We start from the raw sequence: 173,191 nt of genomic DNA, 5'->3' as shown, positions 1-173,191 counted from the left end.
CGTGGCTTTTTATCGCCAACCTAACCATGTCCCTGCGACGATCTACCAGCCTCTAATTCCCAAACACGCTCTTAGAGCGGGGGGTACTAACTCATAGCCGATATGTACCCGAACGGGTACGCTCGCCATCGGGGTCTAGTAATCATCAAAAGTATCCGTTAAACTTGGCTAGTGTTCACCAATTGGTTTTGTTACCTATAACTAAACAAACTATTCACCCTTGTCAACAAATAAGTAATCCAGCCGCAATACTGGCTTTTTATGCGGCGAGCACCTTTGTAGCTCATTAGCCCTAGTGCAGCGAGCACTTGCTGGTCGGTCAGCACCGGCTGTAGTCAGTGGTTAAGTACTACTGGCGGGGAAATGGCTCCTTACTGCTTCCAACATGCCTGCTACCCAGCCTCGAACCCTCTTGCAACGCTGGCAGCTGCGCACGGCGGCCAGCTTATTCGTGGGCTACAGCGCGTATTACCTGTGCCGCTCCAACCTGGCCGTGGCTGCTCCGCTACTCATCCGCGAGTTTGGGAGCCGGGGCCTGAATAAAGAAGTGCTAGGGCAGATTGCGTCCGTGGGCGTGCTATTTTACGCGGCGGGCAAGGTAGTCAACGGCGTGCTAGGTGACTTTCTGGGCGGAAAGACGGTCTTCCTAGTAGGTATGGTGGGGGCGGTAGCCGCTACCGTAGTCTTTGGGCTAGGCCAGGGGGCCGGGGTGTTCTTTGCTGCGTGGGCCGCCAACCGACTGGTCCAATCTATGGGCTGGGCCGGGCTAGTGAAGACAACGGCCAACTGGTTTTCGTACCGCGCCTATGGCCGCATCATGGGGCTGCTGAGTTTGAGCTACCTAGTGGGCGACATTGTGGCCAAGCTGGTACTAGGGCACTTACTGGCGCTGGGCGTGGGCTGGCGGGGCTTGTTTATGACGGCGGCGGCCCTGCTGGCCGGGGTAGCGTTGGTCAACTGGCTGAGCCTGCGCGGCAGCCCGGCCGAGGTGGGGCTGCCAGTGCCGGCGGCTAGCCCGGTCAGCCTGTTTACCAGCCCCGAGGCGGGGGCCGGGCCGCCCGCCTCGCTGGGCAGCCTGCTGCGGCCCTACTTCCGCAGCCCGGCCTTTTTATTGATGCTGGTGCTCTCGTTTGGACTCACGGCGCTGCGCGAGGCGTTCAGCTTTTGGGTACCCACCTACCTGGTTGAAGCCGCCCACCTGTCGGAGAGTGCCGCCTCGCAGTACAGCGCCCTCTACTCGGCATTCGGGATGGTATCCATTCTGGGCGCGGGCTACCTTTCCGATGCCTGGCTGCGGGGGCAGCGCGGGCCACTCATTCTGGCTGCCTGCCTGGGGCTGGTGCCCGTGCTGCTGGCCATGACCCGGCCCGCCACGGGTAGCCTAGTGCCGCTATTACTTATCTCGCTAGTCGGGTTGCTGCTGCTAGGACCGTACGCTTTCCTGGCCGGGGCCATGTCGCTGGATTTTGGCGGGCAGCAGGGCGCCGCTACGGCCTCGGGCTTCGTCGATGCCGTGGGCTACGTGGGAGGCACGGGGGCGCTGTGGCTCACCGGTGTGCTGGCTCAGCGCCAGGGCTGGGGCCACGCCTTTTGGGCACTGGCCGGGCTAGCCGGGGCCACGGCCGGGGCAGCGCTGGTTTTTTACCGCACCCAGGAGCGTGGGCTGGCAGCTACTGCCATGGCGCCAGCCGGGAGGTAGAGGTGGCGGCCAAGTGTTTCCTCATAGGAAAATTCCGGTAGCGATTAGGTAACAATTTAATGAATCAGTAGGGCTTGCCGCGGAGCTACCGAGCCTGAACTTTGTCAATAGAAAGTAGGACTATTTTTTAGCGTATTTGCTGCTTATCAGCCGCCAGTCTCCTCCCCCAATACTAGTCTGGTCCTTACTCCCCATGCGCCGGGGGTACTCTAATGCTGCCTAACGCTGCCCAAAACAAGCCTTGGGGTAATAGTCAGCTCTTACTGCCGGTCCCGTCACGGCCAGTAGATGGCCACGCCTTGTCTTTTAAAATCCTTTAAAAATGGCATTATCAGACGACGACAAGCAAGAAGCCGTCACGGAAATTTTTGCTCTCTACCAAAGCAGAGGCCACGCCGACTACATCGGCGAACCAGTATCACAACTTGAGCACATGTGGCAGGCCGCTGCGCTGGCCGAAGCGGCGGGCGCCGACGACGAGGTGGTGCTGGCGGCCTTTTTCCACGACCTCGGCCACCTATGTGCGGTGGATGCCGAACTGCCGTCAATGGACGGCTTTGGGGCCATCGACCACGAAAAGCTGGGAGCCGACTACCTACGAGCCCGCGGCTTTTCGGCCCGCGTGGTCCGGCTGGTCGAAAGCCACGTGCAGGCCAAGCGCTACCTCACCTACAAGTACCCTAGCTACCGGCAGCAGCTCTCGGCAGCCAGCCAGGCCACCCTGGCTTTTCAGGGCGGCGTGATGAGTGCGGCCGAAGCGGCAGCCTTCGAGCAGGACCCTGATAAAGAGCAAATACTGCAGCTGCGGCAGTGGGACGAGCAGGCCAAAGAGACGCACCAGCTCGTGGGCAGCCTGGCCCACCTGCAAGCCCTGGCCCTGCGGCACTTGCGGGGGCAGGCACCATCGGCGGCCTAGCCCCGGCTTTTTCATTTCTCTCTCCTTCACCTTCTTCCTGATTATGAAAAACAGTTACAAACAGCTGGCCGTGCTGGCCGTGCTGGGGCTAGCCCCCCGGCTGAGCCTGGCCCAAGGCGCGCAGCTGGGTGGGGTGGTAACGGACGACGCCAAACAGCCCCTACCCGGCGTAACGGTACTGGTAAAAGGTACTAATCGCGGCACTACCACTGGCAGCGACGGCCGCTTTACCATTGAAGCCCAGCCCGGCGAGGTGCTCGAATTTCGGATGATTGGCTCGACCACACAGGATGTGCCAGTAGGCGAGCAGCGTGCCCTGACGGTGGCCCTGCACACCGACCTCAAATCGCTCGACGAGGTAGTCGTGACGGCCCTGGGGGTGAGTAAGGAGACGCGCAAAATCGGCTACGCGGTGCAGCAGGTGAATGGGGAGGACCTGGTGCGGGCCCGCGACCCCAACCCCATCACCGGCCTCGTGGGCAAGGTGGCGGGCCTCTCAGTCGGCCCCTCGGCCGAGCTGCTGCGGGCGCCCAACGTGGCCATCCGCGGCAATACCTTGTCGCTGTACGTGGTCGATGGCTTTCCCATCGACACCGATACCTGGAACATCAGTCCCGACGACATCGAGACTTACACCGTGCTGAAAGGCCCGGCCGCCGCCGCCCTCTACGGCAACCGCGCCTCGAACGGGGCCATTCTGATTACCACCAAAAAAGGTAATAAGAACAAGAAGGGCTTCACGGTGGAGCTCAACAGCAGCAACGTCATTCAGAAAGGCTTCCTGGCGTTTCCGCGCGTGCAGGATTCGTATGGACCGGGCGAAAATACTTTCTACACCTTTGTGGATGGCAAGGGCGGCGCGCCCGGCGGCGTAGACGGCGACTACGACGTGTGGGGGCCCTATTTCAACGGCCAGCTCATTCCGCAATACGACTCGCCTATCGTGAACGGCGTGCGCCAGGGTACGCCCTGGGTGGCGCGCGGAGCCAACAACCTGCAGCACTTTCTGCGCACGGGCTTCCAGACGAACAACAACGTCTCGCTCAGTGCCAACGGCGACAACTACACCACCCGCTTCTCGGTGTCGCAGCAGAAGCAGAACAGCTACATCCCGAACAACGGCGTCAACATCGTCAATTTCAACATGTACGGCTCGTTCAACCCGAGCCCGCGCTTTAAGATTGAAGCGAACCTGAACTTCAACCGCCAGTTTACGGACAACTTTCCGGATGTGGATTATGGCCCCAACAGCCTCATCTACAGCTCAGTGGTATGGACCGGGGCCGACTGGGACGTGAACGCGCCCGACATCCGGGGCATCTGGCAGCCGGGCAAGGTGGGCACGCAGTCGGTGTTTGCTGAGTACCAGCGCTACCACAACCCCTGGCTGATGGTGGAGAAATGGACCCGCGGCCACTACAAGAACGACACTTACGGCTATCTCACCGGCAACTTCAAGATTGACGAGCACCTGAGCGCCACGCTGCGCACCCAAATCAGCACCTACAACCTGCTGCGCACCGAGAAAATGCCGTTCTCGGCTCACCCCTACGGCCGCGAAGGCAACCAGGGCGACTACCGCGAAGACCGCCGCAACCTGTTCGACAACAACGCGGAAGGCTTCCTGAACTTCAACTATGACCTTGGAGTGCAGAAATTTTTGAACCTGAGCGGCCTGGTGGGCGGCAACGCGCGCAACTTCACTTATAACTCGAACTGGACTTCGACTGACTACCTGAACGTACCGGAAGTGTACGCCTTCAGCAACTCGCAGAACCCGGTGCAGAGCACCAGTTTTAATTCGCAGATGCGGGTGCTAAGCGCCTACTATTCGCTTGATGCCTCGCTAGGCCGCTTCGCGACTATTTCTACTACGGGCCGCATCGACCGGTCATCAGCTTTCCAGACTCCGACTACTTATTACTACCCTAGCCTGTCGCTGGCCACGGTGGTGTCGGACTACGTAACGCTGCCGCGCGCTATTTCCTTTTTGAAGCTGCGCGGCTCCTACGCCAATATTCGCACCGACGCCACGTCGCCCACCATCGGGCCGGCGCCATTCAACTCCATTACCGCCTTCGGTGGCAGCACGGGCAACTCGCTCTTTACCAACCCGCTCGGCTACGGCAATACCTACCTATCGCCCTACAACGGCCCCGACTACTCGCTGCAGTCGTTTTACTCGACCAGCAAGCCCTACAACAACCAGACGGCCGGCTACGGCACCAACAATCTGTTTGCGCCCGGGCTCAAAACCAGCACCCGCGTCAACTACGAGGAAGGAGTAGATATCAAGTTTCTGCAAAACCGGCTGGGCTTGAGCGCCACCGCTTTCCAGTACATCGACGGACCCCAGATTCTGCCCAACCCGCTTTCGTCGGCCACGGGCTACAGCATCGAGTACATCAACGCGCTGAAAACTAAGAAAACCGGCTACGAGCTGAGCCTCACGGGCACACCGGTGCAAAACGCCAACGGCTTCGGCTGGGACGTGCTCGTGAACTGGTCAACCTTCAAGCAGGTGTACAGCGAGTTGCCCGCCGGCCAGAGCTTGTATCAAACGTTTTACGGCGTGGGCGACCGCACCGATAAGTTCTACGGCACAGCCTTCGTGCGCAACGCCGCCGGGCAGATTGTGAACGACGCGGCCGGCAAGCCCCTTACCAACCCCGTGGCCCAGTACCTGGGCAACCTGAACAACGACTACCAGTGGAGCATTTACAACAAATTCCACTACAAGACCTTGAGCCTGGGCTTTCAGTTTGACGGCGCAGTGGGCGGCGTGACCACCGACTACATGTTCAACAAAACCATGCGCGGCGGCCGCAATGCCCTCACGGCCGAAGGCGCCCTGGGCGATGCCCGCTATAAGGACTGGCAGAACTACGGCGTGGCCGGCTACAAGGGCTCTTACGTGGGCGAGGGAGTTGTCATCTCAAATGGGGCTAGCATCAACTACGACTCGCAGACCGGCAAGATTCTGAATCCCGAGGCCTTGCAGTACGCGCCTAATACCCAGGTGGCTTTCGTGCAGGACTACGTGAGCAAGTACTACAATGTGCAGGAATCCAACCTGATGAGTAAGACTTATGCCAAGCTGCGCGAAGTCACCATCACCTACGACCTGCCCCGCACGCTGCTGGGTAACTCCTTCATTCAGCGGGTATCGGTATCGTTGATTGGGCGCAACCTGCTCTATTTCTACGGCGACAAGCGCTTCAAAGACGTGGACTTGGACCAGTACAACACCGCCGTCAGCGTGACGGGCCTGCAATCGCCTACCGTGCGCAGCTACGGCCTGAACCTGAACGCTACCTTCTAACCGACCAGCCGCTTTTCAGCATGAAAAATATCGTCAAAACCGGCGGGCTACTTATCGGGCTAGCCCTGTCTACCACCAGCTGCAACAAGACCCTCGACGAGCTGACACTCAACGAGAACAAGCCCAATAATGTGCCGGCTTCCCTGCTCTTCACCGGCATTCTTAACGACGCCTACGAAGCTCCCAACGGCCAGTACGAAGCCTGGGACCAGTACTACCTCAACAATTACGATTACTACGGCAACAACCGGTACGACTTCGGCAGCGGCACCACCTACTATACCACTCTCAAAAACGTGGGCCTGATGGAGCAGCAGGCCCTAGCCGCCGGCTCGCCCGCCGTGAACCCCTACGAGGCGATGGGCAATTTCTTCCGGGCCTACCTCTACACCCGCATGAGTCTGGAAATGGGCGACATTCCGCAGAGCCAGGCCCTGCAGGGACTCGATGCGCTCACGCCGGTCTACGACCAGCAAAAGGCCGTGTTTGTGCAGGCCTTTAAGTGGCTGGAAAGCGCCAACGCGGACCTGACGACCCTCATTGCCGGCGGCACCACCACGCTCAGTGGCGATATCTATTTTGGCGGCGACCTGCGCAAATGGCAGAAGGTGGTAAACACCCTGCGCGTGCGCCTGCTGCTAAACCTGAGCAAGAAAAATGGCGATGCGGACCTGAACATTGCCGGGCAGTTTGCCAGCATTGTGAGCAACCCCACCAAGTACCCGCTCATGACCAGCAGCGCCGACAACATGCAGTACACCTACGTGGCGGCCACTAACAACTTCTACCCCAACAACAACCGCAATTTCGGGCAGGACGGCTCGCGCAAGAATATGTCGGCCACCTACGTGGGCCTGCTCACCAGCCTGCAGGACCCGCGCGTGTTTGCGACCAGCGAGCCAGCCCGCGACCTGGTCGATAATAAGAAGCAGAGCCCAACCGACTTTGCCTCCTTCGTAGGCGCCGACCCCGGCCTCGACCTGGGCGTGATGTACGTGAACGCCGGCTTGCAGCAGTATTCCTTTCTGAACCGCAAGCGCTATTTCTCGACCCTCACCGGCGAGCCTACCATCCAGATTGGCTACCCCGAGCTGGAGTTCAATATCGCCGAGGGCATCAACCGCGGCTGGCTGCCGGGCGCCAACGCCGAGCCGTATTATACAGCTGGCATCCAGGCCTCGATGGCCTTCTACGGCCTGCCCACCAGCGGCACGTACACGGCGTATTTCTACCGCCCCGGCTCGACGGACGTGACGGCCAGCTCGAACTACGACACCTACAACATCCCCGTAAATTACGCCACTTACTATGCGCAGCCCGGCGTAAAGTATGCCGATGGCACTACGGGCCTGACCCAGATTTTGCAGCAGAAATACCTGGCCTTGTTCCGCCACTCGGGCCTGGAGGCGTACTACAATTACCGCCGCACCGGCGTGCCGAACTTCACCACCGGCCCCGGCACCGGCAACGGCGGCCGCATTGCGCTGCGCTTCAAGTACCCTACCTCGGAGCGTACGGCTAACACGACGAACTACCAGGCCGCGCTGGCTAGCCAGTATGGCGGCAACGATGACATCAACGGCGTGATGTACATACTGAAATAAGCCCTGGCTAGCCGGCTTACGGGGGGTGGCCAGGAGCCGGAGGACAGGCACTACTTTACATCAACTACTACTCTTTCACCCGGCCGCTGCGTACTCCGCGGTGGCTGGTTTTTTATATACCATTATGCGCTGCCACTCACCTGTACTGCTCTTGGCTCTGCTAGGGTTCAGCCTGCGCGCCAACGCCCAAACCAAGGCCCAAGCCCATGCAGGCACCCTGGCCAAGGCGGCCCTGCTGCAAGTGCCGGGCACGCGGGAGTTTTGTAAAATCGAGGAGAAAGGCCGCTCGGTGCTGCCCAGCGGGCGCTACGTGACGCCGGCCGGACAGCTGGCGCGCATCACCCACGACCCAATGGGGCTAGCCCTGAGCCCCGATGGCAAAACGGCTGTAACGCTGCACAACGGTGTATTCACGCGCCTCGACCTGGCTAGCCTGGCGGCGGTGCGCGTGCCGAGCTATGACAAGCAGCTTAAGTCGCCGCTCTCGAAAGGCTCTTTTCTGGGGGTAGCTTTTGCGGCTGATTCTAAGCGGGTATACCTGAGCGGCGGCGACAACGGGTCGGTTATCGTCTACGACCTGGGGCGGATGCAGCGCCTCGATTCCATTTCGCTGAACGGGCCGGTAGGCGGGCAGACCTTCGTGGACAGCTTTACCTCGGACCTGGTGCTGAACGAGGCTGGCCACGAGCTGCTGGTGCTCGACCGGGGCAATTTCCGCCTGGTGCGCCTCGACCTGACTACCCGCCAAGTGACGGCCAGTATTCCGGTGGGCCGGCAGCCCTTCAGCCTGGCGCTGAGTCCCGACCACCGCACAGCTTTGGTCGCCAACGTGGGCATGTACGCCTACCCCCTCATCGTGGGGGCGACGCCTAAAAATGCCGATTCGCTGATGATTACGCGGCATCCCTACGGCAACAACACACCCGAGTCCATCAACGGCACCACGGTGGAAGGCCGGACAATTCCAGGTCTGGGCAGCCCCAACGCGCCCGATGCCATGAGCGTCTTCGCCGTGGATTTGGCTACCAATAAGGTGGTTGACAAATTCAAGACCGGCCACCTGCTGGGCGAGATGATGGAGGATGCCGAGGTGGTAGGCGGGGCTAGCCCCAACTCGCTGGCTGTGGGCCGGCAGTACGCCTACGTCACCAATGCCACCAACGACAACATCACGGTTATTGACTACCAACACCATAAGCTGCTGGGCGACATTCCGATTAGGGTAGACCCGCGCCTGGACCACTACCGGGGCCTGCTGCCCTTCGGCCTGACGCTGAGCGCCGACGAGAAAACGCTCTACGTAGCCCTGCTGGGCTTCAACGCCGTGGCTGTGGTGGACGTGGCTAGCCGCACCACGCGCGGGTTGATTCCGACCGGCTGGGGACCGGCGCGAGTGCGCCTCGCCGCCGATGAGCAGACGCTCTACATCACTTCGTGCCGGGGCCTGGGCGCGGGGCCCAACGGCGGCGCGGGCTTCGTGGCGCCGCCCCAGGGCACGTACATCGGCGATATTCAGCTCGGCAGCCTCCAAAAAGTGCCGGTGCCCGACGCCGCTCAATTGGCCGTTTATACCAAGCAGGTACTGGCCAACACGTTTGTGGCCACCCCGCTAGCCCCTGCGACCAAGGCTAGCGCCACTGCTAACCCGCTGCCCGCCCTGCCTGGCCGCACGCCCACCCCGATTAAGTACATCGTCTACATTACCAAGGAAAACCGCACCTACGACGAGGTGCTGGGCCAACTGCGCGAAGCCCGCGGCGACAGTACCCTAGCCCGGCTAGGGGTCAACTGCGAGTACACCCTGCCCGCCGGGCAGCGCGGCCAACTGCCGCACCTGCGGGTGGCGCCCAATCACCGCCGGGTGGCCCGGCAATTCGCGTTTTCGGATAATTACTACTGCGATTCCGATGCCTCCATCCACGGCCACCACTGGATGCTGGGCGTGATTCCCAACGAGTGGGTCGAGGCTAACTCCAACGTGAGCAAAACGGCCAAAATTTTCTCGCCCGCACCCGGCCGGCGCTTCCCCGGCTCGACGGGCAGCATGGACCCCGAGGACTACGCCGAGATTGGTGGCCTGTGGGAGGCGCTGGCGCGCCGGCACGTGAGCTTCTACAACTTCGGGCAGGGCAACGAAACGGCCCACAACCGCGAAGCCTGGCGCGACACGGCTACCGGCTCGGGCCACCTGGTGATGGTGCCCATGCAAAATGCCCTGTACACGCGCACCAGCCACGACTACGCGGGCTTCAACACCAACATTCCCGACCAGTTCCGGGCCATGCAGTTCGAGCGCGAATTCACCAAAAAATGGCTGACGGGCAAGGCCAAGATGCCCGCGCTCGTGACCGTGCAGCTGCCCAACGACCACGGCGCCGGCGTGCGCCCCGCCGACGGCTACCCCTACCCGCAGTCGTACATGGCCGATAACGACCTGGCCCTAGGCCGCATGCTGCACTTTTTGTCGCGCACGCCCTACTGGAAAAACATGCTCGTCATCGTGACCGAGGACGACCCCCAAGGAGGCGTCGACCACGTCGACGCCCACCGCTCGTTGCTCCTGCTAGCCGGGCCCTATGTCAAAAAGGGCTACGTGAGCCACACCCACGCCAACTTCGGCGCCATCCTAAAGACGATTTATAATATTCTCGACGTGCCCTACGTGAACCAGTACGACGCCACGGGCACGCTCCTGCAAGACTTCTTTACCAGCCAGCCTGACTTCCGGCCCTACTCCCTGGAAAAGAGCGACGTGCGCATTTTCGACCCGCAGGTGGCCATGCGCCGCTACGGCAAAGCCATCGACTGGCGCAAGGTGGAAAAAGGCCCCGAAATGGACGACGAGGACGAGGCCCGCGAAGCCCACTACCGCCAGCAGAAGAAAACCAAGTAATCTGCCCTACTTCCCATGAAAAACCAAGTACTCCTGCTGCTCAGCCTGCTAGGGTGGCACCTGGCCCTGGCCCAGCCGCCGGGCCGGGCCCGCAAGGTAGTGTTCATCATTGCCGATGGAATTCCGGCCGACGTGCTGGAAAAGGCCAATACTCCGAATATTAAAAAGCTGCTAGCAAGCGGCACGTACCTGCGCGCCCACGTGGGCGGCGAGAAGGGCACCTATACCCAGACGCCGACCATCTCGGCCCCCGGCTACAACGACCTGCTCACCGGTACCTGGGGCTACAAGCACAACGTGTGGGACAACGCCATTAAGGCGCCTAACTATCACTACGCGAGCATCTTTCGTCTGCTCAAGGAAGCCCGGCCCGCTAGCAAAATTGCCATCTTCTCGACCTGGCGCGACAACCGCACCAAGCTCGTAGGCGAAGGACTGCCGGCCGCCGGCAACTTGCATTTCGACTACCAGGCCGATGGCTACGAGCTGGATACCGTCGCGTTTCCGCACGACAAGCAAAGCCTCTACACCCACGCCATCGACGACAAGGTCGTGGCCGAAGCCGCCACCTGCCTGCGCCAAAACGGCCCCGACCTGTCGTGGGTCTACTTGGAGCACACCGACGACATGGGCCACCGCCACGGCGACAGTGAGGAGCAACGGCGCGCCGTGGGCTACGTCGATGCCGAGGTGGGCCGCATCTGGGCCTTGCTGCGCGAGCGCATGAAAACCCAGCCCGAAGACTGGCTGCTGGTGCTCACCACCGACCACGGCCGCGATGCGCAGACAGGCCGCAACCACGGCGGCCAGTCGGACCGCGAGCGTACTACCTGGTTGGTGCTCAGCGATAAAAACGTGAATGCCTACGCGCGTCGCGCGCCGGTGACCATCGTGGACGTGCTGCCCACCATTGCCCGGTTTATGCAACTGCCCCTGCCGGCCACTACCCAGCGCGAGCTGGACGGTGTACCGCTGCTCGGGCCGGTATCGCTGGCGGAGCCCCGGGTAACGGCAGCGAGCGATAGCCTGCGCATCACGTGGACCGCCCTGGCTAGCCAGCCGGAACGCGTGAAAGTATGGGCCACCAAAACGAATAACTTCAAAACCGGCGGCTCGGACGACTACGAGCTGCTGGGTACGGTGCCGCTAGCCCGGCAGCGCCTGGCCCTGAGCCGGGCGGCCTACCCCGCGGCGTTCTACAAAATCGTACTCGAAGGCGCTCATAATACCGTCAACACCTGGCTGATGCCCGCCGGCCCTCCCCCGCCCGGCGGCACCGACTAGGCGGTTACCAGCTCGGCCCGCAGTAGCTGGTGCAACTCGGTGAGTGAGGCTAGCAGGCCGTCGTTGGGGTAGTTCGCCAGCTGTTGCACCGAGTGCGTGCCGTTGGTAACGCCCAGGCTGCGGGCACAGACCGCCCTCCGGCCCGATACCAGGTCGGAGGGCGTATCGCCCACGTTCCAGACCTGCCGGGGGTCGGTAATACCGAAGGTTTGCATCGCCCGCTGAATCATGAGCGGCGCGGGGCGGCCCTCGGCTACTTCGTCGCTGGCAATGGAAAGGTCGATAAGCGACTGGCTAGTACCCCGGTGCTGGGCATCTAAGCCCACGTGCCAGCCCAGACGGCGCAGAATCAGGTCGGTCACCTCGCGGTAGAAGCCCGTGGTAAGGGCAATGCGGATGCCCTGGCTTTTGAGAAAGGCAAATAGGTCGAGGCAGCCCTCGGTGGGCAACACTTCAGCCGTACGGTAGTGATTTTCTAGAATGTTCCGAAATACTTGATATGAATGGTCAACCCGGGCGGTTAGCTCGGTTTCGGAGGCCCCGGGCCCTAGCTGCTCCCGCCACAGCAGGTCAAACACGAAGCGCTTGGCCTGGCCCTGCACGGCCAAAATGCGCGCCGCGGACGCCTGCAGGCCCGTGGCTGCCGCTGCCTGGGCAAAGCAGGCTTCTACCTCGTGCTGGTCGCGCACGGTAGTACCGGCCATATCGAATACCAGTAGTTGCAAAGGCAGCATAAACAGGGAGCTTAAAATGTTGATAAATATGCAACAAAACTAAGCGCCGCACGCCCTAGCTCATTTAGCAGATACCTCAATTTTACGTTACGTTTTTCAGTCCCAACTTGCCCGCATGAAGCACGACAAGCTGAGTTTAATCGGCCTGCGCATCCTGGAAATGCGCAAAGCCAAAAAGATGAGCCTGCGTGAGCTGGCCAAGCGTAGCGGCCTCTCGGCGGGCCTGCTCTCTAAAATTGAGAACTTTCGCACGGTTCCGTCACTTGCCGTACTAATCGAAATCGCCAATTCACTAGAGGTTGACGTTTCGACGCTCGTCAAGAATATCAACGGGGAGGCGGCCGCGCCCTACCTGCTGGTGCGCGCTGAAGCGGGCCGCCCCGAAAAGCGGGACGATTCGAAAGGCCTGCTCTATAACTACCTGCTCTCGCAGGACCTGGCCAACTATACCTTGCGCGTCAACGAAGTCATTATCAACCCTGATACGTATCGCAAGCCGCTTTCTACCAATGCCTTGGAGCTGGTGCACGTACTGGAAGGCACCGTGCGTTACGGCTTTAAGGAGGAGGAGGTGACCTTGGAAGCTGGTGACACGCTGTACTTCGACGGCCTGCTGGCGCACTCGGTGCGCAACGATACGGCCGGGCGCGTGCGGTTATTCAAAGTGTACCTGCTGCGCCATACCGACTAGCTCCCGGCCGCGGCCAGCCCGCTAGCCCCATGCTGCGTAGGGAGAAATAACGAACTAGTAATCGACGGATTAGTTTCCTATTAGGCAACAGTTCGTAGGTTTGCCCCGCCGGGGTAAGCAGGTGGCTTTGTTATGGAAAACTCGTTTGACTTGATTGTAGTGGGCGCTGGGGTGCTTGGGACTTTTCACGCCTACTTTGCCTTGCAGCGCGGCCTCAACGTGCTGTTGCTGGAGAAGGATGCCCGCCCCAGGGAGGCGACCGTGCGCAATTTTGGCCAGATTATTACCTCCGGCATGGCCGAGGGCGAGTGGTTTGACTTTGCCCGCGTAAGCCTCGAAATGTATCAGAAGATTCAGGCCGAGTGTGACATATCCATCCGGCAAAACGGCTCCCTCTACCTGGCCTCGACGGAGCTGGAGCTTCAGGTATTAGCCGAGAAGCACGCCCGCTACGCTGCCATTGGGTACCCGTCGCGGCTGCTCACGACGGCCGAGTGCCGGCAGCGGCTGCCCGCCGTGCAGGCCAGCTATTGCGTGGGCGGGCTGCTGTTTGAGCAGGAAGTAACGGCCGAGCCCGACCTGCTGATTCACCGCCTGCTAGCCTACCTTACCGAGCGCTGGCGCCTCGACTACCGCCCCGCCACACCGGTGCAGGCCGTAACGGCCAACGCGGCCGGCTGCGAGGTAGTGGATGCGCGCGGCCAGCGCTACCGCGCGGCCCAGGTGCTGGTATGCACTGGCCGCGACTGCCAGTTTTTATTTCCCGAAGTCTTCGCGCAGAGCGACTTGCAGCTTTGCAAGCTCCAGATGCTGGCCACCTATCCCCAGCCCCGGGTGCAGCTGCCGGGCTCGGTGCTCACGGGCCTGAGCATCCGGCGCTACCCCGCGTTTCGCAACTGCCCCTCGTTTGCCCAGCTCCTGGCCGAGCCCGCCCCAGAGGCATTGCAACGGTGGGGCATTCACCTGCTCTTCAAGCAGGCCCTGGACGGCTCCATCATTATTGGTGATACGCACGAGTATGCTGGCCTAGCCGACGCGGCCAAGCTGGATTTTAATAATGCAGATGAGCTCAATCAACTGATGCTCGGCGAAGCCCGGCGCATCCTCGACCTGCCCGACTGGCGCATTCAGCGCACCTGGAACGGGTATTACACGCAGCCTAAAGCAGGAGAAATATTTCAGCACTCGCCCGACCCACGCATCCACCTTGTCACCGGCATCGGCGGCAAAGGCATGACGTCGGCCTGCGGCTTTGCCGCGCAGCATATAGCTCGGCTGGTCTAATCTTTCCTTGGCTGCCCTAGCCGCGCCGCTCTGATGCTATCTTTCTGATACATAGCAGAAAGCTAATGAGTACTCCTCTTCTGCCGCGTGGCAGCAGCAGTAAGTTTGAGCCGCTTAATCGCGTGAGAGGTCGAAAAAATGAGGACTAGCTTTCTGCTTGTTTTTTAGTGAGCGGCCGGCCAGGGTTGCCGCTTATCAATCCTTGAGAAGCGCGGCAATTAAACCGCTCTACCGCAATCGTCGCAGTCTCTTTTCTGCGGCAGTGGCTGAGCCAGGCCGCAATTCTGCTGGCGGGTCGCGTCGTCAATGAGGCTGGGACTGCGCTACCCGGTGTAACGATTACGGTACCGAGTAGCGCGGCTTTACTCAGCACTAATGCTGAGGGGCAATTTCTGGTCGCCTTACCCACCTCTGCCGGCATACTCGTCTTTCGTACTCCTAGCTACTGTATCCAGACGGTTAAGACGCCCGCTAAAAGCCCGCTCACTATCACCCTCTACGCCCTTACCGGCAACGGTACCGACGGGCGAAGGTGGGGAAGTAGTAGCAGCCGACGGCAGCCTGCACGCCGCGGCCTTAGTCTACGCCGAGCAACTGCCCGAATTTGTGGGTGGCGACGTGGCTCTGCACCAGTACTTGGTGCAAAAAACGAATTACCCCGCCGAGGCCAAGCGGCGAAATCGCTCGGGCACGGGTAGTGGTGCGCTTCGTGATGGACGAGCAATGACGTATCACTGACGCTGAAATTGCCAAGGGCTGCGGCGATGGGTTTGAGGAGGAAGCCCTGCGACTTGTGCGCCTCATGCCCTGGTGGAAACTAGGGCGCCAAGGGGGACAGCCCGTGCGCGTGGTGCGCACGATGTTCATCAGCTTTCGCTCAAGCCATTGAACGTATCCTGCTGGTTGTATTACCAGCGAGTAGCGCAGCCTATGGTAATCTTTACTTGTGGATAATCACTGCCCTTCTGGGGCTACCTACCTTTGTGCTTAATAAGTCCAGCGCAGGCAGCTTCATACCCTGCAGTTGGCACTAGTAAAGCGCCCCGACCACTGGCCGGGGCGCTTCTGCTTGCGGCTAGCTGGCGCAGCATAAGGAGTAGCCGGCCACACTGGCTTGCGCATCGGCCAAGTACCTAAAAATGGGCCACTCGTGGAGTTCAAGCAGTTTGGTTTTCAGACGTGACCAGAGAGTTTCGCCCTGGGCATTGTCGAAACACTCGCCGTGACGGCGAGGCAAGCGCTGGGCCCTAGCCTCGCGCAGCAGCGTGTTGTCGATATTGCCCACGTACTGGCCGCCCCGCTTGGAGTGGACTAATCAAGCTGGGGACGAGCCGTTGCGCGAGCAGGGCCTGCTGCACGGCTTTGATAAGCAGAGATTAGGACATATCGGCTCGCACTTGCCAGTTCACGAGCTGTTTGGTACACACGTCTTAAAAGGCGCAGCGGTAGCCCCCTAGCAGCCGGTGGCCAGCGGCAGATAAGTAACGGCGCTAGGCCACAGTTGCAGCTAGTCGTTAATATTGAGCGCCAAACGCGTCCTAAACTGTCCTGTCTAAGTGGCCCACCTCATTGCTACTCGTTACGAAAAAACCGCTGTCTTCTTTTTAGCCACGGCCCATCTACTGGCTGCCTTCGACTGAAGGCGTTGATTGTCCACACTCTTTAGGACAGAGACTAGCTCGAAACGCAAACACTAAGAGCCATGAGCAAGGGGGCAAGCGTACCTGGTACAAGTAGAGACGAAAGTGAATGACCTGCTCAAGATGGCTGGTCATCTGGCTGATGACCTTCAAAAAGTCCGCTCTGCGAGTCATTGACTCCTTAGCTACACCGACAGCACCTCCGTCACCCTACCGCGTGCTCAGACCGGAACAGGTAAAACACTCCCTGCATTGGGGTGCTGTAACATGCAGCGAAGCGCACTTCACGTGGCCATAAAATCGCTCTCCGAATTGAAATTTGGCACATCAGGCCGCAGTTTAATGCAACTACAGGTGTTCTTATACGATAATAAAAACCCCGCTCTACATAATGTAGAGCGGGGTTTTTCATTCCTGAGGTATAGAGCTGGTATTTTGATTTTGGCCATCCCTTCGTGGCCGGGTTGTAACTTTAAAAACCGCCCAGCACGAGTTGGCCCATTTCCCTTCTATCTAACTAGATACTTGCTTGGCCGCCGTAAGTTTACTGGCGATGACGGCACACGAGCTATTCAAGGGCGGGGGTGAAATGGGGGCACGTATCCGCGAGCTCGACTGGTCGCAGACGCTACTAGGCCCCGTGGCTACCTGGCCGCAAAGCCTGCGCACGGCTGTGACCATTATACTAGGCTCGCGCTTCCCCATGATGGTGCACTGGGGCCCCGAGCTGGTCCACTTCTACAATGATGGCTACGCCACCATCTTGGAGAGCAAACATCCTGGTGCGCTAGGCCAGCCAGCTGAGCCCTGGTGGCGGGAAATGTGGCCGTTCCTGGTGGATATCTTTCGGCCGGTGCTCGCAGGCGAGACAACATATTTCGAGAACAGCCTCGTGCTGCCTAATCGGAAGGGGTTCGTAGAAGAAGCCTATTTCACGTTTTCGCATAGCCCTATCTATGATGAGCAGGGGCAGGTAGGGGGCATCTTCGTCACGGCCCTCGAAACGACTAGTACGGTCTTACAGCAGCGCCGGCTGGCGCTGCTGAGTCATCTTACGGCGCAAACAGCCCTCTCGGCCCTGCCAGCCGAAGCTGCCCAGCACCTACTCGGCGCCTTGGCCACAAATCCAGCAGACATTCCCTTCTCCCTGCTCTATACCCACGAAGCCACTGCCCGGCACGCCCAGCTGCGTGCTTGGTTTGGCTTGCCCGCCGGAGAACCTATGGCGCCTACTACCTTACCGGCCGACTTCGCTGCGCCTAACGGCTGGCCGCTGGCAGAGGTATTACACGGTGGCCAACCGCTCCTACTGGAAAATCTGCCGGAGCGGTTTGGAAAGTGGCCTGCTGACCTAAATGCGGAGTTACCGACGCGGGCAATTCTGCTGCCCCTCCTTACAGTACCCACCAGCCGCACGGTTTCGGTACTGATACTGGGCCTGAGTGCCCGTCGGCCCTGGGATGAGGCCTACCAGGCCTTCTTCACCCTGGTAGCAGACTATGCAGGCCGGGCCCTGGCACGGGCTGCCACCATGCACGAGGCCCAACGCCTCAACCAAGCCTTGCGCGAGGCCAACACTTCCTTGGATTCGTTTGTACACATTGTGGCACATGACCTAAAAGGGCCAGCTACCAATCTGGAGCGGCTACTCGACGTGTATCATGAGAGCTCGCCTGGCCCCGAGCAGGACTATATTGTCTCTTTAGTCGAGAAAGAAGTGCATCGTCTGACGAGTACCATTCAGGGCTTGCTCCAAGTACTTCACACGCAGCATGGCGCAGCTGGCAGCACCCCGGAGCGGGTTGCCTTAGCTGAAGTCTACGCCACGGTGCAGGCAGAAGTAGCGGAACTGCTGCACCAGCAGCAGGGCCAGCTCGTGGCCGATTTTGCGGAAGCCCCTACGGTTTATTTTCCCCGCATCTATCTGGAGAGCATCCTGAAGAACTTGGTCAGCAATGCCCTTAAGTACAGTGACCCTGCCCGCCCGCTGCTGATTCAGGTACGCACGCACCAGCAGCCAGGCATGGTGATGCTCACGGTGATGGATAATGGGCGGGGCATTGACCTAAGCCGGGACCGAGAGCGGCTGTTTCAACCCTTCACGCGTCTCACGACCGAGGGCCAAGGCTCAGGACTAGGCCTGTACATGATTCAAACTATTGTGCAGCAGCGAGGTGGCTCGCTAGAAGTAATGAGCACACCTGGGAAGGGAACAACCTTCACCGTAGTATTCCCAGAAGCCCTGCCGGCCTAGCTGCACCGGTGCTATCAAGCAACTTAACGGCCGTAGAGAAGCGCCAGCCAGCCTGCTTTTACTAGAAACTGGAAACAGGGCGTTAGAGCTAGTGAGAATTTACACACAATTCTTACAATTACCTTTTAGCATACTAGATGTTCAAAGTCAAGCCTCGGGAAAATAGTAATTTAAGATTACCTTCCCACTAGGCCTAGTGTGGTACTTTTTGGGTAGCAAAGGGTAGAAATACATCTTCCTCTCACTCCGTCCGCAAACTCAGCACGGGGTTGCGGCGGGCGGCCCGCCAGGCCTGCACACTCACCGTGAGCCAGGCAATGAGCAGGGCCCCCATGCCGGTGGCCGCGAAGTACCACCACTGCCACGCCACGTGGTAGGCAAAGCCTTCCAACCACCGCTGTAGGAGCAGGTAGCTCAGTGGCAGCGCCAGTACGATGGCCACGACGACCAGCCAGGTCAGGCTGCTGGTCAATAGCCAGACGATACCCAGCTCGCTTGCACCCAATGCCTTGCGAATGCCGATTTCCTTGCGCCGCCGCTCGGCCGTGAAGGCGGCTAGGCCCAGCAGGCCCAGGGCGGAAATGAGGATGGCCAGCCCGGCGAAGTAGCGGGCGAGCACCGCCACCCGCCGCTCGGCCACGTACTGGGCCTGGTAGTCGGCATCCAGAAACGTGTAGTCGAGCGTAAAGCCGGGGTTGTAGGCGGCGTACAGCTGCTGAAGCCGCGCAATCGTGGCCTGCTCTGCGTTGGGCTGGAGCTTCACGAGCACTGTGTTAATCGTGGGGTCGAGTTGGAGGCGAAGGGGTTTGATTTTTTCGTGCAGGGACTCATAGTGAAAGTCGCGGACCACACCCACGATGCGGGCCCCATCGAGCTGTTGGCCTATGGGGTTCGGCATTCCTAGGCCAGTTACCAGGGCCTGGTTGACGATAATGGCGGCGCTGTCGGCGCGGAACTGCGGCGCAAAGCTGCGGCCGGCTACCAGGTGCATCCCCATTGTTTCCAATAGGTCGTAGTTGACCAGCATCGTCCCAACGGGCAGGCGCTTACCCCGCCAGCTCATCTCCTCCACGTGGCGCCCCCCTAGGAAGCCGCCCAAGACGGTAGACGCCTGCACGACGCCGGGCAATTTCTTTACCTCGGCCAGAAACGCCGTCTGCTGGCGCGCCGCCTTGCCGGTCGTCTCAAAGCGGAGCACGTCGGCCTTGTCGTAGCCCAGCGGCTGGCGCTGCACAAACGCCAGCTGCGCGTTGACCACTACCAAGGCCACGATGAACAGCACGGAGAGCGTGAACTGGAGCACGACCAAGCCCTGCCGCGTCCACACGTCGCCGGCTTTGGTCGGCAGCTTGCCTTTCAGCACGGCCGCCGGCTGAAAACCCGATAGGTAGAACGCGGGGTAGCTGCCCGCCAGCAGTCCCGTACCCAGGGCCAGGGCCAGGCCGGCTGCCACCAGTTGCGGCTCCCACCCTAAGGCCAGCGGCTTGCCCGTCAGCTCGCTGAACTGCGGGAGTACGAGCTGCACCAGCCCCACGGCCACGACCAGGGCCAGCAAGGCCATCACCACAGATTCCGTCAGGTACTGCCCCGCCAGCGCGGCGCGGCTAGCCCCCAGGGCCTTGCGAATGCCTACTTCCTTTACCCGCCGCGAGGCCTTGGCGGTGAACAGGTTCATGAAGTTGATGCTGGCAATCACCAGAATGAGTCCGGCAATCAAGGCGAACAGCCGCACGTAGGTAATGCGCCCCCCGGTGGCGACGCCGTTTTCGTAGGAGCCATGCAGGTACCCCGCGGAGAACGGCCGCACGAACAGCGTGCGCCCCTGGGCCTGCGCGCTTTTGGTTTTCAACAAACCCGCCAGCTTGGCTTGAAACTGCGCAGGGTCGGCCCCCTCCTTCAAGGCTAAATAGGTGTTGAAGGGGCCGTCGTCATCCCACTTGATGGTTTCGCTCATGTGCATCATGTTCTTGAACGAGGCAAACGGCAGCACGCAGTCAAACTGCTCGGACGAGTTGCGGGGCACCCCGGCAAACACCCCGGCCACCAAGCAGGTCTGTTTTATGTCGGCCATTTGCCATTCCACAGCTTTGCCTAGGCTATTCTGCGGCGACCCAAAGAGCGTAGTGGCCAAGGCCTCGGAGAGCACAATGGCGTTTTTATCCCGTAGCACCGTGGTGGGGGTGCCCACCAGCAGGGGGTAGGAAAACAGCTGGAAGAAGGCCGGGTCCGCGCACTTGACAACGGCATTCAGGTGCTGGTTGCCCGCCGCCAGCGTGAACCCGGGGAAGAACGGGATAGGCGTGGTGGTGGCCACGAACTCAATCTCCGGCATTTCCCGCCGCAGGGCCTCGGCCAGCAGCGGCATGGTACCGCCTTGGGTCTCGATGCCGGCGGCCGTGCGGCGGTTTTCCATCACCTGATACAGCCGGCCATCCAGGGCGTGGTAGCGGTCAAAGCTGCGCTCGTCGCTTACCCAAAGGTAGATGAGCAGCGCGCAAGCCAGGCCGGTCGAGAGGCCAATTAGGTTGATGAAGAACGTGCTTTTGAACCGCTTAAAGTTGCGGTAGAGGAGCAGCAAGGGGTAGGGAAGCATGGGGAGGAAAGCGGTTAAAATTGGCTGCGGCTGTTTTCCAGCACCACCTGCCCGTCGAGCAGGCGGATGACGCGCCGGGCGTACCGCGCGTCGTGCTCGGAGTGCGTGACCATGAGCACGGTGGTACCCGCTTCGTTTAATTCGGTGAGTAGCCCTAGCACGTCGTGGCCGCTGGCCGAGTCGAGGTTGCCGGTAGGCTCGTCGGCTAGTAGCAGCGGCGGGGCGTTCACCACGGCGCGGGCCACAGCCACGCGCTGCTGCTGGCCACCCGAGAGTTGCAGTGGAAAATGGTTGCGCCGGTGTAACAGCTGCATTTTCTCCAACACCTGTTCCACCCGCTGCCGCCGCTCAGTTGCCCCCACGCCTAGGTAGCGCAGGGGCAGCTCCACGTTCTCAAACACCGTCAGCTCGTCAATCAGGTTGAAGCTCTGAAACACGAAGCCCAGGCTGCGCTTGCGCAGCTCGGCCCGCTGCCGCTCCGAGTAGCGGCTGGTTTCAGTGCCCAGCAGTTGCAGGCTGCCGCCGTCGGGCTCGTCGAGCAGGCCCAGCAGGTTGAGCAGCGTCGATTTGCCGCAGCCCGAGGGGCCCATGATGGCCACAAATTCCCCCTGCTCCACGCTCAGCGAGATGTGGTTCAGCGCCTTGGTTTGCACCTCCTCGGTGCGGTACACCTTTTCCAGGTTTTCGGTCTTAATCATGAGGTTGAGCCTTTTATGGTCATATAGTTAGATAAATGCCTACGGCTGGTGGTTGTCCAGCACCAGTTCCTGTCGGTCAGCGAAGCCTTCGTAGCTGGACGTTACCACTTGGTCGCCGGGTTGCAGGCCCGCCAGCACCTCGTAGTAGTCGGGGTTCTGCCGCCCTAGGCGGATGGCCACCCGCTGGGCCCGGTTGCCGTCGGCCGCCAGCTTAAACGCCCAGTTGCCCACGGTTTGCTGGTAAAAGCCGCCTTTGGGCAGCAGCACCGCCGGGGCCGTCGCACTCAGTGCCAGCCGGATGGATAAGGTCTGGCCCCGCCGCAGGCCTGGTGGGGGCGCGCCGGTAAAGGCCAGGTCGATTTGCAGGCCTTTAGATACTTGGGCGAAGATTTTGGTTACGCGCAAGGCATACGCCTGGCCGTCCACCACCACTTCGCCCACCTGACCAGCCGCGATGCGCGCAATGTAAAACTCGTCCACCGCGGCGTGCAGTTTCACGCCCGCCAGCGCGTCAATCTGCCCTAGGCGCTGGCCCCGGGTTTTGGCCTCGCCCACTTCCGCGGCCAGCGAACTGAGACGCCCGCCCACTGGGGCCCGTAGCAACAGGTCGTCCATCTTGCGCCGCATCAGGGCCAGGTTGCTGGTCATGCGCTGCACCGATTCCTGCATGGTGCTCAATTGCTGCTGCATGGCCACCGAATCCTGGCGCAGGGTCTGCTGCGTGAGCTGCCGCCGGCGCAGCTGGTAGCGGTAGGCATTCTGGCTTTGCAGGTAGTCCTGCCGCGCAATCACCTTCTGGTCGTACAGCACCTGGTTGGTGTCAAACACCCGCCGGGCCTCGGCTAGCTGAAAGTCGATGTCGGCTAGCTGGTTTTGGCGCAGAATGCGGTTTTGCAGCAGCTGGTTGCGGGTGTTGCGCAAGTTGTTCATCAGGTCGTACACGGCCGTTTCGCAGTTTACCATTTCCAGTTGCAAGTCGGGGTTCGCTAGCCGCAGCAACGGCTGGCCCGCCGTTAGGGTCGTGCCTTCTTCCACCAGCACCTGCTGCACCGTGCCGGCCTCTGCCGCGTCCAAGTACACGGTGTGCAGCGGCTGCACCACCCCGTCGATGGCCGTGAATTCCTGAAAATTACCCCGCGTGACGGGGCTGATGGTCAGCCGGCTGGCCGCGACGTGCAGCCGCTGGCCCGGTCGGGGCCAATAGATGCCGGCCGCGCCCGAGCCCGCCAGCAACAGGGCCCCCAGCCACCACCAGCGGGTGACAAACGACCACTTTTTCTTCGGTATCAGGACATCCATTCAGGTTGGCGTAGAGAATAGCAGCAAAAAGCGATGGACCGGAGGTGCCAAGAACGGTGCCTTACGCACAAATCATTGCTAATCAGTGGCCTGTTTTTAAGTCCTGATTGCCAGCTGCTGCCGAGCGTCCGGTTTTGATACAGTTGACCGTTCGGTTCTGATACAGTTCGAAGCTGTTGACGGGCAGAAAATGGCCCGGCTAGCTGAAAGTCAGTATTTTTCGAAGCGTGCACGATTTATGTGGCCTGGGTTGGGACGGGGGCCAGTTAGCCCCGACTTTTACGTTTTACCCAGCCTTTTTCATGATTCTTAAGCACGCCCGCATCCTGGTGGTAGACGACGAGCCCGATGTGCTGTTCGCGCTCAAGCTGCTACTTAAAAGTGAGGTGCGGGAAGTGGTGACGGAGAAAAACCCGGAGTTGCTGCTCTCGCTGCTCCGCCAGCAGCACTTCGATGTCGTGCTGCTCGACATGAATTATCGCAGCGGCCAGGCGACTGGCAACGAGGGTTTCTACTGGCTAGGCCGCATCCGGGAGCACGACCCCACCACGGCCGTTATCCTCATTACGGCCTATGGTGATGTGCGCACGGCGGTGCGCGCCCTCAAAGCCGGCGCCACCGATTTCCTGCTCAAGCCCTGGCATAACGACCAACTGCTGCAAACGCTGGCCGCCGCCCTCCAACCTAAAGCCGGCAGCAAAAGCGGAAGCACCCTGAAAAAAGTAGTTGGACCGGCCGCTGCTACCGCTCTACTCGGCGAGTCAGCCGCCATGCAGGAAGTGCGCGCCATTATTGAAAAGGTCGCCCCAACCGAAGCCAATGTGCTGCTGCTTGGTGAGAACGGCACGGGTAAGGAGCTGGTCGCCAAATCCCTGCACGAGCAGTCGCGCCGCGCCGCCCGGCCCTATGTGGCCGCCGACGTAGGCGCACTCAGCGAGGGGTTGTTTGAAAGCGAGCTGTTTGGGCACACCAAGGGCGCCTTCACGGATGCCCAGGCCAGCCGCGTGGGCCGGTTCGAGGCGGCCACCAGCGGAACCTTGTTTCTGGATGAGATTGGCAACATTGCCCTGCCGCAGCAAGCCAAGCTGCTCACGGCCCTGCAAAACCGCCAGGTGGTGCCCCTAGGGAGTAATACCCCCGTCCCAGTGGATATCCGGCTGTTGTCGGCTACCAACGCCCCCTTGCACGCCCTGGTAGCCCGCGGTGCTTTCCGCCAGGACTTGATGTACCGCCTCAACACCGTTGAAATCATGCTGCCGCCCTTGCGCGAACGGGACGACGATGTGCAACTGTTGGCCCAGCACTTCGCGCAGGTGTACGCTGCACGCAATCGGCAACCCGTGCCGGAATTCAGCACTGCTGCGTTGCGCAAGCTCCGGGAGCACGCCTGGCCCGGCAACGTGCGGGAGTTACAACACGCCGTGGAGCGGGCCGTTATCTTGGGGACCGGACCCGTGCTACTTCCGGCCGATTTCTCGTTTCGGAACCCCGAATCGGCCGCTGTTGCCGCGCCAGCGGCAACAGCGGCTGAGAATCCGTTACCGTTGTTGGAAGTAGAAAAAAACACTATCCAACAGGCTATTGAGCGCCACCAAGGCAACCTCACCAAAGCGGCTAAGGAACTGGGCCTCACCCGCACTGCCCTCTACCGTCGGCTCGACAAGCATGATATTTAATAGCCTAGACGTGCGCCTGCTGGGGCAGTTAGTGCTGCTGGTGGCCACGCTGGCCGGGGGCGGGTACGCCACGTTGCATCACGCCTATGGGCTAGCCCTAGGGGCATTGTTGTTGCTGCTCCTGCTGGTTGTGGACCTGGCCCGCTACCTGACGCGCGGTCAGCAGGCCCTGGCCGACTTTACTCTGGCCCTGCAGTACCGCGACTTTTCGCGGCAGTACCCGGCGCAGTCCGGTCCGGCGTCACTGCGGCCCTTGCACGCGGCCTTTAACCAAGTCAACGCCACGTTTCGGGAACTGCGTGCCGAGCAGGAAGGGCAGTTTCAATACCTACAAACCATCCTGGCGCTGCTCGATACCGGCATCGTGTCCTACGACGCGGCGGGCACCGTGGCTTGGGTGAACGAGGCGTTCAAGCAGACGCTGCAACTACCTTACTTAAAAAATATTCGGGCGCTGCAAGCCCGGCAGCCGGTCCTGTACGAGGCTATCTGCCGAGCAGTCCCCGGCCAGCCCGCGGTGGTGAAGTTGACGGTGGGTCTCCAAACGGTGCAGCTGCTCGTGTCGGCCACGCAGTTTAAGCTACGAGGCAAAGCATTTACCCTCCTGGCCTTCAAGAACGTGAGCCAGGCCCTGGCCGACACCGAAACCGCTGCCTGGCAGCAACTGCTACGGGTCATGACGCACGAAATCATGAACTCGGTCGCCCCCATTGCGTCGCTGGCGGATTCGTTGGGCCACCACGTGCAGCGCGCCCAGCAGCAGGAGGCTTCGGGTGAGTTGCTCGACGATGTGGGCACCGGCATTCGCATCATCCAACAGCGCAGCGAAGGGCTGCTACGCTTTGCCCAAGTGTACCGAGACTTTAGCACCCTAACCTCGCCGCAGCGCACCACCCTTTACGTGCAGGAATTGCTACAAACCACCCGGCAGCTCTTGGCGGAACAATTAGCCGCGCAGGGCATTGAGGTCACCCTCAGCGTCCGGCCCGCACACCTCACTCTGCACGCCGATGGCCACCTGTTGGAGCAAGTACTCATCAATCTGGTCCTCAATGCGGCGAGCGCAGTCACCCAGGTAGCTACCCCTCGCATTAGTTTACTGGCCTGGCTTGATGAACAAGAACGGGTCGTTATTGAGGTGAAAGACAACGGAAGTGGCATCCCCACCGACGTATTGGACAACATATTCATTCCTTTTTTCACTACTCGCCCCCACGGCTCCGGGATTGGGCTGAGCCTGGCCAAGCAAATCATGCAGTTGCACCAGGGCAGCATTCAGGTCCATTCCGTGGAGGGGGCGGGTAGTGCGTTTCAGCTGTGGTTTTCCCCTTCTGCTACCTTTTAGGGTATGCCTGGTTGTCATTCCATCAACTCGACCACTCGTCGTCGTCAGTACGCAGCAGGCCTGCTTGTTGTAGCCCGACGACCGGCCTGGACTCTTTAAACAGTCGAACCAGTGATAGCTTCGACTGCAAAAGGGCATTTAACGCCCATTGAGGGCCTTTTGCAGGATAGGATGATTGAGTACGAGCGCTTCCTGCTTACAAATAGCTAAGTGCTTTGAGAAAGAAAAATGGACCATTTAACCAGATAGTGGTAGCGCTGGACAAGAAAGGGCTTCTGTAATACTTATTCTGAGACAATTTGCTGGTGCATCTGCCCACTCGCCGGTGCTGCTATCCTTATTCCAGCCTATTATGTCCTCTAACGCCACAAACAGACGCGCTGCTCAGCAAGCCCGCGCGAGGCGACGGGCGCTTACGCCTAGCGACCAGGACATGCAGCTGCTCAGCAGCTATGTATTTGGGCACATCACCCTAGAGGAGGCCAATGAATTGCTTCACGAACGCGGCCCCTTCATCATTGCTATCTGCGACTATGAGCTAGCGACGGCATAGGCTGGCGACGGGTAGGTAGCATAGGGGCTATAGCTTTCAGCTCCTCGCCGCCCGAGTACTAGGGCACGCCAAACCCGAAAGCTCTAGCCAAGTGCCGCAGCCAACGTCAGCGAGGCCAGGAGGTGTTCTTCTACCCTGACAAATACTTGGGTGGCCGCTACCTAGGTGACTTCAGTACGAAATAGGCTTATCCACCTCCTTACTGATATATGCATCCAACTGCCTTAGCTTAGCAACCTTTTCCACGCACAAGCCAAGCAAGTGGCTGTCTTTCAATGAATTTTAGATGATTTTCAACATTATTTTTCACCTAAAATAGCTTCTGCTGCAATGCCAGGGGCTATTTGCATTTATCCGATATTTTATTACTGTTCGAGCGCAGAGAATTTTGTGGTTTACTTAGCCCGGTCTGGATGAATCTGCAACTTTTATGCACTGCTCCCCAAGTCACTATCTATTTCGACTCCTGGAATAACTGGCTCTATATTGAGTGGGAAGGGACCCTTACCCTGCCGGCCGTGCAGTACGCCTGCCTGGAAGTGGCGCAGTGCTTTGTGCAGCATAGCTATCCGCGCGTGCTCAACAGCAACGCCCAGGTAACGAGCATGGAAGTGGAAGTGATTCCGTGGCTGACTAAGCACTTGCTTCCTTATCTGGAGATGGCTGGTATTCAGCAGCTGGCCTGGGTGCACGCGCCCATCGTACGGGCTTATGCGCTGGCCCCACAGGTACACAAGCAGCTGCCCCACCTCAACATAGGTGTCTTTTCCGACCTCGAAGACGCTACCAGCTGGCTTCAGCAGACCAATCCTGCCTACTTGGGCGGCCACGTTCTGCTGCCGCGCCCAGCGGCCGAGGAAACCGTGCTGGCCCAGACGGTGAGCCAATTTAGGCAGGCCTTGGAGCACCACGGCATCGTGGCTGAGACTGCCATCTATCAATCCCGGTGGTAGCCCCCTAGCCCGTCATATCGCGCGCTACCCCTCGCTTGCTAAGCTGACTGACCCAACGGCACCTACTGCTACCAGAGCCTAGGCAAGCCTTAAAGAGCAGTAGCCAACTGCCCGGCCAGGCCTACTTAACTCTATATAAATGGCAAAAGGGCACTCAGGTTGCACTGAGTGCCCTTTCGCCATTTATATGCCAGGCTAGCTATTTTGTGCGTGTGGTTGCCATCTCTCCAACTGGCATCGCCGTTGGCCTTATGCTCGCTAGCCCTGGCCAATGGGCGATGCAGCGGGAGACTGCTTAGCAATACGCCAACTGCTGGAACGGCGAAGACTTAACCCGTGTTCAAGCCTGTTTAGTCTTTATTAAAAAGTTCCCAAAAAATTAATTATTTATTTTTCATTATTTTCAATCCGGGGCAACCAGGTGGGTCGTACGTCGGACTCGTTCTACCTAGTTGTCGCTAATGAAACTACTTGAGCCAGACGCAGAAAGCCAACTCGTCCAACGCCTGTATGCGCGTGATGAGTCGGCGATGGCCTTCTTTTATAAGAACTATAAACAGGCCCTGCACCATACCATCTGGCGCATTGTGCGCCAGGATGAGCTAGCCCAGGACATTCTGCAGGAAACCATGCTGAAGTTCTGGCTGACGTTTCCGAACTACGATACCAGCAAGGGTCGCCTCTTTACCTGGGCCCTGACCATAGCCCGCAACCTGGCCATCGACCGGCTGCGGGCTATGCGGCGCATCGTGCAGCGCACGCACTCGCTTAGCGAGGAGGAAGTGGCGCAGCTGGCGGCGCCCACCGCCTTCCGGCCCGAGCACGTGGGCGTGCGCGACTGGCTAGCCCTACTCGCGCCCGACGACCGCCAGCTACTGGAGCTGCTCTACATGCAAGGCTACACCCAGGCCGAAGCCGCCGACGAGCTCAAGCTGCCACTCGGCACTGTAAAGTCGCGGGGCCGCCGCATTATCCGGGCGCTGGCCCGGCACATCAATTAACACACTCTTTCCTTCTTCCACGATAACAAGCTGCTACCCAACAACAAAGAGCCTGCGCAGTGCTGCGCAGGCTCTTTGTTGTTGGGTAGAGGGCTAGTCCGCGCTTAGTTAGCAGGGCCGGCGTCCGTTTTCGCCTCGATGGTGCGCTGGATGGTGCTCGACACGGCCGAGAGCAGATTGTAGCCGGTAGCATTTTCGATAGCATCGACGCTGGTGCGGTAGCTGCCCCAGCTGGTGCTGATGGAGTTGGTATTGGGCATGTTGACGGCGATGACGCGGGTACTGGTAGTCACGCGGCTCACGTCGCCGGTGCCCACGGGCAGCACCACAATTACCTTCCAGCAGTTGCTGGGCACCGTGATATGGCCGCCATCGATGGTAGTGGTGTAGCCGTTGGAGCCGGTGCCGCCTTTGCCGTAGCTGCCCGCCATGATGTAGAGCTCGTTGCCGGCGCCTACGAGGGTGCGGCAATAGTTTTCGAGGCCTGCCCAGGTTTGCTGATTGTTGGTGGGCGCCTGCGGCATCATGTTGGTCATGAGGAAAGTAGCCGAGTTGTCGGCCACCGAGCCGGTGCGGTCGGCGCTAGGGCAGTTGTGGCCGCGGTCGAAGCCCGAGCCCGAGTAGCTGGTGGCGCCCACGTGGTACCACGAGCTGGGCAGGCTAGCGTCGGCGGCGAAGTTGTCTTGCCGGGCGGTGCTGCCCAGCCACGCACTGCTCAGGTGCCAGCTCACCCAGTTCGGCTTGCCCTGGTCGCGGCTGTAGCTCAGCGTGTACTGAGTTTTGGTCAGCAGGTAGTTATTGGGGGAGTTGGTGGCGTCGGCCACGGCGCCGCTGGGGTTGCCTAGCGCCAGGTTATTGTCGCGGGTAGCCGTGGCATCGGCGTAGGTGCTGCTGGTGGGTGCGGGGGTGGGCTGCTGGCCGAGTGGCGCACAAGCCGCTACCAAAGCAAGGAGCAGCGCACTGCTACCCAACCGGAAATAGTTGACCATCATGAGTAAAACGCGGAAAAGGATAAAAGCAAGAAAAAACGCCCGAAAACCAGGCAGTAAAGGTCTTTGCGCTCAGAATCTTATCCGTTACTCAATTGTTAATTCTTTAGCAACGACATAAGCTGGCCCAGCCGGGCGCCCTGTGGGGTGGGCACGCCGGGCAGGCTAGCCGTATCTTTGTAATCATTCTAAAGACCTCCGTTTTTTCCTGACTGAATGGCCGCTGTAATTTCCACTGATATCTGCATCATCGGGGCGGGCCCGGTGGGCCTGTTTGCTGTTTTTGAAGCCGGACTGCTCAAGCTGCGCTGCCACGTGGTAGACGCCCTGCCCCAGCCGGGCGGGCAGCTTTCCGAGATTTACCCCAAGAAGCCGATTTACGACATCCCCGGCTACCCCGAGATTCTGGCCGGCGACCTCATCGATAACCTGATGAAGCAAATCGAGCCCTTCCACCCCACGTTCACGCTGGGCGAGCGCGTCGAGCGCTTTGCCAAGCTGGAGGATGGCTCGTTTCAGCTCTACACCACCGATGGCACCGAAATTCAGTGCAAGGCCGTAGCTATTGCGGGCGGGCTAGGGTCGTTTGAGCCGCGCAAGCCGGCCGTGGAAAACCTGGAGCGCTTTGAGGGCGGCAAGGGTGTGCACTACATGGTGCGCGACCCCGAGCACTTCCGCGACAAGAAAATTGTGATTGCGGGCGGTGGCGACTCGGCCCTCGACTGGACCAACTTCCTGGCCAACGTGGCCAGCGACGTGACGCTGGTGCACCGCGGCACCACCTTCCGCGGCGCCGCCGACTCGGCCGAGAAGGTGAAAGCCCTGCACGATGCCGGCCGTATCAAGCTGGTGCTTAGCTCGAATGTGACGCACCTGCACGGCAACGGCCACCTGGAGCAGGTGACCATTACCAACAACGACGGCACTACCCAGACCGTGCCGCTCGATGCCTTCGTGCCGCTGTTCGGCCTCACGCCTAAGCTAGGCCCCATCGGCGACTGGAACCTCGACCTCACCGACGATGCTATTGTGGTGAACACCGAGGACTACAGCACCTCGCTGCCCGGCGTGTACGCCATCGGCGATATCAACACGTATCCGGGCAAGCTGAAGCTCATTTTGTGCGGCTTCCACGAGGCGGCGCTCATGTGCCAGGGTGCGTTCAAGTACATTTATCCCGACAAAAAATACACTCTCAAGTACACCACCGTCAACGGGGTACCCACGCTATAATCAATGGGTGAATGAGCGAATGGGTGAATAACCCGGCCCGCCTAGTAGCATCATTCACCCATTCACCCATTCGCTCATTCACCCATTGAATACTGACATCCGCGTTTACGTAGAAGAAGCGCCCGGCCAGCGGCGCGAACTGGAAGCACCTACCGACATGGGCCTGAGCCTGATGGAGCTGCTCAAGGCTAATGAGTATCCTATTCAGGCTACCTGCGGCGGCATGGCGCTGTGCGCCACCTGCCACGTGGAGGTGCTGGCCGGCCCGCCCCTGCCCGAGCCCAGCGACGACGAGTGGGCGATGCTCGACACGCTGCCCGTGCTGCACGAAACCAGCCGCCTCAGCTGCCAGATTCGCCTCGCCCCCAACCTTGATGGTCTGGTAGTGCGCGTGCTGGGCAGCGGCGAGTAAATGTAAGCTGGCTAGCCCTTGCGCCAGCCCAAACCCACCTAAACAGAAGAAGCCCGGCCAGTTGGCCGGGCTTCTTCTGTTATAATCTAAGTTATAGTGGCCTAGCGGCGGTGCTTGTGCTTGCTGGCACTGGCCGCTTTGTGCTTGGTTTTGGTCTTTTTCTCGGCCGTGTGGTGCTTGGCCTTCTTGGTCGTTTCCTTATGGCTTTTGTGCGAGGCAGTCTTTTTGCTGCTATGGTGGCTGCTCGACTTTTCGCTGCTGTGGTGCTTGCTGCGGCTGCTTTTGCTGCTATGCTTGGCTTCGCGGGCAGCTTTGGCGCGGCTGGCTTTGGTCGATTTGCTGCTGTGGCTGCTCTTGCTGCTGTGGCGGGCGGCGCGGCGGGCTTCGGCGCGGCGCTCGGCCCGGGCTTCGGCGGCGCGCTCTTCGGCCCGTTCGATGGCCCGCAGGCGAGCCCGACGGGCGGCGCGGCGGCTGGCCGCGCTTACCTCGTGGGTAGCTGCGGCGGCTTCCTCGGGGCGCGGGTCGGTGGCAGCTTCGCTGTAATGCGCTATGGCGTCGTTTTCGGGGGCAGCGGTGGTTAGCTGCTCGGCCGAGGCCGTGGGTTTGGACAGCTCGGCGGCCTTTTTGCGGCGCACCGGCATCAGAAAATCGCGCTCGGCCCGCTCGCGGGTGCTCAGGCTTTCTTCGCCGGGCAGCTTGGTAACGACTTGGCTTTTCTCCGTCTGGGCCCAGGCCGCCGAGGTGCTCAGCGATAGGGCCAATAATACAACTAGCTTCCTCATCAATAACTTACTGGATAATTAGAAAAACAAAAATAGTCCGTACCACCCACCCACGCAAGCTACTGTGCAGGCAAACGGCGCGCTGCTAGGCCCGGGCCGGTGGGCTGGCGCACCGGCAAACCGGACCGCAATCGTTACCGAAATTTCTGAGCAAATTCTGGGCATTGCCCCCGCTAGCCCCCTTTATTGCGGCGAAATCAGTAACCGCTGGCCCGCCGAATTGGCCCCAAACTCGGGCGCGTAGAGGCACTGAACCTGGCTTAGGCCGCCCGAAAAATTTCCAGCCTGGCTGGCCCGCAGGCGATACTCAAAAACGTGGGTACCGCGCGGCACTTCGCTCAAAAAGAAGTTGGTGGCCGCGTCGCGCGGGCTCTCATAATAGCCTAGCCCATTTTGGTACTGGTAGCCGCTGAGCTGGTTAATGAGCTCTAAGCCGGCGGCGCGCTGGTCCTTGAGGTGCACGTATTCGAGGGCGCGGTCGGTGCGCAGCACGAGGCGCACCACTAGGGCGTCGCCCACGCGCAGGGGCGTGGCGGCGGTTATCCTTTCGAGCTGCGGGCCGGCGGCGGTGCGGGTTTCGCGGTAGAGCTGGCGCTCGAGGCTGAGCGGCGTGGCGGCGGGCGTCACCTTGTCGAGGTCTTCGAAGTACTGCCAGTGGAGGGCGCCCCAGGCCGGGCCGGCATCGGTTTTAATCACCGTCACTTTGCCCTGGGCGGGCTCAATGTCGGCAGCGGGCCAAGTGGTTTTGTAGTAGCCGGTGCCGGCCTGGCTAGCCTCGGGCTTTATGGGCTGGCCGCCCACCGTCACGGCTAGCGGCTGGGCAGGGGCTAGCCAGCTGGGGCCGCGCAGCAGCAGGGCGTAACAGGCATCGGTGGTGGCGCGGGTGCTTTCCCAGCTGTGGGTGCGCTTGTGGGCCAGCAGCCAGAGCTTTAGCTCATCGACTGCTTTTTGGTCATTCTTGATTTCGTCGAAGGCCTCGATGAGGGTGGCCTGCGTTTCGGTGGGGGCCTCGCGCCAATAGTAGCCGCTGGTCACGTCTTTCCAGTACATGCCTAGCTCAGGGCTGTGCAGGGCGTTTTCGGCCAGGGCGCGCAGGATGTTTTGGGCGGCGGGCGCGGCCTTATCTGCCCGGAACAGGGCTAACGCGGCCTGCGCTTGCAGGTAGCGGGTTTGGCCGGCCCAGTAACTGGCGGCCTGGGTGCGGTAGTAGGTATAGGCCGCCTTGGCGTCGGCAGCCACGGGCTGTTTCAGCCAGAAGCTGCGGGCGTACAGCGCCTGAATCTGGATATCTGCGAGGTGGTTGTCAGCCAGCTTAACGGCCTTTTGGCGGCGCAGCTCGGCGTAGTCGCGGGTCAGGGCGCCGTCGAGGTAGTGTAGGGCGTGTTGCAGGATGCCGCGGGCCACGTCGTCCTGGCTGGCATCAAAGGCGCCGAGCTTCTGCAACTTGCCGAAGCCGGCCACGATGAGCTGGGTGATGTAGCGGTCGGCGGGCATCTTCTCAAACCACGGAAACGAGCCGTCGGGCAGCTGCATGGCTTGCAGTTTGGCCAAGGTGCGGGCGGTTTCGGTTTTTAGCCTTGTCTCGTCAAACAACGTGCTTAGGCGGGCTAGCCGCTCGGTTTCGCCCTGGGCATCGCGCATCCAAGGAGTTTCTTGCAGTAGGATATTCTTCAGCTCCTGGTTTTGGGCGAGCTTGCTGGCGAGGGCGTTTTGCTGGGCGGCGGTGCCGCTCTGGGCCTGGCGGGTCCATTCGGCCAGCACAGCTTTGAAGCGCGGGTTGCTTTTCAAAATCTGGGCGGCCAGCAGGTTGGCGTAGAGCCGGCTGAAGGTTTGCTCCGAGCACTCGTAGGGGTATTCAAGCAGGTAGGGCAGGCTCTGCACGGCGTACCAGGCGGGGTTGGCCGTCATCTCTAGCGTGAGCAAGTAGTTGCGCCGGGTGGGGCTAGCGGTGCTCGTGAGCTTTTTCAGCTCGTACTCGCGGGTGCCGGGGCCAGCTAGGGCCAGTGGCAGGCTTTCGGTGATGAGGATGCGGTTGGGCAGCACAGGCAGGGTGTTTTCCTCACCGTCCGTAAACCTCACCCCCGGCCCCTCTCCTTGGGAGAGGGGAGCCTGACGGTTTTTCTTTTTGCCCTTTTTCTCTGCTGACTGCTCACTGCTAACTGCTAACTGACTCTCAGCCACCACGCGGTAGGTCACGGCCACGGGCGCAAAGTCGGCCGGGATGGTCAGCTCCCACCCTAGCGCGGCGCTTTGGTGGGCGGCGGCGCTTACCGGCAGCTGGGTGGGGCCTTTGAGGAGCTGGCTGGTGATATCCTGGCCGGTGGCGGCGTCGAGCAAAAAGAGCTGGGCCGTGCCGCTGGTGGCGTGGTCGGTGAGGTTGGAAAACTTGGCGGGGAAGGTGAACGCGTCGCCGGGCCGCAGGAAGCGCGGGGCGTTGGGCGTAAGCTGGATTTCCTTCTGGGTGATGAGCTGGCGGGCCAGTTGGCCGGTGTGCAGGCTGCGGTCGTGAGCCAGGGCCAGCAGCTGCCAGCGCGTCACGGCCTCGGGCATCTGAAATTCGAGCACCACGTCGCCGTTCTTATCGGTGCGCAAGGCGGGCTGCCAGAAGGCCGTTTCGCGGAAGTCGCTCCGGGCGGCGATGGTGGAGAGGTCGGGGGCGGGCTTGTTGGGGGTGCCGTAGCCGACGGTTACTACTTCATTCAGCTTGCCGCTGGCAGCATCTTTTGCAAGCCTAGCGGCCATCGAAGCAGGTGCCGCCTGTATATCCTGGGCCATTATAGTGCTGGCACCTCGAAGTCTAATTACAGGCCCGTTGCCGGGAGCACTTCGCTGAATTTGTACCCCTGCTACCCGACTTTGCAAGGCACGCGAACCATACACGTTTGCTGGCGCGGGAAGATTAAGCGATTGCACAAATTCCATCAACATCCATCCACCCGCGTACCCGGTATTTAACATAGGGTAGAGAATCGCCGGTGTAGCTTCTCCAACTCCAGAATTAGTGAAGGCATTAGAACGCAGCTCCCCAATATTCCCCTGCCAGCCAAACCGCGCCGGGAAATAATCCCCCCCAAACTCCAGCCGCTCGAAGCTGTGCGGGCGGAACACGTCTAGGCTCTGGTCGTAGAGGGTGGCGAGCAGCTCGGCATCGGCGGGGCGGCCGTCGGACTGGCGGATGGTGAGGCGCCAGGTTTCGCGCTGGCCGGGGGCTAGCCGGTCGCGGAAGGTGGCCAGGGCCAGGCGCAGCGGCTGGGGCGCGGCGGCCACCTGCACGGCGGCCTCGTGGCGGTAGAGGCGGCCATCGCGCACCTGCGTGGTGTGCACGTAGAGCGGGCCACGGACCTCGGCCGGGCCGCTGGTGAGGGCTAGCTGGCGCTGCTCGCCGGCTTTCAGGGTCAGCCACTCGCGGCGCAGCAGCTGGCCGCCGCGCTCTACTTCGAGCAGGATGCGGGCGTCGGACTCGCTGCTGCCGAGCAACACGGCGGTGGGCTGGCCGGGCGCCACGGTATCGGCGAGGGCCACAAACCAGTCGGGCGTGGCGAAGGGCACGGTGGTGGCGTTGGAATCGAAGAGCGTGAAATCGAGGCGGGCGCGGGCCGAGTCGGCGCCGGCGGCCTGGGCTTCGAGGCGGTAGCGGCCGGTGGGCAGGTTAGCCAGGGCGGCCTTCAGGTCGAGCACAGGGCTGGCGTGGGTGTCGAAGGGCAACGTTTTGACCAGCTCGGCGGGCAGCTCGTTATCCGTCGTTTCGGGGGCGGGACCGGGTACGCCGGGCAGATTGGGGCGGTAGCGACGCGCTAGCAAACGCAACGTGCCAGTAGCGGGCAGCGGCTCGCCGGTAGCATTGGTGCCGAGCAGCGTGAAGGTGGGCAGTGCGGCCTTATCGGCCTGGCCGGGGCCGGCGAGGCGCAGGCTGAGCGGGTTGCGGCCCATTACCACGTGGCGGGTGCCGGTGCGGGTTTCACCGGCCGCGTCGGTCACGTCGGCGGTTATCTCAAACAGAAAACCCGGCTCCCAACTGCCCCGGGCCGGCTGCCTGGGCACCAGCGGCGGCGTGAAAGTGATAGCAAAGCGGCCCTCGGCATCGGTAGTGGTGGTGCCGTGGGCGATTTCCTGGCTTCTGCCCCCGCCCGGGTACATTGCCCGGCTGCCGTAAAGCGCAACGTTAAAGAGCGGCAACAGCTCGCGGCGCGTGATGTGATATTTCACGCTAGCCCCGTCGGTGGCCTGGCCGGCATAGGCGCGGGCGCGGCCATTGATAGTCAGGGGCTGGCCGAGTTGCGGGCGGCCGGGCACTGAGTCGAGCATAACTAGGAAGGTCGGCCGCTTGTAGTCTTCCACCGCAAAGGCGAGGCTGCCGGCATCGGTTTGCAGCTGCATTTCGCCGTTGAGCAGGCCGGTGGGCAAGCTCAGGGAGCCGTTGAAGGAGCCGAAATCAGAGGTGGTAAGATTCAGCGTTTGCACGGTCTGGCCGTTCACGTCCACGAGGCGCAGGCTCACGGGCTGGCCGGTGAGCAGGCTGGCCTTGCCGCCCTTGCTTTGAGTCAGAATACCTTTAAAATACAGCGTCTGCCCCGGCCGGTACATAGCGCGGTCGGTGAAGAGGAAGGTGCGGCGCTGGGGCGCCTCCACCTCGTTCTGGCGGCCGGGGAAGTAGTAGGAATTGAGGGCGGTGAATAGCGTATCGCGGCCCAGCCACGAGCGCACGCTGCTGAGCTGCTCGCGGCCCAGCGCGTCATTGGCCTGGTTGGGGCCGGGCAGCTCTACCTCACCGGTGGCGCTGGTGGCCAGCACGTCACCGAGGCGGCGGTCGTCGTGCTGGGTGGTGCGGTTATAGACGTTGAAGGTGGCCTGGTTTTTCACCCCCGCCAGCGGCACGCCGCTAGCCCGGTCGAGCAGCAGAGCCGTGGCGCCGGTGCTGGCATTGGTGCGGTGCACGAGGCTGAGCTGGCTAGCCCCCAGCATAGCACAGGCCGTGACAGCGCCAGCCGGCGCGGCCTGTGCGGTCGGGTCAGTCGAAAGCTGCGCCTTATTGCTGAGCAAGATGAGGTAGTAGCCGGCCGGCAGGGCGGCGCCGGCCGCCGCCAGCTTCTGCTCTTTATAATCGGTAGGGCTAGCGGGCAGCGGCACGGCCCAGGTGGCGGCCGGCGCTGCTTTGAGGGCGCGGGCAAAGCGCTTAGCCAGCGGGCGGTTTTGGGAGTCGTAGCCAGTGCCTTGCTGCCATTCTTTGGCCGTGATGCGGTAGGCCCAGGCGTGCAGCTCGGTTACGTTGCGGGCCGTGAGGTCGAGGCGCCAGGGCTGGCCGGGCACCACCACATCGGCGGCCGTAAAGGCTAGCTCGGGCTGCTCGATGCTGCCGCGCAGCTGCCGCGCCTGGGCTGCACCGCGCGACTTCGGGAAGCGCGCCTCGGCCACCCGCGTAAGGGCCACGGCGGCCACTTCATCTGTGGCTTCGTGCCGGGCTTCGGCCTGCCGGGCCACAAACTCGGCACTGATGGGCAAGGCCTTATACTGCTCGGCTAGCCTACCTAGCGCGGGCTCGTACTGGCTAGCCAAGTCGATGCCCTGCACCAAGCCATGCACGTAGTCCAGCCGCTGCAAGTCCACGTCAGCCAGAGCGGCGGGGTTACCGGCCGCCAGCCTGGCGGCTGTGAGGCGCTGCAACAGCCGCAGCGCCAGCAACGGGCCGTTGAGCGAGTCGGCGGCCGGGGCCACCAGCTTTAGCGCGGCAAATTCTTGGGCGCTGCCGAACAGCTTAGGCTCAGTGGGCTGCCACTGCTGTTCGGGCTTGGTGATGTATAGCTCCTGGTTTTGCAACCCCGCGATGGCGCGCTGGGCCAGCAGGTCGTAGAGCGTGGGGCGCAGGGCACGGCCCTCAGCATCGCCGCCGATGGCCAGGTCGCCGAGGTCGGCTAGGGTCGTTTTGAGCTGGCGGGCCGGCTCATCGGCTACCGACTGCTGGTAGTGCCGCACGATGGCGGCCCCTAGCCGGCCAGCATCCCAGGTGGCGAGGCTGGTGCCGCCATCGGCCCGGCCGGGCGTGGTCTGGTCGGCGGTGGGCGCCGCGCCGCCAGTGCGCTCGTAGAGCTGGTAGCGGTGCTCGTTGTAATAGTTGGCATACAGGCCCGCCAGCAGCGAGTGCAGAATGGGACGCGCCGGAAACTGCGCCGTTTTCAGGTCGCCTTCGAGCAGCGCGATGGCTTTTTCGTCGGCGTCGTTTTCCTTGGTTGAGAGCAGCCTGATTTTATAGAGCAATGCCCGCACGTAGGCCGGGGCGTTGTGCTCACGCCTGGCCTGCTGGCAGATTTTTTCGACCAGCGGGGCGGCACTAGCGGTTTGCTCCTTGCCCAGCAGGGTGTCTATTTTCTTCCACTGCGCCGCGAAGGGCGAGGGCGGCCCCGGCGCGGCCGAGTCGGCAAGGAGAGCAGTCATCAGCAAGCAGCAGAACAGGAGGAGGTAGCGCATAAGGTCGGGCCATACGGCCGGGGTTATCGCCTCAAAGATGCCAGAACTAGGCCAAGTGCACACGGTAGCCAGTTATGGGCGGGGCAGCTGACTTTTTAAACAGATTTTCCCTATGACGTTAAAATACGACATAGTATGACGTATATTTGCGGCATAGCTTTCAACGTCTCGCATGTCCTTCGCCAAAACCGCCGCCTTCACCGCCGAGCAGCAGCAGCTGGCGCGCGTGGCCAAAGCCCTGGCCCATCCGGCGCGGGTGGCCATCGTGCAGCTGCTGGCCAGCAAAACCACCTGCATCTCGGGCGACATCGCCGCCGAGCTGCCCCTGGCGCGCACCACCGTGTTTCAGCATTTGCAAGAGCTGAAGGCGCTGGATTTGATACGCGGCGAAATCGACGGACTCACCGTGTGCTACTGCCTCAATACCGCGCTGCTGCGGCAGGTGCAGCAGCAGTTCCTGAGCTTTTTTGAGGCCGCCACTGCTAGCCCCGCCTGCGGGCCGGAAGCGGCCTGCGGGTGCTAATTTTTACTCTTTTCCCTTACTTATTATGCGTATCTCCGAAATGAAGCAGGCCCTGGCTAGCCTGACCGCCGTGAACTTTCGGCTGCCCGATGGCACCTATCTGCCCAGCCACTTTCACGTGACCGAAGTGGGCTTGGTAACCAAGCACTTTATTGACTGCGGCGGCGTGGAGCGGCGCGAAACCGTGGCCAATTTTCAGCTTTGGGAAGCGGGCGACTACGACCATCGGCTAGCCCCGCAAAAATTTCTGCACATCTTGCAGCTCTCCGAGCGCATTTTGGGCAGCGAGGACCTGGACATCGAAGTAGAGTACCAGCAGGCCACGATTGGCAAGTTTGGCCTGGCCTTCGATGGCACCGATTTTCAGCTCACGCCCAAGCAAACGGCTTGCCTGGCGCAAGATGCGTGCGGTGTACCGGCGTTCAGCTTGGAACTGCCCCAGCTACAAACGGCCTGCTGCACGCCCGGCGGCGGGTGCTGCTAGGGCATCTTATAGAACCGAGCCTACCCAACACTTACTTCTTCGGCATGACTACCGCATTCACCATCCAGGCGCTGGCCGCCGCGCACTGGCCGGCCGTGCGGGCCATCTACGAAGCCGGCATAGCCACCGGCCAGGCCACCTTCACCACCGAGGCCCCCGGCTGGGAAGCCTGGAATGCCAGCCACCTGGCCCACTGCCGCCTCGTGGCCGCCACGGCCGAGGGCCAGGTGCTGGGCTGGGCGGCGCTCTCGCCGGTATCGAGCCGCTGCGTGTATGCGGGCGTGGCCGAAGTGAGCATCTACATCGCGGCCGAGGCGCGGGGCCAGGGCGTGGGCCGGCAGCTGCTGGCCGCCCTGGTAGCCGAGTCGGAGCAGCACGGCCTGTGGACGCTGCAAGCCGGTATCTTTCCCGAAAACGCGGCTAGCCTGGCGCTGCACGCCAGCCAGGGTTTTCGCACGGTGGGCCGGCGCGAGCGCATCAGCCAGCTACACGGGCAGTGGCGCGATACCCTGCTGCTGGAGCGCCGCAGCAGCGTGGTGGGGGCAGCGACCCAGCCTCTTTCGGCATAGTACGCCGGCCTTAACTGCCTGGCTCTTTGTATTCACCTTACTATTACTTAGCTCACTATGGCTAGCCCCCCAAACATCCTGGTGCTGTGCACCGGCAACTCGTGCCGCAGCCAGTTGCTGCACGGCTATTTGCAACAGCTCCTCAGTGAGCGCGCCGCCGTGTACTCGGCCGGGGTCGAAACCCACGGCCTCAACCCCCGCGCGGTGCAGGTGATGGCCGAAGATGGCGTTGACATTGCGCACCACACCAGCAACCATGTGGAGGAGTATGCCGCCGTACCGTTTGCCTACGTGCTCACCGTGTGCGACCACGCCCAGGAAGTATGCCCGGTATTTCCTTCCTCGGCCCAAAAGCTGCACCACAATTTTCCGGACCCCGCCAAGGCCACGGGCAGCGCAGAAGAAGTGCTAGGGCAGTTTCGGGCGGTGCGCGACCAAGTGAAGGCTTACGCCCAGGATTTTGCGCGGCAGTATTTCCCGGCCTAGCTGCGCGTGCGCCGCACCGGGAAGAACAGCAGCTGCACAATCAGCAAAGCGGTGCTTGTGAACAGGATGCTCACCCCTACCCTAGCCAGCGTGAGCAGCGGGTGCTGAAACGAGCCCAACTCCAGAAAGAAATAGGCCACGTGGTGCAAGCTCACGAGCAGCAGCAGGTACACCATAAACCACTGCCAGCCCATCTGGTGCACGTTCACGGTGTCCTGGGCATCGTAGCCGTCGCGCGGGGTGAGCAGGCGCAGCACCCAGGGGCGCAGGTAGGCCAGCAGCACGGCCGCGGCGGCGTGCAGCCCACCGGTATCATAGCTGATATCCATGGCTAGCCCCATGCCAAAGCCCAGCAGCAGCTGCAAGACGATGGGTGTGCCTAGTGGTAAAAACAGTACGAAGCCCAGGTACAAAAAGCACCAGCCCAGCCCAAATAGCGAGAGCTGCCCCACAATGAACACCTGCATGCCGGCATACAGCCCGAAGCGCAGCAACTGCCGCACGAGTACCCCTAGCACACTCATCGGGTAGGGCGGGTAGGTTGTTTGGCGGGCTTGACCGGGGCGGGCTCGGGCGCCGTGAGGGCCGTTTCGAGCGAGTCGCGCTCGGTGCGCGGGCGGTTGTGCACCACGTACACGTAGGTGAGGCGGCTGAAATCGACCCCTAGCCGCAGGTGCACCGTCCAGAAATTCTTATCGGGCTCCTTCACAAACGACTCGACGGTGCCGATAAATACGCCTTCCGGAAACACCGCGTTGTAGCCCGACGTCACCACCGAGTCGCCGCGCACCAGGCGGTTCTGGCGCGGAATGTAGTCGAGCAGCGCGTGGCTGTAATCTTCCCCGGGCCATTTCACGCTGCCAAAGGTACCGTCGCGCTTGATTTTAGCCGCAATGGCCATCTTCGAGTGCAGCAGCGAAAACACCGTGGCGTAGTGGGCGCTGGCCGATTTTACCTGCCCCACCACCCCCGCGGCGCTCAGCACCCCTAGCCCGGGCTGCACGCCATCGGCGGTGCCCACGTTCAGGGTCAGGTAGTTATCTACGGCCCGCAGCGAGTTATTGAGCACCCGCGCCGCTACCAAGGGGTAGTCGGCGTCGTGGGTGGCTAGCTTGGCGCCGCCCAGCAGCAGGGTATCGGGGCGCGCCAGCGCATTCGGTTTTTTGGGCTTCGCATTTTGCCCCAGGCCGGGCGCGGTCGCCGCTGCCAGCGCCTGGCTAGGGTCGGGCCGCAAGTGGCGGTAGATGAGGTGGCCCAGCGTGTCGCGTCCTACCGGCAGCGAATCGGCCTCGCGGCGCGAGAAATCGGGCGGATAAAGCTGCTGGCGCAGCTTAGCGTTATCGGCCAGCAATTGGCGGTTCAGCTCATCGAGCCGGAAGTAGTCGGCTATCTGCGTGCGGCGGGCCAGCACGGCGCCCGCGTAGGCATTAGCCGAATTGAAAAACGCCGCCCGCTGGTACGAGCTATTGGTTATAAACAAAAACAGGCTCACCACTTCCAGCAGCACAAAGAGCATCACCCCCTGGAAGCGCAGCAGAAACGCGATGAGATTACGCATAAACAGGTGTCATGCTGACGAAGGAAGCATCTTGCCAGGGTAGAAGTAGCTTACTGCTAACTCCGACCTGACAAGATGCTTCCTTCGTCAGCATGACAGAATATTAGGTTAAAAGAACGCCCCGGAAGCCCTGAATGTCCTTGATAGCCTTGCCGGTGCCGCGCACCACGGCGCGCAGCGGGTCTTCGGCAATGTGGATGGGCAGCTTGGTTTTGGCGGCCAGGCGCTTGTCGAGGCCGCGCAGCAGCGCGCCGCCGCCGGTGAGGTGAATACCGTTTTCGTAGATATCGGCCGACAGTTCGGGTGGGCTGATTTCCAGCGCCTTGAGCACAGCTTCCTCAATTTTGGCCACCGACTTATCGAGGGCAATGGCGATTTCCGACGACGTTACCTTGATAACCTTCGGGATGCCCGTCATCAGGTCGCGGCCGCGCACCTCGTAGTCGGCGGGTGGGTTGTCGAGCTCGGTGAGGGCCGCGCCTACCTCGATTTTGATGCGCTCGGCCGAGCGCTCGCCGATGAGCAGGTTGTGCTGCCGGCGCATGTAGTCGAGAATGTCCTGGTTGAATACGTCGCCGGCCGTCTTGATAGACTGGTCGCACACAATGCCCGACAGCGCAATCACGGCAATCTCGGTGGTACCACCCCCGATGTCAATAATCATCGAGCCCACGGGCTGCTCCACGTCGATGCCGATACCGATGGCCGCCGCCATGGGCTCCTGAATCATCCACACTTCCTTAGCCCCGGCATGCTCGGCCGAGTCGCGCACGGCGCGCTTCTCTACCTCCGTGATGCCCGAGGGAATGCAGATGACCATGCGGTGCGAGGGCTGAAACAGCCGGTTGCGCGTGTCGATGAGCCGGATGAGGCCCTTTATCATCTCTTCGGCGGCGTGGAAGTCGGCAATTACGCCATCCTTCAGCGGCCGGATAGTTTTAATATTATCGTGCGTCTTCTCGTGCATCTGCTGGGCTTTAGAGCCCACCGCGATGACTTTATTGGTAGTGCGGTCTTTGGCAATGATGCTCGGCTCGTCCACCACAATCTTGTCATTGTGAATGATTAGCGTATTGGCAGTGCCTAGGTCAATGGCAATGTCGCTGGTCAGAAAATTGAAGAACCCCATTTAAGATAGCTTAGCCAGGAATAGGAAGCAGTAGCAAGAAACAAAGGTACGATAGAACACCCGGGCTTGGCACGCCCAGCTGGCTAGCCCGTCCCTAACGCTGCCAGGTAGCCGTTTAGTGAACTACCCCGGAACTTAAATTGGCCAGGGGCCGCTTAACACATGAAATTTCTTTCATACATTTACTGCATCAATGGCACCCGCATCCGCTCCTACACTTCCCATCGACCTGGGCCTCGACATCGAGAAGATGGAGAAGGTGGCGTTTATCCTCAAAACCACGGCTCACCCTACGCGCATCGCCATTGTGCAGCTGCTGGCGGCCCACGAGCAGCTGTCGGTGAATGACATTTGCGAGCGCCTGCACGCCGAGCAGTCGCTCATTTCGCACCACCTGGCCGGCATGAAGAGCAAGGGCATCCTGGCCAGCTCGCGCAGCGGCAAGAACATCTACTATTCTTTGAAAATGCGCGAGGTAGTCAATGTTATTCAATGCCTGGCGCAGTGCACGTTTTTATAAGCGCTGGCGCCTTTTTTTGCCTTTACATATGAACATCTGTTCATTTTTTCATACTAAATCCTAACCGCGTCATGCTGCACTACCTGGGTTATCTGGCGGCCATTTTTATCGGGCTCGCGCTGGGCATTATGGGCGGCGGGGGCTCCATCCTGACGATGCCGGTGCTGGTGTACCTGCTAGGGGTGAGCCCGGTGCTGAGCACGGCTTACTCGCTGTTTGTGGTGGGCAGCACGGCGCTGGTGGGGGCGGCGGGCTACTGGCGGCGCGGGCTGGTGGCGCTGCCCACGGCGCTGCTGTTTCTGGGGCCGTCGCTGGCCACGGTGTTTCTGACGCGGCGGGTGCTGCTGCCGGCCGTGCCGCAGCAGCTCTTTATGCTAGGCCGCCTGCCAGTTACCAAAGACCTGCTGGTGCTGCTGGCCTTTGCGGTGCTGATGGTGGCGGCGGCCGTGGCCATGATTCGGAGCGGACGCGGCGCGGCTCCCGATGCCGACGCGGCCCCGGCGGCCCCTAGCCCCGGGCTGGTACTGGGCATTGGAGCCGTGGTGGGGCTGCTGACGGGGCTAGTGGGCGCGGGCGGCGGCTTTCTCATTATTCCGGCGCTGGTGCTGGGGGCGCGGCTGCCCATGAAGATGGCCGTGGGCACCTCGCTGGCCATTATCGCCCTCAACTCGCTCCTCGGCTTTGTGGGCGACCTGGGGGCGGGGCAGCTTATCGACTGGCCCTTTTTGCTGGGGTTTCTGGGGTTTGCGCTCGGGGGCATAGTACTGGGCAGCTACCTGGCGCGCTTTATTCCGGGGGCGCGGCTCAAGCCGGCATTTGGCTGGTTTACGCTGGCAATGGGGACATTTATTCTCACGAAGGAGCTATTCTTTCACCACAGCTAAGTAGCGACTAACCAACTATTTATTATGAAAATCGAGCAGTTTGAAGACAAGGGCCTGGCCCATTTTTCCTACGCCGTGCTGAGCGAGTGCGCCCGCGCGGTGGTGCTCATCGACCCGGCCCGCGACCCGCAGCCGTACTACGGCTTTGCGCAGGCGCACGGGGCTAGCATCGTGGCCGTTATCGAAACGCACCCGCACGCCGACTTCGTGAGCAGCCACCTGGAGATAGCCCAGGCCACCGGGGCCGTGGTGCACGTGAGCCAGCTGCTAGGGGCCAACTACCCACACCAGCCTTTCGACAGCGGCGATACCCTAGCGGTAGGCAAACTGGCTTTTCGGGCCCTGAATACGCCGGGGCACTCGCCCGACTCTATCAGCATCGTGCTCAGCCGCGAGGGCCGCGACGTGGCCGTGTTTACGGGCGATACGCTGTTTGTGGGCGACGTGGGCCGGCCAGACCTGCGCGAGGCCGCCGGCCACCTCACGGCCCGGCGCGAGGAGCTGGCCCGGCAGCTCTACCACTCGCTGCGCACCCAGCTGCTACCGCTGGCCGACGACGTGCTGGTGTACCCGGCCCACGGCGCGGGCAGCCTCTGCGGCAAGGCCCTGAGCGGGGCTATGAGTAGCACCATCGGCGCCGAGCGCGCCGGCAACCCCATGCTGCGCCCACTCAGCGAGGCTGACTTTGTGCACGAGCTGCTGGCCGACCAGCCGTTCATTCCCAAATACTTCGGCTACGATGTGGCCCTGAACAAGGCTGGTGCGCCTGCCTTGGCGGCTAGCCTGGCCCAGGTGCCGCGCCTGGCCGAGGCGGCCGCACTGCCCGCCGGCACGTTGGTAGTCGATGCCCGGCCTGCAGCGGCGTTTCGGGCGGGCCACCTGCCGGGGGCGCTCAATATTCAGCCGGGCGGCAAATTTGAAACCTGGCTAGGCTCGATAGTTGGGCCCGACGAACCGTTTTACCTGCTGGCGGCCGACGAGGCGGCACTGGCCGGGCTGCTGCATCAGGTGGCTAAAATCGGCTACGAGCCGCTCGTGCGGGGCGCGGGCGTGGCGGCGGCCGGGGCAGTGCAAGCGCCCGCGCTCGACGTGGCCGCCCTGCGGGCGCAACCCGAGCGCTTCACCATCGTGGATGTGCGTAACCCCGCCGAGGCCAAGCAAGCACCGCTGCTGCCGGGCGCCCTACTGCTGCCGCTGCCCGAACTGCGCGAGCGGGCCGGCGAGATTCCGGCCGGGCGGCCGGTGGTGGTGCACTGTGCGGGCGGCTACCGCTCGGCGGCGGGCAGCAGCATTGTGGCCGGGGCCCGGCCCGAGCTAGCCGTCTTCGACCTGGGCGAGGCCGTGCAGACGTTTCGCCCGGCAGCGACCAGCCACTAGCGCCAGGCCATCTCTAACAGTCGGCTTTTTATTCCCTTTATAATCACAAGGTTAACCCCTACCCCGTTCGGCCATCCCGACGCCTACGCAAGGCGCCGCGGGGCCAGCCTATGGGTGGGGCCTGGCTTTCGTTTATGCTTGATTTTCTGCGACAACCCTGGCCCTGGTACGTGGCCGGGCCGCTCATTGGCCTCACGGTGCCGGCGCTGCTGCTGCTCGGCAATAGGGCGCTGGGCATCAGCAGTGCGCTGCGCCACGTGTGTGCGGCCTGCGTGCCGGCGGGCATTCCTTTTTTGCACTACAACTGGCGCGCCGAGGCCTGGAACCTGTGGTTTGTGCTGGGCATCGTGCTAGGGGGCTTCGTGGGCTACCGTCTGCTGGGGCACCCGGCAGCGGTGGCCATCTCGCCGGCCACGGTGCACGACCTGCGCACCCAGCTGCACCTCACTGACTTCACGGGCCTGCTGCCGCGCGAGCTATTTGCGCTCGATAACCTGGCCAACTGGCGCGGGTGGGTGTTTCTGGTGCTCGGGGGCTTTCTGGTGGGCTTCGGCACGCGCTACGCGGGCGGCTGCACCTCGGGCCACGCCATTTCGGGGCTGTCCAACCTGCAATGGGTGTCGCTGGTGGCAGTGGTCGGCTTCTTTGCGGGTGGGCTGCTGATGACCTGGGTTATTTATCCACTGCTGTTCGGCTAGGCTAGTATGAAGAACCTTAACTACCTGGGGCTCGGCACCTTGTTTGGCATCGTTCTCACCAAGAGCGAGGTTATCAGCTGGTTTCGGATTCAGGAGATGTTCCGCTTCCAGGCCTTCCATATGTACGGCATCATCGGCTCGGCCATTGTGGTCGGGATGCTGTCCATTCAGCTCATCAAGCGGTATAGTATCAAGACTATCAGCGGCGAAGAAATCCGGCTGGCCGATAAGCGCTACAGCCCCGGCGTGTGGATAGGCGGGCTGCTGTTTGGGCTGGGCTGGGCGCTCACCGGGGCGTGCCCCGGCCCTATGTTTGCGCAGCTGGGCAGTGGCGTGGGCGCGGCGGCAGTGCTCATCCTGGCCGCCCTGGCTGGCACCTGGACCTATAGTGCCCTGCGCGAACGGCTACCCTAGCGGCACCCGCCGCATTTTACCACTTAACTTTCCCGCTGAAAATCAGCGCCCTCCTCGGCAATGTCTGCTGCCCTTCCTCCCGACCATGGCCCCCGGCTAGCCCGGCTGGCGCGCTGGCTCCTGCTGGCCGCGGCGGGGGGCGGGCTGCTCGTGGCCTGGGCCCTGAGCCAGGTGTGCTGGCCGGCGCAGCCTACTGCGCGTCCGGCCCTGGCCACCGAAGCTGCTGACGGCCCGCCTCCGCCCGGCAGCTACCACCGGCCGGCTTATGCGGCCCCCGATACGGCTACTATTCCGCGCACGGCGCTGGGTGCTGACATTCGCTACGGGCGGGCGCTGGTGGCCCACACAGCGCAGTATTTGGGGCCTAGCGGCACGGCGGGGCACTATACCAACGGCATGAACTGCCAGAATTGCCACCTCGACGCCGGCACCCGGGGCTTTGCCAACAACTACCTGGCCGTGGCCGCCACCTACCCCAAGCTGCGCGCCCGCTCGGGCACCGTGGAGGGCATCGACCGGCGCGTGACTGACTGCATCGAGCGCAGCCTCAACGGCCGCGCCCTGCCGGCCGGCAGCCGCGAGCAGCGCGCGCTGGTGGCCTACCTCGCCTGGCTGGGCCAGGGCATTGCTAAGGGTAAGAAGGTGTACGGCACCGGCCTCACCAAGCTGGCCTACCTACCCAGGGCCGCCGACCCGGTGGTGGGCCGGGCGGTGTACGCAGCCAAGTGCCAGAGCTGCCATGGCCCTAGCGGCCAGGGCCAGCCTGCACCCGATGGGCGCGGCTACCAATATCCGCCGCTGTGGGGGCCTGGCAGCTACACCGATGCGGCGGGCCTCTACCGCCTCAGCAGCCTGGCCCGCTATGCGAAGGCGGCCATGCCCTACGGCGCCACCTTCGACCGCCCGCAGCTCACCGATGCCCAGGCCTGGGACGTGGCTGCGTTTATCAATTCGCAGCCCCGCCCGCACCGGCCCACGCCCCACGACTGGCCCGACCTGCGCCAGAAGCCCATCGACCACCCCTTCGGCCCGTATACCGACGGCTTTTCGGCGCGCCAGCACAAGTACGGGCCGTTTCAGCCCATTGCGGCCGCTCACCCCGACCTAGCCCACTAACCTTCGTTGTAATGACTGTTTTTTCCCGCTTTCTGCTGGCTAGCCTCCTGCTGGGCGCCGCCACGGCCCAGGCTCAAACCGCGCCCGCTCCGCCTACCGCTAGCCCCGCCCCGGCCCTGCCCGCACCCGATGCGGCCATGGCCGCCAAGGCCGCGCAGTTTACCGGCACGCCGGCTACCAAGGCACACTACCGAGCCGTGTATCAGCTCGATAGCGACGACCCCAAGCTCATCAGCAAAACGCTGCACAATATGCAGAACGCCCTCAACGACCCGCGCCTCAAGGGCAAGCTGGAACTGGAGCTGGTGGTGTTTAGCGGCGGCACAGTGGTATTCAAGAAAGACCAGCCCTACGAGGCCGATGTGCTGGTTTTGCAGCGGGCGGGCGTCATTCTGGCGCAGTGCCAGAACTCGATGAACGCCTATAAGCTCACCAAGGCCGATATGCTGCCCTATATCTCGGTAGTGCCCACCGGCAACGGCGAGCTTATTATTCGCCAAGCCGAGGGCTGGGCCATTGTACACCCCTAGCGGGCAAGCGCAGCATACGCGTACGATACATAATTAGCTAAAAAAGAACGTCCTGCTGCACCAAGCGCAGCAGGACGTTCTTTTTTAGCTATTAAGCAGTATTGACTAGTGCTTGAAGTGGCGCACGCCGGTCAGCATCATGGCCATGCCGAGGCGGTCGCAGGCGTCAATCGAGTCCTGGTCTTTGATGGAGCCGCCGGGCTGCACCACGGCCCGGATGCCGGCCGCACCGGCAATCTCCACGCAGTCGGGGAAGGGGAAGAACGCGTCGGAAGCCATCACGGCGCCGTGCAGGTCGAAGCCGAAGCTGCCAGCCTTTTCGATGGCCTGGCGTAGCGCATCGACGCGCGAGGTCTGGCCCACGCCCGAGGCGAGCAGCTGGCCGGGGCGGGCCAGCACGATGGTATTGCTCTTGGTGTGCTTGCAGATTTTGAGGGCAAACTCCAGAGCAGCCGTTTCGTCGGGGCTAGGGGCCGATTTGGTGACAGTGCGGAAGTCCTTGGCCGTTTCGGTTTGCAGGTCGGCGTCTTGCTCAATCACGCCGTTGAGCAGGGTTTTGAACAGCTTATTGGGTAGGCTCACCGGCTTCTGGCGCAGCAGAATGCGGTTTTTCTTGCTTTGCAGCACCGGCAGGGCATCTTCGGCAAAGCTGGGTGCGATAAGCACCTCAAAGAACAGCTTGTTCAGCTCCTGGGCCGTGGCCAGGTCTACTTCCTTGTTCACAATAATGACACCGCCGAAGGCCGACACCGGGTCGCAGGCCAGGGCATTGGTATAGGCCTCGTGCAGACTGGCGGCCTGGGCCACACCGCAGGCATTGGTGTGCTTGAGGATAGCCACGGCGGGTGCGCCATCGGCCGGAAACTCGCGCATGAGCTGCACAGCAGCGTCCACGTCCACGAGGTTGTTGTAGCTCAGCTGCTTGCCGTGCAGCTGGTCGAACAGCGCGCCCAGGTCGCCGATGAACGAGCCGGCCTGGTGCGGGTTTTCGCCGTAGCGCAGCGGGGTGGCGGTGCCTTGGGGACTGGTGACGGGGCTAGCCGCTGCCAGCCCGGTGCCCTGGCTCACGTACTTGAAAATCTCGGTATCGTAGTGGCTGGTGGCCGCAAAGGCCGCGGCGGCGTAGCGGCGGCGGTCGTCGTAGCTGGGGCTACCGTTCGTTTCTTCGAGCAGCTGGGTCACGGCCTCGTATTGGTCGCGCGAGCTTACTACCAGCACGTCGCGGTAGTTTTTGGCGGCGGCGCGCAGCAGGGCGATGCCCCCGATGTCGATTTTCTCAATCACGTCCTGCTCGGGGGCACCGCTAGCTACGGTTTCCTCAAACGGGTACAAATCGACCACTACCAGGTCGATGGGCGGAATGCCGTGCTGCTCAGCCTGGGCCAGGTCGCTGGCCTCGTGGCGGCGGTGCAGGATGCCACCAAATACCTTGGGGTGCAAGGTCTTCACACGGCCGCCAAATACTTCGGGAAAGCCTGTGAGGTCTTCAACGGCAGTTACTTCAGCGCCTTGCTCTTCGAGAAATTGCTGGGTGCCGCCCGTAGAATAGAGCGTGACGCCAAGGCGGCGCAAAGTGGCTACCAGCGGGGCCAGCCGGTCTTTGTGGTACACGGAGAGCAGGGCGGCGCGAATGGGGCGAGCGGCAGACATAGGTAGGGGTAAAGTTTAGGGGGTTCGATGCTGTGCGGAGTGCAAAAGCTGCCTCGCCCCTACCCGGCCAACCGCGGTAAGGGTGTGGCGCCACAAAGGTAGCCCCGCTGCCGGGGGCCTCGGCGGCTTTTTTTCAAAAACATAACGCCGCCGCTACTGCGCGCTTGGCAACTTACCTGCGCGGTTTGGAGTTAAGCTAGCTTAACCGTTTGCTCACGTTTGCGCCTGACTTAATGACCGATTTCACGCCCGCCGACCAACCCACTTACGCGTCCACCGAAGTGGCTACGCCCGCCGCACCTACCCCAGCGGGCATGGTGGCGACAGCCGCCCAGCTAGCCCCTCGCCTGCTGGCCCAGGCCCCCGCCACCGATACCGTGGGCGGCTTTCCGAGCCAGGAAATGGGCTGGCTGCGCGAGGCTGGCTTGCTCACGGCTGCCTTGCCTGCCAGCCTGGGTGGGGCGGGCCTGGGCGAACCGGGGGCCTCGCTAGCCCTGCTGCAAGCGCTCTACCACGTGGGGCGAGGCAACCTGGCAGTGGGCCGGCTCTGGGAAGGCCACGTGAATGCGCTGCTGCTTATTCGCTGCTTTGGCAGTCCGGCGCAATTAGCCCGCGCCGCCGCCGATGCCCGCTCCGGCCACCTGTTTGGCGTGTGGAACACCGAAAACCCGGCCGATGGCGTACGCCTGGAGCCCCTGGCTGACGCGCCCGGCCGCTACCGCCTGCGCGGAGCCAAAACGTTTGCCTCGGGCGCGGGGCATATTACCCGGCCGGTGCTTACGGGGGCCCTGCTAGCCCCACTGGCGCCCGCCGTGCGCCTTGACCAAGGCCCATTGCGACCGGCCGTGCCGGCGCCACCAACGCCGGCCACTGGCTGGCAGCTGGTGCTGCTGCGCGCCGATGAGCAGCCCCCGGTACTGGACCACAGCTTTTGGCGGCCACTGGGCATGCGGGCCACGGCGAGCTTCCGGGCCGAGGTGACGGGGCTAGCCATCGGGACCGAGGACCTTATTGGTAAGCCCAACGATTATTACCGGGCGCCGTGGTTTGGGGGTGGGGCCGCGCGCTTCGCGGCCGTGCAGCTTGGCGGGGCCGCCGCCGTGCTCGACGAGGCCCGCCGCTTTTTGCGCCGCCTCGGCCGCACCGACGACCCCTACCAGCGCCAGCGCCTGGGCGAGCTGCTGGCCCTGCACGAAACCGGCCAGCGCTGGCTGCGCGGCGCCGCCGAGGTGGCTGCCCTGCCCGCCACGCCTACCGAGCCGCTCACTCCGGCCCGCGCCGAGGCCCTGGCGGCCTACGTAAACGCCCTGCGCGCCACAACCGAAGAGATTTGCCTGAAAACCCTGCGCCTGGCCGAGCGCAGCGTGGGCGCCCGCGGGCTGCTCCAGCCCGAGCCCTTCGAGCGCCTGCACCGCGACCTCACCCACTACCTGCGCCAGCCCGCCCCCGATGCCGCGCTGGCCGACCTGGGTCGCTTTGCGCTAGCGTCTGACAAACCCGCGTATCAGCTGTTTTAGCCGCGTGAGCGGGCCGGCATAAGCTCGGCTATTCTCCTAGCTAAGTCGGCTGGCTACTTGCTGAAACTGCCAACAGCTACCTGCCGTCGGGCTTTTTTGCAGCCATTCTGGCCCTAAACCGCGTAAGGAATGGTGCTAACGCCGGTTTTGGCGCCGTCTGCTTGTCCTTATGTCTGCTCTTCCTTTTGAAGCTTACCCGCTGCGCCCGGCCAGCTACGCTGCCACGCTGGGCCGCACGGTTATCGTTATTCCGCACCCCGATGATGAGGCCCTGGGCTGCGGCGGGCTGCTGGCCCTACTGCGCCAGGCCGGCCAGCCGGTGGCCGCCGTGCAGGTCAGCGATGGCACAATGTCGCACCCGCACTCCGTTGATTTTTCGCCCGTTGCCCGGCGCGAGCTGCGCTACGCCGAGCTGCGCCACGCCCTGGCCGTGCTGAACGTAGACGAACATAACGTGCTGTACCTGGGCCTGCCCGACAGCGAGGTGCCCAGCGAGGGCTCGGCCTTTGACAAGGCCGCTGCCCGCCTGGCCGATTTTATCACGGAGCAGCAGGCCGATACGGTGCTCGTGCCCTGGCGGCGCGACCCGCACCCCGACCACCGCGCCACCAGCCGCCTCACGGCTGCCGCGCTGGCTAGCCTGCCCCAGCCTCCGCGCCGCCTCGAATACGTGGTGTGGGCCTGGGAGCGCGCCGCCCCCGCCGACCTGCCCCAGCCCCACGAGGGCCAGGGCTTTCGGCTCGACATTGGGCCGGTGCTGGCCCAGAAGCAGCGGGCCATCGCGGCGCACCGCTCGCAGCTGGCGCCGGGTGTCATCACTGACGACTCGAGCGGCTTTTTATTATCCGAGCACATGCTGGCGCATTTTGCCCAGCCCACCGAGGTTTTTATCGAAGCACCTTCTCCCATCTCTGCATGAATACAAACCAACCCAATACCTTGAATCCTGGTTATTTCGACGATGTGTACCGGGCTAGCCACGACCCCTGGGCCTTCGCCAGCAGCCCCTACGAGCGCGCCAAGTATCAGGATACCCTAGCGGCGCTTACACTACCGCGCTACGAGCGGGCGTTTGAAATAGGCAGCTCTATCGGGGTGCTCACGGCCCAGCTGGCGCTGCGCTGCGGGCACCTGCTGAGCGTAGATGTGAGCGAAGCGGCGCTGGCCCAGGCCCGCCAGCGCTGCGCCGGCTTACCGCAGGTAGCGCTGCGGAAAATGCAAGTACCCGCCGAGTTTCCCGAGGGGCAGTTCGACTTGATTTTGCTTTCTGAGGTGGGCTACTACTGGGCGCCCGCCGACCTGGCCCGCGCTGCCGACCTGATGCTGGCCGCGCTGCCCGCCGGCGCCCAACTGCTGCTGGTGCACTGGACGCCCGTAGTGCCCGACTACCCTCAGACCGGCGACGAGGTGCACGCGTTTTTCCTCGCAAAAGCCGCCCCCGGTGGCCCGCTAGCCCACCTGCACGGCCACCGCGCCGACAACTACCGCCTCGATTTGTTTGAGCGGACGGCGGGCTAGCCGTATTCACGCCGGGGCTGGCCCCGCCATTCACCGAGGGCCCAGGCCCTGGCGCGGCACCTGCAAGGCGGTTCCGATTAAAGTCATCGCGCCAGCCGGCCGGGCAGCATAGGCCATAAAGAAGAGGCGGTTAAAAATACCCCCTAGCCCCTACAAACTGCACCTAGCATTGGCCTAAGCCGAACGCAAGCTTTCTTAAGCCCAACGGCCCGCGCTCCCACTACAGTAGGTGCGCGGGCCGTGCAGAAGGCACATAGCTACGCCGAAATGCCGTCGCGCAGGTAGGCGCGCAGGTCGCGCAGCGCCCCCGACAGGGGTACAGGCATTACCGCCCCGCGGGTGGTTTCTACCCACTGCCAAAACCGGCCGAAAGTAGCGGCCTCCCGCGCCTGCTTTAATAAATCGCTCATGGGCACCTCCACGGCGCGGGCCAGCCGCGTCAGCTCGGGGCCGGCGGTGCGGGCACCGGCCAGCCACCAGGCACGAAGGCGGCGGCGCGCCCGCCACACCCGCACCAGCTCGTGCGGGCAGGGCACCAGCGGCTCCTGCTGCTGAGCGGTCAGGTTTTCCCACTCGCGCAGCTGCCACGACAGGCCTACCTCGACGCGCCCACAACGACGGGCCGAGGTATATACCTGCACATGCGGGCTGTGGCGCACCGGCAGGTCGTGCTGCAACAGCAGCTGCCACAGCTGCTCATCTTCCAGGTAGGGCACAGCGGGCAGGCCGCCCACCTGGCGGTAGGCCCGCACCGTGAGGGCCAGGCTAGCCCCGTAGTGCTGGTGGTGGCAGGGCCAGCGGTCGGCGGTGCAGGGGTCAATTTTATCTTCGAGCTGGCGCAGCAGCACGCGGTAGGCCGCGTCGCGCAACTGCACGCGCCGCACGGGGCAGGGCGCTACGTCGGCGGGCGTTTGGGTTAGAATGCGGCCACCCACTGCTTCGGCGCCGTTCTCGATTTCGCGCAGCGTGGCGGCTAGCCAGGTAGAAGCCACTAAGGTATCGGCATCGGTGCTGAGCAGCACGCCGGTAGGCCCAATGGTACGCTCTAAGCGCTGGGCAGCCTCGTCGAGCAGCAGGCGCCGGGCACGGCCCACGTGGGCCTGCGGGCGGGGCAGCTGCACCTCGGCCACATGAATGGCCAGGCTAGGGTGGCGGCGGGCGGCCTGGCGCACAGCAGCAGCCGTGCGGTCGAGGCAATTATTGGCCAGCACAATTACTTCTATCATGCCCGCAGGCAGGGCCTGGCCGCTCAGGGTGGTTTGGGCGGCCAGCGCGGCCAGGGTGGCAGGCAGGGTGGTCGCCTCATCCTTGGCCGGGATAATGACGCAGGCTTGCAGCGCCGCCGAAGGTGGGGGAAGCTGGCGGTGCAGGGCACGTTCGGCTTGCTGCAGCAGCTGCTCTTCGGTGGGCGGTTGAAAAAGGAGGGCCGGTGGGGCGGTAGCCGTGGCCTCACGCGTGGCGTGAAAGCGTACCGGCTGGGCTAGTTGGTCCATAGGAAGACCTTTGTACGCCTCGGCTTAGCGAAGGATAGGAATTCGGCCTCGAATTTTTTAATTCCAGCAACACCTTCACCGAAAACACACGCAATAAAAAAAGTAAGCAATTGTTTCTCAGCTCAATTATCGCCCAAAGGTTTAGCTAATTCTTTTAGTTAAAAAAGGCGGCCAAGCTGCCCACTGGGGGAGCCTGGCCGCCTTTTTAGATAGTGTATTAACGCCTAAAAGGCCTCGCCAATGGCGAAGTAAAAGCCGGGGTCGGTGCCCCAGGCGTAGTCGAAGCGCAGGTTCACACGGTCGCGGCGAATGAAATTGAAGCGGGCTCCAATGCCACCGGCCGCGTGCAGGCCGTTCAAGGTGTAGTCGCTAAGGTTATAGCCTACTTGGCCGGCCCCTAAAAAGGCGGCCCCGTCGATGCGCCAAAACAGGTGCTGGCGCAGCTCGGCCTGGGCCGATACAAGCTGCCGGTCGCGGAAGCGCTGCTCATAAATGCCGCGCATGATGTTGGCGTTGTTGTAGAGCGTGCCGCCCAGGTTGGCCCCGATGCCGGCTAGCCCATACCACGGCACGTTGCCCGAGTGGAATTGCCCCAAAAATTGCAGCGCCAGAATGGTTTTGTCGCTGAAGATGCGCTGGAAGTGCCGGGCATCAATCTGGTAGCGCACAAAGTTGTAGTCAGAGCCCACGAAGCCGCCATTAAACATGACCTGCAAATCGAGCAAGCTGCCCTTGGAGGCACCCAGGGCCACGTCGCGGCTGTCGTAGGTATATACCGGGCCTACGCCCGAGAGGCTGAAGTTGAGGCGCTGGCGCTGGTCGAGACGCGGGTCGAGGTTGAAATAGTTTTGCGTGGCCGGGTCGCCCGATGGGTTTATCGGGTCGCCGTTATCGTTCACCCGTCCCTGCTCCTGCGAGATGTTATAAACCCGCGAGAGGCGGTACTGCAACCCTAAAAACTGGTTTTTAGCAATACTCTTCTGAAAGCGCTGGTTGATGATAAACAGCTGAAAATCCAAAAACGAGCGGTTGCTGTTTTGCACCTGCGGCGCGTCGTTGCCGGTGCCGAAGTAGTAAAGCCGGTTTTTATACGAGCTGATTTCGCCGTTCAGGTAATATTTCTCGCCCGGCGAGTAGATGGTGTGCACAAACTGCACCAGCGACTGGCTTTTCTGGGTGGTCCAGAACTGCACGCGGGCGTTGGAAGCGCGCGTGAGCGTATCGGTGCCCAGCCGGCCGCTCAGCAGCCCGCCCAAGCCATAGCCAGTACCGGTTTCCTGCTGATAAAACAGCACGGGCACCGGCAGAATCGTAATTCGTTTGGGTGGCTTACGGGTATCAGTTTGGGCAGCGGGCAGGCCCTGGCCGAAGCCGACAGTTGCACAACCCAGTAACCCCACTAGCAGCGGAAAAAAGCGCATATAATCAAAATAAGAAGCGTGTTGGTGACCTCAACGGATTTTACCCCCTAGCGGTTGGCTTAGCGCCTGCTTCTTACTTCACCTTTTCTCCAGAATATGGCCGCTGGTATTGGCTACCTGCCACGTTTAGACCGCTTAGCGGCCAACCCCGAGCATATCGCAAGCAAATAAGTAGCTGCAAGCTGCTTAGACCAGCAGCATGCTTAGGATACCGGCCAGCATAATGCCCTTGCACCAGGCGCTAAGCTGCCGAAAGTGGCGGCGACGGTCGGCGCGGGCCAGCCGCCGGGCCAGCTCCAGCAAGGGCAGCACCACCAGCCCCAGCAGCCAGGCAGCCAGCCCCCAGGCGCCCCAGGCCAGCAATTGCCCGGTGGCACCCAGCACCAGCGCCAGCAGGCTAGCCAGAAATAACCCAGCCACCCACTTGCTGCGCGCCACACCCCACACCAGCGGCAGCGTGCGGCAGCCGTGCTGGGCATCGCCGCGCATGTCTTCGATGTCTTTGATAATCTCGCGCACCACCGTGAGCAGAAAAGCGGCCAGCGCATAGAGCCACACCGCTTGGCGGCCCGTCAGCAGTTGCAGCTCGGGCAGCAGCACCAGGGCAGCCGTGAGCGCCCCAATGCTGACGTTGCCCACCAGCGCCAAGCGCTTGAAGCGGGCCGAGTAGCCCCAAAGGAGTGCCGCAGCCCCCATCGTGACGAAGCCCAGGCGGCACGAAAGCGCCATGGCCAGCACCACCCCTAGCCCGCTCAGCAGCACGTGTGCCAGCATGGCGTGGCGCCGCCGCAGCAGCCGCCCCACCACCAGACGGTCGGGCCGGTTGATGGCGTCAATCTTGACATCGTAGTAGTCGTTGATGATGTAGCCGGCCGCCGCCACCAGCAGCGCGGCCAGCACCAGCAGCCCAAACTGCGGGGCCAGCACTACCCCTAGCGGCTGGCCGGGCAGCAGCATGGCCCGCACCAGCACCATGCTCAGCAGCATAATAGCCAGGTTGGGCCAGCGCACCAGGCCGGGCAGCGCCCGGGCCAGCCGGCTGCCTTGGCCGGGGCCGGGCAGCAGCTCGTCGGCCCCGCCCGGCAGGGGCGGCCCAGGAGCAGGCGAAGACAGCGGGGCAACGGACATGGCAACGGCAGTAGAGCCCCGCAAGGTACGGCCCGGCCGGGCTGCCCCACGCAAAAGGCCTCTGCCAGCAAGCTGGCAGAGGCCTTTCCCTATTATTGCCTCCGGTATAGGGCTAGCAGCCTCACACGCGGCGTACGTTCACGGCATTCACGCCTTTGCGGCCTTCCTGCGTTTCGAACTCCACGCGGTCGTTTTGCTGAATCTGCCCGCCATTGAGGCCAGTGATATGCACGAAGAAGTCTTCCTTCGTAGCGTCGTCGGTGATGAAGCCAAAGCCTTTGGCCTCATTAAAAAATTTTACGGTCCCGGTTTTCATGTAATCGGCAAAAAGAAGAAATAAGCCTGTCTGCGTCCCCTAAGTGGGGCTAGCCGGGCCGGCGTTGTCATACGCAACCCGGGCTAGGGGGTTCAGCGCCGGGCTATTGGTGGTCGCGCCACTCGTATACCCACTTAGCCTGAATCTGCTCGAGGTGGCCTTCGTTGGCTTGCTCGCGGGTACCTTCAAAGTTGGGCAGGCTCAGCACCCACTCCAGCAGCTCGGTAAAGCGAATACGGTAGATTTTGGCTTCCGTAAAATCATCGCCAAACTTTTCGTAGAGGGCAATGGCTACGTCTTCGTGGTCGGCCCACTGAATGGGCGGCTCGTAGTGGTTCATTTTTACTGATTAATTGAGTAATGGCTAGTGGTTAATAAGTCAGAAATGACGGTCGGGCAGTGCGTTTAACACCTTCCCGACCAGTAATCATTAGGACATTAACCATTAAACCCTAGTGACCCAGGAAGTTTTGGGGCGGCACCGTGACCACAACCTCCAGGCGCTCATTGGGCAGCACGCACTGGCAGGCCAGGCGCGAGGTGAGGCGCGGGTTGATGGCGCGGTCGATGAAGTCTTCTTCCTTGTCGGAAATCTCGGGCAGCTCGTCGCCGCCCTTGTCGATGTACACGTGGCAGGTGCTGCAGCCGCACACCCCGCCGCAGTTGTGCTGCAGCTGAATGCCATTATTGAGGGCCACGTCGAGCACCGACTCGCCGCTCACGGCCACGTGGGTTTGGGCGGGCTGGCCGTCCTGAAACTGAAAAGTTATCGTCGAGGGAGTCAAAATACGGTTGCCGCTAGGGCCTAATGCAAAGCACAAAGGTAAGACACCCATATGGGGAATGACGAATGATAAGTGACAAGTGCTTACTGCTAGGTGGCTGCTGCGCGGCAACCCTTAGTCCGTTGTCATTCATCACTTGCCCTCAGCCATGCGCTTCGCCGCCTGGATGCTGGCCGTGAGCTGCGCATAGAGCGCCTGCCAGGCCGGATGAGCGGCCAGGGCGGCTTCGTGGGCGGCCAGGGTGGGCGCATCGTGGCGCACGGCGGGGCCGGTTTGCACGGCGTAGGGCGAAGGCTGAGCGTCCAGGGCTTTGTCTACCGTTTCGCGCACCAGCGGGTGCAATAGCTCGAAAGGCAGGTCGGCCTCGGCCAGCAGCGCGTGCGCCACGCCCAGCAGGTGGTTGGTAAAGTTGCTGGCCCACACCGCGCCCAAGTGCAGGTGCAGCCGCTGCGGCGAGGCTAGCAAGGCTACCCGCCGGCTAAGGCTGCCGGCCAGGGCCAGCAGCGTGGCCTCGGCGTCGGGGTCAGCAGCTTCTACAAACAGCGGCACGCCAGGCCAGTCGATGCGCCGGCCGGGGCTAAACGTTTGGAGCGGGTAGAGCACCCCGCCGCGCACCAGCGGCTGGCTGGCAAACACTGCCAGGGGCAACGCCCCGGCCACGTGCACCACCAGCGCCCCGGCGGGCCACTGCCCGGCCCCGACCAGCAGCGGCACCGCCGCGTCGGGCACGGCCAGCAGGTACACATCGGCGGGCGGCGGGGCAGCCAGGGCAGCAGCCTGGGGCAGTACCTGGCTAGCGGGCAGAGTGGCGGCCAGCGCCTGCGCCGGGCCCAGGGTGCGGCTGGCTACAAAAACCACCTGGTGGCCGGCAGCAGCCAGCGCCGGGGCCAGCGCCGAGGCTACACGCCCGGCTCCGAATAACCCTATTTTCAATGAAGTGACTGGAGAGAAGGACATACGCCCGCCAAAGGTCGGGCGGAAGCCGAACCAGCCCAAATACGCACCCGATACCCTAACTGCTCCAAAACCCGGCAACTACTGCGGCCGTTTCGCTAAAAAAGTGGCATCTTGTAAGCGCAAGCGCTTTTACCTCAGATTTTACTCACAATCTTCCCTGACTGAGCTTAAAAGGCCGTTTTTTCGAGCTTCCTTTTTCACGCATACTTCACTTCGTTATGACAAATCCTTACGCTCGGGTCAGTGCCTGGGGCCAGCGGCTGCGCCGCTATGGCCTGGCAGCGCTGCTGGCTGGTGGCGCTACGTGCGCCACGCAGGCCCAAAACCTTTACTACACGGCTCCCACGGCTACGAATGTGGCGGGCACCTACACCGACCTGGGCACCTCGGGCACGGCCATTGCGACGGCTAATACGGACGACGCCAACTCCGCGGCGCAGAATATAGGGTTTACGTTCTCCTACAGCGGCAACAGCTTTACGCAGTTCGTGCTCAACACCAACGGCTTTATCAAGCTAGGGGCCGCGGCACCGTCGGCGGCAGCTATGTACCTGGATGAAAACACGTCTTCCACCGTCATCGACCCGTTTGAAAGCCCTAACGACGCCAGCATCATTGCGCCGCTCAACGTGGACCTGACGGCGGGCGCGGCGGGCGGCACCGAGTACCGGGTGGCCACCACTGGCACGGCGCCCAACCGGGTGTGCACTATTCAATGGAAAAACGTGAGCGACAAGGCGAGCGTCCGGCCCACGCAGTACACCAACCTGAGCTTTCAGGTGCGGCTCTACGAAGGCACGAACGTGATTGAGCTGGTGTACGGCGCGGCTACGAAGAGCACGACGGCCGCCTCGTATCGCTTTACGCAGGTGGGCCTCAAGGGCACTTCGTTTGCCACTGCCCAACTGGTGCAGGTGGTGAAAAACCCGGCCACGCGGTGGGCCGACGCCACTTTTGCCGATTTTTCGGCCGTTGCCGCCTCGGGCTATCTCAACGCGTTTATCATCAGCAGCCTTGCTCCGCCCGATGCGGGCCGCACCTACCGCTTCACGCCCGCACCGCCCGTCGATGTGGCCGTGCAGGCTATTTTCACGCTTGGGGAGCTAGCCACGCCTACCGCCCTGCCGCAGTCAGTGCAGGCAGTGGTTACCAACGTTGGCTACCAGACGCTTACCAACGTGCCCGTGGCGCTGAGCGTGACGGGAGCTAATACGTTCAACAACACCCAGACCGTGGCTTCGCTCGACCCCGGGTCCTCGACTACCGTCACGTTTGCCGCCTACCCGGCCACGCTGAATACCGGCACTAATACGCTATCCGTCACGGCTACCGTGGCCAACGACGCCAACGCGGCCAATAACACGGCGACCTTCAGCCAGCAGGTGACGTCTAACTTGCTGTCGTACCTCGACCTTACCAACAAGCAATTCACGTATTCTAACGTAGATACTACCAAGGCCGGGGGCGTGCAAGCTATCAAGTTTACCGTGACGCAGCCCACCACCCTCACCAATGCCACGGTGCTGCTGGCCGGCCTCACCACTACCCCCACGACGCCGGTAACCTACAAAGTAGTGGTGTATGCCGCCGATGGGAAAAACGGTGCCCCCGGCACCGTCCTGTATACCTCGCCCAACCAAAACCGGCCGACCAAAACCTCGGCCGTGACGGTGAGCCTGGGCAACGTGCCCGTGCCTGCCGGCTCGTTTTTCGTCGGGGTGCAGGAAACCAGCCCGGGGGGCTCGGGCTTGCTGCTGCAAGAAGAGACCCCGTCCCGCCCCGGCACCTACTACCTCACCCTCGACGGCAGTACCTGGTACGATTTGAATGACTTCGACCTGGGCTTTCGCTACGCCATTGAAGTGCAGCTAGGCACCACGCCCACCTGCGACCCCACGGCACCCATCACGTCGTATCCCTACACGCAGAATTTTGACCTTATTCTGGCGGGCCAGACGCTGCCCTGCGGCTTCACTGTGCTCGATGCCAATAACGACAAGGCCACCTGGGCCATTTCCAAAATCAATCCCAATTCGGGCACCAATGACATTCGCTACACCAGCGCCCTCACGGGCAGCGTAGCGGCCGACGACTGGTTCTTCACCCCGCCCCTGACCACGGCCGCCAACACGCGCTACCAGGTGGCCTTCCGCTACCGCGGCGAGGGCATCGCCCCCGCCACGTCGAGCTACACCGAGAAGCTGGAAGTGAAAGTGGGCAATGCCCCCACCCCGGCCGCCCAAACCACCACGCTGTATACCAACACGGCTATTACCAACACCGCGTATGCCCTGGCCGACGGCAATTCGACGCCGGCCGTGGCAGTATTCACGCCCGGTGCGGGCACGCAGTACGTAGGTTTTCACGTGTTTAGCGCGGCTAACCAAGGCAACCTCTACATCGACGACCTCAGCATCACGGCCGGCGTGGTCACGGCTACGTCGTCGGCGCTGCTGCGCGCCGTCACGGTATTCCCCAACCCCTCGGCTACGGGCTTGTTTGACCTCGAAATCCACGGCGCGCAGGCCAAAGGCGCAATGGGCGTGCTCGTGACCAACGCGCTTGGGCAGCAGGTGTACGTGGGCGCGGCCCGCGACAACTACACCAACCGCCTCGACCTCAGCGGCCTGCCCCCCGGCCTCTACTACCTGCAAGTGCGCAACGGCGACGAAACTATGACCCGCCAGCTAGCCATCGCGAAGTAGGGCTAGCCCCACTAAAACGAAAAAGGCCGCCCGGTTTGGGCGGCCTTTTTTGGTGGCTTTCGGCTTCAGAAAATCAGGCGACGGCCTGGGGGCGGGGTGCCCCGGCGCGGCCGGCTGCGGCGGGGCTAGCCACGGCGGCTGCCCGGCTGGCTTTGCGCTGGCGCATACTCAGCACCAGGCCCAGGCCCATGAGCAGCGTGCCGCCCCACAGCAGGTTGATAAACGGTTTTTCGGTGGCTTTGAGGATGATATAATCCTTGCCGGTGGTGCTGATGGCAAAAGTAAACTTGCCTTTCACCGGGTCAATCTGGTCGAGACTGATTTTGAGGCCCAGGTCCTCGATGATTTCGGGCACGCGGCCTACCTGGCGGTCGCGCAGCAAGAACACCGGGTGTGCGTGGTACTCGCGGCCCTTCTCGCCGGTGATAATCATATCGGCCTGCAAGGCAATGTCGCCCTTTTCGAGCTTGATGCCCGGCACGTCGTGCGCCTGCTCGATGGCGCGGAACACGGCGAAGTAGTCATTCAAAAACAGCGTATCGCCCACACTCAACTCGTGCGGCACGGCGGCGCTCCACGGAATTTCCTTGCGCGGGTCGGGCACCGACGAGATGTGCGAGTAAATGTCGTGGTCCCAGAAGCGCTGCAACGCGGGCGAGGCCAGCAGGCCGCCCATCTCCTCATTCACCTGGGCGCGGGGAAAGAGGGTGAATTTCTGCCCGGTCTTCTTGTCGTTGTATTCGACGCGGTAGTAGGTGTTTTCGGGCCGGATGGTGAGCGAGTCGCCGGTGTGGTAGTAGGTCTTGTCGCCCTGCTTGATTTCGCCCCTAGCCACGGCCTTGTACTCATCATCGGTGCGGTAGAGCAGCTGGGTGTTTACGTAGTCGGGCAGGCCGGGCACGTCGAGGTACTGGCCGGTGTAGGTCACGTCGTAGCCGTTCATGGCGCCGGTTTCGTTGCGCCACAGCAGCACGTTGTTCTCGTTGTCCTCGTTGCTCAAATCCTGCGAGATGAGCTTGCCGCTGTTGTTGCGCGAGATGGTATTGGAGTAGCCCGCCGAGGCCAGAATGCCCAGCAGCATCAGCGCAATGCCCAGGTGCGACACCGCCCCACCCGAGAGTTGCACGCGCCGGCGCCACAGGCCAAAAATGGCACTAGCATTAGTCATAATGCCAAAGAGGCCCGCTAGGGTCAGCGTCACGTAAGGAGCCGACATGGTGTGGCCGAAGTAGCGCGTGAGCAGCACCACCAGCGCCGTAGTCAGCAGCGCCAGCATGGTCGGCGTGGCCAGGGCATTGAGCGGCGACTCCTTAGCGGGGCGCCACCACAGAATTTGGGCGATGCCCGAAAACAGCCCGATGAGCACGCCCGCCCACAGCTGAATGCGGGTGTAGTGCTGAATCTGGTCGGCCGGCAGAGCCAGGTTCGACTTGATGCCGATGAAGCCCAGAAACGAATTATACACCGGAATGCTGGTCGTAGCCACTACCTGGAAAGCCGCCAGGCAAAGCACCGTAGCACCTACAAATACCCATAGCTCAGGGCTGTAGGCATCAAGCTCCTTCTCCGAAACCGGAATGCTTTTCCAGCGGGCGGCGAGCAGCGCGATGGCCCCAACCGTGAAAAATGCCAGGTAAATAATGAGCTGGCCCGACAAGCCCAGGTCGGTAAATGAGTGCACCGAGGCATTGCCCAGCACGCCGCTACGAGTGAGGAAGGTAGCGTAGAGCACCAGCACAAACGTGGCCACCACCAGGGCATAGGCCGTGCGCAAGCCCGTGCGGCGACGCTGCCACAGCACCATGCCGTGCAGGGCCGCGATGAGCACCAGCCACGGAATGTACACGGCATTTTCTACGGGGTCCCAGTTCCAGTAGCCACCGAAGTTGAGGGTCTCGTAGGCCCAGTAGGCACCCATCATGATGCCGATGCCGAGCACGGCACCCCCTAGCGCAGTCCAGGGGAGGGCGGGCTTTACCCAGGTCGTAATCTCTTTTTTCCAGAGGCCCGCGATGGCGAAGGCAAACGGTACCAGCGTGAGGGCAAAGCCCAGGAAGAGCGTGGGCGGGTGAATCACCATCCAGTAGTTCTGGAGCAGGGCGTTGAGGCCCGAGCCATCCTTGGGCACGAAGTTGGGGTTCAGCTTCCACACCGGCAGGTCGACCATGAAGTCGCGCAACAGGATGAAGGGCGACGAGCCGATTTTAACGCCGGCCACTACCACGCCCAGAATCATACTAACCAGGAAGGCCTGCACCGACGCAAACACGGCCAGCACCGGCGCTTCCCACTGCTTATTAAAGCGCATGATGGCTAGCCCCAGCACCACGTGCCAGAATATCCAAAGCAGGAAACTGCCCTCCTGCCCTTCCCAGAAGCAGGAAATCATGTACTGCACCGGCAGGTGGTTCGAGGAGTGCGACCAGGCGTAGTAGTACTCGTAGCGGTGCGCGTAGATGATATTGAACAAGCAGACCACCACCGCCAGCACCGCCGCGCCGTGCACAAAGAAGGCTCCCCGCGCCAGCTGCAGCCAGCTGGCATCGGCCTGGCCCAGCGCCCGGCCGCGCGCCGCCTGAAAGTAGCCGTAGGCGGCCACTGCCGCCGCCACGAAGGCCAGAATGACGCTGGCCTGACCGAGGTTTCCGATAAGTAAATTCACGAGCTAGCTGGTTTTTTGGCAAAGGTACCGCCTAGCGGGCGGGGGTGCACCGGCGCAGGCCGCCGGGCGGCTAGGCACTAGGGCGTTTTTTGTCTACCTTGAGCGCTGGTTTAGTTCTACACCTTATGTCTGCGCCTAGTTCCGCTCCTCTCGCTAGCCCACCCAAGACCAAGCAAACACTGCAACAAGCCCGCGCCGAGGCGGCGCAGGCTAACGAGCACCTCGCGGCCCTGGCCAGCGGCCTGCGCGAGGGCATCTTGCTGCTCGATGCCGACCAGCGGGTGCTGCTGGCCAATGAGCAATTTTGCAGCATGCTGGGACTGCCCATCCTGGCCAGCCAGTGCCTGGGGCTGCACACCAGCCAGCTCACGGCCATGATGCAGCCTTACCTGGCCGACCCCGAGGCTTACGCTGCCGAGTTGGCTAGCCGGCCCGAAGGTCATATTCCGAGCACTTTGCTGCCCCTGCGCGACGGCCGCACCCTAGAGCGTGACGCCCGACCCGTGGCCCTTGGCGACACCACGGGTTGGCTGCTGAGCTACCGCGATGCCACGCAGCAGCGGCAGGCCGATATGCAGCGCGACGCCCAGCGCAAGTTTTACGAAACCATCCTCGACGAGGTGCCCGTGGAAATTGCCGTGCTCGATGAGCAGCGCCGCTACGTGTACGTGAACCCCCAGGCCGTGCCCGACCCCGAGCACCGCGCTTGGCTGCCGGGCCGCACCCTGGCCGAGTACTGCGCCCGCTACGGCTTTCCGCTGGAGCTGGCCCACGCCCGCGACCGCATGTTTGAGCTGGCCGAGGCCAGCGCCGAGCCCGTGAGCTGGGACGACCGCACGCCCGTGCCCGGCGGCGAGGTGCACCACCAGCGACAGTTCAAACTGCTGTCGGGCGCGGGCAAGGGCCTCCCCTACATGCTCGGCAGCGGCCTCGACGTGACGGCCCGCGTGCAGGCCGAAGAGCGCAGCCAGCGTAGCGAGCTGGAGCGCCGCGAGCAGCAGGAGTTTATGCAGCAGGTGCTCGACACTATTCCGAGCCCGGTGTACGTGCGCGATGCCGCCGGCGAGGTGGTGTTTGGCAATGGCGCCTTATTCAAGCTGGATGAGCAGGCGGCCCTCTTTGCGCCTACCGAGCAGGTGCTGCGGGCTAAGGAGCGTGAGGCGGCCGAATACGCGGCCATCGACGCCCAAGTGCTGGCCACCGGCCGTGAGGTAGTGGCCGAAGAGCGCTCGACCTCGCCCACCGGCGAAGAGCGCTGGTTCTATACAATTAAGCGCCCGCTGGTGCGCCCCAATGGCACTACGCAGGTGCTAGGAGTAAGTACCGACATTACGGCCCTGAAAGCCGCCCAGCTCGCCGCCGAAGAAGCCGCCAAGGCCCGCGAAAACTTCCTGGCCAACATGAGCCACGAAATCCGTACGCCCATGAATGGTGTGCTCGGCATGGCCGCCCTGCTGGCCAAAACCCGCCTGAGCCCGCAGCAGCAAGAGTTTGTGCGCACTATTCGTAGCTCGGGCACGCACCTGCTTGGGGTGCTCAACGACGTGCTCGACGTGTCGAAAATCCACTCGGGCAAGCTGGAGATGGAGTCGGTGGCCTTCCATCTGCACGACTCCATGCAGCAGGCCGTGGCCACGCTCACCCTGCAGGCTCAGGAAAAGGGGCTGGTGTTCGGCTTCAAGCCCTTTGCCACCGATGAGGCGCCCTGGGTGCTCAGTGACCCGTTTCGCCTCAACCAGATTTTGCTCAACCTGCTTTCCAACGCCATCAAGTTCACCACCAGCGGCAGCGTGTGGCTACGCAGCTTTTTAGTCGATGAAACCGACGAGGAATACCTGGTGCGCTTCACGGTGCAAGACTCGGGCATCGGCATCGGGCCCGAGGCACTGGAGCGCATTTTTGAGAGCTTCACGCAGGCCTACGCCGACACCACCCGGCGCTACGGCGGCACCGGCCTGGGCCTCACCATCAGCCGGGCCCTGGTGACGCAGCTAGGGGGCGAGCTGAGCGTAAATAGCAAGCTGGGCCAGGGCAGCACGTTCTCGTTTACCATTCCGCTGCTCAAAACCGAGCAGCCCGCGCCCATTACCGTCGATGCCTTCGACACCGGGCAGCTGCGCGGCATCCGGGTGCTGCTGGCCGAAGACAACCCCATCAACCGCACCGTGGCGCGCCTGCACCTGCTGCAATGGGGTGTGGAGGTCGACGAAGCCGAAGACGGCCGCGTAGCCCTTGAAAAGCTGCTCGAAAACACCTACGACGTGGTGCTGATGGACATTCAGATGCCGTACCTCAGCGGCATTGAGGTGACGCAGCAGCTGCGCCAGCTGCCCGATGCCGCCAGGGCCGCCGTGCCGGTGCTGGCCCTCACGGCCAACGTTTTCCGCAGCGACAACGAGAAATACCTGGCCGCCGGTATGGACGACTACCTCGCCAAGCCCTTTGCCGAGGAGCACCTGTATGCCAAGCTGCTAAACTTGCTGCGCCAGCCCGCCGGCACCGGGGCCAGCCTGCCCCTGCCTCCTCCCCCGGCCTATGACCTGGGTCGCCTGCACCAGGAGGCGCGCGGCAACAAGGCCTTCGTAGCCGGCATGGTCAATTCGTTTCTGACGCACATGCCCCCTAGCCTGCAAAAAATCCGGGCCGCTGCCGAGGCTTGCGACTGGCTGCTGGTAGCCGAGCTGGTGCACCATATCAAGCCCAACCTACTCACGCTCAGCATCGAAGGCGCTATTGCGGCCATGCACATTCTGGAGCCAACGCCCACCCTGCTGCCCACCCCCGACGAGCCCGCCCGCCAGCTAGCTACCGCGCAGCTGCTAGCCGCCGTAGAGGCAGTACTGCTCGAACTACCCAGCGAGCTATAAATCTTTACTTTACAAGTATTTATAACAGAAACAGAAGAAGCCTACCCCGGCCAGACGGCTTATAGCCGTCTGGCCGGGGTAGGCTTCTCAGTATGATTCGGTACCAGGCCCTCCTTAAATGCCTCGCAGGCGCTTGAAGAAGCTGTCCTGGTAGGCTTTGGCTACGGGCACTTCGTGGCCGCCGGGCAGCTGCAGCTGGTTGTCTTCGACGGCCTCGATGAGCTGGGTATTCACCATGTAGGAGCGGTGCACGCGCACGAAGTGGGCGAAAGGCAGGCGCTCCTCAAAGGTTTTGAGCGTGGCGTACACGATGTGCTTGTGCTTGAGCGTCACGAGTACCGAATACATTGACATGGCCTCGATGTAGAGCACCTCGTCGAAGTTGACGCGCATCAGGCGGTTGTTTATTTTCAAAAACAACGAGCTGCCGTCGGCATCAAACATTGCCTCGGCGCCCCCGGTGGGGCTAGCCGCGGCCAGGGCCGCCCGCTGGCTCCGGATGCGGTCAACGGTGCGGCTGAAGCGGGCGTAGTCGAGCGGCTTTACCAGGTAGTCGGTCACGCGCAGCTCGAAGGCATCGACGGCGTAGTCGCGGTGCGAGGTCACGAGTACCACATCGGGCAGCGGCTCGGGTAAGATGCGCACCAGGTCGAGGCCAGTGAGCTCGGGCATGTTGATGTCGAGCAGCAGAATATCGGCTTTGCCACCCTTGCGGAAGTAGTTCAGGCAGGCCACGCCATCGGCAAAGGTGCCGGCCAGGGTCAGCCCGGCCGTCATTCCGACGTAGTGCTCCAGCGTCAGCCGGTTCATTTCGTTGTCATCTACCACCACGCAGGCCAGCTGGGCAAGAGGAGCTGCGGCGTTAGCGGATGAGCTCATAATAGCGGCAAATAGAAGAAGGCATAACAGAAACAGGCTGAAAGATAGGATTAAAAGCGCTACCGACAAGCCTACCGTGCTACAACAGCTTCACGCCCTCTTGTTTCTACACAGCAGCTTTTCTTCTTGATAACTTCATCTTAGCAAGCCAGTTATGGCCCGCTTAAGCTCGCTTACTAACTTTCTTATCTCAGCCTCCGGTGCGACCAGTAGCGTCCATAATTCCTGGCTAGGGGGCAGCAGCCAGCGGCAATAGCAGCTGTTCGGTATAGGCCGGAGCGCCGGGCGGGTAACACGTAATGGCCACGGCCACCTGCCGAATGCCCACATCAAACCAGGGCTGCGCGTAAATACGCCCCTGACCCGGCCCCGCTGCCTGCAGAGCCAGCGGCAAGCGGCGCAGCACCCGGCCATTTTCGGGGTTGCTGACGACGATGGCCAGCTGGGCGCGACGCGGGTAGCGGGCAAGTGGCAGGGTCACAAAAACAACTCCGGAAGCCACTGCTCCCGGCATAATGGGGCGCAGCTGGCTATAGGCGGCCCAACGCTGCTGCAACAGCGTGGGCGGGCCATCGGAGGGCTCGCCGCCGGCCACTATCTGGTAGAGGTACTGCCCTGGCGTGGCTAGGGTATCGGTAGTGGTGTAAGCCAGCTGGCGCTGCCCATACGTATTGATGGCCAGGGGCTGACGCCAGATTTCACGGGCCCGAAACTCGTGCAGCTCGCGGCGCAGTACCCGGCAGTAGCGCGCCGAGGCGAGCGAGTCGGGTACCTGCCAGGCCAGGGTCACTATACGGCTCATGGCCGGCGGGCCGTGCGGCACGGCCGGCGCGGGCACCACTGGCAGACCCCGCGCCTGGCCGCTCACTTGCAGCGTGAAGCCGCAATAGTCTTTCAGATAGCCATCCACGTCGAGCAGGTAGGGTTGACCGGCTTGCAGGTTGGGCAGCGGCACAAACAGGTCGTCCTGGGTGCCTAGCGAGGTGCACGACAAAATGCGGTACGTAGCGGGCTGGCAGGGCGTACCCGTGAGCACTACCAGCTGCACGCCGCGCACATCGCGGCAGCGCTGCCCACCAATGTTCACGTAGTACGTGCCCGAGGCCGGCGGCCGAAACTCAAACCACTGGTCGTTGTGGTATTCGATGCACTTGCCCGTGAGGCGCTCATCGACGCAGCCGGGCTGCACGGTACAGCCCACGGTACTGGAGGTAATAGTTTCTTCGGCCCGTAGCAGGCGGCGATTTTCGATGTTGTCGTTGGGCACCTGGGCGCGAGCCGTGCCGACAGCCATCAACAAAAAGAACGTCATGCTGAGCTTGCCAAAGCATGACGTTCTAAATAATCTAGTGAGCGAAGGGCCTAGCGGTTATTCATCGCCGTGGCGGGCGGGCCGGTGTTGCCCAAGTCCTTCTCCACGTACTTGCTGGGGCACTTGGTCAGAATCTGGTCGGCTTCAAACACGCCATCTTTCATGGCGCCCACTATCACTACCTGCTCCGACTTGTCGAGGTCCTGGGGCTTGGGGTTGCGATACACCACGCGCTGGGCCACGTGCAGCGTGTCTACCATCGTGAAGGCGAAGTAGTTGGGGTTCACTACCGGGTCATACTCCAGGCCTACGGGGCGCTTCTCGGCATCGCGCGGCAGGGTGCCTACCACGTGCACCTTGGCCAGGTTGCCGGCCGCCGCCTGCTGGCGGGCAATTGTGAACGTCGAATACGTGCTGGCATCCGACATGGTGCTGATAATGATGCCCACCGCCGCTGCGATAACCACCAAAACGAAAATGTGCGACTTCTTCATAAGAAAACGGCTAACAAAACTGCCTGAAAAGACGTGCCGGCCTAGCGGCCTTCTACTTCGCGCTCAAGGCGGCTCACCTTGCGGTCGAGGCGCACTAAATATATCAGCAAGCCACTGAGGATGATGACAATGACGAGCACCACCACATAGATTTTGCCGCTGGCACGCAGGGCATCGGCCATTTCGGGCTGGTCGGCGGCCACCGGGGCCTGGGCCAGGGCGCTGCCGGCCAGCAAGAGCAGCGGCAAAAGCAGGGCGAAGGCGCGGTTAAGCAAGTTGTTTTTCCTGTTTTTCATATACTTTCTCTTTCACAAAGGCGAAGCGGCAGGCCACTTCCGTAATCCAGACCCCTAGCAGCGTCCAGCCAATGACAGCCGGATAAAACACCATACGCATGGCGCTGTCGAGGTCATATTTCGAGAAGCCGGGGTTGCCGCCCATGCCGGGGTGCAGCGACGCCGAGGCCAGCCGGGGCATAATGAACAAGAGCGGAATAGCCGCCGCGAATGCAAAAATATTGTAGATGGCCGATAGGCGCGCCCGCTGCTGCTCGTCTTGCACGGCGCCACGCAGCACCAGGTAGGCCAGGTAAATAAGCATGGTCACGGCCGCACCGTTGAGCTTTACGTCGGTAGTCCACCAGGTGCCCCAGGTGTAGCGGGCCCACAAGCTGCCGGTCATCAGGCCCAACACGCCTAGCAGAATGCCCGTCTTGGCCGACTCGTGAGCCAGAATGTCGAGGCGCGGGCTGGGGTTGCGCAGGTAGCGAATCGAGTTTACTACCGAGGCCAGCAGAATGATGGTCATGCCAAACCACATTGGCACGTGGAAATAGAGGTTGCGCTCCGTTTCGTTGAGAATGGCCAGGCGCGGCACGTGGCCCAGCAGGCCCATCACGGCCGTGTAGAGCAGCAGCACAATGGCCAGGTATTTCCACCACTTCATAGGCTTGAAATTTAGCTCCGCCACAAAAACGGAAACAACAGATAAGACACCGCGCCCACGATAAAGTTCAAGGCCACCAGTGTTATTACCGAGCCCTGGCTAGCCTCCCACGGCAGGCCGTCGAGGGCGTTTTTACTGACTTTTACCAGCAGCAGCAGCACGGGTACCAGCACCGGCAGGCCGAGCACGGCCAGCAGCGTGCCGCCCCCACCCTGCCCGGCCCGCGCCGCAATGCCCGCCACCAACGTCAGCGACGAGGCCAGGCTCACGGCCCCTAGCGCTATGCTGAGCGCGTAGGTAGGCCAGTCTTGCACGGGGTTGCCGAGCAGCACCGTGTAGAGCAACAGCCCCGGAATGGCTAACGCCACGAGCAGCAGTGCGTTATAGAGAATCTTGGCCAGCACCACGGCCTCGGGCCGGGCCACGGTGTAGTAATACAACCGCAGGCCGGCCGACTCCTGGGCTAGCCCCCGCCCGGCGGCCCCAAGCGCCGCAAAGAGCAGAATAACCCAGAACAGCGCATTCCAGGCCGGCGCCGGCGGCATACCCCCGCGGAAGCTGAAGCTGAGGTAGCTGATATACACCGTGCCGCCCACGTAGAGCAGCAGGCTGCCGAGCGCGCTGCGCTGCCGCCACTCCAGGCGCAGGTCTTTCAGCAGCAACAACCATATTTCAGCGGGCAGCGACACGGCCGCAAAGGTACAACGGGTGAATGGCTGAAGGGGCGAATGCGTGAATGACGTTTTGCCCCTTCACGCATTCGCCCCTTCGGCCATTCACCCGTTGCCTTAAAAATCGTGGCCTAGCGTGAAGTAGGGCTTGGGCTTGGTGGTCACGTAGTTTTCGCGGGCCCAGGCCAGGTCAAACTTGGTGTAGAAGCCCAGCACCGTGGAGCGGATGCCCACGCCGTAGCCCGCCAGCAGGGGGCTAGTGTAGCTCGTGACGGTGCCCGAGAAGGGGTTGCCGTTGCCGCCAAACTTCACCGTCGAGTTCGAATTGTCCTCGCCAAAGGGATTGGTGCCCCGGTAGGCCGTGCCCGCATCGAAGAAGCCGATAAGCTGCAGGTTGCGGAAGAAACCCGAGTAGATGGGCTTATTCGAGAAATACTGCACAATGGGGAAGCGCAGCTCGCTGTTCAGCAGCACGTAGCGCGTGCCGGTTTGCCGGCTCAGGTCGTAGCCGCGCAAGTTGGTCACAAACTGCTGGTAGAAAATACTGGTGGGGTCGGGCGTGGTCTGGCCAGCCGGCGTGAGCAGGCGGTTGCCCGCGTACTGTTGGTTGACCCAGTTATCCATGCCACCCAGGCGGAACACCTGCTGCGGGTCGTCGCCAGCCTCAGCCGCCCCGAAAAACTGCCCGTAGCTGATGCGGTTGGCCCACACGAGCGAGCGGTGAATTTTCTGGTAGTGGCGCAGGTCGATATAAAACTTGCCGAAGCTGTTGCCCTTGCTGGCCACATCATTCATTTGCAGCACACCGGCTTTCAGACGGGTGCCCAGCAGCATGTTGACCCCGGTAGCCCGCGAGTTATCAAACACCAACTCGGCGTTGAAACCCAGGTAGTTGCGATTCAGGTCGTAGTCGGTAGAGGCTACGCCGGTCAGCGAGCGCGCAATGTTGTCGTAGCGCGGCCCCCCGCGCAGGCTCAGGTTGTGGGTGAGCGGGTAGGCAATGGTTGGCGCTATCGAGTGGCGGCCGTAACGGAACTGCTCGCCCACACCGCCCGCATCAAAGAAATAGGCCTGCTTTTGGTACGCTACTGACCAGTCGAAGCGGCGCGTTACGTTGGTGTACGACAGGTTGATGTTGCTCGTGCGCAGGTCGAGCTGCGCAAACACGCTAGCCTGGAACCGCTGATTCTCAAATGCATCCGACAGGTTGGCCTGCAGCGAGAAGCCAAAACCCAACAGCGGGTCGATGGCCACGCCCGTTATCAGGTTGTCGGCCATAAAGCGCGTGTCGTAGCGGTAGGGGCCCGTCAAGGAGGGCGTTACGACGCGGGTGGCGGCCGAGGTGGCTGGCGTGGCGCGGGGGCTGCGCCGGGGCCGCACCGGCGTCACATCCTCGTCTTCCTCAAACTGGTAGTTGCTAGGGTTGAGCGGGGCCGTGCTACTGCGGCGCGGGGCCGTGGAGCCGGGGCTAGCAGTAGATGCAGGGGCAGCTCCGGCGGCCGGCGCAGTGCCTGCTGCCGAAGTAGCAGCGGCTGCCGAGCCAGCGGGCGCAGCGGCTGCGGTAGTAGTGGGTGCCGGCGCAGCGGGTGTAGCGGCGGCCGGCCGCACCGGAGCGGGCGCGGGCTGCGAACGGTTTTCCAGAATACGCTGGCGCGAGGTCTTGCCCACTGCCAGGTCGGCAGGCAGCGGAAACTGCGGATAGACATACAGCAGGTCGCGGGCCTGCACCTGCGGAATGAAGGCTAGCGCGCCCGAAGCCTGGCTCAGGTCAAAATCCTGGATATTATTGGCGAAGTTGCTCACCGGCTGGTGCTGCCTGGTCTTGCGCGAGTAGCGGAACAGGCCCCGAATACCGTTTTCCTCGCCCAGGTAGATTATTTCGTCATCGGAGAGCGGCCGGGGCCGGGTTTCGTTTGAGATGGTGCTGACCAGGGGCTCGATGGGAATAGCACGCCCATCGAGGTGGCAGAGGAAGAGGTCGTAGTTATTCACCACGTTGGGAAACGTGGCGGGCCTGGCCCGACCCGTTGAGTCGAGGTAGCGGTTCGAGCTGAAGGCGATTTCCTGGCCATTGGGCAAAAACACCGCCTGCTGGTCGTCAAACAGGTCGTTGGTAAGCCGCTCGGGCTGGCGGCTGCCGGCGCGCAGCAGGTAAATATCGTTCTGCCCCTTCTGCACCGCCGTGAAAACCAGCGCCTTGCCATCGGCCGAGTAGTTCATATCCAGCACCTGGTCGTAGGGGGCGAAAATGGTGGTGGGCGGGTGCAGGCGCAGGGTGCGGCTGAGGCGGCCGGCCAGGTCGAGCGTCAGGGCCTCGTGCAGGCGCAGTACCATGCGGCCGCGCAACATTTCGGCCACGGCCAGCTGCGAGTTGCCACGCCAGGCCAGCACCGGCAGGCGGGTTTCCACCTGCTGGTCGGGGGTGCGGTAGCCCCCGTGCAAGATGGTGCGGCGGTGCGAGCCGTCGCGATTGGCTACCACTACCCGGTAGCGCCCCTGGTCATTCACGGCGTAGGCCAGGTGCTGGCCATCGGGGCTGAACACGGGCTGCGAAAACAAGTCGAGGCCGCGCTTATTGCGGGTGCTGATGCGATTGGCTTCGGTGGGCACTACCAGCGAGGCCAGCGAACCACCGGTGTTGATGTCGCGGTAGTAGCTGACCCAGTTGCGCAGAAATACCTTGAACGGCACGTTTAGCGACGACGAGATGCCGACTTCCACATCGCGGGTAATACGGGTGAGATTCAGCACATTCTGGACCGTGCCGTAGCCGTAGCGCTCGGCAATGTAGTTCCAGATGCTGTGGCCCGCCAGGCGCGAATTGCGCAGGAAGAAGGGCGCCGTACGGTTGCCAGTCGGGTACTCGCGCACCATGTCGCGCATGTAGGCGTCCATGTCCACGCTCCAGCCCTCGGCGGCATAGGCCGAGGCACCGTCTACAAACCAGCTGGGCAATTGCAGCAGGTAGTTGCTTTGCAGCACCTCGCGCAAGGAGCCACCGTACATCATGTCATTGAGCAGCACCTGAGTTATCTCGTAGCTCAGGTCGCGCTTAAAGTCGGTTTGGCGGCCCGTAAAGGCGACCTCCACCTTGGTCTGGCGGGCTAGCTGGGCTTCGCCCCCGCTCACGGCATTGGCCACGGGCAGGTTGATGTTGCTCTGTCGCAGGTCGCCCACCGAGTTGTAGAGCATGAGCGTGGTCTTGCTGTAGGGGAAGTACCCTACCAGCGCCGTAATGCGCTGCAATTCCTGCTCGGCATACTCGGCCACGCGGCGGGCGCTGGCCTCACCGCCGGCGTAGAAGTAGACGTTAAAATTCTGCGTCGAAAATTGCTCCCAGCGAAAATTCTTGTACTGAATGCGCACCCGCCCGAAAGGCTCCTGCGCGGTTTGGGCGCGGCCCGGCGTGGCTACCACTAATCCGAGCAGTCCCGCTGCCAGCGCCACGTATTTGCCCCGAATAGAGCCAGCCGATTGCCGGCCGAAAAGTTGGAAAAGATTCACAGCAAATAGCGTCAGAGTATGGCAGAAGGAGCGGGGCTAGCAGTGAGTAGTTAACAAGTAGCAGTTTAGTAATACCAAAAGCTACTCATTGTTAACTACGCACTGCTAACTAAAGAAAAGGTTTCTATTCTAAACGCCGCGAGGCGCCGGTCTGGTGTCCGGGCTGGCCTAGGGCGCCGAAAAAAGTGGGTAGTAGCGGGCTAAGGTAACATCGGGCCATAGCTCGCCGCTACCGCCCAGGTAGTCAGCCAGCAGGCTAGCCAGGCGCGGGGCCAGGCTCACGCCCTTCGAGCCAAAGCCACCGAAGAGGCTGAGCCAGGGCAGCGCCGGGTGGCGGCCCAGCAGCGGGCGGCGGTCGCGCACGGCGGGCCGCACCCCGCGCCGCTCGCCTAGCACCTCGAAGGGCAACGGCGTGAGAGCGGCCAACCGCTCGGCCAGCTCGCGCTGGTCGTCGTGGGTAGGCACTGCGGCGAAGGGCGGCCAGCGGTAGGTAGCCCCTACCCTGAACTGCTCTTCGGCCGGCGCGGGCACCACGTAGGCTCCCCGATTGAGAACCTGCGCCCGGCTGAGGCCCGGCACCGCTACGTCGAGCACCGCACCCTGGTTGGGGGTAAGCGGCAGCCAGCCAAAATGGGGGCTAGCCAACGCCGCCGCGCCGGTGCAGCACACCACCTGGCGTGCCCGCAGCCGGCCCGGCGCATAGCTGGCGCCCGTGCCGTCGGCAACGAGCAGCTCCCAGTTAAAAGTTTCTTCGCGCAGCCAGCCTTCGGCGCGGCCTTGGCTGGCCAGGGTGGCTAGCAGCGCCTCCACGCGCAGGTGGCCGCCGCCTCGCAGCCACGCGCCGCCGTGCGGGGCTAGCAGGCCGGGCCGCTCGATGGGCGCAGTTTCAATTTTTTCTACAAAGCCCTGCCAGGGGCCTTCGGCGGCGCGGGCCACCATTTGGACCTGCTCCTGCGCCGAGCCAAAAACCTTGAGGATGGGATTAGCCTGAAAAAAATCTTCGCCAAATTCTTCGTTAAGCGCCTGGTAATAAGCCACCGCCGTGGGCATCGTTTCCTGAGCGCGCCAGGTGAGGGCAAAGCGCTTGCCGGCCACGGGGTTTAGGAGGCCGGCGGCCACGCGCGAGGCCGCATCGGGCCGCGGCTCGTCGTAGACGAGCACGCGCTGGCCCCGGCCGCGCAGCTCGCGGGCCAGTACCGCCCCAGCAATGCCGTGGCCGATGAGTAGGTAATCGCAGTCAGTAAAATCAGTCATTCGCAGTAGCAAAGTACGCCGCTAGCCCTGGCTGGCAGGTGAAGGCCGGCGCCGATGGGCTAGGGCTAATACCTTTGCCGCTATGCTTCGGATTGTCGCCTTCACCTTCAACGCGTTCAGCGAAAACACTTACCTGCTCATCGACGAGGCCACCCGCGCCACGGCCATCGTGGACCCGGGCGCCTACTCGCCGGCCGAGCAGCAAACCCTGCGCGCCTACATCGAGCAGGAAAAGCTGGATGTGCAGTATTTGCTTAACACCCACGCCCACATCGACCACGTACTCGGCAATGCCTTCGTGCTGAAGCAGTACCCTAGCATTCCGTTCCTGCTACACGCCCTCGACCTGCCCACGCTGCGCGCCGTGCCCACCTACGCCGGTCCGTATGGCTTCCCGGCGTATACCCATGCGGAGCCCACCGGCGAGCTGGCCGCCGGCCAGGTTATCAAGCTGGGCGAGAGCGAGCTGCATGTGCGTTTTGCGCCGGGCCACGCGCCCGGCCACGTGGTGCTCTACGACGCGGCGGGCAGCCAGCTCGTGGGCGGCGACGTGCTGTTCAAAGGCAGCATCGGGCGCACCGACCTGCCTGGGGGCAATTATAACACGCTCATTCAAAGCATTAAAAATGAACTCTTGACGCTGCCCGATGAAACGGTGGTGTATCCTGGCCACGGCCCGGCTACCACCGTCGGCGCCGAGCGGCGCAGCAACCCATTTTTGACGTAAATCTTTATCTACCCTCTTGTCATGCTGACGAAGGAAGCATCTTATCACGGCGGCTTTTGTCAGCAGGTAGTAACCCCAGCAGCGCGGGCGTGAGAAGGTCCTTCGCTGTGCTCAGGATGCCCGTATTTTGAAAAGACATATTCCCAACGCCGTTACCTGCCTCAACCTGCTATGCGGGTGCCTGGCGCTCACGTTCATCTTCCGGGGCGAGCTGGTAATCGGCGCCTACCTGGTGGGCATTGCCGCCGTGGCCGACTTCTTCGACGGGCTGCTGGCGCGGGCGCTGCGCGTGTCGTCGCCCATCGGTAAGGACTTGGATTCGCTGGCCGATATGGTATCGTTTGGGGTGGTGCCAGGAGCAATTATGTTTGAATTAATGGGCCAGAGCTTTGTCGGCCAACTTCTTGGTCAATTATTCAATACAGCTTCCCCTTTGCTATCGCCGGACCACATCGCGGGCACTTCTGTACTGCCATTCTGTGGATTTATTATTACCATCTTTTCGGCCCTGCGTTTAGCTAAGTTCAACAACGATACTCGTCAAACCACCTCGTTCATCGGCCTTCCTACACCAGCCTGTACTCTAGTAGTGGCCTCGCTGCCCCTGATTCTAGCAAACGACCAATTTGAGGTGCAGAATATCATTCTCAACCCCTGGCTGCTGCTAGGCCTCTCCGTCCTCCTCTCCGGCCTGCTGGTGGCCGAGCTACCACTTTTTGCCCTGAAATTCAAGAACCTGAAGTGGCTGGGCAATCGGCGGCGGTTTGTTTTTGTGGCCCTGGCGCTGGTGCTGGTAAGTACACTGCGAGCAGCGGGCATTCCGCTGGCGGTGCTGATTTACGTGCTCATGTCGGTGCCGGGCCGGGTGCGCAGCCGCGACGGTCTGGAGGCTAGCCCCACAGCGCCGCAATAAGCTGGGCCACCGTGCAGGTTGCCAGTGCAGGAATGCGCGCCCGGCGGCGTATTTTTGAAGAGCGCCCGCGGGCCTAAGCAGGTTGTACTTATGCGAAACCTTTTCTCGATGCTGTTGCTGGGGGTGCTGGCTAGCCTCGTGCTGCCCGCCCGCGCCCAGAGCAGCAGCGCGCAAACGGTGTCCGTGACTTTGAGCTGGACCACCTACGCCAGCCTGCGCAACCCCGCCGCCGGCCTCGACGCGGAGCCACGCCGCGTGCCCAGCTTCCTGGGGGCCTACCACGGCATAAATCAGCCTATCGGCACTTATACCCTGCGGCTAGTCGGCACCGTGGCCAGCGGCGAGCTACGCGATGCCGCGTATGAGCCGTTTCCGGCGGCCGACGCGAAGCTGCTCGGTACTACGCCCTTACCGGCCACGCCAGTTGTGCAGCTGCGCACCGGCACCGAGGCACGCCGGGCCTACTCCTATGTGCTCATTCAGCCGGTGCGCCGCAACCCGCAGACCGGCCAGGCCGAGCGGCTGCTGTCGTTCAGCTATGCTTATCAAACGGCAGCTAGCCCGGCTGCTACGGCCCGCACCACCGCCCGCAATCACCTCGATACGTCGGTGCTGAGCAGCGGCGACTGGTTTAAAATCGGGGTGCCGCGAAGCGGTGTCTACAAGCTCGACCAGACGGCGCTTAAAAACCTCGGCCTGCCCGTGGCTAGCCTCGACCCGCACCGTGTGCAGCTCTACGGCAACGCGACTGGCTTGCTGCCCCAAGCCAACGCGGCGCCACGCCCCGACGACCTGGTGGAGAACAACATCCTCTTCGTCGGCAACAACGACGCTACCTTCGATGCCAACGAGTACTTCCTGTTTTATGCGAAGGGGCCGCACACCTGGCGCCCCAGCCAGCCGGCGCGGGCGGCCACGCTAGGGCAGCCGGGCCTGTATGGACTGCTGGGCGAGGGTGGCCGCTGGAAGCACATCAACAACATTTATTCCGACACGGCCTACTACTTTGTGCGGGTGGGCAGCACCACCGGGCGGCGCATTGCCACGGCGGCGGGCCCTAGCGGAACGCCCACCGGCGCGGCCATTACTACGTTTCTGGACCGGCGCTTCTACGAGCACGACCTCGTGAATGTGCTGCGCTCGGGCCGGCGCTGGCTGGGCGAGTCCTTTACCAACAGTACCAATCCCACGCGCGACTTTACGTTCAGCGCCGATGGCTACCCGCCCCTGGCCGACCTCGTGGCCGGCGACACCCTGCGCCTGACCGTAGCGGTGGCCAGCACGGCTTTGCAAGGCAGCACCTTTACTACCTCGCTGGGCGGCACGCAGCTAGGCAGCCAGTCGCTGCCGGGGCTACCCGCGGGCTCGTTCAATAGCGTAGCGGTCAATGATTTTCGCACCTTCACCACGCTTACCCCGGCTGGCCTTGCCGACCCAAAGGTGACGGTGGCATTCTCTTCCATCGACCCTAGCGGCACCGGCTACCTCGACTACCTGGAGCTGGTCGTGAAGCGTCAGCTGCGCCTCAGCGGGGCTTACCTAGAGTTTAATTCCTTGAACTACCAGCGCGGCGCGGGCACCGTGGGCACCTTCACCCTGGCTAATGCCAGCGGGGCACAGGTCTGGGACGTGACGAACCCGCGCCGCCCGCTAGGCCAGGCGCTCGACGCCAGCGGCAACTTCCTGGCCTACACCGACTCGGTGCGCGAGTTTGTGGCCGTGCAGCCGGGCGGCACCTTCGAGGCGCCCCGGCTTTTTGGCCGGGTAGCTAATCAGAACCTGCACGCGCTCAACAAAGACGGTAAGTTGGATTTGGTGATTGTGACCTACCCGCCCTTCCGGGCGCAGGCCGAGCGCCTGGCCCAGCACCGCCGCGACTACAACAACCTGCAGGTGGCCGTGGTGACGACCAAGGAGGTGTACAACGAGTACAGCTCGGGCGCGCAGGATGTCACCGCCATCCGCGACCTGATGAAGCAGGTGTATGACCGCAACCCCGACCCCACTAGCCGCCGCAACTACCTGCTGCTCTTTGGCGATGCCTCGTACGACTACAAGGCTTCGCCCTACAACGACGGGGCCCAGGAGCCCGCGTGGTGGGCTAGCCGCCGACCCTTCACCACCAGTAACAACCCCGACGCGGCCAACCAGAACTTCGTGCCGACCTATGAGTCGCGCGAGTCGTTTTTGCCAGTGCAGCAGTACAGTGGGCGCAGCAACCTAGAGGGCGAAAGCAGCTATTCGTCAGAAGATTACTACGGGCTGCTCGACGACAGCGAAGGCGAATGGCTCGAAACGTACAATTCTACGTTTGAGGCTACCGACATCGGCATCGGGCGCCTGCCGGTGCGCACGGTGGTGGGCCAGCGCACCGACGATAGCCAGGCTCGGCAGGTAGTTGATAAGCTCATTGCCTACGACTCGCCGGCCAGCTTTGGCAAGTGGCGCAACCGCATCATGCTCACCGCCGACGACACCGATGCCGAGAAAACCAACGAGTTCGTTACCGAGTCGGAAACGATTTTCGCCGCCACTATCAAGCGGGCCGAGCCGGCCTACAACCTGCAGAAGGACTACCTCGACCTCTTCCCGCAGATAAGTGTAGCGGCGGGGCAGCGGTCGCCGGCCGCCGTAGCCGCCATCGATGAGGCCATCGAGCAGGGCTCGCTGCTGGTGGGCTACACGGGGCACGGCAGCCCCAACTACCTGGCCGATGAGCAGCTTATTACCCGCGCCTCGCTGCTGGCGCTGCACAACCAGAACCGGCTCACCTTCTTCGTAACCGGCACCTGCGACCTGAGCACCTACGACAACCCCGACCTGACTTCGGCCGGCGAGCAGGTGCTTACCGACAATGCCACCGGCGGGGCGGTCGGGCTGTTTACGACTACCCGGGTCGTCTATTCCAACTTCAACACGCAGGTAGTCAACAATTTTTATACCCAGGCGCTAGCCCGCAATGCTGCCGGCACCCTCCCCTACCTGGGCTTTGCCGCCGGTACGGCCAAAAACCAGTCGCCCAGCGGCGACCTCAACAACCGCAACTACACGCTGCTGGCCGACCCCACCACCCGCCTGGCCTACCCTAGCCAGCGCGTGGTGCTCGATTCGATAAAGGTAGACCTCAAGAAAGCCCATACCTTTGCCACAGCCGATACCCTACAGGCCCTGGCGCAGGTGCGCCTGAGCGGCCATATCGAAAATGCCGGAGTGCTGAACGCTGCTTTCGGCGGCACGGCCGACATTACAATTTTCGACAAGCCCGTAACCGTGACCACACTCGGCGACCAGGGCTCGGCAAAGGTGCCGGTCGAGACGCAGGAGAACGTGATTTATGGCGGGCAGGCCACCGTTACGGGCGGCCGCTTCTCAGTCAGGTTTGTGGTGCCCAAGGATATTGCCTACAATGTGGGCCAGGGCAAGATAAGCCTCTACGCCCAGGATATGGGCCACCAGGTCGATGCCCAGGGCTACCAGCCGGCCCTGGTGGGCGGGGCCTCGCGCACGGCCCCCGGCGACACCACCCCGCCGGTGGTGCAGCTTTTTATGACCGACGAAACGTTTGTCTCGGGTGGTGTCACGGGGCTGAGCCCGCTGCTTATCGCCCACCTCACCGACAAGTCGGGCATCAATACCTCGAGTGCCGGCATTGGGCATGATATTACCGCCACGCTCGACAATGACCCGAATAAAGTTGTGACCGTAAATGACTCTTATGCTGCTGATGTTGACAATTTTATGTCGGGGCGGGTGCGCTACCTGTACAAAGACCTGGCCCCCGGCCCGCACACAATTCGCTTAAAAGCCTGGGATACCTACAATAATTCGGCAGAAGGAACGATTGACTTTATTGCGGAGCAATCGGCTCAGCTAGCCCTCGACCACGTGCTGAACTACCCGAACCCGTTCAGCAACATCACCACGTTTCATTTTGACCAGTCGCGGCCGGGCTCGGAGCTCGACGTGCAGGTGCAGATATTTACGGTGGCGGGCCGCCTGGTCAAGACCTTACGCACCACTATTGCGGCCAGCACCAGCCACGTACCCAGCACATTGCAAGATGCCTCGCTGACCTGGAACGGCCGCGACGACTACAACGACCAGCTGGCCCGGGGCGTGTATGTGTACCGCGTAAGCGTGCGCACCCCCGACGGCCAGGCCGCTACTAAGTTTGAGAAACTAGTTTTGCTGAACTAAGCCGCGCGCCGTTGGTTTTGCATGCGGTTTATTTGTCCGTCGGCCCATTCTTTTTTCTGTATTTTGCAACCCTTTCCTGGGCACCAATTCTCTTATAACTAGTCTTTTACCAAACCTTATGCCCTTTTTTCGTACGCTAGGCGTAACGTCGGCACTGCTAGCACTGGCCGCGCCGGCCGCGCTAGCCCAGGTAGCCAACGCCCAAACGCACACCACTACTACCGCGGTCCCCATTCTGATGCTCAGCCCCGATGCCCGGGGCGCAGCACTCGGCGATGCCGGGGTGGCCACCTCACCCGATGCCAACGCCGCCTTCTACAACCCCGGCAAGCTGGGCTTTGTAAATTATAAGTATGCGGTGTCGCCCTCCTACTCCCCCTGGCTGCGTCAGATTACCGACGACATGAGCCTGAGCTACCTCTCGGGCTACGGCAAGGTGGGCGAGCGCGGGGCCATTGCGGCTTCGCTCATGTACTTCAGCCTGGGGCAGATTGACTACCGCGATGGCAGCAACCTGCCTACCGGCACGTTCAACCCAAAGGAGTACGCCTTTACGATGTCGTATGGCCAGAAGCTGGGCGAAAACTTTGGCCTGGGCATCTCGGCTCGCTACGTGCGCTCAAACCTTGTGGGCAATACGCCGGGCAACGACGCGCAGGCTGGCAATTCGTTTGCCGCCGACCTGGGGGTTTATTACAGCAAGGATGCCACCATCGGTACGGGGGTGTATAACCTGGCTTTTGGCGCCGCCGTTACGAACCTGGGCAATAAGATGGTATATGCCGACCCGCAGAATGCCAGCTTTTTGCCCACGCAGCTGCGCCTGGGCACGGCCCTTACCCGCGAAATAGACCCCTACAATAAAATCACGTTGGCATTTGACGCTACCAAGCTCCTGGTACCATCGCCGTACTACGAAGACCCCTACAACAACCAAGATATTACCCAGGTAAACCGGGTAAAGCAAACTAACATCGAGCGCCAGCAGCAGGGTATCGTTTCGGGCATCTTCAGCTCCTTCCACGATGCGCCGGGCGGCTTCAAGGGCGAGCTGCAGCAAATTAACCTGCACACCGGCCTCGAATACTGGTACAACAACACCATCGCAGCCCGCGTGGGCTATTTCTACGAAAACCCGCATACTGGTGACCGCCAGTACCTGAGCTTTGGCCTGGGCGCACGCCTGTCGGTATTCGGTATTGATGGCACATACCTAGTGCCCAATTCGCAGGCCAACCCCGTTGCCAATACCATCCGGGTATCCTTGCACTTCAACCTGAACAAGCTGGCCGATGCCTTCGACGAGAAGGGCGCCGGCGGCACTCAGGGCACGCTGCCGAATTAAAACTGCCGTCAGCCGCGTTTATTGAACGTCATGCTGAGCGAAGAGGAGCCTCTCGCTCGCACCGCTAGGGGTATCCCCTCTAACGATGCGAACGAGAGGCTTCGCAAGCTCAGCATGACGTTCTTTATATTTTACTAGCTACCAGCCGCTACCTCTTCCCTACTCTCCGTGCTCAACCGCCTTCAGCCTCCGCCTACATTTCCGCTCACCCAGCTCGTGCTGCCCATGCCCACGGTGCAGCACCTGCCCAACGGCGCCCGCCTGCACCTGCTGGCCCACGATGCCCAGCCCGTGCTGCGCCTGCAAGTGGTGCTGCCCGCTGGCAAGCGCCAGGAGCCCCAGCCCGGCCTGGCGCAGCTAGCCGCTCGCATGCTCACCGAGGGCACTGCCACCCGCTCGGCCCGCGAGATAGCCGATATGGTGGCCTTTTATGGCGCCTCGCTCGACTGCGAGGCCGGCCCCGACCGCGCCACGCTCACGCTCTACTGCCTGGCCCGCCACCTGCCCACCTTGCTGCCGCTGGTGCAGGAGGTGCTGGCGGCCCCCAGCTTTCCGGAAGAAGAGCTGCGCCAAACCCAGCAGCGCATTGGCCAGAATATGCGCGTCGAGCGCCAGAAAACTAGCTACCGGGCTAGCGAAGAGCTGAACCGCCAGCTGTTTGGCGAAGATTCGGCCTACGGCCGGCCTTTCGACGAAAACTCCTTTAGCCAACTCACCGCGGCCGAGCTGCGGGCCTTTCACGCCGCCGCTTACGCGCCGGCCGGGGCCGAAATTTTTCTGAGCGGCGACGTAGCAGCGGTAGCCGATGCCGTAGCCAGCGGCCTGGGGCAGTGGCAACCGGCCGCTAGCCCCTTGGCCGAAGCTGGCGGGCTCGTGGCCGCCCAGGCCCCGGCCGCAGCGGCCAGCCTGGTTACGGTGCGGGTAGAGGGCAGCATTCAGGCCTCGTTGCGCGTGGGGCGCCGCTGGCCCGCGCTCACCGAGGCCCAGACGCCCGAGCTGCTGCTGCTGGTGAAGGTGCTAGGGGGCTATTTCGGCTCGCGCCTGATGCGTAACATTCGGGAAGACAAGGGTTTCACCTATGGCATCCATGCCAGCGTAGTGGCCCGTGAGCAGGCGGCCTCCCTAGTTATCGGCACTGACGTAAACGGCGAGCAGGCCGATGCCACCCGCCAGGAAATTGCTTACGAGCTGACCCGCCTGCAAAATGAGCCGCTGGGCGACGACGAGCTCGAAACCGTAAAAAACTACACCCTGGGCAAGCTGCTGGGCGAAACGGCCACCGTATTTGAGCAGGCCGACCGCTACCGCTACGTGGTGCTGCAAGGCCTGCGCCCCGACTACTACGCCGAACTGGTGCGCCGCACCCAGGCCGCCACCGCCGAAGAGCTGCAAGCCCTGGCCCGCACCTACCTCAGCCCGGCCGATATGCTGACGGTAGTGGCAGGCGGCACCGTGCCCGAGCCGGCCTAGCCACTGGCAGGCTAGCTACTACTGTTAACTCGAAAGAGCCCCTAGCTACCAGGTAGCTAGGGGCTCTTTTATGCCGGGAACCGCACCAGACCCTAGCGCGACAGGTTGGGAATGCGGAACTGCACCCCTAGCGACGGAATAAATGTGACGCCGCTCAGCGAGGCCGTGCTGCCGTCGAGCAGGGTGTAGTCGCCGTAGTTCTGGTAGTAGAGGCTTATGGCGGGCACTACGTACACGTATTTGTAGCCCAGCTTGAGGTTGAGAAACAGGCCGTAGGAGGAAAAATTGCGGCTCTGGTTTTCGAGTGTAGGCAGCCGGCCAGTACCGGCGCGGTTGTAGAGGTTGTTGGGCTGGAAGCCGTAGCTCACCCACGAGTGCGCATACACCGCGCCGTAGCTGATGGCCCCGATGCTTTCCTCGGGCCCAAACGACTGGCTGACCGTGAGCGGAATCAGAATGTCGTGGCGCGAGGCCGAGAGCCCCAGCAGGTTATTGACATCAGACAGAAACGGCAGGCTGGGTATCGAGGCCCGCTGAATGGCGTATTGCAGCCCGATGCTGGCGTAGGTGGTGCCGCTGGCCGCGCCGCGCTCGGGGTTCTCGACCGAGCCGGTGGGGCCTAGCAGCTGGTACTGCGTGTCAAACACGTGCGAGCCGAACGCGAACTTATAGCCCACATCGAGGCGCGGAATGACGCCGTAGCGAATGCTGAAGTCGGCGGTCGTTTGCACTGGGTCGAGCAAATACGCTAGCGCCGCCGTTTGCAGGCTGCTCACCGAGCCCGAATAGCGCACGGTGTCGCCACTGGCGGCACGGTTACCGAGCTGGCTAGCCGCATCGCGCACAGCTGTGCCGGCCTTGCTCAGCGGCGCCGAGCCCACATTGAAGCCTTGGTTGTAGGCCAGGCGAAACTCGCCCTGGGGTGTCACCTTGCCCGAGGTAGTGATGCCGCGCGGCGCGGTGCAGGCCGTGGCAGCCAGCAGCAAGAGGGCTGCCCCACGGCCAGCCAGGAAGCGCAAGCGCCGCAAAGAAGTTGGAAAGTTCAGCATAGAAAGAAGCAAAAAGAAGCCCGTAGGCCAGCGCAAAACTAAAACCGGGCCAACTCAGCTTCATCTGCTGCATAAGCAACGGAGGCTAGCTCCTCGCATTGTCTCCGTCGCTCAACACGCCGCTTTTATCGACCTATCCCGCTCGCGCCGGCTTACTTTTACCCGACACATTCGCCTTTCTGGCTAGCTCCTTATGACCATTCTCTACGGCGTGCCCGGCGAAGGCCTCGGCCATGCCACGCGCAGCAAAGTCATTATTGCCTGGCTCCTGGAGCAAGGCCACGACGTGCGCGTGGTGAGCAGCTCGCGCGCTTTCACCCTGCTCGACAAGACGTTTCCGGGCCGGGTGCTCGAAATCAAGGGCTTTCACCTGGCTTATAAAAAGCTGACCGTATCGAAGTCGCGTACGCTAGGCCTGACGTTGCGCACGGCGCCTGAGGCGCTGCAAACCAACTTTCGGCAGTACCGGCAGCTGCTGCACGGCTTCCGGCCCGAGGTGGTGATTTCCGACTTCGAGTCGTTCAGCTACTTTTTTGCCAAGCTGCTGCGAGTGCCAGTTATCAGCATTGACAACATGCAGATTATCAGCCGCGCCCGCCTCGATGTGGCTGTGCCCCGCGCCGAGCGCGAGAACTACGACGTGGCGCGCTACCTGGTGCGGGTCAAGCTGCCCCGCGCCCGGCATTATCTTATTACTACCTTTTTTGAGCTGCCGATACGCCCGCGCTATGCCGAGCGCACTACGCTGGTGCCCAGCATTATCCGGCCCGAGATACAGGCAGCTAGCCCCACCACCGGCGACTACATCCTGGTGTACCAAACGGCTACCAACCAAACGGACCTGGTCGAGATTTTGCAGCAAATGCCCGAGCAGGAATTTCGGGTGTACGGCTTCAACAAAGACGAAAATCACGGCAACGTACTGCTGCGGCCCTTCTCCGAGGCGGGCTTTATTGCCGAGCTGGCAGCTAGCCGCGCAGTGCTCACGAATGGCGGTTTCTCGCTGATTTCGGAGGCCGTGTACCTGCACAAGCCGGTGTGTGCGGTGCCCATTCCGGCCCAGTTTGAGCAGTGGCTCAATGCGGCTGAAATAGAAAAGCTGGGCTATGGCCGCCGCTTCGAAGCTATCACGCCGGAAAATGTGCAGACCTTTCTGGCCGGGCTGCCGCAGTTTGAGGCGGCGCTGGCTGGCTACCGGCAAGCGGGCAATGAGGTGCTGTTTGGGAGGCTAGCCGAGCTGCTGGCCGAGGTGTAACGTTTGCGCCGCTGCTCCGGCAACGTTTGCGAAGCCCCACGAAAATGTGTGCCGTTCTTTACCCTAGCGGCCTACATTTGCACTTCCTATCTTTCTTTCAAAAGACATGAGCTACATCGCAGCCATTCATGCCCGCCAGATTTTTGATTCGCGCGGCAATCCGACCGTAGAAGTTGACGTAACCACCGACTCGGGCACCGTAGGCCGCGCCGCCGTGCCCTCGGGCGCTAGCACCGGCGTGCACGAAGCCGTAGAGCTGCGCGATGGCGACAAGGCCATGTACCAGGGCAAAGGCGTGCTGAAAGCCGTCGAAAACGTGAACACCAAGATTGCCGAAGAGCTGGTAGGCTTCTCGGTATACGAGCAGTCGCTGATTGACAAAATCATGCGCGAGCTCGACGGCACCGCCAACAAGGGCAACCTGGGCGCCAACGCCATCCTGGGCGTGAGCCTGGCCGCCGCTCGCGCGGCGGCGCAAGAGCTGGGCCAGCCGCTGTACCGCTACGTGGGCGGCGTGGGCGCTACCACCCTGCCCGTGCCGATGATGAACATCCTGAACGGCGGCTCGCACGCCGACAACAAGATTGACTTTCAGGAATTCATGGTAATGCCGGTAGGCGCTAGCTCGTTTAGCGAGGCGCTGCGCTGGGGCACCGACATCTTCCACACCCTCAAGAGCGTGCTGAAGAAGAAGGGCTACAGCACCAACGTAGGCGACGAAGGCGGCTTTGCCCCCGATATTCAGAGCAACGAGGAGGCTATCCAGATTGTGCTGCAAGCCATCGAGCAGGCCGGCTATAAGCCCGGCGAGCAGGTGATGATTGCCCTCGACCCCGCTGCTTCGGAGTTCTTCGAAGATGGCCACTACCACTTCAAGAAGAGCACCGGCGACAAGCTGACGCCCGAGCAAATGGTGAGCTACTGGGTTGACTGGACCAAGAAATATCCCATCATCAGCATCGAAGACGGCCTGGCCGAGGACGACTGGGCGGGCTGGAAGAGCATCACCGACCAGGTGGGCAAGAAAATCCAGCTCGTGGGCGACGACTTGTTCGTGACCAACGTGGAGCGCCTGCAGCGCGGCATTGATGAGCACATTGCCAACGCCATCCTCATCAAGGTAAACCAAATCGGCACCCTCACCGAGACCATCGACGCCGTGAACCTAGGCCGCCGCAACGGCTACAAGTCCATCATGAGCCACCGCTCGGGCGAAACCGAAGACTCGACCATTGCCGACCTGGCCGTGGCCCTGAACACCGGCCAGATTAAGACTGGCTCGGCTTCGCGCTCCGACCGCATGGCCAAGTACAACCAGCTGCTCCGCATCGAGGAAGAGCTGGGCGAAACCGCCTACTTCCCCGGCCGCAAAATGTAGTTCTTGTTGAGCTAGAAACCGAGCGTCATGCTGAGCCTAGCGAAGCATCTCTCCCGCGCCGCTAGGGCCACCTACCGGCAGAGATGCTTCATTTTGCTCAGCATGACGTTCTTTTGTATTCGATAACTACTTTTCGATGCAGCTTCCTCCCTTTCTCAGCCCCGTGCTGCGTGTGCTGCGCAGCTTCTACTTCCTCTCGGCCGTGGGCTTTGTGGTGTGGATGGCCGTGTTCGACTCCAACGACCTCGGCAAGCAGTACGACATGTACCACAAGTGGCGCGAGCTGCGGGCCGAAAAAGAGTATTACGAAGCCAACATCGAGAGCGTGAAAAAGGAACGCGCCGAGCTACTTAGCTCGCCTGCCCTGCTCGAAAAGTTTGCCCGCGAGAAGTACCTCATGAAGCGCCCCGGCGAGGACGTATTTGTGCTGGTGCCGAAAGAGACTGATAATTAGCCTGACGCTGGCTAGCTCCTGTCACTGTCATAAAAAACGCCCGCTACTCAGCAAGTAGCGGGCGTTTTGCGTTGGGAGCGCCGAGCGGGTTTTCACTTTCAGCACTACTACCCTAGCCGCCTAGGGCAGCTGGCGGCGCTACTTTTACCTATGCCTATGCCACCATTCTGCGTTGTGCCACCTCACAAAGGGCTAGGCTGCCGTGCGGCAATACTGCTGGGCTTAGCCCTAGTGCTAGGCGCGCAGCCTGCGGCGCCTACCCAACCACAAGTGGCCCGGCGCTTTCTGCTCGACATCCTGCACGCCAACTACCCGGCCGCCTACCGCCGGCTAGCCCCCGAAGTGCGGGCCGCCGTGCGGCGGCCCGCGTTTGAGGCGGCGGCCCGGCCGCTGTGGCAGCAGGGCCAGGTGCGTGGGCCCGCCATCGAGCTTTATCAGATTGGCACCCGGCTGGGCGGGGGCCGGCCCAGCCAGTGGTTTTGCCGCTTTGCCTTCGCCCAAGACTCGGCGCGGCACCCGCCGCCGGTGCTGCTCGAAGTCACGTTTCGCGATACCACCGCACGGGCGGTACTGGGCTTCGGGCTGCGGCAGCGCTAGTCGTTCTTTCCTTTTGTAAAATTCAGGCTATAAGCCACGTTGAGCCGAAAGCCATTGTTATTCTCGAATACCGCCCGGCCGCTGGCCTCGTCCAGCGTGTCGTGCTGGGTCCACTGGTTGAGGTAGTTGAGCTCTAGCTGAAAGTTTTTGGCAAACTGATAGCCTAGCCCGCCCGAAATGCGGTTTTGGTTGAACACGTTCTGCCCCACATTGGGCCCAAAGCTGATGAATAGCTCATCGAAGAAAGTAACGTACCACTCGTGGTCGTCGAGCGTGGCGCCCTGCAACGGCATCTGCCCGGCCAGCTGGTAGCGGGCGCGGTTCTGGTATTGCCAGCTAGCCACTTCGGTGGGCCGGGCGGGGTCGAGCAGGCCTAGCCAGCGCTGCTCCAGGCGCAGGCGGTGCTTTAGGTGCAACCGGCCGTAGTCAGCCCCGAAAGTCACATCTTCATACGCCCGGTGCTCGGGCGTGGGCTGGCCCAGCTCGGCGGTGGGGTACTGGCCGTAAGGGTAGGTGACAAAGTAGGTGTAGCCACCGCCCAGCTTCACGTCTTTGGCCAGGTCATATACGCCGCCCAGGCGCAGCAACAGCTGCTGCGGATGCCCTCCGGCCTGCACCCGGCGCCACTGAGCCTCAGTGTGCACGGCCCACCTGGCCGCCACCTGGTGGTCGCCATTGTAGGTAAACCAGGCCAGGGTATTGTGGTCGAGCAGGCGGGTGGTTTGGGCGGCCGCCGGGGCGGCAACGAGGACTAGCGCAACCAGTACAAAACGCAGGAATAGACTCATCGTTTCTTCACCTACGTTTTTTTCAAGCAATTAGCCGGGCAGCGAAATTTTGCCTAGGCTAAGGGTCGGGCTGCCAGCCAGCGTTTCATTGGCCAGCACGGCAAAGAGAATTGCCTCTTTGGCATCGGGTGGCACGGCGGCCTCGGCGGTAGTGCGGAGGTGGCTGGTGGGCAGGTGGCGGGCCAGGGCTGCCAGCAACGTAGCATTGTGGGCTCCGCCGCCGCTCACCAGTACCTCGGCCGTGGCTGGCGGGGGCAGATAATAGTGCATTGCCTCAGCTACCATGCTGGCCGTCAGCTCGACTAGGGTGGCCAGCAAGTCCGGGGCCGAGAGGCTTTTGGTATTGGTCTGACGCTGATTTTCGGCCAGATACGCGGGTGAAAACAGCTCGGGGCCGGTAGTCTTAGGAAACGGCTCGGTGAAGAACGGATGGCTGCGCAGCGCCGCCAGCAGGCCCGCGTGCGGCCGGCCCTGCGCAGCGTACTGCCCATCGGGGTCATAAGCCAGGCCGGGATAGTGTTGCCGCGCTACGGTGTCGAGCAGGGTGTTGCCCGGGCCAGTGTCAGTAGCTTGGGCGGGACCGCCATCGGCGGGCAGCAGCGTGAAATTGGCAATACCGCCTAGGTTGAGCAGCAGGCGGTTAACGCCCGGCTTCCGAAACAGCAACTCGTCGGCAAAGGGGGCTAGCGGGGCACCTTCATAGCCAGCGGCCACGTGCTTCTGCCGAAAATCAGAAACCGTGAGGATGCCCGTAAGCCGGGCCAGGTGGTCGCCATCGCCGATTTGCAGCGTGGCGTGGTGTCCAAAGTCGGCGCGGCCGTGCTGGTGGCGCGGCGCGTGCCAGATGGTTTGGCCGTGGCTGGCCAGCACGTCTACGTCGGCCGGGGCTAGCCCCCACTCGGCCAGGCACTGCAAGAGTATCGCGGCGTGGCGGCGGGCCACTTCCGCGTTAAGAATCACCACGTCTTCGAGCTGCACTTTAGGCTGACTGATGGCCCGCAGGCGCTGTTGAAAATCAGCCGCATACGGCACCGTAGCAAACTGTTCGAGCACCACGTGCAGGCTAGCGCCGTGACCGGTGCAGCGACACAGCGCCACGTCGAGGCCATCGAGCGAGGTGCCCGACATCAGGCCGATGATGCGGCGGCTGGGCTGCGCGGCCACAGCCGCCAGGCGCGCTAGCTGGGGGTTCATGGCGCGGGCACTGGCGTTTCGCCACCGGCTAGCTTGGGGTTGTCGCGGTGGCGGGTGGCGTCGCGCTGGGTTTTCTTAGCCAGGTTGCGGGCCAGGGCCTCGGTGAGGTTAGTACCCGTCTGGTTAGCCAGGCAAATGAGCACGAATAGCACATCGGCCAGCTCGTCGCCCAGCTCGCGGCCCTCGTCCGACTTCTTAAACGACTGCTCGCCGTATTGCCGGGCAATGAGCCGAGCCACCTCCCCTACTTCCTCCGTAAGAATGGCCATATTCGTCAACTCACTGAAGTAGCGCACACCGGTGGTGGTTATCCACTCATCAACGGTGGCCTGGGCTTGTTCTAACGTCATGCTGTTAAGAAGTTAAGTAGTGGGCGAGTCGAGCACGATAGTCACCGGGCCGTCATTGAGCAGGCGCACCTGCATGTCGGCCCCGAAGATGCCAGTGGGCACCGGCTGGTCCAGTTCCTGCGCCACCAGGGCCACAAAGCGCTCGTAGAGCGGCTCGGCCACGGCCGGTGCGGCCGCGCCACTATAGCTAGGGCGGTTGCCCTTGCGCGCGTCGGCCAGCAAGGTAAACTGACTGACTACCAATACTTGCCCGCCCACGTCGCGCACGCTGCGGTTCATCTGGCCGTTTTCGTCGTTGAAGATGCGCAGGTTCACCAGCTTGCGCACCATCCAGGCCAGGGCGGCCTCATCGTCGGTAGGCGCACAGCCGGCCAGCACCAGCAGGCCGGGGCCAATCTGACCGGTGATGACGTTATCGACAGTGACGGAAGCTTCGCGAACGCGCTGAATAACGAGGCGCATTAGAAATATCTGGTAGCTAGTGGGTACTGATTATTGCTGATTCCTGTACATTAGCGCGGGCTAGCGATGCATGATTATCGCTTGATTTTCAGGCTATCTAAGTGGTGCTGAAAGCGGCGGGCGAAGGCCTTGTGCTGGGCAAAGGTTTCGCTGAAATCGGAGAAGCCGCTGCCATCGGGCCGGGCGCAGAAAAAGACAAAGTTGTGGTGCACCGGGCGAAGCACGGCATCGAGCGCCTGCGGGTAGGGGGTGGTGATGGGGCCAGGGGGCAGCCCCTTGTGGCGGTAGGTGTTGTAGGGCGAATCGACTTTCTTATCCACATTAAGCACGCGCTTGCGGGTACCCAGGCCGTGCAGCGGCCACAGCAGCGTGGGGTCGGCTTGCAGGGGCTGGCCCCGGCGCAGGCGGTTGAGATACACGCCCGCGATAAGAGGCTTGTCAGTGGGCTGGGCCGTTTCGCGCTGCACGATGCTAGCCAGCACGGCTACCTGCACCGGGCTCATCTTTAAGGAGTCGGCCTCAGCCAGCCTGCGCGGGTTCCAGAAGCGGCGGTGCCGGGCAGCCACCGAGTCGAGAAATGCCGCTGCCGGCGTGGGCCAGAATAGCCGCAGCGTGCCCGGGATAAAGAGCGTGCGCACGGTGGCCGTATCGAGGCCGTAGCGGCGCATTAAATAGGCATTGTCAGTCAGCAATCTATGCAACTGCGCCGTATCGAGGCTGAGCTGGCGGCCAGCCTGGCGCGGCAGCTGTGGCAGGTAGTGGAAGGGTTTGAGGGTGAAGGCTAGCGTATCCTGCCGGCCGCTTTCGAGCAGGCGCAGCAGCGCCAGGTTGCCCAGCCCGGCGGACAGCGTGTAGCGGCCGGGCTGCACCGGGTGGGCCGGTGTGCCAAAGCCCCACCAGCGGGCCACCCGGGCAAAATCCCCTGGCCTAGCCAGCAGTTCCGGCCGGCGCAGCGAATCGAGCACGGCACTCAGCCCCACTCCGCGCCGAATGTAGAGATACGCCGGGCCCTCGACGGTAGCGGGCACGTTGGGGCGATACAGAAAATTCCAGACCAGCCCGGCGCCCAACGTCAGCAGCCCTAGCACCACCACGGCTACCGCTAGCCCCACCCGGCGCGGGCGCGGTGCGGCAGGCAGCGAAGAAGGCTCGAAGGGCAGCGGTTCGGTCATGGGGGCAACAGGCGGTCGTCAAAATTAACGCTACCGGCCAGCTTTATTGCCCCAGCCGATAGAGCACGCCCACACTCAGCAGCAGGCGCCCGAGCTGCCAGGGAGCTTCGGTGGCGGGCTGGCCAGCCACAAATACGCGGGCTTCTGCGGCCGGCAGGTCGAGGTCGGCAGCGTGCTGACTGAAGCTGAAAAAGCCTTTTTTTTCCTCGATAAGTAGCTGGCTGCGGGTGCGCAGCGGCAGCAGGTAGCCCAAGTCGGCCACGGCTTCCCAGTGGTGGCTTACTTCAAGGCCTAGCCCTAGCCGAGGCTGGAGCGCGTCGGTAATAACTTGAAGCGAAAGCGTAAGCTCATCGGCAGCCAGCGGGGTGCCAGCCAGGCGCAAATCAGCATCGGAGTTAGCAAAGGTGCCTAGCTCCTGCCCCACACTTTGGCGCAGGTAGGCCAGCCCGGCACGGGCGCGTAGCGGCCGGCCGTACGGGTTGAGGTTGTGGGCGTAGCCGAGGCCAGCCTCCCAGCCGTCGCCGCGCAGCTGGCCTAGCAAGTGGCGCGTGGTGGCATAGGCGGCCAGTTGGGGCGTGAAGTCGAGCTGCACACCGAAAGCATATTGCATAGCCAGGCCCTGGACGGCGGTAGCGGCCTGGGCATCGGCCCGGAAGGTTGAGCCAGCAGGGGCTAGCACCATGCGCAGGTCGGTAGCGGGCACGCGCACCCCTAGCAGGCCACCGGTGTAAGTATAGCGCAAGTGGCGCAGCAACCCCCATTTTTTGGGAGCTGGCGCGGCAAGGATAGCAGTGGGCGCCGGCCGGCGCAGCAGCGTATCGGCCTGGTGCTGGCGGGCCTGGTCGAGCAGCGCCTGCGGGGGCAGCACGGTGGTATAATGCTGCCAGAAAGTAGAATCGTAGGGCGCGGGGTTGTCGAGGAAAATGTCGGTGTATTGGCTGCGTGCCTGGTAGCCAGGCAGCGCCGCCTGGGCCGTGTCGATGGCCGTGGTTACAAACTCGGCCAGGTGGTGGCGCACCTGCCCGGCGAGTGGCTTGCCTAGCGTATTATACCAGATGCTTTTCAAGTAATACCGCCCGGCATATACCTGGTAGTCGGTGCGATAAGCGCGTTCGCTGGCATCAAATACCAGCATGCGCTCGCGCCGGATGCCCGCCGGTGTGCGGTGCCAGCGCGCCCCCAGAAACGCGTAGCTCTGCTCGTCGATATATACCTCGCCCGCAAAATTGGCCCGGTCGGTGCCCGGCCGCGGCCCGAAGGTGATGACGTACACGGCCCGCCCCTGAAACGTGGTTTGCGGGCTGAGCCGGTACTGGTAGTTCTTGAAATGCCGGGCGCTGATAAACTCGGCCCGCGTGTGCACAAAATCAAACCGGTGCGGCACGAAGGCCCCGGCTACCCAGTTGATGGGGGCTAGCGCGGCGCCCGGCTGAGCGGGGCGCAGGTCTACGCGCCGCGACTGCAATACCTGCACCTGGCCCGGCTCATCTGGCTGCTGATAACCAGGCTTGTACACCCGCAACAGGCCCTCCACAAGGTAGTCGTAGCGCTGCCGGGTAGCTTCGTCGTCCGACTCGCGGTAGAAGCCCGTGAGCTGCGTAGGTCGCACCGGATAGTTGAGCGGAATACGTGCCACCGCCTCCCGAATTATGCCCTCGGCCGAAGCCGTAACGGTAACCGTGCCCAGGCTGGCCGGGCTACTGCGCAGCTCAATCAGCAATTCAGCACTCGGGAGCGGCGGCAACGGGCGGCGGTAAGGCCGGTAGCCTAGCAGCGCTATTTCAAGCTCGCTGGCCTGGTAAGCGGCCGGCACCCGCAGGGCGAAGCGGCCCTCCAGGTTGGTACTGGTGCCCAGTCGGTTGCCCCCGATGCCTACCTGGGCATTTGGAATGGGCTGGTGCGTATCGGCATCGAGCACGCGGCCGCGCAGCACGCCTTCCTGCGCCAGCGCAGGCAAAGCCAGCAGGTATAACAGCAGCGTTAGCAGCTTCATAAACGCAAGATTACATAATATAGAAAGAGGTTTCGCCAGGCTATATCATCATCGACAGGCCTAGCGAAACCTCTTTTTACCTTGCGTAACCTTGCGCGCTAGGCTTGCAGCGGCTCTTCCAGCTCGGCAATGGCCAGGCCGTGCTGGCCAGCAGTTTCGCCCAGCAACTGGCGCTGCCAAGGGCGCAGGGCGGCTAGGCTGCCCTGCTCCACCACATCGCCAATGAGGCGATTGCTAAGCACGGTGTTGGCCAGCACCGGGCTGTAGTCGGCCGCCAGGTGGTTTTTGAGCGTCGTGAGCAAGGTTTCGCGGGCCTCGGCGCGGGCCGCCACGGGGCCGCCAAAGCGGCGGCGGAAGGGCTGCGGCCGGCGCTGGTCGGCGGGCAGCGGGCCATCGGGGGCTAGCTCGGCAGTGGCCAGGGCAACGAGCTCGTCGGCGTAGGGCGCGCGCTTTAGCTCGGGGTGCAGGCCGCCCGCATTGCGCAATGCGCCGTGCGACGTAATAGGCTGGCGCGTGATTTCGGCTAGCCTATCATTGCTGAGCACCATGTAGCTCGGCCGGTCGAGCTGGCGGGCCACGCGGTCGCGCAGGGCGTACAGCTCCCGAAACAGCGGCAGCTCCTGGGGGCTGATGCGGTACTTGCCAGCTAGCCGCAGGTGCGGGCGCAGCTCACCGCGGCCGTAGCGCACGGCTTCGAGGGCGTGGTTTTCTTCGGCGGCCCACTGGGCGCGGCCCTGCTCTTGCAGGCGAACCGCCAGGCGGTCGGTGAGCTCAAACAAGTACAGCACGTCGTTGGCGGCGTACTCTTTCTGGGCCTCGGTGAGAGGGCGCTTCAGCCAGTTTGACTTCTGCTCGCCTTTATCCACCTCAAACCCTAACTCGCTCTGAATAAGACGCCCTAGCGAGATATTGTTATCCTCAAGGGCTAGCAGCGTAAACTGCACGCTGGTGTCTACAATGGTGCGGCACGTAACGCTGAACAGCTCATCGAGCAGCAGAATGTCGGACTTGCAGGAGTGGAATACCTTGGCCACGGCCGGGTCGCGCAGCACGGCAAACAACGGCTCCAGGCCGGCAGCCATCTCCGGCTCCAGCGGCAGCGGATCGATAAGGTAAACCGCCTCGCCGTCAAACACCTGAATGAGGGCCAGGTGGCGGCCGTAGCGATAGCGGTTGTCGTCAAACTCCAGGTCGATGCCAATGCGCGGCAGCGTGGCAAAGTGGGCTGCCGCGTCGGCCACCTGGGCCGCCGTGGTAAGATAATGAATAGTAGGCTTCATGCGTGGCGGCAAAGGTAGGGGCGGCTAGGGGTAACGAAATAGGATGAACACATTGAAGGTGCCATTAATTAAGAATGGTTTTTAACTACCTTATTTCTCGATAATCGCATTAAATAAGCACCGCTAGTACAGAAATACTTCTAAAATAAACCAGAATTGTTCTCACTATTTCAGGGACTTTCCAAAATTTTATTATGATTTCTTACTGAAGTACCCTTTAATTTGTAAGTACCCTTTTATCCTGCCCAAGCCCTCTTTTGCTGCCTTCTTTTTATTACTCATTTTACTCATTGCTTCATGAGAAAAATTTTTACTCCTATACTGGTTGTAGCTGCCCTGCCAGTGCTAGCCCAGACGCAGGCCATCAGTGGCCGGATAACAGGCACTGACGGTAACCCGGTACCGGGCGCGACCGTTGTAGAGCGTGGCACTACCAATGGCGTGACCAGCGACGCCGACGGGGTATTTCGCCTAGCGGTGAAGCCGGGCGCTACGCTGGTTATCAGCTCGGTAGGTTTTACTACGCAAACTGTTCCCGTCGGCAGCCGCAGCGCTGTCAATGTGACGCTGGCTGCTAGCACCACCGACCTGGGCGAAGCCGTGGTAGTGGGCTACGGTACCCAGACCAAAGCCGACCTCACGGGCTCGGTAGCGCAGCTAGCCAGCAAAGACGTAGGCAACCAGCCGGTGCAGTCGTTCGAGCAATCCATACAAGGTAAAGCTGCGGGCGTGTTTATCGAAAACAGCAGCGGCAAGCTCGGCCAGGGCATTAAGGTGCGGGTACGGGGCGTGTCTTCCATCAGCGGCAACGCCCAGCCGCTGTACGTAGTGGATGGCGTGCCGGTAGTAGCCGACAACATGTCGTCGACGGAAGCAGCTACCAACCCCATTGCCGACATCAACCCCAATGACATTGAGAGCATCAGCGTGCTGAAAGATGCTTCGTCATCGGCTATTTACGGCTCGCGAGCTACCAACGGCGTTGTGCTCATCACCACCAAGCGCGGCAAGGCCGGCGCGACGCGCTTCAACCTGAATGTGCAGGGCGGCTACAGCGAGCCCACGCACAAGCGGGAGTTTCTTAACAGCCAGGAGTATGTGACGCTGCTAACTGAGGCGCTGGTCAATTCGGGCCGCTCGGCCACGTCTAATGCCAACCGCCTGAAGACCTACGCGGGCGGGGCCACCGACCCGCTGACGTATAATACCAACTGGCAGGACCAGGTTTTCCAGAAGGCTCCCTTCCAGCAGTACGACCTGAATGCCAGCGGCGGCAATGAGAAAACCCGCTTCTATTTTTCGGGCCAGTACAGCGACCAGAAGGGTATTCTTATCAGCAACGAGTACAAGCGCATCGCCGCGCGCTTCAACCTCGACCATCAGGCTACCGACCGGCTGTCGTTTGGCATTAACATGACGGCCACGCGCTCGGTCAACAACCGTGTGCCCAACGATGACGCGTTTAGCACGCCGATGCAGATTGTGGCCTTGGCGCCGATTACGCCTTCCATCGACCCGCGTACTGGCCTAACCAGCGGCGCGCTTGACCTAAACACGGGCCTTCCCAATGCCACCTTTCCCTTCTACTACAACCCGTTGCTGAATATTCAGGGCGGCTCGTACACGACTACTATTTACCGGCTGTTGGGCAATGTGTACGGGCAGCTGAAGCTCACCAACGACCTTAACTTCCGTTCGGAGCTCGGCACCGACGTGCTGAACCAAAACGAGGAGCAGTACCTCGGACGCATCACCTCGCGCAACAGCGGCCCGACCAACGGCTTTGGCTTCAACGCAGCCCAAACCAATGCGAAGGTGGTAGTGAACAACTACTTCACGTACAAAAAGATGCTCGCTGAGCAGCACGCCCTGGAATTTACCCTGGGTACGAGCTACGAAAGCGGCCGCCTCAACGGCAACAGCGTGACGGGTACGCAGTTTGCCTCCGACGCCTACCGCACCATTGATAACGCCTCGCAAATCACGGCGGGCACTTCCTATACCACCAGCTATGCCCTGGTGTCGTACTTCGCTCGCGGCTCGTACGCCTTCGCCGGCAAGTACCTGGTGGGGGCTAGCGCCCGCATCGACGGCTCATCGCGCTTTGGGGCCAACAACCGGTATGGCGTTTTCCCGGCGGCGTCGGTCGGCTGGTTGATTTCGGAAGAAAGCTTCCTGAAGGACAATCCTACGCTGAGCTTGCTCAAACTGCGCGCCAGCGCCGGCAAAACCGGTAACCAGAACTTTGGCAACTTCGCCTCGCGCAGCCTGTTCTCGGGCGATGCCGGCTACGTTGGGGTACCCGGCCAGCGACCTTCGCAGCTCGGCAACAATGACCTGACCTGGGAAACGACGGTGCAGTACGACGCCGGCGTAGAGTACGGTTTCTTTGGTGGCCGCATCAGCGGTGAAGTAGATGTGTACCGCAAGAATACTACTGGCCTGCTGCTCTCGCAGCCTGTACCGGGCACCTCTGGCTTTGCCTCTCGCAACTCAAACGTGGGCAGCCTGCGCAACCAGGGCATCGAGTTCTCGCTCACTACCCGCAATATCGTAGGGGACTTCAACTGGACGACCAGCGCGAACGCCGCTATCAACCGCAATAAAATTCTGGACCTGTCCGGACCGGACATTCTGGGTAGCTTCCTGAACCGGGCCCAGGCGGGCCAGCCCCTGGGCGAGTTTATCGGGCCAGAATACGCGGGCGTAAACCCCGACAACGGCGACGCCCTGTATTACCTGAATACCACCAACGCCGACGGCACCCTGAACCGGGGCACCACTAACGACATCAACCTGGCCGCCAACGTACCCATTGGCAACCCTAACCCGCTGTGGACTGGTGGTATCACCAACACGTTCTCTTACAAAGGCTTCGACCTGGCCGTGACCCTAGTGGGCGTGTTTGGCAACCAGATTTTTGACGGAGGCGCACAGTATTACTCGGTGGGCTTCAATAACGGCCCTGACAACCAGACCCGCGACCAGCTGAACCGCTGGCAGAAGCCGGGCGATATCACCAACGTACCCAAGGCCGTTTACCTGGGCGGCAATGGTATCGGCAACTCGTCGCGCTTCGTGCAAAACGGCGATTACGGCCGCCTGCGCTCGGTGGTGCTGGGCTACAACCTGCCCAGTGCGCTAGCCAGAAAGGCTTACTTCCAGACCGCGCGCATCTTCGTGCAGGGCTACAACTTGCTCACCTTCACTAAGTACACCGGCTGGGACCCCGAGGTTAGCTCCGACTACGTGACGGGTACCGGTAATAATACCCAGAATAATATTAGCCAGGGCATCACCTTCTACACAGCCCCGCAGGCCCGCACCTATACCGTGGGTATCAACCTGGGCTTTTAGCGCCGGTCGGCTTTTCCCTCTTTCTACTAGCATCTACTTATGAAAAAGATACTCACCGGACTGCTAACAGCCTCCCTGCTTACGGGCGGCCTAGTGGGCTGCAACAATAAGCTGAATGTACAGCCCGTCAGCAGCATTGACACGGCCAATGCTTTTAACACGTCTGATGACGTACATGCTGCCCTTATCGGCTGCTATAAAGGCCTGCAAAGCACGAGCCTATATGGGGGCGACTGGCAATTGATGACCGACCTGCTCGCCGATAACGGCGACGAGATGTTTGTGGGCACCTACTCGCAGCCGCAGCAGGCCCAGCGCAAAACGCTTCTTTACAGCAACAGCTTTATTTCGAGCACCTGGCTGAGCGCCTACGACGTTATTAACCGAACGAATAACGTGTTGGCTAACCTCAGCAAGCTTAGCACGCCGGCTCAGCAAAGCAGCGTGGAAGGGGAAGCGAAGTTTATCCGTTCGATGGTGTATTTCGACTTAGTACGCTCCTTTGCCCGCGACTGGAACGATGGTACGCCCGCCAACAACCCCGGAGTGCCGCTGGTGCTTACTCCCACTACTTCCATCTCGGAGGCCAGCAGCGTGAAGCGAAATACGGTGGCGGAAGTCTACACTCAGATTATCACCGACCTAAACACGGCCGAAAGCAAGCTCCCTGCTTCTAACGGCTTTTTTGCTAATAAATATGCCGCTGCCGGCTTGCTGGCGCGCATCTACCTGCAGCAAAGTAATTTCTCCGCAGCGGCGGCCGCAGCTAACCGGGTTATCAGCTCTAACCGCTTCAGCCTAAACCCTGGCTACGCCGACAACTTCGTATCGAACAGCAGCCTGCTGGCCAATACGTCGGAAGACATTTTTGCGCTACAGTTCTCGGCACAGAGTGGCACCAACGACTTGAATACGTTCTACTCGCAGAATCGCCGAGCCGACGTGGAGATTCAGCCGCAGTTCGTGAAGCTTTTCGAAGCTGGCGACGACCGCAAGAACCTGTATCAGCCCAATGCTAACAGCACATATTACACCACCAAGTACGATGTGCTTTATGGCAATATCAAGCTCATTCGCCTCGACGAGATGTACCTGATTCGGGCCGAGGCTAACCTCCGGGCCGGTACGCAGCTTGGCGACACGCCCGTGAATGATATCAACGTCATTCGCCAGCGGGCGCAACTGGCGCCCCTCGCCACTGTTACCCTGGCCGATATCCTCAAAGAGCGCCGCCTGGAGCTTGCGTTTGAGGGTTTCCGCCTCGGCGATATCAAGCGTAACCAGCAATCGGCTTTCGACCCGCTGACTAACACTACGCTGGCCTGGAATTCGCCTAAGCTGGTATTCCCGATTCCGCTACGCGAAATCAACGCCAACCCTAACCTGGTTCAGAACCCAGGCTACTAGCCCGGTAGTAGCTCTAAGTAAAGGCCCGCAACAGTTGTTGCGGGCCTTTTTTCATGTTGGCAATACTGCATTTTTTCGCGACAAAACAGAAATTAACTGTTACTACATGAAAGACTGCCCAGTAAGCACTTGAAGAGGGCTAGCGCCGACTTTTGAAGTAGAAACTGTTGCTTATTCTGCCCGCCTGCCCGCTTTGTTCATAATATATTCTCCTGGCACCCTCTTTATTTGCCGCCACTCCTTGTGCAGGTTAGAGAAGCATATTGGGTAGAATGTCTACGCGTTTTTAGTATCAATTTTTCACTTATTACTCGCCTTATGAGAAATATTTTCGCTCCCTTGCTGGTAGTGGCAGCGCTACCGGCAGTTGCGCAAACCCAGGCTGTTAGCGGCCGGGTCGTCGGCGCCGATGGCAGCCCTGTACCCGGAGCTACTATTGTGGAACGCGGCACTACCAACGGCGTGAGCAGCGGCGCCGACGGCAACTTTACGCTGAGCGTGCAGCCGGGTGCCACGCTCGTTATCAGCTCGGTAGGCTATGCCAGCCAGACGGTAGCCGTGGCCGGCCGCAGCACCATAAATGTGACCCTAGCCGCGAGCGCCACCGACCTGGCCGAGGCCGTGGTAGTGGGCTACGGCTCGCAGGCCAAGGCCGACGTGACGGGCGCCGTGACGCAGCTATCGGGCAGCGTGGTGCAGAACCAGCCGGTGCAGTCGTTCGAGCAGTCGATTCAGGGCCGCACGCCGGGCGTGGTTATCAACCAGGGCAGCGGCAAGCTGGGCCAGGGCCTGAACATTCAGGTGCGGGGTACTTCATCGGTATCGGCCTCCAACCAGCCGCTGTACGTGATTGATGGCATTCCCGTCACGTCGCAAGACCAGTCGTCGGCCAGCACCGAGCCGCTGAACCCCCTAGCCGACCTCAACCCCAATGACATCGAGAGCATTAGCATTCTGAAAGATGCTTCGGCCTCGGCCATCTACGGCTCGCGGGCGTCTAACGGGGTAATTATCATCACTACCAAGAAGGGCAAGCAGGGCCAGACCAAGGTAACGGCCGGCTACTACTACGGCATCAGCGCGCCCACCCGCCAGCGCCAGTTTCTGAATTCTTCGCAGTACAACGAGCTGCTGGGCGAGTCGCTCATCAATGCGGGCTACTCGACCCAGGCTAGCCTGCCGAAGGACTTTACCAACTACTTTGGGCTGGACTATAATTCGCCTTACAACACCAACTGGAGCGACCAGGCCTTTCGCAACCAAGGCAAGTACAAGCTGTTTGGCGGCGGTGCCAACGTGTCGCAGTATGATTTCAGCGTGAGCGGTGGCGACGCCAAAACGCGCTTCTACCTGAGCGGTACCTTCAACGACCAGAAAGGTATTATCGTGGGCAACCGCTTCCGGCGGGGCAGCCTGCGCATGAACCTCGACCACAGCATCTTGGACAACCTGCGGGTGGGCCTCAACACCTCGCTGGCCCGCACCGTGAACGACCGCGTGGCCGGCGACAACGACTTCTCCAACCCATTGCAGCTCAATGCCCTGGCGCCGACGCAGCCGGTGTATGACCCCACCACGGGCTTGCTCAACGCTCAGACTATCTACTACAACGCGCTGATTGACCAAGCCCTGGGCATGAACCGGGCCGGCACTTACCGCTCGTTCAGCTCGGCCTACCTCAACTTTGTGCCGGTGCAGGGCCTCACCATCCGTACGGAAGTAGGCGGTGACTTCCTGAACCTGAACGAGGACCTGGTGCGCAGTGCCGGCACCCAGACGGGTGGCGCCACGGGCTACGCTTTCAGCGCCCAGACCCAGGTAGTCAACTACACCAACAACAACACGATTACCTACGCCCGCGACTTTGCCGAAAACCATCACCTCGACGTGCTGGTGGGCGAGTCGTACCAACGCTCCGACACGCGCGTGACATCGGCCGAGGGCCGCGGCTTCCCGACCAACGACTTTACCCGCATCAACAGCGCGGCCGTGAAAACGGGCGGCTCGGGCTCGTCGGGCACTGGCTATTCTATTCTTTCCTACTTTGCCCGCGTCAACTACGCGTTCCAAGGCAAATACCTGATAGGCGGCAGCGCCCGTATCGACGGCTCGTCGCGCTTCGGGGCCGAGCGCCGCTATGGTACCTTCGGGGCCGCCTCGCTAGGCTACCTGCTCTCGGAAGAAAGCTTCCTGAAAGGCAATACCGTTATCAACTACCTGAAGCTGCGCGCCAGCTACGGCCTGACGGGTAATGCCGAAATCGGCAACTTCTCGGCCCGTAGCCTGGTGGCGGCCCTGCCCTACGCCGACCAGTCGGGCACGTTTATCGGCTCGGCGCTCGGTGACCCAAGCCTGACCTGGGAAAACACCAAGCAGACGGACATCGGCGTGGAATTTGGCTTCCTGCAAAACCGCATCACCGGTGAGGTAGATGTGTACCAGAAGCAAACCGACAAGCTGCTGCTCAACCGCCAGCTGCAGCTAGCTACCGGCTTCAGCAATGCTACCCAAAACGTGGGCTCGCTGCGCAACCGCGGCCTCGAAATTGCGCTGAACGGGAAGATTCTCGACGGCGACTTCAAGTGGAGCGTGGGCGGCAACATGTCGTTCAACCGCAACCTGATAACCTCACTGGCTACGCCCATCATCCCGGGCGGCGCTATCATTAGCCGCGTAATGCAAGGCCAGCCGCTGGGCGTGTTTTACACCAAGCGCTATGCCGGCGTAGACCCCGCCACCGGCGATGCCCTCTATACCCAGGCCGATGGCACGGCCACCAATGACTACGGCGCAGCGCCCGACGTGAAGGTGGGCAACCCGAACCCCAAGTTCACGGGTGGTGTAAATACCACGGCCAGCTTCAAGGGCTTCGACCTGAGCGCGCTAGGGCAGTTTAGCTACGGCAACGACATCTACAACGCGGCCGGCGTGTACCAGTCGACAGGCTTCAACAACTACCTCGACAACCAGACCACCGACCAGCTCAACCGCTGGCAGAAGCCCGGCGACATCACCAACGTGCCCAAGTCGAGCTTCGGCTCGGGCAATGGCATTGGCAACTCGTCGCGCTTTGTGCAGGATGGCTCGTTCTTCCGCGTGAAAAACGTGACGCTAGGCTACACCATCCCGGCCGACCTCGTGAAGCGCGGCTACCTGCAATCGGTGCGCATCTACCTCACGGCCCAGAACCTGGCTACGTTCACCAAGTACACCGGCTATGACCCGGAGGTAAACACCTTCGGCTTGGGGGCTAATATCATCGCGCTCGGCCACGACTTCTACACGCCGCCGCTGCCCAAAACCTTCCTCATCGGGGCCAACCTGGGCTTTTAATCCTTTGTCCTATCGTATCATATGAAAAATATATTTTCTAAATCGGCCTTGGTGCTTTCGCTAGGCCTGGGCCTGGCGAGCTGCAAGGACGCCCTCGATATTGAGCCCCAGCAAGGCATCGACCTTTCCACGGCCTTCAACACGCCGCAGAAAATCGGCGCCGCCGTGGTGGGCTGCTACGCCCAGCTCGACAATTCGAGCCTTTACGGCACCGACCTCATCCTGGTGCCCGAGCTCATGGCGAGCGACAACTACATCACCTGGCGGGGGTCGTTTCAGAATTACGCGCAGCTGTCTAACCACATCCAGAATGCGCAGATTTCGAACGCGCTAGGTATCTGGCGGGCAGCCTACGCCAACATCAACCAGACCAACCTGGTGCTGGCCAACCTGGGCGTCGTAGCCGACAGCGCCCAACGCAAGCAGTTCCGGGGGGAGATGCACTTCATCCGGGCGGCCATGTACTTTGAACTGGTGCGCCTCTATGCCCAGCAGTACCAGCCGGGCGGCGCCAACACGCAGCCGGGGGTGCCCATCAACCTGATGGCCAACAACTCCATCTCCCAGGCCGACACGCAGCTGCCACGGGCCACGGTGCAGCAAGTGTACACGCAGGTTATCAGCGATTTGCAGGCTGCCATAAAAGGCCTGCCTGCGCTGAATGTGACCCGGGCTTCGTCGTATTCGGCCGAGGCGCTGCTAGCCCGCGTGTACTTGCAGCAGGGCAACTACCCCGCCGCCCGCGCCGCAGCCGATGATGTAATTACGAACAGTGGGGCGGCGCTGGCCGGCACGCTGGCCGCCGTATTTGCCAACCGCAACAGTGCCGAAAGCTTGTTTGAGGTGCAGCAAAACGACCAGAACAACGCCGGCACGGCCAACAGCGGCCTGGCCACCTTCTTTGCAGGCTACAGCCCCACCGGCGACCAGGGCATCCTGTATGGCCGCAGCGATGTGCAGGTGAGCGGCGCGTTTGCGGCTCTCTACGGCCCCCCCACCGGGCCAGATGTGCGCGGCACCGACTCGCTTACCATTTTGCAGACCAAGAAGCTTATTTACTTAAGCGACGGCAACAACCGCCCCAACCAGCTACGCACGGCCAAGTGGCGCACGTATGGTCAGAATATTCCGCTCATTCGCCTGGCCGAGATGTACCTCATCCGGGCTGAGTGCGATATCCAGGCCGGCAAATCGGGCCTAGCCGATATCAACATCGTGCGCAAGCGCTCGGGGGCCACCCCCCTGACGAGCGCCACGCTGAGCGACGTGCTGCTGGAGCGCCAGCTGGAATTGGCTTTCGAGGGCTTCCGGCTCTACGACCTCAAGCGCAATAACCTGAACGTGCGCGAGTTCCAGCCTGCCGTACCTGCTACCCCTACCGACCCCGGCTCGCCCGCCATTCCGGCCCTCAACGCCAACGACCCGAAGGAGATATTGCCGATTCCGTACCAGGAAATCAACAATAACCCAAACCTGACGCAGAACCCCAGCTACTAGGGCTCCGCTGTTGCGTTACAAGAAAAGACCCGTGCCAGTGGCGCGGGTCTTTTCTTTTGGTGGCTTTGGGGCCACTTAGAAAGCTGTTTAGGAAGTCACTCACACTGGTCAAACTGCTCTCCGCCGCCCGGCCGGGGCAGCCGACTGCCTGAACAGGTTCATTCGTCTTCTTCAGCTCGCTCGAAGTCCAGGCCGCGGGCTAGCCCCACAGCCTCATCTTCTACCTGGGCCAGCAGGTCGGGCGCGTCGGCGTCGAGGGTACGAGCGAAGAGGTCGAGCAGGGCCTCCCCTTCGTCGTTGACGTAGAGGTTGGTGTAAATCTGCTCGAAGAGCTTATTCTCTTTGCCAATTTGCTTGTCGATATCCTGTGGCGACTTGGCTGTGTTGAGGGCGCGGTGCAGCACGTCGGCGGCGCGGCGGGCTTCGTCGTGGTCGCCCAGGTCGGCCAGCAGGCGCAACAGGCTGGCCGCCACGCCCAGGCGCCACTGCTCGAAGCGAAACGGCTGCTCGGCTCGGTTAGCCTGCTCGAAGCCAGCAGCGGCCCCTAGCGTGGCTGGCGTAAGGTAGTGTGCCACGTCGGTGGGCGCGCGGAACGCCAGGCGCAGCAGGGTCTCGTAGGTCGTCATTTTTTGAGCTTATAGCCGACAGCTGCTGGCTGCCAGCCTAATCGAATCAACAAAAGCTAACAGCCAGCAGCTGCCAGCTATAGGCCTAAGAAAATACCTGCCACACCAGCAGCGAGGCCGCGTAGGCGAGCCCGGTCATGTACACGAGTTGACCCAGCGGCCAGCGCCAGCTTTTGGTTTCGCGGTAGGTGACGGCCAGCGTGCTCATGCACTGCATGGCAAATACATAGAACACGAGCAGCGACAGCGCCCGTACCGGCGTGAAAAAGGGTTGGCCCTGCGCATCGCGCTCGCTGGCCAGCTTCTGCTGCACGGTGCCCAGGTCGGCATCCTGGCCCACGCTGTAGATGGTGCTCATGGTGCCCACAAACACTTCGCGGGCGGCGAAGGAGGTAAGCAGGGAGATACCAATTTTCCAGTCGAAGCCCAGCGGCCGGATGGCCGGCTCGATGATGTGGCCAAAAGTGCCGGCGTAAGAAGTTTCGAGCCGGGCCGAGGCTTCGCGGCGCTCGGTTTCGGCAGCCGACCACCGCCGGGCAGCGGCTTGCTGCTGCACCTGCGCGGCAGCCTGCTCCTGCCGGGTGCCGGGGCCATAGCTAGCCAGCACCCACAGCAGCACCGAAATGGCGACGATGACCTTACCAGCTTGCAGCACAAAGGTTTTTACCTTCTCCACGATGGTAAGCCCCACGTTTTTCCAGCGCGGCCAGCGGTACACCGGAAACTCCATGATAAAGTAGCTGCGCTCGCGGGCCTTGAGCACCGTTTTCAGCAGCAAGGCCGAGAGCAGCGCTGAGCTGAGGCCTAGCAGGTAGAGCCCCATAAGCACCAGCCCCCGCATGTTGAAAATGCCGAGCCAGCTCTCGTCGGGCACCACCAGCGCCACTAGCACCGTGTAGACCGGAATGCGGGCCGAGCACGACATGAGCGGCGTTACGAAGATGGTAAGCATCCGGTCTTTCCAGCTTTCGATGGTGCGCGCCCCCATAATGGCTGGCACGGCGCACGCCAGTCCCGAAATGAGCGGCACCACGCTCTTGCCGCTCAGCCCAAAGGGCCGCATCAGCTTGTCCATGAGGAAGGTAACGCGGGCCATATAGCCAGTCTCTTCCAGCACCGCCAGGAAGGCGAAGAGCAAGGCAATCTGCGGAATAAATATCAGCACCCCCCCTAGCCCGGCAATGACGCCCTCGGTGAGCAGCCGCACCAGCGGCCCATGAAACCGCGCCTGAATGGCCGCGCTCAAGGCCGAAATGCCTTGGTCAATGAGGTCCATCGGGTACTGCGCCCAGGCGAAGATGGCCTGAAACAGCAGAAACAGAATGGCCAGAAAAATAAGATACCCGAACACGCGGTGGGTCAGCACCTTGTCGATGCGGTTGCTGGCTGGCTCGCGGCGCTCGGTGCGCGTCACAGTCACCACTTCCAGCAGCAGCTCGTTGATACTGGCGTAGCGGCCCACCGTTTCGGCCGCCTGCTGGGCCGTCGAGTCAAACGCGTACTGCTCGGTGAGGCTAGCCAGGTAGGTACGGTCTTCCTCGCTCAAAAAGTGCAGCTGCCGAAACTGATGCGCATAGTGCAGCGCCAGGTAGTCGTTGGGTAGCCCGAAGTGCTGGCGAATAGCTTCGAGCAGCGGCCGCAGCTCGGCGCCGGGCTGCCAGAAGCGGCCGGCGGGCGGGCGGGCGGCCAGCCGGTCGGCCATTACGATACGTAGGGCGGCCAGGCCCACACCCTTACGGGCATTCATGGGCACCACGGGCACCCCTAGCTCGCGTTCCAAGGCCACTACGTCGAGCTGAATGCCGCGCTCGGCGGCCACGTCGGTCATGTTCAGGGCCAGAATGGCGGGCAGTCCCAGGTCGGCGAGCTGCGAAAACAGCAGCAAGCTGCGGCGCAGGTTGCTCGCATCCACGGTTACGACCACAAAGTCGGGGTAGTCGGGCGAGAGCGGGTTGTAGAGCAGGTCGGCAATGACGCGCTCGTCGAGGCTTTTGGGGTAGAGCGAATACGTACCCGGCAGGTCTACCACCTCGGCCCGGCGCTGGCCCCCTAGCTGGGCCACGCCGGTTTTACGGTCCACCGTCACCCCCGGGAAGTTGCCTACTTTCTGGTTGAGACCCGTGAGCTGATTGAAGAGCGACGTCTTGCCCGAATTGGGATTGCCGATGAGAGCCAGGCGGGGCAGGCGCTCGGCCAAGGGCGCCGCGCCCCCGGTGCCGGGCTGCGGCACTGCCGGCTGCACATCCTGAATAACACCCGCCATAGGGTTCTGGGTTAGTCTTTTAACTGAATAGTAATGGCCTCGCTCACGCGCAGCGAAAGGGTATACTCCTCGTCGCCGAGCACCAGCATCAGCGGGTCGCCGAGCGGCGCCCGGCCCGTTAGCCGCACCTGCGTGCCCGGAATACAACCCATTTCCAACAGCTTGAGTGCCATCTGGGGGTCTTTCAGGCAGCACACGGTGGCCGACTCGCCGAGACGCAGGTCATTGGCAGTGCGACGAGCAGAAACCGGCTGCGGAGCAGCCACGGCAGCAGAGCGACGAAAAAGAGCCACGGGCGCGAGAAGTTGGTTATTTAGATTTAATTCAAACAAAGATACGGCCGTTTAGTTGGCGGTGCCAGGTGGGGAGCATTTTTTTAAGGGCTCACCGGGTTTGCAAGCCGCCAGCTGGCCTATTTAGGAGGGTCGCACAAGAAGTAGTGTTTTTTTGTGCATGGCAAATGTGGCAACGATAAGTACTTCCGCTTATTTTTGCACTAGCCAGTCCTTTAACCCCTCTCAAATGTTTCAACGTTTATTTTATTTTGCATTATTTTTATGCATAGCGAGCGGCGCTGCCCACGCGCAGACTGCTACGCCGGCCGCCGCCATGCTAGCCGGCAAAATCATTGACAAGGCTACCAAGGAGCCGCTGCCGTTCACCTCGCTTAGCTTAAAAGAAGAGCAAACGGGTGCTCTTAGCAACGAGTTCGGGGTGTTTCAGCTGCCGGGGCCGCTGAAAAATGAAACCGACTCCCTTATTGTGATGGCGCTGGGCTACGAGCACCTGGCCATTGCGGTGCAGCGGGGCAAGCCGATGGCCAACCTAGTGCTGGAAGTGAACCGCCGCGCCATTGCCCTGAGCAACGTGACGGTGAAAGGTGGCAAAGTAAAAAACTTGGAGCTAGGGGCTAACTCCAGCCACCCGGGTGAGGGCCTGCTGCAAGGCCAGCCGGGCGGGCAGTATGCCTTCTTTGTGAAGAACGATAAGAACAAGCGCCTGGGCAATATTCGCTCGGTGTCATTTTACATCGGCGAGAATGGTTTTCCCCGCGAGCCATTCCGGGTGCGCCTCTACAAGCCCGACGGCAACTACAATTCGCCGAACACGGACATCTTGACCGACAACGTGGTGGTATCGGCTCCCAAGGGCGGCCAGTGGTATACCGTCGACCTGACGCCCTACAACGTGGTAGCGCCCGAAGAAGGCTTCTTCGTGGCGATGGAATGGATTGTGAGCGGCGACAAGTTTTTCAACACCAACTTCATGGACGATAACTACACGCCCTACGGCCAGATTATGCGTCCGACGTTCGAATTCAAGGAGAGCCGCACCTGGACCTACAGCATTGCCAAAGGCTGGACGCTGCTCACGATGGCCACCGCCGCCGGCCAGCACTACAACGCCATGATTAAGGCGGAGGTAGATATGATTAAATAAGCACTGTCGGCGCCGGTATTATCTTTTATGCAGAGCCCGGCTAGCTGGGCTTTGCTTGTTTTAGGGCAAGGCAGCCAGCATATTACCCGACCCCTAGGCACAGCACAGAGCATTATTAGAAAAATACCATTGTCATGAATGCGTCATCAAGCAATAAAATGCCTCATACGCAATTTCAGGGCACATTTTATAGAAATTTTTACCACACCTTATAAACAAGCACACGGTCGTAATTAAATTTGTACGCCGCGTTCTTATTCATTTTACTTTTTCTGTATGATTAAGCGTTTACTATTCTTTTTACTGGCCGCCGCGCTACTGCCTGCCCTAGGGTGGGCCCAGCAGGAAGGCCGCATTACGGGCCGCGTGGTGGATGAAAAAACCCAGGACCCAATTCCGTTTGCCTCTATCAACCTGCGCGAAGAGCAAACCGGTGCCCTCACCAACGAGTACGGCTATTTCCAGCTAGCTATGCCCACGAAGGTGACCGAAGACTCGGTGATTGTGATGGCGCTCGGCTACAAGCGGACGGCTCTCTTCGTGAAGCGCGGCACCAATATGGAGGAAATTATTATTCAGCTACCCAAGCAGGCTATCGCGCTAGCCGAAGTGAAAGTGGATGCCAAGGCCGTGAAGCCTACGCTGCTAGGGGCCCACTCCAACTCGCCCGCCGCCGGCATGATTCAGGGCATGCCAGGCAGCCAGTATGCTTTTATGTGCAAGAACGACAAAGCCAAGAAGCTTGGGCTTATACGCACGGTGTCGTTCTTCATCGGTGAGAATGGCTTTCCGCGCGAGCCGTTCCGGGTACGTATCTACAAGGCCAACGGCAACTATAACGCCCCGAACGAAGACATGCTCACCGAGAGCGTAATTGTGTCGGCAGCGCGCGGCGGCGAGTGGTTTACGGTCGACTTGTCGCCCTACAACCTGGTAGCGCCCGAGGAAGGCTTTTATGTAGCAATGGAGTGGATTGTAAGCGGCGACAAATTCTACACCACCAACTTTATGGATAACTACACGCCCTACGGCCAGATTTTGCGTCCTACGTTCGAGTTTAAAGACAGCCGCACCTGGAGCTACGCCATTGGCCGGGGCTGGAATCTGGTGACGCTCGCCAACGGTGGCTCGCACTTCAATGCCATGATGCGCGCCGAGGTAGACGCATATAAATAGCCCGCAGCTTGAAGCGGCTTGAACAGATTTCGCAAATAAGCCTGCTAAAGCAGGCTGGCTACCCAACCAGGTTATATTAACGAAAAGAGGCCCCCTAGCTAGGGGGCCTCTTTTCGTTTAAGTTTATGCCGCTTTTGTAGTCGCAGCCTTTTAAAATGGAGAGCGAATAAACGCGAATCCCACCTAGGCAGCCCGCTTTAGCGGGCATATCTGCGAAATCCGTTCAAGCCGTTTTGAAGCTGCGGGCTAGCGGACGCGCACGGCAATCTCGACGCGGCGGTTTTCCTGGCGCCCGGCGGCTGTGGCATTGGTGGCGGCTGGCTGGCTTTCGCCGAAAGCCTCGGTGCTAAGGTGGTCGGCAGGCAGCTTATCGGTGGTGATGAGGTAGTTCTTCACGGCCTCGGCACGCTGCTGGCTCAGCTGGCGGTTGTAGCTTTTATCGCCGCGTGCATCGGCAAAGCCTTGCACCTGCACGTCTTTGCCCGGATAACGTTTGCTTATAGAAGCGCTAATCTGCTTCAGCGCTTCGGCCGCACTCGGCTTAATCGTAGCCTTATCGGTGTCGAACAACACTTTTTCCTCTAGGCCATACACCTGGTAATCTTCATTGCCACGCACGGTAATGCCGCTCAAATTCACTTCGGGCAGCTTTACGTCGGCTAGCTTGGCCTTGGTATTATCGAAGGCGCTGCTAACGGCCGAGCCTACTTTGCTGGCGGCACTGTCTACCGTGTTGGCGGCACCCGCGGCGGCATCGCCCACCGTTTTGCCGGTGCGGGCCACTACGGCCGTATCGGCGGTCGCCTCGCCGAGGGTGTTTTTATCGTCCGATTTTTTGAGGTCGTTGCAGCTAGCCAGCAGTAATACGGCGGCCAGCAGCGGGTAGGTGAGCTTGGTCATGAAACAAGAGCAGGGGTGTTAAGGCCAGCATGCGCCGGCGGTGAAAGACCCACCGCTTACGCAAAGCTGGCCCTCCCTGTTGGCGTACCTGCCAACCTGCGGGCCGTACGACCGAAGATAATCGAGCTGCTACGAAGCAAACCGACGGCGCTATTTAGCGGGCAACGCCGTTATCCAGGCCCGGATGGCTTCTTCGGCGGCGGGCGAGAAATTGGGCTGCGCCTGCCCGGCTACGATGGGCCACTGGTCGCGCTCGGGCTGAAACACGTGGTTGACGCCCGGCAGCTTCTTAGTAGTTACTAGCCTACTAATGCTCAACCCATTCACTAAAGCCACCATGTTGCTATCCGGGTTAAGTATCGGGTCGGCGCTGCCGTAGAGCAACAGCACGGGGCAGGCCACCTGCGCCAAGCTCTCGGCTGGGTCGAACGACAGAAAATAGCGGTAGGGCGCCGTGGTCAGCTCCGATGCACGCGCATCGGCGGCGGCATCGCTAAGCATGGGGTTATCCTGTTTCAAAATTTTGGCTACAATAGCGCGGGCCTGACTACGGTTGATGGTTTGCCGGATGGCGTCGAACGTCATTTGCTGCCGCTTGAGGGCGATGGCTAGCTGGCTTGACGAGGTTTGGAGGCTGCGCAGGGTCGCCTCTTCCTGCTGCATGGCCGCCTCCCGGCCAGTGAGGCCGTAGGGCGCCAGCCCCACCACAAAGGCCGGCGGCTCGGGGCGCACGGCGGCCAGCAGCGCCACGTTGCCGCCCTGGCCGTGGCCAATCAGCCCTAGCTGGGTCGGAATCAGCTCGGGGCGGGTACGCAGGAAGGCTAGCGCAGCCTGGGCGTCCGTTACCTGGTCGACCAGCGTAGCCTCGGCCGCGCCGGTCGACTGGCCGGTGCCCCGGTCGTCGAAGCGCAGCACGGCAATGCCGCGCCGGGTGAGGTAGTCGGCTAGCCAGCCCTGGGGGCCAAACTCGTTCACGGTGCCGTTGCGGTCTTGCGCACCCACATCGCTGAGCAGCGCCACCGCCGGAAACGGCCCTGGCCCGGCCGGCACGGTGAGCGTGCCCGCCAGCTGCAGGCTAGCTGCCGCGTTGGGGATTGTTACATTCTCTTCGCGATACGGCGGCGTAAGGCGGGTTTTGGTAGCAGTGGCCAGGGTGGGCAGGGCCGTGTGGGTTAGGGTGAGAGGCACCCGAAAACCGGGCTGCTGCCAGGTGCCTTGGAGCTGACCTGCATCGGGCACCAGGCGGCCCGTGAAACGGCAATTGGCTTCGACCGACGCAAAAGTGATGGTATCGGCGAGGGTAGTAACCGTGACAGATAAGTTGCTGACGCGCTGCTTAGGCACATCCAGCGTGGCGAAGTATTCGCCGCTGCTCAGCTTTACCAGGCGAAAAATGACTTCTAGCTCGCCGCCGGGCAGCTTCAAAGGACCCTTCCAGAGGCCGTCGAGCGGCGTATCGGCCGGGCGGGGCGCCGACGCGCCGGGCAATGCCCAAGTTAAAAATAATAGTAGAAAACTACAAAAACCTATACGAGTAAAGACCATACAATCAAGTAGAACTAGAAGGGAAATAGGTGTTTAGGAACAATTTAGCCGCTAATTTATCTAGTAAATAGGCATAGTTCAGCCTCGTGCTGTGCGTTTTGCATGGCACGAATAATCGAAATTAGAATCAAGTCGCTTATTATCAATAAGTTATTCGCTTACAAACACGCGCTTTACACGCTCGCTCACGTTGGTGAGCAGCTCGTAGGGGATAGTGCCGATGCGCTGGGCCAGCTCGCTCGTGCTCAGTCCTTCGCCAAAGACCACCGCTACGTCGCCGGCCCGGGCCTCGGGCACGTCGGTCACGTCTACCATCACCATATCCATGCACACCGAGCCTACTACCGGGGCGCGGCGGCCGTGCAGTAGCACCAGCCCCTGGCCGTTGGAGAAGCGCCGGTCGTAGCCGTCGGCGTAGCCAATGGCCAGGGTCGCTACGCGGCGCTCATGAGCGGTAGCGGCACCCCGGCGGCCGTAGCCCACAGTAGTGCCGGCAGGGAGCGTTTTTATCTGCGAGATAGTAGTCTTTAGTGTACTAACAGGCAGCAGGTTGTGGGCATCTTCCGCGCCAGCTTCTACGCCGTAGAGTCCAACGCCCAGGCGCACCATGTCGAGCTGCGCCTCGGGGAAGCGCCGGATACCCGCCGAGTTGAGCGCGTGCTTGAGGGCCGGGTAGCCTAGCACGGCCTCGATAGCGGCGGCCATGCGCCGGAAAGTGGTGAGCTGCTGCTGCGTAAACTCGTCGTGGCTAGGGTCGTCGGCGGCGGCCAGGTGCGTCATAATGCCCGCTACCGGCAGGGCCGCGCGGTGGGCTGCCAGCAGGGCCAGCAGGCCGGGCAGTTCTTCTTCGGAGAAGCCTAGCCGGCGCATGCCGGTATCGAGCTTGAGGTGCAGCGGGGGCAGCGGGCCGGCGCCATCGTGGGTGGCCTCGCGGGCAGCTTGCAAATAGTCGTGCAGGCGCTCGAGCGAGTAGATTTCGGGCTCCAGGCGGTAGCGCCGCAGCTGGCCAAACGAATCAGGCCCAGGGTTTAAGACCATGATGGGCAGGCTGATACCGTTGTCGCGCAGTTGCTGGCCCTCGTCGGCGTACGCCACGGCCAGGTAGTCGGCCCGCTGAAACTCCAGCAGGCTAGCTACCTCATACGAGCCGCTGCCGTAGGCAAAGGCTTTTACCATCACCATGAGCTTGGTGCCGGGGTTCAGGCGCTGCCGATAATATTGCAGGTTGTGCGTGAGCGCGTCGAGGTTCACTTCGAGCACCGTGCCGTGCTGGGGCTGCTGCAAAGCCGCCACCACCCGCTCGAAGCCGAAGCGCCGGGCACCTTTGATGAGGATGGTTTCGTTTTGAAAATCGGTCGGCCGTAGCTCGGCCAGCAGCATCTCGGTAGAGTTATAAAATCTGGAATCAGGCAGGACGAATGAAGAATCACCCATTCCCAATTCTTCCTTAATCGCCTCCCCTACCCCGATAAGCCGCGTGACGCCGTGCGCCTGCACCAAGGCTGCCACGCGGGCATAGAGCTCGGCGGTGCTGAGGCCCGACTCCAGCACATCGCTGAGAATAAGAGTGCGGCCACCGGGTCGGGCCTGCCGACTCAGGGCGTCGAGGGCTAGCGAGAGGCCGGCCAGGTCATTGTTGTAGGTATCGTCGAGGAGGTAGCAGCCGTGGCGGCCGGCCTTCATTTCGAGGCGCATGGCCACCGGGTGCAGGCGCAGCAGCCGGCGCTGTATTTCGGCCGGGGCTAGGGCCTTGGCAGGGTCGAGCTGGCGCCAGAGCAGCACGGCCAGGCAGTGCAGCGCATTCTCGACCGACGGCTCATCGGCAAAGGGCAGCGTGAAGCGCGAGGCCGCCCGCAGCGCCGGCTGCTCGGCGGGGAAGTGGGCCGCCGCGTCGGCATCGCCCAGGCGCACGCGCACGGTGGTAGTGCCCGCCGAATTGGGCTTGAGACGAAAGTGTAGGGCCGCGCCGGGGGCGGCGTGGCGCGTCCAGGCCAGGGCAGGCAGGACGCGGGCCCGCACAGCCGCGTGCACCACCGGCTGGTCGGCGCAGTACACGAGCAGTTCGAAGCCGGGCTGGGCAAACAGGCCGAGCTTTTCATCCAGCTTCTCTTGCTGCGAGGCAAAACCAGCATCATGAGCGGTGCCCAACGTAGTGAAAATGCCGTGCGTGGGCCGAATAATCTGAGCGAGCCGCGTCATCTCGCCGCGCTCCGAAATACCAGCTTCGAAGATGCCTAGCGTGTGCCGGCCGGGCGCCAGCTCCCACACGCTTAAGGGCACACCTACCTGCGAGTTGTAGCTTTTGGGCGAGCGGCAAATGTCCTCGTCGGGAGCCAGCAACTGGGCTAGCCATTCCTTCACAATGGTCTTGCCATTGGAGCCCGTGATGGCCCACACCGGCCCCGCAAAGGCGGACCGGTGCCGCGCCGCTAGTGCCTGTAGCGCCGCCAGGGTGTCGGGCACCTGCACAAAGCCCGCCTCGGCAAACGGCGCCAGGCTAGCCGGTGGGTGGCTAACCACAAACAGCCGCACGCCCTTGGCATAGAGCGCGGCCAGGTGCTGGTGGCCGTCGTGATTGGGGCCGCGCAAGGCAAAGAATACGGCGCCCTCGGTGAGGCCCACACGGCGGCTGTCGAGCAGCAGGGTGACTAGGGCCACCTCGGTGGTCGGGGCTTGCAGCAAGGCACCGCCCAACAGGGCAGGCAGGTCGAAAAAATAGATAGCCATGGCCCGGCAAAGGTCGGAATGCGGGTCTACATGCGCGATGGCCGGGGCCAAGCTGCCGCCTATACAGGCCGGCAACAGGCAGCATTACATTTGACCGCCGCCCGGCTAGCCCCTTTTCTCTCCTTAACCTATGCGCTTGATTATCTACCTGCTGCTCAGCAGTCTTTGGCTTAGTCAGTCTGTTTCAGCTCAGAAAACATCCGCGCCGTTGCGGGTAGCCACTTACAACCTGCGCATGAACACGCCCAGCGACGGAGCTGATGCCTGGCCTAATCGTAAAGAATTGGTTAAAAACCTAGTGCGCTATCATGACTTCGATGTGTTCGGTACCCAGGAAGGCTTCCAGGGGCAGCTTACCGACCTGACCGAGCTGCCGGGCTACGCGTTCGTGGGCAAGGGGCGCGACGATGGCAAGCAGGCCGGCGAGCACTCGGCTATTGTGTATAAAAAGGCCCGGCTAACGCTATTACAAACCGGCGACTTCTGGCTGAGCCAGACGCCCGACCGGCCTTCGCTGGGCTGGGATGCCACCTGCTGCAACCGCATCTGCACCTGGGCCAAGTTCCGGGATGCGAAAACGCAGCGGGATTTTTTCTTTTTCAGCGTGCACTTCGACCACCAGGGCGTGGAGGCCCGGCGCCAGTCGGGCCTGCTCATGGCGAAGAAAATCAAGGAAATCGCGCAGAACACGCCCGTTATCTGCGTAGGCGACCTCAACTCGACGCCCGATACCGAGCAGGTAAAAACCCTGCAAGCGCTGCTACACGACTCCTATCTGTTCACGGCCCAGCCGGCCTACGGGCCAGTCGGCACTTTCACCGGCTTTAAGCTCGATGCCCCTTTGGTCGACCGCATCGACTACATCTTCGTGAGTGCGGGCTGGCAGGTGTTAACCTACGCCGTACTCACCGACTCGATGCGGGGCCACTATCCGTCGGACCACTTTCCGGTGATGGCAGAAGTGGTGCTGAAGTAGGCCTAGCCAAGCCCACTCTTATTTGGATAAGAAGCTAGGGTACTCCTGCCCCCGTTTCTTGAACCCTCGGTTATCTTCCCAGCCGGAGGTTCGCCGTGTATAGGCGACCGTGTTGGCGGGGCAGCCGGTGATGTAACTACTTAACAAGTCACAAAAATATCTATCCTTGCGAGCGCAGCGCGGTAAGGATAGACGGGTTAATTAGCCCCCTTCCCCGCCCCGGCGCTACCTTCGGGCTCTCATTGCCTACTCTGTAGTTAAGCCGTCCGATGGCCGTTTCCGCTTCTTATTCTTCTGCGCCCGCTCCTTTGTGGCAGCGGGCCTGGCCGCACGTGCTGGCCGTGTTGTTTTTTGTGGTGCTGGCCGTGGCCTACTTCGCGCCCATCGTGTTTGAGCACCAGACGCTGGCCCAGCACGACATTACCCAGTTTCAGGGTGGCGCGCACGAGACGCAGCAGTGGGCCGCCGAGCACGGCCACGAGCCGCTCTGGACCAACTCTATGTTCAGCGGCATGCCGACGTACCTGATTTCGGTACACTTCCCCGGCGACCTGTTTGTGTACGTGCAGAAGTTTATCGCGCTAGGCTTGCCGGGCGTGGTGAGCAACCTGTTTGTGGCGCTGCTCTGCGGCTATGTGCTGCTGGTGGCGCTGGGGGTGCGCCCGCTGGTAGCGGTGGCCGGCGCGGTGGCGCTGGGCTTTTCGAGCTACAACCTCGCCATCTTGGCGGCCGGGCACAATACCAAGTCGTGGGCGCTGGCCTACGCGCCCTTGGTGCTGGGCGGCCTGTTGCTGGCTATGCGCCAGAATAAGTGGCTGGGCGCCGCTCTTTTCACGCTAGGCCTCACCATGAACATGCGCGCCAACCACCCGCAGATTACCTATTACCTGGGCCTGCTGGTTGTCATTTATGGCATTATCGAGTTGGTGGCGGCCATTCGGGCCGGGCGCCTGCCCGATTTTTTCAGCCGAGTAATCCTGCTAGGGGTAGGTGCGCTGCTGGCGGTGGGCGTGAGCTTCGGCCGCCTCTATACCACCTACGAGTATAGCAAATACAGCAACCGCTCGCCCTCCGAGCTTAAGGCCCTGCCGGCCCAGCCTGGCCAGGCCGCTGCGCCCAGCGCCCGCCAGCAAGACCGCGACTACGCCTTTGCTTACAGCTACGGCATCGGCGAAACTATGACGCTGCTGGTGCCCAACTTCTACGGCGGCAGCAGCGCCATGCCGCTGGGCAAGGATTCGCACATTGCCGCCGCCGGCCTGCCCGAAGAATACCTGACGGCTATGCCCACTTACTGGGGCGACCAAAGCTATGTGGCTGGCCCGGTGTACGTGGGCGTCACGGTGTGCTTCCTGTTTGTGCTAGGCCTGTTTGTCGTGGACAAGCGCACGCGCTACTGGCTGCTGGCCGGCACGCTGGTGTCGTTTGTGCTGGCCTGGGGCAAGAATTTCGAAACGATTAACAATCTGATTTTCGATTACCTGCCAGGCTATCGCAGCTTCCGGGCCGTGAGCATGGCCCTCGTGATAGCGCAGCTGGCGATGCCACTGCTGGCGGCGCTAGCCCTGTCGCGCATTCTGCGGCCGCGCATGGCCGTGGTGCCGGCTGGCTCGCCAGCGGCTGTGCCTACCGAGCCGCTGCACCCGGCGCTGGCCAAAGCGGCCCGCGCCGCGGGGGCGCCGGCCGTGGCCGTCGATTCGGCCGATAACCTGCACCGCATCAAGCAGCTTCTGTATGCCGGGGCTATCACGGCGGGCTTCCTGCTGCTGACCTGGGTGGCGAGCCTGAGCTTCGACTATGCCTCGCCGCAAGATGCTAACCTCACGCAAAGTGGCTTCACACCACAGCTGATGAGCGCCCTGCGCGCCGACCGCGCCGAGCTGCTGCACAACGACATCTGGCGCGGGCTGCTCTTCGTGGGCCTGACGCTGGCGGCGCTTTACTTTTATTTGAAGGGTAAGCTGGATGCGCGGCTAGCTGCCTTGGCGGTAGCCGCTTTGGTACTGCTCGACCTCTGGACGGTAGACAAGCGCTACCTCGGCGAAAAGAATTTCCAGACCGAAACCATTGCCGAGAGCTTCCAGCCCTCGCCCGCCGATACCCAGATTTTGCAGGATAAGGACCTGAGCTACCGCGTGCTCAACCTCGGCAACCCCTTTAACGAGGCGCGCACGTCGTACTTCCACAAGAGCATTGGTGGCTACCACGGAGCCAAGCTGCGCCGCTACCAGGACCTCATCGAACGCCAGATTTCGCAGAACAATACAGGCGTGCTCAACATGCTGAACACACGCTACGTGATAGTGCCGCCCCAGAAGCAGGGCGAAGCCGAGCAGGTACAGCGCAACCCCGGTGCGCTGGGCAACGCCTGGTTTGTGCGCGAAGTGAAAGCTGTAGCTAGCCCCGACGCCGAGATGACGGCCCTGAACACGCTCAATGCCAAGCAGGTAGCCGTGGTTGACACGAAGAAATTTCCCGATGTAAAGCCGGCTACCTACGCCGACTCGTCGAGCACTATTGCCCTCACCAGCTATGCCCCCGACGCCCTCACGTACCGCTACACGGCGGCCCAGCCGGGCACGGTAGTGTTCTCGGAGATTTACTACGCCGATGGCTGGCAGGCCTTCCTCGACGGCCAGCCGGTGCCGCACTTCCGCGCCGACTGGGCATTGCGGGCCATGCAGGTGCCAGCCGGCTCGCACGAAATAAAATTTGTGTTTGAGCCCAAGGAATACAAAGTTGGCAATACGGTATCGCTGCTTTCGAGCATTGGTGTGCTGCTGGCAGTGGGCGCGGCGGGGATATTTGGCTTCCGTCGCCGTGAACAAGAGAGTAGCTAGCGGATATTTGCGGTACTTTAGCCGTTATTTCTAGCACAATTGCGGCAGTCGTTCCTTTCTTCGCAGTAGTAGAAGGCGAATGACCTAGCAGACTTGCGGCGCTTCCTGGCGTTGCGCCCGCAATGACCGACGATTTTTACCTGCTTCAACCTATTCCGCATCCGAGCGCCGAGCGGCGGGGCGTGCGCCTGCTGCTCTGGCGCGACGACCTGGTGAGCCCTGCCCTACCCGGCAACAAGGCCCGTAAGCTGAAGTATAACCTGCGCCAAGCCTGGGCCGATGGCCATACGCGCTTGCTCACCTTCGGCGGAGCGTACTCCAATCACCTGGCCGCCGTGGCCGCCGCCGGGCAGCGCTACGCATTCGAAACCATTGGCCTGGTGCGCGGCGAAGCGCACTTGCCCCTCAACCCCACCCTAGCCCGCTGCGCGGCCGAGGGCATGGCTCTGCACTACCTCGACCGCAGCACCTACCGCCAGCGCACCGAGCCTGGCTTTCTGGCGGCGGTGCGCCGGCAGTATGGCCCCGTGTACGTGTTGCCCGAGGGCGGCACCAACGCCCTGGCGCTGCCCGGCGTGGCCGAGCTCATCGGTGAGCTGCGCCTGCACACCGACTTCGATGCCGTGGCCGTGGCGGCGGGCACCGGTGGCACGCTCGCGGGCTTGGCGCTAGGCCTGGCGCAGGCTGGCTACCCCGCCCGCGCCGTAGGCGTGGCGGCTTTGAAAGGAGCTGACTTTCTGCACGCTGAGGTAGCTGCGCTGCTTGCCACGGCCGGCGCGGCCGGGGCTGGGTACGAGCTGCACACTGGCTACCACTTTGGCGGCTACGCCAAGCTGCCGCCCGAGCTACGGGTCTTTATTCAGCAGTTTGAGGCCGATTATGGCGTGCTGCTAGACCCCACTTATACCGGCAAACTGCTGTATGGCGTGCTCGACCTTATTGAAAAAGGCCATTTTGCCCGGGGCAGTACCGTGGTGGCGGTGCACACTGGCGGCCAGCAAGGCTGGGCAGGGTTTGGTGGAATGAGTAGCAGGCCGAAGGAATGAGTGCTAACCGAAACCCGGTCAGCTACTTTCTAATATTCATTCCCTCAAGCCATTCCCTTATTGCCAGCCCGGCCAGCGCGAATACAAACGGCAGCACCGGGGCCAGAAACCGCACATCGTAGTCATCGACGGTGAGCATGACCACGGCGGCTTGCAGCAGCGGCACCCCGACCAGAAATGCCCGCCCCGGCAGCCACACCGAGGCTAGCCGCGCGCCGCGCACCGCCAGGTAGTAGAGCGGCCACAGCACCAGCACGCTCATCAGCTTGTGGCTCAGCGAGTAATAGGGCTTGATACTGCTAAAGAATACGAGCAGCTTGCCCAGCATCAGCTTGGCCAGAAAGCCAGGGTTGTGAGCGGCAAAGTAGAGTACTCTTGACATCTGGCCGATGCCATCGGGCGGCAGCACCAGCGGCGCACTGGGGTGCACCGCCCACACCGGCGTAGCAAACATGAGCTCGCCACGCACATACGTTTCCACTATGTAGAAGCTGACCAGCTGATGATTGAGCCACCACACGGCCAGGGGCGTGGCCAGCACCGCTGCCCCTACCGCCAGCCAGAATACGCGCCGCTTTTTGGTGAAGAGCGTGGCTAGCCCCGCCAGGCCCACCGCGCCCGCCACCACAAACCCATTGGGGCGCACAAGCGCCGTGAGTAGCAGCAAGCCCAGCAAAAGCAGCCATGCACCCCAGCCGCTACCACGCGTTCTGACAAAAGCCCAGCATGAAAGCACCGATAGGCTAATGAACAGCGACTCGGTGAGCAAGAAGCAATTAAACTGCTGCACATCGGGCCACCCGATAAATAGCGCGGTAGCTACGGCCGCCGCCCCGAGCTGCCCACTGGCCAGCTGCCGCACGGCGCTATACAGCGCCAGCGCCGCTAGCCCCGATATAGCAAGCTGGCCCAGCACAATGCCCCACCACCCGGCATGCAGCCGCAGCCACACGCTCTGAAACCACGGGTAGAGGATGTACCGCTGGTTGTGCTCGTACTGAAAATTAGCCAAGCCATTGTTGGCGATGGTAGTGGGGGCCGTGCCGGGCGCGATTTTGTAGTAGCCGTGCTCGGCCAGGTTGGCGGCGTAGTTGAGGTAGCGGGCACTGTCGTTAGCGTAGTGCGGGCCGTGGTACTTGGCCAGGTAGGCGGCCTGCACCAGCAGCCACAGGCCTAGCAGCAGCCAGCGGTGATAGCGCGCCAGGTGGCGTATCGCTGCTAAAATGGAAGATGGAAGCGTTGCCATTGCCCGTCAAAGCTACGCGGCGCCAACCTGAGGGTGTGGTTTGGGGTATTACTGGCTACCCTCTACAAATAGGCTGGCGCTGGCTGGCCCCGTTGCCCATCATGCTGCCTCGCCTCATTCGCCGCCTCATCCCGTTGTTTATCCTTGTGGCGCTGGGCGTGTTTTTGTGGCGCAAAATCGGCACTACGCTGGCTAGCCTCAACCCGCTAGCCCCGCGTGAGCCGCAGGTGTCGGTGACGCACAACACAGTGCTCACGCAGGTCGAAGCGCTGGGCAAGCTGGAGCTGGTGCGCTACCGCTTCAAAGATGTGGTGGAGTACAAGCGCACGGCTAAATACCCGTTTTTGCCCGATGCCAAGGCGGCCCTCATTGTGGGCGGTGAGGCCGTGGGCTGCCTCGACCTGCGCAAAATCCGTCCCCAGGACGTAGTGCTGGAAGGTGACTCGGTGGTGCGCATCATCTTGCCCGCGCCCGAGCTGTGCGCTTTTCAGGTGAACCACAACCTAAGCCGCGTTTTCAGCACCCAAAATGGCTTTTTCGACGACGCTAGCCTTGTCGATGACGCCTACCGCTACGCCGAGGCTCAGGTGCGTAAGTCGGCGCTGCAAAGCGGCATTCTGGCTGAAACGCAGCGCAACGCGCAGCAACTACTCGTGCCCATGCTGCATACGCTCACCGGCCGGCGCGTGATAATAGGCCAGCAGCTGGTAGCACCAACGGCGCCACGCAAGCTGTGAAATCTAGCAGCCTTAAAAGAGAACGTCATGCCGAGTTGCGCTCAGCATGACGTTCTCTTACGTAGTTACTACCTACGGCTAGGCCGCCCGAAAGCCCGTGGCCTGCCGAATACTGCGCTCATTGCCGCTGGCGGGGTCAGTGTAGCTGTGGTCGCTCACTTCTACCGACAGATGCTTGCCAACCAGTTGTTTGGTATCAAGGTCTTTACCTTCCTGCGGCTTAATGCCCACGGCCGAATAGAGCGACAAGATGATAGGATGGCCGGCCGGTGAGTTATAAAAGCGCTGAGTCACGAAGCCATCCTCGTTTTCCATGTGGGCAGCAAAAAACGGTACGTTCTGGTGCTCGCTGGTGCCTTCCTCGATACTGGTAATGGTAACGGTGTGGCGGCCATCGGGCAAGAAGACTTTATCGTCGCCTTTTTCAACTGCAATTTTCATGATGCCAAAAGTTAGCTGCTATTTTTAGTAGTACTAACGTAGTTGACAAACAGAAGTTGCCGGCTGGCTACTCGTCCTCGGCAGCCAGCTCGCCCAGCGCCTCCTGTATCAGGTCCGACTCGTAGCCTTTTTGGGTAAGGTAGGCCATGAGTTTCATCTTGCGTTTCATGGGGTGCGTTTCCTTTTCGCGGGCGTCGCGCTGGCCTAGCAGCTGCTTCAGCTTGTCATAGTACTCTTCGCCGTCCAGCTCCTTGAGGCCGCTTTTGATGCAATACTCGCTCAGGCCTTTCGCTTTCATTTCCAGCTTGATGCGGCGGCGGCCCCAGCCGTTGGTGCGGTGCTTGCCGCGGGCGTAGGCCTGGGCGTAGCGCTCCTCATCGAGCAGCTTTTCACGGCTTAGGCGGATGATGATTTCGCCGGCCTCGTCTTCGTCGAGGCCGTAGCTTTTGAGCTTTTCCTCGACCTCGCGCTGCGTGCGCTCCTGGTAGGCGCAGAAAGCCGCGATTTTGGGCAGCGCCTCGCCGGGCGTGTAGGTCTTGGGGGCTTTGTCGGGGTTCTTAAACATAGGGCAAATAAGAGGCGGCCGCAAAATACGGGAACGAAGCGGGGGCTAGCCCGTTGTACTAGCTGGCCCGCCGCTGCCTGCTGCAACGGCCGCCGGGGGCCAAACGTGCCGCCGCGCCGGGGCCATCGCCGTTTTTGCCTTGTATGCGCCTTTCGCCCGGAATCCTCTACATGCTCGCCTCCACGGCGTTGCTGGCCGTCGTCAACGTGGCCGTGAAGAAGCTCGACGGCCTGCCCACCGCCGAAATCATCTTTGCCCGCTGCTTTATCTCGCTCACGCTCACCGTTATTCAGCTGCGGCGCACCCACGAGCCGGTATGGGGCCCGCCTGGGGCGCGCGGCAACCTCTGGGGCCGGGGCATTTTTGGGGCCGGCTCAATCATCGGCGGCTTCCTGGCCCTTAAGGCACTGCCCATCGGCGGGGCCGTGACGCTTACTTACCTGGCCCCGGTGGTCACGGCCGTGGCGGCCATCTGGCTGGTGGGCGAGCCGCTAAAGCCCTGGCAATGGCTTTTTTATGCCTTAGCCGTGGCGGGTGTGGTGCTGGCCAAGGGCACCGACGGGCTACTCTCGGCCGGCGTGCTGATAGGTGTGGGCGCGGCCGTGTCGTCGGGCATGAGCAGCGTGTTTCTGCGCCGCGTGGGCAATAAAATTGCGCCACTAGTGCCGGTATTTTACTTCAACCTCGTGCCGCTGGCCATCGCGGCGGGCTGGATGCTGTTTGACCTAAAGCTGCCGCGCGGCACCGACTGGGCCTGGCTGGCGCTGGCCGGCATCTTCACGCATGTGGCGCTGTGGTGCGTCACGCAGGCCTTCCAGGAAAAGCAGGCCAACTTTGTGGCGGCGCTTGACTACCTGGGGCTTATCTACGCCACCGCGATGGGCTATTTCGTGTTTGGCGATAAAATCAAGCCCACGGTGTACCCCGGCATCGGGCTGGTACTGCTCGGTGTGCTGCTTAATGCCTGGTACCTGAGCCGGCAGGAGAAAAAGCCCGCGTAGCGCTCGGGGCCGGCAGCCAACCTTTTCTTCTTACCCAGTATCTAGCAGGCAGCCGGCCTATCTTGCTGCCTGCTTTTGGAAGTATAATTAGTTATGTCGGTTGTCGTTCGCCAGTCGTTTCAGTACGCAGTCATTTTCTGGTTCTTAACGGCCGTGGCCGCGCACGCCGGCATTATTAAGGGGAAGGTCAGCGGCCCCGACGGGGCGGGCCTGCCCTTTGCCAACGTGGCGGTGCGGGGCGCGGCCGTCAGCACTGGCACCAACGAGCTGGGACAGTACCAGCTGCGGCTAGCGGCCGGCACCTATCAGCTTGTCTTTCAATATGTGGGCTACAAGCCGCGCACCGAGGCCGTGCGCGTGCCGGCCGGCGACTCGACCCTGGTGCTGAACGTGGCGCTAGCCCCCGAGGCCTATAGCCTGAACGAAGTGACGGTGCGCGGCTCCGACCGCGACCCGGCTTACGCCATCATTCAGCACGCGCAGCAGTGGCGGCCCTACTACCGGCGCGAGGTAGCCTCGTTTCGGGCACGGCTTTACGTCAAGACGTTGGCGCGGCTCAGCGACACGCCGGGCAAGGTGCTAGGCTTGTTTAAGGTGGGGCCCGACATCAAGCCGGGCATTTTTTACCTGGCGGAGAGCCTGTCGGATATCTCCTTCCAGCAGCCCAACGTGATAAAGCAGCGCATGCTGTCGGGGCGGGTGAGTGGCAACACGCGCGGCATCCCGTTTGACCAAGCCAGCGCGGGGGCCAGCCTCACGTTTTACGACAACCTCATCAAGGCGCCCTTCGGCGGGCGGGGCTTCGTGTCGCCGATTGCCAGCAACGCGGGCCTGTTTTATACCTACGAGCTGATAGGCTCCAGCACGCGGGGCGGCGAAACGGTGCATAAAATCCGCGTGACGCCGCGCCGCCGCAACGACCCGGCCTTTTCGGGCTTTATCTACATCGTGGATGGCTCGTGGCGCATTCACTCCACCGACCTGCGCCTCACCAAAGATGCCCAGCTCGACTACGTTGATGAGCTGCACATCGAGCAGCTCTACGCGCCCGCGCCCGGCGTGCCGCACGCCTGGGTGGTGCAGTCGCAGCAGGTCACGTTCAGCTTTTCGGCGTTTGGCTTCAAGGGCTCGGGCTACGCTACGGGCATTTTGTCGGATTACAATCGCGTGGTGCCCACCTACCCCGGGCCGCCCGCCGAGCTAGTCGCCAAAGCCGAAGCGGCTAGCCCCCAAGCTATTGCCCCAGTTACAACTAAAGAACTGACCCAGCAAATCAAGCGCGAAAAGCCCAACCTGAGCGGCCTGAGCAAGCAGGTGCGCCGCCAGGTGAAGCAGGCCCGACGCGACTCGCTGCGCAACGACCCGCTAGCCACCCTCAAGCGCGGCGAGGTGGAGCTGGTAGAAAAAGGCGTGAACGACCGCGACAGCAGCTACTGGAGCCAGGTGCGCCCGGTACCGCTTACCGCGGAGGAAAAAGTAGACTACCACAAGAAGGACAGCAGCGAGGTGGTGCGCAAGTCGCGCCCCTACCAGGACTCGCTCGACCGCAAGCGCAACGAGCTGAGCGTGAGCAAGCTGCTACTCACCGGCTATACCCACAGCAATACCTTCGCCAAGCGCAGCCTAGCCGTGGCGCCCATCTTCAACGAGCTGCAATACAACACGGTAGAGGGCTACGTGCTGAACGCCCAGGCCACCTACACCCAGCGCACCGACGACCGCCGCTTCCTGACCCTGACGCCCACGCTGCGCTACGGCTTCTCGAACCAGCAGCTCCAGCCCAGCCTGACCATGAACTGGCAGCTCGACCCGCAGAAGACGCGCCAGCTAGGGCTAGTGGCCGGCCGCACCATCGAAAATTTCGACCGCAACTCGCAGCTCACGCCGTTCATAAATTCAGCTTATTCACTGCTACTCAACGAGAACTACGCCAAGCTCTACCGCCGCGAGGGTGCCGAGCTGAGCTACCTCTGGGAGCCGCTCAATGGCCTCACGGTGCGCGGCGCGGCTAGCTACTTCCAGCGCGTGCAGCTCTATAATACCGCCGATTATCTGTGGCACGATGTGCCCGGCCGCGCTTTCACCCCCAACGAGCCGGTGGCCGAGGAAGCCCCTGGCAGCGCCACTGCCTTTGGCCGCAGCAACGCCGCCGTGCTAGGCCTCAGCCTGAGTTATAAGCCCGGCCAGCGCTACATCACGCGGCCCGATGGCAAGTTTAATCTGGGTTCGAAATGGCCTACGTTTGGCGCGCAGGGCCGGCTGGCGGTGCCGCATTTGCTAGGGGCCGATGTGCGCTACCTGCTGCTGCAAGCCTCGGTGCGCCACGTGCTTAACCTGGGGCTAGCCGGCACCTCCACGGTGCAGGCCATCGTGGGCGGCTTCGTGGGCAAGCAGGAGGGCATAACCTTCGCCGACTACCGCCACTTCTCGGGCAACCGCACGCTGCTGGCAGCCAATTTCAACGAGTTTCAACTGCTCGACTACTACCAGTACAGCACCCGCGCCAGCTACTTCGAGGGACACTTCAACCACCATTTCAACGGGTTCATTTTCAACAAAGTCCCGCTGCTACGCCAGCTGAAGTGGCAGGAAGTACTGTCGGTCAACTACCTGCACACCGCCCAGCTAGGGCATTACGTGGAGCTAGGGGCCGGCATCGAGCACATTTTCAAGGTACTGCGCGCTGATTTTTATACCGGGCTGCAAAGCGGGCAGCGGGCGGGCACTGGTGTAAGAATCGGGCTGGGTTTTTAATCTGAACCACGGATTCGGACGGATTTTTCGGATTAGTCGGATTTTGTGGGCGATTATAAGCAGGCAGATTGGCTAATAAGTAGGATTTAGCAGGATAGCTACCTTTGAATTCCACTTTTCCGATTTTATGCTGCTTGATACTCGTTTTAACAAAGTGACGGAAAAGGTTATCGGCTGCGCCATGGGTGTGCACAAGCTGATGGGTACTGGGTTTCAGGAAGTAATCTATCAGCGAAGCCTAGCGGTAGAGCTAGAGCAGGCAGGTGTCGTCTTCGGCCGAGAATTGGAAATGCCAATTTTCTACAAAGGAGTAGAAGTGGGTAGCCGCCGCGTCGATTTCTTAGTCGAGGAAACCGTGCTGGTAGAGCTAAAAGCGCTACATGAACTAAATGCTATGCACTACGCTCAGATTATCAACTACCTGGAAGCTTATCGCTTAGAGGTTGGCTTACTCAACAATTTTGGTGAGCCCAGCTTAAAATTCAAACGTTTTCTAAAAACCCATTCCCGCTAAAGGGGAGCGCATCAATCGCCCACAAAATCCGACTAATCCAAAAAATCCGTCCGAATCCATGGTTCAGACTTCTTCATAGTCTACATACTCGCCGCCCCGAAATTCGGGCTTGCGCTCGCCAGTGGAGCTAGTTGGCGGCATGTACTCGACGCGTACCTGGCCGGGCCGGGCGGCCGACTCACTTTGCGGTGGCGCCTGGTAGCTTCCGCCCGGAAAGCCGCTGGGCGGGTAAAAACCGCCCTGTTGCGCCTTATGCACCTGCTGCCGCACAAAGCCCCCTAGCACGGCGCGCAGCACCCGAGGCAGCACAAACCGTACAAGCACAAAGAAAATCAGCAGCGAAAGCGTGAAGCCCATGAGTTATCTGAAAAGAAAGGCAATTTACGACGGGCGGAAAGCTAAGTTCTGGCTGGCGCTTGGGCTAGTCGGCCTTAGCAGCCTGGGCGCCGCGCCGCAGCTGCTGCCCACGCCCGATTTTGCCGGCCTCTACCGCCCGGTGCCCGACCGGCTGCTGCCCGCCACCCGCCGCGAAGGCGACAGCCTCCGCATCTTTATCAACCAGCCCGCGCCGGCTGCCGGTTCCGCGCCCGTGCGGCTGCGCCTCACCGGCTGGGCCACTTACGAGGCCAAGCAGCCGCAGTGGCAGCTAGTACGCGCGGCCCGCCCCTACCCCGGCTCCGACCCCGCCGCGCCAGTGCAGGTGCTCACGGCGGCCGTGGCAGCCGCTAGCCTCGCGCCGGGCGCGGTGCTGCAAGTCAGCCTCGATAAGCCCTCACTTGCCAGCCAGCCGCCCGGCGCCGACCAAGACCCTGGCACCACGGCCTGGCTGCGCCTCACGCCCGAGGTATTGGCTAGGCCCTTTGTATTGCTCGACTCGGCTGGGCTGGTGCTCGCCCGGCCTTATCTAAATGCAGGCGAAGGCGTAGCCGTAGCTACTTATGGCCTGGGTCAGCCCGTGCGCTGGCGCCGCTACCCCACCGGCACGCCGGCCCTGCCGCCCTTCACCGACCCACATAGCCAGCCGGCCGCGCCGCGCACGCTCGGGGTGCTCGACTCTTCGGCCGCGCCGGTAGCGGCGGGCAATTTGCTGCGGCTGCGCGAGCAGGGGCTTTATGCCCTGAAAGTAGGTGGCGCGGGCGGCGAGCCCGTGCGCACGGTGCCGCTGCTAGTGGTGCCCGCCAGCTTTCCGGGCCAGCGCACCGCGCCCGAAGTCATTGAGCCGCTGCTTTATCTCACCACCGCCGCCGAGCGCCAGGCCCTGCTAAAATCGCCCGACCCCAAGCGGGCCATCGACCGCTTCTGGCTCGATGCGGCAGGTGGCGACCAGGCGCGGGGCCGCGACCTGATACGGCGCTATTACCAACACGTAACGACTGCCAATGAGCTCTTCACCGGCCACAAAGCCGGCTGGCTCACCGACCGCGGCCTGCTCTACGTGGTGCTAGGCCCGCCCCAGAGCGTGCGCCGCCTGCCCACCGGCGAGGAGCGCTGGCACTACGACCAAGCAGGCCGCCAGGGCGAGGCCGTGGCCTTCACCTTCCGGCCGCGCCCTAGTACCTTAGCACCTGATAACTACGAACTGGTGCGCCGCCCCGAGTATGAAATGCTCTGGTATGCCGCTGTAGAAAAATGGAGAACAACAATGACCGCCCGCTAAACGACGGGTTTAGTGACGACTACGTGCCGCGCCGTTTCCGCGAGGGGGCTAGCGATAACCGCCGCGCTGGCGCCGGCCAGTCGCGCGAGCGCCTGGGCGAGCCCGGCCGCGAAGACCGCCGCCCCGCGGGTGGCAACGAGGGGGCTAGCCGCGCCCGCCCACAGCGCCCATTCTACGACGAGCAGGGCCGCCAGGTGCAGCGCAAGCCGGGCGGCGAGCGCGGTGCGCCCGCCTTCAAGCAGCACAACACCCGCCCCGCGGCCGACCGCAGCATCGACATGCTGTTTGGCCTGCGCCCCATCTTAGAAGCGCTAAATGCGGGCCGGACGTTGGATAAGATTTTCCTGCTGCGCGGCACCAAAAACTCGATGACCCAGGATATCTCCGACCTGGCCCGCCAGGCCAATGTGCCGGTGTCGTACGTGCCCATCGAGAAGCTTGAAAACCTGACCCGCAAAAACCACCAGGGCGCCGTAGCCTTCGTGTCGCCTATCGATTTTGCCCCGCTCGACACGCTGCTGGCCGGCTTATTTGAGGATGGCAAAGTGCCCTTCGTGCTCGTGCTCGACCGCGTGACGGATGTGCGCAACTTCGGCGCCATTGCCCGCACGGCCGAGTGCCTGGGCGTGCAGGCCCTGGTGGTGCCTAGCAGCGGCGCCGCCCAAATCAACGGCGATGCGGTAAAAACCTCGGCCGGCGCGCTCAACATCCTGCCCGTGTGCCGCGAGCCCGACCTGCGCCAGACCATCACCTTTTTGAAGGAAAGTGGCCTTACTGTCATTGCCTGCACCGAAAAGGCCGATGCCGACCTCGGCCACACCGCGCCGGCTAGCCTCAGTGGCCCCATTGCGGTGGTCATGGGTTCGGAGGAAGACGGCATTGCCCCCGAGCTGCTGCGCCTCTGCGACCAGCGCCTGCGCATCCCGATGAGCGGCCAGATTCAGAGCCTGAATGTGGGCGTGGCCGCCGGCATCATGCTGTTTGAAGTGGCGAAGGGCCGGGGGTAGCTAACGCTGGTCTTCGCTATCTCCATTCATTGACACTGTTTGTATTTTCGCGTATAGGAGTAGCCGCAATTCCCACGATACCTTATGGCTGCTGACCAGCGCCTTGACCAGCTCGAGCCATTGCTTTCGGAAGCAATGACTATTCTGGACCTCCACACGGCCCAACTAAAGCAATTGACCAACGCAGTGGGGCAACTTACTACGCTTGCCGTTCAGCAAAGCGACAATATTTCGTTTCTGCTTCGCGAACACATTGTTATTAAAGCCGATGTAGCCGAGCTAAAAACGAGCGTAGCCGGCTTAAAGACGGACGTAGCCGAGCTAAAAACGGATGTTACTAGCCTAAAGACGGACGTGACCGAAATCAAGACCAGCCAGCAAGCTATGCATACCGAACTAAATGATAAGCTGGACTTGATACTCACCAAGCTTCGATAGCACAGCTGGCAACACAAAGAGGCCGGCTTCAGCCGGCCTCTTTGTGCCGGCCTCTTTGTGTTGCTACGGGTTAATTGTACCCCACGCCTTTTTTCGCCTTCACATCGGCCACAAACTCCTTCACGCGCTGCTCCTCCGAGCGCTGACAGATGAGCAGCACATTATCGTACTCGGCCACGATGTAGCCTTCCAGCCCCTGCACCACCACGAGGCGCTCGTGGGGCGTTTTGATAAGGCACTCACGGGTGTCGTATAATAATACCTCGCCATCTATTACGTTGCCCTGTGCATCGCGCGAGCTTACCTGGTGCAAGGAATCCCAGGTACCGAGGTCGCTCCAGCCAATGTCGGCGGGCAGTACGTACACGTTATTAGCCTTTTCCATCACGCCAAAGTCGATGCTAATGTTGCGGCAGCGCGAATAGGCCTCTTCGATAAAGGCTTCTTCCAGTGGGGTGCCCAGCAGGTGCTTTCCTTCTTCAAATACCTCAGCAATATCGCTCAGGCAGTGGTGAAAAGCTTCAATAATGACGCTAGCCCGCCATATAAACAGGCCCGCATTCCAGAGAAAATCACCGCTTTCGACAAACATACGCGCCAGGTCGCTATTGGGCTTTTCCGTGAAAGTCTTCACCTTATAAAGCGCCGAGTCGGGCAGATGGTGAGCAGGCTCATCCATATATTGAATGTAACCGTAGCCCGTATCGGGGCGCGAAGGGTGAATACCAAGCGTAATAAGCACATCATGCTGTCGGGCAGAGGCCACCGCTTCGCGGATGAGGCGACGAAATTCTTCTTCGCGCAGCACAGCGTGGTCGGCGGGCGTCACGATAAGCGTAGCCTCGGGGTCGTGCTGCGCAATGCAGTAACTGGCGTAAGCAATGCAAGGTGCCGTATTGCGCCCAATGGGCTCGCCCAGAATCTGGCTCATCGGCAGTTCGGGGAGATGCTCGTGTACCAGCCCGATGTAGTCGCGGTTGGTAACGATGAAGATGTTCTCCGGCGGGCAGATGCCGCGAAAGCGGTCTACCGTAAGCTGCAGCATAGAACGCCCCACGCCTAGCACATCGTGAAACTGCTTGGGGTGTTGCGTGCGGCTGAAGGGCCAGAAGCGGCTGCCAATGCCGCCCGCCATCACGACGAGATAGGTATGTTCCATAGAGAGTACGGGCGAAGTCCGTTGGGACGAAGATAGGCGTCAGCCTGCTTAGCCCTGGGGCGCCCACGCCAGGCTTGAACATAAGGAAATCTGCTAGCGCAACGCTATCAGCACCTTACACCAGCCCTTCGCGCAGCAGGTCGTGCAGGTGAATGAAGCCGGCAAACTCGCCGCCTTCGAGTACTACCAGCTGCGTGATGTTGCGGGCCTGCATCCGGGCCAGCGCCTCAGCCGCAAACTCCCCGATAGCAATGGTAGCTGGCTGGGGCGTAAGGATGTCGCGCGCCGTGAGCGCATCGAGCTCGCTGAGGTGGCCGCGGCCCAGCATGCGGCGCAGGTCGCCATCGGTGATGATGCCGGCCAGGTGCCCGGCCTCGTCGAGCACAGCGGTAGCGCCCAGGCGCTTGCCCGATATTTCGAGCAGCACCTCGCGCAGCGGCGCGGCCAGGCCCACCTGCGGGCGCTGATTCTGGCGGCTGAGGTCGCCTACCGTGAGGTAGAGCTTTTTGCCGAGCGTGCCGCCGGGGTGCAGGCGGGCAAAATCCTGGGCCGAAAACTGGCGGCTTTCGAGCAGGCACACGGCTAGGGCATCGCCGAGGGCCAGGGCCGCCGTGGTGCTGGTGGTGGGTGCCAGGTCGTGGGGGCAGGCTTCGCGGCGCACGGGGGCGTGCAGCACGTAGTCGGCCTGCCGGGCCAGGTACGAGTCGGCATTGCTGACAAGGGCGGCTAGCGGCACGCCCTTGCGGCGCAGCAGCGGCACGAGCACCTTGATTTCGGGCGTGTCGCCGCTCTTGCTGATGGCTACCACAAAATCTTCGGCCTGAATCATGCCCAAGTCGCCGTGGATGGCATCGGCGGCGTGCATAAACAGCGCTGGCGTGCCAGTGCCGTTGAGTGTCGCCACGAGTTTGCCGGCGATATGGGCGCTTTTGCCCACGCCCGTCACCACCACGCGGCCACGCAGGGCTAGCAGGGCCGCCACGCAGCGGGCAAAGTCGGGGGTAGCGCCTACGGCCTGGGCCACGTCGCGCAGGGCGTCGGCCTCGGTAAACAGCACCTGGCGGGCTACGGCCAGCACATCGACGGGAGCCGCCGCGGCGGCCGAAGAAGCAGAAGTTGGTTGCACGGCCAAAAATACGCCGGCCGGGCGGCTCAGGCTTTCGGTGGGGCGCCTGGGCTAGCCCGCGCCGCTGCCGCCCAGGCGTTTGAACTTTTCTAAAATGTTACGTGTCATTGGCGATTTTGCGAAGAAAAAGTTCCCCTCCTGCTTATCTTCGCTAATAACCTCACGCTGTCCGATTCGCCTTACTTGCTAGTCTATGTCACTGACCGCCCTTGAAGAACCAGTTGTTGCCAACGCAGAGCTGAAAACCAAGCTTAAAGAAGTTTTCGGCTTTGGCCAGTTTCGGGGCACCCAAGAGGCTGTCATTCAGAACATACTAGCGGGGAATAACACGTTTGTTATCATGCCCACGGGCGCGGGCAAAAGCCTGTGCTACCAGCTTCCCGCGCTGGTATTGCCGGGCACGGCCATCGTCATCTCGCCGCTCATCGCTCTGATGAAAAACCAGGTAGACCAGCTCGCCGCGTTTGGCGTGAACGCGCAGGTCTACAATTCGACACTGACCAAGACGGAGATGAACCGCGTCCGGAAAGACGTGATGGCCGGCGACGTGCGGCTGCTCTACGTGGCGCCCGAAAGCCTGACCAAGGACGATACCATCGCGTTTTTGCAGAAAACCGCCATCTCGTTCGTGGCTATTGATGAAGCCCACTGCATCTCGGAGTGGGGCCACGACTTCCGGCCTGAGTACCGCAAGATTCGCGGTATTATCGACAACCTCGGCGGGCGTATTCCGCTCATCGCCCTTACGGCCACGGCCACGCCCAAGGTGCAGCTCGACATCCAGAAAAACCTTCAAATGGATGATGCGAGCGTCTTTAAGACCTCGTTCAACCGCACCAACCTCTACTACGAGGTGCGCGCCAAGCGCAATACCAAAAAGCAGCTCATTCAATACGTGCAGCAGCACAAGGGCAAGGCGGGTATCATTTACTGCCTGAGCCGCAAGAAGGTAGAGGAAGTGGCCGAGTTGCTGCGCGTGAACGACGTGCGCGCCCTGCCCTACCACGCCGGCCTCGACCCGCACACCCGCATGAGCAATCAGGACGCCTTCCTGAATGAGGACTGCGACGTGATTGTGGCCACCATCGCCTTCGGCATGGGCATCGACAAGCCCGATGTGCGCTTCGTAATTCACTACGACGCGCCCAAGAGCATCGAGGGCTACTACCAGGAAACCGGCCGCGGCGGCCGTGACGGTCTAGAAGGCAACTGCCTGATGTTCTACAGCTACGACGACATTCTGAAGCTCGAAAAATTCAGCAAGGACAAGCCCGTGACCGAGCGCGACAACGCCCGGCAACTGCTGCTGGAAATGACGAACTACTCGGAAAGCGCCGTGTGCCGCCGCCGCCAGCTGCTGCACTACTTCGGCGAGAGCCTGGACCAGGACTGCGGCTTTTGCGACAACTGCCGCCACCCCAAGGAGAAGTTTGAGGGCCGCGAGTACGTGGGGCTGGCCCTGCGCGCAGTGGTACAAACCGAGGCGCGCTTTGGCCTCGACCACGTGGCGCAGGTGCTGCTAGGCCTCTCTAATCCCCACATTGAGAGCTACGGCCACACCGGCTTGCCGGTGTATGGCCAGGGCAAGGCGCTGAGCGGCGACATGCAGCTGTGGCTGTCGGTGCTGCGCCAGTGCCTGCTCAATGGCCTGCTGGAGAAGGACATCGACTCTATCGGCCTGGTGCGCATCACCGAGAAAGGCATCGATTTTATCGAAAATCCGCACGCCTTTACGCTCACTAAGGACCACGACTTCGAGGCTGAGAAGCAGGAAGAGGAAGACGTGGAGAAAGTGCAGCAAGCCGCCGGCCACGACGAAGCGCTGTTTGCCCAGCTTAAAGAGCTGCGCAAGCAGGTGGCCAAGCAGAAGAACCTGCCGCCCTACGTGCTCTTTCAGGACCCTAGCCTGAAGGAAATGGCCACCACCTACCCGCAGAGCCTGCACGAGCTGACGCACATTGCGGGCGTGGGCCAGGGCAAGGCCCAGAAGTTTGGGGCGCCCTTTGTGGCCGCCATCAAGAAGTACGTGGAGGACAATGACATCGAGACGGCTGCCGACGTAATTATTAAATCCACGGTGAACCGCTCGAAGCTCAAGATTTACATCATTCAGCAGATTGACAAGAAGATGGACCTGGCGGGCATTGCCCGCAGCCAGGGCATTTCGATGACTGAGCTGGTAGAGGAAATTGAGCATATCTGCTACTCGGGCACGCGCCTCAACCTAGACTACTACATTCAGGATGTGGTTGATGAGGACAAGCAGGACGAGATTTACGACTACTTCATGACGGCTACCACTGATAACATCGCAGTGGCCATGAACGAGCTAGGCCCCGATGATTATTCGGAAGAAGAAGTGCGGCTGATGCGCATTAAATTCCTGAGTGAAGTAGCCAACTAGCTATCCATCAGTTAAGTAGCAACAATTATTTTGAACGGGCTGCTCCAACAGGCAGCCCGTTTTTGTGTTGCTACGGGCTAGCTTTGCGGCCGATGCCGCTGCTCACTGCCGATGACTTTGTAGAAACCCTGGCGAAGCTGCGGCAGCGTGGGGCGGGCTTTCTGCTTTCTAAATTGAACCCTAGCGGGCTGGCACGCACGCAGGGTACCTTCGACGACCCTGGCTTGCAAACGGCCAACTGGTGGATAGTACCGGCCGTGCGTGCTCGCTGGAACACCAAAATCAGCGGCGACCCTACGCTACCCTACGAGCCCTACGTGGTAAAAAAATACCTGCGCGGGCGCAGCGACTTGCACTTGTGCTCGCTGGGCAGCGGTAGCTGCAGCCACGAGCTGGCCTTTGCGCGCCACTCTGAGTTTGAGTTGGTCGAGTGCGTAGATATTACGCCCGCGCTGCTAGGGGCTGCTGCCGAGCGGGCGGCGGCCGAGGGCCTGTATAATATGCGCTTTGAGCTGCGCGATGTGAACCGGCAGGCGTGGCCCACGGCGGCCTACGACGTGGTGCTGTTTCATTCGGCGTTGCACCACTTTCGGCGGGTGCCGGCGCTCGTGGCACACGTGCGGCAGGCGCTGCGACCCGGTGGCCTGCTCATTCTCAACGACTACGTGGGCCCCAACCGCCTGCAGTGGACCGCCGCGCAGCTCGCGGCTGCCAATGAGCTGCTAGCCCAGCTGCCGACTAGCTACCGCCGCTACAAGTCGGGCCAGTTTAAAAGCCGGATTACCGGGCCGGGCCGACTGCGGATGCGGCTAGCCGACCCGTCGGAGGCGGTGGAAAGTGAGTATATTCTGCCGGCCGTGCGTGGGCAGTTTAGGGTGCTGGAAGAAAAAGCCGTGGGCGGCAACTTACTAGCGCTGGTGCTCAAAGACATTGCCCACCACTTCCTGGCCGACGACCCGACCACCCAGCAGCTGCTAGCCTCGCTCTTCGCGGCCGAAGACGCTTTTCTGGCCGAGCACCCGAGCGACCTGTTGTTTGGTGTGTACCAGAAGCCCTACTAGGGCACAAAAAAGCCCGCTTGCTCAATCTGAGCAAACGGGCTCTTCCAAACGTAAAACGTAACACCAATACAAGCTATCCGCAGCGCCAACTAGCGTAGTCAGCTTGCCGCAGGCAAGAGCATCTACAAAATCCGTTTGAAACGAAGTTCAGCGTAGCTACTCTGCGGTCTAGCAGTACTCTTCGAAAGCGCCTTGCAGGTTGTTGACAATGCGCATCAGGTCAGAGCCTTCGATGTGGTAGCGCTCAATCATGTGCACAAGCTCACCGTCTTTGAAGAGGCCGATGCAGGGCGACGAGGGCGGGTAGGGCAGCAGGTGCTCGCGCATCTTGGCCACGGCGTCGGTTTCCATGCCGGCAAACACGGTCACGAGCTTGCTGGGCTTTTTGTCGGCGCTGGCCAGGGCCAGCTTGAGGGCCGGGCGAGCCTTGGCGGCGGCGCAGCCGCACACCGAGTTAACGGCCACCAGCACGGTGCCTTCTTTGTCGGCCAGGGCCGCATCCACTTCTTGCGGCGACATCAGTTGCTCGAAGCCGGCCTCCACCAGGTCCTGGCGGATGGGGGCTACCATATATTCGGGGTAAACAGCCATGGGGATAATAACTTAAAAGTGCGCGGCACCCATGCCGGCTTGTACAAAATTACGGCCTGGCGGGTGCCGGCTGCTATAATTCAGTAGCGTGGCAAAAAGTTTAACGCCTGGCTAGCCCGGTAGTTGGCCCGGCAATGGTCGGCTAGCGCGTCGGTTTGGCCGATTCAACTTTTGGACTCGACCAGCAGGCGGTGCGAGTGGGCAATTAGCGGGCCGGCGCGCGAATTAATTGCTGACCTTCGCTCGTTGGCGCTAGTAGCCATCCCAGGCTCTTGTTCGCGGTTTCTATGCAGTTTTCTATCCTTCCTATTTTCCGGCGGCTAGCGGCCACCGGGCTCTTCGCCCTTGGCCTAAGCTCGGCCGCCTGGGCGCAGGCCGACGACCCGCACACGCCCACTGCCCGGCAGCTAGCCCCCGGCCGAGCCCCGACGGCAACCCAGCGCCTGACTGACCAGCCCACCGACCGCCGCTCGCGCCTGAGCGGCCACTTGCAGCGCCTCTACCGCCAGCAGGCTGGCGCCACCAACCGCACCACGGCCGATGCCCACCTCACGCTGCGCGATGACTTTCCGCGGCTTAAATTCAACAAGGAAACTTCAGCGGTGCTGGTGCGCATCACGGCCCAGGATGTGAGCGCGCTGCTGCCTGGCCTGGCCAGCCGGGGGTTCCAGGTGGTATCGGCTTACCCGGAGCTGCACTTTGTGGAAGGCATGCTGCCGCTGAGCCAGCTAGCCCCTGGCAGCCAAGGTATTGAGGGGTTAGTGAGCCGCGGCTTGCTCGGCGTGGTGCCCATGCTGAAGCCCCAGGTGCGCAGCGGCCTCGTGACCAGCCAAGCCGACTACGCGCTGGAAGCCGAGCGTGTGCGCGCCACCCGGCCCGGACTGCTGTCGGGCAAGGGTGTGCGCATAGGGGTGATGAGCGACTCGTTTAACTCGACCAATGGGGCGGCGGCCGACGTGGCCTCGGGCGACTTGCCGGCCACTGTGCAGGTGCTGCAAGACCTTACCGACGAGCAGCGCGGCACCGACGAGGGCCGCGCCATGAGCCAGCTCATCTACGACCTTGCGCCCGGCGCGGGGCTAGCCTTCAGCAGCGTGTACCTGGGGGAGGGCAACTTTGCCCAGCAGGTACTGGCGCTGGCCGACCCGGCCAAGGGCAATTGCCAGATACTGGTAGATGACATTGCGTATTTTGGCGAGCCGTTTTACCAGGATGGCGTTATCGCGCAGGCTATCAACCAGGTAGTGGCACAACGCGGCGTGGCTTATTTCTCAGCGGCCGGCAATGAGGCCGACCAGAGCTACGAGAACAATGCCCCGCAGTTTGTGCAGGCCACCCTCGGCACCAGGGCAGCGGCACGGCTAAACTTCGACGTGTCGGGCGCCACTACTGATGTCACCCAGCGCATTACCCTGACTAACAGTCAGGAGTTTTTTCCGACCCTCGAATGGTCGGACCCCTACTACACGGCTAGCGGCGTAAAAACCGACCTCGACATGTACCTGATAGCCGTGAAAAACGGCGTGGCAGCCGACACCGTGGCCCGCTCTGATGACAATAATATCAAGTCGCAGACACCACTTGAAATGCTGGATTACACTAACGACGCTACCACCAGCGGCACCACGACCTTCGACTTTGTGATTGTGCGCCGGGCCGGAACCGCCGACCCAGCCCGTTTGAAGTATGTGAACAACGGCACCGCCGGCGCGGGCCCTAGCGAGTGGGAAACAAGCAGCCCCACCCTTGTGGGCCACGCGGCCGCGGCCAGCGCTCAGGCCGTGGGCGCCGTGGCCTACACCAACCAGCGCACGGCCGAGTACTTCACTTCAAAAGGTGGCGCGCTGCCTTTTCTATTCAGCCCCACGGGCACGGCCCTAGCAGCCGTAGAATACCGCCAAAAGCCTGATATTGCTTCGATTGACGGCACTGACACCAGCTTTTTCGGCACTCAGGATACCGACCGCAACGGCTACCCCAACTTTTACGGCACCTCGGCGGCGGCGCCGCACGCGGCGGCCGTGGCCGCGCTGCTGCGCGAGGCGGTGCCCGGCCTCACGCCCGCCCAGGTGTATAGCCGGCTGGTGGGCGCGGCGCGGCTCCTTGGCAGCTCGGCCACCGACCCCTATACTGGTGCGGGACTAATTGACGCCTTCACGGCCATTTATGGGCCGGTGGTGGCCCAGGCGCCGCCCGCTGTGCAAGACCTGGAGAAAGGTGCGCTGCCCCCGAGCTGGCTCGTAAACAGCACCGGGGCCGGCCGCGTGCAGGTGCGCACTACGCTAGGGCCGGCGTCGGGCCGCTATCACTTGGTACTCGATGCCCCCTTCACCGGCTCCTCGGCTAGTGTTAGCCTGAATGAGGTGACGTGGCACCTCACCGGCACAGCCGGGGCTAGCCTGCAGCTCACCTTCCGCGAGCGCAAGCTGGCCAGTGAAACCGACGAGGCCATGCCGACGCAATTCACCACCCGCAGCAACACCGACGGCGTGGCCCTGAGCGTGGATGGCGGCACTAGCTGGTACCGCCTTGTAGACCTGACGGGCACCAACGCCACTACCACTTACCAAACCAAGACGGTGAGCCTGACGCAGTTTGCCGCTACCAATGGCCTCACGCTGGGCAACGATGTGCGCCTGCGCTTTCAGCAGTACAGCGGCACCCAGCTCAATTCGGTCTCGGTGGCCAGCCAGCGCGGGCGCCTCTTCGACGACATTGCCGTGACGAGCACCGTGGCGGCACCCATTCCGCTTTACACAGCCACGCCCACCGTGGGCTGCCCCGGCCTCACGGTAGCTTTTGCCGATACCTCGGCCCTGCGGCCCACGGCCTGGAGCTGGACCTTCCCCGGGGGCACGCCGGCCACTTCTACCCTACGCAACCCCACGGTGGTGTACAATACACCCGGGCATTATGGCGTGACGCTGAGCGTAAGCAACGCCAACGGCACGTCCGCCCGCACCGATACGGGGGTGGTGTTTGTGTATGGCCGGGCCCCGCTTGCTACGCCCGTGGCCAGCCGCGCCAGCGTGTGCCCGGGCGGCGTGGTGTCGTTCAGCAGCACGGCCAGCTACTGCCCGGCCAGCTACGCCTGGAGTTTTCCGGGCGGCTCGCCCAGCAGCTCGACGGCGGCTAGCCCCGGCAATGTGACCTACGCCACGGCCGGCACTTACACCGCCACGCTGGTGGTCAGCAATGCCTATGGCAGCAACGCTTACTCCCTGCCCGTGGAAGTGACGACGGGCCGGACCATTCCCTTCGCGGAGAATTTCGACGCCTCGCTAGCCCTGCCGGCGGGCTGGACCCTGGTGAACCCCGATGGCAAATTTGCCTGGGCCGTGCGCGATACCACTATTAACCGCCAGGGTGTACGCAGCCACGTGCTGCGCGCGCCGTTTGCCTTCGACCCCAAGATAGGCGAGCGCGACGCCGTATATACGCCATCCCTCAACCTGACGAGTGTTTCGCTGCCTACCCTGCTCTTCGACGTAGCCTACGCTACGGCTATCGATAGCAAAACCGGCACCGTTTCGGCCGATTCGCTGCTGGTGCAAGTAGCGGATGCCTGCACCGGCGCCGTGCTAGGCCGCCCCTACGCCAAGGGCCAGGCCACGCTGCCCACCGCAGCTACGCGCGACTACTTATTTATTCCAAAATCAGCCGCCGACTGGCGGCAGGAGCGCATTGACCTCTCGCCCTACATCGGGCGCAGCGTGGTACTGCGCTTTGTGGGGGTTAATAACTATGGCAACTCGCTGTATATCGACAACGTGCAGGTGGGCGGCAACCTGCTAGCCCTCACCACGGCCGCCAGCATAGTGGGCCTCGAAGCCTGGCCCAACCCCACCCCGGCTGGCACTAGCCTGCACGTGCGGCTACCTGCCTTCACGGGCACCGTGAGCCTGCGCTTGGTCGATAACCTGGGTCGCGTGGTGTGGCAGGAGCAGGTGCAGCAAAGCGGGCTAGCCCTAGAGCGCACCCTGCAGCTGGGCCTGGCACCGGGGCTCTACAGCCTGCTGTATGCCCCGGCCGGCGGCACCCCGGCGGCCCGGCGCATCGTGTTTGAGTAAGATTAGTTGAACGCCTAGGTAGTCAACGGGCTGGGCGATGGGGGCCCGGCCTTTTGCGTGGTACTTGGGCAATGTGGCAATTGTTCGCAGGCTATTGGCGGGTGTTTACCGAGGCGCGGGCCCTGGTCAGCCAAACTTGCCCCCAGTAGCTATGGCCCGCCGCTAACTTGCGGGCTGGGTTGGAGTTGACTCAATTGCTGCTTCTTTTTTTACGTGTTTTCATCTTTATTATCCGGGCCGCGCCGCTGGGGCTGGCTGCTGCTGCTAGGCCTGTTGTTGCTCGTCAGGCTGGGGCAGGCCGCGCCGCATCCGCAGGCCTTTGTGCGGCAGTTTGGGCCGGCCGAGGGGCTAGCCCAGCCGTTCGTCTATTGCCTGCTGCAAGACCGCCAGGGCTACCTCTGGCTCGGCACCGCCGAGGGCCTGGTGCGCTACGATGGCAGCCGCTTTGTGACTTTCACCACCCACGATGGCCTGGCCGATAACTTCGTCACCGGCCTTTGGCAAGACCACGCCAGCGGCGCGCTGTGGGTTATCCACGCCCAGGGCGGCCGCTCGGTGCGCCCCGCCGCTGCGCAGTCTTTCCGGCCGGCTCCGGCTAGCGAGCGCGGCGGCCCGCCCGCCGGGCGCCCGGGTGCCCCCCAGCCCGATACAGCTCGCCTCGGGGCCTACCTGCGCCGCTATCACCTGGCGCTGCCCGCCGATGTAGTGCCCACCTGCCTGCTCGAAGACCGCGAAGGCCACGCTTGGCTGGGCACCGCCGGCCAGGGTCTGTGGCTGCACGCCGACCGCTACCTGAGCTTATGGCCCAAGGCGAGCGGGCCGCTAAATACTGAAAATGAGCTGGCCCGAATACCGCGACCAGTCAGCCAAGGCGGAGGCTTTTGGGTGGCTACGCCCGCCGGAGTGTGGGCGGTGGCCGCACCGGGTCAGCCCGCCCGGCCGTTAGCAGGCCTGCCGACGCACCTGGGCTCGGCCGTGACGGCCCTGGCTTATTCGCCCACTTCGGGCCTGTGGGTGGGCACGGCCGCCGATGGCGTGTACCTGCTACCCCCTAAAACGGCTCCCAACCTGCCCCCCGTGGCGCAGCATTTCACCACGGCCAATGGCCTGCTGCACAACAGCATTACGGTCCTGCTGGCCGACCATACCGGCTGTGTGTGGGTGGGGGCGCACAATACGGGGCTAGCCCTCTGGGAGCCTGGCCAGCGCCGCTTCAGCTACCTTAAGCTCACCGCCGCCGGCCTCGATGCCAGCGCCCTGGCCGAAGATGCCGCTGGTACTATCTGGGTCGGTACGGAGGGCCAGGGCCTGTACTTCCGGCCAGCCGGCGGCCGCTGGCAGCACCTGAGCAAGGCCACGGGTGCCCTGCCCGACGATATCAGCGCAGCTCTGCTGCCGCTGCCCGCACCCCTGGCCGGCACGCTGCTACTGGTGCAGCCCCAAAGCCTGAGCCTGCTCGATGCCCATCGCGTCGCCACGCCGCTTACGTCGGCCGACGACCTGCTGGCGCGCGGCACCCTGCCGGCCGTAGCCCTGGCCCCAGGCGTGGCGTGGGTGGCTACGCGCAGCGGGCGGCTGCGCCTCGACCTAGCCGCGCTAGCCCGCTTGCGGCCCGGCCAGGCGCCGGCGCCCACCCTCGTGCTTACGGGCGCGGAGGTCGATGGCGAGCACCGAGCCGGCGCGCTGGGCGAGCTACCGGCCGGCCGGCACCGCGTCAGCTTCACGTTTCAGGGCATCAGCCTGGGGCCGGGCGGCGTGGCGGGCTTGCAGTATCGCCACCGCCTGCGCGGGCTGGCCGACTATTGGAGCCACCCTAGCCCCGTGGGCGAGGCGCAGTTTGCCGGCCTGGGTGCGGGCCACTACGTGCTCGAAGCCCAGGTGCGCCGCGCCGCGCCGGGGGCGCCGTGGAGCCCGGTAGCCGCGCGCTCCTTCAGCATTGCCACGCCGTGGTGGCGCACACCGCTAGCCTTAGCCTTGGAATTATTAACCCTGGCGGCGCTGCTAGTGGCGGTGGTGCGCACCCGCGAAGGTGTGCTGCGGCGCCAGAAGTTGCAGCTTGAGAATACCGTGCGTGAGCGCACCAGCGAGCTGCTCCAAAAGAACCGCGACATCGAGCACATTAACGCTGAGCTGCTCGTGGCGCGCGACGCAGCCGAGGCCTCGCGCCGGGCCAAGGCGCAGTTTTTGGCCAACATGAGCCACGAAATCCGCACCCCGATGAATGCGGTTATCGGCCTCACCAACCTGCTGCAGCAAACCCCCACCACTTCCGAGCAAAGCGAATACCTGACGGCCATTGGCTCCTCGTCGCAAAACTTGTTGGTGATTCTCAACGACATCCTCGACTCGTCGAAGATGGAAGCCGGCAAGCTTACGTTGGAGCAAGTGCCCTTCCGCCTGCCCGAGGCCGTGCGCGGGCTTAGCACCCTCTTCCGCTACGCCGCCGATAGCAAGGGCCTGAACCTGCGCGTAGAAGTGGCCGAAACCGTGCCCGAGGCCGTGGTGGGCGACCCCGTGCGCTTGCAGCAAGTGCTGGTAAACCTCGTCAGCAACGCCCTCAAATTCACGCGCCAGGGCGGCGTGACGGTGCGCGTGGGGCTAGCCCCCGGCCCGGCCGCCACGCCCGGCCACGTGGCCCTGCGCTTTGCGGTGCAAGACACGGGCATTGGTATTCCGACCGATAAGCTGGCCACCATTTTCGAAGACTTCTCGCAGGCCAATACCAGCACCACCCGCGAGTTTGGCGGCACCGGCCTGGGCCTGAGCATCGCCCGCAACCTCGTGCAGCTGCACGGCGGCCAGCTCGGCGTCAGCAGCCAGGAGGGCGTAGGGTCGCAGTTTTATTTTGAGCTCACTTATGCCGTGGCCGAGGCTAGCCAGGCTCGGCCGGGCACCGTGGGCGGCCCGCTGCCCCCGTTCGAGCCGGCCCTGCGCGTGCTCGTGGCCGAAGACAATCAGCTCAACCAGCTAGTGGCCCGCAAGACGCTGGAAAACTGGAATGTGCAGGTAGTCATTGCCGAGAATGGCCGCCTGGCCGTGGAGCGCGTGCGCACGGCCGCCGAGCCTTTCGATGCCGTATTTATGGACATTCAGATGCCCGAGCTCGACGGTTACGCCGCGGCCCGTGCCCTGCGCCAGTACTACCCCGATGCCGCTAGCCTGCCCATTATCGGCCTCACGGCCTCGGTGCTGCCCGAAGACCGCAGCCTGGCCCTGGCCGCCGGCATGAACGACATTCTGGCCAAGCCTTTCGAGCCGGCCGCACTCTACGCCCGGCTAGCCCACTTCACCGGCCGCCTGCCTACCGGGGCCGCCGCGGGCAGCGCCCCCACGGCCCCGCGCCCCCCGGCCAGCACACCGCCCACGCTGCACCCTAGCTGGCAGCAGCTCGAAGAGCTATCGGGTGGCAATGAGCAGTTTATCGGCCAGATTGTGAACACCTTTTTGCAGGAGGCACCGGCACTGGAGCAAGTGCTCGCGGCGGCTTACCCGCACGACCTGGCCATCGTGGCGGCCACTGCTCACAAGCTGAAAGGGCAAGTGGCGTATTTTGGTGTGCCGGGCCTGCACGCCCAGCTCGATGAATTAGAGCGCAGCGCGCGCTTACCCGACTGCCCCTATTGCCAGCCGCTGCTCGAAACCGTGCAGCAGCAGCTAGGCCAGCTTTACCCGCACTTGCAGGCCCGCGCCTGATGGCAAATTACGGCAGCCCAAGCCGGCGCGCTTGCAGAACTTATAGCGCCGAGCGATACTCAAGCTATTCCCTGGCAATCGTTACTTTTGTTTCACTTAACAAGTTGAATTTTAACGTTGCGCTATGCCCTTTTCTACCACTGAGCCAATTAGTACTAGTACTACTCCTCTACGCTGCCTAGTGGTCGATGACGACCCCATGTCGGTGCAGATAGTGCGCACGTGCATCGGCAACACGCCCTTTTTGGAGGCGTCGGCGGCTTGCAGCAGCGCCATCGAGGCGACCGAATTGCTGCGTACTCAGGCCTTCGATGTCCTGTTTCTTGACGTCGAAATGCCTCTGATGTCGGGCCTTGACCTGCTGCGCACCCTGCCCGACCCGCCGCAAGTGGTGCTCATTACCAGCAGCCAGTCGTATGCCGTGCAGGCCTTTGAGTTTGCGGTGGCCGATTATCTGCTCAAGCCGCTTTCGTACCCGCGCTTTTTGCAAGCTGCCCAGAAAGTGCTCGAAACGATTACCAGCCAGCGAGCGGCCCTCTCCGAAGCCGACCAGCTACCCACCGGTAACACGGAATTTACCTTTGTGAAGGTCGACAACAAGCTCGTGCGGGTCGATTTTGCCGATGTGCTTTACGTAGAAGCCTTAGGCGACTATGTGCACCTCGTCACGAGCCGTAGCAAGCTCATCGTGTACAGCACGATGCGGGCTATAGAAGAAAAATTTCCTCCGCAGCGCTTCGTGCGGGTGCACCGCTCCTTTATTATCAACTTAGACTACATGCAGGCTTTGGAAGACAATTCTCTGCTGATAAAGGACAAGTACATTCCGATTGGGCAGACCTACCTGCGCGGCCTGCTGCAGCGCCTTAACAAGCTGTAGGCCGCGCAGGGGCGCTCGTTTCTCTATCACCACCCTAACCTGCTTTACCTGGTGCGCTTTTTTCCTGCCCTCTTGCCTGCGGCTTGGCTGCCAAGTGCCCTAGCTGTGGCCGTGGCGCTAGCTCTACCCACCGCGGCTCACGCCCAAACCGCGGCTAACGACCCTAGCGGGGTTATCGACTGCGGGCCGGTGCAGCCCGCCGAGCTGTGCGTCGATTTTGATGCCAGCCGCTCGGTAGACCCCGGTGCCGGCCCTCTCGAATACCGCTGGAACATGGGCGACGGCACCACCCTCACGGGCCTCACCATTACCCACTGCTACAAAGTGCGCGCTCACTACACTGTGACGCTCGATGTGGCGGTGCCAGCCACCAGCGAGGTGCGCCGCGCCGAGCGCACCTTCGACGTGGACCTAACCCGCAAGCCGGTGCTCAACTTCAGCGTGGGCCCTACGTTGAAGGCGCGCGTAGGGCAGCCCGTGGTGTTCGATGCCCTGGACTCGGTGCTGCCCGAGTGCCAGTCGGTGGTGGTAGTATGGGACTTTCGCGACGGCTACACCCAGCAGGGCCGGCATGTCGAGCACAGCTTCCGCAAGGCCGGCCGCTTTGCCGTGCGCATGAGCCTGCGCGGCTACGGCCCCGGGGCCTGCTCGGCCAGCAACTGCGTGAGCCAGGAGGTGGTAGTGGAGCCCTAGGCTACTCGGGCGTGCCCTGCCTCAACACCCGCATTACAAGCTGCCACAAATCTTCGTAAGGAATGATTTCTACCTCCGCATCTGCATCCCCGGTCAGGGCAGCCTGCTGAAGCGTGCGCAGCAATGGCTGGCCCCTTTTGGCCAGCCGCGCAGGGTCGAAGTCGGCCTCGGGCAGCAGCAGCAGCAGCCGCAAAAACGTGCGGCTACGCAGCGTGGCCGCCTCGCGCAGGTGGCGCTGCTGGTACTTGCGCAGGCGCTCAAGACGCACCAGTACCGGCTCCAGCAACCGCTGCTGCAAGTAGTGCACCAGCTGAAACACCAAGATGGCCACGTTATAACCCCGCTTGTCGCGGCTATACTCGGGCACCGTAAGAGCCGCAAAGACAGCCAGTTGGTTGCGGCGTTTCAGCGACACCTGCTCCAGGGGCAACATTAGCTCGGTGTAAGCTTCCAGCAGCTCCCAACGCTCAAGCGCGGCAGGCCGTAGCTTACCAAACGACGGGTTTTTATGGGCTACTTGCAGCAGTCGATGTGCCTGCTCATACTCGCCAGCATGTAGCGCTAGCAACACGTAGTGCTCATAAAAATAAAACCAGTTGCTGGACGTAGGGTGGATAGTTTCAGCAAATTCTCCGGCTAGCTTCAGGCCTTCTTGAGGCTGCCGCCCGCGCAGGTGCGCGTAGATATTCATGAAATTATTGAGGCGCTGGTCGAAACGCCGAGCATTTATCACCCCTGCGGCCAGCATTGAGTCTGCCTGCGCCGTTTCGCGAATAATATCCTGGTAGCGGCCCGCTAGCCCCGCATCAACCAACCGCACTCTGTACAAGGCATTGTATATCCCAAATGTGGGCGCCAATCGGTATAGCTCCTCCAACCGCGCCAAATAAGCCGGCAACTTGGCAATAATTCTGTGCCGCTTGGCTACTGTTTCCTCAGCTCCCATCTGGACCTCAAAAAACAGCATTTCCGCTTCCTGCTCGTACCCAATTATTTGGCGCAGCTTCAGAATAGTATGGTTTAGCTGCTCGTACTTAGTTTGCTGCTGCTGCTCGGCATAGATGGACAACAGCTTATGAGCTGCCTGCTCTTCATAAGCCGTAAAATCACACTGCGCAGCTAGGCGCATGCACCGGCGCAACAGGCGCTCGCTCAATACATACTCCCCTTCCAAGTGCAGCACTATGGCCTTGTGCACCAAGTCGAGGCATTCTACCTCGTACCGGCGCGATACAATAAACCTTGGGTCAGAATGGTCGAGGAAAAATAAGTGGTTTAATAGCTTATCTTGCAAGCGTGCCCGCAGCTGTCGCATTGCGGCTTGGTTGCTCGCTGTATTTGCCCCATACAAGTATTTAGTCAATTGCAAAGTGGTGCTTTCCGGCTTAGCAACTATCTCTTGCAGCAAACGCTCTTCTTTGCCTGGCCGAATAGTATCTAGGTCTAATAAAGAGCGCTGACGCGTCCGACGCAATGTCACAATTCGCGCCAAGTTTGTAATTTCATTCATAAAAAAGGCCCTTTACAAGCGTTTAAAAGCATTTTTTAGCTAAAAATGCCCCCAAAACCAGCTGTTCAAAAAACGCCTGGTTATCCTTGCTAAAACATTCTTTTTATTCAAGCTTTGCATCTTGAATAAGTGTGCGCAATCTACGACGATACAATGTCACATTCTGCTGTTTTGAGAGTTCAATAGTGAATACTCTATAGAGGCGGTTTAGTCTATCGAAGCCGATTTTACGCGGTTTTTATTTACTTAATCCTGTTTTATATAAAATTAATCCTTGTCACAAGTAAGATAATTCTTTCCTTTTGAAAGGTAGTTATGGGGAGGAGATTTGCATCAACAATTCATTTTAGCAACTCTCCCTCACCATGTTCCATATTCTTGCTCTCGCTTTATTTCAAGTTTTCACCTACACGCATCAGCCAGCAACTACCGTAGTCGGTGGTTCAGGCTGGGGCAACGGCGACCTTGCCGTAGTCGGCGGCTCAGGTTGGGGTAATGGCGACCTCGCTGTAGTTGGTGGCTCCGGCTGGGGTAATGGCGACTTAGCTGTAGTCGGTGGTTCAGGCTGGGGCAATGGTGACCTTGCGGTAGTAGGTGGCTCCGGCTGGGGCAACGGCGACCTTGTTGCTTCATAACAGAGAATGCCTGCGCGATAAGTAGGCCTTGCCTAACTTGCCGACGACATTCTTTGCTGTCGTCACTAAATGAGGTATTATTGGCTAGGCAGCTTGTTCGCGTTGTTGGTCAGCGCCTGTTCGACGCCTGCTGCCAAACAGGCTTCAACGCCTATTCATATCCGCTGGGCTCGCGACCCTGAAACGCTTGACCCGCTGGCCTTGTCCAACCCTAGTGCTATCGATGCTATCAACTTACTGCATCTGGCGCTTTTACAAGTTGACTTCCAGCATAATAAGTATGCACCGGCGCTAGCCCAGGATTTTCCAGGGGTGCGCTACGAGGGTGACTCCCTCACGCTGCTAGACTACCAGCTGCGCGAAGCCGCCACCTGGGATAATGGCGAGCCAGTGCTGGCTACTGATGTCGACTTCACGCTAAAGTTGATGCACTGCCCGGGGCTGCCTAATGAAAACAGCCGGGCCCAATACGGTTTTATTCGCCAGGTGCGCATTGACCCAGCCAATCCGCGTCGCTTTACCTTGGTGTGCCGGAGCCGTAGTGCCGAAACGGCAAGTATTTCGGGCGATTTTCCGGTGCTGCCCGAGGCTGCCCTCGACCCAGCACACACCTTACGCAGTCTATTACTGGCCACCTTGCAGGACTGGCCCCTTAGCCGCTCTCCTGCTCCGGCAGTGGCGGCCGTAGTGCGGCGCTATCAGCAAGCCAATCTGGCGCGTCAGCCCCACAACCTGCCGGGCTGTGGTCCCTACCGCCTAGCTAGCTGGCAAACCAATCAGGAGCTGCATTTTCAGCGCAAGGCCCATTGGTGGGCCGATAAACTGCCAGCCGCGCCTATTGTGCTGCAAGCTCGCCCGCAAGAACTGGTGTTCTCCGTTTTGCCCGATGATGCGGCAGCCGCGCTAGCCCTGCGGCGGCACGATATCGATGTCTATCCGCAGGTACCAGCGCGCATTTTTCAGCAATTGCAAGCGTCGCAGGCTGCCCGGCAAGAGCTGGTATTTTATACCCATTCGTCGTACGATATTCTCACGGTAGGCTTTAATACGCGGCGGGCTGCCCTCCGTGACCGACGTACCCGCCAGGCTCTCAGCCGGCTGTTTGACCCGGTTCGGCTACTTGCGGCCACGCAGCTAGGCCAGGGCACGCGCACGGTAGGCCTGCTACCTCCCAGCAGCTCTTTCTATAATGATAGCCTACCGCTGCCGGCGTATGCGCCGGCTGAGGCGCTAGCGCTGCTGCAACAGGCCGGCTGGCAGCGCGGGGCCGATGGCCACTGGCGCCAACCAGGCCTGGCTACTCCGCTAGCGGTAGTACTGCGCTACCGCGCCGAAGAAGCCACATTTGCAACGACGGGGCTGCAGTTTAAATCGGCAGCGGCGCAGCTGGGTATTCCAGTTACTTTGCTTCCGGCCGAAGGGTCGGTTACTACCGCCGCTTTGCAGGCTGGTGATTTTGACCTTTACATCAGGCTTATAAAAGGCAGTCCGTTTGGGCTCAACTTTGCCACTATTCTCCACTCGGAGGCAATCGGGTCGGGTAATTTCACAGGTTTTGGGCGTCCCGATACCGACCGCTTGCTGGTGGCTATTTCAACAGAAGGCAACTTGGCTCGTAAGCGGCAGCTGCTGCGGCGCTTTCAAGCCATTATCCAGGAAGAAATGCCGGTGCTGCCACTCTTTTTTCTTCCCTATCGCCTCGCGGCCACCCGCCAGCTTCAGCATATAGTGCCCTCTGGCCTGAAGCCCGGCTACGCCATGACGGCGCTTGCCTGGCCCGCCGCAGTACCACCAGCTAGCCACCCTTAGGTATGCTACGCTGGCTGATAGCTCGGCTTGGGCGCGCGGCGGCGGCAGCCTGGCTTATTGCCTCCTTGGTATTTATTGCCAGCCGCCTGCTGCCGGGTAGCCCCGAGCAACAGGCCCTAGCTGAGGCAGGCGACCTGAGCCGCCCGGCGGCGGGCGTGCTATCGGCGGCCAACCAGGCGCAAAACCGACTAGCGCTACGCCGCCGCCTGGGGCTCGAGCTGCCTCTTTTTTACGTTACGCGCTCGCCAGGGCCGCCCGGGCGCTGGCAGTGGCACGGCACAGCCAACCAGTACCACGCTTGGGTAGTCGCCTTGCTGCACGGCGATTGGGGCCACTCTTACCGCGATGGCCAGCCTGTGCTAGCGCTCCTGCGCCAAGCACTGGTGTATAGCCTACCCCTGGCGGGTGCCGCAGCAGGGCTGGCAGTAGGGCTGGCGCTGGCGCTGGCCTTATATCTGGCCCAGGAACCGGGCGGCTTGCTGCGGCAGGTAGTCTTTACGCTGCTGAGCGCCTTGCAGGTGATGCCGTTGTTTTTACTAGCTCTGGGGCTGTTGCTCCTGTTAGCCAACCCTGATTTTATTAATATTTTGCCAGCCGCCGGCCAGGGCCCGGCCGATGCCACGCGTTGGCAGCTAGCCGGCTATTGGGCGGCGCGGGCGGCGCTGCCCTTGCTTAGTCTGGTATTGGCGGTGCTGCCCGAGCTAACGCTGCCGCTTGTGGCCTTACTGCGCTACGAAACCCGCGCGGGCTATGCCACTACCGCCCGTGCCAAAGGCCTGACAGCGATGCAAATACTAAGGCGCCACGCCCTACCCAACGCGGTGCTGCCGTTGCTCACTACGCTTGCTGACCTGCTGCCTACCCTAGCCGCTGGCGTGGTGGTGGTAGAAGTGCTTTTTGCCCTGCCCGGCAATGGCCGCCTGCTAGCCGAAGCTGCCGCGGCCCACGACTATCCCCTCGTGGTGGGCGGGGTGCTGCTTACAGCTGGCGCCCGCCTGCTGGGGCTAGTACTGGCCGACGTGCTTTATTTTCTGCTTGACCCCCGGCTTCGCCCCGCTGCATGAAAGTTGCGCTATTCTCATCGCGTCCGCAGTTTGGGTACTGGTTGGCGCTGGCCTGGCTCGCGCTGCTGGCTGGCGCCGGGCTGTTGGCGCCACTACTTCCCCTCCCCTACGCGGCCGCCAACGCCGATTTGCAGCACATTGCTACGCCGCCCGAGTGGAGTGCCCCCTCAGCCCATTACTTGGGCACCGACTCGCTAGGGCGCGACGTACTGGCCGGCCTACTGGCGGGGGCCCGGCGGCTGCTGGTACTCAGTCTGCCGGCCGTGGTGCTGGCTACCGTAGCTGGAGCCCTGGCTGGGGCGGCGGCTGGCTTTTGGGGAAATCGGGGGCTGCGGCTACCAGTAGCGGTCGCCGCCGCGGCGCTAGCGGCCTTGTGGTGGGGCCTGGAGCTACCGCTCTCGTCTATGCCCTACTGGTTGCTTGGCATTGCTATAATTTTATCATTGGTATCCTGGCGGTTGTACCGCCTGGCGGCGCGCTGGCTCAGCTTTGCGCTGCCGCTCGACAGCTTGGTGCTAGGCATAGTTACCTTGCTAGGGGCAGTGCCGCGTCTTATTCTGCTACTGGTTCTGGTAGCTGGCCCCACGCCTACACAGGCTCAATTTCTTGGGGTGCTTATCCTTTTAGCGTGGCCCGACGCTGCGCGCCTTGTACGGGGGCAAATGCTACGGGTGCGTGTACAGCCTTTCGTTGAAGCTGCGCGCGCCAGTGGGCTGCATGCTGGGCGCATCTGGTGGCGTCATGCATTGCCTCACGCCTGCCGCCCCCTGCTGGCCTTCGCCCCACTCAGCCTAGCCAGCCTGATTGCCCTCGAAAGTGCCCTAGCCTTTCTAGGCATTGGGCAGGGCCCAGATATTGTGAGCTGGGGCAGCATACTGGCTAGTATGCGCCAAGACCCTACTACCTGGTGGGTAGCTGCTGGGCCCGGAGTAGCACTTCTCGCCACCCTGCTTGCGCTACAAGCAGTGGCTAAAGCCCGCCAGCTAGAGGTTAACAACTAGTTTTTCGGACCGTAAAAACGCCATTTTTGTCACAAAATCTGAAGACAAATTGAATCCTACATTTTTTGCTCTACCAATAAACGCTTGATTAACAGTAATTTTTCTCTTTAAAAAATATTTTATTCGCTATTAATTGTATTTTTTAAGCAGAAAATTATGCTTTATAGCTGCCTTAATTGAAAAATATCAATGTCACAGAAATAGGCAAAGTGTCCTTTTGCTGGCTATAGTAAGGTCTTAATCTTGTATAAGGATTACGTTAAAAGGATTACGCCCTGTCCACTATTCCACTACCTGTTATTCTGCGACCTACCATGAAAAGCACTATTTCAGCTAGGCGAGGCCTTGCCTACCCTGGCTCCCCAGCGCCCGACATACCCGCTGCGTCGGCCGAGCGGGACTTCACTACGCTTGATGGCCGCCTAGTGCCGCGGGCCTTAGGTGAGGTTGCGTTGCGCCAGCACACTGCACTACTAGTTGGGGGATTGCTTATCGGCGCGTGGCCCGAGCAACTTTAACATAACCATTGACTTAGCAATTGGCAATTGAAATTGTCATCGTAAACACTCTTTCAGATAACGCGTAGTATTTGATACAACTCCTACTTAATCTTTTACTTAAGGTCCATTTATTGACGTCCACTTATTGTGTCTCATGTATTTTAGAAGCGGAAGGCTTATAGCAAAAAAAGCCCGCTGGCATTGCCAGCGGGCCTTTTTGTTTACTAACCTTTCCCTCCTCAAATACCATCCAATTGGCGCTGCACTAGGGCGAGCCCCTCTGCAAAAGAGTTTGGCCGATAGCCTAGCTCACGCTCGGCCTTAGCAATGGAGAAACCGGTGCGCAGCGGCCGCCGCGCTGGCTGGCTAAACGTTTGAGCGTCAACCTGCTCCAGCAACGCAATATCGAGCCCAAATACAGTGGCTACCTGACCAGCCATTTGGTAAGGGGTAAGCAGCTCGCGGCCGCTGAGGTGAAAAATACCCTGGGCCGACTGCCGCGCCAGCAGCCAGCAACCCTGGGCTAGGTCTTCGGCCAGGGTCGGGGTGCGCCACTGGTCGTTTACCACCTTGATTTTTTGACTATTGCGCAGCGCATTGTATACCCACAGCACCAGGTTGCTGCGGCCGGCAACCAGGGTAGTGCCATATACCAGCACGGTGCGCGCAATGGCCCAGCGCAGGCCGGGCGTGCGCTGCACCACCTGCTCGGCCGCCAGCTTGCTAGCCCCGTAGTGGCTGATGGGGTCGGGTGTAGCCTCCTCATTGAGCATCGCCTCGGCGCCGTTAAAAATAAAATCGGTGCTCAGGTGCGTGAGGTGGATATCGAGTTGAGCGCAGGCGGCCGCCAGGTATTCTACCGCCGTCACGTTTTGGGCCCAGCAAGCGGCTTGGTTCAGCTCGCACTCGTCTACCTGCGTCATAGCGGCTGTGTGGATGACGTGGGTGGGCCGCTGCTGGGCCAGCACTTGCTGCACCTGAGCGGCCTCCGTTACATCGAGCGGCACAAAGTGGAGGTCGGGGTAGCTGGCGGCTAGTCGGTTAATGCCCCGCGCCGTGGCTATTAGCTCTATGCCGGGGGCTTGATGCAGGAGGGCCACCAGTTTCTGGCCTAGCAAGCCATTGGAGCCAGTGAGCAGAATTTTCACGCGCGGCTAATATTTATATCCATACAATTCGCTGATTTTCTTCTTCTTTAGCTTTTCAACCCGCATGGTCATCCGAAAGTCCGTAGTGGGGCGGTCGCGGCCATCGCGGGGCAGGGCGGCTATCTTATCCAGAATGTCTTGCCCTTGAATTACTTGCCCAAACACTGTGTACTGTCCATCCAAGAAGTGCGTGCCCTGATGATTCTCCACGATATAAAACTGGCTGCTATTGCTAGCCCGCTGCGGATTCATAAAATCGGCCTGGCGGGCAGCGGCGACGGCCCCGTAGTCGTGCCGGTGCCCGGCCGCTAGCTCGGCCGGGATGGTGGGGTCGCCAGCGGGCCCCTGGCCGTCGTTATTGGGGTCCGCATCTTTGGAATTAGGGTCGCCGCCCTGCACCATAAAATTCGGGATTACCCGGTGAAAAGTAGTGCCGTTATAGTAGCCACTAGCCGCCTTTTTTAGAAAGTTGGCCCGGTGCAAGGGTGTGTCGCTAAATAAGATAAGGCGAATATCACCCAGACTGGTGCTAATGGTTACTACCTCATCCTTCTTGCTATGCTTTGGGTTTTTGGCGGCTAGCGCCGGCCAGCCAAGCAGCAGGCCTAGCACCAGCGCCATGGCGCAACGTAGGCAACTGTTCCACTTCATAAGCAGCAAAGGAAGCTGATTGGGTAGCACAAAAGTAATGCGGCCTGCCTTGGGGCGGCTACTGCTCGCCCCGGTGCTCGCGGATGCTGGCCAGGATGGCCGTACCACCATGCCCTAGTACGTATTCGGCCACGGCCATACCCAGCCCCTCCGCCTGCGCGGCGGGCGCGGTTTGGGTAATGTCTATGTATTCTTCGCCGCTGAGGCTGATGAGGCCGCCGTGCAAACGAATGTCGCCGGCTTGGGTGAGAGTCGCCAGCGCAAACGACGGGATGCTGCACCCGCCTTCCATGGTGCGCAAAAAGGCCCGCTCGGCCAGCAGGCAGCGGTGCGTATCGGCATGGTCGAGGGCTTGCTTTATTTTCACTTTCAGGTCGTTATCCAGAAACCGGGAGCTCTCCACGGCGATACTGCCCTGGCCCACGGGTGGTACAAAGCGGTCGGTGGGCAGCACGTGCCGGATGAGGTGGTCGTAGCCCATGCGATGCACACCGGCATAAGCCAGCACCAGCGCATCGTACTGCCCTTCTTCGAGCTTACGCACGCGGGTTTGCAGGTTGCCGCGCGCTTCGGCAGTGCTGGCTAGGGGGTAAAACCGGCGCAGCAGGGCCTTGCGCCGGGTGCTGCTGGTGCCCAGCACAATGCCGGTCCGGCTAATATCGAAGTCTTCCTGAAAACTGATAACCACGTCGTTGACTTGCTCGCGCTCCAGGAAAGCCAGCAGTTCCAGGTCGGGCGGAATGGTGCTTTGCACGTCCTTGGCCGAGTGCACAGCCAGGTGTGTATCGCCGCGGCGCAGGCTTTCTTCCAGCTCTTCGGTGAAGACGCCCTTGGCCCCGATTTTGGCCAGCGAGCGGTCGAGCACCTGGTCGCCGACGGTTTGCATGGGCACTATTTCGGTGGCCAGGCCGGCTTGGTTGAGCAGGCTGGCTACGTGCTCGGTTTGCCACAGGGCGAGGCGCGAAGCGCGGGTAGCAAGGCGAATAACAGATTCAGACATAATTATTTAGCAGCGTAGCGCTTAGTCTTTGGGCAATAGCAGCGGGTGCAGGCGCAAGCCATTCAAACGATTGTATTCGAGGGAGGGTGCCGGTATCCTGAAAAATTGCCCGGCGCTTACCAGCGGTTGGGCACCCGAGCCGTTGAGGCCCGGCAGGCGGGCTAGCGTGATATCGGGCGACAAGTAAAATTGGCGGTAGCGGGTGAATTGCACCTCCTTGCCATCGGCGTCGAAGTAAGGTGGATTGGCGTGGCCGCCGGTCATGCCGCTGCCGCTGTAGCCCAGGTCGAGGGCTAGCCAGCGCGGAAACGACGGCCCCACCGGCAGCACCGAGGCCAGGTTTAGCGATAGCCAGTACTGCTGGCCGTTATAGTCCTTCAGCATCTGATTACCAGCCGTTTTACCCAGCAGATTGGGGCGGTACGGTGGATAGATGCTCTGGCGCCACCCATAGCGCAACCCCATTTTCTGCTCGCCCCAGCCGTATTGCTGGCCCATAAACAGCCCAATGCCGGTGAGGTTGGCCACCATATCGCCTTTCGAAAAGCCCCAACCCTCGGAGCGGCCATCGAATAGCTCAATAGTAGTCTGGTAGAGTAGCGCAATGAGCCCGCCGGTGAGTACCGAGGCCCGCTCGTTGACCCCACTCCAGCGAAACAGCTCATACTCGCCCCGACTAATGGCATAGGCCGTGGTGGCATGACCCACTTTGTCCATCTGCAGCCACTCACCGTTGTCGTTGAACGAGTGAAAGGGCACCCGCTTGGTATACCAGGCTTTACCTAAGAAGTAGGAAGTCAGCGCATAAACAGCCGCCGTACCCACCACTACGCCAATAAAACGGCCCTGGTTGATACCCGTATTGGTACCAGGGTCGGGCGACGGCATGCCCACCTGTGCCCGCGCCGGCTGGTTCAGCCCGAGGCTGGCAGCAAGCAAAAAAGAGTATAGACGGTGGCGCATCGGGCAAAGGTAGAAGTAGCGCGAAGCTTCTGCTTCGCGCTACAATCAGGCGCGGCGCAGCTGCTGTCCCATGCGCAGCGAAGCATCTACGAACACCATCCGCGGGTTGGCGTTGCGCTCGATGTGGTAGTGGGCCGTATTCAGCTCCTCGGTAAGCTGGTCGGCGTTGTGGGCCGTTACGAACTTGCTGAAACCCTGCACGAACTGCTGCTCACCGCTGGGCAGGTGCGGCACCATCTGCGGGTCGATGCCAAAGAGCAGCACCTTGCGCAGCAGGCCTAGCGAAAAGCTCAGCTGCTCCTTCTGATTTTCACGGCCCATCTTCTGAAACTCGTCAGCTAGGGCCAATACCTCAGTCATTTTCAACGTAAAGCACTTGCGCATCCACTTAATAAAGAACTCGGCGTAGTCGTGGTCGGCGCTCTGCTCGCGGCTGGCGATAGCCGCGCCCAGGTTACCCTCGGCAAGCTGCGCTACCTGGCGGGCCTTGGCATCGGGCAGGTGGTGATGCGCTGTTAAATACGCTGTAATGTCATCTTCCGAAAACGGCCGCACCACGACCGGCTGCACCCGGCTGAGGATGGTGGGCAGTAGTCGCTCGGGCTCATTGCTGACGAGCAGAAACACCGTAGCGGGCGGCGGCTCTTCCAAGAGCTTGAGCACAGCATTAGCCGCCGCGGGGTGCATGAGCTCGGGCAGCCAGATTATTACGAGCTTAAGCCGCGCCTCAAACGCCTTGAGGCTGACGAGCTTGAGCAGCTGCCCGGCTTCTTCTTTCGAGATGCTGCCCTGCTTGTTTTCGGCCCCAATATGCTGCATCCAGTCGTTGAAGCCTTGGTAAGGACTTTCGGCCAAAAAGGTGCGCCACTCGGCCATAAACTTGCCGCTGGTCGCATCCTTGGGTACCACCTTGGTAGTGGTAGTAGGCAGAATAAAGTTGAGGTCGGGATGCGCCAGCTTGCTGATTTTCAGGCACGCCGGGCAGTGACCGCAACTATCGGCCGCATCGTCGGCACGGTCTTCACAGTTAAGGTATTGGGCGTAGGCGAGGGCTAGCGGCAGCGCCGCCGAGCCCTCGGCCCCGCGAAACAGCTGGGCGTGCGCCACGTGCCCGCGCTGCACCGACTGGCGCAGCACTTCCTTAAGGGCAGCTTGATTGGGGATATCAGCGAAACGCATTTACTTGGTTCTCTCCCAGTTTCTATCCTCCTCCGTCTGCTTGAAAACCTCCGCAATTACGCCTTGCTCTACCGCATCATAGGCTAGCCCGCGCCGGCCCATCACGCGCTCGGCCACTTCGGCAAACTTGGCCAACTTGAACGTCTCAAAGCCAGCCGACCCTCCCCAGCTAAAGCTCGGCACAAATTGACGCGGGAAGCCGGCGCCGAACACGTTAGCCCCCACGCCCACCACCGTACCGGTGTTAAACATGGTGTTGATGCCGGCCTTGGCATGGTCGCCCATGAGCAGGCCGCAGAAGGTTTGGCCGGTATCGACGAAGCGCTTGGCGGCGTGGCTCCACACCTTCACCGGGGCGTAGTTGTTTTTGAGGTTGCTGGTATTGGTATCGGCGCCGAGGTTGCACCACTCGCCAATGACCGAGTTGCCGAGGTAGCCATCGTGGCCTTTGTTGCTGTAGCCCATTAGGATGCTGTTGCCGATTTCGCCGCCCACCTTGCAGTAAGGGCCGATGGTGTTATCGCCGCGCAGCCTTACGCCCGCGTTAGCCACCGCGCCTTCGCACAGGGCTAGCGGGCCTTTCAGGATGGCGCCTTCCTGCACCTCCGCGTTTTTGCCCAAGTAAATGGGGCCGGCCTCAGCATTGAGAATGGCCGCGCGGATTTTTACCCCTTCTTCGATAAAGATGTTTTCGGGGGCATATACCATCGTATGCACGTCGCCGAGCGGCTGTGAGGTGCGCCCAGTCGTAAGCAGCGCAAAGTCGCGGCGAATCTCGGCGCCATTGCGCAGAAACAGGTGCCAGGGCCGCTCAATGAGCGACATTTCCTCTTGAACCTGAACCACTTCCAGGCCATCCTGAATGAGCTCGGCTACTCTGGTGGCGTCGGCAAGGTGCGCGGCTACCAGCGTTTCGCCGCAGTAGAGGCCCTGGCCGGGCCGCAGGGCTTGCACCTGGCGCGCCAGTAGGTCATCGGGGCAGGCAGCACCGTTTACTACCAAGGCCGGGCCGGCTACGTCGCCGGCCGGAAACTTCGCCTGCAAATACGGCTGCGTGAGGTAGCCCACCGAGGAGGGGGCTAGCCGGCGCTCCCACTTCTCGGCAATGGTGAGGATGCCGCAGCGCAGCGCCGCCACCGGCCGCGTAAACGTCAGCGGCAGCAGGTGGGGCCGGATAGCCGGGTCGTCGAATAGCAATAAGTGCATGCGAATTAGCAGATAATCAGCGCCTACTACTGGCACTGGCGGATAGAGGGACTAGCAAATTTACGGTGGCCGGGCTAGCGGCACCTGACAAAAAAACTCCCCCCAGCGGGTGCCAGGAGGAGTTCTTTATATAGCCGGCCGCTAGTTGGTTCAGGGCTAGCGGCTTGGCGAATAAGCTTACTTGTTGGTGCTGCTCTGCTCTTTCTTGGCGTAGCGGCTGCGGAATTTCTCCACGCGGCCGGCCGTGTCGATGAACATGTTTTTGCCCGTGTAGAAGGGGTGCGAAGCAGAGCTTACTTCGATTTTAATCACCGGGTAGGTGTTACCGTCTTCCCACTGCGTGGTCTCAGCCGACGTCATGGTAGAGCGGGTCAAAAATTTGAAGTCCGACGAGGTGTCTTGGAAAACTACCTGGCGGTACTCGGGGTGCGTGTCCTTTTTCATATCGGGAGGGCCTATTTACCTATTCAACCCTGCCGGTTTTGCGGAAGGGACTGCAAAAGTACGAAATAGCCATGACAAAGTCAACCCACAATCAATAATACACTTAGCAAGGACAACTTGGCCGTTATTTTGGCAAAAATTAGCGCCGCCAGCGGGCTCCGCGATTACCTTATTCAACGACAACCCGGGCTAGCCCCCGCCTTTCCCCTTTTCTACTTATGCGCCTGTGTTTCGCTTCCAACAATGCCCACAAGCTCGACGAAATCAGGCCGCTGCTGCCGGCTAGCGTGCAGTTGGTGAGCCTGGCCGATATCGGCTGCCACGAGGAGCTGGCCGAAACCCAGCCCACCCTGGAAGGCAATGCCCGCCAGAAAGCGCAGTACGTGTGGGACCACTACGGCGTGGCCTGCTTTGCCGACGATACCGGGCTTGAGGTAGACGCGCTGGGCGGCGAGCCCGGCGTGTACTCGGCGCGCTACGCCGGCCCCGAGCGCGAGGCTAGTGCTAACGTGGCTAAGCTGCTGCGCGAGCTCGGCACCCAGCCCAACCGCCGGGCGCGCTTCCGTACCGTTATCGCGTTGGTGCTGGGGGCTAGCGAGGCGCACGAGTTCAGCGGCGAGGTGCAGGGCCTTATTGCGGCGGCACCCATTGGCAGCCGGGGCTTTGGCTACGACCCGGTGTTTGTGCCTACAGAAGGCGACGGCCGCACCTTCGCCGAAATGACGCTCATCGAAAAGAACCTGCTCAGCCACCGGGCGCGGGCAGTGGCGGGGCTAGTCGATTTTTTGAACGGGTAACGACTCGGCCGCTCGGGCTCCTTGAGCCGTATTCTCCGTAGTCTCTACTCATGAGCCCTACACCAAGCGTACCTTTGCCCTCCGTTATGCAGCACCCCTACCTCGTTGGTATCACGGGCGGCAGCGCATCGGGCAAAACTACGTTTTTGCGCCGCCTGCTGGCCGCTTTCCCCGAACGCGACATCTGTCTGATTTCGCAGGATAATTATTATCACCCCCGCGACCAGCAGCACCGCGACGAGCAGGGCGTTGAAAACTTTGACCTGCCTTCCAGCATCGACTCGGCTGCCTACGCCGCCGACGTGCGCCAGCTCCGCGAAGGCCACGAAGTGCGCCGTAAAGAATACACCTTCAACAACCCCAATGTGGTGCCCGCCGAGCTGGTGTTTCGGCCCGCGCCCATCGTGGTGGTAGAGGGCATTTTCGTGTTCTACTTTGAGGAAATCGCCAAGCTGCTCGACCTCAAGGTGTACATCGACGCCCAGGAGCATGTGAAGCTGCACCGCCGCATTGTGCGCGACCGTGACGAGCGCGGCTACGACCTGCAAGACGTGCTCTATCGCTACACCAACCACGTGGCGCCAACCTACGAAAAATATATCCAACCCTTTAAGGCTGACGCGGATATCATTATCCCGAATAACCGGCACTTTGAAAACGGGCTGGCTGTGCTCGTCGGCTACCTGCGCGGCAAAGTAGCCGAGAACGCTTAGCTTATTGGGCCACGCTTAACCCTAGCTGCTTGTGTATAGCAAAGCCGAAGCCTCCCAGCTGCGCCAAGCCTTCTGGACCACCTTTGGGCAATATATGGCCCCGGTGCTGTCGGCCGAAGGGCTGGAAATCAGCTGGATAAACTATAAAACAGGCGTAAAATGCGTTCAGTTTAAGCTGCACGCCGATACCCGCCGCGCCAGCATTGCCATCGAGCTGACGCAGCCCGATGCCGGCGTGCGCGAACTGTTTTTTGAGCAATTCGAGGCCCTTCAAACGCTGCTGCACGAAACACTGGGCGAGGAATGGACCTGGGAGGCCGAAGCGGTGAATGAGCACGGCCAGCTGCTGAGCCGCATTTACAAGGAGCTAGCCCCCGTCAACCTCTTTAACCGCGACGACTGGCCGGCGCTGATTTCGTTTTTCAAGCCTCGCCTCATCGCCCTCGATGCGTTTTGGAGCGATGCGCAGTACTCGTTTGATGAGTTGCGGGAGTGGTAGCCGCTAGGCCCTCCTTGGCGCTAACTCGCTCTTGGGGTTATATTTGTAGCCCTGTCCAAGATATGCGCTATTCCCTTTCCCAGTTTAAGCAGTTGCTCAGAGTGGCCTTGGTGGCCCTGCCAGTGCTGCTATTGCTGGGCCTGAACGGCCGGACGGTGAGCCTGTTGCGCCCCGCCACCACCCAGGTGAGCGCCGCCCCCCGCGCCACGGTGGTAAAGCAAAAAGTATTGTTGGAAGCGGCCTCGCCGCTGGGTAGCTACGTGGCCCCGGCGTTTGCGCTGGGGTGGCTGCCCGGTACACTGCCGGTAGCTTGGCTGCCACGCCTGGCGCGCCGCGCCGTGGCGCTGGCTTCGGTAGGCGCGCCGGCCATGTTTGTGGCTCAGCTGTGCCGCCAGCGGCTGCTGGGTGCGGCGTTGTCGCCGCAGGCCCCCTAGCTTTTTAATGAAGGATTGGGAATGAAGGATGCCGAGCTGTCGCTGAGACAGCTCAGCGCTAGTTGTTTCCATTTCGCCTCGTCCATTCTTCATGCTTGATTTTACATTCCTAGTTCTACCCAATGCGTTATAAAGGATTAATTATCGCGCTCACGGCCATTGTGTCGGTGCTGTGCGCGGGCTTCTTGTTTTTCAGTCTGGTGTCGCGCAATGTGCAGCAGAAGGCCGTGGCCTACGCCACGCACAACGGCCAGCTCAACGAAGCGCAGCGCCAGCACTACCTCGACTCAGTATGGCGGGCGCCCGTGTTCGGCCCCTTCACCTACCGCGAGGTGCGCGGCTACGAGCTGGGCCTGGGCCTCGACCTGAAAGGCGGCATGCACGTGACGCTGGAAGTATCGCCGGTGGAAATCGTGCGGGCCATGGCGGGCAACTCGAAAGACCCAGCTTTCAACAAAGCCATTGAGCTGGCCCAGGAGCGCCAGAAAACTAACTCGGGCACGCCCTTCACTACGCTGTTTTACCAGGCTTACCAGGAAACGGCGCCCGGCGTGCCGCTAGCCCGCATTTTTGCCAACTCGGTTAACAAAGACCGCAACATCAGCCTCAACAGCACCGATAGCCGCGTGCTGTCGGCCATCAACAAGGAAGAGGAAGATGCCATTGGCCGCTCATTTGACATCCTGCGCAAGCGCGTGGATAAGTTTGGCGTAAACCAGCCTAACATTCAGCGCGTGAAAGGCACCGGCCGCATTCAGGTAGAGCTGCCCGGGGTGGACAACCCCGACCGCGTGCGTAAGCTGCTGCAAGGCCAGGCTAAGCTGGAATTCTACGAAGTATGGCCGCAGAATGAGGTAGTACCCTACCTCGGCCAGCTCGACCAAATCTTGAGCGCCAAGGAGAAAGCCGCTGCCACCCCGGCCGTAGCCGCCGCCAAAACGGACTCGGCCAAAACCGGTGCTGCCAAAGGCGATACCACTTCGCTAGCCGCCCAGCTGGCCAAGAAGACCCCGACTGCTAAAGCCAAAACCGACTCGACGGCCACCCAGAAGGGCGGCGTGCTGGCTCGCCTGCTCACCATGCCCGGCGCGCTAGGGGTAAACCTGCGCGACACTGCCCAGATGAACCGCGTGCTCCATTCGGAGGAGGCCCGCACCGTGCTGCCCGCCAACATGGCGCTGCTCTACCTCAACAAGCCGATTGAGGCCAACGGCCAGCAGTTTCTGCGCCTCGTGGCCGTGAAGAAAGACCGCACCGGTGCCGTGGCTGCGCCCATCGGCGGCGAGGTAGTGAGCGATGCCCGCCAGGACTACGACCAGACCGGCCGCCCCGAGGTGAGCATGAGCATGAACCCCACCGGCGCCCGTAAGTGGCAGAAAATGACTGGTGCCAACATCGGCAAGCAAGTGGCGGTAGTCCTCGACGATGTGGTGTATTCGGACCCCGTAGTGCAGAGCGAAATCTCGGGTGGCAACACCAGCATCTCGGGCAACTTCACCATCGACGAAGCCCAGGACCTGGCCCAGGTATTGAAAGCTGGTAAGCTTCCCGCTCCCACCCGCATCGTGGAAGAAGCCGTAGTAGGCCCCTCGCTCGGCAAGGAAGCCATCAACCAGGGCCTGTACTCGTCGCTGGCCGGCCTGCTGATTATCATGGCCTTCATGGCCGTGTACTACGGCCGCGCCGGCCTAGTGGCCGACGCCGCCCTGCTCTTCAACATGTTCCTGATTCTGGGCGTGCTCGCGCAGTTCAGCACCGCGCTCACGCTGCCCGGCATTGCGGGCCTGATTCTGGTAATTGCCTCGTCGGTAGATGCGAACGTGCTGATTTTCGAGCGTATCCGCGAAGAGCTCGACCACGGCCACACGCTGCACGATGCCGTGAACGCCGGCTACAACCGTGCCTTCTCGGCCATCTTCGACTCGAACGTGACCACCATGCTCATCGCCATTATCCTGGGCTTCTTCGGTACGGGCCCGGTGCAGAGCTTCGCCGTGACGCTGGGCATCGGGGTACTCACCTCGTTCCTGTCGGCCGTGTACGTGTCGCGCCTCATCATTGAGTGGCTGATTAAGGGCAAGGACACGAGCCGCATCACGTTCTCGACCTTCCTCTCGCGCAATCTGTTTAAGAACGTGAACTTCGACATCGTGGGCAAGCGCAAAGTCGCCTACGCCTTCTCGACCGTCGTTATCGTGGTAGGCTTCGTGCTGATGTACCTGCAGGGCGGCCCCAATCTGGGCGTCGATTTCGAGGGTGGCCGCGCCTACGTGGTCGATTTCAACAAGCCCATGGTGGCTAGCGACGTGCGCACTGCGCTGGAGCCAGCCTTCCACAACACGGGCCTGGAAGTAAAGCAGTACGGCTCGCCCGACCGCCTGCGCATCACCACCGGCTACCTGGCCCAGGACGAAAGCGAAACCGCTGATAAGCAAGTGCTAACCGCCCTCAACCAGGGCCTGTCGAAATACGCGACCGACGCGCCGGTTATTAAATCGACCTCGAAAGTGGGCGCCACCATTGCCGACGACATTAAGCGTACTTCGTTCCTGTCGCTAGCCCTCACGCTGCTCGGCATCTTCGTCTACGTGCTGTTCCGCTTCGAAAAGTGGCAGTACTCGATGGCCGCCGTTATCGCACTCTTCCACGATGCGCTGCTCGTTATCGCCTCCTACCCCATCGCCCGCGCCTTCGGGGCCAACTATGAGATGGACCAGATTTTCGTGGCGGCCGTGCTTTCCATCATCGGCTTCTCGATGAACGACACGGTGGTAATCTTCGACCGCATCCGCGAATACCTGCGCGAAAACCCCAAGCTGACCTTTGCCCAGGTTGTGAACCCGGCTTTGAACTCGACGTTCTCGCGCACCATGATTACGTTCACCACGGTATTCCTGGTGGTGCTCGTGCTCTACATCTTCGGCGGCGAAACGCTGCGCTCGTTCTCGTTTGCCATGATTATCGGCATCATCTTCGGCACCTATTCGTCGCTGTTTATTGCCACGCCCATCATCCTCGATACCTACGGTAAGAAGGAAGAGCGGGAGCGCTTGGCGGCTGGCGAAAACATAACCGGCCCGGCTGGCGATGCGCCCAAGCTGCGCACCACTACCACGGCTTAGCCATCTCCTACTCATCGGTTTTGAAAAAGCCCGGCCTAGCGGCCGGGCTTTTTTTGTTGCGTTCTACCGATTGCTCCTCCCTTATGGCAGCCAAGCCAGCGGGTCTATAGCTCGGCCATATAGGCCAGTGAGCCGTTCGGATGGAGAAGAGGTCCAATCAACGAAAATCACTAATTTTCCCACTTGCTCAATCCTAGCTTTGACTGCGAACGTAGGTTGGCCCTGCACCAAAAACAGCAGTTGGTTCTCATCGGGTTAAAGCCAGCCCCCCTGACAAGCCAGCTGCCCGCCGCCAGACTACAACCATCGCCGTTACTCCCCGCCCAAATTATTGATTTACTAGCCATTCGGGCTACCCTTTCCGTCTAAATTTTTCTGCTTGCTATTAACCCGCTACACTCTGTGAAAGTACTTACGCTACTCCCAAGGCCTGTAGGGCTAGGGGTCATTCTGTCGGGCCTGGCGCTGCTAGCCGCCTGCTCCTATACCCACGAAAGCATTCCGGAACCGGCCTGCCCCTCGACGCCTGTATCGGTTTCTTACAAAACCGATGTGCTGCCCATTCTGCAGGATGATTGCTACCGCTGCCACAGTGCCGCCAACTACAACAAGACGTTTCCCGACGGCTCGAATGGCACGCTGAATATGGAATCGTTTGCCGCCCTGAGCACCTGGACGCACCCCATAGGTGGCGCCGAGAGCTACATCGTGGGCAGCATTCGGCAATTGCCGGGCTACAACAAAATGCCCTTCGATGGCAAGAATGGCCCCGATGCCTGCGAAATCGCCATTATCAAAGCCTGGGTCGATGCTGGCGCACCCAACAATTGAGAGGCGCTGGCTCAGCCATGCCGCCTCTTTTTCTTCGACACCCTCTGCCCTTTTTCGGTATGACTAAACTATTACCAAGCATAGGGCGGCTGGGTATGCTCGGGCTCGGGCTGCTGCTAGGTCTGGCGGGCGCCGAGCCGGCCTGGGGCCAGGGCAAGTACATGACCCGCGCCGGGCATATCTCGTTTTTCTCGGCTTCCATTATGGAAGACATCGAGGCCCGCAACGACAAGGTGGCGGCAGTCTTTGACCTTAGCACGGGCCAGATTGCCTTTTCGGTTCCCATCCACGAGTTTCAGTTCAAGCGCACGCTCATGCAGGAGCACTTCAACGAGAACTACATGGAGTCGGACAAATTTCCGAAAGCCACCTTCACCGGCCAGCTCCTCAACGCCGCCCAGGTGCTTAAGCAGCTGCCCACCAGCGCCCAAACGGTGGAGGCCGAAGGCAATCTCACCATGCACGGCGTCACCCACAAGGCTATTGTGACGGGCACCTTGCAGCTGCGCGACGGCCAGCTGGTAGTATTTGCCTACTTCAACGTGGCCCCGGCCGACTACTCTATCGACATCCCCTTGCTGGTGCGCGAACACATCGCCAAATCCGTGAGCGTGCGCATCAACCTCACCTGCGATGCCGTAGCGCCCGCCCTGGTGTCGCAGCCCTAGCCTTCATGCCTTTGCTACCCGTCATTTTATGAAAAAACTACTTACTCTTTTTACGCGCACGGCGCTGCTGTGCCTCGTACTGGCAGCCGGGACCGCGCCAGCCGCCCACGCGCAAGGCGACCTGCTAGGCCAGCTGGAGCAGGATACCAAGAAGGACGCGCCCACGCAGGTAGTGGACGCGACGTTTAAAGCCACGCGCCTCATCAATGGCCACACCGTGCAAACTCCCGGCGAGGGCACCATGGTGTTTTTGATTTCGCACCGCTTTGGCGCCCTTAATAGTGGCCCCTCCGAGTTTTTTGGCCTCGACCATGCCACCCTGCGACTAGGGTTCGAGTATGCGCTCACCAACCGGTTTGAGATTGGCGTAGGCCGCTCGTCGCTCAATAAAGTGTACGATGGCTTTCTGAAGTATAAAGCCATTCAGCAAACCACCGGGGCGCGCGCCGTGCCAGTGTCAGTGACGCTGTTTTCGTCGGCCGCTATCATGACCGACCACATGACGAACGGCATTGACTACACCTTGGGCAAGCGCACCGCCTACACGTACCAGGCCTTGATTGCGCGCAAGTTCAGCACCGACTTTTCGTTCCAGCTCATGCCCACGCTCATTCACCGCAACCTGGTGATAAATGAGGGCGAAAAGAATGACGTGTACGCGCTAGGGGCCGGTGGGCGCTACAAGCTCACCAAGCGCTTCTCGCTCAACGCGGAGTACTACTACCTCATGCCCTCCTACACCGCCGACCACTACCGCAACTCGGTGGCGCTAGGGGTAGATATTGAAACCGGCGGCCATATTTTTCAGCTGCACGTCACCAACTCGACGGGCATGATTGAGCAGCAGTTCATTACCCAAACCACGGGCAATTTCTTCGACGGCTACATCTGCTTCGGCTTCAACGTGAGCCGCAACTTCACGGTGAAGCAACGGGCCCGCAAAATCTAGTGGCTACGGACTAGCCCACAAAAAAGCGGCCGGCTGCCTTTAGGCAACCGACCGCTTTTGCGTTGGGCTTTACTCAGCCAACGATTCGGCAGGCGGGGGTGAGGTCATGCGCTTTATCAGCCAGACTAGGCCCCCCAGCAGTAGCCCGGCCACCAGAAGCGTTAGTAGAAAAGCGTAGCTGTGCAGAAACTTGTATTCGGCTGCTTCGCTCATGGATGGGCCACTATGCATCATTAAAGAAAAGGACAGCAGATTATTGAGCGCATGCATCGTGATGCAAATTGCCAGCGATTGTGTGCGGTAATACAGCCAGCCCAGCGTCACACCAAATAGCATCGCAAACAGGCTCTGGGCCGGGTTCAAGTGAAAGACGCCGAATAGCAGGGCCGACTGCCCAATGGCTACAGCCGGCGAATAATTGCGCAACAGCCCCCGAAGTATGATGCCCCGAAAAAGGATTTCCTCCAGCAACGGCGCGAGCAAGCAGCCAAACGCCAGGCTCAGCGCCGGGTATTGGGCCATACTCAGGAACGTTTTGGCGGTCCAATTGGGCAGGGGCAATAAGTGTAGGCCCACCAGTACAGCTGCCTGAATGGGCACCAACACCAGCAACAGCGCATATAGCTGCCAGCTAGGCCCCCCTACGTTCCAACTCAGGCGAGGCCAGCGGGCGGGGCTTACGCGCCACCGCAGCCACCCGAGCAGCACCACCTCCACCACTATGCTTAGCCCAGCGCCAGCCCCGAGCTTGTAAGCCGGCAATTGCATGGGCAATAGCCAGTGCACCAAGCCATATAACGGCGCCCCCACAACCAGCGACACAACCAAAAACCATCCGAGCACGCCCCAGCTTTCGCCGAGGGTAGGATAAGCAGGTGGCAATGCTTCAATAGGCTCAGCGAACAATAGCTCTGGCTCCATATAGATTCGGAAACAACAAACATAAAGAAAGCGCCCCGAAAAGCTAGCCTAGGCAGGCAGACTTTTCGGGGCGCTTACGAGCCGGTAGGCGAGCGTTATACCGTCACGCCTTCAGCTACTACTTCTTTCACTTCCGGAACCATGCGCTTGAGCAGGTTTTCGATGCCCGACTTCAGGGTAACGGTGGCCGAGGGGCAGCCCGAGCACGAGCCTTGCAGGTTCACGGTCACGATGCCGTCGTGGTAACTCTTGAAGGTGATGTTGCCACCATCTTGCTCCACGGCGGGGCGCACGTAGTTGTCGAGCAGGTCGATGATTTTCTGGCTCGTAAAGCCGTCTTGCTGGGTCGGGTCGCCGGCGCTGGCAGCTTGGGCGGCCTTCTGCTCGGCGGCGGGGTCTACGGTGAATAGCGTGCCGCCGGCCTCGACGTAGCTCTTGATAAACTGGCGCAGCTCGGGAATGATGCTGGTCCAGCCCAGTTCGGGCTGCGTTTTGGTTACGGTGACGAAGTTTTGGGCGATGAACACGCGGCCCACGTAGTCGAAGCCGAACAGCTCCTGCGCGACGGGCGAGTTCACGGCGGCCTCCACGTTGGGATAATCTACGCTGACGCCATCGGGCAGTAAGGTAGAGTTGAGCACAAATTTCATGCTCTCAGGATTGGGTGACGCCTCGGCGTAGATGGAAACGGCAGACATATCGTTGATTTTTAAGATTTTCTAAACAAGCGCCTCCGCAAAGGCAAATCCAATCTCTGGATTCATTCTAAACTAGAATCCATAACAAGAAATTCAGCGCAAGGTTCTACAGCTTGCTCGCCCGCGCCCGCAGCAGCAGGTCGGCCAGCACAAGCTGCGTCATGGCTTCTACGATGGGCGCGGCGCGAGGTAGCACACAGGCATCGTGGCGGCCGCGGCCGGCAAGGGTCACGGCCTCGCCAGCCTGATTAATGGTTTGCTGCGGCTGCAGCAGCGTAGCTACCGGCTTGAAGGCTACGCGGAAGTACACATCCTGGCCATTGCTGATGCCACCCTGGCTGCCGCCGCTGTGGTTGGTGCGGGTGCGCACGCGGCCGGCCTCGTCGGTGTAAAACTCGTCGTTGTGCTGCGAGCCCGGCAGCTTGGTGCCCTCGAAGCCCGAGCCAAACTCGAAGCCCTTTACGGCATTAATACTCAGTAATGCATGGCCTAGCACGGCCGGCAGCTTGTCGAACACCGGCTCGCCGAGGCCGGGCGGCAGGCCCGTAGCCACGCCCGTAACGACGCCGCCCACGGTATCGTGCGCCGCCTGGGCCTCGCGAATGCGGGCTTCCATGCGGGCGGCGGCTTCGGGGTCGGGGCAGCGCACAGGGTTGCTGTCGATGAGACTGAGGTCGAGCTCTTCGTAGGGCTTGCCTACTTCCACTTCGCCCACGGCCGATACGTAAGCTTTTACCTCGACGCTAAAGTGGGCCAGCAGGGCAGCGGCCACCGCGCCGGCGGCTACGCGGGCAGCCGTTTCGCGGGCCGAGCTGCGCCCCCCGCCCCGGTGGTCGCGGCGGCCGTATTTGGCGTCGTAGGTGTAGTCGGCGTGGCTAGGGCGGTAGGCGCCCGCAATGTGCGAGTAGTCGTCGGAGCGCTGGTCGGCGTTCGGAATAAACAGGCTGATGGGCGTGCCGGTGGTCAGGCCCTCAAACACGCCCGACTGCACCTGCACCTGGTCGGCCTCTTTGCGCGGAGTAGTGAGCGCTGACTGGCCCGGCCGGCGCCTGTCTAGGGCCCGCTGAATGGCCGCCGGGTCGAGGGCCAGCCCCGCCGGGCAACCGTCGATAATGACCCCAATACCCACCCCGTGCGACTCGCCGAAGGTGGTGATGCGAAAAAGCGTTCCGAAACTATTTGACATGCGTTCTTTGAGTAAGCCCCAAAAATAGTGCGGCCTACCGGGCCCGCCACCACCCCACCCCAGCCACGCCTAGCAATGCGGCCAGCAGCCAGGCGGCGTAGCGGCCCACCTGCCGGTACACATCGAGGGGTTGCAGCTGGGCATCGGCGCGGGCCAGGGCCGGGCCATAAAAGGGGTCGTCGGCGGGGTTAGCCGAGGCGGTGGCGCGGGGCGTGCCGCTCACCACCACGCGCAGCTCGGGCCGCAGCGTGTCGTAGCGGCCCACTACGGGGTTGAAAAATGGCAGGCGCAGCAGGCTATCGAAGGCGAGCGGGCCGGGGCGCTGGGGCACCAGCCGGTAGCGAAAACTCTTGCGAAAGCGCCCGTCGGGCAAGGCTTCTTCGCGCACGTCGGGGCCATATACGGCTAGCCCGGCGCGCGGCCGTAGTGGCGGGGGCATCAGGGCCGCCGCGTTGCCACTGCCCTCTACGCCAAACGTGTACGTAAATGCCTCGCCCGTGCGAAAGCGCGTGCCACTGATGCCTTCGTGCAGTACATACTCGCCCACCAAGGCTGTGCCGGGCGGAGGCAGCGGCCGCACCGCCACGTGCAGGGCCGGGGCCGTGTAGGTTTTGTAAATGGCCAGACGCTCGTTGTCGCCAGGCTCGGGCTTTTTCAGCAGTTTGAACTTGGTAAGGACCAGCTGCAGCGCCGGAAACTGCAGCGCCTCTTTGGTGAGCGGATAATAGGTGCGCCCCGCCAGCCGAAAGCGTAAAAACAGCTGGCCACCGGCCCGGCGCACCGTGT

General features: G+C 61.6%; 135 protein-coding genes (1 of these 135 only partly in view). 75 read left to right on the top strand and 60 right to left on the bottom strand.

From position 1 onward, the window contains the following. Positions 1-385: 385 nt before the first annotated feature. The 6 genes from J4D99_RS09615 to J4D99_RS09590 all read left to right on the top strand — a co-directional run bounded on the left by J4D99_RS09615 (position 386) and on the right by J4D99_RS09590 (position 11,718). A complete protein-coding gene (locus tag J4D99_RS09615) occupies positions 386-1,699 on the top strand; it encodes an MFS transporter (protein WP_208131477.1) in 1,314 nt (437 codons plus the stop codon). A gap of 322 nt (positions 1,700-2,021) precedes the next feature. Next, positions 2,022-2,615, top strand: coding sequence for an HD domain-containing protein (locus J4D99_RS09610; protein WP_208131476.1), 594 nt, complete (start codon positions 2,022-2,024; stop codon positions 2,613-2,615). Positions 2,616-2,658: 43 nt separating this feature from the next. After that, positions 2,659-5,937, top strand: coding sequence for a SusC/RagA family TonB-linked outer membrane protein (locus J4D99_RS09605; RefSeq protein ID WP_208131475.1), 3,279 nt, complete (start codon positions 2,659-2,661; stop codon positions 5,935-5,937). A gap of 20 nt (positions 5,938-5,957) precedes the next feature. Beyond that, positions 5,958-7,541, top strand: coding sequence for a SusD/RagB family nutrient-binding outer membrane lipoprotein (locus J4D99_RS09600; protein WP_208131474.1), 1,584 nt, complete (start codon positions 5,958-5,960; stop codon positions 7,539-7,541). 124 nt (positions 7,542-7,665) lie between these two features. Beyond that, positions 7,666-10,434, top strand: coding sequence for a bifunctional YncE family protein/alkaline phosphatase family protein (locus J4D99_RS09595; protein ID WP_208131473.1), 2,769 nt, complete (start codon positions 7,666-7,668; stop codon positions 10,432-10,434). Positions 10,435-10,449: 15 nt separating this feature from the next. Then, positions 10,450-11,718: an alkaline phosphatase family protein gene (locus J4D99_RS09590; RefSeq protein WP_208131472.1), complete on the top strand. Its 1,269-nt coding sequence runs from the start codon at positions 10,450-10,452 to the stop codon at positions 11,716-11,718. Here the strand turns inward: J4D99_RS09590 and J4D99_RS09585 are convergent. Further along, complete coding sequence (locus J4D99_RS09585) at positions 11,715-12,452, bottom strand: HAD family hydrolase (protein ID WP_208131471.1); 738 nt, start codon at positions 12,450-12,452, stop codon at positions 11,715-11,717. The two genes, J4D99_RS09590 and J4D99_RS09585, sit on opposite strands and share 4 nt — an antisense overlap. A 115-nt stretch (positions 12,453-12,567) precedes the next feature. Between J4D99_RS09585 and J4D99_RS09580 the strand changes: the two genes are divergently transcribed. The 3 genes from J4D99_RS09580 to J4D99_RS09570 all read left to right on the top strand — a co-directional run bounded on the left by J4D99_RS09580 (position 12,568) and on the right by J4D99_RS09570 (position 18,321). Next, positions 12,568-13,143 (top strand): helix-turn-helix domain-containing protein, encoded by a 576-nt coding sequence (locus tag J4D99_RS09580; RefSeq protein WP_208131470.1) that lies wholly within the window; start codon positions 12,568-12,570, stop codon positions 13,141-13,143. Between the two features lie 132 nt (positions 13,144-13,275). Continuing rightward, positions 13,276-14,427 carry a TIGR03364 family FAD-dependent oxidoreductase gene (locus J4D99_RS09575; protein WP_208131469.1) on the top strand — a complete coding sequence of 384 codons (1,152 nt, stop codon included), beginning with the start codon at positions 13,276-13,278 and terminating at the stop codon, positions 14,425-14,427. 2,193 nt (positions 14,428-16,620) lie between these two features. After that, positions 16,621-18,321: a sensor histidine kinase gene (locus J4D99_RS09570; protein ID WP_208131468.1), complete on the top strand. Its 1,701-nt coding sequence runs from the start codon at positions 16,621-16,623 to the stop codon at positions 18,319-18,321. 241 nt (positions 18,322-18,562) lie between these two features. Here J4D99_RS09570 and J4D99_RS09565 read toward each other — a convergent pair whose 3' ends face one another. Genes J4D99_RS09565 through J4D99_RS09555 form a run of 3 tightly spaced genes read right to left on the bottom strand, consistent with a single transcriptional unit; the run spans position 18,563 to position 22,911 of the window. Further along, positions 18,563-20,914, bottom strand: a complete 2,352-nt coding sequence (locus J4D99_RS09565; protein WP_208131467.1) for an ABC transporter permease — start codon at positions 20,912-20,914, stop codon at positions 18,563-18,565. A 14-nt stretch (positions 20,915-20,928) separates the two neighbouring features. Beyond that, complete coding sequence (locus tag J4D99_RS09560) at positions 20,929-21,612, bottom strand: ABC transporter ATP-binding protein (RefSeq protein WP_208131466.1); 684 nt, start codon at positions 21,610-21,612, stop codon at positions 20,929-20,931. Between the two features lie 39 nt (positions 21,613-21,651). Then, positions 21,652-22,911, bottom strand: coding sequence for an efflux RND transporter periplasmic adaptor subunit (locus J4D99_RS09555; protein ID WP_208131465.1), 1,260 nt, complete (start codon positions 22,909-22,911; stop codon positions 21,652-21,654). Positions 22,912-23,213: 302 nt separating this feature from the next. Here J4D99_RS09555 and J4D99_RS09550 point away from each other — a divergent pair, with 302 nt between their 5' ends. The 5 genes from J4D99_RS09550 to J4D99_RS09530 all read left to right on the top strand — a co-directional run bounded on the left by J4D99_RS09550 (position 23,214) and on the right by J4D99_RS09530 (position 28,439). Then, a complete protein-coding gene (locus J4D99_RS09550; RefSeq protein WP_208131464.1) occupies positions 23,214-24,587 on the top strand; it encodes a sigma-54-dependent transcriptional regulator in 1,374 nt (457 codons plus the stop codon). After that, on the top strand, positions 24,577-25,932 hold the full coding sequence (locus J4D99_RS09545) for a sensor histidine kinase (protein ID WP_208131463.1): 1,356 nt from the start codon (positions 24,577-24,579) through the stop codon (positions 25,930-25,932). Before J4D99_RS09550 ends, J4D99_RS09545 begins: the two co-directional genes overlap by 11 nt. A gap of 352 nt (positions 25,933-26,284) precedes the next feature. After that, positions 26,285-26,485 carry a hypothetical protein gene (locus J4D99_RS09540; RefSeq protein ID WP_208131462.1) on the top strand — a complete coding sequence of 67 codons (201 nt, stop codon included), beginning with the start codon at positions 26,285-26,287 and terminating at the stop codon, positions 26,483-26,485. A gap of 413 nt (positions 26,486-26,898) precedes the next feature. Then, entirely contained in the window at positions 26,899-27,438 is a 540-nt protein-coding gene (locus J4D99_RS09535) for a hypothetical protein (RefSeq protein WP_208131461.1), read from the top strand. A 461-nt stretch (positions 27,439-27,899) separates the two neighbouring features. Next, entirely contained in the window at positions 27,900-28,439 is a 540-nt protein-coding gene (locus tag J4D99_RS09530; RefSeq protein ID WP_208131460.1) for an RNA polymerase sigma factor, read from the top strand. 104 nt (positions 28,440-28,543) lie between these two features. Here the strand turns inward: J4D99_RS09530 and J4D99_RS09525 are convergent, their stop codons facing one another. Beyond that, positions 28,544-29,431, bottom strand: coding sequence for a DNA/RNA non-specific endonuclease (locus J4D99_RS09525; protein ID WP_208131459.1), 888 nt, complete (start codon positions 29,429-29,431; stop codon positions 28,544-28,546). 213 nt (positions 29,432-29,644) lie between these two features. Here J4D99_RS09525 and J4D99_RS09520 point away from each other — a divergent pair, with 213 nt between their 5' ends. Then, positions 29,645-30,661 (top strand): NAD(P)/FAD-dependent oxidoreductase, encoded by a 1,017-nt coding sequence (locus tag J4D99_RS09520; protein ID WP_208131458.1) that lies wholly within the window; start codon positions 29,645-29,647, stop codon positions 30,659-30,661. 85 nt (positions 30,662-30,746) lie between these two features. Further along, entirely contained in the window at positions 30,747-31,073 is a 327-nt protein-coding gene (locus J4D99_RS09515; RefSeq protein WP_208131457.1) for a 2Fe-2S iron-sulfur cluster-binding protein, read from the top strand. Between the two features lie 101 nt (positions 31,074-31,174). Here J4D99_RS09515 and J4D99_RS09510 read toward each other — a convergent pair whose 3' ends face one another. After that, positions 31,175-31,855 (bottom strand): hypothetical protein, encoded by a 681-nt coding sequence (locus J4D99_RS09510; protein WP_208131456.1) that lies wholly within the window; start codon positions 31,853-31,855, stop codon positions 31,175-31,177. A 183-nt stretch (positions 31,856-32,038) separates the two neighbouring features. Further along, positions 32,039-38,284 carry an alpha-2-macroglobulin family protein gene (locus J4D99_RS09505; protein WP_208131455.1) on the bottom strand — a complete coding sequence of 2,082 codons (6,246 nt, stop codon included), beginning with the start codon at positions 38,282-38,284 and terminating at the stop codon, positions 32,039-32,041. 205 nt (positions 38,285-38,489) lie between these two features. Here J4D99_RS09505 and J4D99_RS09500 point away from each other — a divergent pair, with 205 nt between their 5' ends. The 4 genes from J4D99_RS09500 to J4D99_RS09485 are packed head-to-tail and all read left to right on the top strand — an operon-like array spanning position 38,490 to position 40,379. Then, positions 38,490-38,840, top strand: coding sequence for an ArsR/SmtB family transcription factor (locus J4D99_RS09500; protein ID WP_208131454.1), 351 nt, complete (start codon positions 38,490-38,492; stop codon positions 38,838-38,840). Positions 38,841-38,865: 25 nt separating this feature from the next. After that, positions 38,866-39,324: a DUF6428 family protein gene (locus J4D99_RS09495; protein ID WP_208131453.1), complete on the top strand. Its 459-nt coding sequence runs from the start codon at positions 38,866-38,868 to the stop codon at positions 39,322-39,324. A gap of 44 nt (positions 39,325-39,368) precedes the next feature. Then, positions 39,369-39,893, top strand: a complete 525-nt coding sequence (locus J4D99_RS09490) for a GNAT family N-acetyltransferase (RefSeq protein WP_208131452.1) — start codon at positions 39,369-39,371, stop codon at positions 39,891-39,893. 57 nt (positions 39,894-39,950) lie between these two features. Next, positions 39,951-40,379: an arsenate reductase ArsC gene (locus J4D99_RS09485; protein ID WP_208131451.1), complete on the top strand. Its 429-nt coding sequence runs from the start codon at positions 39,951-39,953 to the stop codon at positions 40,377-40,379. Here the strand turns inward: J4D99_RS09485 and J4D99_RS09480 are convergent. From J4D99_RS09480 to J4D99_RS09470, 3 genes are all read right to left on the bottom strand, one after another. Next, entirely contained in the window at positions 40,376-40,903 is a 528-nt protein-coding gene (locus J4D99_RS09480; protein WP_236018591.1) for a hypothetical protein, read from the bottom strand. The two genes, J4D99_RS09485 and J4D99_RS09480, sit on opposite strands and share 4 nt — an antisense overlap. After that, positions 40,900-41,937 (bottom strand): rod shape-determining protein MreC, encoded by a 1,038-nt coding sequence (mreC, locus tag J4D99_RS09475; RefSeq protein WP_208131450.1) that lies wholly within the window; start codon positions 41,935-41,937, stop codon positions 40,900-40,902. The genes J4D99_RS09480 and mreC overlap by 4 nt, the downstream gene beginning before the upstream one ends. 103 nt (positions 41,938-42,040) lie before the next feature. Further along, the gene (locus tag J4D99_RS09470; RefSeq protein ID WP_208131449.1) at positions 42,041-43,066 is read right to left on the bottom strand and encodes a rod shape-determining protein; all 1,026 of its coding nucleotides are present in this window, start codon (positions 43,064-43,066) and stop codon (positions 42,041-42,043) included. Positions 43,067-43,259: 193 nt separating this feature from the next. On the opposite strand from J4D99_RS09470, the gene J4D99_RS09465 reads away from it, so the two are divergent. The 7 genes from J4D99_RS09465 (at position 43,260) to J4D99_RS09435 (ending at position 48,605) form a co-directional block, all read left to right on the top strand. Further along, positions 43,260-43,586 (top strand): ArsR/SmtB family transcription factor, encoded by a 327-nt coding sequence (locus J4D99_RS09465; RefSeq protein ID WP_236018590.1) that lies wholly within the window; start codon positions 43,260-43,262, stop codon positions 43,584-43,586. 71 nt (positions 43,587-43,657) lie between these two features. Beyond that, positions 43,658-44,470 carry a sulfite exporter TauE/SafE family protein gene (locus J4D99_RS09460; protein ID WP_208131448.1) on the top strand — a complete coding sequence of 271 codons (813 nt, stop codon included), beginning with the start codon at positions 43,658-43,660 and terminating at the stop codon, positions 44,468-44,470. Between the two features lie 24 nt (positions 44,471-44,494). Next, a complete protein-coding gene (locus J4D99_RS09455; protein ID WP_208131447.1) occupies positions 44,495-45,847 on the top strand; it encodes an MBL fold metallo-hydrolase in 1,353 nt (450 codons plus the stop codon). 134 nt (positions 45,848-45,981) lie between these two features. Continuing rightward, the gene (locus J4D99_RS09450) at positions 45,982-46,545 is read left to right on the top strand and encodes a YeeE/YedE family protein (protein ID WP_220235722.1); all 564 of its coding nucleotides are present in this window, start codon (positions 45,982-45,984) and stop codon (positions 46,543-46,545) included. Between the two features lie 6 nt (positions 46,546-46,551). Further along, positions 46,552-46,959, top strand: coding sequence for a DUF6691 family protein (locus J4D99_RS09445; protein ID WP_208131445.1), 408 nt, complete (start codon positions 46,552-46,554; stop codon positions 46,957-46,959). Positions 46,960-47,019: 60 nt separating this feature from the next. After that, entirely contained in the window at positions 47,020-48,075 is a 1,056-nt protein-coding gene (locus J4D99_RS09440) for a c-type cytochrome (protein ID WP_208131444.1), read from the top strand. Positions 48,076-48,086: 11 nt separating this feature from the next. Continuing rightward, positions 48,087-48,605 carry a DsrE family protein gene (locus tag J4D99_RS09435; RefSeq protein ID WP_208131443.1) on the top strand — a complete coding sequence of 173 codons (519 nt, stop codon included), beginning with the start codon at positions 48,087-48,089 and terminating at the stop codon, positions 48,603-48,605. 105 nt (positions 48,606-48,710) lie between these two features. On the opposite strand, the gene purH is transcribed toward J4D99_RS09435, so the two are convergent. After that, positions 48,711-50,255, bottom strand: coding sequence for a bifunctional phosphoribosylaminoimidazolecarboxamide formyltransferase/IMP cyclohydrolase (gene purH / locus J4D99_RS09430; RefSeq protein WP_208131442.1), 1,545 nt, complete (start codon positions 50,253-50,255; stop codon positions 48,711-48,713). Positions 50,256-50,488: 233 nt separating this feature from the next. Here purH and J4D99_RS09425 point away from each other — a divergent pair, with 233 nt between their 5' ends. The 3 genes from J4D99_RS09425 (at position 50,489) to J4D99_RS09415 (ending at position 53,290) form a co-directional block, all read left to right on the top strand. After that, on the top strand, positions 50,489-51,772 hold the full coding sequence (locus J4D99_RS09425) for an acyl-CoA dehydrogenase family protein (protein ID WP_208131441.1): 1,284 nt from the start codon (positions 50,489-50,491) through the stop codon (positions 51,770-51,772). 169 nt (positions 51,773-51,941) lie between these two features. Continuing rightward, complete coding sequence (locus J4D99_RS09420) at positions 51,942-52,691, top strand: PIG-L deacetylase family protein (protein ID WP_208131440.1); 750 nt, start codon at positions 51,942-51,944, stop codon at positions 52,689-52,691. Next, positions 52,688-53,290, top strand: coding sequence for a class I SAM-dependent DNA methyltransferase (locus tag J4D99_RS09415; RefSeq protein WP_208131439.1), 603 nt, complete (start codon positions 52,688-52,690; stop codon positions 53,288-53,290). The genes J4D99_RS09420 and J4D99_RS09415 overlap by 4 nt, the downstream gene beginning before the upstream one ends. A 257-nt stretch (positions 53,291-53,547) precedes the next feature. Here J4D99_RS09415 and J4D99_RS09410 read toward each other — a convergent pair whose 3' ends face one another. The 7 genes from J4D99_RS09410 to J4D99_RS09380 form a co-directional block, all read right to left on the bottom strand. Then, positions 53,548-54,783, bottom strand: coding sequence for a glycosyltransferase (locus tag J4D99_RS09410; RefSeq protein WP_208131438.1), 1,236 nt, complete (start codon positions 54,781-54,783; stop codon positions 53,548-53,550). 224 nt (positions 54,784-55,007) lie between these two features. After that, positions 55,008-56,204, bottom strand: a complete 1,197-nt coding sequence (locus J4D99_RS09405; RefSeq protein ID WP_208131437.1) for a BamA/TamA family outer membrane protein — start codon at positions 56,202-56,204, stop codon at positions 55,008-55,010. A 186-nt stretch (positions 56,205-56,390) separates the two neighbouring features. After that, positions 56,391-57,332, bottom strand: coding sequence for a geranylgeranylglycerol-phosphate geranylgeranyltransferase (locus J4D99_RS09400; protein WP_208131436.1), 942 nt, complete (start codon positions 57,330-57,332; stop codon positions 56,391-56,393). A gap of 121 nt (positions 57,333-57,453) precedes the next feature. Next, positions 57,454-57,648 carry a cold-shock protein gene (locus tag J4D99_RS09395; RefSeq protein WP_173115681.1) on the bottom strand — a complete coding sequence of 65 codons (195 nt, stop codon included), beginning with the start codon at positions 57,646-57,648 and terminating at the stop codon, positions 57,454-57,456. Positions 57,649-57,751: 103 nt separating this feature from the next. Next, positions 57,752-57,988 (bottom strand): Fe-S cluster assembly protein IscX, encoded by a 237-nt coding sequence (gene iscX, locus J4D99_RS09390; RefSeq protein WP_208131435.1) that lies wholly within the window; start codon positions 57,986-57,988, stop codon positions 57,752-57,754. A 112-nt stretch (positions 57,989-58,100) separates the two neighbouring features. Further along, complete coding sequence (locus J4D99_RS09385) at positions 58,101-58,484, bottom strand: 2Fe-2S iron-sulfur cluster-binding protein (RefSeq protein WP_208131434.1); 384 nt, start codon at positions 58,482-58,484, stop codon at positions 58,101-58,103. An 81-nt stretch (positions 58,485-58,565) separates the two neighbouring features. Further along, complete coding sequence (locus J4D99_RS09380) at positions 58,566-59,390, bottom strand: Rossmann-like and DUF2520 domain-containing protein (RefSeq protein WP_208131433.1); 825 nt, start codon at positions 59,388-59,390, stop codon at positions 58,566-58,568. Positions 59,391-59,608: 218 nt separating this feature from the next. Here J4D99_RS09380 and J4D99_RS09375 point away from each other — a divergent pair, with 218 nt between their 5' ends. Further along, positions 59,609-62,095 (top strand): NIDO-like domain-containing protein, encoded by a 2,487-nt coding sequence (locus J4D99_RS09375; protein WP_208131432.1) that lies wholly within the window; start codon positions 59,609-59,611, stop codon positions 62,093-62,095. A 73-nt stretch (positions 62,096-62,168) separates the two neighbouring features. Here J4D99_RS09375 and ccsA read toward each other — a convergent pair whose 3' ends face one another. Continuing rightward, positions 62,169-64,757: a cytochrome c biogenesis protein CcsA gene (gene ccsA / locus J4D99_RS09370; RefSeq protein WP_208131431.1), complete on the bottom strand. Its 2,589-nt coding sequence runs from the start codon at positions 64,755-64,757 to the stop codon at positions 62,169-62,171. Positions 64,758-64,882: 125 nt separating this feature from the next. On the opposite strand from ccsA, the gene J4D99_RS09365 reads away from it, so the two are divergent. Further along, positions 64,883-67,624, top strand: a complete 2,742-nt coding sequence (locus tag J4D99_RS09365) for a PAS domain-containing hybrid sensor histidine kinase/response regulator (protein ID WP_208131430.1) — start codon at positions 64,883-64,885, stop codon at positions 67,622-67,624. 114 nt (positions 67,625-67,738) lie between these two features. Here J4D99_RS09365 and J4D99_RS09360 read toward each other — a convergent pair whose 3' ends face one another. From J4D99_RS09360 to J4D99_RS09325, 8 genes are all read right to left on the bottom strand, one after another. Beyond that, the gene (locus J4D99_RS09360) at positions 67,739-68,503 is read right to left on the bottom strand and encodes a LytR/AlgR family response regulator transcription factor (RefSeq protein ID WP_208131429.1); all 765 of its coding nucleotides are present in this window, start codon (positions 68,501-68,503) and stop codon (positions 67,739-67,741) included. A gap of 229 nt (positions 68,504-68,732) precedes the next feature. Beyond that, a complete protein-coding gene (locus J4D99_RS09355; protein WP_208131428.1) occupies positions 68,733-69,815 on the bottom strand; it encodes a hypothetical protein in 1,083 nt (360 codons plus the stop codon). A 50-nt stretch (positions 69,816-69,865) separates the two neighbouring features. Further along, entirely contained in the window at positions 69,866-70,309 is a 444-nt protein-coding gene (locus tag J4D99_RS09350; RefSeq protein WP_208131427.1) for a cytochrome c maturation protein CcmE domain-containing protein, read from the bottom strand. A 41-nt stretch (positions 70,310-70,350) separates the two neighbouring features. Further along, on the bottom strand, positions 70,351-70,605 hold the full coding sequence (locus tag J4D99_RS09345; RefSeq protein ID WP_208131426.1) for a CcmD family protein: 255 nt from the start codon (positions 70,603-70,605) through the stop codon (positions 70,351-70,353). Further along, a complete protein-coding gene (locus tag J4D99_RS09340; RefSeq protein ID WP_208131425.1) occupies positions 70,577-71,254 on the bottom strand; it encodes a cytochrome c biogenesis protein in 678 nt (225 codons plus the stop codon). Before J4D99_RS09340 ends, J4D99_RS09345 begins: the two co-directional genes overlap by 29 nt. An 11-nt stretch (positions 71,255-71,265) precedes the next feature. Further along, a complete protein-coding gene (locus J4D99_RS09335; RefSeq protein ID WP_309509625.1) occupies positions 71,266-71,943 on the bottom strand; it encodes a heme exporter protein CcmB in 678 nt (225 codons plus the stop codon). A 99-nt stretch (positions 71,944-72,042) separates the two neighbouring features. Beyond that, positions 72,043-75,429 carry a PD40 domain-containing protein gene (locus J4D99_RS09330; protein ID WP_208131424.1) on the bottom strand — a complete coding sequence of 1,129 codons (3,387 nt, stop codon included), beginning with the start codon at positions 75,427-75,429 and terminating at the stop codon, positions 72,043-72,045. A gap of 168 nt (positions 75,430-75,597) precedes the next feature. Then, positions 75,598-76,683 carry an NAD(P)/FAD-dependent oxidoreductase gene (locus J4D99_RS09325; protein WP_208131423.1) on the bottom strand — a complete coding sequence of 362 codons (1,086 nt, stop codon included), beginning with the start codon at positions 76,681-76,683 and terminating at the stop codon, positions 75,598-75,600. Positions 76,684-76,765: 82 nt separating this feature from the next. Here J4D99_RS09325 and J4D99_RS09320 point away from each other — a divergent pair, with 82 nt between their 5' ends. The 5 genes from J4D99_RS09320 (at position 76,766) to J4D99_RS09300 (ending at position 85,335) form a co-directional block, all read left to right on the top strand. Beyond that, positions 76,766-77,410, top strand: a complete 645-nt coding sequence (locus tag J4D99_RS09320) for an MBL fold metallo-hydrolase (protein WP_208131422.1) — start codon at positions 76,766-76,768, stop codon at positions 77,408-77,410. Between the two features lie 127 nt (positions 77,411-77,537). After that, a complete protein-coding gene (locus tag J4D99_RS09315) occupies positions 77,538-78,323 on the top strand; it encodes a CDP-alcohol phosphatidyltransferase family protein (protein WP_208131421.1) in 786 nt (261 codons plus the stop codon). 90 nt (positions 78,324-78,413) lie between these two features. Then, on the top strand, positions 78,414-82,520 hold the full coding sequence (porU, locus tag J4D99_RS09310) for a type IX secretion system sortase PorU (RefSeq protein WP_208131420.1): 4,107 nt from the start codon (positions 78,414-78,416) through the stop codon (positions 82,518-82,520). A 118-nt stretch (positions 82,521-82,638) separates the two neighbouring features. After that, on the top strand, positions 82,639-83,865 hold the full coding sequence (gene porV, locus J4D99_RS09305; RefSeq protein WP_208131419.1) for a type IX secretion system outer membrane channel protein PorV: 1,227 nt from the start codon (positions 82,639-82,641) through the stop codon (positions 83,863-83,865). Positions 83,866-84,033: 168 nt separating this feature from the next. Next, entirely contained in the window at positions 84,034-85,335 is a 1,302-nt protein-coding gene (locus tag J4D99_RS09300; protein ID WP_208131418.1) for an insulinase family protein, read from the top strand. Between the two features lie 92 nt (positions 85,336-85,427). Here the strand turns inward: J4D99_RS09300 and J4D99_RS09295 are convergent, their stop codons facing one another. After that, the gene (locus tag J4D99_RS09295) at positions 85,428-86,384 is read right to left on the bottom strand and encodes a hypothetical protein (RefSeq protein ID WP_208131417.1); all 957 of its coding nucleotides are present in this window, start codon (positions 86,382-86,384) and stop codon (positions 85,428-85,430) included. A gap of 193 nt (positions 86,385-86,577) precedes the next feature. On the opposite strand from J4D99_RS09295, the gene J4D99_RS09290 reads away from it, so the two are divergent. The 4 genes from J4D99_RS09290 to J4D99_RS09275 all read left to right on the top strand — a co-directional run bounded on the left by J4D99_RS09290 (position 86,578) and on the right by J4D99_RS09275 (position 90,068). Beyond that, positions 86,578-87,639, top strand: a complete 1,062-nt coding sequence (locus tag J4D99_RS09290) for an MJ1255/VC2487 family glycosyltransferase (RefSeq protein ID WP_208131416.1) — start codon at positions 86,578-86,580, stop codon at positions 87,637-87,639. A 106-nt stretch (positions 87,640-87,745) separates the two neighbouring features. Then, complete coding sequence (gene eno / locus J4D99_RS09285) at positions 87,746-89,017, top strand: phosphopyruvate hydratase (protein ID WP_208131415.1); 1,272 nt, start codon at positions 87,746-87,748, stop codon at positions 89,015-89,017. A gap of 136 nt (positions 89,018-89,153) precedes the next feature. Continuing rightward, positions 89,154-89,471, top strand: coding sequence for an FtsB family cell division protein (locus tag J4D99_RS09280; protein ID WP_208131414.1), 318 nt, complete (start codon positions 89,154-89,156; stop codon positions 89,469-89,471). Between the two features lie 174 nt (positions 89,472-89,645). Next, positions 89,646-90,068 carry a hypothetical protein gene (locus J4D99_RS09275; protein ID WP_208131413.1) on the top strand — a complete coding sequence of 141 codons (423 nt, stop codon included), beginning with the start codon at positions 89,646-89,648 and terminating at the stop codon, positions 90,066-90,068. Here J4D99_RS09275 and J4D99_RS09270 read toward each other — a convergent pair. The 7 genes from J4D99_RS09270 to J4D99_RS09240 form a co-directional block, all read right to left on the bottom strand. Then, a complete protein-coding gene (locus tag J4D99_RS09270; protein WP_208131412.1) occupies positions 90,065-90,856 on the bottom strand; it encodes a DUF2490 domain-containing protein in 792 nt (263 codons plus the stop codon). The two genes, J4D99_RS09275 and J4D99_RS09270, sit on opposite strands and share 4 nt — an antisense overlap. A 30-nt stretch (positions 90,857-90,886) precedes the next feature. After that, positions 90,887-92,050, bottom strand: a complete 1,164-nt coding sequence (locus J4D99_RS09265) for an anhydro-N-acetylmuramic acid kinase (protein WP_208131411.1) — start codon at positions 92,048-92,050, stop codon at positions 90,887-90,889. Further along, positions 92,047-92,400: a nucleotide pyrophosphohydrolase gene (locus tag J4D99_RS09260; protein WP_208131410.1), complete on the bottom strand. Its 354-nt coding sequence runs from the start codon at positions 92,398-92,400 to the stop codon at positions 92,047-92,049. Before J4D99_RS09260 ends, J4D99_RS09265 begins: the two co-directional genes overlap by 4 nt. A 12-nt stretch (positions 92,401-92,412) precedes the next feature. Beyond that, positions 92,413-92,862, bottom strand: coding sequence for a D-aminoacyl-tRNA deacylase (gene dtd, locus J4D99_RS09255; protein ID WP_208131409.1), 450 nt, complete (start codon positions 92,860-92,862; stop codon positions 92,413-92,415). Between the two features lie 74 nt (positions 92,863-92,936). Continuing rightward, positions 92,937-94,034, bottom strand: a complete 1,098-nt coding sequence (locus J4D99_RS09250; protein ID WP_208131408.1) for an endolytic transglycosylase MltG — start codon at positions 94,032-94,034, stop codon at positions 92,937-92,939. Between the two features lie 43 nt (positions 94,035-94,077). Next, positions 94,078-96,027, bottom strand: a complete 1,950-nt coding sequence (locus J4D99_RS09245; RefSeq protein WP_208131407.1) for a carboxypeptidase-like regulatory domain-containing protein — start codon at positions 96,025-96,027, stop codon at positions 94,078-94,080. A 98-nt stretch (positions 96,028-96,125) separates the two neighbouring features. Further along, positions 96,126-97,307 (bottom strand): ribonuclease D, encoded by a 1,182-nt coding sequence (locus J4D99_RS09240; protein WP_208131406.1) that lies wholly within the window; start codon positions 97,305-97,307, stop codon positions 96,126-96,128. A 297-nt stretch (positions 97,308-97,604) separates the two neighbouring features. Between J4D99_RS09240 and J4D99_RS09235 the strand changes: the two genes are divergently transcribed. The 4 genes from J4D99_RS09235 to J4D99_RS09220 all read left to right on the top strand — a co-directional run bounded on the left by J4D99_RS09235 (position 97,605) and on the right by J4D99_RS09220 (position 106,901). After that, positions 97,605-100,664: a SusC/RagA family TonB-linked outer membrane protein gene (locus J4D99_RS09235; RefSeq protein WP_208131405.1), complete on the top strand. Its 3,060-nt coding sequence runs from the start codon at positions 97,605-97,607 to the stop codon at positions 100,662-100,664. A 39-nt stretch (positions 100,665-100,703) separates the two neighbouring features. Further along, a complete protein-coding gene (locus J4D99_RS09230; protein WP_208131404.1) occupies positions 100,704-102,071 on the top strand; it encodes a RagB/SusD family nutrient uptake outer membrane protein in 1,368 nt (455 codons plus the stop codon). Positions 102,072-102,389: 318 nt separating this feature from the next. After that, complete coding sequence (locus J4D99_RS09225) at positions 102,390-105,404, top strand: SusC/RagA family TonB-linked outer membrane protein (protein ID WP_208131403.1); 3,015 nt, start codon at positions 102,390-102,392, stop codon at positions 105,402-105,404. Positions 105,405-105,425: 21 nt separating this feature from the next. Beyond that, entirely contained in the window at positions 105,426-106,901 is a 1,476-nt protein-coding gene (locus tag J4D99_RS09220) for a RagB/SusD family nutrient uptake outer membrane protein (protein WP_208131402.1), read from the top strand. Positions 106,902-107,059: 158 nt separating this feature from the next. On the opposite strand, the gene J4D99_RS09215 is transcribed toward J4D99_RS09220, so the two are convergent. The 3 genes from J4D99_RS09215 to J4D99_RS09205 form a co-directional block, all read right to left on the bottom strand. After that, positions 107,060-107,527, bottom strand: coding sequence for a hypothetical protein (locus J4D99_RS09215; protein ID WP_208131401.1), 468 nt, complete (start codon positions 107,525-107,527; stop codon positions 107,060-107,062). Between the two features lie 85 nt (positions 107,528-107,612). Next, positions 107,613-109,790, bottom strand: a complete 2,178-nt coding sequence (gene feoB, locus J4D99_RS09210) for a ferrous iron transport protein B (RefSeq protein WP_208131400.1) — start codon at positions 109,788-109,790, stop codon at positions 107,613-107,615. Between the two features lie 11 nt (positions 109,791-109,801). Then, entirely contained in the window at positions 109,802-110,083 is a 282-nt protein-coding gene (locus J4D99_RS09205) for a FeoA family protein (protein ID WP_309509624.1), read from the bottom strand. A gap of 229 nt (positions 110,084-110,312) precedes the next feature. Between J4D99_RS09205 and J4D99_RS09200 the strand changes: the two genes are divergently transcribed. After that, on the top strand, positions 110,313-111,230 hold the full coding sequence (locus J4D99_RS09200) for a carboxypeptidase-like regulatory domain-containing protein (protein ID WP_208131399.1): 918 nt from the start codon (positions 110,313-110,315) through the stop codon (positions 111,228-111,230). 276 nt (positions 111,231-111,506) lie between these two features. Beyond that, on the top strand, positions 111,507-112,406 hold the full coding sequence (locus J4D99_RS09195; RefSeq protein WP_208131398.1) for a carboxypeptidase-like regulatory domain-containing protein: 900 nt from the start codon (positions 111,507-111,509) through the stop codon (positions 112,404-112,406). A 246-nt stretch (positions 112,407-112,652) separates the two neighbouring features. Here the strand turns inward: J4D99_RS09195 and J4D99_RS09190 are convergent, their stop codons facing one another. The 3 genes from J4D99_RS09190 to J4D99_RS09180 form a co-directional block, all read right to left on the bottom strand. Further along, positions 112,653-113,306, bottom strand: a complete 654-nt coding sequence (locus J4D99_RS09190; protein WP_208131397.1) for an OmpA family protein — start codon at positions 113,304-113,306, stop codon at positions 112,653-112,655. Between the two features lie 150 nt (positions 113,307-113,456). Beyond that, positions 113,457-114,794, bottom strand: a complete 1,338-nt coding sequence (locus J4D99_RS09185; RefSeq protein ID WP_208131396.1) for an alpha/beta hydrolase family protein — start codon at positions 114,792-114,794, stop codon at positions 113,457-113,459. Positions 114,795-115,001: 207 nt separating this feature from the next. Beyond that, complete coding sequence (locus J4D99_RS09180; protein ID WP_208131395.1) at positions 115,002-117,578, bottom strand: bifunctional UDP-N-acetylmuramoyl-tripeptide:D-alanyl-D-alanine ligase/alanine racemase; 2,577 nt, start codon at positions 117,576-117,578, stop codon at positions 115,002-115,004. A 130-nt stretch (positions 117,579-117,708) separates the two neighbouring features. Here J4D99_RS09180 and J4D99_RS09175 point away from each other — a divergent pair, with 130 nt between their 5' ends. The 3 genes from J4D99_RS09175 (at position 117,709) to J4D99_RS09165 (ending at position 122,440) form a co-directional block, all read left to right on the top strand. Further along, positions 117,709-118,554 (top strand): endonuclease/exonuclease/phosphatase family protein, encoded by an 846-nt coding sequence (locus J4D99_RS09175; protein ID WP_208131394.1) that lies wholly within the window; start codon positions 117,709-117,711, stop codon positions 118,552-118,554. 269 nt (positions 118,555-118,823) lie between these two features. After that, positions 118,824-121,394, top strand: coding sequence for a YfhO family protein (locus tag J4D99_RS09170; protein WP_208131393.1), 2,571 nt, complete (start codon positions 118,824-118,826; stop codon positions 121,392-121,394). Between the two features lie 122 nt (positions 121,395-121,516). After that, the gene (locus J4D99_RS09165) at positions 121,517-122,440 is read left to right on the top strand and encodes a 1-aminocyclopropane-1-carboxylate deaminase/D-cysteine desulfhydrase (protein WP_208131392.1); all 924 of its coding nucleotides are present in this window, start codon (positions 121,517-121,519) and stop codon (positions 122,438-122,440) included. 22 nt (positions 122,441-122,462) lie between these two features. Here the strand turns inward: J4D99_RS09165 and J4D99_RS09160 are convergent, their stop codons facing one another. Then, a complete protein-coding gene (locus tag J4D99_RS09160) occupies positions 122,463-123,686 on the bottom strand; it encodes a hypothetical protein (protein WP_208131391.1) in 1,224 nt (407 codons plus the stop codon). Between the two features lie 101 nt (positions 123,687-123,787). Here J4D99_RS09160 and J4D99_RS09155 point away from each other — a divergent pair, with 101 nt between their 5' ends. Next, the gene (locus J4D99_RS09155; RefSeq protein ID WP_236018589.1) at positions 123,788-124,423 is read left to right on the top strand and encodes a DUF4230 domain-containing protein; all 636 of its coding nucleotides are present in this window, start codon (positions 123,788-123,790) and stop codon (positions 124,421-124,423) included. Between the two features lie 78 nt (positions 124,424-124,501). Here J4D99_RS09155 and J4D99_RS09150 read toward each other — a convergent pair whose 3' ends face one another. Next, positions 124,502-124,864 (bottom strand): hypothetical protein, encoded by a 363-nt coding sequence (locus J4D99_RS09150; protein ID WP_208131390.1) that lies wholly within the window; start codon positions 124,862-124,864, stop codon positions 124,502-124,504. A 67-nt stretch (positions 124,865-124,931) separates the two neighbouring features. Beyond that, complete coding sequence (locus J4D99_RS09145) at positions 124,932-125,429, bottom strand: regulatory protein RecX (protein ID WP_208131389.1); 498 nt, start codon at positions 125,427-125,429, stop codon at positions 124,932-124,934. 143 nt (positions 125,430-125,572) lie between these two features. On the opposite strand from J4D99_RS09145, the gene J4D99_RS09140 reads away from it, so the two are divergent. The 3 genes from J4D99_RS09140 to J4D99_RS09130 all read left to right on the top strand — a co-directional run bounded on the left by J4D99_RS09140 (position 125,573) and on the right by J4D99_RS09130 (position 129,698). Beyond that, the gene (locus J4D99_RS09140) at positions 125,573-126,430 is read left to right on the top strand and encodes a DMT family transporter (protein WP_208131388.1); all 858 of its coding nucleotides are present in this window, start codon (positions 125,573-125,575) and stop codon (positions 126,428-126,430) included. Positions 126,431-126,523: 93 nt separating this feature from the next. Then, positions 126,524-129,184 carry a DUF5686 and carboxypeptidase regulatory-like domain-containing protein gene (locus tag J4D99_RS09135; protein ID WP_208131387.1) on the top strand — a complete coding sequence of 887 codons (2,661 nt, stop codon included), beginning with the start codon at positions 126,524-126,526 and terminating at the stop codon, positions 129,182-129,184. A gap of 127 nt (positions 129,185-129,311) precedes the next feature. After that, positions 129,312-129,698, top strand: a complete 387-nt coding sequence (locus J4D99_RS09130) for a GxxExxY protein (protein WP_208131386.1) — start codon at positions 129,312-129,314, stop codon at positions 129,696-129,698. Between the two features lie 63 nt (positions 129,699-129,761). Here J4D99_RS09130 and J4D99_RS09125 read toward each other — a convergent pair whose 3' ends face one another. After that, on the bottom strand, positions 129,762-130,055 hold the full coding sequence (locus J4D99_RS09125) for a DUF4834 family protein (protein ID WP_208131385.1): 294 nt from the start codon (positions 130,053-130,055) through the stop codon (positions 129,762-129,764). Here J4D99_RS09125 and J4D99_RS09120 point away from each other — a divergent pair. From J4D99_RS09120 to J4D99_RS09110, 3 genes are all read left to right on the top strand, one after another. Further along, on the top strand, positions 130,054-131,355 hold the full coding sequence (locus J4D99_RS09120) for a GWxTD domain-containing protein (protein ID WP_208131384.1): 1,302 nt from the start codon (positions 130,054-130,056) through the stop codon (positions 131,353-131,355). The genes J4D99_RS09125 and J4D99_RS09120 overlap by 2 nt on opposite strands. Next, complete coding sequence (rlmB, locus tag J4D99_RS09115; RefSeq protein WP_236018588.1) at positions 131,328-132,362, top strand: 23S rRNA (guanosine(2251)-2'-O)-methyltransferase RlmB; 1,035 nt, start codon at positions 131,328-131,330, stop codon at positions 132,360-132,362. Before J4D99_RS09120 ends, rlmB begins: the two co-directional genes overlap by 28 nt. An 84-nt stretch (positions 132,363-132,446) precedes the next feature. After that, entirely contained in the window at positions 132,447-132,800 is a 354-nt protein-coding gene (locus J4D99_RS09110) for a hypothetical protein (protein WP_208131383.1), read from the top strand. A 70-nt stretch (positions 132,801-132,870) separates the two neighbouring features. On the opposite strand, the gene J4D99_RS09105 is transcribed toward J4D99_RS09110, so the two are convergent. Continuing rightward, positions 132,871-133,959 (bottom strand): mannose-1-phosphate guanylyltransferase, encoded by a 1,089-nt coding sequence (locus tag J4D99_RS09105; RefSeq protein WP_208131382.1) that lies wholly within the window; start codon positions 133,957-133,959, stop codon positions 132,871-132,873. Between the two features lie 115 nt (positions 133,960-134,074). After that, positions 134,075-135,085, bottom strand: coding sequence for a KpsF/GutQ family sugar-phosphate isomerase (locus tag J4D99_RS09100; protein ID WP_309509623.1), 1,011 nt, complete (start codon positions 135,083-135,085; stop codon positions 134,075-134,077). Between the two features lie 193 nt (positions 135,086-135,278). Here J4D99_RS09100 and recQ point away from each other — a divergent pair, with 193 nt between their 5' ends. Beyond that, the gene (gene recQ / locus J4D99_RS09095) at positions 135,279-137,489 is read left to right on the top strand and encodes a DNA helicase RecQ (RefSeq protein ID WP_208131381.1); all 2,211 of its coding nucleotides are present in this window, start codon (positions 135,279-135,281) and stop codon (positions 137,487-137,489) included. Positions 137,490-137,581: 92 nt separating this feature from the next. Beyond that, positions 137,582-138,550: a class I SAM-dependent methyltransferase gene (locus J4D99_RS09090; RefSeq protein ID WP_208131380.1), complete on the top strand. Its 969-nt coding sequence runs from the start codon at positions 137,582-137,584 to the stop codon at positions 138,548-138,550. 168 nt (positions 138,551-138,718) lie between these two features. On the opposite strand, the gene J4D99_RS09085 is transcribed toward J4D99_RS09090, so the two are convergent. Then, complete coding sequence (locus tag J4D99_RS09085; protein ID WP_208131379.1) at positions 138,719-139,141, bottom strand: BrxA/BrxB family bacilliredoxin; 423 nt, start codon at positions 139,139-139,141, stop codon at positions 138,719-138,721. 287 nt (positions 139,142-139,428) lie between these two features. Here J4D99_RS09085 and J4D99_RS09080 point away from each other — a divergent pair, with 287 nt between their 5' ends. From J4D99_RS09080 to J4D99_RS09065, 4 genes are all read left to right on the top strand, one after another. After that, entirely contained in the window at positions 139,429-143,211 is a 3,783-nt protein-coding gene (locus J4D99_RS09080; protein WP_208131378.1) for a PKD domain-containing protein, read from the top strand. Between the two features lie 213 nt (positions 143,212-143,424). Next, entirely contained in the window at positions 143,425-146,904 is a 3,480-nt protein-coding gene (locus J4D99_RS09075) for a hybrid sensor histidine kinase/response regulator (RefSeq protein ID WP_208131377.1), read from the top strand. Between the two features lie 124 nt (positions 146,905-147,028). Beyond that, complete coding sequence (locus J4D99_RS09070; protein ID WP_208131376.1) at positions 147,029-147,784, top strand: LytR/AlgR family response regulator transcription factor; 756 nt, start codon at positions 147,029-147,031, stop codon at positions 147,782-147,784. Between the two features lie 72 nt (positions 147,785-147,856). Further along, positions 147,857-148,477 carry a PKD domain-containing protein gene (locus tag J4D99_RS09065; RefSeq protein WP_208131375.1) on the top strand — a complete coding sequence of 207 codons (621 nt, stop codon included), beginning with the start codon at positions 147,857-147,859 and terminating at the stop codon, positions 148,475-148,477. 1 nt (position 148,478) lies between these two features. Here J4D99_RS09065 and J4D99_RS09060 read toward each other — a convergent pair whose 3' ends face one another. Next, the gene (locus J4D99_RS09060; protein ID WP_208131374.1) at positions 148,479-149,792 is read right to left on the bottom strand and encodes a hypothetical protein; all 1,314 of its coding nucleotides are present in this window, start codon (positions 149,790-149,792) and stop codon (positions 148,479-148,481) included. A 560-nt stretch (positions 149,793-150,352) separates the two neighbouring features. Between J4D99_RS09060 and J4D99_RS09055 the strand changes: the two genes are divergently transcribed. The 4 genes from J4D99_RS09055 to J4D99_RS09040 all read left to right on the top strand — a co-directional run bounded on the left by J4D99_RS09055 (position 150,353) and on the right by J4D99_RS09040 (position 154,496). Beyond that, positions 150,353-150,622 (top strand): hypothetical protein, encoded by a 270-nt coding sequence (locus J4D99_RS09055; protein ID WP_208131373.1) that lies wholly within the window; start codon positions 150,353-150,355, stop codon positions 150,620-150,622. Positions 150,623-150,823: 201 nt separating this feature from the next. Then, positions 150,824-152,431 (top strand): ABC transporter substrate-binding protein, encoded by a 1,608-nt coding sequence (locus tag J4D99_RS09050; RefSeq protein ID WP_208131372.1) that lies wholly within the window; start codon positions 150,824-150,826, stop codon positions 152,429-152,431. A gap of 2 nt (positions 152,432-152,433) precedes the next feature. Further along, entirely contained in the window at positions 152,434-153,495 is a 1,062-nt protein-coding gene (locus J4D99_RS09045; protein WP_208131371.1) for an ABC transporter permease, read from the top strand. Beyond that, positions 153,492-154,496 carry an ABC transporter permease gene (locus J4D99_RS09040; protein WP_208131370.1) on the top strand — a complete coding sequence of 335 codons (1,005 nt, stop codon included), beginning with the start codon at positions 153,492-153,494 and terminating at the stop codon, positions 154,494-154,496. The genes J4D99_RS09045 and J4D99_RS09040 overlap by 4 nt, the downstream gene beginning before the upstream one ends. Before the next feature lie 739 nt (positions 154,497-155,235). Here J4D99_RS09040 and J4D99_RS09035 read toward each other — a convergent pair. From J4D99_RS09035 to J4D99_RS09005, 7 genes are all read right to left on the bottom strand, one after another. Continuing rightward, entirely contained in the window at positions 155,236-156,144 is a 909-nt protein-coding gene (locus tag J4D99_RS09035; RefSeq protein WP_208131369.1) for a sugar nucleotide-binding protein, read from the bottom strand. 6 nt (positions 156,145-156,150) lie between these two features. Continuing rightward, positions 156,151-156,795 carry a peptidylprolyl isomerase gene (locus tag J4D99_RS09030; RefSeq protein ID WP_208131368.1) on the bottom strand — a complete coding sequence of 215 codons (645 nt, stop codon included), beginning with the start codon at positions 156,793-156,795 and terminating at the stop codon, positions 156,151-156,153. A 58-nt stretch (positions 156,796-156,853) separates the two neighbouring features. Next, positions 156,854-157,795 (bottom strand): hydroxymethylbilane synthase, encoded by a 942-nt coding sequence (gene hemC / locus J4D99_RS09025; protein ID WP_208131367.1) that lies wholly within the window; start codon positions 157,793-157,795, stop codon positions 156,854-156,856. Positions 157,796-157,816: 21 nt separating this feature from the next. Continuing rightward, positions 157,817-158,758, bottom strand: coding sequence for a DUF2279 domain-containing protein (locus J4D99_RS09020; RefSeq protein WP_208131366.1), 942 nt, complete (start codon positions 158,756-158,758; stop codon positions 157,817-157,819). A gap of 45 nt (positions 158,759-158,803) precedes the next feature. Then, positions 158,804-159,937 carry a DNA polymerase III subunit gene (locus tag J4D99_RS09015; protein WP_208131365.1) on the bottom strand — a complete coding sequence of 378 codons (1,134 nt, stop codon included), beginning with the start codon at positions 159,935-159,937 and terminating at the stop codon, positions 158,804-158,806. Beyond that, positions 159,938-161,143: a GlmU family protein gene (locus J4D99_RS09010; RefSeq protein ID WP_208131364.1), complete on the bottom strand. Its 1,206-nt coding sequence runs from the start codon at positions 161,141-161,143 to the stop codon at positions 159,938-159,940. It abuts the gene before it with no gap. Positions 161,144-161,320: 177 nt separating this feature from the next. Beyond that, positions 161,321-161,587, bottom strand: coding sequence for a type B 50S ribosomal protein L31 (locus J4D99_RS09005; RefSeq protein WP_208131363.1), 267 nt, complete (start codon positions 161,585-161,587; stop codon positions 161,321-161,323). A 218-nt stretch (positions 161,588-161,805) separates the two neighbouring features. On the opposite strand from J4D99_RS09005, the gene rdgB reads away from it, so the two are divergent. The 8 genes from rdgB (at position 161,806) to J4D99_RS08965 (ending at position 169,600) form a co-directional block, all read left to right on the top strand. After that, positions 161,806-162,384 (top strand): RdgB/HAM1 family non-canonical purine NTP pyrophosphatase, encoded by a 579-nt coding sequence (rdgB, locus tag J4D99_RS09000; RefSeq protein WP_208131362.1) that lies wholly within the window; start codon positions 161,806-161,808, stop codon positions 162,382-162,384. Positions 162,385-162,470: 86 nt separating this feature from the next. After that, positions 162,471-163,097 carry a uridine kinase family protein gene (locus J4D99_RS08995; protein ID WP_208131361.1) on the top strand — a complete coding sequence of 209 codons (627 nt, stop codon included), beginning with the start codon at positions 162,471-162,473 and terminating at the stop codon, positions 163,095-163,097. 31 nt (positions 163,098-163,128) lie between these two features. Continuing rightward, the gene (locus J4D99_RS08990) at positions 163,129-163,596 is read left to right on the top strand and encodes a DUF4268 domain-containing protein (protein ID WP_208131360.1); all 468 of its coding nucleotides are present in this window, start codon (positions 163,129-163,131) and stop codon (positions 163,594-163,596) included. Positions 163,597-163,658: 62 nt separating this feature from the next. Next, a complete protein-coding gene (locus tag J4D99_RS08985) occupies positions 163,659-164,030 on the top strand; it encodes a hypothetical protein (protein WP_208131359.1) in 372 nt (123 codons plus the stop codon). 122 nt (positions 164,031-164,152) lie between these two features. Next, positions 164,153-167,152, top strand: coding sequence for a protein translocase subunit SecDF (secDF, locus tag J4D99_RS08980; RefSeq protein WP_208131358.1), 3,000 nt, complete (start codon positions 164,153-164,155; stop codon positions 167,150-167,152). Positions 167,153-167,554: 402 nt separating this feature from the next. Next, the gene (locus J4D99_RS08975; RefSeq protein ID WP_208131357.1) at positions 167,555-167,983 is read left to right on the top strand and encodes a hypothetical protein; all 429 of its coding nucleotides are present in this window, start codon (positions 167,555-167,557) and stop codon (positions 167,981-167,983) included. A gap of 59 nt (positions 167,984-168,042) precedes the next feature. Next, positions 168,043-168,651 (top strand): YceI family protein, encoded by a 609-nt coding sequence (locus tag J4D99_RS08970; protein ID WP_236018587.1) that lies wholly within the window; start codon positions 168,043-168,045, stop codon positions 168,649-168,651. Between the two features lie 28 nt (positions 168,652-168,679). Then, the gene (locus J4D99_RS08965) at positions 168,680-169,600 is read left to right on the top strand and encodes a DUF5777 family beta-barrel protein (RefSeq protein WP_208131356.1); all 921 of its coding nucleotides are present in this window, start codon (positions 168,680-168,682) and stop codon (positions 169,598-169,600) included. A gap of 69 nt (positions 169,601-169,669) precedes the next feature. Here the strand turns inward: J4D99_RS08965 and J4D99_RS08960 are convergent, their stop codons facing one another. The 4 genes from J4D99_RS08960 to J4D99_RS08945 form a co-directional block, all read right to left on the bottom strand. Beyond that, a complete protein-coding gene (locus J4D99_RS08960; protein ID WP_208131355.1) occupies positions 169,670-170,521 on the bottom strand; it encodes a CPBP family intramembrane glutamic endopeptidase in 852 nt (283 codons plus the stop codon). A gap of 95 nt (positions 170,522-170,616) precedes the next feature. After that, on the bottom strand, positions 170,617-171,219 hold the full coding sequence (locus J4D99_RS08955; protein ID WP_208131354.1) for a NifU family protein: 603 nt from the start codon (positions 171,217-171,219) through the stop codon (positions 170,617-170,619). A gap of 106 nt (positions 171,220-171,325) precedes the next feature. Beyond that, positions 171,326-172,405, bottom strand: a complete 1,080-nt coding sequence (aroC, locus tag J4D99_RS08950; protein WP_208131353.1) for a chorismate synthase — start codon at positions 172,403-172,405, stop codon at positions 171,326-171,328. 34 nt (positions 172,406-172,439) lie between these two features. Continuing rightward, on the bottom strand, positions 172,440-173,191 hold the 3' portion of the coding sequence (locus J4D99_RS08945; RefSeq protein ID WP_208131352.1) for a BatD family protein. It continues 745 nt past the right edge of the window; 752 of the gene's 1,497 nt are visible here — the last part of the coding sequence; its start codon lies off the right edge, out of view — the gene reads right to left on this strand; it ends in the stop codon at positions 172,440-172,442.

Source organism: Hymenobacter sp. BT559 (genome assembly GCF_017571525.1).
Taxonomy (GTDB): Bacteria; Bacteroidota; Bacteroidia; order Cytophagales; family Hymenobacteraceae; genus Hymenobacter; species Hymenobacter ginsengisoli.
This window is presented reverse-complemented; position numbering and strand designations above follow the sequence as displayed.

Coding starts and splice junctions, on each gene's coding strand:
- J4D99_RS09270 (WP_208131412.1), bottom strand. CDS start 90,856: ATGAGTCTATTCCTGCGTTTTGTACTGGTTGCGCTAGTCCTCGTTGCC.
- J4D99_RS09420 (WP_208131440.1), top strand. CDS start 51,942: ATGTCTGCTCTTCCTTTTGAAGCTTACCCGCTGCGCCCGGCCAGCTAC.
- J4D99_RS09485 (WP_208131451.1), top strand. CDS start 39,951: ATGGCTAGCCCCCCAAACATCCTGGTGCTGTGCACCGGCAACTCGTGC.
- J4D99_RS09055 (WP_208131373.1), top strand. CDS start 150,353: ATGTTCCATATTCTTGCTCTCGCTTTATTTCAAGTTTTCACCTACACG.
- J4D99_RS09125 (WP_208131385.1), bottom strand. CDS start 130,055: ATGGGCTTCACGCTTTCGCTGCTGATTTTCTTTGTGCTTGTACGGTTT.
- J4D99_RS09015 (WP_208131365.1), bottom strand. CDS start 159,937: ATGCGTTTCGCTGATATCCCCAATCAAGCTGCCCTTAAGGAAGTGCTG.
- J4D99_RS09410 (WP_208131438.1), bottom strand. CDS start 54,783: ATGGACCAACTAGCCCAGCCGGTACGCTTTCACGCCACGCGTGAGGCC.
- J4D99_RS09545 (WP_208131463.1), top strand. CDS start 24,577: ATGATATTTAATAGCCTAGACGTGCGCCTGCTGGGGCAGTTAGTGCTG.
- J4D99_RS09385 (WP_208131434.1), bottom strand. CDS start 58,484: ATGGGTGTCTTACCTTTGTGCTTTGCATTAGGCCCTAGCGGCAACCGT.
- J4D99_RS09320 (WP_208131422.1), top strand. CDS start 76,766: ATGCTTCGGATTGTCGCCTTCACCTTCAACGCGTTCAGCGAAAACACT.
- J4D99_RS09120 (WP_208131384.1), top strand. CDS start 130,054: ATGAGTTATCTGAAAAGAAAGGCAATTTACGACGGGCGGAAAGCTAAG.
- J4D99_RS09425 (WP_208131441.1), top strand. CDS start 50,489: ATGACCGATTTCACGCCCGCCGACCAACCCACTTACGCGTCCACCGAA.
- J4D99_RS09190 (WP_208131397.1), bottom strand. CDS start 113,306: ATGACCAAGCTCACCTACCCGCTGCTGGCCGCCGTATTACTGCTGGCT.
- J4D99_RS09290 (WP_208131416.1), top strand. CDS start 86,578: ATGACCATTCTCTACGGCGTGCCCGGCGAAGGCCTCGGCCATGCCACG.
- J4D99_RS09605 (WP_208131475.1), top strand. CDS start 2,659: ATGAAAAACAGTTACAAACAGCTGGCCGTGCTGGCCGTGCTGGGGCTA.
- J4D99_RS09250 (WP_208131408.1), bottom strand. CDS start 94,034: ATGACCGAACCGCTGCCCTTCGAGCCTTCTTCGCTGCCTGCCGCACCG.
- J4D99_RS09090 (WP_208131380.1), top strand. CDS start 137,582: ATGCCGCTGCTCACTGCCGATGACTTTGTAGAAACCCTGGCGAAGCTG.
- J4D99_RS09470 (WP_208131449.1), bottom strand. CDS start 43,066: ATGGGGTTCTTCAATTTTCTGACCAGCGACATTGCCATTGACCTAGGC.
- J4D99_RS09005 (WP_208131363.1), bottom strand. CDS start 161,587: ATGAAAAAGGACACGCACCCCGAGTACCGCCAGGTAGTTTTCCAAGAC.
- J4D99_RS09455 (WP_208131447.1), top strand. CDS start 44,495: ATGAAAATCGAGCAGTTTGAAGACAAGGGCCTGGCCCATTTTTCCTAC.
- J4D99_RS09535 (WP_208131461.1), top strand. CDS start 26,899: ATGAATCTGCAACTTTTATGCACTGCTCCCCAAGTCACTATCTATTTC.
- J4D99_RS09040 (WP_208131370.1), top strand. CDS start 153,492: ATGAAAGTTGCGCTATTCTCATCGCGTCCGCAGTTTGGGTACTGGTTG.
- J4D99_RS09170 (WP_208131393.1), top strand. CDS start 118,824: ATGGCCGTTTCCGCTTCTTATTCTTCTGCGCCCGCTCCTTTGTGGCAG.
- J4D99_RS09155 (WP_236018589.1), top strand. CDS start 123,788: ATGCTGCCTCGCCTCATTCGCCGCCTCATCCCGTTGTTTATCCTTGTG.
- J4D99_RS08995 (WP_208131361.1), top strand. CDS start 162,471: ATGCAGCACCCCTACCTCGTTGGTATCACGGGCGGCAGCGCATCGGGC.
- J4D99_RS09360 (WP_208131429.1), bottom strand. CDS start 68,503: ATGAGCTCATCCGCTAACGCCGCAGCTCCTCTTGCCCAGCTGGCCTGC.
- J4D99_RS09540 (WP_208131462.1), top strand. CDS start 26,285: ATGTCCTCTAACGCCACAAACAGACGCGCTGCTCAGCAAGCCCGCGCG.
- J4D99_RS09600 (WP_208131474.1), top strand. CDS start 5,958: ATGAAAAATATCGTCAAAACCGGCGGGCTACTTATCGGGCTAGCCCTG.
- feoB (WP_208131400.1), bottom strand. CDS start 109,790: ATGGCGGGTGTTATTCAGGATGTGCAGCCGGCAGTGCCGCAGCCCGGC.
- J4D99_RS08960 (WP_208131355.1), bottom strand. CDS start 170,521: ATGGAGCCAGAGCTATTGTTCGCTGAGCCTATTGAAGCATTGCCACCT.
- J4D99_RS09500 (WP_208131454.1), top strand. CDS start 38,490: ATGTCCTTCGCCAAAACCGCCGCCTTCACCGCCGAGCAGCAGCAGCTG.
- J4D99_RS09510 (WP_208131456.1), bottom strand. CDS start 31,855: ATGAGGAAGCTAGTTGTATTATTGGCCCTATCGCTGAGCACCTCGGCG.
- J4D99_RS09225 (WP_208131403.1), top strand. CDS start 102,390: ATGAGAAATATTTTCGCTCCCTTGCTGGTAGTGGCAGCGCTACCGGCA.
- J4D99_RS09345 (WP_208131426.1), bottom strand. CDS start 70,605: ATGAAAAACAGGAAAAACAACTTGCTTAACCGCGCCTTCGCCCTGCTT.
- porV (WP_208131419.1), top strand. CDS start 82,639: ATGCCCTTTTTTCGTACGCTAGGCGTAACGTCGGCACTGCTAGCACTG.
- J4D99_RS09355 (WP_208131428.1), bottom strand. CDS start 69,815: ATGACGTTCTTTTTGTTGATGGCTGTCGGCACGGCTCGCGCCCAGGTG.
- J4D99_RS09340 (WP_208131425.1), bottom strand. CDS start 71,254: ATGAAGTGGTGGAAATACCTGGCCATTGTGCTGCTGCTCTACACGGCC.
- J4D99_RS09280 (WP_208131414.1), top strand. CDS start 89,154: ATGCAGCTTCCTCCCTTTCTCAGCCCCGTGCTGCGTGTGCTGCGCAGC.
- J4D99_RS09520 (WP_208131458.1), top strand. CDS start 29,645: ATGGCCGCTGTAATTTCCACTGATATCTGCATCATCGGGGCGGGCCCG.
- J4D99_RS09380 (WP_208131433.1), bottom strand. CDS start 59,390: ATGTCCTTCTCTCCAGTCACTTCATTGAAAATAGGGTTATTCGGAGCC.
- porU (WP_208131420.1), top strand. CDS start 78,414: ATGCGAAACCTTTTCTCGATGCTGTTGCTGGGGGTGCTGGCTAGCCTC.
- J4D99_RS09435 (WP_208131443.1), top strand. CDS start 48,087: ATGACTGTTTTTTCCCGCTTTCTGCTGGCTAGCCTCCTGCTGGGCGCC.
- J4D99_RS09175 (WP_208131394.1), top strand. CDS start 117,709: ATGCGCTTGATTATCTACCTGCTGCTCAGCAGTCTTTGGCTTAGTCAG.
- J4D99_RS09110 (WP_208131383.1), top strand. CDS start 132,447: ATGGCTGCTGACCAGCGCCTTGACCAGCTCGAGCCATTGCTTTCGGAA.
- J4D99_RS09060 (WP_208131374.1), bottom strand. CDS start 149,792: ATGCGACAGCTGCGGGCACGCTTGCAAGATAAGCTATTAAACCACTTA.
- J4D99_RS09080 (WP_208131378.1), top strand. CDS start 139,429: ATGCAGTTTTCTATCCTTCCTATTTTCCGGCGGCTAGCGGCCACCGGG.
- J4D99_RS09265 (WP_208131411.1), bottom strand. CDS start 92,050: ATGAACCCCCAGCTAGCGCGCCTGGCGGCTGTGGCCGCGCAGCCCAGC.
- secDF (WP_208131358.1), top strand. CDS start 164,153: ATGCGTTATAAAGGATTAATTATCGCGCTCACGGCCATTGTGTCGGTG.
- iscX (WP_208131435.1), bottom strand. CDS start 57,988: ATGAACCACTACGAGCCGCCCATTCAGTGGGCCGACCACGAAGACGTA.
- J4D99_RS09030 (WP_208131368.1), bottom strand. CDS start 156,795: ATGAAGTGGAACAGTTGCCTACGTTGCGCCATGGCGCTGGTGCTAGGC.
- J4D99_RS09235 (WP_208131405.1), top strand. CDS start 97,605: ATGAGAAAAATTTTTACTCCTATACTGGTTGTAGCTGCCCTGCCAGTG.
- J4D99_RS09395 (WP_173115681.1), bottom strand. CDS start 57,648: ATGAAAACCGGGACCGTAAAATTTTTTAATGAGGCCAAAGGCTTTGGC.
- J4D99_RS09295 (WP_208131417.1), bottom strand. CDS start 86,384: ATGCTGAACTTTCCAACTTCTTTGCGGCGCTTGCGCTTCCTGGCTGGC.
- J4D99_RS09525 (WP_208131459.1), bottom strand. CDS start 29,431: ATGATGGTCAACTATTTCCGGTTGGGTAGCAGTGCGCTGCTCCTTGCT.
- aroC (WP_208131353.1), bottom strand. CDS start 172,405: ATGTCAAATAGTTTCGGAACGCTTTTTCGCATCACCACCTTCGGCGAG.
- J4D99_RS09585 (WP_208131471.1), bottom strand. CDS start 12,452: ATGCTGCCTTTGCAACTACTGGTATTCGATATGGCCGGTACTACCGTG.
- J4D99_RS09610 (WP_208131476.1), top strand. CDS start 2,022: ATGGCATTATCAGACGACGACAAGCAAGAAGCCGTCACGGAAATTTTT.
- J4D99_RS09180 (WP_208131395.1), bottom strand. CDS start 117,578: ATGGCTATCTATTTTTTCGACCTGCCTGCCCTGTTGGGCGGTGCCTTG.
- J4D99_RS09400 (WP_208131436.1), bottom strand. CDS start 57,332: ATGTCCGTTGCCCCGCTGTCTTCGCCTGCTCCTGGGCCGCCCCTGCCG.
- J4D99_RS09450 (WP_220235722.1), top strand. CDS start 45,982: ATGCTTGATTTTCTGCGACAACCCTGGCCCTGGTACGTGGCCGGGCCG.
- J4D99_RS09215 (WP_208131401.1), bottom strand. CDS start 107,527: ATGACGACCTACGAGACCCTGCTGCGCCTGGCGTTCCGCGCGCCCACC.
- J4D99_RS09230 (WP_208131404.1), top strand. CDS start 100,704: ATGAAAAAGATACTCACCGGACTGCTAACAGCCTCCCTGCTTACGGGC.
- J4D99_RS09240 (WP_208131406.1), bottom strand. CDS start 97,307: ATGAAGCCTACTATTCATTATCTTACCACGGCGGCCCAGGTGGCCGAC.
- J4D99_RS09505 (WP_208131455.1), bottom strand. CDS start 38,284: ATGACTGCTCTCCTTGCCGACTCGGCCGCGCCGGGGCCGCCCTCGCCC.
- eno (WP_208131415.1), top strand. CDS start 87,746: ATGAGCTACATCGCAGCCATTCATGCCCGCCAGATTTTTGATTCGCGC.
- J4D99_RS09415 (WP_208131439.1), top strand. CDS start 52,688: ATGAATACAAACCAACCCAATACCTTGAATCCTGGTTATTTCGACGAT.
- J4D99_RS09150 (WP_208131390.1), bottom strand. CDS start 124,864: ATGAAAATTGCAGTTGAAAAAGGCGACGATAAAGTCTTCTTGCCCGAT.
- J4D99_RS09465 (WP_236018590.1), top strand. CDS start 43,260: ATGGCACCCGCATCCGCTCCTACACTTCCCATCGACCTGGGCCTCGAC.
- J4D99_RS09135 (WP_208131387.1), top strand. CDS start 126,524: ATGTCGGTTGTCGTTCGCCAGTCGTTTCAGTACGCAGTCATTTTCTGG.
- J4D99_RS09460 (WP_208131448.1), top strand. CDS start 43,658: ATGCTGCACTACCTGGGTTATCTGGCGGCCATTTTTATCGGGCTCGCG.
- J4D99_RS09575 (WP_208131469.1), top strand. CDS start 13,276: ATGGAAAACTCGTTTGACTTGATTGTAGTGGGCGCTGGGGTGCTTGGG.
- J4D99_RS09325 (WP_208131423.1), bottom strand. CDS start 76,683: ATGACTGATTTTACTGACTGCGATTACCTACTCATCGGCCACGGCATT.
- J4D99_RS09570 (WP_208131468.1), top strand. CDS start 16,621: ATGACGGCACACGAGCTATTCAAGGGCGGGGGTGAAATGGGGGCACGT.
- J4D99_RS09130 (WP_208131386.1), top strand. CDS start 129,312: ATGCTGCTTGATACTCGTTTTAACAAAGTGACGGAAAAGGTTATCGGC.
- J4D99_RS09195 (WP_208131398.1), top strand. CDS start 111,507: ATGATTAAGCGTTTACTATTCTTTTTACTGGCCGCCGCGCTACTGCCT.
- J4D99_RS09445 (WP_208131445.1), top strand. CDS start 46,552: ATGAAGAACCTTAACTACCTGGGGCTCGGCACCTTGTTTGGCATCGTT.
- purH (WP_208131442.1), bottom strand. CDS start 50,255: ATGTCTGCCGCTCGCCCCATTCGCGCCGCCCTGCTCTCCGTGTACCAC.
- J4D99_RS09565 (WP_208131467.1), bottom strand. CDS start 20,914: ATGCTTCCCTACCCCTTGCTGCTCCTCTACCGCAACTTTAAGCGGTTC.
- J4D99_RS09020 (WP_208131366.1), bottom strand. CDS start 158,758: ATGCGCCACCGTCTATACTCTTTTTTGCTTGCTGCCAGCCTCGGGCTG.
- J4D99_RS09365 (WP_208131430.1), top strand. CDS start 64,883: ATGTCTGCGCCTAGTTCCGCTCCTCTCGCTAGCCCACCCAAGACCAAG.
- J4D99_RS09555 (WP_208131465.1), bottom strand. CDS start 22,911: ATGGATGTCCTGATACCGAAGAAAAAGTGGTCGTTTGTCACCCGCTGG.
- J4D99_RS09440 (WP_208131444.1), top strand. CDS start 47,020: ATGTCTGCTGCCCTTCCTCCCGACCATGGCCCCCGGCTAGCCCGGCTG.
- rdgB (WP_208131362.1), top strand. CDS start 161,806: ATGCGCCTGTGTTTCGCTTCCAACAATGCCCACAAGCTCGACGAAATC.
- J4D99_RS09405 (WP_208131437.1), bottom strand. CDS start 56,204: ATGCGCTTTTTTCCGCTGCTAGTGGGGTTACTGGGTTGTGCAACTGTC.
- J4D99_RS08970 (WP_236018587.1), top strand. CDS start 168,043: ATGACTAAACTATTACCAAGCATAGGGCGGCTGGGTATGCTCGGGCTC.
- J4D99_RS09375 (WP_208131432.1), top strand. CDS start 59,609: ATGACAAATCCTTACGCTCGGGTCAGTGCCTGGGGCCAGCGGCTGCGC.
- J4D99_RS09495 (WP_208131453.1), top strand. CDS start 38,866: ATGCGTATCTCCGAAATGAAGCAGGCCCTGGCTAGCCTGACCGCCGTG.
- J4D99_RS09165 (WP_208131392.1), top strand. CDS start 121,517: ATGACCGACGATTTTTACCTGCTTCAACCTATTCCGCATCCGAGCGCC.
- J4D99_RS09615 (WP_208131477.1), top strand. CDS start 386: ATGCCTGCTACCCAGCCTCGAACCCTCTTGCAACGCTGGCAGCTGCGC.
- J4D99_RS09260 (WP_208131410.1), bottom strand. CDS start 92,400: ATGACGTTAGAACAAGCCCAGGCCACCGTTGATGAGTGGATAACCACC.
- recQ (WP_208131381.1), top strand. CDS start 135,279: ATGTCACTGACCGCCCTTGAAGAACCAGTTGTTGCCAACGCAGAGCTG.
- J4D99_RS09140 (WP_208131388.1), top strand. CDS start 125,573: ATGCGCCTTTCGCCCGGAATCCTCTACATGCTCGCCTCCACGGCGTTG.
- J4D99_RS09490 (WP_208131452.1), top strand. CDS start 39,369: ATGACTACCGCATTCACCATCCAGGCGCTGGCCGCCGCGCACTGGCCG.
- J4D99_RS08965 (WP_208131356.1), top strand. CDS start 168,680: ATGAAAAAACTACTTACTCTTTTTACGCGCACGGCGCTGCTGTGCCTC.
- J4D99_RS09145 (WP_208131389.1), bottom strand. CDS start 125,429: ATGTTTAAGAACCCCGACAAAGCCCCCAAGACCTACACGCCCGGCGAG.
- J4D99_RS09160 (WP_208131391.1), bottom strand. CDS start 123,686: ATGGCAACGCTTCCATCTTCCATTTTAGCAGCGATACGCCACCTGGCG.
- J4D99_RS09590 (WP_208131472.1), top strand. CDS start 10,450: ATGAAAAACCAAGTACTCCTGCTGCTCAGCCTGCTAGGGTGGCACCTG.
- J4D99_RS09085 (WP_208131379.1), bottom strand. CDS start 139,141: ATGGCTGTTTACCCCGAATATATGGTAGCCCCCATCCGCCAGGACCTG.
- J4D99_RS08985 (WP_208131359.1), top strand. CDS start 163,659: ATGCGCTATTCCCTTTCCCAGTTTAAGCAGTTGCTCAGAGTGGCCTTG.
- hemC (WP_208131367.1), bottom strand. CDS start 157,795: ATGTCTGAATCTGTTATTCGCCTTGCTACCCGCGCTTCGCGCCTCGCC.
- J4D99_RS09220 (WP_208131402.1), top strand. CDS start 105,426: ATGAAAAATATATTTTCTAAATCGGCCTTGGTGCTTTCGCTAGGCCTG.
- J4D99_RS09530 (WP_208131460.1), top strand. CDS start 27,900: ATGAAACTACTTGAGCCAGACGCAGAAAGCCAACTCGTCCAACGCCTG.
- rlmB (WP_236018588.1), top strand. CDS start 131,328: ATGGAGAACAACAATGACCGCCCGCTAAACGACGGGTTTAGTGACGAC.
- J4D99_RS09580 (WP_208131470.1), top strand. CDS start 12,568: ATGAAGCACGACAAGCTGAGTTTAATCGGCCTGCGCATCCTGGAAATG.
- J4D99_RS09550 (WP_208131464.1), top strand. CDS start 23,214: ATGATTCTTAAGCACGCCCGCATCCTGGTGGTAGACGACGAGCCCGAT.
- J4D99_RS09560 (WP_208131466.1), bottom strand. CDS start 21,612: ATGATTAAGACCGAAAACCTGGAAAAGGTGTACCGCACCGAGGAGGTG.
- J4D99_RS09010 (WP_208131364.1), bottom strand. CDS start 161,143: ATGCACTTATTGCTATTCGACGACCCGGCTATCCGGCCCCACCTGCTG.
- dtd (WP_208131409.1), bottom strand. CDS start 92,862: ATGCGCCTCGTTATTCAGCGCGTTCGCGAAGCTTCCGTCACTGTCGAT.
- J4D99_RS09245 (WP_208131407.1), bottom strand. CDS start 96,027: ATGAAGCTGCTAACGCTGCTGTTATACCTGCTGGCTTTGCCTGCGCTG.
- J4D99_RS09105 (WP_208131382.1), bottom strand. CDS start 133,959: ATGGAACATACCTATCTCGTCGTGATGGCGGGCGGCATTGGCAGCCGC.
- J4D99_RS09070 (WP_208131376.1), top strand. CDS start 147,029: ATGCCCTTTTCTACCACTGAGCCAATTAGTACTAGTACTACTCCTCTA.
- mreC (WP_208131450.1), bottom strand. CDS start 41,937: ATGCGTAATCTCATCGCGTTTCTGCTGCGCTTCCAGGGGGTGATGCTC.
- J4D99_RS08955 (WP_208131354.1), bottom strand. CDS start 171,219: ATGTCTGCCGTTTCCATCTACGCCGAGGCGTCACCCAATCCTGAGAGC.
- J4D99_RS09200 (WP_208131399.1), top strand. CDS start 110,313: ATGTTTCAACGTTTATTTTATTTTGCATTATTTTTATGCATAGCGAGC.
- J4D99_RS09595 (WP_208131473.1), top strand. CDS start 7,666: ATGCGCTGCCACTCACCTGTACTGCTCTTGGCTCTGCTAGGGTTCAGC.
- J4D99_RS09480 (WP_236018591.1), bottom strand. CDS start 40,903: ATGAGTGTGCTAGGGGTACTCGTGCGGCAGTTGCTGCGCTTCGGGCTG.
- J4D99_RS09045 (WP_208131371.1), top strand. CDS start 152,434: ATGCTACGCTGGCTGATAGCTCGGCTTGGGCGCGCGGCGGCGGCAGCC.
- J4D99_RS09350 (WP_208131427.1), bottom strand. CDS start 70,309: ATGAAGAAGTCGCACATTTTCGTTTTGGTGGTTATCGCAGCGGCGGTG.